General features: G+C 41.3%; 194 protein-coding genes and 1 pseudogene (1 of these 195 only partly in view). 92 read left to right on the top strand and 103 right to left on the bottom strand.

Annotation, left to right across the window (positions count from 1 at the left end; genetic code table 11):
* Positions 1 to 199: 199 nt before the first annotated feature.
* Complete coding sequence (locus ID165_RS09115; RefSeq protein WP_192350038.1) at positions 200 to 1,003, bottom strand: 3'-5' exonuclease; 804 nt, start codon at positions 1,001 to 1,003, stop codon at positions 200 to 202.
* A 2-nt stretch (positions 1,004 to 1,005) separates the two neighbouring features.
* Positions 1,006 to 2,361, bottom strand: coding sequence for a UDP-N-acetylmuramate--L-alanine ligase (gene murC / locus ID165_RS09110; protein WP_192350037.1), 1,356 nt, complete (start codon positions 2,359 to 2,361; stop codon positions 1,006 to 1,008).
* 338 nt (positions 2,362 to 2,699) lie between these two features.
* Between murC and dnaB the strand changes: the two genes are divergently transcribed.
* Positions 2,700 to 4,280 (top strand): replicative DNA helicase, encoded by a 1,581-nt coding sequence (gene dnaB, locus ID165_RS09105; protein ID WP_192350036.1) that lies wholly within the window; start codon positions 2,700 to 2,702, stop codon positions 4,278 to 4,280.
* A gap of 9 nt (positions 4,281 to 4,289) precedes the next feature.
* Positions 4,290 to 5,288, top strand: coding sequence for a zinc-binding dehydrogenase (locus ID165_RS09100; RefSeq protein ID WP_192350035.1), 999 nt, complete (start codon positions 4,290 to 4,292; stop codon positions 5,286 to 5,288).
* Here the strand turns inward: ID165_RS09100 and ID165_RS09095 are convergent.
* Both ID165_RS09095 and ID165_RS09090 read right to left on the bottom strand, forming a co-directional pair.
* A complete protein-coding gene (locus ID165_RS09095) occupies positions 5,285 to 5,770 on the bottom strand; it encodes a hypothetical protein (protein ID WP_192350034.1) in 486 nt (161 codons plus the stop codon). The genes ID165_RS09100 and ID165_RS09095 overlap by 4 nt on opposite strands.
* A gap of 237 nt (positions 5,771 to 6,007) precedes the next feature.
* Positions 6,008 to 6,340, bottom strand: a complete 333-nt coding sequence (locus ID165_RS09090; RefSeq protein WP_192350033.1) for a tetratricopeptide repeat protein — start codon at positions 6,338 to 6,340, stop codon at positions 6,008 to 6,010.
* Positions 6,341 to 6,414: 74 nt separating this feature from the next.
* Here ID165_RS09090 and ID165_RS09085 point away from each other — a divergent pair, with 74 nt between their 5' ends.
* The 4 genes from ID165_RS09085 to ID165_RS09070 all read left to right on the top strand — a co-directional run bounded on the left by ID165_RS09085 (position 6,415) and on the right by ID165_RS09070 (position 10,914).
* On the top strand, positions 6,415 to 7,152 hold the full coding sequence (locus tag ID165_RS09085; RefSeq protein WP_192350032.1) for an electron transfer flavoprotein subunit beta/FixA family protein: 738 nt from the start codon (positions 6,415 to 6,417) through the stop codon (positions 7,150 to 7,152).
* A 35-nt stretch (positions 7,153 to 7,187) separates the two neighbouring features.
* Positions 7,188 to 8,156: an electron transfer flavoprotein subunit alpha/FixB family protein gene (locus ID165_RS09080; RefSeq protein ID WP_192350031.1), complete on the top strand. Its 969-nt coding sequence runs from the start codon at positions 7,188 to 7,190 to the stop codon at positions 8,154 to 8,156.
* Positions 8,157 to 8,162: 6 nt separating this feature from the next.
* Positions 8,163 to 8,759 (top strand): bifunctional nuclease family protein, encoded by a 597-nt coding sequence (locus tag ID165_RS09075; protein ID WP_192350030.1) that lies wholly within the window; start codon positions 8,163 to 8,165, stop codon positions 8,757 to 8,759.
* 868 nt (positions 8,760 to 9,627) lie between these two features.
* Positions 9,628 to 10,914, top strand: a complete 1,287-nt coding sequence (locus tag ID165_RS09070; RefSeq protein ID WP_192350029.1) for a NupC/NupG family nucleoside CNT transporter — start codon at positions 9,628 to 9,630, stop codon at positions 10,912 to 10,914.
* Between the two features lie 301 nt (positions 10,915 to 11,215).
* On the opposite strand, the gene ID165_RS09065 is transcribed toward ID165_RS09070, so the two are convergent.
* From ID165_RS09065 to ID165_RS09040, 6 genes are all read right to left on the bottom strand, one after another.
* Complete coding sequence (locus ID165_RS09065; protein ID WP_192350028.1) at positions 11,216 to 12,694, bottom strand: M28 family peptidase; 1,479 nt, start codon at positions 12,692 to 12,694, stop codon at positions 11,216 to 11,218.
* Between the two features lie 188 nt (positions 12,695 to 12,882).
* Complete coding sequence (locus ID165_RS09060; RefSeq protein ID WP_192351410.1) at positions 12,883 to 13,593, bottom strand: pseudouridine synthase; 711 nt, start codon at positions 13,591 to 13,593, stop codon at positions 12,883 to 12,885.
* A gap of 418 nt (positions 13,594 to 14,011) precedes the next feature.
* Entirely contained in the window at positions 14,012 to 15,226 is a 1,215-nt protein-coding gene (gene mnmA / locus ID165_RS09055; RefSeq protein WP_192350027.1) for a tRNA 2-thiouridine(34) synthase MnmA, read from the bottom strand.
* A gap of 517 nt (positions 15,227 to 15,743) precedes the next feature.
* The gene (locus ID165_RS09050; protein WP_192350026.1) at positions 15,744 to 17,024 is read right to left on the bottom strand and encodes a serine hydrolase; all 1,281 of its coding nucleotides are present in this window, start codon (positions 17,022 to 17,024) and stop codon (positions 15,744 to 15,746) included.
* Between the two features lie 3 nt (positions 17,025 to 17,027).
* Complete coding sequence (locus tag ID165_RS09045; RefSeq protein WP_192350025.1) at positions 17,028 to 17,195, bottom strand: hypothetical protein; 168 nt, start codon at positions 17,193 to 17,195, stop codon at positions 17,028 to 17,030.
* Positions 17,196 to 17,452: 257 nt separating this feature from the next.
* Entirely contained in the window at positions 17,453 to 18,127 is a 675-nt protein-coding gene (locus tag ID165_RS09040) for an ROK family protein (RefSeq protein WP_192350024.1), read from the bottom strand.
* A gap of 248 nt (positions 18,128 to 18,375) precedes the next feature.
* Between ID165_RS09040 and ID165_RS09035 the strand changes: the two genes are divergently transcribed.
* From ID165_RS09035 to ID165_RS09020, 4 genes are all read left to right on the top strand, one after another.
* Positions 18,376 to 21,720, top strand: coding sequence for a DUF2126 domain-containing protein (locus tag ID165_RS09035; RefSeq protein ID WP_192350023.1), 3,345 nt, complete (start codon positions 18,376 to 18,378; stop codon positions 21,718 to 21,720).
* A gap of 40 nt (positions 21,721 to 21,760) precedes the next feature.
* The gene (locus ID165_RS09030) at positions 21,761 to 24,301 is read left to right on the top strand and encodes a circularly permuted type 2 ATP-grasp protein (RefSeq protein ID WP_192350022.1); all 2,541 of its coding nucleotides are present in this window, start codon (positions 21,761 to 21,763) and stop codon (positions 24,299 to 24,301) included.
* 160 nt (positions 24,302 to 24,461) lie between these two features.
* The gene (locus tag ID165_RS09025) at positions 24,462 to 25,343 is read left to right on the top strand and encodes a transglutaminase family protein (RefSeq protein WP_192350021.1); all 882 of its coding nucleotides are present in this window, start codon (positions 24,462 to 24,464) and stop codon (positions 25,341 to 25,343) included.
* Between the two features lie 290 nt (positions 25,344 to 25,633).
* Complete coding sequence (locus tag ID165_RS09020) at positions 25,634 to 28,012, top strand: GAF domain-containing protein (protein ID WP_192350020.1); 2,379 nt, start codon at positions 25,634 to 25,636, stop codon at positions 28,010 to 28,012.
* On the opposite strand, the gene ID165_RS09015 is transcribed toward ID165_RS09020, so the two are convergent.
* Together ID165_RS09015 and ID165_RS09010 are read right to left on the bottom strand one after the other, a co-directional pair.
* Complete coding sequence (locus tag ID165_RS09015) at positions 27,980 to 31,627, bottom strand: BamA/TamA family outer membrane protein (protein WP_192350019.1); 3,648 nt, start codon at positions 31,625 to 31,627, stop codon at positions 27,980 to 27,982. The two genes, ID165_RS09020 and ID165_RS09015, sit on opposite strands and share 33 nt — an antisense overlap.
* Positions 31,624 to 32,397: an SdiA-regulated domain-containing protein gene (locus ID165_RS09010; RefSeq protein ID WP_192350018.1), complete on the bottom strand. Its 774-nt coding sequence runs from the start codon at positions 32,395 to 32,397 to the stop codon at positions 31,624 to 31,626. The genes ID165_RS09015 and ID165_RS09010 overlap by 4 nt, the downstream gene beginning before the upstream one ends.
* A 137-nt stretch (positions 32,398 to 32,534) precedes the next feature.
* Between ID165_RS09010 and ID165_RS09005 the strand changes: the two genes are divergently transcribed.
* Positions 32,535 to 33,722 carry a Pycsar system effector family protein gene (locus ID165_RS09005; RefSeq protein ID WP_192350017.1) on the top strand — a complete coding sequence of 396 codons (1,188 nt, stop codon included), beginning with the start codon at positions 32,535 to 32,537 and terminating at the stop codon, positions 33,720 to 33,722.
* 50 nt (positions 33,723 to 33,772) lie between these two features.
* Here the strand turns inward: ID165_RS09005 and ID165_RS09000 are convergent, their stop codons facing one another.
* The 8 genes and pseudogenes from ID165_RS09000 to ID165_RS08965 form a co-directional block, all read right to left on the bottom strand.
* Positions 33,773 to 34,654: an EamA family transporter gene (locus ID165_RS09000; RefSeq protein WP_192350016.1), complete on the bottom strand. Its 882-nt coding sequence runs from the start codon at positions 34,652 to 34,654 to the stop codon at positions 33,773 to 33,775.
* Between the two features lie 59 nt (positions 34,655 to 34,713).
* Positions 34,714 to 35,067, bottom strand: a complete 354-nt coding sequence (locus tag ID165_RS08995; RefSeq protein WP_192350015.1) for a translation initiation factor — start codon at positions 35,065 to 35,067, stop codon at positions 34,714 to 34,716.
* A 131-nt stretch (positions 35,068 to 35,198) separates the two neighbouring features.
* Positions 35,199 to 36,050: a universal stress protein gene (locus tag ID165_RS08990; RefSeq protein ID WP_192350014.1), complete on the bottom strand. Its 852-nt coding sequence runs from the start codon at positions 36,048 to 36,050 to the stop codon at positions 35,199 to 35,201.
* A gap of 62 nt (positions 36,051 to 36,112) precedes the next feature.
* Positions 36,113 to 37,033, bottom strand: a complete 921-nt coding sequence (locus ID165_RS08985; RefSeq protein ID WP_192350013.1) for a 1,4-dihydroxy-2-naphthoate polyprenyltransferase — start codon at positions 37,031 to 37,033, stop codon at positions 36,113 to 36,115.
* Between the two features lie 19 nt (positions 37,034 to 37,052).
* The gene (locus ID165_RS08980; protein WP_192350012.1) at positions 37,053 to 37,640 is read right to left on the bottom strand and encodes a glutathione peroxidase; all 588 of its coding nucleotides are present in this window, start codon (positions 37,638 to 37,640) and stop codon (positions 37,053 to 37,055) included.
* A 154-nt stretch (positions 37,641 to 37,794) separates the two neighbouring features.
* A complete protein-coding gene (argS, locus tag ID165_RS08975; protein WP_192350011.1) occupies positions 37,795 to 39,585 on the bottom strand; it encodes an arginine--tRNA ligase in 1,791 nt (596 codons plus the stop codon).
* Between the two features lie 42 nt (positions 39,586 to 39,627).
* Positions 39,628 to 40,038, bottom strand: a pseudogene (locus ID165_RS08970) (GxxExxY protein).
* Between the two features lie 33 nt (positions 40,039 to 40,071).
* The gene (locus ID165_RS08965; protein ID WP_192350010.1) at positions 40,072 to 41,022 is read right to left on the bottom strand and encodes an arginase; all 951 of its coding nucleotides are present in this window, start codon (positions 41,020 to 41,022) and stop codon (positions 40,072 to 40,074) included.
* Between the two features lie 381 nt (positions 41,023 to 41,403).
* Here ID165_RS08965 and ID165_RS08960 point away from each other — a divergent pair, with 381 nt between their 5' ends.
* From ID165_RS08960 to ID165_RS08945, 4 genes are all read left to right on the top strand, one after another.
* Positions 41,404 to 42,552 (top strand): methionine aminotransferase, encoded by a 1,149-nt coding sequence (locus ID165_RS08960; RefSeq protein WP_192350009.1) that lies wholly within the window; start codon positions 41,404 to 41,406, stop codon positions 42,550 to 42,552.
* Between the two features lie 123 nt (positions 42,553 to 42,675).
* The gene (locus tag ID165_RS08955) at positions 42,676 to 43,101 is read left to right on the top strand and encodes a hypothetical protein (protein WP_192350008.1); all 426 of its coding nucleotides are present in this window, start codon (positions 42,676 to 42,678) and stop codon (positions 43,099 to 43,101) included.
* 125 nt (positions 43,102 to 43,226) lie between these two features.
* Entirely contained in the window at positions 43,227 to 44,615 is a 1,389-nt protein-coding gene (locus ID165_RS08950; RefSeq protein ID WP_192350007.1) for an arginine decarboxylase, read from the top strand.
* Positions 44,616 to 44,844: 229 nt separating this feature from the next.
* Entirely contained in the window at positions 44,845 to 47,514 is a 2,670-nt protein-coding gene (locus ID165_RS08945) for a carboxypeptidase-like regulatory domain-containing protein (RefSeq protein ID WP_192350006.1), read from the top strand.
* A gap of 106 nt (positions 47,515 to 47,620) precedes the next feature.
* Here ID165_RS08945 and ID165_RS08940 read toward each other — a convergent pair whose 3' ends face one another.
* From ID165_RS08940 to ID165_RS08915, 6 genes are all read right to left on the bottom strand, one after another.
* On the bottom strand, positions 47,621 to 48,190 hold the full coding sequence (locus ID165_RS08940; protein WP_192350005.1) for a DUF664 domain-containing protein: 570 nt from the start codon (positions 48,188 to 48,190) through the stop codon (positions 47,621 to 47,623).
* Between the two features lie 69 nt (positions 48,191 to 48,259).
* Positions 48,260 to 48,601, bottom strand: a complete 342-nt coding sequence (locus ID165_RS08935) for an L-rhamnose mutarotase (RefSeq protein ID WP_192350004.1) — start codon at positions 48,599 to 48,601, stop codon at positions 48,260 to 48,262.
* 198 nt (positions 48,602 to 48,799) lie between these two features.
* Positions 48,800 to 49,615 (bottom strand): sugar phosphate isomerase/epimerase family protein, encoded by an 816-nt coding sequence (locus tag ID165_RS08930; protein WP_192350003.1) that lies wholly within the window; start codon positions 49,613 to 49,615, stop codon positions 48,800 to 48,802.
* A 4-nt stretch (positions 49,616 to 49,619) separates the two neighbouring features.
* Positions 49,620 to 50,639, bottom strand: coding sequence for a zinc-binding alcohol dehydrogenase family protein (locus ID165_RS08925; RefSeq protein ID WP_192350002.1), 1,020 nt, complete (start codon positions 50,637 to 50,639; stop codon positions 49,620 to 49,622).
* A 206-nt stretch (positions 50,640 to 50,845) separates the two neighbouring features.
* On the bottom strand, positions 50,846 to 51,778 hold the full coding sequence (locus tag ID165_RS08920; protein ID WP_192350001.1) for an aldo/keto reductase: 933 nt from the start codon (positions 51,776 to 51,778) through the stop codon (positions 50,846 to 50,848).
* Between the two features lie 93 nt (positions 51,779 to 51,871).
* Positions 51,872 to 52,951, bottom strand: a complete 1,080-nt coding sequence (locus tag ID165_RS08915) for a serine hydrolase (RefSeq protein WP_192350000.1) — start codon at positions 52,949 to 52,951, stop codon at positions 51,872 to 51,874.
* Positions 52,952 to 53,158: 207 nt separating this feature from the next.
* On the opposite strand from ID165_RS08915, the gene ID165_RS08910 reads away from it, so the two are divergent.
* The 3 genes from ID165_RS08910 (at position 53,159) to ID165_RS08900 (ending at position 56,679) form a co-directional block, all read left to right on the top strand.
* Positions 53,159 to 55,234: an alpha/beta fold hydrolase gene (locus ID165_RS08910; protein WP_192349999.1), complete on the top strand. Its 2,076-nt coding sequence runs from the start codon at positions 53,159 to 53,161 to the stop codon at positions 55,232 to 55,234.
* A 218-nt stretch (positions 55,235 to 55,452) separates the two neighbouring features.
* A complete protein-coding gene (locus ID165_RS08905; RefSeq protein WP_192349998.1) occupies positions 55,453 to 56,244 on the top strand; it encodes a hypothetical protein in 792 nt (263 codons plus the stop codon).
* A 27-nt stretch (positions 56,245 to 56,271) separates the two neighbouring features.
* Positions 56,272 to 56,679, top strand: a complete 408-nt coding sequence (locus tag ID165_RS08900) for a hypothetical protein (protein ID WP_192349997.1) — start codon at positions 56,272 to 56,274, stop codon at positions 56,677 to 56,679.
* 9 nt (positions 56,680 to 56,688) lie between these two features.
* Here ID165_RS08900 and ID165_RS08895 read toward each other — a convergent pair whose 3' ends face one another.
* Positions 56,689 to 57,501, bottom strand: coding sequence for an amidohydrolase family protein (locus tag ID165_RS08895; protein WP_192349996.1), 813 nt, complete (start codon positions 57,499 to 57,501; stop codon positions 56,689 to 56,691).
* A 33-nt stretch (positions 57,502 to 57,534) separates the two neighbouring features.
* Positions 57,535 to 58,194: a metal-dependent transcriptional regulator gene (locus ID165_RS08890; protein WP_192349995.1), complete on the bottom strand. Its 660-nt coding sequence runs from the start codon at positions 58,192 to 58,194 to the stop codon at positions 57,535 to 57,537.
* A gap of 111 nt (positions 58,195 to 58,305) precedes the next feature.
* Between ID165_RS08890 and ID165_RS08885 the strand changes: the two genes are divergently transcribed.
* Positions 58,306 to 60,588 (top strand): TonB-dependent receptor, encoded by a 2,283-nt coding sequence (locus ID165_RS08885; protein WP_192349994.1) that lies wholly within the window; start codon positions 58,306 to 58,308, stop codon positions 60,586 to 60,588.
* A gap of 214 nt (positions 60,589 to 60,802) precedes the next feature.
* Here ID165_RS08885 and ID165_RS08880 read toward each other — a convergent pair whose 3' ends face one another.
* The 5 genes from ID165_RS08880 to ID165_RS08860 form a co-directional block, all read right to left on the bottom strand.
* Positions 60,803 to 61,198 carry a hypothetical protein gene (locus tag ID165_RS08880; RefSeq protein WP_192349993.1) on the bottom strand — a complete coding sequence of 132 codons (396 nt, stop codon included), beginning with the start codon at positions 61,196 to 61,198 and terminating at the stop codon, positions 60,803 to 60,805.
* Between the two features lie 485 nt (positions 61,199 to 61,683).
* Entirely contained in the window at positions 61,684 to 62,325 is a 642-nt protein-coding gene (locus ID165_RS08875) for a response regulator transcription factor (protein WP_192349992.1), read from the bottom strand.
* An 18-nt stretch (positions 62,326 to 62,343) separates the two neighbouring features.
* The gene (locus ID165_RS08870; protein WP_192349991.1) at positions 62,344 to 64,293 is read right to left on the bottom strand and encodes a tetratricopeptide repeat protein; all 1,950 of its coding nucleotides are present in this window, start codon (positions 64,291 to 64,293) and stop codon (positions 62,344 to 62,346) included.
* Positions 64,294 to 64,496: 203 nt separating this feature from the next.
* Positions 64,497 to 65,936, bottom strand: a complete 1,440-nt coding sequence (locus ID165_RS08865) for an alpha-L-fucosidase (protein ID WP_192349990.1) — start codon at positions 65,934 to 65,936, stop codon at positions 64,497 to 64,499.
* Between the two features lie 419 nt (positions 65,937 to 66,355).
* On the bottom strand, positions 66,356 to 67,066 hold the full coding sequence (locus tag ID165_RS08860) for a hypothetical protein (RefSeq protein WP_225587047.1): 711 nt from the start codon (positions 67,064 to 67,066) through the stop codon (positions 66,356 to 66,358).
* A 48-nt stretch (positions 67,067 to 67,114) separates the two neighbouring features.
* On the opposite strand from ID165_RS08860, the gene ID165_RS08855 reads away from it, so the two are divergent.
* Positions 67,115 to 67,642 carry a HEAT repeat domain-containing protein gene (locus tag ID165_RS08855; RefSeq protein WP_192349989.1) on the top strand — a complete coding sequence of 176 codons (528 nt, stop codon included), beginning with the start codon at positions 67,115 to 67,117 and terminating at the stop codon, positions 67,640 to 67,642.
* A gap of 18 nt (positions 67,643 to 67,660) precedes the next feature.
* Here ID165_RS08855 and hrpB read toward each other — a convergent pair whose 3' ends face one another.
* Positions 67,661 to 70,147, bottom strand: coding sequence for an ATP-dependent helicase HrpB (gene hrpB / locus ID165_RS08850; RefSeq protein ID WP_192349988.1), 2,487 nt, complete (start codon positions 70,145 to 70,147; stop codon positions 67,661 to 67,663).
* Between the two features lie 313 nt (positions 70,148 to 70,460).
* On the opposite strand from hrpB, the gene ID165_RS08845 reads away from it, so the two are divergent.
* Positions 70,461 to 70,889 carry a DUF1330 domain-containing protein gene (locus ID165_RS08845; RefSeq protein WP_192349987.1) on the top strand — a complete coding sequence of 143 codons (429 nt, stop codon included), beginning with the start codon at positions 70,461 to 70,463 and terminating at the stop codon, positions 70,887 to 70,889.
* Positions 70,890 to 70,974: 85 nt separating this feature from the next.
* Here ID165_RS08845 and ID165_RS08840 read toward each other — a convergent pair whose 3' ends face one another.
* Positions 70,975 to 71,805, bottom strand: coding sequence for an alpha/beta hydrolase (locus tag ID165_RS08840; protein ID WP_192349986.1), 831 nt, complete (start codon positions 71,803 to 71,805; stop codon positions 70,975 to 70,977).
* A gap of 109 nt (positions 71,806 to 71,914) precedes the next feature.
* Between ID165_RS08840 and ID165_RS08835 the strand changes: the two genes are divergently transcribed.
* The 5 genes from ID165_RS08835 to ID165_RS08815 all read left to right on the top strand — a co-directional run bounded on the left by ID165_RS08835 (position 71,915) and on the right by ID165_RS08815 (position 77,603).
* On the top strand, positions 71,915 to 72,457 hold the full coding sequence (locus tag ID165_RS08835; RefSeq protein ID WP_192349985.1) for a Crp/Fnr family transcriptional regulator: 543 nt from the start codon (positions 71,915 to 71,917) through the stop codon (positions 72,455 to 72,457).
* A gap of 82 nt (positions 72,458 to 72,539) precedes the next feature.
* Positions 72,540 to 73,133, top strand: coding sequence for an NAD(P)H-dependent oxidoreductase (locus ID165_RS08830; protein ID WP_192349984.1), 594 nt, complete (start codon positions 72,540 to 72,542; stop codon positions 73,131 to 73,133).
* A gap of 175 nt (positions 73,134 to 73,308) precedes the next feature.
* The gene (locus ID165_RS08825; RefSeq protein ID WP_192349983.1) at positions 73,309 to 74,367 is read left to right on the top strand and encodes a succinylglutamate desuccinylase/aspartoacylase family protein; all 1,059 of its coding nucleotides are present in this window, start codon (positions 73,309 to 73,311) and stop codon (positions 74,365 to 74,367) included.
* 269 nt (positions 74,368 to 74,636) lie between these two features.
* Positions 74,637 to 74,975, top strand: coding sequence for a PadR family transcriptional regulator (locus tag ID165_RS08820; RefSeq protein WP_192349982.1), 339 nt, complete (start codon positions 74,637 to 74,639; stop codon positions 74,973 to 74,975).
* Positions 74,976 to 74,981: 6 nt separating this feature from the next.
* Positions 74,982 to 77,603 (top strand): ABC transporter permease, encoded by a 2,622-nt coding sequence (locus tag ID165_RS08815; protein WP_192349981.1) that lies wholly within the window; start codon positions 74,982 to 74,984, stop codon positions 77,601 to 77,603.
* Positions 77,604 to 77,773: 170 nt separating this feature from the next.
* Here the strand turns inward: ID165_RS08815 and ID165_RS08810 are convergent, their stop codons facing one another.
* The 7 genes from ID165_RS08810 to ID165_RS08780 all read right to left on the bottom strand — a co-directional run bounded on the left by ID165_RS08810 (position 77,774) and on the right by ID165_RS08780 (position 83,989).
* Positions 77,774 to 78,601, bottom strand: coding sequence for an SDR family NAD(P)-dependent oxidoreductase (locus ID165_RS08810; protein ID WP_225587046.1), 828 nt, complete (start codon positions 78,599 to 78,601; stop codon positions 77,774 to 77,776).
* Positions 78,602 to 78,609: 8 nt separating this feature from the next.
* The gene (locus ID165_RS08805; RefSeq protein WP_192349980.1) at positions 78,610 to 79,026 is read right to left on the bottom strand and encodes an OsmC family peroxiredoxin; all 417 of its coding nucleotides are present in this window, start codon (positions 79,024 to 79,026) and stop codon (positions 78,610 to 78,612) included.
* Between the two features lie 45 nt (positions 79,027 to 79,071).
* Positions 79,072 to 79,968: an AraC family transcriptional regulator gene (locus tag ID165_RS08800; protein WP_192349979.1), complete on the bottom strand. Its 897-nt coding sequence runs from the start codon at positions 79,966 to 79,968 to the stop codon at positions 79,072 to 79,074.
* Between the two features lie 58 nt (positions 79,969 to 80,026).
* The gene (locus ID165_RS08795; protein ID WP_192349978.1) at positions 80,027 to 80,845 is read right to left on the bottom strand and encodes an SDR family NAD(P)-dependent oxidoreductase; all 819 of its coding nucleotides are present in this window, start codon (positions 80,843 to 80,845) and stop codon (positions 80,027 to 80,029) included.
* Between the two features lie 123 nt (positions 80,846 to 80,968).
* Complete coding sequence (locus tag ID165_RS08790) at positions 80,969 to 81,724, bottom strand: NADPH-dependent F420 reductase (protein WP_192349977.1); 756 nt, start codon at positions 81,722 to 81,724, stop codon at positions 80,969 to 80,971.
* Positions 81,725 to 81,848: 124 nt separating this feature from the next.
* On the bottom strand, positions 81,849 to 82,973 hold the full coding sequence (locus tag ID165_RS08785) for an NtaA/DmoA family FMN-dependent monooxygenase (protein WP_192349976.1): 1,125 nt from the start codon (positions 82,971 to 82,973) through the stop codon (positions 81,849 to 81,851).
* Entirely contained in the window at positions 82,970 to 83,989 is a 1,020-nt protein-coding gene (locus tag ID165_RS08780) for an LLM class flavin-dependent oxidoreductase (protein ID WP_192349975.1), read from the bottom strand. Before ID165_RS08780 ends, ID165_RS08785 begins: the two co-directional genes overlap by 4 nt.
* A 149-nt stretch (positions 83,990 to 84,138) precedes the next feature.
* On the opposite strand from ID165_RS08780, the gene ID165_RS08775 reads away from it, so the two are divergent.
* On the top strand, positions 84,139 to 84,486 hold the full coding sequence (locus tag ID165_RS08775; protein WP_192349974.1) for a helix-turn-helix domain-containing protein: 348 nt from the start codon (positions 84,139 to 84,141) through the stop codon (positions 84,484 to 84,486).
* A 289-nt stretch (positions 84,487 to 84,775) separates the two neighbouring features.
* On the opposite strand, the gene ID165_RS08770 is transcribed toward ID165_RS08775, so the two are convergent.
* From ID165_RS08770 to ID165_RS08735, 9 genes are all read right to left on the bottom strand, one after another.
* Positions 84,776 to 85,288, bottom strand: coding sequence for a DUF4943 family protein (locus ID165_RS08770; RefSeq protein ID WP_192349973.1), 513 nt, complete (start codon positions 85,286 to 85,288; stop codon positions 84,776 to 84,778).
* A gap of 730 nt (positions 85,289 to 86,018) precedes the next feature.
* Complete coding sequence (locus tag ID165_RS26690) at positions 86,019 to 86,138, bottom strand: Fic family protein (protein ID WP_255505228.1); 120 nt, start codon at positions 86,136 to 86,138, stop codon at positions 86,019 to 86,021.
* Between the two features lie 257 nt (positions 86,139 to 86,395).
* Complete coding sequence (locus ID165_RS08760; protein WP_192349972.1) at positions 86,396 to 88,951, bottom strand: PKD domain-containing protein; 2,556 nt, start codon at positions 88,949 to 88,951, stop codon at positions 86,396 to 86,398.
* A 720-nt stretch (positions 88,952 to 89,671) separates the two neighbouring features.
* Positions 89,672 to 90,520: an alpha/beta hydrolase gene (locus ID165_RS26685; RefSeq protein ID WP_225587044.1), complete on the bottom strand. Its 849-nt coding sequence runs from the start codon at positions 90,518 to 90,520 to the stop codon at positions 89,672 to 89,674.
* The gene (locus ID165_RS26680; protein WP_225587043.1) at positions 90,475 to 91,509 is read right to left on the bottom strand and encodes an alpha/beta hydrolase family protein; all 1,035 of its coding nucleotides are present in this window, start codon (positions 91,507 to 91,509) and stop codon (positions 90,475 to 90,477) included. The genes ID165_RS26685 and ID165_RS26680 overlap by 46 nt, the downstream gene beginning before the upstream one ends.
* Before the next feature lie 553 nt (positions 91,510 to 92,062).
* Positions 92,063 to 92,575, bottom strand: coding sequence for a DUF4943 family protein (locus tag ID165_RS08750; RefSeq protein ID WP_192349971.1), 513 nt, complete (start codon positions 92,573 to 92,575; stop codon positions 92,063 to 92,065).
* A 505-nt stretch (positions 92,576 to 93,080) separates the two neighbouring features.
* Complete coding sequence (locus tag ID165_RS26910; protein WP_255505173.1) at positions 93,081 to 93,209, bottom strand: hypothetical protein; 129 nt, start codon at positions 93,207 to 93,209, stop codon at positions 93,081 to 93,083.
* A 547-nt stretch (positions 93,210 to 93,756) separates the two neighbouring features.
* Positions 93,757 to 93,951, bottom strand: a complete 195-nt coding sequence (locus ID165_RS08740) for a hypothetical protein (RefSeq protein ID WP_192349970.1) — start codon at positions 93,949 to 93,951, stop codon at positions 93,757 to 93,759.
* Positions 93,952 to 94,174: 223 nt separating this feature from the next.
* A complete protein-coding gene (locus ID165_RS08735) occupies positions 94,175 to 96,703 on the bottom strand; it encodes a hypothetical protein (protein WP_192349969.1) in 2,529 nt (842 codons plus the stop codon).
* A 656-nt stretch (positions 96,704 to 97,359) separates the two neighbouring features.
* Here ID165_RS08735 and ID165_RS08730 point away from each other — a divergent pair.
* The 7 genes from ID165_RS08730 to ID165_RS08700 all read left to right on the top strand — a co-directional run bounded on the left by ID165_RS08730 (position 97,360) and on the right by ID165_RS08700 (position 107,626).
* Positions 97,360 to 100,509 carry a TonB-dependent receptor gene (locus ID165_RS08730; RefSeq protein ID WP_192349968.1) on the top strand — a complete coding sequence of 1,050 codons (3,150 nt, stop codon included), beginning with the start codon at positions 97,360 to 97,362 and terminating at the stop codon, positions 100,507 to 100,509.
* A 10-nt stretch (positions 100,510 to 100,519) separates the two neighbouring features.
* Positions 100,520 to 102,415: a RagB/SusD family nutrient uptake outer membrane protein gene (locus ID165_RS08725; RefSeq protein ID WP_192349967.1), complete on the top strand. Its 1,896-nt coding sequence runs from the start codon at positions 100,520 to 100,522 to the stop codon at positions 102,413 to 102,415.
* A 13-nt stretch (positions 102,416 to 102,428) separates the two neighbouring features.
* A complete protein-coding gene (locus tag ID165_RS08720) occupies positions 102,429 to 103,112 on the top strand; it encodes a DUF3823 domain-containing protein (RefSeq protein ID WP_192349966.1) in 684 nt (227 codons plus the stop codon).
* 3 nt (positions 103,113 to 103,115) lie between these two features.
* Positions 103,116 to 104,456, top strand: a complete 1,341-nt coding sequence (locus tag ID165_RS08715) for a glycoside hydrolase family 71/99-like protein (protein WP_192349965.1) — start codon at positions 103,116 to 103,118, stop codon at positions 104,454 to 104,456.
* A 466-nt stretch (positions 104,457 to 104,922) separates the two neighbouring features.
* Entirely contained in the window at positions 104,923 to 106,665 is a 1,743-nt protein-coding gene (locus tag ID165_RS08710) for a GMC family oxidoreductase (protein ID WP_192349964.1), read from the top strand.
* Positions 106,666 to 106,668: 3 nt separating this feature from the next.
* The gene (locus ID165_RS08705; RefSeq protein WP_192349963.1) at positions 106,669 to 107,376 is read left to right on the top strand and encodes a gluconate 2-dehydrogenase subunit 3 family protein; all 708 of its coding nucleotides are present in this window, start codon (positions 106,669 to 106,671) and stop codon (positions 107,374 to 107,376) included.
* Between the two features lie 4 nt (positions 107,377 to 107,380).
* Positions 107,381 to 107,626: a hypothetical protein gene (locus ID165_RS08700; RefSeq protein WP_192351810.1), complete on the top strand. Its 246-nt coding sequence runs from the start codon at positions 107,381 to 107,383 to the stop codon at positions 107,624 to 107,626.
* A gap of 174 nt (positions 107,627 to 107,800) precedes the next feature.
* Here the strand turns inward: ID165_RS08700 and ID165_RS08695 are convergent, their stop codons facing one another.
* The 5 genes from ID165_RS08695 to ID165_RS08675 all read right to left on the bottom strand — a co-directional run bounded on the left by ID165_RS08695 (position 107,801) and on the right by ID165_RS08675 (position 113,439).
* Positions 107,801 to 108,211 carry an OsmC family peroxiredoxin gene (locus ID165_RS08695; RefSeq protein ID WP_192349962.1) on the bottom strand — a complete coding sequence of 137 codons (411 nt, stop codon included), beginning with the start codon at positions 108,209 to 108,211 and terminating at the stop codon, positions 107,801 to 107,803.
* An 816-nt stretch (positions 108,212 to 109,027) separates the two neighbouring features.
* Entirely contained in the window at positions 109,028 to 109,792 is a 765-nt protein-coding gene (locus ID165_RS08690) for a LytTR family DNA-binding domain-containing protein (RefSeq protein WP_192349961.1), read from the bottom strand.
* Positions 109,773 to 110,375 carry a sensor histidine kinase gene (locus ID165_RS26675; RefSeq protein ID WP_225587042.1) on the bottom strand — a complete coding sequence of 201 codons (603 nt, stop codon included), beginning with the start codon at positions 110,373 to 110,375 and terminating at the stop codon, positions 109,773 to 109,775. The genes ID165_RS08690 and ID165_RS26675 overlap by 20 nt, the downstream gene beginning before the upstream one ends.
* Positions 110,376 to 111,379: 1,004 nt before the next feature.
* On the bottom strand, positions 111,380 to 112,798 hold the full coding sequence (locus ID165_RS08680) for a YncE family protein (RefSeq protein WP_225587041.1): 1,419 nt from the start codon (positions 112,796 to 112,798) through the stop codon (positions 111,380 to 111,382).
* Positions 112,799 to 112,806: 8 nt separating this feature from the next.
* Entirely contained in the window at positions 112,807 to 113,439 is a 633-nt protein-coding gene (locus ID165_RS08675) for a DUF305 domain-containing protein (RefSeq protein ID WP_192349958.1), read from the bottom strand.
* A 415-nt stretch (positions 113,440 to 113,854) separates the two neighbouring features.
* Between ID165_RS08675 and ID165_RS08670 the strand changes: the two genes are divergently transcribed.
* From ID165_RS08670 to ID165_RS08655, 4 genes are all read left to right on the top strand, one after another.
* Complete coding sequence (locus ID165_RS08670) at positions 113,855 to 115,018, top strand: hypothetical protein (protein ID WP_192349957.1); 1,164 nt, start codon at positions 113,855 to 113,857, stop codon at positions 115,016 to 115,018.
* A 499-nt stretch (positions 115,019 to 115,517) separates the two neighbouring features.
* Positions 115,518 to 116,339, top strand: a complete 822-nt coding sequence (locus ID165_RS08665) for an alpha/beta fold hydrolase (protein WP_192349956.1) — start codon at positions 115,518 to 115,520, stop codon at positions 116,337 to 116,339.
* A gap of 101 nt (positions 116,340 to 116,440) precedes the next feature.
* The gene (locus ID165_RS08660; protein ID WP_192349955.1) at positions 116,441 to 117,346 is read left to right on the top strand and encodes an alpha/beta fold hydrolase; all 906 of its coding nucleotides are present in this window, start codon (positions 116,441 to 116,443) and stop codon (positions 117,344 to 117,346) included.
* A 61-nt stretch (positions 117,347 to 117,407) separates the two neighbouring features.
* Entirely contained in the window at positions 117,408 to 117,713 is a 306-nt protein-coding gene (locus ID165_RS08655) for a DNA starvation/stationary phase protection protein (RefSeq protein ID WP_192351402.1), read from the top strand.
* Here the strand turns inward: ID165_RS08655 and ID165_RS08650 are convergent.
* Positions 117,694 to 118,041: a helix-turn-helix domain-containing protein gene (locus tag ID165_RS08650; RefSeq protein ID WP_192349954.1), complete on the bottom strand. Its 348-nt coding sequence runs from the start codon at positions 118,039 to 118,041 to the stop codon at positions 117,694 to 117,696. The two genes, ID165_RS08655 and ID165_RS08650, sit on opposite strands and share 20 nt — an antisense overlap.
* 294 nt (positions 118,042 to 118,335) lie before the next feature.
* On the opposite strand from ID165_RS08650, the gene ID165_RS08645 reads away from it, so the two are divergent.
* The 4 genes from ID165_RS08645 to ID165_RS08630 all read left to right on the top strand — a co-directional run bounded on the left by ID165_RS08645 (position 118,336) and on the right by ID165_RS08630 (position 121,872).
* Positions 118,336 to 119,130 carry an SDR family oxidoreductase gene (locus ID165_RS08645; RefSeq protein ID WP_192349953.1) on the top strand — a complete coding sequence of 265 codons (795 nt, stop codon included), beginning with the start codon at positions 118,336 to 118,338 and terminating at the stop codon, positions 119,128 to 119,130.
* 254 nt (positions 119,131 to 119,384) lie between these two features.
* Positions 119,385 to 119,702, top strand: coding sequence for a nuclear transport factor 2 family protein (locus tag ID165_RS08640; RefSeq protein WP_192349952.1), 318 nt, complete (start codon positions 119,385 to 119,387; stop codon positions 119,700 to 119,702).
* 137 nt (positions 119,703 to 119,839) lie between these two features.
* The gene (locus ID165_RS08635; RefSeq protein ID WP_192349951.1) at positions 119,840 to 120,670 is read left to right on the top strand and encodes a helix-turn-helix domain-containing protein; all 831 of its coding nucleotides are present in this window, start codon (positions 119,840 to 119,842) and stop codon (positions 120,668 to 120,670) included.
* 281 nt (positions 120,671 to 120,951) lie between these two features.
* The gene (locus tag ID165_RS08630; RefSeq protein WP_192349950.1) at positions 120,952 to 121,872 is read left to right on the top strand and encodes a multidrug resistance efflux transporter family protein; all 921 of its coding nucleotides are present in this window, start codon (positions 120,952 to 120,954) and stop codon (positions 121,870 to 121,872) included.
* A 450-nt stretch (positions 121,873 to 122,322) separates the two neighbouring features.
* Here ID165_RS08630 and ID165_RS08625 read toward each other — a convergent pair whose 3' ends face one another.
* The gene (locus ID165_RS08625) at positions 122,323 to 122,694 is read right to left on the bottom strand and encodes a helix-turn-helix domain-containing protein (protein ID WP_192349949.1); all 372 of its coding nucleotides are present in this window, start codon (positions 122,692 to 122,694) and stop codon (positions 122,323 to 122,325) included.
* 297 nt (positions 122,695 to 122,991) lie between these two features.
* Between ID165_RS08625 and ID165_RS08620 the strand changes: the two genes are divergently transcribed.
* The 6 genes from ID165_RS08620 to ID165_RS08595 all read left to right on the top strand — a co-directional run bounded on the left by ID165_RS08620 (position 122,992) and on the right by ID165_RS08595 (position 127,040).
* Positions 122,992 to 123,543, top strand: coding sequence for a DNA-3-methyladenine glycosylase I (locus tag ID165_RS08620; RefSeq protein ID WP_192349948.1), 552 nt, complete (start codon positions 122,992 to 122,994; stop codon positions 123,541 to 123,543).
* A 227-nt stretch (positions 123,544 to 123,770) separates the two neighbouring features.
* Positions 123,771 to 124,223 (top strand): hypothetical protein, encoded by a 453-nt coding sequence (locus tag ID165_RS08615; RefSeq protein ID WP_192349947.1) that lies wholly within the window; start codon positions 123,771 to 123,773, stop codon positions 124,221 to 124,223.
* A gap of 18 nt (positions 124,224 to 124,241) precedes the next feature.
* A complete protein-coding gene (locus ID165_RS08610) occupies positions 124,242 to 125,165 on the top strand; it encodes a hypothetical protein (protein ID WP_225587040.1) in 924 nt (307 codons plus the stop codon).
* A gap of 628 nt (positions 125,166 to 125,793) precedes the next feature.
* Positions 125,794 to 126,009: a hypothetical protein gene (locus tag ID165_RS08605; RefSeq protein ID WP_192349946.1), complete on the top strand. Its 216-nt coding sequence runs from the start codon at positions 125,794 to 125,796 to the stop codon at positions 126,007 to 126,009.
* A gap of 184 nt (positions 126,010 to 126,193) precedes the next feature.
* Positions 126,194 to 126,475: a hypothetical protein gene (locus tag ID165_RS08600; RefSeq protein WP_192349945.1), complete on the top strand. Its 282-nt coding sequence runs from the start codon at positions 126,194 to 126,196 to the stop codon at positions 126,473 to 126,475.
* A 112-nt stretch (positions 126,476 to 126,587) separates the two neighbouring features.
* Positions 126,588 to 127,040, top strand: a complete 453-nt coding sequence (locus tag ID165_RS08595) for a hypothetical protein (RefSeq protein ID WP_192349944.1) — start codon at positions 126,588 to 126,590, stop codon at positions 127,038 to 127,040.
* A 221-nt stretch (positions 127,041 to 127,261) separates the two neighbouring features.
* Here the strand turns inward: ID165_RS08595 and ID165_RS08590 are convergent, their stop codons facing one another.
* Positions 127,262 to 128,017 carry a class I SAM-dependent methyltransferase gene (locus tag ID165_RS08590; protein ID WP_192349943.1) on the bottom strand — a complete coding sequence of 252 codons (756 nt, stop codon included), beginning with the start codon at positions 128,015 to 128,017 and terminating at the stop codon, positions 127,262 to 127,264.
* A gap of 67 nt (positions 128,018 to 128,084) precedes the next feature.
* Here ID165_RS08590 and ID165_RS08585 point away from each other — a divergent pair, with 67 nt between their 5' ends.
* Both ID165_RS08585 and ID165_RS08580 read left to right on the top strand, forming a co-directional pair.
* Positions 128,085 to 128,873: an AraC family transcriptional regulator gene (locus ID165_RS08585; RefSeq protein WP_192349942.1), complete on the top strand. Its 789-nt coding sequence runs from the start codon at positions 128,085 to 128,087 to the stop codon at positions 128,871 to 128,873.
* Between the two features lie 269 nt (positions 128,874 to 129,142).
* Positions 129,143 to 129,793, top strand: coding sequence for an outer membrane beta-barrel protein (locus ID165_RS08580; protein ID WP_192349941.1), 651 nt, complete (start codon positions 129,143 to 129,145; stop codon positions 129,791 to 129,793).
* 473 nt (positions 129,794 to 130,266) lie between these two features.
* Here the strand turns inward: ID165_RS08580 and mnmE are convergent, their stop codons facing one another.
* From mnmE to ID165_RS08540, 8 genes are all read right to left on the bottom strand, one after another.
* Entirely contained in the window at positions 130,267 to 131,649 is a 1,383-nt protein-coding gene (gene mnmE / locus ID165_RS08575) for a tRNA uridine-5-carboxymethylaminomethyl(34) synthesis GTPase MnmE (protein ID WP_192349940.1), read from the bottom strand.
* Positions 131,646 to 132,098, bottom strand: a complete 453-nt coding sequence (locus ID165_RS08570) for a thioredoxin fold domain-containing protein (RefSeq protein ID WP_192349939.1) — start codon at positions 132,096 to 132,098, stop codon at positions 131,646 to 131,648. The genes mnmE and ID165_RS08570 overlap by 4 nt, the downstream gene beginning before the upstream one ends.
* Before the next feature lie 11 nt (positions 132,099 to 132,109).
* Positions 132,110 to 133,006, bottom strand: coding sequence for a metal ABC transporter permease (locus ID165_RS08565; RefSeq protein ID WP_192349938.1), 897 nt, complete (start codon positions 133,004 to 133,006; stop codon positions 132,110 to 132,112).
* Complete coding sequence (locus ID165_RS08560) at positions 132,996 to 134,288, bottom strand: iron chelate uptake ABC transporter family permease subunit (RefSeq protein ID WP_192349937.1); 1,293 nt, start codon at positions 134,286 to 134,288, stop codon at positions 132,996 to 132,998. Before ID165_RS08560 ends, ID165_RS08565 begins: the two co-directional genes overlap by 11 nt.
* Positions 134,288 to 135,076 carry a metal ABC transporter ATP-binding protein gene (locus tag ID165_RS08555; protein WP_192349936.1) on the bottom strand — a complete coding sequence of 263 codons (789 nt, stop codon included), beginning with the start codon at positions 135,074 to 135,076 and terminating at the stop codon, positions 134,288 to 134,290. The genes ID165_RS08560 and ID165_RS08555 overlap by 1 nt, the downstream gene beginning before the upstream one ends.
* Positions 135,073 to 135,987 carry a metal ABC transporter solute-binding protein, Zn/Mn family gene (locus tag ID165_RS08550; RefSeq protein WP_192349935.1) on the bottom strand — a complete coding sequence of 305 codons (915 nt, stop codon included), beginning with the start codon at positions 135,985 to 135,987 and terminating at the stop codon, positions 135,073 to 135,075. The genes ID165_RS08555 and ID165_RS08550 overlap by 4 nt, the downstream gene beginning before the upstream one ends.
* Positions 135,988 to 136,064: 77 nt before the next feature.
* Complete coding sequence (locus ID165_RS08545; protein ID WP_192349934.1) at positions 136,065 to 136,727, bottom strand: metal-dependent transcriptional regulator; 663 nt, start codon at positions 136,725 to 136,727, stop codon at positions 136,065 to 136,067.
* Positions 136,728 to 137,031: 304 nt separating this feature from the next.
* On the bottom strand, positions 137,032 to 138,165 hold the full coding sequence (locus ID165_RS08540) for a hypothetical protein (protein WP_192349933.1): 1,134 nt from the start codon (positions 138,163 to 138,165) through the stop codon (positions 137,032 to 137,034).
* 21 nt (positions 138,166 to 138,186) lie between these two features.
* Between ID165_RS08540 and ID165_RS08535 the strand changes: the two genes are divergently transcribed.
* The 5 genes from ID165_RS08535 to ID165_RS08515 all read left to right on the top strand — a co-directional run bounded on the left by ID165_RS08535 (position 138,187) and on the right by ID165_RS08515 (position 143,327).
* Positions 138,187 to 139,002, top strand: a complete 816-nt coding sequence (locus ID165_RS08535) for a 2,3,4,5-tetrahydropyridine-2,6-dicarboxylate N-succinyltransferase (RefSeq protein ID WP_192349932.1) — start codon at positions 138,187 to 138,189, stop codon at positions 139,000 to 139,002.
* Between the two features lie 10 nt (positions 139,003 to 139,012).
* Positions 139,013 to 139,618 (top strand): tetratricopeptide repeat protein, encoded by a 606-nt coding sequence (locus ID165_RS08530; protein WP_192349931.1) that lies wholly within the window; start codon positions 139,013 to 139,015, stop codon positions 139,616 to 139,618.
* Between the two features lie 290 nt (positions 139,619 to 139,908).
* Positions 139,909 to 140,871: a family 43 glycosylhydrolase gene (locus ID165_RS08525; RefSeq protein ID WP_192349930.1), complete on the top strand. Its 963-nt coding sequence runs from the start codon at positions 139,909 to 139,911 to the stop codon at positions 140,869 to 140,871.
* A 51-nt stretch (positions 140,872 to 140,922) separates the two neighbouring features.
* The gene (gene araD1, locus ID165_RS08520) at positions 140,923 to 141,936 is read left to right on the top strand and encodes an AraD1 family protein (protein WP_192349929.1); all 1,014 of its coding nucleotides are present in this window, start codon (positions 140,923 to 140,925) and stop codon (positions 141,934 to 141,936) included.
* A 179-nt stretch (positions 141,937 to 142,115) separates the two neighbouring features.
* Complete coding sequence (locus ID165_RS08515) at positions 142,116 to 143,327, top strand: glycoside hydrolase family 18 protein (RefSeq protein WP_225587039.1); 1,212 nt, start codon at positions 142,116 to 142,118, stop codon at positions 143,325 to 143,327.
* 421 nt (positions 143,328 to 143,748) lie between these two features.
* Here ID165_RS08515 and ID165_RS08510 read toward each other — a convergent pair whose 3' ends face one another.
* From ID165_RS08510 to ID165_RS08500, 3 genes are all read right to left on the bottom strand, one after another.
* Positions 143,749 to 144,258: a DUF2911 domain-containing protein gene (locus ID165_RS08510; protein ID WP_225587038.1), complete on the bottom strand. Its 510-nt coding sequence runs from the start codon at positions 144,256 to 144,258 to the stop codon at positions 143,749 to 143,751.
* A 175-nt stretch (positions 144,259 to 144,433) separates the two neighbouring features.
* A complete protein-coding gene (locus ID165_RS08505; protein ID WP_192349927.1) occupies positions 144,434 to 145,582 on the bottom strand; it encodes a Gfo/Idh/MocA family protein in 1,149 nt (382 codons plus the stop codon).
* A gap of 305 nt (positions 145,583 to 145,887) precedes the next feature.
* Positions 145,888 to 147,024 carry an MBL fold metallo-hydrolase gene (locus tag ID165_RS08500; RefSeq protein ID WP_192349926.1) on the bottom strand — a complete coding sequence of 379 codons (1,137 nt, stop codon included), beginning with the start codon at positions 147,022 to 147,024 and terminating at the stop codon, positions 145,888 to 145,890.
* Between the two features lie 168 nt (positions 147,025 to 147,192).
* Here ID165_RS08500 and ID165_RS08495 point away from each other — a divergent pair, with 168 nt between their 5' ends.
* The 3 genes from ID165_RS08495 (at position 147,193) to ID165_RS08485 (ending at position 150,389) form a co-directional block, all read left to right on the top strand.
* Complete coding sequence (locus ID165_RS08495) at positions 147,193 to 147,651, top strand: hypothetical protein (RefSeq protein ID WP_192349925.1); 459 nt, start codon at positions 147,193 to 147,195, stop codon at positions 147,649 to 147,651.
* A 111-nt stretch (positions 147,652 to 147,762) separates the two neighbouring features.
* The gene (locus tag ID165_RS08490; RefSeq protein WP_192349924.1) at positions 147,763 to 148,221 is read left to right on the top strand and encodes a (2Fe-2S)-binding protein; all 459 of its coding nucleotides are present in this window, start codon (positions 147,763 to 147,765) and stop codon (positions 148,219 to 148,221) included.
* A gap of 2 nt (positions 148,222 to 148,223) precedes the next feature.
* Positions 148,224 to 150,389: a xanthine dehydrogenase family protein molybdopterin-binding subunit gene (locus tag ID165_RS08485; RefSeq protein ID WP_192349923.1), complete on the top strand. Its 2,166-nt coding sequence runs from the start codon at positions 148,224 to 148,226 to the stop codon at positions 150,387 to 150,389.
* Positions 150,390 to 150,653: 264 nt separating this feature from the next.
* Here the strand turns inward: ID165_RS08485 and ID165_RS08480 are convergent, their stop codons facing one another.
* Positions 150,654 to 150,998 carry a hypothetical protein gene (locus ID165_RS08480; RefSeq protein WP_192349922.1) on the bottom strand — a complete coding sequence of 115 codons (345 nt, stop codon included), beginning with the start codon at positions 150,996 to 150,998 and terminating at the stop codon, positions 150,654 to 150,656.
* A 263-nt stretch (positions 150,999 to 151,261) separates the two neighbouring features.
* Here ID165_RS08480 and ID165_RS08475 point away from each other — a divergent pair, with 263 nt between their 5' ends.
* Positions 151,262 to 152,401 (top strand): cysteine desulfurase family protein, encoded by a 1,140-nt coding sequence (locus ID165_RS08475; RefSeq protein WP_192349921.1) that lies wholly within the window; start codon positions 151,262 to 151,264, stop codon positions 152,399 to 152,401.
* A gap of 158 nt (positions 152,402 to 152,559) precedes the next feature.
* Here the strand turns inward: ID165_RS08475 and ID165_RS08470 are convergent, their stop codons facing one another.
* The 8 genes from ID165_RS08470 to ID165_RS08435 all read right to left on the bottom strand — a co-directional run bounded on the left by ID165_RS08470 (position 152,560) and on the right by ID165_RS08435 (position 159,085).
* Entirely contained in the window at positions 152,560 to 153,090 is a 531-nt protein-coding gene (locus tag ID165_RS08470; RefSeq protein ID WP_192349920.1) for a PRC-barrel domain-containing protein, read from the bottom strand.
* A 339-nt stretch (positions 153,091 to 153,429) separates the two neighbouring features.
* Positions 153,430 to 153,957 carry a hypothetical protein gene (locus ID165_RS08465; protein WP_192349919.1) on the bottom strand — a complete coding sequence of 176 codons (528 nt, stop codon included), beginning with the start codon at positions 153,955 to 153,957 and terminating at the stop codon, positions 153,430 to 153,432.
* A 171-nt stretch (positions 153,958 to 154,128) separates the two neighbouring features.
* Complete coding sequence (locus ID165_RS08460; protein WP_192349918.1) at positions 154,129 to 154,710, bottom strand: NTP transferase domain-containing protein; 582 nt, start codon at positions 154,708 to 154,710, stop codon at positions 154,129 to 154,131.
* Between the two features lie 8 nt (positions 154,711 to 154,718).
* The gene (locus ID165_RS08455) at positions 154,719 to 155,825 is read right to left on the bottom strand and encodes an XdhC family protein (protein ID WP_192349917.1); all 1,107 of its coding nucleotides are present in this window, start codon (positions 155,823 to 155,825) and stop codon (positions 154,719 to 154,721) included.
* Positions 155,826 to 155,921: 96 nt separating this feature from the next.
* Positions 155,922 to 156,608 (bottom strand): LytTR family DNA-binding domain-containing protein, encoded by a 687-nt coding sequence (locus tag ID165_RS08450; RefSeq protein WP_192349916.1) that lies wholly within the window; start codon positions 156,606 to 156,608, stop codon positions 155,922 to 155,924.
* Positions 156,605 to 157,669 (bottom strand): sensor histidine kinase, encoded by a 1,065-nt coding sequence (locus tag ID165_RS08445; protein WP_192349915.1) that lies wholly within the window; start codon positions 157,667 to 157,669, stop codon positions 156,605 to 156,607. The genes ID165_RS08450 and ID165_RS08445 overlap by 4 nt, the downstream gene beginning before the upstream one ends.
* A gap of 39 nt (positions 157,670 to 157,708) precedes the next feature.
* Positions 157,709 to 158,293 carry a hypothetical protein gene (locus tag ID165_RS08440; protein ID WP_192349914.1) on the bottom strand — a complete coding sequence of 195 codons (585 nt, stop codon included), beginning with the start codon at positions 158,291 to 158,293 and terminating at the stop codon, positions 157,709 to 157,711.
* A gap of 66 nt (positions 158,294 to 158,359) precedes the next feature.
* Positions 158,360 to 159,085, bottom strand: coding sequence for an intradiol ring-cleavage dioxygenase (locus ID165_RS08435; protein WP_192349913.1), 726 nt, complete (start codon positions 159,083 to 159,085; stop codon positions 158,360 to 158,362).
* A gap of 163 nt (positions 159,086 to 159,248) precedes the next feature.
* Here ID165_RS08435 and ID165_RS08430 point away from each other — a divergent pair, with 163 nt between their 5' ends.
* From ID165_RS08430 to ID165_RS08420, 3 genes are all read left to right on the top strand, one after another.
* Positions 159,249 to 159,734 (top strand): hypothetical protein, encoded by a 486-nt coding sequence (locus ID165_RS08430; protein WP_192349912.1) that lies wholly within the window; start codon positions 159,249 to 159,251, stop codon positions 159,732 to 159,734.
* A 360-nt stretch (positions 159,735 to 160,094) separates the two neighbouring features.
* Positions 160,095 to 161,528: a hypothetical protein gene (locus tag ID165_RS08425; RefSeq protein ID WP_192349911.1), complete on the top strand. Its 1,434-nt coding sequence runs from the start codon at positions 160,095 to 160,097 to the stop codon at positions 161,526 to 161,528.
* Between the two features lie 191 nt (positions 161,529 to 161,719).
* Positions 161,720 to 166,282 (top strand): molybdopterin cofactor-binding domain-containing protein, encoded by a 4,563-nt coding sequence (locus ID165_RS08420; RefSeq protein WP_192349910.1) that lies wholly within the window; start codon positions 161,720 to 161,722, stop codon positions 166,280 to 166,282.
* Positions 166,283 to 166,578: 296 nt separating this feature from the next.
* Here ID165_RS08420 and pckA read toward each other — a convergent pair whose 3' ends face one another.
* Positions 166,579 to 168,180, bottom strand: coding sequence for a phosphoenolpyruvate carboxykinase (ATP) (gene pckA, locus ID165_RS08415; RefSeq protein ID WP_192349909.1), 1,602 nt, complete (start codon positions 168,178 to 168,180; stop codon positions 166,579 to 166,581).
* Positions 168,181 to 168,525: 345 nt separating this feature from the next.
* Here pckA and ID165_RS08410 point away from each other — a divergent pair, with 345 nt between their 5' ends.
* Positions 168,526 to 170,025, top strand: coding sequence for a peptide MFS transporter (locus tag ID165_RS08410; protein ID WP_370539756.1), 1,500 nt, complete (start codon positions 168,526 to 168,528; stop codon positions 170,023 to 170,025).
* Positions 170,026 to 170,352: 327 nt separating this feature from the next.
* Here ID165_RS08410 and ID165_RS08405 read toward each other — a convergent pair whose 3' ends face one another.
* Complete coding sequence (locus tag ID165_RS08405) at positions 170,353 to 171,054, bottom strand: TetR/AcrR family transcriptional regulator (protein ID WP_192349907.1); 702 nt, start codon at positions 171,052 to 171,054, stop codon at positions 170,353 to 170,355.
* A 147-nt stretch (positions 171,055 to 171,201) separates the two neighbouring features.
* Positions 171,202 to 172,494: a tyrosine--tRNA ligase gene (gene tyrS, locus ID165_RS08400; protein ID WP_192349906.1), complete on the bottom strand. Its 1,293-nt coding sequence runs from the start codon at positions 172,492 to 172,494 to the stop codon at positions 171,202 to 171,204.
* Between the two features lie 332 nt (positions 172,495 to 172,826).
* On the opposite strand from tyrS, the gene ID165_RS08395 reads away from it, so the two are divergent.
* A complete protein-coding gene (locus ID165_RS08395; RefSeq protein ID WP_192349905.1) occupies positions 172,827 to 176,066 on the top strand; it encodes a DPP IV N-terminal domain-containing protein in 3,240 nt (1,079 codons plus the stop codon).
* A 106-nt stretch (positions 176,067 to 176,172) separates the two neighbouring features.
* On the opposite strand, the gene ID165_RS08390 is transcribed toward ID165_RS08395, so the two are convergent.
* On the bottom strand, positions 176,173 to 176,502 hold the full coding sequence (locus tag ID165_RS08390) for a BlaI/MecI/CopY family transcriptional regulator (RefSeq protein ID WP_192349904.1): 330 nt from the start codon (positions 176,500 to 176,502) through the stop codon (positions 176,173 to 176,175).
* 162 nt (positions 176,503 to 176,664) lie between these two features.
* Positions 176,665 to 177,414 carry an acyl-CoA desaturase gene (locus ID165_RS08385; protein ID WP_192349903.1) on the bottom strand — a complete coding sequence of 250 codons (750 nt, stop codon included), beginning with the start codon at positions 177,412 to 177,414 and terminating at the stop codon, positions 176,665 to 176,667.
* Between the two features lie 147 nt (positions 177,415 to 177,561).
* Between ID165_RS08385 and ID165_RS08380 the strand changes: the two genes are divergently transcribed.
* The 6 genes from ID165_RS08380 (at position 177,562) to ID165_RS08355 (ending at position 183,107) form a co-directional block, all read left to right on the top strand.
* Positions 177,562 to 177,927, top strand: a complete 366-nt coding sequence (locus tag ID165_RS08380; protein WP_192349902.1) for a phage holin family protein — start codon at positions 177,562 to 177,564, stop codon at positions 177,925 to 177,927.
* Positions 177,928 to 178,197: 270 nt separating this feature from the next.
* On the top strand, positions 178,198 to 178,764 hold the full coding sequence (locus ID165_RS08375; RefSeq protein WP_192349901.1) for a hypothetical protein: 567 nt from the start codon (positions 178,198 to 178,200) through the stop codon (positions 178,762 to 178,764).
* 53 nt (positions 178,765 to 178,817) lie between these two features.
* Entirely contained in the window at positions 178,818 to 179,720 is a 903-nt protein-coding gene (locus tag ID165_RS08370; protein WP_192349900.1) for a histone deacetylase, read from the top strand.
* Between the two features lie 87 nt (positions 179,721 to 179,807).
* A complete protein-coding gene (locus tag ID165_RS08365) occupies positions 179,808 to 180,404 on the top strand; it encodes an OmpH family outer membrane protein (RefSeq protein ID WP_192349899.1) in 597 nt (198 codons plus the stop codon).
* Positions 180,405 to 180,504: 100 nt separating this feature from the next.
* Complete coding sequence (locus tag ID165_RS08360; protein WP_192349898.1) at positions 180,505 to 181,476, top strand: deoxyhypusine synthase family protein; 972 nt, start codon at positions 180,505 to 180,507, stop codon at positions 181,474 to 181,476.
* Positions 181,477 to 181,481: 5 nt separating this feature from the next.
* On the top strand, positions 181,482 to 183,107 hold the full coding sequence (locus ID165_RS08355) for an OmpA family protein (RefSeq protein ID WP_192349897.1): 1,626 nt from the start codon (positions 181,482 to 181,484) through the stop codon (positions 183,105 to 183,107).
* 151 nt (positions 183,108 to 183,258) lie between these two features.
* Here ID165_RS08355 and ID165_RS08350 read toward each other — a convergent pair whose 3' ends face one another.
* Positions 183,259 to 184,716 (bottom strand): Gfo/Idh/MocA family protein, encoded by a 1,458-nt coding sequence (locus tag ID165_RS08350; protein WP_192349896.1) that lies wholly within the window; start codon positions 184,714 to 184,716, stop codon positions 183,259 to 183,261.
* A 242-nt stretch (positions 184,717 to 184,958) separates the two neighbouring features.
* Here ID165_RS08350 and ID165_RS08345 point away from each other — a divergent pair, with 242 nt between their 5' ends.
* The 4 genes from ID165_RS08345 to ID165_RS08330 all read left to right on the top strand — a co-directional run bounded on the left by ID165_RS08345 (position 184,959) and on the right by ID165_RS08330 (position 189,711).
* A complete protein-coding gene (locus tag ID165_RS08345) occupies positions 184,959 to 186,557 on the top strand; it encodes a family 20 glycosylhydrolase (protein WP_192349895.1) in 1,599 nt (532 codons plus the stop codon).
* Positions 186,558 to 186,709: 152 nt separating this feature from the next.
* Positions 186,710 to 188,059: a sodium:alanine symporter family protein gene (locus tag ID165_RS08340; RefSeq protein WP_192349894.1), complete on the top strand. Its 1,350-nt coding sequence runs from the start codon at positions 186,710 to 186,712 to the stop codon at positions 188,057 to 188,059.
* Between the two features lie 5 nt (positions 188,060 to 188,064).
* Entirely contained in the window at positions 188,065 to 189,168 is a 1,104-nt protein-coding gene (locus ID165_RS08335; protein ID WP_192349893.1) for a glycerate kinase, read from the top strand.
* A 348-nt stretch (positions 189,169 to 189,516) separates the two neighbouring features.
* Positions 189,517 to 189,711 carry a hypothetical protein gene (locus tag ID165_RS08330; protein WP_192349892.1) on the top strand — a complete coding sequence of 65 codons (195 nt, stop codon included), beginning with the start codon at positions 189,517 to 189,519 and terminating at the stop codon, positions 189,709 to 189,711.
* Between the two features lie 88 nt (positions 189,712 to 189,799).
* Here ID165_RS08330 and ID165_RS08325 read toward each other — a convergent pair whose 3' ends face one another.
* The 4 genes from ID165_RS08325 to ID165_RS08310 form a co-directional block, all read right to left on the bottom strand.
* A complete protein-coding gene (locus tag ID165_RS08325) occupies positions 189,800 to 189,949 on the bottom strand; it encodes a hypothetical protein (RefSeq protein WP_192351808.1) in 150 nt (49 codons plus the stop codon).
* A 71-nt stretch (positions 189,950 to 190,020) separates the two neighbouring features.
* The gene (locus ID165_RS08320; protein WP_192349891.1) at positions 190,021 to 190,200 is read right to left on the bottom strand and encodes a hypothetical protein; all 180 of its coding nucleotides are present in this window, start codon (positions 190,198 to 190,200) and stop codon (positions 190,021 to 190,023) included.
* A gap of 238 nt (positions 190,201 to 190,438) precedes the next feature.
* Positions 190,439 to 190,795: a response regulator gene (locus ID165_RS08315; protein WP_192349890.1), complete on the bottom strand. Its 357-nt coding sequence runs from the start codon at positions 190,793 to 190,795 to the stop codon at positions 190,439 to 190,441.
* A gap of 194 nt (positions 190,796 to 190,989) precedes the next feature.
* The gene (locus tag ID165_RS08310) at positions 190,990 to 191,571 is read right to left on the bottom strand and encodes a DUF4136 domain-containing protein (RefSeq protein ID WP_192349889.1); all 582 of its coding nucleotides are present in this window, start codon (positions 191,569 to 191,571) and stop codon (positions 190,990 to 190,992) included.
* Positions 191,572 to 191,710: 139 nt separating this feature from the next.
* Between ID165_RS08310 and ID165_RS08305 the strand changes: the two genes are divergently transcribed.
* Positions 191,711 to 192,193, top strand: a complete 483-nt coding sequence (locus tag ID165_RS08305) for a dCMP deaminase family protein (RefSeq protein ID WP_192349888.1) — start codon at positions 191,711 to 191,713, stop codon at positions 192,191 to 192,193.
* A 150-nt stretch (positions 192,194 to 192,343) separates the two neighbouring features.
* On the opposite strand, the gene murB is transcribed toward ID165_RS08305, so the two are convergent.
* Positions 192,344 to 193,357, bottom strand: a complete 1,014-nt coding sequence (gene murB / locus ID165_RS08300; RefSeq protein WP_192349887.1) for a UDP-N-acetylmuramate dehydrogenase — start codon at positions 193,355 to 193,357, stop codon at positions 192,344 to 192,346.
* A gap of 324 nt (positions 193,358 to 193,681) precedes the next feature.
* Here murB and ID165_RS08295 point away from each other — a divergent pair, with 324 nt between their 5' ends.
* The 3 genes from ID165_RS08295 to egtD are packed head-to-tail and all read left to right on the top strand — an operon-like array spanning position 193,682 to position 196,782.
* A complete protein-coding gene (locus ID165_RS08295; protein ID WP_192351396.1) occupies positions 193,682 to 194,626 on the top strand; it encodes a succinylglutamate desuccinylase/aspartoacylase family protein in 945 nt (314 codons plus the stop codon).
* 41 nt (positions 194,627 to 194,667) lie between these two features.
* Positions 194,668 to 195,813 carry an ergothioneine biosynthesis protein EgtB gene (gene egtB, locus ID165_RS08290; RefSeq protein ID WP_192349886.1) on the top strand — a complete coding sequence of 382 codons (1,146 nt, stop codon included), beginning with the start codon at positions 194,668 to 194,670 and terminating at the stop codon, positions 195,811 to 195,813.
* A gap of 3 nt (positions 195,814 to 195,816) precedes the next feature.
* Positions 195,817 to 196,782, top strand: a complete 966-nt coding sequence (egtD, locus tag ID165_RS08285; protein ID WP_192349885.1) for an L-histidine N(alpha)-methyltransferase — start codon at positions 195,817 to 195,819, stop codon at positions 196,780 to 196,782.
* 297 nt (positions 196,783 to 197,079) lie between these two features.
* On the opposite strand, the gene ID165_RS08280 is transcribed toward egtD, so the two are convergent.
* The 8 genes from ID165_RS08280 to ID165_RS08245 form a co-directional block, all read right to left on the bottom strand.
* The gene (locus ID165_RS08280) at positions 197,080 to 198,810 is read right to left on the bottom strand and encodes a phospho-sugar mutase (protein WP_192349884.1); all 1,731 of its coding nucleotides are present in this window, start codon (positions 198,808 to 198,810) and stop codon (positions 197,080 to 197,082) included.
* A 124-nt stretch (positions 198,811 to 198,934) separates the two neighbouring features.
* Positions 198,935 to 199,945 (bottom strand): YihY/virulence factor BrkB family protein, encoded by a 1,011-nt coding sequence (locus tag ID165_RS08275; protein WP_225587036.1) that lies wholly within the window; start codon positions 199,943 to 199,945, stop codon positions 198,935 to 198,937.
* Positions 199,946 to 200,290: 345 nt separating this feature from the next.
* Positions 200,291 to 201,313 carry a DNA topoisomerase IB gene (locus ID165_RS08270; RefSeq protein WP_192349883.1) on the bottom strand — a complete coding sequence of 341 codons (1,023 nt, stop codon included), beginning with the start codon at positions 201,311 to 201,313 and terminating at the stop codon, positions 200,291 to 200,293.
* Between the two features lie 197 nt (positions 201,314 to 201,510).
* Positions 201,511 to 202,605: a 4-hydroxyphenylpyruvate dioxygenase gene (gene hppD / locus ID165_RS08265; protein ID WP_192349882.1), complete on the bottom strand. Its 1,095-nt coding sequence runs from the start codon at positions 202,603 to 202,605 to the stop codon at positions 201,511 to 201,513.
* Positions 202,606 to 202,680: 75 nt separating this feature from the next.
* Entirely contained in the window at positions 202,681 to 203,682 is a 1,002-nt protein-coding gene (locus ID165_RS08260) for a 1-acyl-sn-glycerol-3-phosphate acyltransferase (protein ID WP_192349881.1), read from the bottom strand.
* 33 nt (positions 203,683 to 203,715) lie between these two features.
* Positions 203,716 to 204,618, bottom strand: coding sequence for a bile acid:sodium symporter family protein (locus tag ID165_RS08255; RefSeq protein ID WP_192349880.1), 903 nt, complete (start codon positions 204,616 to 204,618; stop codon positions 203,716 to 203,718).
* A complete protein-coding gene (locus ID165_RS08250; RefSeq protein ID WP_192349879.1) occupies positions 204,619 to 205,329 on the bottom strand; it encodes a DUF3307 domain-containing protein in 711 nt (236 codons plus the stop codon).
* Positions 205,329 to 205,970 carry a hypothetical protein gene (locus ID165_RS08245; RefSeq protein WP_192349878.1) on the bottom strand — a complete coding sequence of 214 codons (642 nt, stop codon included), beginning with the start codon at positions 205,968 to 205,970 and terminating at the stop codon, positions 205,329 to 205,331. Before ID165_RS08245 ends, ID165_RS08250 begins: the two co-directional genes overlap by 1 nt.
* Before the next feature lie 408 nt (positions 205,971 to 206,378).
* On the opposite strand from ID165_RS08245, the gene ID165_RS08240 reads away from it, so the two are divergent.
* The 5 genes from ID165_RS08240 to ID165_RS08220 all read left to right on the top strand — a co-directional run bounded on the left by ID165_RS08240 (position 206,379) and on the right by ID165_RS08220 (position 210,853).
* On the top strand, positions 206,379 to 207,749 hold the full coding sequence (locus ID165_RS08240) for a Gfo/Idh/MocA family protein (RefSeq protein WP_192349877.1): 1,371 nt from the start codon (positions 206,379 to 206,381) through the stop codon (positions 207,747 to 207,749).
* A gap of 4 nt (positions 207,750 to 207,753) precedes the next feature.
* Positions 207,754 to 208,632 carry a sugar phosphate isomerase/epimerase gene (locus tag ID165_RS08235; protein ID WP_192349876.1) on the top strand — a complete coding sequence of 293 codons (879 nt, stop codon included), beginning with the start codon at positions 207,754 to 207,756 and terminating at the stop codon, positions 208,630 to 208,632.
* Between the two features lie 61 nt (positions 208,633 to 208,693).
* Complete coding sequence (locus tag ID165_RS08230) at positions 208,694 to 209,779, top strand: PmoA family protein (protein ID WP_225587035.1); 1,086 nt, start codon at positions 208,694 to 208,696, stop codon at positions 209,777 to 209,779.
* A gap of 50 nt (positions 209,780 to 209,829) precedes the next feature.
* Positions 209,830 to 209,994, top strand: coding sequence for a hypothetical protein (locus ID165_RS08225; protein WP_192349875.1), 165 nt, complete (start codon positions 209,830 to 209,832; stop codon positions 209,992 to 209,994).
* Between the two features lie 214 nt (positions 209,995 to 210,208).
* Positions 210,209 to 210,853 (top strand): NAD(P)-dependent oxidoreductase, encoded by a 645-nt coding sequence (locus tag ID165_RS08220; RefSeq protein ID WP_192349874.1) that lies wholly within the window; start codon positions 210,209 to 210,211, stop codon positions 210,851 to 210,853.
* Positions 210,854 to 210,899: 46 nt separating this feature from the next.
* Here the strand turns inward: ID165_RS08220 and ID165_RS08215 are convergent, their stop codons facing one another.
* Positions 210,900 to 211,784: an aldose 1-epimerase family protein gene (locus tag ID165_RS08215; RefSeq protein ID WP_192349873.1), complete on the bottom strand. Its 885-nt coding sequence runs from the start codon at positions 211,782 to 211,784 to the stop codon at positions 210,900 to 210,902.
* Positions 211,785 to 211,979: 195 nt separating this feature from the next.
* Between ID165_RS08215 and ID165_RS08210 the strand changes: the two genes are divergently transcribed.
* A complete protein-coding gene (locus tag ID165_RS08210) occupies positions 211,980 to 212,999 on the top strand; it encodes an aldo/keto reductase (protein ID WP_192351390.1) in 1,020 nt (339 codons plus the stop codon).
* A 75-nt stretch (positions 213,000 to 213,074) separates the two neighbouring features.
* Here the strand turns inward: ID165_RS08210 and ID165_RS08205 are convergent, their stop codons facing one another.
* A complete protein-coding gene (locus ID165_RS08205) occupies positions 213,075 to 215,768 on the bottom strand; it encodes a discoidin domain-containing protein (protein WP_192349872.1) in 2,694 nt (897 codons plus the stop codon).
* Between the two features lie 429 nt (positions 215,769 to 216,197).
* On the opposite strand from ID165_RS08205, the gene ID165_RS08200 reads away from it, so the two are divergent.
* Both ID165_RS08200 and ID165_RS08195 read left to right on the top strand, forming a co-directional pair.
* On the top strand, positions 216,198 to 216,674 hold the full coding sequence (locus tag ID165_RS08200) for a helix-turn-helix transcriptional regulator (protein WP_192349871.1): 477 nt from the start codon (positions 216,198 to 216,200) through the stop codon (positions 216,672 to 216,674).
* 3 nt (positions 216,675 to 216,677) lie between these two features.
* Entirely contained in the window at positions 216,678 to 219,302 is a 2,625-nt protein-coding gene (locus ID165_RS08195; RefSeq protein WP_192349870.1) for an ABC transporter permease, read from the top strand.
* A 136-nt stretch (positions 219,303 to 219,438) separates the two neighbouring features.
* On the opposite strand, the gene ID165_RS08190 is transcribed toward ID165_RS08195, so the two are convergent.
* The gene (locus tag ID165_RS08190; protein ID WP_370539742.1) at positions 219,439 to 219,945 is read right to left on the bottom strand and encodes a DinB family protein; all 507 of its coding nucleotides are present in this window, start codon (positions 219,943 to 219,945) and stop codon (positions 219,439 to 219,441) included.
* A gap of 90 nt (positions 219,946 to 220,035) precedes the next feature.
* Between ID165_RS08190 and ID165_RS08185 the strand changes: the two genes are divergently transcribed.
* From ID165_RS08185 to ID165_RS08165, 5 genes are all read left to right on the top strand, one after another.
* Positions 220,036 to 220,614, top strand: a complete 579-nt coding sequence (locus ID165_RS08185) for a class I SAM-dependent methyltransferase (protein ID WP_192349868.1) — start codon at positions 220,036 to 220,038, stop codon at positions 220,612 to 220,614.
* Between the two features lie 76 nt (positions 220,615 to 220,690).
* Positions 220,691 to 221,182 carry a very short patch repair endonuclease gene (locus ID165_RS08180; RefSeq protein ID WP_225587034.1) on the top strand — a complete coding sequence of 164 codons (492 nt, stop codon included), beginning with the start codon at positions 220,691 to 220,693 and terminating at the stop codon, positions 221,180 to 221,182.
* 298 nt (positions 221,183 to 221,480) lie between these two features.
* A complete protein-coding gene (locus tag ID165_RS08175) occupies positions 221,481 to 222,749 on the top strand; it encodes a DNA cytosine methyltransferase (protein WP_192349867.1) in 1,269 nt (422 codons plus the stop codon).
* Positions 222,750 to 222,783: 34 nt separating this feature from the next.
* Positions 222,784 to 223,404, top strand: a complete 621-nt coding sequence (locus ID165_RS08170; RefSeq protein WP_225587033.1) for a hypothetical protein — start codon at positions 222,784 to 222,786, stop codon at positions 223,402 to 223,404.
* A complete protein-coding gene (locus tag ID165_RS08165; RefSeq protein ID WP_225587032.1) occupies positions 223,335 to 224,516 on the top strand; it encodes an HpaII family restriction endonuclease in 1,182 nt (393 codons plus the stop codon). The genes ID165_RS08170 and ID165_RS08165 overlap by 70 nt, the downstream gene beginning before the upstream one ends.
* 4 nt (positions 224,517 to 224,520) lie before the next feature.
* Here ID165_RS08165 and smc read toward each other — a convergent pair whose 3' ends face one another.
* Positions 224,521 to 228,060: a chromosome segregation protein SMC gene (gene smc / locus ID165_RS08160; protein ID WP_192349865.1), complete on the bottom strand. Its 3,540-nt coding sequence runs from the start codon at positions 228,058 to 228,060 to the stop codon at positions 224,521 to 224,523.
* Between the two features lie 261 nt (positions 228,061 to 228,321).
* Here smc and ID165_RS08155 point away from each other — a divergent pair, with 261 nt between their 5' ends.
* Positions 228,322 to 228,876, top strand: a complete 555-nt coding sequence (locus ID165_RS08155) for a hypothetical protein (protein WP_192349864.1) — start codon at positions 228,322 to 228,324, stop codon at positions 228,874 to 228,876.
* A 258-nt stretch (positions 228,877 to 229,134) separates the two neighbouring features.
* On the opposite strand, the gene ID165_RS08150 is transcribed toward ID165_RS08155, so the two are convergent.
* Positions 229,135 to 230,686: the 3' portion of a hypothetical protein gene (locus ID165_RS08150; protein ID WP_192349863.1), read on the bottom strand. Its footprint extends 41 nt past the window's final position; only the last 1,552 of its 1,593 coding nucleotides appear in the window; its start codon lies beyond the right edge, outside the window; the stop codon is at positions 229,135 to 229,137.

Genomic DNA, 230,686 nt, shown 5'->3' with positions numbered 1-230,686 from the left:
ATAAATTATATTCTAAAATAGGAACAAAAAAAGGGTTGTCTCATAAGTAGGATTTCTTGTCAGGCTGAGTAAGAAAAATTTGGGATTTACAAAAGATAAGGAAGGTTTGGGATTTATGAGCAAAGGTGGGGTCGCATTCGCGGAGTCAAAGGGTCCTCGACTCCGCGAATGCGACAATTATGAGTTATGAGACAGTCTGTTATTGATTAAAGCCTCTCAGCTTGATTTGGGTAAGTTTTCGTTTGGTGTCAAGTGGAAAGTCGCCACGCATCATCCAGTCGTAATAACCAGGCTCATCTTTTAGCACCTGAGTGACTGGAGTTCCTTTTTGCTTTCCGAAGTTGAATACTTCTACACCCTCATTATTGAAGACAAACCTTCCTGCCAGATCTACCATTTTTTCATTGAGGAGCTCATGTAGCTTCTTCATGTCATTTTCGAAAACCCCCATTTTATTGCCTTGCAAATCTTCCATTTCTTCACCCACATAGCGTTCTACCTGAGCTTTAAATACATCCAGTGTTGCTAAAGTGTCAGCTTCGGCACTATGTGCATTTTCGAGTTTTTGTCCGCAATAGAATTTGTACGCAGCGGTAAGATTTCGCTTTTCCATCATGAAAAAGATCTTTTGTGCATCCAGTAAATTTCGCTTGTCCAGATCAAATTCGATTCCTGCCCGTAGAAATTCTTCCACTAGTAAAGGAATGTCGTATTTTAAGATGTTGAATCCTGCAAGATCCGATTGTCCGATAAACTGGAATATTTCCTTTGCCAGTTCCTTAAACGTCTTCTCCTGTTTGATATCCTTATCGTAGATGCCGTGGATTAGCGAAGACTCCAAAGGAATAGGAATAGTAGGATTGATTTTTTTGGTGTAGATCTCCTGACCGCCATCCGGCATTATTTTTACAATAGAAATCTCCACAATCCGGTCTGTAGAGATATTGATTCCGGTTGCTTCCAGGTCAAAAAATGCTATGGAATTCCTTAAGTTTAATTTCATAATTAGTTGAATTTGGTTTTAATCGGTTCCAGGTCCATTTTGTCATAGGATCCCGAACTCATCAAAAGAAGGTTGGAATTAGTGTAGTCTTGAGCCAGAAGATATTCCTTCAGGCTTTTGCTATCGGTAAATAATATTAAATCTGGTCTCTGGAATCCATCACGCAAGGTATCTACATCCATCAGCTCTAGTTTTTTCAAAGCTACTGCATGCGGATCAAGGTACACAATTGCTACGTCCGCAGCTTCCATTGAGCCGGCATAATTAGGCAAAAACTCCTTATTCAAAGAAGAGTAGGTATGTAATTCCTGCACAGCATAAAGTTTTCTTTGAGGGAATTGGGTTTTTACCGCCGAGACTGTGGCTTTCAATTTGGAAGGAGCGTGGGCGAAGTCCCGGAAAAGGCTTGAATTTTCATTCCTGACCAAGAGTTCTTGTCTTTTTGCTGCTCCTTTGAATGTCTGAATGCTTTCGTAAAACTGTTTTTTTGACAATCCTAAGGACAGGCAGATATCCATCGCACCTTGGAGGTTTTGTAGGTTGTGTTCTCCAAAAATACAAATAGGAATTAATCCATTTTCGGTTTCCAGATAAGTCTTTCCGTCTTTGATTATTGCCGGATGGGCTTCGTAAGCCGTTTTCTTAGCATCAATCGGACTTTTCTCTGCTGCTTCTTTTACCAAAGGATCAGCTTCGCAATAAATTAATTCTCCTGACTCAGGAGTCATATCCATCAATTTGCTGAATTGTTCCCTGTATTCTTCGAAATCGGGAAATACATTGTAATGATCCCACGCGATTCCGCTGACCAATGCAATGTCATGCTTATAATGGAAAAACTTCGGAGTTCTGTCCAGTGGAGAAGTGAGGTATTCATCGCCTTCTATGATGATCAGGGGAGCATCCGACAGTTTTACCATCAGGTCAAACCCCTCGATCTGGGCACCGACCAAGTAGTCAAAATCAATTTGCTGATCTTTCAGCACATGGAGAATCACCGAAGTGATAGATGTTTTGCCATGAGAACCGGCCACGATCACCCGCTTTTTGTACTGACTCTGGTTGTATATAAACTCAGGAAAGGAATAAATGGGTATTCCGCACTCTTGTGCCTTGAGTAGCTCTGGATTATCAATTCTGGCATGCATTCCCAGAATGATGCCATCCAAGTCTGAAGTGATTTTCTCAGGAAACCAGCCGTACTCAGCAGGTAAAACCCCGGCTTTTTCTAATCTTGTCCTGGAGGGCTCGTAGATTTCATCGTCCGAACCTGTAACCTGATAGCCTTTTTCTACCAGTGCCAGCGCCAAATTATGCATCACGGCTCCACCTACGGCTATAAAGTGATAGTTATTCATTAGGGAAAGTAAAGAGTGGTAATTTCAGATCAAACTTAAAAATAATTATTGGCTGCTGAGGAGCCCTGTACTTCTTATTCAAAACTTTTTCTCTGAGTGGTATGGATTGCCTTTACAAGTTAACCCCGATTTGCAGTACAATTCACCGGATATTCAACTTTTTGAGTATCAACGGCTCTTTTCCCTACTCAGTTCTGTCTCCGGTTTCAGGCAAAAAGAATCGATGTTTTTTTCTAAATGATTTTCCTTTGGGGCTTGATTATTGAGCTCTTCGAGTGTTGATAACTCTGGGCAGAAGTTGTTTAAAACTCTTGCCTTTTTCCCAATACATTTGTTCTATGACCGAGAAAAGCAGCAATCCACGTATCACCCGCAACAAGCCTAACAATCAAAATTCCAATATGCTGGGTAAAATGCCCCCGCAAGCCATTGATCTTGAGGAGGCTGTGCTTGGTGCTTTGATGCTGGAAAAGGAAGCGCTTACGAATGTGATAGATATTCTGAAGGTAGAGAGTTTCTATAAGGATTCGCATCAGGTTATTTTTCAGGCTATTCTGGATTTATTTACCGAAAGTCAGCCTATTGATTTGCTTACCGTGACTTCCCAGCTTCGAAAAAGCGGTAATCTGGAGATTGCAGGGGGTGCCTTTTATGTAACCGAACTTACTTCCAAAGTAGCTTCTGCGGCTAATATCGAATATCATGCAAGGATTATCACCGAACAATCGATCAAGCGTGAGATGATCAGAATTGCTTCAGATATTCAAAAAGATGCATACGAGGAAACAACCGATGTTTTTGAGTTGTTGGACAAGATGGAGCAGAATCTTTTTGAGATATCCGAAAAAAATATCCGAAAAAATTATTCTGACATGAAGTCCATCATGCGGGATGCTATTATCGAATTGGAAGCCAGAAAAGGACAGAAAGATGGACTTACTGGAGTTCCTTCCGGTTTGACAGCATTAGATCGGGTGACCTCGGGATGGCAGAAATCAGATTTGGTAATTATTGCAGCACGTCCCGCGATGGGAAAGACGGCGTTTGTACTTTCGGTATTGAGAAACGCCGCTGTGGATCACAATCGTCCCGTTGCTATTTTCTCATTGGAGATGTCTTCCATTCAGTTGGTGAATCGTTTGATTTCTTCAGAAGCTGAGCTTGATTCTGAGAAAATAAAAAAAGGAACACTTGCAGAGCATGAATGGGCTCAATTGGTTCATAAGACTGCCAAGCTATCCAAAGCTCCACTTTTTGTTGACGATACGCCTGCACTTTCCATTCTTGAATTGCGGGCGAAATGTAGAAAGCTTAAGGCGCAGCACGATATTCAGATGATTGTAATCGATTATTTACAGTTGATGTCCGGTGATTCCAAAAGTGGAGGAGGAGGAAACCGTGAACAGGAGATTGCGAGTATTTCCCGGGCCTTGAAGAAAATCGCAAAAGAACTTGAGGTGCCCGTAATTGCGCTCTCGCAGCTTTCCAGAGCTGTGGAAACAAGGGGCGGGGATAAGCGTCCACAGCTTTCGGATTTGAGGGAATCGGGTGCTATTGAGCAAGATGCCGATATGGTGATGTTCCTGTACCGTCCCGAATATTATGGAATCACTGAAGATGAGGACAATAACTCTACTCAAGGGGTAGGGGAAGTAATCATCGCAAAACACAGAAATGGTTCTTTGGATACGGTAAGACTTCGATTTATCGGTAGATATACTAAGTTTCAGGATTTGGACGGCTTTGGGACTATGCAAGATCCTCAAGGTGGAAATGCTCTGTACAGACCAACTTTTGCCGCTCAGTCAAGCGGAGTGTCTGAATTTGATTCAGGAAATACAATCAAACTCCAGAGTAAAGCCAACAGCGATGATGGAGATGAGCTACTGAATAGAAATAATTCTGAAGATGCTTTTTAATTTTTGGATATGAAGGCAATTACATTAGATAGTACTAAGAATTCCAACCTGCTTTTGACTGAAGTTCAGGAAAAGGGGGTGTCCGAGGGAGAAGTTCGGGTTTCCATCAAAGCGGCAGCATTGAATCACAGGGATGAATGGTGCCGCCAAGGGTTATATCCGAATATTAAAGATGGCGTGATTCTCGGTTCTGATGGTGCCGGGATAGTAACTGAGCTGGGAGAGGGTGTGGATAAAGAATGGTTGCAAAAAGAGGTGATCGTTAATCCCGCAATGAATTGGGGGGAAAACCAAAAAGTACAAAGTGCATCTTTTGAGATTCTCGGAATGCCGGGGAATGGAACATTGGCTGAATCGGTGATTGTACCTGTAGATAGGCTTCACACTAAGCCTGACCATTTATCTTGGGAGGAGGCGGGAGCATTGCCTCTTGCAGGTTTGACTGCTTTTCGTGCCCTTACTTATAAGGGAAGCATTCAGCCGGGGGAAAATCTGCTGGTCACCGGCTTTGGAGGCGGCGTGGCTCAGTTTGCTGTGCAGTTTGGGCTGGCCTTAGATGCCAAAGTTTCTACAAGCAGCAGCAGTAAGAAAAAATTGGAAAAAGCCCATGCATTAGGAGTGACACATGTATTTGACTATCAGTATAGCAACTGGACATCGAAGGCACTAACTAACGTAGATGGCTTTGATTTGATAATTGACGGAGCAGTGGGAGATACGTTGGGCCAGCTGATACAAGTCGCAAAACCTGGAGGGAAGATAGTGTTCTACGGAGCTACTCTAGGCAATCCAAGTAAGCTTGAGGCGAGAAAAATATTCTGGAATCAGTTACAGATAATAGGAACCACGATGGGCTCGGATCTGGATTTTAAGAATATGGTTTCTTTAGTTTGCAAAAAGAAAATACATCCGATTATAGATCGGGTTTTCAAGTTCGAAGAGGCTGAACAAGCCTTTGACCGTATGCGTGATGGCAAACAGATGGGTAAGATCGTGCTGGTACCTTAGACTTCCATATAAGTTTCTCCAAATTCTTTTTTTGCTATTCTGTAGATTTCATCCTTCTCTGAAGGGACGACCAGCATGTCTCCTGGTTTTACAATCATCGTATCTTTCCAGGGAGCCTGAAATTCCAGTGCGTTTGGATTCCCCAGAGCTTCCAAGTGCGATTCACTCACGACCATTCCTGAGGTTTCACCTTTAGGCTGATAGCATCCCCAGCCTTTCTCCAGCGATTGAACTAGAGAATATTTTTTCTTAAAAGTTTCTGCTTTTACGAGATAATGCTCATTGCTACTCGTTTGATTTTCGACAAGCCAATCGCCCGATTCTGCCGTGTTTTTGGTTTCGCTGCCATCCGATGTCTTAGTGATGACAACTTGTCCCGATTGAGCTTTCTTGGCACGAACCATACTTTTCTTTTTATAGCGTTTGCCGATTTTTTCTAGAATTGGCAGAAAATGGGCCAGCATTTCTTTTTGGGTAATCATTGAAGCAAGGAGTTTAATAAGCGGAGATTGGAAAGTTTAAGATAAGTGGTTCCTTCAGATTTATGCAGAAAAAGACGCTGATACCGGCAGATTTTTTTAATCTCATTCCTTAGTTATGCGTGAAGACCTGATCGATAATTGTTTTCTGAGAAAGGAATAAAAAAACAAGTCTAGAGCTACCAATTTGATGTTCTAGTTTTAGCAGTCTTTTTAGGCTAAGTGCTGTATGTTTCAGGGTTAATCCAAATCATTCTCAAAGAGAAAATTCTGATAGGCATTCTGTAGTTCTTGAAGAGCTTTCAAATTATCTTGCTCCCGAGCCAATACTATTCCCTTTTCAAAAATCAATTTTGATTGATCTATTTCACCCATTTCCGCATAGAAATGAGCTGCGGGAAAGTAAGCCGCAAGGTAGGTTGGATGGTCGGTTAGTACCTTTTCAAATAGGGTAAATGCCTCTTCTTCATCCGTTTCTCTATATTCTAAAGCCAAGGCATACCAGTTGAAGGGATTTCCAGGTTCTTCTTCGGCAAATTGCTTGAGTAATTGTGTCCTTTCCAGATTGGTCATCAATAGTTTTTTTAATTAAGTGCTTACTGTTATTTTCACGGGAAATAAATCTAAACTAATCTAATTCTAAACCAATGAAGATTCTTGTTTGTATCACCCACGTCCCCGATACTACCTCCAAGATTCAGTTTACGGCCGACAATACCAAGTTCGATACTACCGGAGTGCAATATATTATCGGTCCATACGATGATTATGCCTTGGCACGTGCTGTGGAACTTAGGGATCAGGCGAGTGGTAAGTTAACTGTTTTGAATGTAGGAGAAGCGGATTCCGATCCTACCCTGAGAAAAGCGCTTGCAATAGGGGCTGATGAAGCGATCCGTGTAAATTCTGTTCCAAAGGATTCTTATTTTGTAGCACAGCAAATTGCGCATTATGCAAAGGAAGGTGCATATGATTTGATCTTGATGGGTAGAGAATCTATCGATTTCAATGGAGGCATGGTCCATGGCATGGTAGGAGAGTTGTTGGGAATTCCTTCATTTTCTCCTGTGATGAAGTTGGATATAGACGGATCTACAGTAAAAATGGTCAGAGAAATTGAAGGTGGTAAGGAAATGCTGGAAGCGAGCCTTCCGCTAATTGCAGGCTGTCAGGAACCCATTGCAGAATGGAAGATTCCAAATATGCGTGGAATTATGTCTGCGAGAACCAAGCCGCTGAATGTAGTAGAATCTGTCTCTCAGGAGACCCAGGCTGAAGCAAGCAAATATGAGCTTCCTCCGGCAAAGGGCTCGGTGAAACTAATAGATAAAGATAATGTGACAGAGCTTGTGAAGCTGCTGAAAAACGAAGCAAAAGTTTTTTAATACAAACCCAATAACTTATTAAAAATTAAGATATTATGTCAATATTAGTTTATATAGAACAAGCTGAAGGCAATGTGAAAAAGACGAGCCTTGAGGCGGTCTCTTTTGCTAATGCTTTAGCTGCACAGACCGGTGAGGGAGATGTGGTGGCGGTAGCACTGGGCACTATCGGTCAGAAAGAATTAGCCGCTATTGGGAAAGCCGGTGCGGCGAAAGTACTTCATGGAGCAGACAGCAAATTGGATGCAGGAGTGATCCAAGCACATGCTTCAGCGGTAGCTCAGGCATTTAATCTTATTGGGGCTAAAACTTTGGTGTTGGCAAAGTCATCCTTGGGTGATGCAGTAGCAGCCAGATTGGCTATTAAGCTGAATGCCGGGCTGGTGTCCAATGTGGTGGAATTGCCAAAAACCGATGCAGGATTTGTGGTGAAGAGAAGTATTTATACGGGAAAAGCTTTCGCGGAAACAACTGTTACGACTGACAATAAAATTCTGGCAATCAAAAAAAATGCAATTGATCTGAAGCAGGATGGCCCTGATGCAAAAGTGGAGAGCTTCGATGTCGCTATAAGTGATTCGGATTTCGTTTCTAAAATCACTGCTACAGAGCGAGCTACCGGTGACATTTTACTTCCGGAAGCCGATATCGTCGTATCGGGTGGAAGAGGATTGAAAGGTCCGGAAAATTGGGGCATGGTTGAGGAAATGGCAAAAACGTTGGGAGCAGCTACAGCATGTTCTAAACCTGTTTCTGATCTTGGATGGAGGCCTCATCATGAGCACGTAGGGCAGACAGGCATAAAAGTCGCTCCAACTTTGTACATAGCGATAGGAATTTCAGGAGCTATTCAACATCTTGCAGGGGTAAATTCCTCAAAGTGCATTGTGGTAATCAATAAAGATCCGGATGCGCCCTTTTTCAAAGCTGCGGATTATGGAATCGTTGGTGATGCTTTTGAGGTTGTACCCAAACTAAACGAAGCGTTTAAAGCTGAATTATAAATTTTTGTGGAAAAACTCATAGAACTTGAGATTTTGGGACTTTCGTCCAACCATTCCCAGTCAGGGTCATTTACCTTGGTACTGGGAGAAGTGGGGGGAGCTAGACGCTTACCGATAGTAATCGGTATGTTTGAAGCTCAAGCGATAGCTTTAGAAATCGAAAAGATTGTGCCTAATCGTCCCATGACGCATGATTTGTTTAAGTCATTTGCCTCCGGGTTCAATTTTGACATCGAGAGAATTGTCATCACAGATATGAAGGAAGGAGTGTATTATGCCAAAATTCAGTGTAAAAGCGACCATATCGAATCTGATATAGATGCACGGCCTTCTGATGCGATAGCAATCGCGATAAGATTTGGAAGTCCTGTATTCTGTACCGAAAAAGCCATGTCAGAAGGAGCAGTGGAACATTATGAAGTAGAGAAAAAGGATGAAAAAACAGAGCCTAAACCTTCAACACAAAAATTCACAGCTAAAAAAGAGCCTTCTTTGAAGGATTTCAGCTTGGACAAACTCAATCAAATGCTTGACAAAGCGATACTCAGTGAGGATTATGAGAGAGCTGCCCGTATTCGGGATGAAATCAACAAAAGAAACTGATACATTATCAAGACCCGGGGTAACTCGGGCTTTTTTTATGGCGAATTTAGTCCAAGTCGTGAGACTTGGACTTTAATTAATGAAGTCTTCAGACTTCGAAATACGCTAGGGGGAATTTACTTCATTGCTTACAGAATGTTGCAGTCAGGAGAGGGGACTGCATTAAGGTGAGTATGTGACACTGTTCGTAATGGCATACACAGTGCTGAAGTGAAATTTGTAGAGTGTTTGGAAGGGGAATAGAATGGCAGTCTGAAGACTACATCAAGCCGTGGCAAGTCTGGAGACTTGCGCCAATCTTCAGCGTCTGGTGCTGGGGATTAGTCCCAAAGGGACGAAAACTTTGTAGAATTAGAAATTAGAGTTTGCTTTTCCTTGGCCATTGAATTTGAAAATTGATCATTTTATTTAACCACATGGAAACATAGAAGTTTGTATTTTCAATAAGTCTAATTCATGAGACATTTTAGCCTTAACCTTATAACCCTTAACCCTTAATATTATAACCTTTAACCAATTTTGAACAGACTGCTTTCTGCTACTGAATACAACTTACTGAACACTTTTTGCCCTTTAACCCGTATTATGCATTAGCATTTCTACGCCACGGTGTACAAGTTATTGCGACCAATAATTGCTTCAAAATCAGTCACTGCGTTGCAATTTTCGACTTCACCATATCCGCCGCGGCGGACTCAGTCTCCAAACAGCCTGATTTTATTGCAATTAATGGTCTCTTAACGAAACCTAAGGCAAAATCCGGGTTTAAACTACCTTTTATACCCATTTTCGCTCCCATCCTCCTAATTCATGATTGTTTTATGAACCTACGTTCCTTATTTTTAGGCCTTACTGCAATAATTATTGAATGGATTACTTAAGAGGGGTTTTTGGTCTGGCCGTCATCGTTTTGGTGGCTTTTGTTTTTTCAAGCAATAAGAAAAGAATTGACTGGAGATTAGTTGGAATTGGGATTTTGCTTCAATTGGTTTTTGGTTTTTTAATTACTCAAGTGCCCATCGTAGAAAGTGCCTTTGCAATGATCAGCAGAGGCTTTGTGAAGTTTCTGAGTTTTAGCCGGGACGGAGCAGCCTTTATTTTTGGGGATTTGGCGGGTGATAGCTATGGATTCATCTTCGCTTTTCAAGTGCTGCCTACCATTATCTTTTTCTCTACGGTTTCCGCCGGGTTATATTATTTGGGGATTCTGCAAAAAGTAGTTTTCGGAATAGCTTGGGTGATGGCCAGAACAATGAGACTTTCAGGCCCTGAAAGCTTGTCAGCAGCCGGAAATATCTTTTTGGGACAGACAGAAGCGCCACTTTTGGTACGGCCTTTTATTCCCCAGATGAGCAAATCAGAATTGATGTGCTTGATGACTGGAGGTATGGCGACGATTGCAGGCGGAGTTTTGGCAGGTTACGTGGCTTTTCTGGGAGGAGACAGCCTGGAGGAACAAAGCAAATTTGCAGCTTACCTTCTAGGTGCAAGTATCATGAATGCACCTGCTGCAATCGTGATGTCCAAGATATTTATCCCCGAAGTAGAAAAGGAGCGGGTGCAGGAGAAGCTGGAGGTGAATGAGGAGGCGATGGGTGTGAATCTTATCGACGCAATGTCGATAGGGGCTTCAGAAGGGTTAAAACTAGCGCTAAACGTAGGAGCGATGCTTCTGGCATTTATAGCTGTGATCGCGGCGGTTAATTACCTTTTGATGGGAATATTGGGGGATGTCACAGGTCTTAATGAATTTGTGGTAAATAGCACAGGAGGTCAGTTCAAAGGCTTTTCATTGGAATATCTTTTCGGGCAGATTTTTCGGGTATTTGCTTGGGTAATAGGAGTGGAATGGACAGATACGCTTCAGGTAGGAAGTCTGCTGGGACAGAAAACCGTTATTAATGAATTTGTAGCTTATCTGAGCCTTTCCGAAATGAAGGAGATGGGTAGCCTGAGCGCAAAATCCATTGTGATCGCAACTTATGCATTGTGTGGATTTTCCAACTTTAGCTCTATTGCAATTCAACTGGGAGGTATAGCCATTATAGCTCCAAATCAGCAAGCAAATATTAGCCGACTAGGGTTGAAATCTCTACTGGCAGCTTCACTTGCTTGTCTGATGACCGCTACGATAGCGGGGATGCTGTTTGGATGATTTTAGAGTAGCAAAGAAGCAAGTATCAAGAGTCTAGAGCCAAGAAACAAGATCAAAGAGGCAAGATATACGAGTGTATTGAGACCTGTAGAGCTTCCCCTTGCAATGATGACTTGGGTTGGAAAAAGTAGCTAGAATCAAGACTTTAGTGACAGGCATGGAGATTGCCCGTCAATTTTCTATGGGGATGGAGCACAACATATAAACTCACTAAAAATGAAAAGAGGTAGAAAGTGAGACGCATTCATCTCACTTTCTACCTCTCACTTTTTACAACAACTACTACTTACGAATCAAATACTTACTCTTTCTCTCCATAAAGCTTATTGCCTGCCTCCTCGTATTTATCACCTGCAACCCACTTAGGTTGATTAGCTGCATTGGCGATATTTTGAGCTGCAAGAATATAGGATTTCCAATAAAGCGTCACATAATCCAAGTCAACGGAATCTACTTCATCTGCAGCTTTGTGGTAGTATTTGTTAATCTCATCATCAAAAGCTGTAAATCCCAGACTGAATGTGGGAGCGGGAATACCTTCTTTGGCGAAGTTCACATTGTCCGATCTATCGTAAAGCCCTTGTTCAGGAGCAGGATCTGCAAGGGCTTTCAAACCGAAATCTTCTACGGCTTCAATAACCAAATTATCTCCGGTGGTTCTTCCCAGACCTATGACCGTAATAATCGTAGTGTCATTATAGCCGGCTCCGTCGATATTTAGATTGTAAATAATCTGATTGAGCGGAATCAATGGGTTTTCGGCAAAATACCTACTGCCAAGCAAACCTTTTTCTTCTGCAGTCCAGAGTGCCAACAGGATAGATCTTTTGGGAGGATTTTCCGAAAAAAACTTAGCGGCATTCATTACGGCCACCGTTCCTATGGCATTGTCACGGGTTCCGTTATAAATGGAATCTCCGCTTTCATCAGGCCGGCCTATTCCTACATGGTCATAGTGCGCAGAAAGCATCACATATTCATTTTTCAGGCTTTTGTCTATTCCTTCTATCCAGGCAACTACGTTTTTTCCATCAACAGGTGTGTTGGTTTTTCCCTCGATTTCCAGAACTGCTGATTTGGCTTTTTCAGTAGTGATCCCTTTGGGTAGAGCGTTCGAAAGATCTTTCACCCAGATGTATGGAAGGTCACTTGAATCGCCCTTGTCGATACCCATTTGGGCACGGTTTAGGTAATTAGAGATCAACTGCCATGGAATAGAAGGAATATTGAATCGTTCGATTAGAGCCACCGCCCCATTTTTTTTGGCATTGGCAGATTTCTCGCTGCCCAAAGCAAATAAATCAGCCGGGCTCATTTTATCCGGAGCACCTACGCTGCTGACAGCGATTTTTCCAGTCAAGTCCTTACCTTCAAAATCTTCCGGCATACCAAACCCCACATCCACCAATTCATAGGTGCCGCTCAGAGATTCACCATCCAGCACAAGCAGATCAATACCCTGGCTGTAGGAGGAATCACCTATGGTCACTTTTCCTTTGGAAGGAGGAGAGGATAGTCGGAAAGGAATATTTTGAAAATAGCCGTCCGCCCCCGGGATAGGTTTTGCGCCTACACTTTCCAGATGTTTGGCAATGTAACCATATGCCAAAGCCATTTCAGGACTGGCTGGATCTCTGCCTTTCAGCTCATCGGATGCCAGATAGCTTAGATCCGTAATTGCTGCTTTTTCGTCAAATTCTTCATCAATTTTCTTTTTTTGTGCTTCAGCTACAAAAGCCACAGATAATAGAAGGCTAAGGCCTAAAAGTGATTTTTTCATAGGGTTTATATATTGTGCTTTCTAAAGTAATTCAAATTACGGAAAAGCATTCCATTATTCCTTCGTAGGAGGATGGCCTAGCGCAGTGTTAACCATGACCTGACAGGTTTACACCCCATCGGTTTTAGATAGATGATTTGGTTTTCGAGGAGCAAATTGTAAAGCCTGTCAGGTTTGTTCAGTATATGTTATGAGTAACGTAAATCCAGGTCCTCACTTATTTTTCGGAAATGAGTAGGAAGCGGAGAGGATACTTTTATGAGTTTCATGGAAATAGGATGTTTAAATTCCAGTTTTTCAGCATGTAAAAGCAGATTTTCCAAGCCAAATTGCTTCTCGAAAAACTGATTTTGTTTGTTATCTCCATGCTTTTTGTCACCTAAGATGTAATGCCTCAGATGCGCCAAATGTCTCCGGATCTGATGGGTTCGTCCGGTTTCCGGTTTTAGCTCCAGTAAGCTATAGCGGCTGGTAGGATATCTTCCTGTGGTATCAAATGGAATTTCTGTCTCTTTCAAAACGGTATAATGAGTTTTGGCCTCTTGCAATTTTCCGGAGCGTTCGCTTGTCAAAGGATGATCGATCAGGGCTGATTTGATCACCGGTATTCCCCGTACGATCGCCAGATAGGTTTTTTGTATAGAGCGATCAGCAAACTGCTCTTTGAGCATAGGTAGAATTCCTTCCTTCTTGGAAAAAAGCAATACTCCGCTCGTAGGTCTGTCTAGGCGGTGAACCGGAGACACATGCTGTCCGATTTGGTCCCGGAGCAACTGTAATGCAAAGACAGTTTCATGGGCGGCGATGGAAGTTTTGTGGACAAGCAGGCCCGATGGCTTATTGATGGCAATGAGGTATTCGTCTTCGAAAAGGATTTTTAGCACGGGTGAATTTAAAATTGGAAAATTTGAGATTTGAAATCGACAATTAAGGACAACTTTTTTGGGTCTTCAGACTTGGACCTTCAATAATGCAGTCTCACGACTGCTCACTTTAACCCAAAATATGCATTAGCAATTCTACGCCACGGCGTACAAGTTATTACAACCATTAATTGCTTCAAAATCAGCCATTACATTGCAGTTTTCAAGTTCACCATATCCGCCGCGGCGGACTCACTCTTCAAACAACCGGATTTTCTTGCAATTAAGTCCTTCCCGATTAAAATCGGGACAGGTTATATCGAAACCCAATGCATAATCCGGGTAATGATTCAATGTAATATACAAGCAGTCTGAAGACTGCAATGCAATAAGCACAAGTCTGGAAGACTTGTCCTAGTTAGGTCAGAGACTTGAGCTTATTACTGAGTAAATCCTAGAATATTGTCCCCGAACCTATGCATTCCTCCCCATCGTACCAAGCGACAAATTGCCCTGAAGCTACGCCTTTTTGAGGTTGATCGAAGATGACATAGAGACCATTTTCTTTCTGGATCAGTGTAGCTCCACTTAACGGCTGACGGTATCGGATACGGGCTTCATATCCGGCAGTTTCACCAATAGCAAGTTTCAGGTCTTCCCGAATCCAATGAATATCATCTGATTTCACAAAAAGCGCATTTCTTAGCAAACCGGGATGGTCTTCTCCCAAGCCGGTATAAATCACATTTTCCCGGGTATCTGTAGAGATCACAAATAAGGGTTTCCCAGTACCACCCACATGAAGTCCTTTCCGCTGTCCTACGGTAAAGTAATGGGCTCCATTATGTTCTCCCAATATTTTCCCCTGGTCTTGTGAATAATGAGTGGGGAGTGAGATTGCATCCAGCGTTTCTTGATCGTAATCTTCAGGAGCTATTCCAGCGGGAATTTTGAATTTCTGATAAATTGGAAGCTCTTCGGGAATTTGTATAATTTTTCCCTTTTTAGGCTTCAATTGCTGCTGAAGAAAGTCAGGCAAACGTACTTTTCCTATAAAGCAAAGTCCTTGACTGTCTTTTTTATCAGCAGTGATCAGATCCTGCTCTTTAGCTATAGCCCTTACATCAGGCTTTAGCTTATGTCCGATTGGGAAAAGCGCCTTACTCAACTGACTTTGGTTCAATTGACAGAGAAAATAACTCTGATCCTTATTAGGATCGGCTCCGGCGAGCAACTGATTGACTACTTTCCCATCTTTTCCCATGGTTTCGCTTTTCCGGCAATAATGCCCTGTGGCTACAAAATCAGCTTTAAGTTTCTCGGCAGCTTTCAGGAAAATGTCAAATTTGATCTCCCTGTTGCAAAGAATATCCGGATTGGGAGTTCTACCGGCTTTGTATTCGGCAAACATATAATCCACGATTCTATCCTTGTATTCTTCACTTAGATCAATCGCTTGGAAAGGAATTCCCAATTTCTCAGCCACGAGCATCGCGTCGGTGGAGTCTTCCATCCAGGGGCACTCATTGGAAATAGTGACGGATTCATCGTGCCAGTTTTTCATAAACATCCCGATGACTTCGTAGCCTTGCTCGATGAGTAGGTGAGCGGCGACGGAACTATCGACCCCTCCGGAGAGGCCGACTACTACTCTTGGTCTTGTTTTCATACGCTGTAATAAGTAATGGATTCAAGGTCCACTAGGTTACAATGAGTGTAGAACAGCAGTTTCTATAAAATTGGTTCTGATTGGGACAAAGGTAATTTAAAACCAGCATTAAGTTACTTACATATTCTTTGTAAGTCCAACTAGCGTTTTACCCACCCCACCACGGCTAGGCAAACTGAACAATTGTTAAGATGTCGTTTATGACACGAACGACGACGAAGGGTTTAAAAGCTGAAGGGTTCGAACATTTATAGAAAATGCAGGATTACGACTTTATGTTAACCCCGAAGGAGGTGAAATATATTCTAAAAGCGATTTCTCTGCTGCTCACTGCGGCGAGGTAAGCTGATCGGAGGCTAATCTCTAATCTTGATGTATGACCAATTGATTCTACGCTTTGGTTTGGTCGCTTACGGTAAAAGGAAAGACGTCAAAAGGAGTGGTTCGTGGGACTCGAACAACGGCAAAGTTTGTGCGATTCTGATAGCAAAATCTGGCAGGCAGCCTGCCCTTCATACTAGTTGGTTTTTGCCGGCTGATACTTCCCATAAACAGCATCCTTGAATTTCTTATGAAGCCCGATTCCATCATATGGAAATAACTGCACAAAGAGTACGGCAGTAATTTCATTTACCGGATCTACCCAGAATAATGTGCTGGCAGCTCCATCCCAAAAGAATTCACCGACAGTTCCTGTAATTTCTTCAGCACTGGCGGGAGGAGCAATCCGTACTGCGAAGTCGATTCCAAATCCAACCTTGCCTTTGGTGGGCAGCCAAGATCTTTCGCTTACCGAATCCGGAAGATGATTTGTAGCCATCAGTTCTACTGTTTCTGGTTTGAGAATTCTTGCTTCTCCAAATTCCCCCTTATGAACCAGCATTCTGGCAAAAGTCATGTAATCATCCAAAGTTGAGGTCAGTCCGAAACCGCCTGGAGTCAAAGGATATTTATTTATATTAAAATCATGAGCTTCTTCATTTGGAATTTTCTCCAACTGGCCTTCACCTGTTCTTCGATAGGAGGATGCCAAACGGCCCCGGTCGGCTTCGGGTACGAAGTACCTGGTTTCATTCATTTTCAGCGGATTGAGAACATGTTCTTGCACATATTCATTATATGGTATTCCTGAAATTCTTTCTACCAAAAAAGCTTGCACATCCACTGACTGACCATATTCCCATTGTGTACCGGGTTGAAACCAAAGCGGAACCTCTCCAATCCGCTTAGCCATTTCGGTTAGCGTAATCTCAAAACTTCTAGGATCTTTTTCCTCAAGAATTTCACTCAATCCCGGGATATCGGCTCGGTTGGGAAATCCGGCGGTATGGCGGGTAATATCCCGAATGGTTACTGGCCTGTCAGCGGCTACAAGCTGAATGTTGCCATTTTCATCTACGCCATCATACACTTTCATATTTGCAAACTCAGAGGCGTATTTTGCCAAGGAATCGTCCAATTGAAATTTGCCTTCTTCATAGAGAGTCATCAAGGCCGTTCCGGTGATCGGCTTAGTCATGGAATAAATCTGCACAATGGTATTTCTATCCATTTTTACCTCATTTTCCTTGTCAGCATACCCAAAAGCATTGAAATAGACTTCCTGATTTTTTTCAAAAATTAAAGCTGAAACACCGGCAATATTGCCGCTATCTACAAAGTCCGATAGGGTAGAGTCAATTCTCTCCCTCACTTGATCATCTACGAGCAAAGTATCTACGGATTCCTGTTCTTGCTTTTTTTCACATCCGCTAGAAAAAAATAGGATTGCACAGGCATAAAGGAATAACTGTTTCATGTGTTAATTATTTGATTTTCTATGGCCATAACCTGTCCCGTGACGAAGGAAACCGGATACCCGGTTGTCGTACAGACAGCGAATCTCACATAGTATATCTATAACTAGCGGAAAATTCCAAAAGGTGTCGATTACTACAGGTCTTTCTCCCAAAGACAAGGTCGATTTCATAGGTTTGGTTTTTGGATTGGTTGGCTAATTGAGTATTGGTATTCAATCAGTTTGGAAAATACGAAAAAACATGTAGATATTAAGTCTTAAAAATCCAGAGGAAAAGGAAGAGTTTTACCATAAAGTACGCTGAGTTTATACCTTATAAAGTGTGTTTTTTTTTCCAAAAAACACTACGATTTTCTTTGCGATCTCAGCGTCCTCCTCTGCGATTAAAATCTAATTTGAAAGTAAAGCTATTCTTGACTTCTAAAATCTTACAGTTTGAAATCCTCTTCCCAAAATTTAAATCCACCTTTGAAAGCATTTTCGTTAGTTCCCAGTCTACATCCTTCGGGAAGAGTGCTAAGTAACTTAGAATTTCCGCCACCGAGTAGAATATCTTCGGGCTGAAAAGCTGCACGGAAAATTTCCACCGCCTTTAGTACGTTTTTCTCCCATCTCTTTGAACCGCTTTTGGTCAGGTATTCTTTGCCCACGTACTCTTCAAATGTCTTTTTCTTGTAGGGGAGATGTCCGCCTTCAATGGGGATGATGGTGTTATGGTGAACTATCGCAGTTCCTAATCCGGTACCCAAGCCAAGGAATAGGAGCTTTTTACCTTCATAACTTCCAAGAGCCTGCATGGCGGCATCGTTGATTATTTTTATTGGACAATTGAAGGCAGCTTGATAATCGAATGTATTCCACCCTTCACCGAGGTTTACAGGCTCTGAGACTATTCTGTTGTCCTTTACGACACCCGGAAAACCAATTGTAATCATATCGTACTCCCATTGGGAGGCATTCTCTTTAACCAATTCCACCATTTCCTCCGGTTTAAAGTCGGCTCCGGAAGGGATTTTAATCCGCTCGGGAGCTCCTGTGGCCAAAATTTTAACATTTGAGCCACCGATATCAATCACAAGGATTTTCTTTCTGTTTTTTTCCATCCATTGAAACTAAATAGAAATGTTTAATTACCGAAACAGATTTTGATTCAATTCCGAAATTTGCCCATAAATTGCTTTAGTATGATGCAAATATAATTTTGGCTTAAAATGATTTTTCTTTAATCAAATGCTATGATGTCACATTTCTTGCTTTAAATTACATGCATCACCGGCAACCCAGATAACCCAAATCATTTTATCCAACGAATTATTTGATCCGTTTTGAACCAGAATTTTCTCCCTAGCTTATGTCTATAAAAGTTGCTATTCGGCACTATACCAAGTATGAGTATGATCATCATATCAGTCTAAGTCCTCAAGTGATTCGATTGCGTCCTGCTCCGCATTCAAGGACGTATATCAAAGGTTATTCATTGAACATCAAGCCGGAAAATCACTTTATCAATTGGCAGCAAGATCCCTTTGGTAACTATCTGGCACGGGTAGTTTTTCCTGAGAAAGTGAAGTTTTTTGAGATTGATGTGGAAGTGATAGCCGATATGGTGGTAATAAATCCCTTCGATTTTTTTGTGGATGACTACGCCTCTAAGTTCCCTTTTGGCTATGAAGAAAGCCTGAAAGTACAGCTAGGCCCATATCTGGAGATCAAGGAAAAAGACCCTTTGCTGATGAAGTTGGTGGAGAAGGCCAAAGGATTGATTACTGAAGATATTATTACTGTTGATTACCTGGTAGCGATCAATGCAATGATCAATCAGGAACTCAAATACAATGTACGTATGGAACCGGGGGTGCAATCCTGTAGCGAAACCCTGACCATCGGCTCCGGTTCTTGCCGGGATTTTGCATGGCTTTTAGTTCAGGTTCTCCGTCATGTAGGCCTTGCTTCACGGTTTGCTTCCGGCTATTTGGTGCAATTGACTGCTGATGAAAAATCCTTGGATGGGCCATCCGGCCCGGAGGCCGATTTTACGGATTTGCATGCATGGACGGAAGTGTATGTGCCCGGTGCAGGATGGATCGGATTGGACTCGACTTCCGGATTATTTGCGGGAGAAGGGCATATACCCCTTGCCTGTACACCTAATCCTCAGGATGCAGCCCCGATTTCAGGATTGGCTGAACCTGCAGAGACGGAGTTTTTTTTCAAAAACGAAGTCACTCGGATAGAAGAAACACCACGTGTGACCAAACCATATTCAGAGGAGCAATGGGAACAAATCCTCGCTGTAGGAGATACTGTAGACGAAGATTTGGTCTCCAATGATGTACGGCTTACGATGGGAGGGGAACCGACTTTCGTTTCAGTTGACAATCAGGATGCTCCCGAGTGGAATTCCGAGGCTGATGGAGCCCATAAGCGAAGTCTTTCCAACACACTTTTTCACAAACTTAAGGGAGAATTCGGTACAGGAGCGTTGATGCAATATGGTCAGGGAAAATGGTATCCGGGTGAACCTTTGCCCCGCTGGAAGCTTGCGTGTTTCTGGAGAAAGGACGGCAAACCGATGTGGCACAACGATGCATTGATGGCCGATCTGTCAAAAGACTATGGCATGGGAGACAAGGATGCGGGAAAGTTTATGGCTGAATTGGTTTCACAGCTGAATCTTGACAAAAGCAATTTGACCCCGCTGTATGAGGATCCATTCTACTTTATCTGGCAGGAAGGGAAAATTCCCGTAAATATAGATCCGTATAAATATGATTTGAAATCTCCTTTAGAGCGCCAGAAATTAGCGGAATTACTCAATGAAGGTCTAGATAAACCGGTAGCATTTTCTATACCTCTTGAATGGGATTTGGAGGAAGGTGTTTGGCAAAGCTGTCGATGGAGATTTAGGCGAAAGAATTTGTTCTTGATGCCGGGGAATTCTCCTGCCGGATTACGATTGCCTCTGGACTCTATAGAGTTTACGCCTCCTGAAGAAGAGCCGATAAAGCCGGAAACAGATTTATTTGCTGAAGTTCCCGCATTGCCGGATTCTGAAATTGAAGCTACAGAATTTAAAGTAGCTCCCAAGAATTCTCAGCGGATTTTCAAGACTTCCCTGGTAGTGGAAGTAAGAGAAGGAAAGTTGTTTGTGTTTTTTCCTCCGCTCAACCTTATTGAGAATTATCTGGATTTGGTCAGTGCGGTGGAACGTACGGCCGAAAAGCTACAACTCCCGATTTTGATAGAAGGATATGATCCACCTTCGGACAAGCGGATCGAAAAGATGATGATCACGCCTGATCCTGGGGTGATCGAAGTGAATATTCAGCCTGCCAAAAGCTGGAAAGAAATCACGACCAATTATGGGATACTCTACGAAAAAGCACGGGAATCACGTCTAATCAGCGAGAAATTCAATGTAGATGGAAAGCACACTGGAACAGGAGGAGGTAATCACATAACCCTTGGCGGTTCGTCACCGGAACATAGCCCCTTGCTAAGGAGACCTGATGTGCTGAGAAGTTTTATTACCTATTGGCAGCATCACCCTTCCTTGTCGTACTTGTTTTCCACACAATTTATCGGACCTACCAGTCAGGCGCCAAGAGTGGACGAAGGCAGAGACGATATGCTGTATGAGTTAGAGTTGGCATTTCAGCAAGTTCCCGAGGGAAAGGAAAATGAGATTCCATTCTGGATGGTGGACAGGATCTTTAGAAACTTGCTGGTGGATATCACGGGCAATACCCACAGGGCTGAGTTTTGCATTGATAAGCTTTACTCCCCGGATTCCAGCACTGGTAGGCTAGGGATCCTAGAATTCAGGGGATTTGACATGCCTCCGCATTACAGAATGAGCATGGTGCAGTTGCTGCTTATCAGGGCACTGATGAGTTGGTTTTGGAAAGAGCCATATACTCATAAACTTGTGCGTTGGGGTACATCTTTGCATGATAAATTTCTGCTTCCTCATTATTGTGAGAAAGACATGAAAGAGATTGTGGCCGACCTGAAAGGTGCCGGATACAATTTTGATATTGCTTGGTTCGATCCTTTCTTTTCTTTCCGTTTTCCTTTCATCGGAGAGCTTCAAGTGGATGATATTCATGTTGATCTGAAAATGGCAATTGAGCCATGGCATGTGCTTGGAGAAGAGATGTCAAGTACAGGGACTGCCCGCTACGTAGATTCTTCTTTAGAAAGATTACAGGTGAAAATCTCGGGGTTGACAGACTCCAGGTATCATTTGCTTTGTAACGGACATCGGATTCCTTTGAAAAACACGGGAGTCCAAGGAGAATATGTTGCAGGTATACGATATCGTGCATGGCAGCCATATTCTGCATTGCACCCTACCATCGGTATTGATACACCATTGGTGATTGATTTGTATGATACTTGGACAAAGAAGTCGGTAGCGGCATGCCAATATCATGTAGTTCACCCGGGAGGAAGGAGCTATGATAATTTTCCTATAAACAGCAATGAAGCAGAATCCCGTCGAATTTCCAGGTTTTTTGATTTTGGCCACACCATAACCCCAGCGACTGCAGCACAGAAAACTGTGAAGGATGACCAGAAATCAGGCAGGTATATTACCAAGGTGAATTTAGAAACCACTTATGATGACTCACCTGAGATAGTTAATCCTGAATTTCCTTATACAATGGATCTCAGGCGATATAAAAAGCGATAATTGTTTATTATTTCAGAGTTATTTAGTTCAATTTTGAGACATGATTGAGTCTTATCTTATTGACAAAATGTTCAATAATGCACCATTTCTGGATGAAATGGCAACCGACCAAGGTAAAATACATCCCCATTGGGATAGATTGGCAAAATATTATGAGCAAATCGGTCCGGAAAAAATGGGGCAGTTTCATGAAGAAGTGGGGCGCCAACTTCGTGAAAATGGAGTGACTTATAATGTCTATGGAGATCCCAATGGGATGAACAGACCATGGATTTTGGATCCTGTGCCTATGGTATTCAGCAGTGATGAATGGGAGGGCATTGAGAAAGGACTGCTTCAGCGTACAGAATTATTGAATCTAGTTCTAACTGATTTATACGGGGATCAGACATTGATTAAAGAGGGGCATGTTCCATTTGAATTGATCTATAATCACGGTGGATTTCTCAGGCAAGCTCACAACATCAAATTGGACGGTGACCAGCAGCTCATCCAGTATTCTTCCGATTTGGCACGTGGCCCCAATGGGAAAATGTGGGTGCTACATGATCGCACTGATGCTCCTTCAGGTGCCGGCTATACATTTGAAAACCGCGCGGCCATGACAAGGGTATTTCCCGAATTGATCCGAGAGAATCATGCCCGTAAAATTACTTCCTATTACCAGACCTTCAAAAATACACTTGGCAATCTAACCACAAACAATAAAGAAAACCCAAGGGTAGTTTTACTGTCTCCTGGTCCTACGAACGAAACTTTTTTTGAGCACGCATACATCTCCTCTTTTATGGGATTTACGCTTGCTTTCGGCGAAGATCTTACTGTAAGTGATGGCTATGTGTGGCTGAAGACTATCAAGGGATTGGAAAAAGTGGATGTAATTATCCGAAGGGTGGATGATGTGTTTTGTGATCCTTTGGAATTTAAAAATGATTCACATCTCGGAGTCGTGGGGCTGATGGAAGCGGTAAGACAGCGGAAAGTATTGGTGATTAACCCACTGGGATGCAGGTTGCTGGAAAATCCCGGCCTTATGGCTTTTTTGCCTAAAATCAGCAAACATCTGCTGGGTGAAGATCTTATTTTGCCTTCAGTAGCTACCTGGTGGTGTGGGCAGCATGAGGAAATGAAGTACGTTTTTGAAAAAATAGACTCATTGGTGATCCGAAATATATATCGGGGCACTCAAAAAAAATCTGTTTTTGGAGGTGATTTGTCGAAAGCCGAACTAGATGATCTAAAACGGGAAATCCGCCGAAGCCCATATATGTATGTGGGACAGGAGATGGTGGAGTTCTCTACCACACCTTCTTGGATCAACAACAAACTGGAAGCCAGAAACGCTGTATTCAGAAGTTATGTAGTGGCCGATTCAGAAAATAAAAGCTATAAAGTAATGCCTGGTGGATTGTCCAGAAGTTCACCTACCAAAGGAGCCTTTTTGGTTTCAAATCAAACAGGTGGAATCAGCAAGGATACTTGGGTCCTGGGAAAGGGAAAATACGTCACTGCTCCTGCGGCGAAGACGGTAAAAACTCAGCCATTGGTACGCAATGTGCTGCCAAGCCGGACAGGAGAACGTTTGTTTTGGTTGGGAAGATATCTGGAGAGATCCGCCTATGCTGTGCGCTTGATGCGGATGACTTTGCTCTCATATAATGAAGCCGACGAGGATATTCATATTCATGAAAATCCGGTACTCAGCACTCTTTTGCAAACACTAACCGTGACGACTGGCACCTTACCGGGGTTTACGGTGAAAAAGAACCTGAAAAATCCGGAACCTGAGTTGCTTGCTTTGGTTCATGATGTAGATAAGCCCGGTAGTCTGGCTTATTCTATCCAATGTTTCCTTACAAATGCCTACTCCGTTAGGGATAGGTTGAGCTTGGATACTTGGAGGATTCTGGATAGCATTTCTGAAGAGCTTACCCGTATGCGTAAATCAGATTCTTCACTTACGCAAGCTTACCAAAGCCTGGATAATATGGTTGTGAAATTGATGGCGTTTTATGGGTTGAATATAGACAATATGACTCGTGAACCCACTTGGCACCTGTTAAATATCGGAAGATTTATAGAATCAGCAGCTAATAACTGTTTGATTTTGAAGGGAATGCTAAGTAAATCTTTTGATGTTGAATCCAACAAGGAACTGATGGAGGATACCCTGAGATGCAATGAAAGTTTGGTCACTTACCGCTACCGTTACCGATCCAATCTGGAAATGAACGGTGTATTGAGTTTGTTGATTCTGCATGAAGACAACCCGAGATCATTGATTTTCCAATTATTGGAAATAGACAATCATCTAAAGACATTGCCAAATCAAGATGAAAAGGAGCTTTTTAGTACTGAGCGAAAGAAATTGCTGGAAGCAATCACTAAAATCAGATTATGTGATATAGAGGTGATTTCCATCGCGAATTCGCTTACTCAGGAGTTTGATGAGATGACTTCTCTTTTGGATCAAATCATTGGGTTGCTACACGAGACTTCTGATTCGATTTATGAGAAATATTTCAGTCATACAGATTCAAGATACAGTATGATTCAATCCGCCGTAATTCCCGAAATATGAAATTGAGCCTGTCTGAGACATAGAGGCATGACTCTATGGGTAGACGGAAGACCAATAAAGACTAAGTAGAGGCCCATGAAATCGAGCATGACTCAAGAGTCACACACTGTGATGATTATTCAATTCGACCTGCCTTCCGCTGAAAAACTATTACAATCATATGAAATATAAGGTCACACATATCACAGATTATATCTACGAATTCCCGGCGACACTCTGCCATAATTTAATGTTTCAGATTCCTCCGAATCTGCCATTCCAGGATGTGCAAGAGTATAGTTGTGAAATTAGCCCAAAGCCAAGCTCTGAAATGGAACGGGTTGATTTTTTTGGAAACAAGTACCTATATTTTTCTGTGGAAAGATCGCATAAGAATCTTAGCGTAACCTCCAAGAGTGTGGTGTCCCTCTCTTCTCCACCTTGGATGGACGTAGATCCTTCTGATACTATGCCTTGGGAGGAGGTAGTCGATTTGCTCCATACTACCGCTACTGCTACGGATGTAAGACAATACTACTTGGAGTCGAACCATGTTCAATTTGTGGAAGGGATACATCGGTATACTGTGAAATCATTCACACCCGGACGGCCTATAATGGAAGCAATGATGGATTTGAATACCAGGATATTTAGGGATTTTGCTTTTACTCCCGGTTTCTCAGATATCAGTACTCCGCTAGAAAAAGTATTTAAACACAAAAAGGGAGTATGTCAGGATTTTGCCCATTTTTCACTTGCATGTTTACGCGTAATAGGTTTAGCAGCTCGTTATGTCAGTGGATATCTGGAAACTTTGCCTCCTCCCGGCAAATCTAAATTGATTGGTGCGGATGCTTCCCATGCGTGGATTGCAGTGTATATTCCAGGCCATGATTGGGTGGAGTTTGATGCTACGAATAATTTATTGGTCGATGATAGGCATATAAGGGTAGCGGTAGGACGGGATTTTGCTGATGTAACCCCTCTCAAAGGAATAGTTTACAGTGGAAGTGAGCAGGAGATGAAAGTGAGTGTAGATGTAAGGAATCTGAAGAAGACTTGATTTTTTGGTCACAGGAAGCAGTTTTTTGGTGTTGCAGTGAATTCTTAAAAGTTAAGACGTTGTTATCTTAGTCCATGCCTACAATCATCCATAGTCTCAGATTGAAAACTGAGACTGATTACAGCATATAATGCCATCAAACACCCGTGCAAAGAATCTCTTCAAACCCTATTTGTACCCGCCTATTCTTACCGAAGAAATCCCTAAATCATCAAATTTCCAACTTGGAGAGCCATTTTTGAACTTATCTTCCCGAATTAAGGTATTTTGTATTATTAGACAATTCGAAAATGGATTCACAGGATAAAATTAAGCTGGATTTCAAAAGCTCTTTTCTTGACTTTAAACTTTTATTTGAAAGATGGGAAGCTCTTGCAGACAAATCACATCCGGGTACATGTCTGTATCATGATTATCTGCAACGGATAAGCAAATTTCCTCAGCTGCTGACCTCAAACATTGACCCTCAAATCTTAGACAATGATCAGAATAGACTAGGGTTTGGTTTGATCCTCAGTTCCTTATTTCCTCTATCGGGTCAAGAGGACAAAAAAATCCTAGCCTTATCCAAACCATTTGAGTATAATCCTATTTATGCTACGCCTACCTTCAAGGCACAATTTTTAGATGAAAATGGTAGAATAAACATGCCTCAAGATCTAAACGTTGAACGTGTGGCATTTGATAAGCTGGTACATGTATATAGCATGATCGTACATCAGTTTTACGGAATAAATATAAATCAATTTCCTCCGATGATTTTTAAATTCAGAGGAGCAGACGGTGTAAATAAGCACTATCAAATCCAACTCAATACACAGTTTGTCAGAGTAGTGGCGAAGGGGAATTTACCGGAAATCCCGAATCCATCTGAATTATGTGACAAAAATGAATCATACCAGTTTGAACTGGATCGTCTACAGAAATTGCTTCCTTTGGATCTTTTCGAATTCCATGGCTTTATTATCATGGAAGCGATTGATCTGACGGTGGCGCAGAGCGTGGCGACATTGAATGAAGCTGTGCTAAAGCAAGATCAGGTTAGCTCAGAAGAATTCATGGAGATTGTGGAGGATTCTGTCAAAAGTCTTTTGGGTGTGGGAGGCTTAAAAGTAGGGCTGGCAGTACTGCAGAATATTTCCGGTAGGATAATTATGTCTGAGAGTCGACTGGCCTATAGTTATTTGATCCGTCGACTATTGACAGCCGGAAATGAGGAACCTTATCATGCGATTATGGAATTTCTCTCCCAAGTGAATAAGCCTGTATTTTTAAAAGATATACAAGACACGCTAGATGATTTGGATCTGGTAAACCGGATGGTAGAAATGGGACTACAGGAAGTGATCCTATATCCTTTGAGACATAACGGTAATCTGGTAGGGGTTTTGGAAATATGTTCTTTCGAAAAAGGAACTTTTGATCCTATGATGGTTCATACCCTAGATCACTTGGCTCCCTCTCTTTCCTTGGCCTTGAACAGGCAGGCGGAGAACTTGGATTATAAAATTAAGGCCATTATCAGAAAAAATTTCACCGCTATACATCCTGTGGTTGAATGGAAGTTTGATGAAATTGCCTTGGATTATGTGCTGGATGAAGAGGAGGGTAGGAACCCTGAGATAAAAGCGATCCTGTTTCAGGATGTGTATCCACTCTATGCGGCCATAGATATAAAAAACTCCTCCATCGAACGGAATAAAGCGATTCACGATGATTTTGTTATCCAACTGGATAAGGGAAAAGCTATTTTGGAACTTGCCGGAACTTTGCACTACTTGCCTTTACTGGATAGTCTTATCGATCAAATTGATGAGTACAAGCGTCGGATTAATTTGATTTTGCTCAGTGAAGAAGAAGTAAGGATTACAGAGTTTTTTCAGTACGAGCTAGAACCCACTTTTATCCATTTAAGTGAAACTTATAAGGACTTACAACAGGAGGTCAAGGCTTATTTTGATAGTTTGGATTCACAGCTTCAGGTAGTGAGTAGACATAGAAAAGCCTTCGAAAAAAGCCTTCAGTTAATCAATCAGACTGTAGGATCTTTTATGGATGCGCAAGAACAGAAAATTCAAAATATTTTTCCCCACTACTTTGAGAAATTCAAAACTGACGGCATAGAATACAATATTTACATCGGTCAGTCTTTGGTGAAGCACAGGAAGTTTGATCTTATTTATCTGAAAAACTTAAGACTTTGGCAACTTCAAAGTTTGATAGAAGTATATCATCTAATCGAGGATAAAAAGCCCGAATTAGAGAGTCCACTTGAAGTGACTCAGCTTATTCTTGCCCATAGCACACCTATTTCAATAAGTTTTCGTTTGGATGAGCGAAAGTTTGATGTGGAAGGTGCCTACAATATCCGCTATGAGATCATGAAAAAGCGTATTGATAAGGCCTTGGTGGTAGGAACTCATGAGCGCTTGGTTCAACCAGGTAAAATTGCCATCGTCTATTCTCAGCAGCGGGAAGCCAGGGAGTACAGGGACTTTATAAATTATCTTCAGAACAAAGGGAAACTACAAGATCAAATTGAGGAACTTGAACTGGAAGAGATGCAGGGAGTTCATGGGTTAAAAGCTATTCGGGTAGCGATGACTTCAAAAACTCCTCCTACAACTGATACTTCGTCAAAATTGATATCCGAAGGTAAAGAAGGGTAAAAACTCCTCCTCATTGAAGCCTACAGAAAAGGTCGCTACTAGCTGATTTAGCGGTGCCAGCCAGATTCCGGTACCTACTGAATTGTGCCATTTAGTTGATTTTTCGTTTTGTAACCACACGCGCCCGAAATCATTGTACGCCAATATCCCTACAGTAGCAGGAAGTATATAGGTTTTCAGATTGAATAGTCGGATTCTGACTTCAGTATTGTTGTAAACCATTGCATCACCGTTGAAGCGGTATCTTCTGTAACCGCGTAGGTTATCCAAGCCACCAAGCGTTTGTCCTTGAAAAAATTCAAAATCACCCCAGTTCTTTCCGCCACCAAATCTAGTAGCCCAGACTAATCTGGAAGGATACCTAAATGACCAATATAGGGCAAGTTCGCCATCAATTCTAGTGAAGTTCCCGGCGTAATCGTTCAGTCCCCACATTCTTTTTGCCTGCCCTTCAAAGTACAACCCTCTGCTGGGTAGTTCTTTGTGATCTCTTCTGTCAAAAACAATTTTGGAGGAAAGTCCGGTGTATAATTTGGTCTTTTCCAAAATTGCCTGATCCAGACCACTTTCGGGGGAGGTAACGAACTTACCGGCATTGTCATCCGAATCAAATCTAAACATCTGGTAGTGCGGCCCGACTGTTAAGGTTCCGCTTTCACCCAGTTTTGTTTGTAATCCTGAATACAATTCATACCAGTTGAATCGTGCTCTGTAGTAGTCTATGTTATAAATGCCTGTGTTGTATTCAGTCTCATTTCCAATTCCGAAGAAGTTGAAAGCAAAGTCAGGTGCCTTTACATCAGCTTTCCACACTACATCAAGGTTTCCCAGTACATCCACTGCATGGCCTTTGTATTCAATATTGAAAGCAAATGAACTAATCGCATAATTGCCCACAATGGATTGGCGGATAGAAAATGGCTCTTTTTTGAAGCCCTGCTTTTCCCATAGTACTCCGGCTCCCAAGAAGAGGCCATCATCCCGATTGAACGCAACAGAAGCCAATGGCATAAGTTTGTCATACTTGAATTCTTTTCTGTTGTAGTTTAAATAGGAAAGAGAAGGTGCATATTTGATTTTAGCGCTTTCACCTAGTTCCAGTGATCGTTTTTCTTTGGGGTTTTGGTAAATGAGCGTATTCTTCTTTTTTGTATAGCCTTTGTCTTCAACTATTTTTTCTCCGTTTCCCGGAATTATTCTCACTTTGATTTTACCCGGTCCTTCTCCCTTGGAACGAAAAGTATCCCCGCCTTTTAGTCCATAAAGTCGGATTTCCCGGGTTTCCTCGGGAAGGAAAGTTCGCTCATAAAGTTTCTGTTCCAAGTTTCCTGATTTATCGATTTTTCTCAGTTCCACTTTTACCCGACCATCTTCGCGGTAGGTTATTTCAAATTCCTCATTTTTATTGGAGCCCACGATATCGACATTCTTGGCCAGGAATGCGTAATGTTTCAGCATCTCTTCTTTTAACCACGTTTTTCGCTGGCGAAGTTTTGCCTGAATCTCGGGAGCATCCTTTGCCGCAATGGTATCGGGCCAGTCTCTAAATGCCTCTGAGATCGTTTGCTCACTCATCTGGGGGATGATCTTGTCCAATGCTTTTTCCCAATCTTCCCGATCCAGTTCATTTAGAAAGCTGCGGTCAAAATATCTCGGGTTAAACATAAACCCTGATACAAAGCGGGGAGGGGTATAATCAAATCCCTGAAAACGCGGATCTAACCATTTTCGGCTTGCAATTTTTGGAAGTATGCCTTGGTTTACGAAAAATGCCTGATCTCTATCTCTCGGCATAGGAGTGAATTCCCACCCTTTTTTTCCTTTTTCTCCAACCCATCTCCACTGATCGTCATGGCGGTCCCAATCGGCTATCCAAAAATCAAATATTCTGGCTTTCAAAACTTCCTTCTGCATTACCTGATGATCGTTGTCACCATGGATTTTTTTGAGCATTTTGTCCGTGCTGAAAAACTTCACATCTTCGGGAGCGTCTTTTCCCGCTATTTCCCGCTCTTCAAAAAGATACAAATCATCTCCAAAATCCTTTCTGTAAATCCCCAACAAAGGGTCATCGGGTAAATAGACTATTTTAGGGTTGGTGTGCACTACCCCAACTTCCTCAGCCAGTCTGGCTACTGCGAGTGCCGCATAGGGGTGTGAAGAAGAGATTTGATCCTCTACTACCTGTTTGGCGATAGTTTGGCGGAGTTCCGGTGAAAGTGCCTTTTCAGGATATTTGTTGACGGAGCGCATCACATATTCCTTGCCGTCTTTGTTAGCCAGTCTTAAGGAATGTGTTTGTAAGCCACCACCTTTTTTGATGATTTTAAGGCCTGTTTTGGCTGTGGTGATATCTATGGATTCGAAAGTGGCGGGTATAGCCCAAGATTCGCGGTAGTTTTTTCCCAAGAAATTATAGTAACCTTTCCCATGCAAGTATTGGGTAGAAATGGGACGTGTGACTTTTTCGGGTATGCTTCGGTCAAACAATTCCAGTTCCGAAATACTGCCCGCAAATGGCTCTATTAACTGTGCTTCATAGAGTGGTTCTGTCTTCAGGGGATCAAAAAAGGCAATCTTTACTTCATGATTGTCATAAAAATCCAACGCTGCATAACCCTGCATGGGATAAGTGAAGTCTGCAGGATTACGCTTTTTTATGTAGGTGTTTTTGGCCCCGGCACCGCTGATGACATAGTGCACATTGTTCTCCCGTGTATATGCCAGGCCATGCTCATGCCCCGCAACATGTATTACATTGGGATGACTTTCAAAAATCCTGTCCAAAGCTCTGGTCATCGCTTCATATTTTGGGTGGGGAAGATCTTGTATGTCCCCAAACCAGCTTCTATATAATGGATAAATGGAACCAATTATCGGTAGAGGGATATATAAGTTTGGTGAGGTTGCAGTGAGCGGAAACAGATGATCTTTCCAGCTGTAAGCACCATTATGTGGTCCATAGGATCGGAGGGGATGATGCATTGCCACCAAGATGGTTTTATCCTGATTTTCTTCAAAAACATACCCCAGAGCAGCCAAAACTTCATCTTCTGACTTGTACTCACAATCTGAATCTGCAGCGGGTTTGTCCTTGAGCTGTAGCCACCACTGGCTATCCAGGGTAATCAGAATTGTCTCTGCATCTAACGGTATCACATTGGGACCGGGACAGCCACCACTTGGTATCCACTCCACCTTGTCTTCGGGATAATTGTCCAAGACATACTCTTCCGCACGAAGCACCGCAGCCCAGCCACCGGATTTTCCCCGTTCCCAATCGTGGTTGCCGGGCACCATCCAAATTTTTCCTGAAACGTACTGATACAGATCGAGCTGTGTCTTCAATATCAGTTCAGCCTCTTTCCTGTCTTTATTTTCATAGTCAGGCATACCGGAGGGATATATATCATCACCTAAGTATATGATGTGGGTTTGGATATTTCCATCATTTTGAAGTTTGCCCCGCAGATCTTCAACTACTGGATGATGACCATTTTCCATTTCTCCCGCGTCCCCGATCAGGTAAATACGGAATTTTAGCGAAGCTTCCTGCTGTGCCCATAGAATAGACGACAGTGTGCTAAAAATCAGAAGCAAAATAAATTTCTTCATGGGGTATAAGTGAATTTGAGAATATTGGCGTCACCGTCTTGCGCTTCATTTGATATGTACATATTGCCCTGTGGATCGAATGTAATCCCCTCGGGTTGTTTGAATAACCTAGAATCTAGCCTATATACATTTTTCGGATTGAAATCCGTATCCGTAATACATAGCCACTTACCACTGGAAGAGAGAATATAGATAAGATTTTCTATCGGATGCAATGCCGCCGCAGAAGGCTGTATTTTCAATGGTTCTGTCTTTTTGGTCAGTAACAAAGGCTGTAAATCTTCTCTTTTCAAGACAGTGAACGGGATAGAATCATAGCTTTTAGTAGTCAGGTCAAACCTAAAAATAGAAGCTTGTTCAGGCCCAATGTCCCATTTACAAGCTTTACAAACAACAAACAAGTATGGTTCTGTTTTGGAAGCTATTATTGCCTCAATATCCCTCTTTTTTTTGACTGGAAAATGGTGTAGGGTAGTTTCTGGATTTTTGCTGAGCGGAGAAGTGACTTCGTAGAGAGTTCCGTTGCTTTGTAGAACCCAGGCGACTTTGTCACGGACCAAGAGATCTTCAATATCCTTGTTCTTTGCAAATTTCTTTTTTTTTAGAATTTTGCCTGTTTTCGGGTCAAGTCTATAAATAATGGAAGATTCATCTTCTATAGCCCAAAGCTGATCCTTACCAACCCATTCCAAGCCGGAAATTTCCTCCATTTCATCTTGAAGTATAATTTTCTCAAATGTTTCCAGTTTATATCCTTCAGGAAATGGCATGTTTTCCAAATCCGATACACTCGGGCTACATTTACTGGTCAGAAATAGGAGTAAGACTAATATATTGAAGTAATGCATCGTTATTCAACGGGAACTAATTACCTTGAATTTGGTATGCTCAAAATAAGTGAATAACTGTGGATAAACAATTGGAAAAATTCGAATCCTGGATCAGGAACATGTTTGAAAATAGGCAAAAATCCGAGATTTGCTATCATAACATTGATCATACACTGCAGATTGTGGAGAAAGTCAGAGAGATAGGCGAGTACTACAAACTAGCGAGAGAGGAGAGCGAGGATTTATTTTTTGCAGGATGGATGCATGATGTGGGCTATTGGGAAGGAAAAGGAGAGGGGCATGAGGCACGGGGAGCAAAGATAGCGCAGGAATGCTTGCTGCAACTGGGGATTGGGAAGGAACGGGTTGACCGGATAAAATCCATTATTCTAGCGACAAGGATTCCCCAAAATCCTCAAAACCTGTTGGAAGAAATCATATGTGATGCGGATTTGTATCACTTGAGTTCAGAGAAGTTTTATGAGCAAACGCTTTTATTGAAAAAGGAAAAGGAAAATTCAGGATATGGGAAAGTTCCACTCAGTGATTGGTTGAGAGGCAGTCAAGTATTTATGCTTTCGCATCGCTACCATACCGAGTATGCGAGGAGATTTCTGCAGCCGGGAAAGGAAAAAAATCTGAAACTTATTGAAATGAAGATAAAAGAAGCATTGAAAGAGGAAGAGTCCAGTTCTCAGGGGAAAAAAAATAAAAAGGATAAAAAGAAGTCTGAACGGGGAGTAGAGACGATGTTCCGCGTTACTTCTACCAATCATTTGCAGCTTTCGGCTTTAGCGGACAACAAAGCCAATATCATGATATCCGTGAATTCGATCATCTTATCCATAGTAGTGACGGTCTTGATCCGTAAGCTGGAGGAGTATCCCAATTATATGATTCCTACATTTTTGCTGGTGGCTACATGTCTTACGGCGATGGTTTTTGCTATTTTGGCTACCAGACCCAAGGTATCTAACGGGGTGGTGACTAAAGAGGATATCCAAAAGAAACAAGGTAATCTCCTCTACTTTGGGAATTTCCACGAAATGTCACTTTCTGAATATAAGGAAGGGATGTATACGTTGATGGAGGACGGGGGATACTTATACGGAAGTATGATTACTGATATTTATTATCTGGGAAAAGTACTTTCAGTGAAGTACCGGATGCTAAGGAAGAGTTATAATATTTTTATGTTTGGGTTTGTTATATCAATAATTTCCTTTTTGATAGCCACACTTTTTTTTGATCCGATTCAGTATTGAAGGATTGCGTAGTGATATAGGACCAAATAGACTCGACAACCCTTTTTGGGTTAGTTAAAGAGGATAATCAGTGCTGATCCTACAACCATAATGGCTGATCCAATGATTTTCTTCCGGATCTCTTTCTCCTTAAATATTCTATAGCCTAAAAGTACACTGACGATAACGGAGAGTTGGAAAAGCGAAAGTGCGTATCCTACCTCCATATTTTTGAAGACGTAATTCGTGGAAAGCTGCATGATGCCAATGCAACTAATCAGAAAAATGAGTTTGCCAAGACTGTAGAACTTAACATTGGAGAACTCCCGGGCGGGATTTATCCTGAAAATCAGCAAAAGTAAAAATGAAAATAGGGCACCAAACAAACACCAAGAGATAAAGGCCAGAGTAGTAGAGGAGGCAAGTATGACTTTCTTTACAAATACTGCTTCTATAGCCGTTAGAACCATAGCCCCGAGGCGGAACTGGATTTCCCTGTTTCTCAAAAGAGCAGGTGAGAAGCGTTCTTCAGTAGTGTCAAGCACAAGGTAACTTCCGAAAACGATAATCCCAATACCCAAAATTCCCCAAAGGCTGGGGGTTTCTCTCAAAAGAAAAATCCCGAAAATTAGCCCTACAATAGATTTGTATGAATTGATTGGGCCGAGAATGGAAAGATTGCCTCTATGGAGTGCTTTAACCAAGAGCCCATTTCCCAAAGCACCAAAAATCCCCCCAAGTATAGCGTAAAACCAGAAGCCATCGGCCAGATCACTCAAATCCAAAAATAATAACCCTACTAAACAAGCACTTGCCAAGAGGAAATAAGTGAGGAAATTCACCCATAGGGGATGCGATCCCTGAATCGTTAATTGCTTTTGGAAGACATTTGCAAGAGGATTGGAAATGATCCTTAGGATGATAACAACAGAAAGGAGTAATGTATCGTGCAATAGATTTCCGTAAAATTATCAGTTAGCTTTTAAGGGCATTGTACTTCAACTTTTACCGTTTATCCTCCTGACTTTTTTGCTCTGTAACCGGCTGCCAGCAAAACCTGAACTACCTTGTCTCGATGATCGCCTTGGATAAGGATCTCCCCATCCTTTGCCGATCCACCGACTCCACATTTATTTTTAAGCATTTTTCCCAATTCTTTAAGATCATCATCACTTCCGATGAAACCTTCAATCAAAGTTACTTTCTTGCCTGCACGGGCTTTTTTGTCCAGCAATACTTTAAGGTTTTGCTGATTTGCTGCAAGAGTTTCTTCGATTTCATCATTTCCTGTTTGAAATTCAAAATCATCACTGGTGGAATACACCACACCATCGCGCTTTTTCCAGTCGTTACTTTTTTTTGTCATATTAAAACGAAAGAGGCTATCTCAAAATCAGGTTTTCTTGTCAGACTGAGTGCCTGTCCTCCTGGAGGTGGTAGTCGATCAGCCTGACAATTATGATTTGTGAAACAGCCCCAATTTATCAATTGAGGAATCTACTTAGTTTTAAATGTCCAGACAGGACGTTTTGCATGGTTGACCACATCTTCAGCGATGCTTCCCGTAAACAGGTGGGCCAAACCGGTTCTTCCATGAGTTGCCATAGCAATCATATCTGCATCAATATCTCCTGCAAATTCCACGATCCCTGCTTCTTCAGAATATGAATTATATATTTCAGCTACAGCTCCTACAATAGCGTACTTGTTGACAAATCTTTTAATTCTAACAGCTGACTCCCTGGTGGTCTCAAAACTTCCCGGAGTATTGATTATTACCAAGTAGAGATCGGCATCAAATAATTTTTGGAGAGCTATGAGCTGATTGGCTAACTCATCCTGATCTTCACGGAAATCACTTGCAAACACAATTTTTTTAATGGTAGCGGGATCTGTTGCGGTTTTGACAGTGACAACGGGGCAATGGGCTGTACGTACTACCTTTTCGGTATTACTTCCAATCAAAACTTCTTCCATTCCGCTAGATCCTTTAGAACCCATCACAACTAAATCCGGATCTTCCTCCAATATTGCAGAAGAAATACTTTTGAAGGCATTTCCCAATACTAATTTAGTTCTGAAGGAATAGTTGTTTCCGGAATACTTGGATTCCATTTCTTTAAACTGCGCTTTTCGGCGGTCCATCAGTTCGATAAAGAATATTTGATTTTCATAATCAGGAACCATTTCCCCACCGCCCATGGTATTCATTCCGGCTGTAGAAGGGATTTCTATGACATGCAATACAGTAATTTCCACATTATCAAGTTTACTAGAAAGGTTAGTGGATAGATCCAGAGCATGCTGTGCCTGTTCTGAAAAATCGAAAGGGACAAGTATTTTGTTCATATTAGCACTGAGTTGGTTTATGCCAAATTACCTCTAATTTGAAGATTAGAAAAGGACTTTTATCAGCTTTTCCCTAAAAAAACCAAACCTATCCCAAAAAGAATAACCCATAGCAAAGTGCTGATTGCCATTTTTTTTAGATTGGGATCTATCGCTTGAGAATCCTTTCCTTTTTGTACGCCTATTCCAATTTTGATCATCAACGGCAAAACCACCAGGGCAAGTATAGCAGTCCATTCTTTGGTGATAAAAGCGAAAATCACCAGACAATAATTTCCTCCCAAAATCAAGAACCAGTTGTAAACAATAGCCGCCTTCTTGCCAATCCGTACAGGAATAGATCTTTTTCCGGCCGTTGTATCAGAATCTATATCCCGGATATTATTGATGTTTAGCACCGCGGCGCTGAAAAATCCTAATGCTATTCCAATCCAAATGACCGAATCATCCCAAGCTAAACTATGGAGAAAGTAAGTGCCATAAACACCCAGCAAACCGAAGAATACAAACACGGAAATATCCCCAAACCCGGCATATCCGTAAGGATTACTCCCGGAGGTATATGAAATAGATGCCCAGATAGCAGCTAGTCCCAAGCCTAAGAATACTCCGAAAAGTACCCAGTCCTGTATTGCGAGGAATAACAAAAGCAAGCCTGAAACCAGGGCCAATGCACCAAATAAGTACATGGCTTTCTTCATTTCGGGTAAAGAGATCAGACCGGATTGTACGGCTCTCACAGGACCCTGACGCTCTTGGTGGTCTGCGCCGTGCACAGTGTCCCCATAGTCGTTGGAAAGGTTGGATAGGATCTGTAGAAAGATGGTGGTCAATGAAGCGAATAGTAAAATCTCCCAGCGGAAAACTTCCTTGTAAGCTGCCAAAAATGATCCTGCGAAAATACTCGCTAGAGCAAGGGGTAAAGTTCGAAGCCTGACCGCATGCAGCCAGGCTTCCTTTTTTGTATGTATTGCTTGTTTCACTCAGTAGGGAATAGTCTGATTAAGCGTTGATTAAATCCAGGATTTCCTGATCTAATGGTTCAACTTTCGAAGGAAAAAATTTGATCAGTTCACCTTTTTCATTAAGCATGTATTTACAGAAGTTCCAACTCGGTTCTTCGTTATTCCAGCCGTTTAGTTCGGCATCCGAAAGCCATCTGTAAATAGGGTGTTTGTCAAAACCTTTTACTGAGACTTTTTCAAACACCGGGAAAGTGACCCCATAATTTTCCGAACAGAAAGATTTGATTTCCTCGTTCGAACCGGGCTCCTGTCCGCCGAAATTGTTGGCAGGAAAACCTAAAATGATCAGTTTGTCACTATTCTCAGAATACAATTTTTGCAATGCTTCGTATTGTGGGGTGTAGCCGCATTTGGAAGCGACATTTACTACCATGATTTTTTTGCCCTTGAAAGTCTTGAAATCAACTTCATTGCCCTCTAAGTCTTTCATGGTGAATTCATAAAAGGATTTTACCTTGCCATGTTTGGAAACTAAACTGGTCTTAGCTTTAGACAAATGGGTTTTACTGATAGAATAAGCACTCACAAGTAAAAGGAGGCAGCCTAGAAATAGTAAGTTTTTCATTTGTTTATAATTTATTTTTTAAAGTTATAATCTGTCCTGTGACCAAGGAAACTGAACCTGCCTTCCGGGCAGTCAAATGGAACCTCGCACAGTTAATAATCATCCCTCTCCCGAAACAAGTTGTGAGTCGATTGAGTCGTGCTCGGTTTTAGTATTACATTCGTTCCGGTACCGTGATTCCAAGTAGCAGCATTCCTCTTTTCAGAGTTTTGGCAGTATGCGCCGAAAGTGCTACGCGGAAAGAAAGAACAGTTGGATCATTTTCCAGAAATATAGGGAGATCTGCATAGAATCTATTGTATTCCTTGGCTAAATCGAAAAGGTATTGTGCTAATACTGCAGGAGAATAATCCAATCCAGCCTGAGAGATTTTCTTTTCAAAATCATTAAGCAGGTAAATTAAACTCGACTCTGATTCTTCAATTTTAGAAATAGCGGAGAAATCCGCTTGCTTGTAATCAACTCCAATTTGCGCTGCTTTTCTCAAGATAGAAGCGATTCGGGCATGTGAGTATTGGATAAAAGGCCCTGTGTTTCCCTGAAACTCTATAGATTCTTGAGGATTGAAAAGCATTCGTTTTTTTGGATCTACCTTCAGCAGAAAGTACTTCAAAGCTCCCATTCCAAGGGTCTCATAGAGTTCGGCTGCCTGCTCTTCATTGAAGCCATCGATTTTGCCAAGCTCCTTGGTGTGTTGAGCTGCAGTATCTACCATCTCCTGCATCAGATCATCAGCATCTACCACAGTTCCCTCACGGGATTTCATTTTTCCTGTTGGTAAATCTACCATGCCATAGGACAAATGATACAGTCCTTCACCATAAGGTCTGCCCAATTTTCTCATAATCTTAAATAAGACATCAAAGTGATAATCCTGCTCATTTCCAACTACATATACAGATTTACTGATTCCGAAATCATCGTACTTCAGATCAGCAGTTCCCATATCTTGAGTGATGTAAACAGAGGTGCCGTCCCCACGAAGAACAAGCTTTTCGTCCAATCCCTCATTAGTAAGATCCACCCAAACTGAGCTATTTTCCTTCTTGAAAAAGGCTCCCTTATCGAGACCCTCAGCGACAATATCCTTGCCTAACAGATAGGTGTCCGACTCATAATAATACTTGTCAAAACTAACTCCCATACGTCGGTAGGTTTTTTCAAACCCGGCATACACCCAAGCATTCATCTGCTTCCACAGTGAGACCACTTCTTCGTCATTGGCTTCCCACTTGCGGAGCATATCCTGCGCTTCAAGGAGCAGGGGGGCATTCTTTTTGGCTTCCTCTTCTGTCTGTCCTTTTTCTTTTAGTTCAGCAATCTGCTTTTTGTATTCCTGATCAAAAATCACATAGTATTTGCCGGCCAGATGATCTCCTTTCAGTCCGGAAGACTCCGGAGTTTCACCATTGGCAAAATGCCGGTAAGCCACCATGGACTTACAGATGTGAATTCCCCTGTCGTTTACCAGGTTGGCTTTGATCACTTCATAGCCATTTGCTTCTAGAATATTGGCGACTGAGAAACCCAAAAAGTTATTTCTCAAGTGGCCTAGATGTAATGGTTTGTTCGTGTTTGGGGAAGAATATTCCACCATCACTTTCTGACCGTTGGCAGGAAGCTGGCCGATGTTTTCATTTGCAAAAAGCTTTTGGAACACATCTACCCAGATCATATTGTTCAGTTCCAGATTCAGAAAACCCTTCACCACATTGAACCCCGATACTTCAGCGACATTTTCTTTGAGGTATTCACCGATCAAAGTGGCGGTAGCTTCCGGAGTTGCCTTCGATACTTTCAGGTAAGGAAAGACAACGAAAGTATAGGTTCCTTCAAATTCCTTCCGCGTAGGAGCGAGACTGATCTGCTCCAACGGCAGGTCGTGATTGAAGATATGCTGAAAGGCAAGCTGAATGCCGTTGTGTATTGATTCTTGTATGTTCATGATAATAATTTTGCCACAAAGAGCGCAAAGGTTCGCAAAGGATTAAAAAGGTCTTGGCCCTTTAGTATTTATAACCCTCTTGATTCCGTATCGCAATTTTGAGACATTAAAGTTTATAATTAAACCTAATTTATAACCTCCAAGCTTTAAATAATTTATTGCTTGGGCCAAATGGACGTCAGATATTTCTTTAACAGACTTCAGTTCGATGACCAACTATTTTTGAACAAGTAGATCGATTTTATAACCGAGGTCAATTGAAATCCCATCAATCGTAATTGGCATTGTCTTTTCAACTTCAACTTGCAAACCTAAGTTTTGAAGTTTTATTGCTAAAACTTTTTTGTAGACATTCTCAAGCAATCCAGGACCTAGTTGCGTATGAACATCAATTGCAACACCCAGAACGATATTGGATAATTCATCTTCATTCAATTCTTTTTTCAGGTCCATCTTTGTGTCACTTTGTGTTCTTTGTGGCTTAAGTTAGAAATTATCTACCAGGCTTTTAGTTGTTGCTTCGAGGACTTCGAAAGCGTTTTCAGCCATCAAATTCTCTGAATCCAGCGTGGGGTTTACTTCCACGATTTCCCAGCAGCAGACGCGTTTGTCCCGTATGAGTTTGACATTTAACTCTATCGCTTCTTGGACTGTCAATCCATCAGGAACAGGTGTGCCCGTACCTACAGAAATAGAACTATCCAGACTGTCCACATCAAATGAAATATAGATTTGATCGCAGTCTTTAAGTGTTTCTAAGGCTTCAGTGGCGATCTGTTCTATTCCCTTTGAGCGAACTTCTTGGGTACTGAAGTTTTTTATTCCGTAATTTTTCATCAAATGATCCTCCGGAGCTTGCGTGTCCCTGACTGTGATGAATACTATATCACTTGGGATGATTTTTGGGAAGTCACCACCGATGGTTTTGATTTTCTTCCAGATCGCCAAAGTCTCCTCGGATGGCTCATTGACCCGGCAGTCCAGGTTGTCCAATTGGGAAACCATCGCCAATGGCATTCCATGCATATTTCCGGAAGGAGTGGTGAAAGGAGTGTGCAAATCAGCATGGGCATCTATCCAGATCACCCCCAGTCGCTTTTCGGGATCGGCAGCTTTGATTCCCATGATAGTTCCTGCGGCGGTGCTGTGATCCCCTGCCAGGACGATAGGGAATTTCTTTTCCATCCTCAGTGATTCTATGGTGGAATACACATTTTTCAACACCTGATATACACCGTCTATGTACTTGGCATGGGGAAAATTATTTCCTTTCCAAAGGTAATTATTGGCATCAGGAACATTAATTGGATCAAACTGGGTGAAGAAATCAGACTTCTTATCCAAACTTGCAATTTTCAATGCGTCAATCCCCATACTTGCTCCCCGGGTGCCGGCAGCTATTTCCGAACGTACTTCTACTAGTTTAATATCTCGCATTTTGGTGGAGTTTTAAAGTTATATTGGGTTGGCTAAAGCGAGGCAAAAGTAGTCAAAAATGCCTAAAATTCATCTGGCGCAAAGTCTTCAGACCTGCCTACCGGTCGGGCAGGCTTGTGCTGATCATATTGCAGTCTCCTGACTGCTTCATAAAACTTTCATAATAAATTCAGCTGAGACCAATTGAAAGGCAGTAATTATTTTGTCCAAGTCGGGAGATTCGAACCGTTACAGTAGTCCATATTTATTGGAAATTCTACTAAGAAAATCAGCGTAGATCTGCGGTGTTTTTCTGCGCTAATCTGCGGAAAATAAAGACAATTCTGTACTCAATTCGTTCACATTGAAAAATACTATCGCAAAATCAATAGTTTTGAAGTTATGCCGAGTTCATCCAAACTTCCCCATGTAGGGACTACAATTTTCACAGTCATGTCGAAGCTTGCAAGTGATAGCAAGGCAATTAATCTCTCGCAGGGATTTCCGGGCTTCGGATGTGATCCGGTATTGCTTGATTTGGTAAATCACTACATGAGAGCAGGTTTCAATCAATACGCCCCTATGGGCGGAGTGCCTTTATTACGTGAGCGGATCGCTGAAAAAACCAAGTTGGTTTATGGGGTTGACTTGAATTCAGAGTCAGAAGTGACTGTAGTCTCAGGCGCTACTGAAGCGCTGTATGCTGCTGTGACCGCGGTGGTGAAGCAGGACGATGAAGTGATCCTCTTAGATCCTGCATATGATTCCTATGCACCTGCGGTGGAGTTGAGTGGAGGAATTCCGGTTTTTGTACCCTTGGAGATGCCTGACTTTTCGGTTAACTGGGAAAGAGTGAAATCGGCTATCTCTGACAAGACACGATTGATCATGGTCAATACACCGCATAATCCGAGCGGCTATGTGTGGACTAGGCAAGATCTGGATACGTTGGCTGACTTGATTCAGGACACCAATATTTTGATAGTAAGTGATGAAGTTTATGAGCACATCACCTTTGACGGGCGGGTACACCATTCTCTTTTGACCCACCCGGCGCTGAGAGAAAGAACGTTTATCTGTGGTTCTTTTGGGAAAACCTTTCATGTGACGGGTTGGAAGATCGGCTATTGTATTGCTCCGCCGAAGCTAACGGAGGAATTCCGTAAGATCCACCAATTTTTGACTTTTAGCACAGCTACACCTTTACAATATGCACTTGCCGATTACTTGTCTGATGCGGGACGCTATTTGACACTTCCGCATTTTTATCAAAAGAAAAGGGATCTTTTCTGCGATGGACTGAAAAATACTCCATTTCAATTCACGCCGGCGCAGGGAAGCTTCTTCCAAATGGTATCCTATGCCCACCTGTCGGACGAATCTGACTATGGCCTTTCTGTGAGGCTAACCAAGGAAATTGGAGTTGCGAGTATTCCGATTTCCGTGTTTTTTTCGGATGGAAGTGACCGTAAAATTCTTCGATTTTGCTTTGCAAAGGATAATTCGGAACTTCATCTGGCACTGGATAGATTACTGAAAGTGAAGTTATAGAGTTGTATATTAAGTGTGTATGTTTGTATTTTATAAAAACCCTATAAAAATTATAGGGAATATAGGATTTTAAGCTATTCTGACTTATTTTTGAGGGTATTTTAACTTCTAAAACTCAAAAAAATGAGTGCATTACAACAGACCAAGGTTTCGTCTTTTGACCAATTACTTAGTTTATCCGTTGGCTTTTCTAAAGTTTCCGTAAATCAGCAGGAGGTCATGAAGATTTTCAACGAAAAATCAGGTATCGTTATGCAGGGGATGTGCAAGTTTGAAGAGTGTTTTGAGGAGCTATATCCACTTTTTAGAGGATTGAGTGAAGGAGGAAAACCGAAAAGTTTGGATTTGGGGTTTTCCCCATCAGACAAGTCTGTTTATTTTCATTATCCTGCGCCAAGTCATCCTGAAGTAACTCTATTCTTCTCCCGATTAGTCTCACTTTTGGAAAAGGAGGTGAAATTTAAAAAAGTGTTGAAAGAGGTAATCGGTAACCGAAGACATTTTAATTCTGAGCAATTTCTGCTTCAGAATGCATTGATGGGTCTGTAGAAAATTAAGAAATCATTACCTTTATCTATTAATGGGACAGTCCTTTGGGATTTGTCCTTTTTTCGTTTGAATTCCCCTGATAAAAAGCAATTTTTGCATGCCTTTAACACCAACTACTCTTGCTAATGAATACCTACAAAGACCTGATTGAGCAGACATTTGATTTTCCTACCAAAGAATTTAAAGTAGAAAACAATGAGCTGCACTTCAATGGAGTGAATATGATGGAGATCATACAGACCTATGGAACTCCACTTAAGCTTTCTTATTTACCTAAAATCTCCGAGAGTATTCAGAATGCCAAGTTGTATTTTAAGAATGCGATGGAACAGCATGACTACAAAGGCAAGTATACATACTGCTATTGCACCAAGTCATCGCACTTCAGTTTTGTGCTCAATGAGGCGTTGAAAAATGATATTCATATTGAAACTTCTTCGACTTTTGATATTCCTTTAGTCAGAAGTCTTTATGCTCAGGGCAAGATAACCAAGGAGACTTTTATCGTGTGCAATGGCTTCAAGCGTGAACTGTACAAGCAATACATTACCGAATTGCTCAATGACGGTTTTGTGAACTGTGTGCCGATTTTAGATAATCTGACTGAGATCGATTACTATCTGGAGCATGTGAAGGTGCCTTTCCAAGTAGGGATAAGAATAGCTGCCGATGAAGAACCTAAGTTTGGTTTTTATACTTCAAGGCTAGGAGTGAGATATAATGACATCATCAAGTTGTATGAAGAGAAAATCAGGGATAATCCGAATGTAAGCCTGAAAATGCTGCATTTCTTCATCAATTCGGGAATAAGGGATACTGCCTATTACTGGTCCGAATTGACCCGTTTTATCCAGAAATATGTGGATTTGAAAAAAGTCGCCCCTACCTTGGATACCATGGATATCGGGGGAGGGTGGCCGATCAAGACTAATGTCTTTTTCGACTATGACTACCAATACATGGCGGAGCAAATCGTGAAAAATATCAAGTGGATGTGTGGTAAAAACAATGCGGAAGAACCGAATATCTTCACAGAGTTTGGGAGCTATACAGTAGGAGAGAGTGGAGCGGTACTTTATTCTGTACTGGAAGAAAAGCTTCAAAACGACAAGGAACTTTGGTACATGATCGATGGCTCATTTATCACACAGTTACCTGATAGCTGGGGGCTTAACCAGAAGTATATTATGCTTGCCGTAAACAACTGGGATGAGGAATATCACAACATCAACTTAGGAGGATTGACTTGTGACAGCATGGATTACTATAATTCTGAAGCTCACCAGTTCAATATTTACCTTCCAAAGGCGCGGGAAAAGAAAGTACAGTATTTGGGCTTCTTCCATACAGGAGCTTACCAGGAATCCCTTGGTGGATACGGTGGGATCCAACACTGTCTGATCCCGGCACCCAAACATGTGCTGATAGATCGGGATAAAGATGGGAATATTACCCATAAGCTATTCGCAGAAGACCAGACAGAAGAAAGTATGCTGAAAACTCTTGGATACTAAGAATTGAAACCGCTCCTAAAACGAGCGGTTTTTTTTAACAGTGTAAGAGGAGGCTAAATCAGAGTGCACTGATTGATGTTGCCCTGCTTCTCCAGAAGCAGGGCTAGTCTTAATGTTAAGTGTGAAAAGTATCTGATAAACCTGACAGGTTTTGGTTATCACTACACTGGTTGGCAATATTATTTCCGTAAAACGGCTATCTTAATAGGCCAAACCCAATTTTAGCCAAATGAATTTATTGTTTCCCAGCATCAGGAATCTTCTAGTGATATTTTGTCTGGGAGTAAATTTTTTGGCGAATGCCCAAACAATCTCCGGAACAGTAAAAAATGCAAAAACAGGTGAGGCCATGCCTTTTGCCAATGTTTTTATTAACAACACTACTTTGGGAAATACTACGGATGATGAAGGCCATTATCGTATAAGTGGAGATCTCCCAAGGAATGTTGAGTTGGTAGCTTCCTTTGTAGGTTTTGAAACAGCTACTAAGACATTGAATCTTTCTGGTTCCACCACGATGAATTTTAAGTTGGAACCTTTGGAATCTGTGCTGACTGAGGTAGAATTGAAATCACGTCGTGACAAAAAGTGGGAACGTGACCTTAGACGGTTTAAACAGGTTTTTTTGGCTCTTCCTGAAGATCCATTTGCTTCCCTGCTTGATATTAAGAATCCCTGGGTGTTGGATTTTGAGACCATAAAAGAAAGAGGACCAAACTACGTCCATGCCACTGCCCAGGAGCCGTTACAGATTGTAAACAATGCTTTAGGATACGATGTGACATATTATTTGAAGGATTATCGTTTTTATAACAATCGCTCCACCTATGTTGGGTTTGTGTTTTTTGATGCTCATGAGTTGACTGACTCTACCGAGGTAGCCAAAGTAGAATCCGGCAAGGTGACTAGCTATATGGGGTCAATTAGACATCTGTTGAAATCAGTATTGCTGGCGAAGGTGTATGAAGAAGATTTCGAGATTTTCAAATTGCTTCCTGTTGATCATTTTAGGGACCGTACAAATGTATATATAGAGGAACTTGACAAATCTACTAGCCGTGTATATGCAGATTCTATACAGAGAATACCATTGGAAAATGGGAATTATCGGGTAATCTGGCCCTTTGATGCAGAGATTCACTACCGCGGGAAAAAATGGTTGAATGACTATTATACCGATGTTTATTACCCAATCAGCTGGATTTCAGCACCATTGGGCTACTTTGATATCGATAGAAATGGAATCCCAGTGGAACCTTCTCAGGTTGTTCTGTCCGGGTATATGGGAAGACAGCGTATGGGCAGATTTTTACCGCATGACTATGAGCCCTCGGAGGATTTTGAAAGCTTGTTGACGGAACTGGATGAATCCCAATACAAATTTTCCCGCTGGAATAACCTGAGGGAAAAGCCGTACATCAGTACTAACAAGCCCTATTACTATCCCGGAGAAACGGTTTGGTTTGGAGGACAAATGCTCTATCAAAATAATATCATGTCGGATACGCTGAGTAGAGTTTTATATATAGACTTGATGAATGAAGATGCTGAACTGATCCAATCTGAAGCTTACCCTGTGAAAGCAGGAAAGATTGCAGGAGCATTCGTTTTGCCAAATGAAATTAAATCAGGTGATTACTTCCTGCGAGCATACACTGAATGGATGCGCAATTATCCCGAGCAGGATATTTTTCTGCGAGCACTTCCTATTTTGAAAAAAGAAGAAAATATCCAAACCGTCGCCATTACCAATCCTGATCTTTTTGGAGATCTGACTATCAATTTGAAAGACTCATTGTTTTTCAGAGATTCTTATAAAGAAATGGAATTTCAGTTATCACTTCTGGATGAAACGGAGGAGCTGACAGACGCACAGTTTACAGTTTCCTTAACGGATGCAGATTTGGTCTCAACTGTTGCTGATCAAATGACTATTTTAAATGCTATGGAATGGCTTGATGTAAAAGATCCACCTAAGAACCTTACCCTTGGCAATCATCAAATCGAGTTTGGGATTACAATAGAAGGGCAGTTCACCAGAGATAAGAAGCGGGATCCATTGGTCAATCCCATCACTATTGTAAGAGATGATTTGGCAGATTATGGAATAGTCAACACTGATTCCTCAGGATATTTCCGAGCTACAGGTTTGTACTTCACATATACGGCGACGATCTCAATTGCAGCATTGGATCAAAGACAAAGGCATTATGGATCTGTGTTGCTAAATGATAAAACCAAACCTGTTTTTAGAGGTTCTTATCCCAAGCTCCAGTATCATACTTACTCAAGAGAAAATGAAGCATTAGTCTTTGATGATTATGGGGATTATATCCTGCTGGAAGAATTTGTAAAGGAAGATGTCAAAATAGAAACTCTGGAAGATAGAAACTATGGCTATGGGACACCGGACAGAGAACTAAGTGGGGATAGGTTGGGAACCATTTCAGATGCGGCTTTAGCAGCGTATTTTGGATTTAAGAGAGGTGGAAAAAGTATTGGGAATTACAATTATGGTTTGAAATCTTCCAATCCTCTGTTGATAATTGATGGAGCTCAATATCCTTTTTTGGACGATACAGCCTTCGAAACTTTGATGGAATCCTTTATTCCTGCCGAACTGGAGTCAATTAAAGTGTACACATTTAATTCGCCACCTTTTGGTATGGCGGGATTTGGGGGAGTAATTATGATCACGACAAAAAGGGAAAGAGAATTGATCCAACTAAGGAAAATACGTTTAATTCTACAGAATTTCAGCAGTTTAAGATTCGTGGTTTCTCACGGGAAATCCTTTTCCCAAACAGCTCTGAAAGTGATCAGCCAGTTGAAATCAAACCTACGCTGTTTTGGGATCCAACTGCCGAGACTGAAAAAGGTGTTTACTCTTTTAAAGTAAAAATCCCCCAATCTCAGAAACATCTAAATCTGAGGGTTGAGGGATTGACTAAGGACGGATTAGCCTTTGTGAAGACTTTTGAAGTCGTAGTTAAATAAAGCGTTGATTACTTGGGCAGCCTACTTCTCAGCATATTGATTTGTCCCATGTGATTGGCCTGATGCTCCATCACATGAAACCAAGCCCAGTGATTGTCAGTCTGTCCGCCTTCTGCCAATGCGGCAAACCATTTGTCATCCTTGGTTTTGAGTGTATCCAATGTCTTTTGGCGGACTTCAGCCCAGATGTCCAGATAGTATTTAATAGGCTTGCCGACAAACTTAGCTCTCGCTTCATCTCCCAGATTCAAAGCAGTTTCCCATTTCTCTTTTTCCTCTTCATTATAACTTCTGCCTTCGAATGTGTATGCTTGGTAGTAAACTTCTGTAGCCGCCAAATGCATGATCATGGCACCGATCCGATTGGCTTTATCGTCCAGCAGAAAGTCGGTTTGATCCTGATTTATTCCTTGGGTACTGTAAATTATCCTTGCCCTTAGGTTTTCCAGCATGGATACCATAGTTCCTATATCATGATCGTAGCCTGCGGGAGGATTCATTGTGTTTTGCCCGAAGGCAAAAACTGAAGAGGTAAGGGCTAAGGTAAATAACAGCGGGAATTTAATGAGGTTTTTCATTTGTGAGAAAAGTTTGTGTACTAGGAAATTGCTAATAAAATCAGAAAACACTTTGTCAATGGTTGTTAATTATTCACCTGACTTGAATATTCTTTTCATCAATACCCACTTTTCACCTGGTTTTGCCCAGGGAATAGGCTGCTGATACTTCCACATGAATGCCTCCCATTCTAAGATTTTTGGATTAGAGGCATCGAATTTAGCCTTCTCAGCGAAATCAAATTCATCAACTGTTTCCAACAGCATAAACATGCGATTGCCAGTGCGGAATATTTCAAGATTTAGAATTCCAGCGTCTTTATCATGCTGTGTAACTTCAGGCCATGCAGCTCCGGCGGCGTGATGCTGCTCGTATTCTTTGATGGATTCCTCATTGTCGATGAGGTCTAGTGTAAGTGCGTAACGTTTCATTTGTGCAGTATCAAGTAGCTAGATGTAAGTATCAAGATATTAATAAGCTTAAGATTTTAGAAATTAGAGTCTAGAATCAAGAAATGAGAGAATGAAGAACACCGGTTGATAGAAGTAGAAGATACGGTTCACTAGTGAATTCATGGGTTGGAGTACCTAAGAATCTTGTAAATCGTATTTCGTAAATCCAACTTCCCTTTAACGAAACCATTTCCTAAACTCAGCTATCGTCTGCTCAGCTGCAGCATCAGGATCTGGGTAGGGGAAAGCTTCCGCAGAGGCATAATCACTATACCCAATTGTATTAAGCGCTTCAGCGATCGGTTTCATGGAAGTATGTCCAAAACCCATGGGTCTTCTGTTGCTGTCCGCAAAATGTACGTGGCCGATATTTTTTCCCCAGTTCAAAATACTTTCTTCCGGATTTCCTTCTTCAATATTCATATGGAATAAATCTGCCAACAGTTTCACTGACTTGGTTTCTAGGGTATCCAAGAAATTTGATCCGGCTTCAAGCGTGTTTAGTAAGTTGGTTTCGTAGCGATTAAGCGGTTCATAGATCAGAATCACTTGGTTTGATTCAGCATGTTTTCCCAGTTTATTTAATCCTTCAGCCAGCCAAGACATGGTTTCTTCCCTGTTACTTTCGGGAAGTACATTTCCCTGCATTGAGCCGATAATTGCAGGAGCTCCTAAAGCAGCACCAAAGTCAATCATGTCTGAGATAAAGGAAATAGCTTTTTTTCTAATTTCTGAATCAGGGTCAGTAAGCGTCAGTCCGTGAATTACCTTACCGGCACCCGTTCCCACGGCAGCTAGTTTTAGCTTATATTTTTCCAGCAGCTCTTTAAGTCTTGGGATTGAAATTGCATCAGGGGAAGCCGTAAAAAGCTCTATCGCATCAAAACCAAGCTTGGCAGCTTTTGCCATTCCGGCTTCCAAGTCTTCCCAAAAAATCCAAGGACCGGTTTTGATCTGAGGTACCAGGGCGATTGTTACGCAGGATTTTATCATTTTTTTACTTGTCAAAATCTATCATTATTTTAATAATTCCCTGCTGATCTATGGCCCAGTCAGCAAGTGCTTTTTCGGACTCGTCTAGGGGTACCACTTTGCTGATCACTTCATCTACAGGAAATTTTCCCTGTTCCAAGTAACTGATCACTTCAGGGAATTCTGTTGTGCAGTTTCTCGAACCCAAGATTTCTATTTCTTTCTGTACAAAAAGAGAAGTGTTGAATTCTACGGGTGTTTTTGCATAGCCTATACAAACTACTCTTCCGGTAAATGCGACTTCTTCTACGGCTTGGCGATAAGTAATAGGGCTACCCACTGCTTCAATAATCACGTCGGGGCCATCGTTGGTAGTCATTTCCTGTAGAGCCTGATGCAAGTCTAATTTCTTTGGGTTAATGGTATGCCTGACTCCGATTTTCTTTGCAATATCCAGCTTGGCATCATCCAGATCAATGGCGATCACTTCCGCACCCCGCTCAACCGCAGCAGCGACAGCTCCCAAACCGACGATTCCACAGCCGATCACAGCTACACGATCTTGAGAAGTGGCTTTAGCGCGGTTTACTGAGTGAAAACCAACGGTGAGGGGCTCAGCCAACGCTAATTCCCGAAGGGACAATTTCTCTGATGGAAAAACATCCTGCCATGGCAAGGCAATGTATCTACACATAGCGCCGGGACGTCGCACACCCATAGTTTTATTTTCCTTGCAGGCATTTCGGGCTCCTTTGCGGCAGGCTATGCATTTTCCACAGTTCAAATAAGGATACACCGTCACTTTCATACCAACTTTGATATCAGCCGGAACATTATTACCTAAGTCCTCAATTGTACCGCCAACTTCATGACCTAGAATATTTGGGTATTCTTGCAATGGAAAAAGACCTCGATAACTATTCAGATCTCCTCCGCAAAAACCGACCATACCTACTTTAAGGAGGACTTCCCCGGATTTTGGAACTGGTTTTTCTACTTCCCGGAGTTCAGTTTTACCGATAGCTGTGAGGACTAGTGCTTTCATAAGGTTTGAGTTACTGTATTAAATTAATCCTAGAAATTATATGTTTTTTGATTGGCAGATTGGAATAAGATAAGTCTAGTCAAAGTCTGAGTTTGCCTGACATTATTTGACAAATTTAGTTTTATCTACATGCGAAGAGATCGCTTCTCTCCTTCGTCGCTCGCGATGACGCTGCCAACTGTGATCTGACTACTGCCATCTGCCTGCTAAATATTGTTTTCGGGCTTGCCTTCATACCACATTTGGTTTTTGACAGGAGCTACCAGCGTTTCTATTTCTCCTAACAGCCCTACAGGAATTCTGAAATCCAGAGCACCCACATTTTGCGTGATAGTGGCAAGATCACACATCCCCACGATCGTGGTAGTAATATCGGGATGATCCAATGCATAGCGGATTGCGACATCACTTAGTTTTACTCCATAGCCCGCACAAAGCTTAAGCAACTCTGATTGCATTGCTTTCATAGCAGGAGGAGATCGATGCCAGTCCGGCAATGGAGCATCTGAAAGAATACGCTGCATCAAAGGAGCTGCATTCATCAGTCCGAATCCTTTTTTCTTCGAAAGCGGCACGAGTTCCCGATTGATTTCGTCTTCCAGCAAATTGTAATGTGCCCAAGAAAGCACAGTGTCCACCTTTATATTTCGTGTGATTTCTGCCAGGTAATTTACCGGTAGCCCAGTGATTCCTATAAACCGGGCTTTTCCGGATTCTTTTAGCTTTACCAAAGTAGGCCAGGCTTCATTGAGTATTTGGTGCTTATCTACAAACTCGATGTCGTGAAGTTGGAGTAAGTCTACATAGTCAGTTTTAAGGCGGCTAAGTGATTCATCTACGCTTTGAAGGATTCTCTTCTCAGAAAAATCAAATTCCTGCAAGTCATAACGCCCACATTTAGTTGCTAAAACCACTTGGTCACGTTTTCCTTCGAGAGCATTGCCCAATCGCTTTTCCGCTAAGGTAATTCCATAAAAAGGTGAAACATCGAAGAAATTCACACCATGGTCAATCGCATAATGAACGGCACGATATCCATCTTTTTCGTCAGAAACATTAAAAACATCTCCCATGGGTGATGCTCCAAATCCAAGAACAGACAAATCTAAACCTGTGTTTCCTAACTTTCGGTATTCCATAAACTGGGTTATTGTTGGGGTGTAATTTTTAATTCCAATATATGGAGTTTTTGCCAGTAGGGAAATCCAATTACCGCAGATGGACTAAAACTTTCAATTTCCCATAGCTAACTCCGCAATATCTCTTGCCAATTCAGTGGGCGAGTTACAATCACAATTACTTAATCCGACTACATAAATATCTTCTTCAGGCAAGTACACCCCCATGGATTTAAACCCAAAAATGCTGCCCCCATGCTCAAAACTTACAGCATCATTCAAAGTGGTAATATGCCAGCCATAACCGTAGTTGATCTTTTCGCCATTTTTTAAGGTATAATTTTCAAATGCTTTGTTCTTGGTTGCTTCTTTGACCAATGTGTTGTTTTTGATTGCTTCATTCCATTTGAGCATATCATCTACAGTGGACATCAGCGATCCTGATGCATACGGCAAACTCAAACTGACGTAGTTCTTGTTTACATATTTATCCTTGCGGTGGTAGCCATATGCGCGGTTTTCAATAACTTGGGAATGGCTGGCATATTGGGAAGAGTTCATTTCGAGCTTGGTGAAAATGTGTTCTTTTACAAATTCAGCATAAGACTGCCCTGACAGTATTTCTATGATATGCCCTAAAATGACATAGCCTGAGTTGTTGTATTTGAACTCTTCTCCGGGATCAAAGTCCATAGGTTCATTATTGAAGAAATCAATCAATTCTGGTGGGGTCAAATCTCCCCTTTCAATAGTACGCAGAGCCTTCATACTTGTGAAGCTTTTGATGCCTGAGGTATGTGTCAGCAGGTGATGAACTGTAATGCTTTTGCCACGGGTAGGGTAGTCGGGAATAAAATTCGTGATTTCATCGTTAAGTCGGAGTTTTCCTTGGTCTACCAGCATCAAGATAGATACAGCTGTAAATTGCTTGGTCATGGAGCCAATTTCGAAGACGTTACCGGGAGCCATTGGAACATTTAGCTCCAAGTTAGCCTTTCCAAACGCTTTTCTATAAATAGGTTTTCCGGCTTTGGCCACCAAGAAAACAGCTCCTGGACCTTCAGGAGAAAAAGCAGTTTCGAGCAAAGAATCTATCTTAGCATCCAATGCTTGGGAATAGACGAGTTGAGGGATTTGTGAAAAGAGGCAAAAGGTAACAATCAGCAGTTTGCTTAGTGGGTTAAAGGACTTCATGTGGGGAGTTTGTTGATTGTCTCTTGGATACTGGAAACTGTGATATGGTTACAAAATTAGCTTTGTTCGAACTGGATTTTATATGATTATTACTTCAATAAAAAGTAAATAATATTGAGTGTGAGCAGCCTATCGTGTATTTATGCCTGTTTTTTACAGCTAAAAATAGTATCATCGCAACACGAATAAACTTAACCCGAATATGATATGAAGAATAAGTTCTTCCTTACTATGGCGGTAGCACTAGCCGCCATTTCTGTTTCTCAAGCTCAGGATAAGCTGAAAAGCATGCCCGGTTATGAGCAATACCAAAAAATAACCCCTCAAATTAGATTTTCAGTAAAACCAGGCAGCCTAAATGTAACCTGGACAGAAGATGGCAAATCCTTCGAATATGTAGAAGATGGTAAACTTCTGTCTTTCTCAGTAAAGACCAAAAAGGTAACTGAAGTTGGAGATGCGCCTAAGCCAGAAAGGAGAATCTGGAACCGCCCTGCCCGTGGCCGTCAATTTGATTCCGCTGAGTCTCCGGATGGGAAATTCAAAGCATTCACCAAAGATAGAAACATGTACCTCAGTGATGCTGATGGCAGCAATGTAATCGCCATCACTTCAGATGGCAACGAAGAAAATCAGATAAAATACGGTATTGCGACTTGGGTTTATGGTGAGGAATTGGGACAAAATACCGCAATGTGGTGGTCTCCTGATGGAAGTAAGATCGCTTTTTACAGATTTGTGGAAAAGGATGTAAAAAAATACTATGTGCTTTTGAATCAACTGAGTTTGTATGATTCTCTTGAGATCGAAGCCTATCCCAAAGTAGGTGAGCCTAATCTTCCTGTGGATCTGATGGTCTATGATCTAGCTACTAAAAAGGTGACTGAGCTGGATATCAGGGATGGCAAGCCTTACAGTGATGGAGATTTGGGAACTTATATTTATGACATTTCCTGGACTCCCGATGGCAAGGAATTGCTTTACCACAGTACCAATAGACGGCAGAATATACTGGAATTACGCGCTGCTAATCCTGAGACAGGAAAAAGCAGAACTGTAATCAGAGAAGAGTGGCTTCCAAGTTTTGTGGAGAACTCTCCGGAGATTGAAGTTTTAGCTGACGGCAAACACTTTATCTGGGCCTCGGAAAGATCTGGTTTCAATAATTATTACCTGTATAATTTTGATGGAACATTGGTGAATCCAATTACCACTCATCCTTTCGAAGTATCCAATATCGTCAAGGTAGATGAGGATGCTAAAATGCTATATTATATGGCTCGCAGCGGCGATAACCATATGCTTATGCAGCTTCATCGAGTACAGCTTGATGGATCAAAAGATACCAGGTTGACAGATCCGACTTACAATCACACAGTGACAATCTCTCCTGACGGGAAATACTTTGTGGATATTGCACAGACTCATGATATAGCTCCGTTCACCAATTTGGTGGACGCCAAAGGCAAGGTAGTTTCCGAGTTGGCAAAAAGTGACATGAGTAAGTTTAAAGAACTGGGATTGAAAAAAGTGGAAGTATTTACTTTCACATCAAGAGATGGAGTGACTGAATTGCACGGAATGATTCATTTCCCTTCTGATTTTGATCCAGCTAAGAAATATCCTGTAATTCTAAGTAACTACGGCGGACCGGCGACTAACGCTTTCAGAGAGTCATTTACATTGCCTGATCCATTGACAGAATATGGCTTCTTGGTGTTGAATATTGACGGTAGAAATGTTAGAGGACGTGGCAAGAAATTGCTTGATCAGTTATATGGGAATTTGGGCTTGGTAGAAATGGATGATTTTGCCGAAGGCATTAAATCACTTCATGACCGTCCATATTTCGACAAGGATAGAGTGGGTGTTTACGGGACTTCTTACGGTGGAACTACCGCGGCTTCCATGCTGCTTAGATTCCCGGAGTTGGTTCATGCAGCGGTTGCCAACTCATCGGTGACAGACTGGAGATTGTATGACAATATCTACACCGAGCGCTTTATGAGTACGCTGGATACTAACGAGGAAGGTTATAATAGATTCAGCTTAATGAATAAGGCTGATCAGCTTGAGGGAGAATTATTGATTTTCTTCGGTACTGCGGATAATAACGTACATCCATCCAACTCGCTAATGCTAATCAAAGCATTTCAGGACGCCGGCAAAAGCATAGAAGTGCAGATTGCCCCGGATGGAGGCCACACAGCTTTAAATCGAGATAGAATGATGGAGTTTTTCATCGAACATTTGGTGACGGATTATAAGAAAGAAGTTCGTTAATCAAGATTTCATTCTAATTTAAAACCACCTGCTGAATTTATTGGCAGGTGGTTTTTCTGATTATATACCCTGATGTTCCTTTTTGATTGTGATGATCTGGATTTAACCTTTCCTTTGACAACTGCTGGAAATAGGACTCTTAATTTTGGTTAAGGTCAAAAATTCTTTTTTCTTATTTTTTTAATTTCTCTTAGTTTAACAAGCTAATCTGGCTAACTATGAAGGAAAACACGATTATAAAGAGCTTTTTAATGATCTGGGTGGGTATCTACATTTTTATCTATGGATTTCCGTTTCCATTGAGTCATATACCTTTTACCCATGAATTGTTCAGTAAATATATTCTTCAGCTAAAAACCGGCTTCATTCTGTTTTTTGGAAAATCTATTCTGGGTATTGAGAATTTGGAGAAAATAGAATTGACTGGAAGTGGGGATACGACCTTCGACTACGTCATGATTCCAGCTATGTTGAGCATTTCATTTTTCATTGGCTTGCTTGTGATTTTCATAAAGAAGATAAACCGCAATGCTGGTGGGTTCTATAATTGGTCTTTGGTATATGCGCGATATTTTGTAGGACTGACACTTATTTCTTATGGAGTGGCCAAGTTTTTAGTAGGGCAATTTCCAGGCCCTAGCCTTTACTCTATGGAAGTGATGTATGGAGAAATGTCGCCAATGGGGCTGGCTTGGAGGTTTTTAGGTTATTCTGATTCCTACAAAATTTTCATGGGCTTATCCGAAATCATAGCAGGGTTCTTATTGCTTTTTCGCCGCACAGCCATCTTAGGAGCACTGGTTTCTATTGCTGTCTGTACTAATATAGTTCTGGTCAATTTCTCATTTGATGTACCCGTTAAGCTTTTTTCATCCCATCTCCTTGTCCTGTCAATTTTGGTTTTATTGCCAAGTTTGAGGTCACTTTTCGACTTCCTAATTCTTCATAAAACTGCCGCGCTTGGAGAATTCAAACCGTTATTTACTCAACGGAAATTCAAAATACTTTAGTTACTGATCAATATTTATTTTGTAGGAGTGATCCCGGTTAGTAGGATGTTTGGTCATTATCAAGGTCAAAAGTTTCGCACCTTTGATAATGAGTGGGAGGGGATTTACAGCGGATTCGAAGCGGATGAATCCAGAACTTGGGATCGGGTTATGGTGGAAGACAACTACTTAGTACTTCTGAGAAAAGATGGGGAAAGGGAGTTTCTATCTATTCAGGAAATCAATCCGGAAGGAAAAATCAGCCTAAAAAATTCCGGAAACCAAGAGGAACCCAATGAACTATCCATCAAAGAACTTTCTGAAAAAGAGTATGAACTTGAATTGAGGATAGGGAATAAAATCACCAAGGTAAATGGCGCTAGAAAGCTGACATCAGAATATCCGCTAGTGCAAAGAGGTTTTCATTGGATCAATGAGTATCCCTATAATCGATAGTCAGTCCTGCTATTTGAGATTATCCACGTCTATTTTGAACAATTCGGCGGCGTTTTTCCAAAGGATCATTTCTTTTTTATCATCAGGCAAATCCAGGTTTTTCATAAAATTCAAATAGGATTTCATCGAAGAAATGGGCCAATCAGTTCCATAAAGCAAATATTTTGGATTTCCTGCATAGGTGATCATTTGCTCCAGCTCATGTTTCATCCACTTCTCAAATTTCTCTGAAAAATCACCAAGCACTAATCCGGAAAAATCGGCGTGTACATTCTGGTTTTTATAAGTGACTTCCATGCAGTCTTTGATCCATGGATTGCCTACATGACAAATCACGATTTTCAACTCAGGATAATCTACCGCAAGATCATCGTGATGAAGAGGGTGGGAATATTTTACCCGTCCTGTGGGTGAATAGGTATCTCCGGAATGAAACATCACCGGTACATCATATTCTATTGCCATGTCATAGACTACCTTCATACGCATATCATTTGGGTAAAACGGCTCATAGCCAGGGTAGAGTTTCAAGCCTTTGATAAGACCTGATTCTAGGTATTCAGCAATTTCCTGTAAGTCATGGTGGTTGTAATTTAGGTAACTTATACCAGCGACCACACCCAGATTATTCCTATTTGCAATAGCCTCAACCACCTTTTGGGTGCTTGGTCTGTGTTCGTTGACTTTGTACGATGTGAGGACCAAAGAGTAGTCTACCTGATTTTCCTCCATGGTTTCGGTCAGCTTATTCAGACAATCTTCCAGTGAAACCACCCGCTCTTCATGGTAATTATTGATGTGGGTATGTACGTCTATGATCATGTTTCAAAAATTGGTTCTTGGTTAATATAGCAATTACTCCACCACCTTCACCAACAACTTCTCACAGACCTTTTCTGACAAAGTTTCACTGTTGTGGTCTAAATAGCACACAACAATACTTTGGTCATATACTTCTTTGGATAGAATTTTAAGCTCAGTGCCTAAACTGAGGTTTCGTCCATTGAGAAATTCCAAAAATTCAGTAGATGAATTCGTAAGCGCAGCGAGTATAACAGTTTGACCAGCCTTACAATCAGATAAACTGAGGTAATTAATTTCTTGTATTCTTCCTAGCTTGTCTGGAATAGGGGAACCATGGGGGTCAATGGTCGGAAAACCCATCATTTCATCCATTCGCTCAAAGAATTTTGGAGCGTGGATATGTTCCACCTGTTCTGCTATTTCATGTACCTCTTCCCATCCAAACCCCATTTTATTGACCAAAAACATCTCCGTTAGTCTATGCTTTCGGATGATCAGCGCAGCTTCTTTTTTGCCTTTGGGGGTAAGTGCCACAGGTTTATACTTTTCATAGACCACCCATTCATTTTTCTGAAGTGTTTTTACCATGCTATTTACAGTGGGCATACTGACTTGCATCTGGTTTGCAAGCTCCGAGATGTTGATCTCATTCTTGTCATTTGCCAGGTTGAAAAGTGATTTGAGGTAATTTTCTTCAGTCTGAGATGCCATATCCTATTGCTTTAGTATTCAAATATGGTAAAATATTATTGAAAACAATTTTGTTAGAATGATCTAACAATGTAGATTTGTGCTATCTAATTTAAAAACAGCCCGGAAAGCATGAGACAGATTTTTACTTTTTTACTCCTTTATTTCATAATTACTAACAGTCTTTTCAGCCAGAATATGCTTCTGAAAGGGAAAGTTATTTCGAAGGGAGAACCTGTTGAATTTGCCAATGTCTATGTCAAGGGCTTGTCCAAAGGAGCTGTCACAGATAGGGATGGAGGCTTTTCAATAGCTATTTCCGAAACTGGTACTTACACTGTTCAGGCATCCATGGTGGGCTTTCAAACTGCACAGAAAGTGGTGAAAATTCCAAGTGAGAACATGTCAACTTTGGTTTTTGAGCTTCAGGAGATGGACGGAGGATTGGATGAGGTCGTAGTCAGCGGAACAATGCAGGAAGTCTCAAAACTGGATAGTCCTGTACCCGTAGAAGTGTATAGTGCCAATTTCTTTAGGGCAAATCCCACTCCTTCGATTTTTGAATCCCTCCAAAATGTGAACGGTGTTCGTCCGCAGATCAACTGCAATGTATGCAACACGGGTGATATTCACATCAATGGCTTAGAAGGCCCATACACCATGGTTTTGATAGACGGAATGCCAATTGTGAGTGGATTGGCGACGGTTTATGGTTTGACGGGGATTCCTCAATCATTAATCGACAGAGTGGAAGTGGTAAAAGGACCTGCATCTACACTATATGGTTCAGAGGCTGTGGGAGGGTTGATCAACGTAATCACAAAAAAGCCGGAATCTGCACCCTTGGTGTCGACGGACATCTTGGCGACAGGTTGGGGAGAAATGAATCTGGATCTGGGCTTACGTTCAAATTGGGGATCAACTATTCAATCGCTTACCGGTGTGAATGCTTTTTATTATGACAATCCTATTGACAATAATAGCGATGGCTTTACAGATGTGACACTTTCGAAGCGAATCTCGTTTTTCCAGAAAATCAATGTTATGAGACCGGAAAACAGACTATTTACTGTTGCGGGAAGGTATGTCTATGAAGATCGTTGGGGAGGGGAAATGAACTGGACCAGTGCGGATCGGGGAGGAGATGAAGTGTATGGAGAGAGTATTTATACCAGTAGATGGGAGGCTTTTGGAACATGGGAGCTACCAACTGCCGAGGCTATAAACTTCCAATTTTCCGCGAATGGACATAGCCAAAACTCAGTGTATGGAACAACAGTCTACAACGCCGATCAATACATAGGCTTCGGGCAATTGACTTGGGCCAAAACGGCTCAAAAGCATGGGTTGTTACTTGGGATGGCTTATCGATATACTTATTATGATGATAATACGGTCGCTACTGCTAAGTCAGGTTCAGACGAAAATGCGCCTTCTGTCATTCATCTACCGGGAGCTTTTCTGCAGGATGAAATTAAGCTGACTGCCAATCAAAGTTTACTGTTGGGAGTCCGTTACGATTACAATTCCATTCATGGATCGATTTTTTCCCCACGCATGAATTACAAACTTTCCTCTTCTGACAAAAGCATGGTATTCAGGCTTTCTGCCGGAAATGGTTTTCGGGTAGCCAATGTGTTTACCGAGGATCATGCAGCATTGACCGGTGCAAGGGAAGTGATATTTACGGAGGAGTTGAAGCCTGAACAAAGCTGGAATGTAAACGCCAATCTGGTGAAGAAAATCTATACTGATAAGGGGACTTTTATTGGGTTGGATGGCTCTGCATTCTACACTTATTTCACAAACCGTATTATTCCTGACTACGAGTCAAACCCAAATCAGATAATTTACGCCAATCTGGATGGTTCGGCGGTTTCTAAAGGTATTTCATTGAATGTCAATGCGATATGGGCGAATGGCTTCAATCTAACAGGGGGCGCTACGCTGATGGATGTAAATATAGAGGAGGAGGGGATTAAGACACGACAATTGCTTACTGAGCGTTTTTCCGGTGTTTGGTCAGTAGGTTATGAGTTTTTCCGTCTCGGACTTTCGGTGGATTACACAGGGAATGTCTACAGTCCGATGCGTTTACCACTATTGGGAGCGTTGGATGATCGTCCTGGTTATTCGTCTTGGTATAGTATTCAAAATATACAGCTGACCAAGTCTCTGGGGGAAAAATGGGAGATCTATGGAGGAGTCAAAAACTTATTGGACTTTACTCCTCCTGCAAACAGTATCGCAAGAGCTTTTGATCCTTTTGACAAAAACGTCATTGTTGCCCCTGATGGCTCGGTGGTTCCTACCCCTGATAATCCCAATGCACTTACTTTTGATCCTACTTATGTGTATGCTCCAAACCAAGGCATTCGAGGTTTCTTGGGTGTTAGATTTAGAATTTCAGAATGATAAAAAGTTAGATTTTTGTAAATTTCAGTTTTTCAGTATGCCTCGATTAGTATGCGCAACCTTTTTTTACAGGAGATTAGATCCAAAAGACCACGACTAATTGGCGAAGTATAAAATGCAACTATCACCAAGTTTACTCCTGTCTTTTGTCTTCTTACCCCTAAAACTAAGAAAAGGAAAGGACTGGTTTCACTGGGGATAGTTGCGTTTTTATCTACAAGGCGTTTTCTAAATACTCTTTGATTGTGTCATCTGTGAAGAAACCACTGTAGTGACCACCATAGCTAGCTTTGATCTTGAAAACTCCCTCTTCCAGAAGCAAACTTTTCTGAGTGTCAGCACCTTCCTCCGGAATATTATCGACAGTGATAGAGTTGATGCTTTCCTGTGCAGCTTCTTTTCCAAAAGAGTCAGCACAAAGGCCTTTGAATGCATCTACTGTTCTCTGTAAACAAACACTTGGGATAAATTTGATTGCATTGAGATTAAATGAATCCCAATTGATTTCAATAGGTAATTCTTTACCCACAATCTCATTAAGTTCTTTTTGATACGCACCAAGATATTCGTCTTTGATGCTTTGAGCGGCTTTTTTTTCCTGAAGTCCCATAGATTATTGATTAAGATTATACGATCAAAATTATCTTAAACTATAATTCCTGTCCTAACCGAGTCCCGTGAATTCCAAATCTCATGGTATTCCGTGAGGCGATTTGGTGGAGTTCAGGATAGAAGTAGGGAAATCGCCTTTATCAATACTGAAGTGAGAAACCCATCGAGGGTTGATCCCCTGAACCCGAAATACGCATTAGCAATTCTACGCCACGGCGCACAAGTTGTTACAGCCATTAATTGCTTCAAAATCAGCCATTACATTGCTATTTTCGATTTCACCATATCCGCCGCGGCGGACTGAATCTCCAAACAGCCTGATTTTCTTGCAACTAATGTCTTCATAACGAAACCTAATGCATAACCCGGGTTGAAGGGATAGCCCCAATTTGAATATATCCATCAGACTTATTTAAAACCCCCGAAGGGTTTTAAGGCTAAGAGCGGCTTCCCTGAGGATAGAAGGTGTCACAAACTAGGACCTCAATCAAAATAGCCATTCTCTATGGCAAATTTAACGGCTCCGATTGTTGTCTTTGAGCCTGTTTTGAGCAGAATGTTTTTCCTGTGGGTTTCCACGGTATTGATAGAAATAAATAGCTTCTCTGCCACTTCATTGGAAGTCAATTCATCAGCCAGCAGTTTCAGAATTTCTTTTTCCCTCTTGGACAACTTTACTTCTTGGTTGGCTTTGTTGTTGAATACGCCCTCCATGTACTTTGTTTTTACAGCAGGAGAGAAGTATTGCTGCCCCAACAAGACTTCAGCGATCCCTGCTTTTAGCTCTTCCTTATCGGCAAATTTCAGTAGGTAACCATCTGCCTGCTTTCTTATGGCATTGTTGATTGTTCTGATGTCATCAAGCATGCTGAGCAAGAAGAATTTAATTTCCGGATGGGATTCCTTTACTTTTGACAGGAGTTCCAGTCCATTCATTTTGGGCATATTGATATCGCTGATTACCAGATCTATGTTGTGAAAATGAGACAATATCCGCAGCACTTGCAAGCCGTCAGTAGCTAGGTGGATAGTGTTGATTTGTGGGATTTCGGTGAGGATATTGTGCAGTCCATCCAAGAACATCACATGATCGTCGGCAATAATGATATTATAAGATTCTTTCATTTTCTCAGGGATAGATAGTTAACTAGTCACCGGTAGGTCTATACTAATTGATGCGCCATTTCCCGGCGAACTGTCTATTTCAAGTTTACCTTTCAGCATCTCTACTCTTTCACTTATATTTCTCATTCCTATGCCTTTTAGTGCGGCTTTTTGAGGCATTCCTATCCCATTATCACTTACCATTATATTCAGATAAGCTTCATGTAGACTAAGCTGGAGTTCTAACACTGAAGCTTGAGCGTGCTTGATGCTGTTATTGAGTAATTCCTGCACTATTCTATACACCTCAGCGAGCAATTCATCGGGAAGTTTGTCTATTTCTTCCGTGGGATAGAAAATTTTATCGACTTCAATTTCTACATTTTCAGTTATCCCATCCACAAAATCCGATAAATACGCACAGAAGTCTGTTTGGGCAAATGGCGGAGGGTGCAATTGATGGGAAATAGACCTCACTGCCTTGCAGGCATCTTGCAAACCAAGCAAAATTCTCTGCGTTCGTGTATCTTCCGGTGTCCGTCCGAGGTGATGTTCCACTGCCATTTTAATACCTGCCAAGTCACTGCCAATGCCATCGTGAATCTCCCGTGCGATCCTTTTTCTTTCTTCTTGCTGCCCTTCCTGATAACGCTCTATAGCTTTCAGTCTGAAGTCTTTGATTATTTCAGAAGTCTTTCTACGTGCATTCTCTTCTTGTTGCTCTGCTAACCTTTGCTGGGCAACTATCTTTTGTCTGTAAAAATATCTGAGTACCAAAAGTCCGATTATTATAAGGATAAAGCCCGAAATCATAAAATTTCTAATGACTCTCTGCCTTTTCAATGAAAGTGCCGATTTCTGAATTTCGGCTTCTTGAAGGGATTTCTCCTGCTCTAACAGCAAAATCTTGCTTTCTTTCAATTGATCTTCATACTGTGCCTGGATTTCCGCAAGGTGCTTTTCTTTTTCCAATGAAGTATAGGCTTCTTTACTTTCCACGCTCTGTCTATAGTAAGCCAAGGCCGATTCATAGTCCTTCATTTTCAAATACAGGTTGGAAATATTTTGAAGAAGATCAGCTTTGAAGTAAAGGTCATCACTGGTTTTGGAGAGTGCTTGCCGAAAATACTCCAAAGCGATTTCATTTCTTCCCATAGCCCTTGCACATAGCCCCAAATCGTTGAGTACGATGGCCAGATCAGCAGTGTAATTCAGTCTGGTTAATTTCTCCCTAGTCTCCAGCAATAGGTTAAATGCCTCATTGTACTTTCCTTCTTCCACCAGCATTTGTCCCAGATTCATTTCGATATGGGCTTGCTTTGTCAGGTTTTCAGTTTGCGTATAATAAGTTAAAGCTTCCCCATAAAAATTTCTTGCCTTCTCAAACTCACCCTGTTCTTTGAGAATATTGGCAAAATTGAATCTGGTCGACATAATACCGGAATAATCATCCAATTTATGGTAAATTTGGACTGCTAGATCCAAGTTGTTGGCAGCATCCAGGTATTTTTTTTGCTGGAAATATATCAATGCAATATTTTGATAGGCATTGGCTTCCTGATTCTCTTCTTTAAGTTTTTGTGCCCATTCCAAGCTTTTCTGAAGGAAATGCATAGAGTTGGTCAGATCACCCTTATACTTATAAGCCAAGCCCATCAAACTAAAAGCAACGGGTTTGCCATTTTCAACATTGGCATTATCCAGCAATTGAATGGCTGTTTTAAGATTAACCACAGTGGAGTCATAATTCCCTTGTTTGAAATAGAGGTTACCTATGGCATAGTGTGCTTTTGCAGTGAAGACAGGCAATTCGTATTCCTTGCTCAATTCAAGCATTTTTTTGGCATGAAACCAGGCTTTTTCGGGATTTGTAGAAGCAAACTGGGCATACTCCGTCAAGTGGCTGTTCAGCTCCTCTTCAGGAGTACCTGCCAGTGCAGCGACAGCTGAAATCAATGAAAAAATAGAGATGAAAATTAGGATCCTCAAAGTCGGGTTGAAGCGCTGGTAAATGTAATTAAGGATGTATTAAAAGCTATTTACGGTAAAGAAATACAAAGATCTGTCTTTTGCCTGAAATTATTCTTTTTTGTGGTAAGAAGAACGCAAGCTCCAAATAAAATATTATCCAGTGCTTGCGAACTAATGAGGAGAGCTTATTCAGAATATTCAAGATAATGGCCGAGAACATTTTATTCAACCAAATAGCTCAACACTACCGCAGGAGAAGTGGAATGCTTCTCCCGGGTATTCTTTGGAAGAGTTACTACCGTTTTTCCTTCCACTGTTTTCCACTGAAGCGATTTGTTTTCGCCGAGAATGATGATTTTACTGCCTTTCTTAGGAGGATTCAGAGTCCAAGTGATGCTGTCCTCTAGTTTATCACCATCTTCTAATGGTAATAACGCGTACATTTCTCCTGTTTTCCCTTGGGTAAAATATAGTTTGCCGTCTTGGAAAGTTTCTAATGCCCGGGTACCGTAAATCCCCTTGCCGTTAATTTCCAGCCATTGACCGATTTCCTCCAATCTGGAAACCTGTTCAGGAAGGAAAAGTCCATCGGCAGTGGGACCTACACCAAGTAAAAGGTTTCCACCTTTTGCCACGATTTCAATCAGTTGGTGAATGACTTTACGGGAAGGTTTGAATTCGTCATTGGGCACATAGCCCCATGCTCCACCCAGCGTGATGCAGCTTTCCCAAGGATCTGGAGACATGGTAGCAGGAATTCCTTGCTCCGGAGTTCGATAATTTTCGAAAGGCCCATGCACCGTGCGGTCTACAATCAGAATCCCTTCCTGGTTTTTTCTTACCATCTCAGCCACTTTGGGCATATTGATTTCCTGATCAAAATCAGGGATAGGAGCTCCCCAGCTTATCACTTCCTCATTTACTGTGGAGAGGGGTCTTACCCAACCGCCGTCTAGCCAAAGGATATCTACAGCTCCGTAATTAGTCGTGATCTCATTGAGTTGATTGTGGGTGAATTGTACGTATTGATTCCATCTCCAAGGATACTTACGGATATCATAATTCACATTGCGGTCAGGAGTAGCACGGTAGTCCCACCAATAGTATTGGGAATGCCAATCCGGCTTGGAGTAATAGGCTCCGATCATCATATCTTTGTCCCGGAATGCATCAAATACATGCTTCGCAACATCGGATTTTGGATTGCTTTTGAAAGGACCGTCAGAAATCTTATAATCAGTGAATTGGGTGTCAAACATATTGAATCCATCGTGGTGTTTGGTAGTAAAGACCACGTATTTCATTCCCGCTTTGGATGCGGCATCGGCCCATTGAGCCGGATCAAAACCTGTGGGATTAAACTGCTCCTTCAGTCCCCAATACCACTTCTTATATTCTTCGTAGCTTTGGGTGGTATCATTTCTAGTAATCCAGTCCTCGTTTACAATGCTCCAAGACTCGATAATTCCGGGGACTGCATAGATGCCCCAATGAATCAGTATACCAAATTTCTGGTCTCTCCATTTTTCAAGTTTTTCTATGACTTTTGGATCCGTAGGGTATTCGTATTGGGAGGAAGTAGGATGTAGGGTGTTTTGTGCGTTGGCTTGAATTACAATCAATAATGCAAGTAATGCCAGCCAATTAAATTTCTTGGACATCGTAAGAAAATGAATATCTAGTAAAATAGGTGAGTGATAACTTCTAGAGCCAAAGGTAAACTAGAAAGCAAATCCTCACAAGTAGAAAAGCTATCAGTTTTAACCGTAGCAGGTAGGCTGCATTCAACCGGATAGCATAAGTTGCGCCTCTGTACCCTTGCGGGAGATACAATTGCAGATTAAAATTATGTTTGCCGCATAGTCACATAGAAAACATAGTGGTCTCCACTTTATGCATTAATTGTGCTTGTTTCCAGATGTAATTGCGTACAGTCTTGGCTTTGTGGTTTAACCGCAGTCAGAGACTGCATTAAAATAGGTCCAAGTCAGGAGACTTGAACCGGATAGAAGATAGCATTAGTTGCGCCTTTGCGCCCTTGCGGGAGATACTCAGCCTTGATCATTGAATTTTATCAATCTCACCAATCTTCCTCCTCATCAACACGCTCCGAAGCATCAGCCTTCATAGAGCCAAAGACCGCCAGTCCACTTTCAGAAATCGTCAAATGAATCCCGTTCAACTTCCTATGGATTGATTGTAGGGTTTGGAAATCAGGCTGCTGCACATGAAAAGGAATACTGATCAGGTTATCGGCATTTTTGGAAAATGGGGGAGGAGTGTCGCTTCCGAAGAAATAGGGCCAGAGCGTTTTGCCACAGCTGATTCCCCAGGTGGTAACAGGAAAATTCTCATCATACTGCTGAAGACGCTCATTGATCTCCACAAAAAACTGTTCGGATTCTCCAAGCCTCAATCTGGAACCGGCTCTGGATTTTCCTTTGGTTTTAAGGTATTTGATCTGACTTTTTCCCTGTTTTTGCCTTACCATATAAGCCCGGAAAACTTTATGATCCAGCATAACTCCATTATGAAAATAGCCCGCTACAGCGATTCCTGCCCGGATCATTACCAATCCCAAATGGAAATCATCTTTTACAGAAAGTAACCCTAAGGCACTTGGTGTAGTATTCCAGGGAAGAGAAACCTTGGCAAGCCAGGAATCTGAATCAGAAATTACCCACTGATGCTTGGCTTTATCAAATGCTCCCTGCAGCTGCATCTTGTCAGATATATCCAATATCAACTGGTACTTTTCTGGAGTAATTAACTTTGCGTTGCCGGAAATCATAGCGGGGGAGGCTTTTCAATTATATTTGCACAAATAAACCGAAAAATCATGGAGGATGAAATCCAAGGCTTGATCAAGCGAATGTCTGACCCAAGTGAAAAAGAAGCTTTTTATTTTGCGGATAAACTGGGCAAAATTCTGGATGAAGCTGGAAGAGATACCGTAATTGAGCTGGTAAAAGGAGATAACTGGGAGGTCGGCTACTTGGCCTGTAGAGCACTTTCTCAGTCTACCTTCAATGAAGAATCCCTTGATGCCATTTTTGATGCGATCAATGACAAGAAGAACAGAGCTCACCAAGGAGCATTTGTTCAGATTTTGGAGGAGTTTGACTTGAGTCTGCGTTTTGTGGATATTTTCAGGGTATTTCTCTTCGGTAATTTCAAAGCACAAACCCTTGCCAAGATGTATTTAGATGAGGTGGAATTTGATATGACACCCCGTACGCTTCGCAAAGCTGAGAAGCACTGGAACCACTACCTGCACAATCCAGAGGATGAAGGAAGCTTGGAATTGAAAAAATTGGAAGTAGAGCCAATTCTGAAAGAGATCCGACAATTATTTGCCGAAGAATAACATACAAAATCAAAGGCTTCAAAACTTCCTCTTAACTCCTCTAACAGCTTCTGCACCGATAGGATCTTCTGGCCATTCGTGCTTGGGATAGCGTCTTTTCAGCTCTTTCTTTACTTCGAAATAACCATTCTTCCAGAAGCTTTTCAGATCCTGCGTAAGCTGCACGGGTTTGTACCCGGGAGAAAGCAGCTCAATCAGTACATTTACACTTCCATTATTCACAGTGAGTGTTTCCAGCAAACCAAACAACTCCTGCAATCTTACGGCAAGCAGCGGAATGTCCTCTTTTCTATACTCAAGTTTGATCTTGCTTCCAGAAGGAACTTCTATGTACTGAGGAGCAAGTCTTTCCAATTCCTTTTGTTGCTCAAAATCAAGTGAGTGCAAAAGAATATGACTGATGTTCAATTTTTTTAAATCATCATTCTTTTGGATTCCTTCCAAGTATGGAGCTATCCACATTTCAGGTTTCTCACAAAGTGTGGCGATCGACCATTCAGGCCAGTTCTGATCTGGATTCCATCTTTTTAGTGATTCTACCCGCAAAATCAACTGCTCCACCTCCTCATTGAAATCAAGCAAATATTCACCTTCCTCACGTATGGCTTCCAAAATCGCTTCCGTCACATCTCCCGGCTGATACTTTGCCAAAGGCCTGGTACCAAGGATAATGGATCCAATCCTAATCTCAGAATGGGCCTGAAGCCCACCTTTTTTTCTATCCCATTTCAATACCTCTTTAGTCTTCAGCATGGGAGCCAAATCCTTTGGATTTATCGGAGCTGCCATCCATATTTTTCCCATTCCATCCCGGGCATCCACATGAGCCACGGCCAGCCATGATTCGTGGGCGAGATCATCTTTGTGACCAATCTGAGCTATTTTTCCGTTGGCCAATTGGAACTGGGCATTATTTCCGGGTCTTGCAGCTGCGATCCGTTCGGGATATGCATAGGCTAGGAGCAGCCCTGTCTGCCAGGGATCAACCGGACTCTTATCAGCCTGAATGGAAAACATCCTGCGGTAGGATGCGGCTATCTTTTCGATTTTCTTGATTCGGGGAATGCTCACATCGTGCTTTCTATATCTCCGCAGTGCTTCAATCCTCAAGTTCAAATCCACACCGGCATCAGGACCCAATGGATCACGTTCATCCAAAATGGCTGCTATATCGGTTGCCAAACCCAGTTGATCAATTTCTGCTGCATTTATTAGCATATGCGCGATGCGCGGATGCGTAGGTAACTGGTGTACCTCTTTTCCATGCGGCGTCAGTTCTCCATCCACGATAGCCTCTATGGATTCCAAAGTCTTTTCTGCCAAAGCCAAGGTTCCTGCCGGAGGAGGAGTAAGCCAAGTCATGGAGCGGATATCCTGCTTGCCCCAGGCCTTCATATCCAGTACCAGTCCTGTGAGATCAGCTTCCATCAGTTCCGGCGTACGGTATTCATTGAGTTGGTTTTGAATGGCTTTAGTCCACAGTCTATAGCTATGACCTGCGGTCAATCTTCCCGCTCTACCACTACGCTGATCCGCAGAGTCCTTGCTGATTCTATGCAACACTAGTCTTGAGAGCCCTGATCTGGGATCGAACTTGGATGATTTGGCGAAGCCTGAATCCACCACCACGGTCACTCCTTCGATGGTCAGGGATGTTTCCGCTATATCAGTGGAAAGCACAATCTTTCTTTTCCCCGAAGGATGCGGCATGATCGCTCTATTCTGATCTCCTGGTGAGAGCTGTCCATAGAGAGGCAGAACCAGATCGTCCGGTAATGCCTTTCTCATAATTTCCTGTGCTTTCCGAATCTCTCCCTGTCCGGGAAGGAAAACCAGAAAATCACCGGTATGAACCTTGGTCAATGGAATAATCTGCCTCGCTGCATCTTCTCCTATGGCATATTCATCCACCTCGTTCATGTAATTCACTTCCACTGGATACTGCCGGCCTTTGCTTTCGATCAAGGTTGATTTAAGCAAACCAGAAAGCACTCCGGCATCTATCGTGGCAGACATAAGCAGGATCCGCAGGTCAGGTCTTAGCACTTGCTGCACTTCACGGCATAGAGCCAGCGCAACTTCAGAATGAAGATTTCGCTCATGAAATTCATCAAAAATCACCAATCCCACGTCTTCCAGCGCATTGTCTGAGTGAAGCATGCGCGTCAAAATCCCTTCTGTGATCACTTCCAGTCTTGTGTTCTTAGAAATAGCCGATTCAAAGCGGATTCTATAGCCGATCAGATCACCCAACTTGGTATCCGTCATAGACGCCATTCGCTGCGCAATGGTCTTGGTTGCCAATCTCCTAGGCTCCAGCATAATGATCTTCTTGCCCGCCAGCCAGGGTTGATCCAGCAGCGTGAGGGGAAGCAAGGTGCTTTTTCCGGCACCCGGAGGAGCCTGGATAATCAAAGAATTGGCTTTGGAAAGCCGGGATTTAACTTGAGGAATTATCTCCGCTACCGGGAGGTCAAAGGAAAGGGGATCGAAATCTTGAAGCATGGGATGCAAAAATAGGATTTCTTGGGTAGAAAGGGAATTGTGGGAGTTTTTACGTCACTGCGAATGGTGAGGTACGAACCTGAAGCAGTCTCTTGTTGAATAGAAAGTCTATAATGGGGATTTACGAATGACGAGCTTCGGGATCCGGTAGTAGGGACTGGCTATTAGAAGTTTAAATTTTTCAATTTCTTGAGAAAACTCTCATAACTAGTTTGCAGCCATCTACGAAATTTTTAATTTGGATACAGGAGAAAGCCCAATACAGATAGAGGCCATAAACGCCATAGGTTAATCAAACGAAAAGTATCCCGATATGAGTAAATACATTGACGCAAGCCAGGAAGCAGGAAAAAGATTCTACCAAAACTTCCACGATAAAGGGAAAGTAGTAATGCTAAATTTATTGAGGTTTAGAAGAATTGCCGATTATACAAACTTGGAAAGAATAAAACCTACTGATGAAATCAGCGGAGAAGAAGCATATCAATTGTATATGGCCGGCATCTTGCCTGAATTGGAAAAAGCGGGAAGTCAAATCATATATTACGGAAAGTCCAAAAATTTTCTAATTGGACCTGATTTCGAAGCATGGGACGCTATATTATTGGTGGAACACGAATCTGTTTCAAAGTTTATGGAATTTGCCCAACAACAAGACTATCTGAAAAATGTAGGACACCGGACTGCTGCATTAGAGGATTCAAGACTATTACCGAGTAATGAAATAAAGAATTATACTTAGAATGGGCATTTTAAAAAAGCAGAAAAGCTAACTTTTAGAAAATTTAGAATGTCACCAAATTAATTTCAACTACTTCGATAATGGCTCAAATATTTTGCAAAAACCGATCAAGCTGCTCCATATACCATCCGCCAAATCCCTTGTTTTCATGGTCGACCTGAAATCCGGCCAGGTGTTTTCCGGAAAATTGGACAATTTGGCATTTTTCACCTAGTTTAGCCTGAAGCGCTAATGCATCGCCATGGGTGGTGATTGTATCGTCGGAAGCTGTCAAAATCAGGAGCGGAACGTCAATGGACTGAATAGCTGTTTCGTAAAGTACGGAGTTCTCGGGAAGAAGGATTTGTTTATCCAGTCCTTTATAGCGATCCACAATTGTGGAAGTATCCGTCACAAATCCTTCTCCAATTATAAAATCAATTTTATCCTTTATCTCAGGATATGCTCTGGAAGCAATAGTGGTTCCCATCGACATTCCCCAAATCCCAATTTTCTTATCCTTGAATTTCTCCGCCATGGTATTTACCACCGCTTTCAGATCTAAGGCAAATTCCGTGGAGTAAAGGTATTCCCGCTGAATTTCAAAATCTTCACTTTTTCCAAATCCCCTGTAATCAAACGTAACCACCGTATACCCTTCATTGGCAAGAATAGCTGAGTGATAAACAAAATAGGACATATTTCCGGCATCAGGATAAGCCAGGATTAGGACAGTGTCTTTATCATTTTCTTTATCCGCTTCATAGATCCATGAAATCAACTTAACCTGATCTTCCGTCCTGATTTCCAATTGTTCGTACTTCCAGTCAACTGAGTCCGGAGTCAAGATGTATTCCCTATCAGGATTTATGGAATAAGCCGGATTGAATAAGCCCAGATAGACTAAAAGAACTAATGAAAATGTAGTTTTTTTCATTAAGTTAAAGTAGAGCATAAATCAAAATTATACAAGGGATCAGGTTCGCTTATTTCCAATTTTTAGAGAATCAGAACATCCATGGTTTTTACTTAAATTTAAAGTGTATATGAAAGAGACGATATCAAGTGAAAAACCATGGTGGGAGCAGTTTAGTCATTTTTTCACACCCCAAGAAATACCTGCCAAAACGACTTTGCTGCAGGAAGGTCAGGTGTCCAAAACAGCTTATTTTATTGAAAAAGGTTGTCTCAGGCTTTCGTTCAACAACAATGGGAAAGATATTACTTTTCAGTTTTTCTTTGAAGGGGAAATTGTGTCTTCTATCGAGAGTTTTAGGGGGAATCAACCCAGCTTGTTTAGTCTGGAAAGCATAGAGCCATCTGTGGTTAGAAGTGTTTCCAAAATTGACATGGAGTCTATTTTTGTGACTTCTCCTGAGATAAAGAGTGCGATTGAGGAGCAGACATTTCAGCGCTTGATTTTTTACCAGAAACTATTTCTTTCCCGCATTAAGGATAACCCGGAAAAAAGGTACAATGAGTTGTTGACAGAATATCCCCAAATCTTGCAGCGAGTCCCACAGCACTACATTGCATCCTATCTGGGAATCACGCCCGTCTCTTTGAGCCGAATCAGAAATAGACGCTAGTTTTTCTTTCTTATCTTTTGTTATCGTCCTCCTATTTTAGCGTGCGGACATTTGTGGTGTACATTAAAAATAACACTACAGCATGAAAGTAGCTATCGTATTCAATCACCCTTACGAGGGTAGTTTTTGTAATGCAATCTTAAATTCAGTGATGACAGGCCTTAGGCTGTCAAACCACGAAGTAGACTTGATTCATCTTGACAAGGATAATTTTAATCCTGTCATGAGCTCGGCAGACCTGAAAGCCTTTCGGGACAAAAAGCCTGTGGATCCTATGGTTCTGGAATATAAAACCCGTCTTGAGCAAGTAGATCATCTGATCTTCATTTTTCCGATCTGGTGGGAATTGATGCCGGCGATGACAAAGGGCTTTATCGATAAAGTGATCTTCCCCGGAGTGGCATACGATTATGTCAATGACAGCAGCACCAAAATGAAACCTCTTTGGAACAAGGTCAAGGGAGTCACGATGATCACTACTATGAATACGCCTGGATTTCTGTATTGGGGGATTTTTGGCAATGCCATCCAAAAAGCTTTAATGAGGGGCACTTTTTGGAAGTTGGGCTATAAGAACCGCAAATGGATCAGTTTTAATATGGTGAAAATGGTGCCCTCAGAAAAGAGAATCAAGTGGCTTAATAACATTCAAGACAGGTTTATGAGTCTGAAATAAGTAATTGCCAGAAGTAGAACTAAAGCAATCAAGTAATATGAGACCTGAAGGGGACTAAGTTGTAATAAAGACGCTATATTTGCAACTTTATTGCGGTTAACGAAGCTAATACTCAATTGTGGTGTCCGAAAGGGAAGGGTTAACTGATCTTAAAATCAATGAAATCAAATCAGAAATGAAGAGACAAATCAGTTTGATCATCAGCTTGGTGATCATGTCAGGATACGCTGCTGCCCAGTCTTCCTTTATATTTCAAAATAAGGAAATTAAAGCAGGTACCAAGGAACATTTTAGTATACCGATTGTGAATGGGCAGGATTCTACATTTATTCCTATTTCGGTATTTAATGGCGTAGAGGACGGCGAGACCTTGGGAATCACCGCCGGAGTTCACGGCTATGAGTATGCTCCGATTATGGGTGCGCAGAAGTTGATCCATTCGATCAATCCACAGAAATTAAAAGGCGTAGTCATTCTGGTTCAAGTGGCAGGCGTAGAAAGCTTCTTGGGAAGATCTCCCTACATCAGTCCGGTGGATGGAAGGAACTTAAACAGAACATTTCCCGGTGAAGAAAATGGAACGACTACGGAAAGAGTGGCCAATTTTATCTCAGAACATATCATATCCAGAGCAGATTACTTCCTTGATATGCACTCGGGAGATGCGCCTGAAGATCTGATGAAATACGGAGCATACTATAGCAACAGTGATATGCCGGAGATTTCTGCCAAAGGAAAAGAGATGGCCCTTTCCTTGGGTTTTGACCATGTGGTGGTATTCAATACGGATGGGAAGGATTATATGAAAGCCGATATGCCAAGCTTGTATTGTACGGCAGAAGCTTTCAAACGGGGAATACCTTCTATAGATATTGAGTGTGGTCGATTGGGAATCATGGAACAGGACGCAGTGGATAAGGTAACCGGGAGTGTATTGAACTTGCTGGATTATTTAGGCTTCCTTCCGCTAGATGCAAAAAGAGTAGAAGTAGAGTCGCCTATCCTAATTTCCAATAGGATCTATTCCGCCTCCAACTTTGACGGCATATTCTATCCTGCCAAAAAAGCGGGGGATTATGTGATAAAGGGGATGAAGCTAGGTCATGTGACCGATTATTTTGGTGTGATTCTTCAGACTATCTATGCAGAAGAAGACGGATTGTTACTTATGATTATTTCTACTCCACCGGTCAACAAAGGCGAGGATGTGACAGTGATTGCCAAAGTGGATTAGCCGCAAGTAACGTTTCATTTTTACTTGTTTTTAGAGGCTGTAGCATATTGGGTACAACGGCTTGTTTCATCTCCCTTTATCCGATCGTTTTTTGAAAAGAACAGCAGGAAGAAGCTGAAATCCTTAGGTACCTTTGTTCCAAAATCGAACAAAATCGTACACTTCTGATTAATCTTAAGCGTTGAAAAAGCCCTGGAATTGCTATATGAAGCGATTTTTTAGCCCGGCATAATTTTTTAATACTACAATTAGGAATTAATTGTTTTGCCATGAAGAAATATCAACTGGGGGAATTTGAGGAGGTCGTAATGCTGACAGTAGGCGTGCTGTTTGACGAGGCTTATGGAGTGTCAGTAAAATCTGAAATTGAATCAAGACTGGAACGGAGCGTCAGCGTAGGCGCATTGCAAACTGCGCTTAAACGCTTAGAGGAGAAAGGGTACTTGAAATCTAGAGAAGGCGAGAGCACGAATGAACGGGCAGGCAGGCCCAAAAAATATTTCCAAATCACTGCTTTGGGAAAGGAAGCCATGCAGTATACCCGGCAGACCAGGGAGGATCTCTGGAAAGCCATTCCTGAGGTTGCATGGAATCTAAAGATGAGCTAAAAGGCGATGGGAAACAAAGAAATACAACCGCCGGGATTAGCTCAGCGCTTTTTTAGATGGTTTTGTGATAAAGACCTTTTGCCTTCCATAGAAGGGGACTTATTTGAACTATATCGTGAGCGGCTTCTGAAAGAAGGCAAGTTTAAAGCTGACTTACATTTTATCAGGGATGTGCTATTGCTCTTCCGACCCGGAATTATTGGAATCAAAAACAAAGAATACAAGACTAACTACATTGACATGTTTCGAAATAATTTTAAAATAGCCAGAAGGACACTTTGGAAAAATAAGTCCGCCACAATCATCAATATGCTGGGTCTTATAGTGGGGATAACTTCGTGCATGCTGATCGCGCTCTTCATCCAACATGAAATGAGTTACGATACCTTTCAGCCCAATGCTGAAAGGATAGGTAGGGTGATTATGGAATATTCATTTGACGGCGGAGAAGAAAGCTCAAAAGGAACATTCACCAGTACCAAGGTGGCTCCGTATTTTTCCAGAACTTTTCCCGAGGTGGAAAAAGGAATACGCATGACTCAAACTTCTGCAATTTTGCAACTTGAGGGAAGCCCCGTTACAGAATCCGGTTTCATGTATGCGGACTCCACTTTTTTCGATGCCTTTGCTTACAATATGATCCATGGGAATTCAAAAACTGCCTTGAATGGCCCAAAGAAAGTTGTTTTGACTGAAAGCATGGCCAAAAAGTATTTTGGAGAATCTGATCCGGTAGGTCAGGCTCTAGAGGTAGGGGATAATAAAACAGTCTATGAAGTGACAGGGGTGATGGAAGACTACCCGTACAATTCCCAGTTTCGATTTGACTTTTTGGCATCTTTCTCGTCTCTGGGAGTGAATCAGGAGGAATCTTACTGGAATGCCAATTATACTACTTATTTTCTTTTACAGGATAAAAATTCCTTTGCAAGTATGGCAGAGAAGTTGCCTCCATTTATGGCAAAGGAATCGGCTGGTTTTGGAGCGGATATCAACTTTACTTTAGAGCATTTTAGCCGAGTACATCTGTATTCTCCCTATTCGGATTTTGTGGCCAATACCAATATCAAATACCTCTACATGCTTGCAGGAATTGCGTTGCTGATCTTGGTGATCGTTTGTTTTACCTACATCAATTTAAGCACCGCAAGATCTGTGGAGCGGGCAAAAGAGGTGGGAATCCGCAAAGTCTCAGGAGCCGGCCAATCCCAACTTTTCTGGCAGTTTATCGGAGAGTCATTTCTATTATGCGGCCTGTCTGTGGTGGTCAGTTTTATATTGGTTTACCTATTACTGCCAGGCTTCAATAATCTCATTGATCGAGAATTAATACTTGGAGACTTGATGTCGCCCACATTTTTGACTTTTATACTGGGGCTTACCTTGGGATTGAGCGTGATTGCGGGTGCTTACCCCGCGATTATTTTGTCCAAATTCCAGCCCATGAAGGTTTTGAAAGGAGTATTCAAAAATACGTCATCGGCAAAGTGGCTGCAGCAGTCGCTTACGGTCTTCCAATTTGGAATTTCAGTTTTTCTGATCATTGCCACATTGGTAATACAAGGCCAACTCAACTATATCCAAAGTAGGGATTTGGGATACGACAGAGCACATATTGTTTCTTTGCCGATAGGCTGGAATACCGATTTTCAGAAAATCAACACACTGAAAAAAGAGTTAAAAGCCAGTTCACAGATCATTGAAGTTTCCAGAGCTGCTTCCAGTCCCGTAAATATCAGTAGTGGATACAGCATGAACTTACCGACCAGGCCCGAAAATGAAGTAATCTCCGTCAATGCCAATCCGGTAGATGAAAACTTCATAGCGGTGACAGGACTGGAAGTGATTGCAGGATCGAATTTTACCGAACAGCATATCCGGCAGACGGAAATAGAACCATGGGAAAAAAAGGAATTCCATTACATCATGACCGAAAGTGCAGCGGGTAAATTCGGATGGAGTCCGGAAGAGGCCATTGGTAAGGAAATGATCCTAAACGAACAGGGAACAGTAGTGGGTGTGGTCAAGGATTTTCATTTCCAATCCTTAAGAAATGATCTTCAACCTCTGGTATTGTTTTCAGCCTCTTGGGGAGGTAGATTGTTGGTAAAAATCAATGGGGAAAATATGCATGAATCTTTAGGTTTCATTGAGAAAACCTGGGAGAAAATCCTGCCTGAACGACCATATACTTACCGTTTTCTCGATGAGGATTATAACCGCATGTATCAGTCTGAAATGCAGCTGGGCAAGTTGATGAACCTGTTTTCCACCTGTGCTATTGTTTTGGCCTGTCTGGGCTTGTTTGGATTGTCCTCTTATATGATTCAGCAGCGATTAAAGGAAATCAGCATCCGAAAAGTCTTGGGAGCTTCGACTTTTCAGGTTCTCAATATACTTTCAGGAAATTTTGTTCGTCTGATTTTGTTCGCTATAGTACTTGCATCGCCGATTGCTTATTACGTAATGAGTAGCTGGTTGGATGATTTTGCTTTTCATATCTCCGCTCCCTGGTGGGCGGTAATGTTAGCTGCTATTCTGACGCTGGCAATTGGGCTGATAACCTCGGGAATCCATGGGTTAAAAGCAGCTTTAAGCAACCCTGTAACTAGTTTGAAGAGTGAATGATAAAGTAATCTTTATTTAAATCGAGATTACACTGAAAAACCCAAGAGCTCAAACTGTAGGTAAAGGCTATAGAACCTTTACCTACTTAGGAGTGCAATCCTGTTTTTCCATGGAGGATTAAACTTATATCCCTACTAACTAAATGATATAACCGTCTATCTTAAAGTCTGTTATATTCTATATCCTCCGGAGACTTCTATTCGTTGCGCATTAATCCATTTGGAATCATCAGAACAAAGGAATGCAACCACACTTCCAATATCATCCGGCAAACCAACTCTTCCCAAAGCTGCTTCGGAAGCTAAGTATTTATTTACATCTGACATATCACGAACAACACCGCCATCAAAATCAGTTTCAATTGCACCCGGGGCAAGTGCATTGACTCTTATTTTTCTATTTCCCAGTTCCAAAGCCTGGTATCTTGATAGTGCATCGATCGCCGCCTTCATAGCGCCATAAGCAGAGTACCCGGGAGATGAGAATCTTGCCAAACCCGAAGAAATATTCACGATACTGCTTCCGTCATTTAATAATGGCAATAGTTTCTGCGTTAAGAAATAAGGTCCTTTGAAATGAATATTTGTCATTAAATCGACGATTTCTTCCGTCATCGTTTCAAAGCTCTGGTTTATTCCTATACCTGCGTTGTTTACGAGTGCATCCAGTTTTGCAGAAGAAAATTGTGTATCCAAAGTATTTTTCACTTCCGTTGTGAATTGATCAAAACCAGCCGTTGTTGAGATATCAAGAGATAATGCAAATGCTTTTTGTCCAATACTTTCAATTTCCTTTACCACCTCATCTGCAAATTCTTTCTTTGTTTGATAAGTAAGGATGATATCAAACCCTTTTTTTGCCAGTTGCAAAACTGAATCTTTACCCAATCCTCGGCTTGCGCCTGTTACTAATGCTATTTTACTTGTCATTTTTATTGTTTTATTTATTATAGAGTTTAAAATAGAATATTTATATAAATCAAAAAAATCAATAACCATCTGGTTATTTAGGCTATCAAATGTGCTTCTGAACTTATTGGTATGTTCAATACTTTAGAAATTAAGCAATTTTTCTCAGCATCTTTTGTAATGATTTCAAATTCATCTGCATTAATACCAGACACAGCCCCAGAGATTGAAAGATGCATTCCTGTTATGGCAAAACCATCCATGGTCAATGTAGCTTCGGTATCCAATGATGTTGGGTTTAGTCCTTTTTCCGTTAATGCAAAACTAACCGCCATAGTAAAACATGCAGCATGTGCTGCTGCCAACAATTCTTCAGGATTTGTTCCTTTTTGATGTTCTTCAAGACGAGTTTTAAAACTGTAATTTGTCTTGTTTAGAATTTTACTTTGGGTGGTCAACTCCCCTTTACCTTCTTTTATAGTGCCAGACCAATGCGCTCTTGCTGTACGTTTCATACTTTGTGATGTTATATTTATAGGTCGTTATTGCCGCTGCTATTGCTAGTTTAAGAAGCGTCCTCTGAATTGATTAGGAGTGATACCTACTTCTTTTTTAAACAGACGGGAAAAATAAGTTGTGTTTTCAAAGCCTAGTAAATATGAAATTTCAGAAATATTTAGCTCACCTTCAGTCAATAGATTTTTTGCCTCACCTATTAAAAACAGATGGATAAGCTCTAACGCTGTCTTTCCTGTCTCTTCTTTAAGTAAATCGGTTAAATAGCGGGACGATATATTCAGTTTTTCTGCCATTAACGCCACCGTCGGCAATCCAATGTCTTTTGTTTTTCTTTCGTCAGAATTTGCAACAAGTAGTGTATTAAACTTCGTTACCGTTGAACCTGTTAGTTGCTTTCGGTTGATAAATTGTCTTTTGTAAAATCGCTGTGCATATTTAAGCATTGCGTCAAGATGACTAACGATGATGGCCTTGCTAAGCTCATCGGTATTATTGTTATATTCCTTTTCAATGCTGAAATACAAATTCCAGATGATGTCCTCTTCCGCAGGGGAAAGGTGCAATGCTTCGTTCACTTCATAATCGAAATAGCCGTACTTCTTAATTTCATGGTAAAGGGAAGTTCCCGCCAAAAAGTCTTCATGGATAAGAATTAAAAATCCCTTCTCCTCCAATTCTACATTTTTAAAGACCACTTTCTGATGGGGCTTTACAAAAGACATGGAACCACGGTCTTGGTCATATTTTGTTTTCCCATACTGCATGCTGCCCGATTTCAGCTTCTTGAATCCTATGATAAAAAATTCCGAAGAAAACTCGATTACACTATTGCCGCTGCAGCTGTCCCGCTCACCATATGCTGCGCTAAAAAGTGGGTGCTCCGGGGGCTTAATACCAAGCGCTTCATGCAGCTCGCTTATTTTTTTAAAGTGATCCATTTTTTAGCAATTGTAAAAACAGAACCCGCAAATCCGACCCCTGCTGATTAAACTTCTATTAACCATGTGCTGCCACAGAAACGTCCTGCCATGATTCCCATGTTCTAAGACGTTCTTCATAAGTGTGTTTAACCCAAGGGAAGGTAGTTTTGCCCAACAGCAACCGCAGTGGAGGATTTTCTGAATCCACCAGGCTAAGAATAGCTTGGACAGTTGCCTCAGGTTTACCGGAATCCTGGTCATTAGCGTGTTCATAAAAGTCCCTTCTTATACCTTCGTAAGCAGGTATTGATTCACTTAATGCAAGGGAATTTGTACCGAAGAAATCTGTGGAGAAACCGCCTGGCTCCAGTATGGTTACTTTAATGCCAAAACCACTTACTTCACCTGCCAGTGTTTCGGTAAGACCTTCAACGGCGAACTTAGCTGCACTGTACAGTCCCATTAGAGATACCGTATTCAAGCCCAAAGCACTTGAAAGTTGAATGATTTGCCCTGAATTTTGCTCCCGCATGATTGGAAGAACCGCTTGTATAGTCCACAATGAACCCAATACATTTGTTTCAAACTGTGCCCTAACATCTTGCTCGTTTAGTTCCTCTACAGCTCCAATGTGCCCAAAGCCAGCATTATTTATCAATACATCGATTATTCCAAAGTGGCTTTTTGCGGCTTCAATTGCTTCAAAACTTGACTTTTTATCGGTAACATCAAGTTTGAGCACCAATAAATTAGATGGAAATTCTTTTGTTAATGCTGTTAATGCATCAAGGTTACGAACTGTTGCCACTACATTATCACCACGTTTTAGGAATGCTTCTGTCCAAATTCTTCCAAATCCACGGGATGCTCCTGTTATAAAAATTGTCTTTGCCATTATTGTATTTTTTAGCTATTTGATATAGACAAAATTATGCAGCAAACAAGCGTTATAATGATACAGAAGTAGGTTATAATGAAACGTTTTAACGAAATGCTGTCCCTCTACTAATGCTATATTTTACTTTGTTTTAGGATTTTTTTCAAACAATGCTCTATTGAATTTAACAACATCGGGATGAGATGGATAGCTTGACATTGCTGAAAGTTCAACAATGGCTTTATCTCTCAAAACAGGTGCATTTTCCTTCACTCCGTCGGCAAGCGCCTGCTTAAGTTCTGCAACAGTTAATTCGGTACAATAAGCAGGAGTGCCGGGCTGGTGTCGCCAAGACTCTGTTAAATCACCCGCATCGACAATATCAAAGCCTGCGTCATTGATTAATCCGGATATTAAAACTTTAGCCTTTTCATCATCGCCGGAAATAGCCATTGCTATTCGTCCCTCTAAATTTTCAGGTTTTCCTCCATATTCAAGGCTGTGCGCCAATAGGTTATTAAACGCTTTAATTACAGGGCGCCCTAATTGTTCGGCAACCCATACACTTTCAACCTTACCGTCTTGGAGTTCCTTGATTTCCTCATCACGAAATGGATAGTAATTGGAGGTGTCCACCACAATGACATCTTCCGAAACACCGGCAAACAACAATTTGGACAGGTTGGGAATAGCTAAAGTGGGAACGGATAATATTACAACATCTACATCCTTTGCAATAGCATCTGCGGTTGAGGGTGTTGCACCTAACTCATCCGCACGTAACTTTAATTTTTCAGACTTATTTGTGTTATGCACCTTTACATTATGTCCTGCTGTGATCAATTTTTTTGCAATAGTACCGCCGATTGCTCCTGTACCGATTATTCCTATTTTCATTTTTTTATATAATTAACGTTATAAATTTTATTGTTGAGTGTTTCACATACCGGAAATACCTTTTTTGGGCTTCCCAAAGCAGAGAAAGTGAATTATGAACCTAGCTCCGGGACTGTTTGGAACCTTAAATTTTTCTGAAAGCCGGCTTGGGCAATTCCAAATTGCCCCTAAGTGTATCTGATTCATATTCCGTTCGGAATATTCCTCGTTCCTGCAAAATAGGTACGACTAACTCTATAAAATCCCTCAAGCCATGGGGGTGGTCCTGACGGAGAATCAGCATATCAATTGCTCCCTGATCATACCATTGCTGCACCTGATCGGCAACCTTCTCGGCTGAACCAAAAAATAAAGGACGGGAGAGGCTGTTATTGGGAATTAACCGTAGCAATTCCATGTATTTTTCCCGGGCTTCCTGTTCGGTTCTGCCAACGATTGGATTCTGTGAAACCGACACGATAAAATCTTCCGGTTTCCTGCCTTTTAGGACTAATTGTCGTCTTAATTCGGTAGCAATTGCCACTGTTTCCTCCAATGTACTGCCATGGGTAAATACACCGTCTGTATAGCTGGTGGCATGATCGATAAACTTTGCAGACATACCTGCTGTATACAGCACCGGCCTCCCCTGAACGGAACGGCTAAGATTTAGTGGCCCTTCAACCGAAAAATATTCTCCGCGGTAATTCACCTTATGCATTTTTAGTGGATTTAAGAATATCCCATTTTTCTTATCCCGGATAAAAGCATCATCCTCATAGGTGTCCCACAATCCCAACACGATTTCCATAAATTCCTTATTCATGGGATACTGGTCTGACTTTCTGAGGTGACCTCGGCTGAAATTGACCATTCCTCCCGGGTTGGAAGTAATGGCATTTAAGGAGGCTCGGCCTTTACTTATTTTATCCAATGAAAGGATTTGCCGGGCAACAGAATAAGGATCGGCATAGGATGTCGAAACAGTAGCCGAAAGTCCTATGTTTTTTGTATGCATACTGAGGGCAGACATAATGGAAACACCTTCGAACATACTCAGGTAATGTGGGATGTTTCCGGGGCCTACATGGCTTACATCGACCAAAAAGAGCGTATCAAACTTTGCTGATTCTGCCAGCTTAGCCTGTTGGATATAAAAATCGATGTTTTCACCGGCATCAGCCGGCATATCGGGATACTGCCAGCCCACAAAATTCCAACCTGGACCATCAATATTGGCCGCAAGCTTTAACTTCTTTTTATGCTTCATTGCTTAGTTTCTCCATTTATTTCCATCATGATTTCTCCGAATAATTCAACAGATTTTATCCGGTCTTCAAATGCGTACAGAGTGGAGACCGCTATAAGCTCATTTGCCTGAGTTTCGGCAAGAAATTCTTGAACCTGCTTTTTTACAGTTTGCTTACTACCCACAAAGGAATATTTGAGCATCTGTTGTAAAGAAGGATGTTGCCACATGCCCTTCAATTCAGAAGTCATTTCCGTAGGTGGGTGCAATGCATCCTTGGATCCGGTTAATACCCCGAAAAACATTTGTATCAATGTGGTAAACAGTTTCTCTGCTTCCTGATCTGTATCAGCAACAATAATATTTACCCCTGCTAGAGTATACGGGCGTTTTAGAAACTCAGACGGCTGAAACTCCTGCTGATAAATGCTTAAAGCATGAAATAAATGTGTGGATGCAAAGTGGCTGGCAAAAGCATAAGGCAATCCCTTTTTTGCCGCAAGATGCGCACTGTCCGTACTGGATCCCAGAATGTAAAGCGGCACATCGGTACCTTCCGCAATGGTTGCCCGCACTTTGGAATTTTTATTTTCACCGGAAAAGTATTTTTGAATCTTGTCTATTTCCTGTGGAAATGAGTGTGCCGCCTCCATGAAATCAGACCGTATAGCACGTGCAGTTTGAGGATCTGTACCTGGAGCTCTTCCAAGACCTAAATCAATCCGGTTGGGATATAAATGAGCCAAGGTTCCAAACTGCTCTGCGATAATTAGGGGTGAATGGTTGGGCAGCATAACTCCACCTGAGCCTACCCTGATGGTTTTGGTGTTTTCTGCCACATAACCGATGAGGATGGAAGTGGCACTGCTGCCGATATGGTCTGCATTATGATGCTCGGCAAACCAATACCGGGTATAATTTGACGATTCAGCTTTTATCGCCAATGCCAACGAATTATTCAGCGTCTCTTTGATCGTACCTCCTTGGGGGACGAGCGCAAGCTCTAAAATCGAATAGGTTATTTTTTGTGGATTCATATCTCTGGACAACTGATTTAGTGTTTGGATAATGACTAGTTCTACTTTGATTGGTATCTGAATAAAAATAGAGTTGCAAAGTTACCGATTTATACTTTCCTTTGTATAGTGCTTTCCCAAAGGAAAGTGAGATTGTTGAATTTGCAAGTATGGCACAAAAGAAAATGCATTGTGATTGCCTGAACACGGTGAAGCCGGTAAGGGATGCCCTTGATGTAATCAGTGGTAAATGGAAATTGCCCATTATTATTTCTTTGGGAGTTGGTAACGAGCGATTTACCGACATACAGGAAAGTATTCCGGGGATTACTCCCAAAGTATTGGCCAAGGAACTGAAAGACCTGGAGCAGCATAAATTAATCAAGCGTACCGTCTTGGATGAGTACCCGGTTAAGATTTCTTATACGTTAGAGCCTTACGCAGATACGTTAACCCCTATAATATATTCGCTTAAAGACTGGGGGCTAAACCACTGGAAAGTTGTAACAGGGGTTTGATTTTGACATGTTCTTTCCGAGAGCTAATAGAAAACGTAAATGTATCTTTTGATAGTGTCTTTGCTTCCAAGTAGGAGGGCAGTATTCAGCTGGTTAATGAAAGAGAAGCTAATTCCACAAAAATTAAAGTAGCTTGCTTTTAGGTGAACTATAAGAATTACATACTGGAATTATAGATGCCTAAGAAAAGTATAATGTTTTTAATAACAAAAAGGGAAGTTAATGTCGCCAACGGCGACATAATTTCTAAAACACTTTCTATAGTTAGCTATTTGTGCGATTGGGAAAATCAATGCCAGCGATATTCTGTATCAGCTAGAGGATCTATTTCATCAAATTCCGTAAAGTCCTTATTCTTATTACTTTCCCACCACTCAAAGTATGAATCAGCAACTTCTTGCTGAAGCTGGGCGGTCTGTTCTAAATATTCAAGATCAACCCGATTTTTCACAAATGGATTTAAGGACGGAAATGTCCTGGTCAGCAATTCGCTCCCTATTGACCTTGCCCTAATGGATTCAACTGTCCATAAAATATACATGCCCAAAGAACATTCGGGGAACCAAGCTGATGAAAGAGCATTTATTGGATAATCAGAAATTATTTCAGTTTCATTTCGATACGATAAAAGTTTAGGGATGTCTTTTGAGTTGAAATCCGGAAGTTCCCAATGGTCGTAATCTCCTGCTTTCAATAGGTTGACGTAACGTTCCACGTCCATTTTTGGAGGCTCTGATTTGTCCTCACAACCAAGGAAAATCAATAGTAAAAAGATTGAAATAGGAAGTCGTATAGCTTTCATTACTTATTAATTAAAAATTCACAGTAGTCTTACTTTAAAAGTAGTTGATTTTTAGTTCTTTAGAAAGTTATTCTGGAATTTTCCGGTCCTCTTAAAGACCCTTAAAAAATCACGAAAATACCATGCCTAATTATGCTTTCTAACAAACTACTTAAAAACGATAAGTCCTATAACTATCTTAATTAGAGGGTTTTATTTATATTCACTTATAGTTGTTTATAGGGTTCTATTTTCCGATGCAGAAAGTACAGCTATTTGTTAGTCAGTATGTTAACGTTATTTCGGTACAAATTCGGTACAAAAAAACCATGTGATTTGATTTTTTAGGCTTATTCTAATTTTAAATTTAATTTTTATAAGATGATCAGGTCTAAAAATTTACTTTCAGAACTATACAGTTTTCATTACTCAAATTCAACTACACTTCTCAGATTTAAAAATTAGGTTCTTTTCATGAAAAATGGGTAGAATTGATTTTCTAAAAAATTCTTATGAATCTGATTTTAGAATTTTGCCATTAAGTGCGGTTCCTATTCAACACACTAATCACCAATTTCTTTACCGTGTCCATTTTCCCGTCTTTCGTCGGGACAGGCTCTCTGGTTTATTTGATGCAATGAAAAGCCTTAAGCTGGCTAGAGCATCATTGCTAATGATCTTTATTCTTTCACTGTTATTCAATAGATCATTCGACTGCAAAAAGAGAAGAAATGCCCATGAGAAAAGCTTCTCACACAAGAGGATGATTACACAGGGCATTCCATCTGACCGCTGAAAAACAAATTATAATCAGATGAAAACAAGCTGCAGCAATTCGTTTGTTACCATCTACGAAACCATGATTCTTCACAATCAAGTAGAGTAGGGTTGCTGCTTTTCTTCCAGACTAGTATAGAAGTGCTCTCAACGAAGCTTTTACTGATTTTTGCTATTACACTTTCGAAGCTTCCATCTCTTTCTTTTGCAATTTCAGTTCACCTACTTATATCCAGATTGCTAAAGAAAATATGCCTGTGCCCATTATCAGTATCAACCCCGCCTGCGGCAGGCAGGTGTATTCTATTTGGCAAGTTTACCCTTATAGAAAAATCGTGCATTTTGGCAACTTTAGCGAATAAGTACAAAAGTGCCTTTTTTCTCCTCGCGCTGTGTTTTTTTATCCAGAGTGTAATAATATTTGACCATATAGACATAAGATCCAATGGGAGCCTCTTTCCCGTTTATACTGCCGTCCCAGCCAGTATCCCCGTAATAAACCAGTGCTCCCCAACGGTCATATATCCATAGTTCAAAACTGACCTCGCAATGGGATACGCCTTCATAAATCCCCGGAGCTTGCCTGGGGTCGAAGCCGGTTGGCATCCTGATTATGGGAACGGTTTCGCTCACCTCAATGGCTTTGATGACCTGGCTGCACCCTTTTTGGTTCCTGATCGTGACCGAGTAAAATCCTGCTGATAAATTTTCTGCGATTGGGCCATCTAAGTTGGGATCATGCTGCCATTCATAGGTATAAGGACTGTGGTCTCCAAGTAGTTTAAGTTCGATTGTCCCAGAGGATTCGCTGGCGCAGGCTACGTTTGTAACCTGCACATTGGCCAATGGCTCAGCCACGTTGATGTTGATTTCAGTAGATATACCCACACAAGAAGGATTTTCTGTGCCATAAACGGTGTAGCTAATTGTGGCTTGTATTCCGGGTTGATCCCAAATTACTTGGATTTCATGGCTTCCCTGTCCTGAAACAAGTTTACCCCCGGTAACCGTCCATTCATACGCTCTTCCCTGTACGTGGGCTTCAACGCTGTAAGTGTGGGCCAGTCCAGGGTCAAAACACACTTCTTCCGGACCAATTGGTCTTAGTGCCTGAAGATCGGAGTCAATCTTCACTTCCAATTCAACTGGGCGGCCCGGGCAGCCATTTTCAGTATAGGGTGTCATGATGAGCTTTGAGTCGGGATTGGTTGGACCCCACCTGACCAAGACAGAGTCTAAGTAGCTTTCCAGGATTTCCCCTCCAATAGCTTCAAATTTAGTGTCGGTGATATCCTGCTTGTCCACCAACCGGTACATTACTTCTTCGGTAAAGGGACATACAGTTGTCTGCCCGACCAATTCGGCTTCTGGATTCATTACTTCCACTTCAAATGTGGCCTCATTCCCGTCTTCACAGGAACCGGTGGATGCGGTGACACTGATCATATACTTGCCAGGCTTGGTAAAAGTATGAGAGGCATGTTGACCTGTTTGGGAGGGACTACCGTCTCCAAAGTCCCATACAAAATACGTAAAATCGGAAGTGCCGGTACTGATACTCCATGCCCCTTCCTGATCAAGACAGGCCACTTTGTCGCCATTTACTTCAAATTCGTATTCTGATTGGATATCGATGTCCAGATTACCCAATGCTGCCCCGGCAGCATAGCCATAAGACTCCCGGAATCCAAAACCATAAACATATGCGGCAAAGCCATCCGGGTTGGTCAAATGGTGCACACCTCCTGATATCCTGATCCTGGCAATCTGAAAATCGGTATCGCCAGGCAATGGTTCAAAAAATCCTCCGATGTTGTCGCCATCCAGAGCCGTCTTGTGCTGTGTACCGGCTTCCACTACAATGTTGACATAATGGTTGCTAATGTTAGCCATTTGGAAGGAATTGAAAACCAGGTCTTTTAGAAATTGCTCAATCGGACTGTAGGTGATCATAAAAGGATCCCCGATGTCAGAAAGTCCCGGAATATTACTATCGTTACATCCTACACCTCTCGAAAACACGGTGACAGATGAGGGCTTGGATGTTTCAATTTTTCCCGATTCGTCCGCACGGAAATTGATTGTCAGAAATTGCCCCTTCTGAATGGTCCCTTGAGGTATTCCATTAAGACTGACTTCAGTGTCGTCCTCCGAAGCCAGTACTTTAACCAACTCTCCTGAAGTCCTCTCTTGCAATGCGATATGTACGAAGTGTTTTCCCCAGGAGCTGACCGGATAGGCTTGCTGGAAAAGATTGTCACATGCCTCACAATCTCCCACCCAAGTACACATGCTTCCTCCAAATACAGCAATTTTTTTACAGTCGTTCTCATTATCATCTACTATCCGTACCCTGGAACCTGTCAAATCTTTATCTGCTTTGATCTGGTAACTCTGCCCACGGTTAAGTACAATAATAGACGGCACCCCGGCCCTGTTGCCGCTGACCGAATTCACGGAAGTGGTGATTTCTATTTTGGTATTGTCCTCTGAGGCCACCACCAGTAAGGTACTGGGAAATGGACTGACTTCCTGATGCGAGGTGATGTAATAATCTTTTCCCAAACCCCCAACAGGCAAAACCACTGTACCATCAGTAGTTCTGAACATTTCGTTGAAAGCATGGACCGCAATTTTTCCGGTTGCTTTGATAAAAATACCTTTGTTTTCCACCTTCCCTGAAGTTCTGTGGACCAGGTTAAGATTACCTGAATTCACCCGGAATTCATACTGTTGGCCTGTATTCAAATCAAACGACGATGAGCGACCGAGGTATTCTATCACCCCTGAAGTCTTTTCATTAGCTGTTATGATTAGGACAACGTCACTGTAACGACCATCTTCCATATCAAGATTCTCCATGAATCCGACCCAAAATTCCGTACCAATAGTCGAATTCTGCCCCATGGCCATCTGCCACGAGCTGATAAACAACAGAAGCGAAAGAAAATATCTACAGGGCATTACCGTATAGACGATATATAGTGGATAGACTCCAAGTAATTATACCCGGAAAGCAAATTAATGCCAGGATGTGGCAAGGGACGCATGATCCTTATTTCCATTTAGCAACACGTTACTGCATGCCGGGAATCATATTTTCGAAGAAAAATCGGTGCCGGAAGGAATCTTAGTTTAGTCCTTCACTCCAGCGGTCATTATCTTGGTATTTGAGTCGCCGATATCAATGTATAGACAAATTAACTTACTGTTGACCGTGAAGTTTCGGTAATCATTGGCACTCGCATGCAATGGTTACCATAATTATTCGGTTTTATAAAACCAAAGATAATAAGTCCAATAAATTTTTAAACTAAAATCACTATAAAAATAATCAGAAACAGTTATCTGTCCTTTTTCCTTGTGTGCCATAGTCTTGGGTTTTAGAATTCTTTTTTACTTGACTTTTCCAATCAATTACGATTCCTATTCAAAACACCAATCACCAATTTCTTCACCGTATCCATTTTCCCGTCATGCGTCGGGACAGGTTTTCCGGCTTGCTGGATGCTATGAAAAGCGTTAAGCTGGCAAGTGCATCATTGCTAATGATTGAGATTTCCTCTTTATTATGCAGTAGATCATTCGACTGTAAAAAGAGAAGAAATGCCCATGAATCCCTTTAGCTTAATCCATGTTTTTCTTTTCTATTACCCAGCCTGCAGATTTCGCCAATGTCGGAGAATTGCCTGTGAAAAGCTTTCCTGCTTCCACATCTCCTTTAAGTTGCCATTGATACCAGTTCAGAGCTACCCGGGCAAACTCTCCGCCATGTGGCTGTCCATAGGTGCCCCCATGTCCCACATCCAGATTGCCCACAAATACAGGAATATGATTGATACGGCTAAAATCATCCATTCCATTTCCATAAGCGATGTCTGATTCTCCGCCCAGCAAATAGAGGGTAGGAACTTTGATTCTTTGCAATTGTTCCTTGCTGACTTTTGGCATGCCAGCCATTCCACCTCCGGGATTCCCCAATACGCCACTGTTGAATATGCCAACTGTGGTGATTCTGGGATCATCGGCGACTTCAATAGTCTGCAGGCCTCCGCAAGACATACCGCTCACTGCAATGTGGTCGGTGTCGATCTTTTGATAATAGGGGCTGTTGGGATCATTATTTTGTGCAATGGCCCAATCTATTGCATCCAGTAGTTTTTGCGACTTGGAACGAATATCGGTCTGTTTGGGCATCGTACCGATTGCGACGACAAGAAAACCATGGGAAGCTATTTCATTCAGGAAGTTGACATGCTCCCAAGGGGAATCGTAGCAGGCACCATTGCCCCAAGCAATAATAGGAAGCTTGTGTACTCCGCCAAAAGCCTCGATGTTCTGGGGCCTAAAGATTGTATGCGTGGGCAGGCTGGTCTCCGAAGTCATCAATGCAGGATACTGACCCGTACCTCCATTTTCGATGATTTCGCTTACAGTGCTTTTCTGAAAAACAAGGTGTTCTGAAAAGAAAGGCAAGGCTTTGCTCTTTCAATGCGTTCCGCGATCCGGTTGAGGTGGTCTCCTTCGTAGCTTTCATAAAGGTGCTCAATCCGGTAAGCATCCAATACCTCGTGCAGCTTTTTGGTGGCCGCGCTGATACCTCTATCGGCTGTGCCGGCATCTATTCCTATGGCTTTTAGCCTTTTCAGGTTGGGGATATATTGATCAATAGTAGTGAGTGTCCGGCTTGCGATGATCTTATTGATAATTTCCTGTCTGGGCGCCCCGTCCTTTGGGGGTAGGTCCAGATAGAAGGGAGGATTTTGGGGATTTGGTGCAAAGGCAGCCGAAGTAGCGAGGGCCGCTATCTCAGAAAATGATGCATCCTGCAGCTGATCAGGAGTGATTTTTTCCAACTTTGAGATCATCTCAGGATTGGTCGATGCTCCGCCGTCCATACAGCATGGGCTTAAGGCGTAGATGGCAGAATAAACATCAGGATTTTTCATACCTAGACGAAGTGTGCCATAGCCGCCCATAGAATGTCCGGCAAGACCTCTACTGTCCTTATTGGCTAGTGTCCGGTACTTAGAATCTATGTAACTCACTAGCTCTTTGGTGACAAAGGTTTCCCAGTCGCCTATGGTGGCTGAACTTGCATACATGCTCCCTTTGAACTTATTGTAAGCATTGGGCATCACCACAATCATCTCTTTGGAACTTCCGGTGGAGAGAGACTGCTCGATTACATCCTGAAGGTTGATCCAGTGATCTTCCCATCCAAACCACTGGGAATCCGTATCGGTAAATCCATGAAGCATGTAGAGCACAGGGAAGTTTCTGTCAGGCTCGGTTTGATAAGAAGGCGGGAGATAGACTGTCACATCTCGGTCTGCAGGATCACCAATCAGGTTGCCTTCTAGTGCGCTGCTATGTACTTTGACTCGCTCCTTGGTTCCTTGTTGTGCCTGGGAGACAGTCAATCCAAGGCATAGGAGTAGGGTAAGTAGAAAAGTTTTTTTCATAGGTTAATGGGTTTAGGTCTTTTGTAAAAATAGGTCAAAGTGACAAGTTGTCCAACCTCTCCGGATAAGAATAAGGGTCAATTAGTAAGAAGGAATATTGAATAAGTCGTATTGCAACTCCTACAATAGTATATTAGGTTTTATGTATGAAAAATAGGTACTACGCTTTAATGAGAAATTTCCAATTAATATAAATCTCGTTGGTACCGAGGGGCTGCCGAAAAATTTGCTATAACTACTTCCATTACCAAACCAAAATTATCTCAGGGACAGGTATCAATACATGGCCAAACCTGCTCAATACCTGGTTCACCTTTGATAAATTTAGTTTTTCTTTCCCTTGCTCGATCTTTCTGACTATAAAATAAGTGCTACACGGGCTTTGTCCGCAAATTTTCTTGGGTTAAGTTAAGCGTGGTTGCTTTCGTCTGGTTTTCCCAAAGTTTGCTATTTGATTTATTTGTATATAAATGCAAGTAAAAGATTGTATTTGCATCCTTTTACGGATAAAAATAAATTCAATTTGTTTTTATATGCTCTTTTGGATAAAGTATCAATGCCAGCGATATTCTGTACCGGCTAAAGGATCTATTTTATCAAATTCTTTAAAATCCTTATTCTTATTACTTTCCCACCATTCAAAGTATGAATCAGCAACTTCTTGCTGAAGCTGGGCGGTCTGTTCTAAATATTCAAGATCAACCCGATTTTTCACAAATGGATTTTGGGAAGGGAATGTGCCAATCAGGAACTCACTTCCAATTGACCTTGCCCTAATGGATTCAACTGTCCATAAAATATACATGCCCAAAGAACATTCGGGGAACCAGGCTGATGAAATTCCATTTATTGGATAATCAGAAATTATTTCAGTTTCATTTCTATACGATAAAAGTTTAGGAATGTCATTGGAGTTGAAATCTGGAAGTTCCCAATCGTCGTAATCTCCAGCTTTCAATAGTTTGACATAACGTTCCACATCCATTTTTGGAGGCTCTGATTTGTCCTCACAACCAAAGAAAGCCAAAAGGAAAACCAGTGAAATAGAAAATCGAAGTGCTCTCATTACTTAATTTTTAAAAATCAGAAATTATCTTTCTTTAAAAATAGTTGATTTTTAGTTCTTTAGAAAATTATTCAGGAATTTTTCGGCCTATCAAAGGGCAGTAAAAATTGTGGAAATAACTTTTTACGTCGGCTTTAGAAAGAGTTTTAAAAAGGCTTCGTGATTAAATTTCGATCTTAGGCTGCTTATCACTACCGATCTAAGGCTCGTTAAATCAATTATTGACAATTATTGATTGATATTTTGATAATCTCTCTAATTTCTCCTGTGTGCTCCTTTTAATTTTTCACTAAGGAAATCTCTGTTTACCAATGAGGAAAAGTACTTTTCTGCTTATAATTCAACAAAATTGCTAATCCATATAAATAAATATGATTAGGTCTTCTTCCGTTTCACGGGCTCACGGGCGAGTGAAAAGGTCATTGGGCTTTTTGAGCGCGTCTTTTGGCTTCTTCTAAAATCTCAGCCATGGATTTGGGAGATAGCCCGCTTTCCTCACCTTTAATTAGCTCAGTTCGGACAATTTCTTTACCTGCATTCCTTTCAGCCTTCCAGAATAGGTTTCTCTTTTGTTTCCCAGATGTTTAGCCCACTCTCCGGAAACAGCTAAATGCCCTCTTTTTTTGTGCGCCATCATTTTAGGTTAGATCCTTTCTGGTTGCTTCGGTTAAATTTCTTTTAGGCCAGAGCCGTTTCGCATTCACTTTGTATTCTCAAGCATATATCTGGGCTTACATTAAAAATAGACTGAATTCTAATTACCATAGTTGTCGTGATGCCCACTTTTTACATCACAATTTGTGATGCTTTAATTTTGATATTTGTAAGAGTTCCGTAACCTATACAGATTTCAACTTTCTTAGTTTTCACAATCTCATCGGAAAAAAATTCCAGAGATGAATGTATAGTACTTTCATTGTAAAATCTACAATCGTTTTATATGGTTCTTTAGGTAATGTAACACAGAATAATCAAAGCCAGTAGGTATGCCCCCAAGATGAAGTTTGCCGGTAGTAGCTGTTTTGTGTCCTGCCTATTGGAGGATTTTTGTATAAGATAGCAGGGCAAAATCGAAATTGGAGCCAATAGTATTGCCAATAACCCCTTTTTGGTGGCTATATTTTCCTGTAAGGATAGTTGATCTTGAAGGTCCACAAATAAAGTTGGTTACAAAGCAGTTGTTAAAGTATTCCCGCTTCTGCTATCCGATCAATAGAGGTAGGAGCCAGTTCTGCCATAATTCCACTATGGGTGCTTATTGCCTGATAAGCATGGTCGTCACTCATACTAAAAATGATATTGGTTTTTTCAGAAGTTAATGTCTTCTTCTTCGTAACCACGATCAAGTGTTGAGTAAATACGTTAAGCGGCTTCATTATTTGATTTTTGAAATTTCAATCAGTATTTTTTATTGAAAAAAGGAAGGTATGGATATGTTTTATTCTAAGAAAAATTGATTCACTATCTTACCCATTGTAACTGTTATTGTTTTACTAAAATAACCTCTTAGTGAGGTACTTGATGTTATATTTGAGTATTGTAACCTTAATGTTTTTTTAATGCTTGCACCTATCACTCTTGCCAAATTGTCATATAAGCTCAGATTTTCCCTTTCTCTACTAACTCATTGAATTCTACCTCGTAGGGTTGTCCTAGCAGATTTGAGTAGTCTTTGCAGAATTGGTTGTAAGCTGCTAAAGCCTGTCCTTTCTTGCCAAGTTTGAAAAGTGAGAAACATTTCATCTTCAAAGCCTCATCATTTAAAGGATCTAATTTTAAGATCGAATCTGAAATCATTGCGATCTGCTGATGATCTTGGGTGCGATGAATCATAATCATCAAAGCATCTAAAAGCTGAGCGGTGAACTCAGATTTGAACTGGTCCATCCATTCCGCTTGTACACTTGGACAGATGTTTCCTTCAGCTGAATTTCTTATTAATCGATCTGCTTCGGATTTAGTAAGTTTTATGTTGGATTTTAGTTTCTGGATTAATTGTAGGGAATCCAAGACATCTGAATAGACGGTTTGGTTATGTTCTATTTTCCAAAAAGTATTATCATGTGTCAGGTGCAGGTTTGGAGATACTTTTTCAAGGATTAATCGAATCTTACTAATATTGACATTTCGGTTATTTCTGGCACTGGTGGCCGATTTATCGCTCCATAATAACTCTGTCAGCAATTCTGATGATATGCCTTTTTTGTCCAGAATGCTTGAAAGATAGATCAACAGGAAAAGTTGTTTGATAGTAGGTGTGAACTGGCCAGTGATGTCTGATCCACAACTGTCATAGATCTGTAATCCGCCCATTAGGATTATGGATGCGGTTTTATTTGCAGGTACACCGTGCAATTCAGTGGTAGGGGATAATTGTTTATCGTCGGTAGAATCAATTGGATTAGGTTGTTTTCTATATTTTCTATAAGCTATAATGCCTGCAATGAAAAGGCCTGCAACAATAAAAATATAAAGTAGCCTAGTTTTTCCAGTACCTCTTTTAGCAATTTGAGTGGCTCCGCTTTTTAACAGAGGAGGGAAGGCGTGTTGGAATATTTCAACCAAGCTATCCGTTTGGGTTATTGCAATGAGGCTTGACTTCGAGGTGTTTAAAAATAAACCTGCCCAGCTTTTGGTGTCAAGAAAATTGTATGGAATAGAGTCCTCATACACTCTGAATTCCTCTTTTGAAATGCCAATCTCAGCGAGCTGCAGATGCGTATTGTAGTTGATGTTATTATATATTAGCGTATAGAAGCTTGATTTATCTTTCGTTAAAATGGCGTTTGCTACGGGAGTAAAAGGCGGGATGTTATCCTGTAGTTCACGGATCTTGTCTATGTTTTTGCTTTGAAGATCCAGAGAATAAAGATCATAATAATGCCGGGGGTTTATTCCTTGATTTCCGGAAGGACTTCCATACCCGCCAAAAAACAAAACTTTTTGATCATCTATCCAGCCCATAGTACTTAGATATCTGGGCGGAACTTGACTGGATTTGTTAATAGAATCCCATGTGGTGGCGCCATCTTTCAATGTCATCAAGTTTGACTTATAGGTATAATGCCCATAGCCTCCGAAAGTCATAATTTCGTTCTCTGGAGCATTATACAGACGGATATGATGCCATAAATCGGGCTCAGGGCAGGTGTCAGGGGCTGCTGTCCATTTGAATGTTTTAAGATCCAGCTTATTGATGACTACCGTATCAAAAGAGTATGACCATATTTCCTTGGTCAGGGGATTATATACCAGATTATTATCCTGGCAGGGGTAGGGTTTTCCGAATTGGTAGGAAAATGTAGATATCTCCCCGCTTGTGGTATTGTATAACTTCAATTGGTCCAACCCCACAATAAAGATAGAATCAGAAGTCGGAGTGCTAGTAATACCCAGGATTCCGGGCATTACTATCCTTTGGCTTTTACGCCAATGGATATGCTTGTCTATCTCCCAGTTTGCAAATTTTACTTGAGCTTCATAAGCTTTTACTTCATCGTACACCAGGCCATCCCCATGTTTTTTTAACTCCCAGTTTCTTAACATGACATCTGCGTCATGTATTCTAATGTTTTTCAGAGTCATCGGACACACATCACTATTGAGCATTTCAGGGACTTTACTCGCTCCAAAAACAAGCTGAAAATCTTTCACATTAGTGAAGTCCTTAAGGGTTGTTTTTTTCTCAATCCCATTCATGCTTAATGAGAATTCCCCTGAAACCGGAGTATAGACCAGTTTTATTTTTACCCACTCGTTGTAAATAACTCCTCCAAGATCTTCCCAATAAAAGGACACTACAGATTGGTCGCCTACTACTAGCCAAAAATTTTCTTTTTCGGAAGCCAAATTGGAAACCAGGTCTATAGGAACGGACTCCTTGCCGAGCATTTTAAAAATATAGCCGTAGTAGCCATCACCCGGTCTGAATCGAATGTCAAAATCCAAAATGAGTTTTTCTTTGATAGACAGCAGTTCATTCGGTGTTAAGTCTAAAGAAGTTCTTTCATCCTGAATTACCTCATGGGAATTAAAGTGCAGCCCTGAATTCAATCCGTTCTGTGCATTGGCTCCTATCCATAGAAGCTGGCTTAAAAGGAAAAGTAAAAGGAACTTGATTTTGCTCACGTACATTTATGCTTTTAATCTATCTCCTTTTGGAGAAATTCGGGTTATTGTCTTTACAGTGTTACACCAATATAAACCTAGAAAAGAATTTTAGTGTGAGCTATTATTTGACCTTGGATTTTTGAGTGTTTTTAGCTGATAGCTATACACCACAGACTAAAAACTAGGCTTAATAATTTTTGGCAGCGGAATTTCTACGGTTCCAAATAGAGATATTATTGCCAGACTTTTAATTTTTTTTTGAGTTTGTTCAGTTTTTTTTTTGGCTTTTAAGCGATTATTAATTCCAAATTAATTGCTCTGTGCTTCATTTAGGACAGTTTTTGATCCTAACATTAACTGAACCCAAAATGAAAAATCTACACTTTGCCATTTCACTGGAGAATTTTCTCCCGCTTTTTTATCCACTGTCCTTGCTAAAGGTACTTTTTGTTAGGAAGAGGCACCTAGCTTTTTTTAAGTAATCAGGGGACTTTATCCAGCCATCAGATCGGATTGATTTATCTATTGGTTCTATACAGGACCCTGTACTTTATCTATAATCCAAGACTAAAAAACAGTGCCAATGAAACATGATTTTTACTTGATTATTCCCTATCAATCGCTCTTTTCTGAGTGGTTTTCCTTTAACAATTCCCAATCCTAATCTAAACAACATGAAAAAAAACAAACCTCTTATTAGAAGGGTAATCGGCCAATACTTCCTAGCGGTAGTATTGGTTTTGCTGATCTCCTTCTTTTCAAATGCTCAAACTGATCCTGTTCAGAAAAAGCAAGTATCAGGTAAAGTACTGGATGCCAAACAAGATCCTGTTCCAGGAGTGACGGTTCTCCTTAAAGGCACTACCACTGGTACTGTGACGGATATAGATGGATCATTCCAGCTTTTAGTGCCAGTAGAAGGGGCCGTGCTGGATTTTAGCTTTATTGGTTACAAACAGCAAAGTGTTTTGGTGGGTAATCAAAGCGAAGTTACGGTTACTATTGAAGAAGATATTGCGGGGCTGGAAGAAGTAGTGGTAATCGGATATGGTACCCAAAAGAAAGAATCCCTGACTAGTGCGATTAGTAACATTAGCGCAGAAGAGATTCAGACTACCACTAGCTCAAGCTTGGCCCAAAAACTCCAGGGAAAGGTGCCTGGCCTTCAGATCCGACAGAATTCTGGTCAGCCCGGAGAATTTAATACCTCAATTAATATCCGTGGGTTTGGAGGGGCTCCTCTATATGTGATCGACGGTATTCCCAGAGATGGAGGAAGTGAGTTTCAACGTTTGAATCCGGATGATATCGAAAGTATCTCGGTTTTAAAGGATGCATCTGCAGCAATCTACGGAGTGCGTGCAGCAAACGGTGTAATAATCGTGACTACTAAAAAAGGCACTGCCGGGGTTACAAAATTCAATTACAATGGTACGGTAGGTTTTCAGACCCCTACGGGAGTTCCTGAGATGGCTTCTGCATCTCAATGGGCTCAGATGAGAAATGACGCTGCCCTTTTAGGCACAGGTGCTCCATTCTATTCCCAAGAGATTCTCAATAACTATATCACGGGAGTATCAGGATATGAATCTACTAATTGGTATGATGAAACTTTGAAGGATAAAGCTTGGCAGTACCAGCAGAATTTAAGTGCTAGTGGAGGGAATGAAAGTGTGAATTACTTTCTTAGTGGAGGGTATTACAATGAACAAGGCCTACTCCAGTCCAACGATATCAAGTATAAGCGCTATACGCTGAGATCAAACATAACGGCTAAACTTTCAAAAAATCTGGAAACTCAGGTATTTATAGCAGGTAAAATAGATAAGCGATCAGATCCTGGTGAGAATTTCTTTAATATTTTCAAAGGGACACGCACCACGCTTCCTATCGAGCAACCATTTGCCAATGGCAATCCTCAGTATCCTTCCAGTGTAGGTTCTGGTCAAAACCCCGTTGCACTTGCAAACAGAAAGCTGACCGGTTACAATGAAACTACGGATAAGAATATTCAATCCTCTGTTTCTTTAAACTACAAGGCTCCTTTTTTGGAGGGATTGGCTTTCAAAGGCTTAGTGGCCTATGACTTCACTGCGAATCTGAACAAGAACCTGTCAAAAGCATACAACCTATACAATTATGATTCCAATGAGGATAGTTATGTAGTGCAGAAGCAGCGTGATGGGAACTCAAATATTTCCAACAGAAGCTCTGATTTCAATAGGATTACTTTACAGGCTCAGGCATCTTACAATACCAAAATCAATGAAGATCATAATCTGGGTGGTGTCTTGGTGTTTGAGCAGCAGCAGACCTGGTCTAGATGGGTGTCGGCACTGCGTTATTATGATTTCTACACGACCGATCAGATCAACTTTGCCGGCTTGAATAATCAGCAGGCTGGTGGGCTGGAAGAGCAGACCGCAAGAGTTTCATTTGTGGGCAGGTTCAATTACGATTTCAAGGATAAATACCTGGTCGAGTTTTCTTTCCGCGAAGACGGATCATACCGGTATCACCCCGATTCGCGCTGGGGATTTTTCCCGGTAGGTTCACTTGGGTGGAGAATATCTGATGAAGGGTTTATGAGTGGAACTACTTCCTGGCTTTCAGATCTTAAGATCCGGGGATCTTATGGTTTAGTAGGGGAAGATGCCGGAAATCCTTTCCAATATGTCAGCGGATATACCACCACGGGTGGTGGAGGATATGAATTCATTGATGGAACGTATACCGTGGGGGCTGGATCTCCATCTATTGTGAATGAGCAACTCACTTGGTTTACTTCGGAAATTCTTGATTTGGGCTTTAACCTCGGGCTTTGGGATGGAAGATTCAATATGGAATTTGACGTGTACCAAAGAAACAGAGAGGGATTGCTGGCTTATAGAAATCAGTCCTTGCCCAATACCTTCGGAGGTAATCTTCCACAGGAAAACCTGAATAGTGATCAGGTGAGAGGGTTGGATTTTATGCTTGGCTACCGAAATGAAATCAATGGTTTCCGATACGGAATCAGTGGTAATTTCAACTATGCTCGAACCAAGAATATCTATGTTGAAAGAGGCGAATTCCTGAACAGCATGGATCGCTGGAGAAATGGCAATTTGGACCGCAACAACGATGCAGTATGGGGTTTCCAGTACCAGGGGCAGTTTGCAAATCAGGAAGAGATTCTCAATGCACCCATTCAGAACGGAAGTTTGGGCAATATCCGTGAATTGCCGGGGGACTTCAAATATGAAGATGTGAATGGGGATGGGATCATCGATGGAAATGACATGCTTCCCACATTCTGGAACGGTACCCCAAAAATGTTTTTTGGTTTGACCTTAAATGGATCTTACAAAGGCTTTGATTTCAATTTCCTATTCCAGGGTGCTGCTAAGTATTCTGTGCGATTTAACGAAGTCTATGCTGAGATTTTGGCATTCAAAGGATCGAATACGCCTGCATATTTCTTTGATCGCTGGAGAAAAGAAGATCCATATAATGCGGATAGTGAGTGGATTCCGGGTACTTGGCCTGCTTCACGTCTGATCGAAAATATGGGGATGATCTATGCGGAAAGCGAAGTGTGGAGAAGAGACGCCTCTTATGTAAGATTCAAAAGTGCTGAAGTCGGTTACACAGTTAATTCCACCGTGCTCAATTCCATTGGCCTATCAAGCTTAAGGGTGTTCGGTAACGCTCATAACATCTTTACTATCACAGACCCCTTCGTGAAGGCCTTTGATCCTGAAAAGCTGGAAGGCCTGTTCAATGCCGGATTTACCTATCCGCTTCAGCGTAGTTTCAACTTTGGTATAAGCGCAAACTTCTAATTATACAGACATGAACAAGATACATTATTCTATACTTATACTTCTTGCCCTGTTGATTCATACTTCCTGCAACAATGTGCTGGATAAAGAACCCCTTGACAGGATTCAGGGCGAGCAACTCTTTTCAGATCCCGAGGGAGTGAGACTTTATATGGCAAACCTCTATTCACAGCTCCCTGTAGAGGATTTTGCCTACTTCCGTAATGGATTTAATATCAACGGCGGAGATCCCAATAACGGCGGGTTCGCAGTCACAATGTTGACAGATGAAGCAGTCCACTCTGAATTTGGTGATTTCTTTAGGGATGAAGACATTGCATGGTGGGAGCCTGCTTACAGACTAATCCGGGATGTCAACCAATTGATAGCGATCATTCCGGAAATTGATGTGACAGAATCAGACAGAAATCAGATACTTGGAGAAGCCTTGTTTATCAGGGGGTATGCTTACTTCGGTCTGGTCAAGAGATATGGCGGAGTTCCGCTGTTGGATGAGGCCCAAGCCTATTCTGGAGATATTGAATCCCTGAAAGTACCTAGGTCTACAGAAAAGGAAACGTGGGATTTCTTGTTGAATGACCTACAAATGGCAAGCAGCACCCTTCCTGGGCAGTGGTCAGGAGGAGAACGCAGAGCTACAAAATGGGCTGCACTTGCCTTGATTTCTAGAGCTTCCTTACACGCAGCATCTATTGCTAAATTCTCTGATAAAGCACCTCTATCAGGAAACGCTGCTGATGCGGGTTTAGTGGGATTGAATACTGCAGATGCCAATGCATACTATGAGCAAGTGATTGAATCTGCTGAGGAAATCATGAACAGTGGTGCATTTGGATTGTATCAGCCGAACCCGGCCAACCCAGAAGAGGCTGCCGGCAATATCCAAGGGATGTTCCAAAATCCAAATGTGGCTAGTACAGAAGCAATATTTATCAAAGGCTATGCGATTCCGGGCAATGACCGTGGGCATAACTATGATATCTGGTTTGGGCCTGCCCAATTAGCCAATGGATGGCCACACCCTGGGAGGATGAACCCTACATTGGATTTTGTCGAATTATATGAGACCTATGACAATCCGGGAGAAATCACACCTTTTGAGACCCGGTTAGATGGGATTGTTACAGATTACAATGGTTTTAACCCATCTGTATCCTATATAAAGTTCAACGATCCCGCTGTTTTGTTTGCAAATAGGGATGCGAGATTACATGCCACAGTCATTGTGCCTGGCTCGACCTGGAAGGATAGGGAAATTGTAATTCAGGCAGGCTTTATCAAACCAGATGGAGCTCCGGTCATCCGAACCAAAGACCAAGTAGAGGTCGACGGTAAAATGTTTTACTCTTATGGTGCTGAGAACGTTTCGCAATATTCTGGTTTTGACACTTATGGTGGCAATAATACGAGGACTGGATTCTCCTTTAAGAAGTTCCTTAATGAAGACAAAGCAGTCGTCCCTGGCTGGAACCAAAGCACATCGGATTTTATGGATATGCGCTACGCAGAAGTATTACTTAATTATGCGGAGGCAGTGGTCGAGAGTGGCCTTGGGGATCCTGCACTTGCTGAAAAAGCTATCAATGATATCCGTAAAAGAGCTGCTCATACCGTGGAGGTAACACTCACTCAGGAAAATGTGATGCGTGAAAGAATCGTGGAGTTGGCCTTTGAAAATAAGCGATACTGGGACTTGATCCGAAGAAGAGAATATGAAGAGGAATTCACCAACAGAAGGAGGCATTCCCTCTTTCCGATTCTTGATCTTAGGGAAGCAGATCCGGTTTACATTTTTGTGAGGGAGAATGTGCCTTCTATGGAAGCTCAGAATTTCCAACCAAAATTCTACTACAGACCTATTCCTGGTATCGGTGGAAATGGTTTGACTCAAAATCCATCTTATTAATCTACTGCATACTATGAAAACTTCATTCTATACATTTTGTCTATGTGCTATTGGGCTTTTCTCCTGTGAATTGGACAACTATGATGCTCCAACGGCAAGTCTTTCAGGTCAGTTTATTGACGCCCAGACGGGTGAGCTGGTAGAGCAGGACCTGATCAACGGCACCGTTATTCAGCTTGCAGAGCATGGCTATGACCCGGTCGGTTTGCAATACATGGTGGTTAAAAATGACGGTACATTTGAAAACAAGCTCCTTTTTGAAAATACCTATACGGTTCAGCCTGTAAGAGGGAATTTTTACCCCGTTGATGCTCAGGATTTAGCTATTGGTTCAGGGACGACCATGGATTTTGTGGTGACTCCCTACCTGAGAATTATCAATCCTCAGATCACTTATCTGAATGGCAAAGTAACAGCCACTTTTAGTATCGAGCAAACCGGGGCGAGCAATGTCCGAAAAATCGGATTCTTTGCCCATCCCAATTCGGTGGTTGGTCAGCCTGTACAGTCATTTTCTGTTGAAAATGACATCAATCGGGACGTGTCTGCGGACGAAGTCTTTAGCCTTGAAATGGATGTGGCAGCTAACAGTGCCATTTTTGGAAAAGCTGATGATTTCTTCTTCAGGATTGGAGCTATTGCCAACGCCGCTGAATCAAAGTACAATTACGTTCCTGCAAAGCGAATTACCCTTTAATCTATGAAAATTTATAAAACTATGTTTTTAACCTATTGGCTATCCATCCTACTTCTGAGCACTTTCGGGTGCTCAGATTCCAATGACCCTAATCCAACTCCTGATCCTGACCCTCCGACCAAACCAACTACGGAGATCGACTACGATGAGACAGGACTACTGTATACCACGACTGAAGGATTGGTCATGGCCGGTTATCAGGGTTGGTTTGCTGCTGAAGGTGATGATTCTGACCGAGGTTGGTACCATTACCAATCGGGTTGTGGATTTCAGCCGGGATGTTCCACCATTGATATGTGGGCTGATGTGAGTGAATATCCCAAGACTTATCCGACGGATTTCAAATTTGAAAATGGGGAAACTGCACACTTGTTTAGTTCTTATGATGCAGAGACAACTGATTTACACTTCAAATGGATGAAGGAATACGGAATTGATGGGGTGTACCTACAGCGTTTTGTTGTGGAAGTGAAGGATTCCAATCCGGCGGGAAAACGCCATTTTGATAAGGTACTTAAAAATGCCCTAGCGGCTGCAAAGAAATACGGCCGTGCAGTATGTATCATGTACGATCTAAGTGGAGCTACAGGCGAGGATGTCAGGGAGTTTGTAGAGAAAGACTATTTTGAATTAGTCAATAAGTACAAGCTATTTGATAACGAAGAGAATCCTACCTACTTAAGAGAAAACGGAAAGCCATTGGTCGCAGTTTGGGGAGTTGGTTTTAATGATAACAGGAAGTACACCATAGAAGATGCTATAGTTATGGTGGATCAGTTGAAAGGAACCCAGAATAGGGTGTCAGTGATGTTAGGGGTGCCTTACTGGTGGAGATCCTTAGGTAATGACACAGAAAACAACACCAAACTCCATGATCTGATCAAGAAGTCAGATGTGATCATGCCATGGGCTGTAGGAAGATATAATTCTACGAATTATGGAGAGGTTTCATCCCAGACGCTGCTGTCCGACTTACAATGGTGTAACTCAAATGATGTGAAGTATATCCCGTTGGTTTTCCCTGGATTCAGCTGGGGAAATATGAATCAGGAGGCAGAATACAATGCAATCCCAAGACTTAAGGGGGACTTCTTCTGGCAGCAGATCAATGGTGCGGTTATGTCTGGAGCAAAATCCTTATATGTGGCAATGTTTGATGAAATTGATGAAGGGACGGCAATTTTCAAGGTAATGCATGAAGGAAAGACTCCGATGAATGCTGATGGTAAATTCATTGGGATTGATCCGGAATTGCAGACAGACCATTACTTATATCTAACCGGTGAGGCTGGCAAATTGGTCAAAGGAGATGGGTCTTTTTCAGCCACCCAGCCTAGCAGATAACTAGTTTTCTTCTAGTTGATCATGACTACCAATTCGTTTCAAAGTAGATGAGATGGAAGATGATTCAGAAAAGGAAAGCTAAAGATGTAATCGTTGTCTGATCTGGGGGCCTGTGGAGGGATGGATTCCAAAATCCGTTCTGAAGCAGGCCTATCAGTGGCTGTAGATGATTTTGAGTGTACAAAACTCATAAAAGTCAAAATCGAATAGCCTTATCAAAAAAAACCACATTAGAGTTTTTTGCTCTAATAACCCTGAATTAACCGTATGATTAACCTTATGCCTGTTAATTTCCTTTCTGAATGTGAAGATGGTATTACTTGATCACGGATTTTCAAAGGCTATTGCCTGGTAACTTAGGTAAGCTCAGTGACAAGGAGAATTAAGCAAGGTCTTTTTCCTTGAAAAGCTAGAGCGCCATAAGTAAGCGAATACTTTAATTAATCTTAGATAAACAGTATAGAATATGAGTTTTCAAATAAAATCATCAGGGGACAGCTATGATGTGATCATCGTCGGATCCGGGGCCGGCGGGGGGATGGCTTCCAAAATTCTCTCTGAAGCAGGTCTATCCGTGGCAGTTGTGGAAGCAGGGGGAGACTTTGATCCTGCAAAGGATGAAGATAGAACCCAGCTGAGACCGCCTTGGGAATCCCCGAGGAGAGGCGCAAGCACCAGAATCAGGCCTTTTGGAGACTTTGATGCTGCCATTGGTGGCTGGGATATCGATGGAGAGCCCTATACTCATAAGGACGGCACCCGGTTTGACTGGTTCCGTTCCAGAATGGTGGGAGGTAGGACCAACCACTGGGGGAGAATATCCTTGCGATTTGGACCAAATGATTTTAAGCGTGCCAGTATTGATGGTTTAGGCGACGACTGGCCGATTGGCTACGATGACCTGAAGCCCTATTATGACAAAGTGGACAAGCTTATCGGTGTTTTCGGATCCAAAGAAGGCATTTACAACGAACCGGATGGTTTTTTCCTTCCACCTCCAAAGCCCAGACTACACGAACTCTTTATTAAGAAGGGAGCAGATAAGGCAAATGTCCCGATGATCCCAAGCAGACTCTCCATGCTCACCCGTCCGATCAACAACGAGCGCGGGGTTTGCTTCTTCTGCAGCCAGTGTAATCGTGCCTGCCAGGTTTACGCGGATTTTTCAGCAGGAACCTGTTTGGTTTACCCGGCAATGAAGAAAGGGCAGGTGGACTTATATACCCATTCCATGGTGAGAAAAGTGACCACTGATGACAATGGGAAAGCGACAGGGGTTTCCTTCGTTAGTAAAAAGGATATGAAGGAGTACAAGCTGAAGTCCCGGGTAGTAGTACTTGGAGCATCCGCGTGTGAATCAGCGAGGATCATGATGAATTCCAAATCCAAATCCCATCCCAACGGGATAGGGGGTGATTCGGGTGCTTTAGGCAGATACCTTCATGATTCTACGGGATCAGACAGGATGGGAATCCTTCCAGATCTCATCGACAGGGATAGATATAACGAAGACGGCGTAGGCGGCATGCACATGTACACACCATGGTGGGGAGATAATAAGAAATTGGACTTTGCCCGTGGCTACCACATTGAATACTGGGGTGGAATGACACAGCCTGCCTATGGTACTGGGGGAAGCATGAACTCCATGCGCCAGTACATCAAAGATGAGTTTGGGGAGCCAAGCCAGAATGGAGGATATGGTGCAGGGCTGAAAAAAGATATCCGTAGACTTTACGGTACTACCTTGGGTATGTCTGGCCGGGGGGAAAGTGTTCCCAGGTATGAAAACTACTGTGAAATCGATCCGAATGTGGTGGATAAGTATGGAATCCCTGTACTCCGGTTTAACTACAACTGGACCGATCAGGAAATTCTGCAGGCAAAACACATGCACGAGACTTTTGAGGAGATCCTAACCGGGGCAGGCGCTACGTTATTGGGTAGCAAGCCAGGTCCTGAAACCAACTACGGTTTGCTGGATCCGGGAAAGATCATCCATGAGGTAGGGACTACCCGCATGGGAAACAGTCCAAAAGGATCGGTGGTGAACTCCAATTGTCAGGCACATGATTGCAAAAATCTATTTGTGGTGGATGCCGGTCCTTTCGTGTCACAGGCAGACAAAAACCCTACCTGGACCATATTGGCCTTAAGCTGGAGAACTTCAGAATACATTGTGGATCAGTTGAAACAAAAAAATATCTAGGCGATGAACAGACGGGAAAATCTGAAACTACTCTTTACCGGTTCTGTTGGCACGGGCTTATTTATGACTGGCTGCTCTCCTGAAGAGCAGGCATTGCCACCAAAGGCCGTTTTGAGTGGGGAAACTAAAGGTTATAGAACCGAGGAAGAGAGACAACGCGACCAGGAATTGCTTTCAGAGACCTTTTTTACGAAAGATGAAAGAAAAAAACTGGGAACTCTGGTAGACATTATACTGCCAAAGGATGAGGAATCTCCTGCTGCCACAGAAGTGGGAGTGGTGGATTTTATGGAATTTATGATGAAGGACCAGCCAAGCAATCAGACTCCTATGAGAGGTGGTTTGATGTGGTTGGATTTTGAGGCCAATGAAAAGTTCGGCAAAACCTTCAATGAACTTTCCAATGATCAGGTTATCGAGATTGTTGAGGAGGTGGCTTGGCCGGAAAAGGCAAAGCCAGCATACCAGGGAGCGGTAAGCTGGTTCAATATGCTACGAAATCTGACCTGCTCCGGATATTTCTCCACTGAAGCAGGCTGGAAATACATCGGCTATGTAGGTAATCAGCCGAATGTCTGGGACGGGGTTCCGCAGGATGTGATGGACAGATACGGTCTAAAACTTGAGGAAAAATATCTCCCGATTTATCTCAAACCCGAGCAGCGGGGTATAGTTGCCCAATGGGACGATGAGGGAAATTTAATTGGGTGATAAAATGAAAGTTCATTGTATTAAGCGCAGTATTTATCTGTCAGTCATTTTAGTTTTTTTGTGGGCATTGGGAGCAAGCCCTGTCGCTAGTCAACAGTCAAGTAGTAAAAGCTATGAATTTGATGGGGACGGGATTAGCAGAGATGTGCTCGAGAATTACTTGGATAGAGCTATTACGATGGTCTACTTGTTAACTCCTGACAAACCTGAAGGTATAAAAGCATACATGATTTCATTAAAGGGTAAATAAAATTGGGGCTTCCTTTGGGCGGGCTATCCCTCCAATCTTTTGAAGTTCACAGCTATTCTAATTCAAAAGGATTTCCGATCCTATCCCTAAGACATATCTTCATGTTTGGTTTTGTAATATCTGTGATTTCGTTCCTGATAGACACACTTTTTTTGATCAGGTTCAATATTAAATTTATTGAAGTCTAACTTCTAATGTGATTTCTACTTTAATAGCCATACTAATCGGGCAAGTAGCCTTTGCATGTTCTGCAATTTGCAAAAACCGCATCTCTGTAATTCCTGGTACTTTCGCCTCCAGTGTAAGTGCCGAACAAGTAATAGTGCCATTGATTAACGATACAACAGATTCCGTAACAAGTATTTCAGGAGGAAATCCAGCAGAAGTTAGTTCTGCACTTAGCTTCATCGTGAAACAACCCGCATGTGCCGCCGCCATTAATTCTTCCGGATCTGTTCCTGTTTGTTTTTCAAATCTTGAAACATAAGAATATGGCATTTTAAACAAACTTTTACTTTGAGTTGAAAGACTTCCACTACCTTCTTTGATCGTACCATTCCAGATGGCTTTTGCTGAACGGTTCATTTTATTTTTATATGTTGATAATGCAAAGTTGGGAGGGATTTTAGCGTCGAGTAATGGACAAAAGGGAGTTTGAGTTGTAAGTTTTCCCCAAGCTGCTCCAATTTTTTTTGAGAAGATATTATTTTTGAGCCTAATGATTTATTAATGCTCAAGGCTTTACTTGGACATCACGGCACCTGTTTTATAGGCATATTCTTCAATGCCGTTGATGACCAGTGAATGAAAGTGGATGTCTATTCTCGAAGCGATCACCGCGATGGTCAGTGTCTTACTTTTTCTTCAGAAGCTGGCTAGAATTACATGGGGTATAAAGTGAATCAACTTATTGTCTACGATGGGATACCGAATCATGTAATGGATAGGCACGGGTTCAAACTGGAGGAGAAATATGTCCCGCTTTATCTGAAACCGGAGGAACGCGGAGTAGTTGCCCAATGGGACCATGATAGAAATTTAATTAGGTAATTAAATGGAAATAGGATGTATTAAGCTCAGTATTTCTTTTTTTATCATTTTAGTTTTTATGGCGGCTTTGGGTAGGACCCAAGTTTAAGGATCAGTCTGAATTCTGCGTGGCCAAACTTCAGAATTTTTCTGAAAAAGGCAGGTATTATCCGATACCATTTGATGAATACCAGCAGGACTCGGAGAGTATGGATCAGACTCCAGGATATAATAGAACTAGTGATTAAAATTTAAAAGAGGTCCTTATCTAGGTGCCCTTTTAATTTTTGGAAGACATTGTAATGGAGAGTAATGGAGACTGAAAAGTACTGCACTGAAAGTAGTGGCTTTTTACATATAATCCAGCGACGTTTAACGATTTCCCAACCAGTTTAAAAATGCTGCAGCCTTGTCTTTACCCACGATCAGTTGCTCAGTCGTGGGAATTACTAATTTTACAAAAAGCTTTCTAGCTAAGTAATGCTCAACCTCCTTGATTGCGCTATAATTAACCAAGTATTGTCTGTTTGCACGGTAAAATTGATCGGATGAGAGTTGGTCATATAATTCTTCCAGTGAATAATTTATCAGGTATTCTTTCGCTTCAAAAGTCACTAATTTTGTTGTTTCATTTCGGATATAGAAATAGGCAATATTATCTGTTTGTAATGTTATATATTTATTGTTTTTATATACTAAAAAGCCTTTTTTTTCCTTTTTGTTCAACTGATTTAATAGAGTATTTAGATCATTTATGGGGTTTTCATGAGTTTGGAAGAAATTTTTCATTTGGCGAACTTTAGCCATAGCAGCGGTTACACTTTCGCTGGAAAAAGGTTTTAAGATATAATCAATACCATTGGAGCGGAACGCTTCCATTGCATATTCATCAAAAGCTGTACAGAATATTACAGGTGGGGCGACGGCTATTTGTTTGAAAATATCAAAACATAAACCATCCCCCAATTGCACATCCATAAAGATCAGGTCGGGTAAAGGCTTTGATGAAAGATAAGAAACTGCTCCGGCAACACTTTGGATGGTAGATTCAATATGCGCAGATTTTTCAGCGGAAACTATAAGCTGACCTAGAGCTTTAGCAGTTTTTAGCTCATCTTCAATTATTATGATATTCATGGATTAATGGAAGTTTTACCCTGAAAATCTCAGAGGTTTTTTCGATGGAGATATTTTTCCCAATAAGATGAAGATAACGTTTATCTATATTTTCGAGCCCAAGGGTAGTTGAAACCTCCGGCTTATTTTTTCTGGAGATGCGGTTTTCTACCACAAGTACATTTTCGTCATAATATACTTTGATTGTTAAGGGATTATCTAACGTAACCACATTATGCTTGATGCAATTTTCTACCAGTAGTTGTAAAGTAAAAGGCGGGATGCCTCCCGTGTGTGCAACCCTAGCAGTATCATCAACTAAGTGAAGACCGTCCTCAAATCTTGCTCTAAGTAGATAGATATAGGAATGTAATATTTTTAATTCTTCCTGAATTGGGATCACATCCTGCTTTCTCTTTTCTAGCGTGAAGCGATAAAAATCTGATAACTTAAGAATGAACTCATTTGAGTGCGGGTCACGTAGCTCAATCATGGATTTTAGGGTGCTGAGACTATTAAAAAGGAAATGAGGGTTTACCTGTTGCTTGAGGAGTTCAAATTGAGCCCCTAAATGATTTGACTTAACTTTTTCCAGTTCAACCATAACTAGCTGGGAATTGTGATTCTGGTACAGAAAAAAAAGGAACATGCAAATGGTTAAGTTTATAAGCACTCCCCGAAATTGGTACATCAGGATCATAGAACTGAAACTATACCGAGGAAACAGGAGTTGGTGTATACTTACCAGAATCAGCATAAGCACAATCCCAATAATGATACTGTAAACTAGTCTTAATGTAAAAAAACGACGGGAAAATTGATTTTTGGTATATTTTGGAAGCTTATAAATATTATAATACCAAACATACAGTGAGAATAGGAATGCCACTGAGGCATCAACAGCAAGTTCTATCACAGTGATATTGAGCTGCATAATTTTTGGTATGGATGCTAAAATTCCCATAAACAATGCGCTTAACCATATTAGACTAGCTGATACGGAAAAAACTTGACTGTCTGATTTACTATACTTTTCAGCGACCATAATGGAGCAATTGACCCTATCAAAGATAGCCTTTTTCCTTATGGGGTTAAGTAAGTAGTTCAATTTAAAATAGGGACTAGAGGGTTGGATTTGTTGCCTGAAACCGTTTGAAGCCTATGCTTCCAACAGGTGGGCATTACTAATTGATTGCTTGTTGGGGAATCAGTATTTTTTTAAATATTGATATGTATAAATGTCAGATTTTCAGTTAATAATAAGATATTATTAACTGAAAGGATTAAATAATTTAGCGCACTATTTCATGTTCTGGCTGTGCTCCTCCCAATACTGATTAAAGCTGCAAATAACGTAGATAAAATCTGTGGAATGCTTGCAATTCTGATAGTATGGTCTACTCCATGACATAAACGGCAGCTCAATTCTGGCGCAGTTGTGTGCTGCTTATAATTGTGCTGGATCTGTACAGTGATTCCGGATAGTAGGTGAACATTTCAGTATAGTTTTCCACTCCCGGGTATCTGTAGGCTATCCTAAAACCAATGAATGTTAGGCGAGGCAATAAATTTGCTAGGGATAAAATTAAAATTTGGCTTGTTGCAGAGCTATAGAACATCATCGAGGAGGGAAGTTTGGAGGTTGTCAATAAGTACGGGGTTACGGGTTTTTGCATCCAAAATTAGTATATGCTGATATGGTTGGGTCTCTTCGGAATCTCCGGATTTTATTAAACCGGTGGATTGTCCGGAATATTTTCCGTTTGAATCTGTCCGGAACTCGTTGAGTTGGTAATCTACAGCGTAGGGTGGAGATGTTGCTTTCGATAAAACCAGCAAATAATCCGAGTTTGGCTCAAGTGCATAAAAAGCTTGTTCCACTAAATCAGTTAACCCAATTTGTCGTACAGAAATTCTTCCACTCGCATTTTGAAGTAGCCCTGTGGTTCTCAATGTAATTACCTGTGTTGAATTCATGTCCTTTAGTGACCATTCATTACCGGACTTACCCGTCTCTGAAACCGCATTTTGTGCATAAACCAGTGCTTGTGGACTTTGACCTACAGGTATTGTAGCTACTACCTTCATGGTGTGAAGATTAATCACCTGGACCTGGTCAGCAAATTCCAGCCCAACATATAGAAAATTACCGTCTGTTGAAGGCCATAAACCATGGGGCAATGCTCCTACATTAATGCTGTCTGTTAAATTAAAATTATCAGCAACATCAAATGCAAGCACTTTATTCTCTCCTCCGATGGAGACCAACATTTTTAGTCTACCATTGACTGTAGTAAATGTGACGTGGTTAGTAATTGCACCAGTGCTTATTACTTTGCTAGTAGTTAAATTTTCTGTATTTATAATGCTCACTTTACCTACGTCTTTATGGGTTAGCGCTACCCACTTTCCGTCTGGGCTTGTGAAAATATTTGGTGAAAACGGACTGATCACAGGTATTTTCTTAATCAATTGGTAGGTTTTAGTATTTATAACATCCACCTCAGATGTGAAACTGGAGCATACATAAGCACGGGTTCCATCAGGTGAAAAGGCCACCATTCCAGGACCATCTGCCACAGGAATCTGTTTGATTTCAGACATGGATTGAACGTCAATTACACTGATGTATGCTTCCCCGCGTACCGTTACCCAGACTTGCTTGTGGTCCGGAGTGAAAGTAGGTTCATGTGGAGATCGTCCGATATATAGTGTTTTTAACAGTTTGCTGGTTTCAGTGGAAATAAAACTGATAGAATTTGATCCTATTGCCACCACTGCCAGTATCTTCAAATCCGGAGAATACCGTAATCCATGTACCAGCGTCTCACCCTTATACAAGGGGCTAAGTACATCGGTAATAGGATTTCCTAAGGTGATTTGCCCAAGTAATTTGTTTTGTGATGGGTCGATCACAGATACCGTGTTGGATATTTGGTCTGCCGTATATACACGGTCATGTGTGTATGGGGATTGGGCAAAGCTGTATAGAGCAAGCATGCCCAACATAAGAGTTAGGATAGTCATTTTCATAGTTATTTGGAAATAAAGTCTTTCATCAAGTCAATTTCAATCTGTTCTTCTGATATGAGGTGCCGGGCAAAACCCAAGATTAGTTGATCCGTGCTATACCGGATTACTACTTTTGCCATATTTATGGCAGCTTGGTGATGCGGTATCATTACTAAAGCAAATGCCCGGTCCAGAGTATCAGGGGCTTCAGGTGATGGTATGGATTCCATCATGATATCCATCGTTTTATTCATGGCTTTTCGGTAGTCGGTGGAGTCGGATAGGAAGATGTCTGGATTCTGGGTTAACCAACGGTTCATCTGTATAACCTGACTTTTTTGTTCAGTTAAAATGCTTTTTGCGAGTTGGATCATCTTAACATCTTTTCCATGTATTATTTCATATTCAGCCATGGAAATAGCCCCATGATGATGAGGTGTCATTTGGCGCATGAACTCCTCTTCAGGCGAATTTGTGATAGGAATATTGGCCATTTCTGCCATCATACCATCCATCATTTGAAGGTAAATATTTTTAGATGATGTCTCTCTCCGCTGGTGATGTTCCATGCTGGTATGTTGTGCTATCACCTTTGTTACGGGTAACTGCCAATACAAAAACAGAAGAGTGATAAGTACTTTGGTGTGCCTGCCCATGTTGTTTGAATTAAGAACAAAGCAGTGATTTTGATGGGATTTTTCAAGGGGCTTTCAAAGTGAACCGGGCATATAGGGAAGTCAATCAGGCAGAAATCATTCTGAATTGTTCAACGCAAATTGATTTTGGTTTTGTTCGAGCCGATCTGACTTTTACCGGGAGTTAGTGTTGCCTGTATAAAAGTGGATGGTATGATTACCCAATGCCCGTTTTATCCATCGTACAGGGATTTTTAGCAGTACCTCACATTTAAACCTGACAACATGGATATCCTGCCGTTTTGTAACCCTTGCCATTTCATATTGCCTGATTTAGCTGATGATTTGTCCGTTTCAACCAAATATGGTTAGTCCAATGTCTTGGTTGTGTATTGATTTGCGGAGTTTAAAAAATTGTAATCAAAAAAAAATGACAATGAATAATCTTAAAAAACTGAATTTCGCTTTAGTAACAATGCTTGGTTTAAGCTTTTCCGCCTGTGTTGACGAGGATATGTCTTCAGCAGATCCAGGGGAGGAAACCCTTGTGGTAAATATAGTATCTCCTGCCTTAAACGCTCAGGTTACAAGGGGAGAAGCAGAGATAGGTAAGGGAAGTTTTAACGGGAGTGGTTTCCTAATTAACCTTGAAGCTATCACACATGATACGGTAGGTATAATAGCAAATGAAGGTCTTAACATTCGAAATACCTCCTTACTTGGTATGCCGAACCCCAATTTCCCGGGATTGAAAGTTACTGTTGACTGTGATTTAGTCAAACCTGATGGAACAGTAATTGCGGAAGGGACTAACCTTGCCAGTTTATTTAATATTTTAGGGACAGATGATACACCAGGTGATGGTGTTACTGTTTGGACCAGTTGGCATGTATTAGAGTCTTTTCCAAAGGATGTTGATAAATTTAATCTAATAGTGGAAGTGGCCGATAAAGCCGGAAATACGGCTAAGGATACCAAGACCTACAAGATTACAGAGAGTGTTTCAAGTGGACAGCTACTTACACCTATGCCATTATCAGAACTTCCTGGAAACGGAATGGATGATCCAGATGGCCCTTTGGTCACAATGATAGCACCCCGTATACCTTCCGGCGTTTCCACTGGTCCAAAATCTTCACCAACTCCTCCCGCTAATGCTTCACTATTTTTTATCCAGGTTTCAGCCTTGGATAGGCAAAGAAATGGAATTGGTGTAAATGAGAATGGAGAAGGTAAGCCAGATGAGATGCGTGGGACTATAGTAGATGGCACTCAATCTTCCAAAGGTCCCAATCGACTTGTACCTGGGCTTAATGTCACTTTCGATGTGGACCTGTTGCAGCCAAATGGAAATGTGATCAGGGCAGGGCAGAATCTTGCGCCGGTTTTTAATACCGCAGGGAGTGAAATTGACCCAAGTGGATACGTACGAACAACGTTCGGCTGGACTGTAGGAGGTTCATTGATTTTACCGACAGGTAAGAATAATGTCACTATTAAAGCCCAAGTCACTGATAACTCCGGCAAGACGGGTAGTGTTACAAATGTTGTCAATATTAGTCCTGTGATAAATGGACAGGAGCTAACACCAAATAATTAGTCCCATTTTCCTATTCAGTATTGTCTGAATTATTAATTCGAAGGTGGTAGCACCGGGGAATTCTTCGGTGCTATTTTATTTTGGTGGATTAAATAACCAATTAGACATTGATCTCGGCGAAAAACAAATTGTCTAGAGTTTTATTCCTTTTAAATTTTAAGGAATAGAATCTTTAAGAAGATCTTTAATATAAAGGTGTATACGTAGACATTTATCATCATTTTTCAATCTCTAGTGCAGCAATTTTTGAACCATAAAGCAGTAATGTTTCTGTCGTTCGCTCAGTAATAGATGATTCTAGAAGAGGGTAAAGGCACATTATTAAAAGCTTTTTGTCCATATAATAAGTCTAAAATTCATCTCAATTAGCGTTACCAACTGATCAAAATCTTATAAGGGAAAAATATCCAATCCAAAGAGAAATTCATCCATTGTTAACCCTACAGTATCCTGACACCTTTGCATTATCAAATATTAATAACCAATAAAATATATACTCATGAACAAATTCACAGTAAAAGACGGAACTGAAATTTATTTCAAAGATTTAGGGGCGGGTCAACCTATTTTCTTTCACCATGGATGGCCTTTGTCATCAGATGACTGGGATGCACAAATGATGTTTTTTCTAGAGTATGGTTTTAGAGTAATTGCACATGATAGACGTGGTCATGGTCGCTCCACTCAAACTTTCAATGGAAACGATATGGATACCTATGCTGCCGATGTGGCGGAATTGGTTGAGTTCTTGGATCTAGAAAACGTAATTCATGTGGGACATTCAACCGGAGGTGGAGAGGCCATCAGGTATGCTGCCCAACATGGAAAAGGCCGAGTTGCCAAAGTGGTCTTAATTAGTGCAATTACACCTTATATGATTGCAGATGAGCGCAATCCTAATGGTGTTCCCTTGGCAGTGTTTGATGATATTCGTCATAAGACACGACACAATAGAGCTCAATTTTATCAGGATATCACTATTCCTTTTTTCGGTTACAACCGTGAAGGAGCAGAAGTTATAAAAGGAATCCAAGACAATTGGTGGCGCCAGGGAATGATGGGGGGAATCAAAGCACAATACGATTGTATTAAAGTTTTTTCTGAAACTGATTTCACTGAAGATCTAAAAAGTGTGGAGTTCCCTGTTTTGGTTCTTCATGGTGAGGATGACCAAATTGTTCCTTATGTAACAACTGCTATTACAGCTGCTTCATTATTGCAGAACGGAAAATTGATCATCTACCCTGGTTTTTCCCATGGTATGCCAACTACGGAGGTAGCTACCATTAATAAAGACATCCTGGAATTTATAAACTCATAATGATGAGGGGGCAATGTAGCACGGAATTCATCCTTATAAAGCTTGATCATTTCGCTCAAATATTGCAAATAAAACCGTAACGAATTTTAAAAAAGTAAAAAATGAAAAAGTCAATTTTAGCATTAGCAATATTAGTTTCTCTTTTCACTAGCAGCCTTATGGCACAAAGCAAAAGAGTTAATGCTTCGGCAGGAAGGGCAGAGTACATTGAGGTAGAAAAAAATGTTAAACTACATATTACAGATATTGGTGAAGGACAGCCCATTGTTTTGATCCATGGTTGGCCATTAAATGATGAGATGTATCAGTACCAGTACCAATACTTGAGCCGAAAAGGATTTAGGGTTATTGGTATTACACTTCGTGGTTTTGGCAAATCAGACAAACCATATGGAAAATATGATTTTGACGTGTTTTCTGATGACATTAAGGTGGTTTTGGAAAAGCTGAATATTCAAAATGCAGTTTTGGGTGGTTTTTCGATGGGAGGTGCAGTTGTTCTTCACTACGTTAGTAAATATGATGCAGCTCACGTGAGTAAGCTTGCTCTTTTTGGGGCTGCAGCCCCGTCATGGAAACAGAGAGATGGATCCCCTCACGGTATTTCCGAAGCTGACGCGAATGGATTAATTACCCAAACATTGACTGCTCGGGAAGATTTGATTGCAGGTCTTGGCAGTGCGTTTGTTGCCAAAGAGGGTAACATATCCAAAAATGTAGAAAGATGGTTGGAGAAAATGAATTTGGAAGCTTCTCCTTATGCCGTTACTGAATCAATTAGTGCTTTAAAAGACCTGGATTTACGTCCAGAGCTTTCAAGAATAAAAATTCCTACTGCCATATTCCAAGGTACTCAGGACAAGTTATGCCCATTTCCATTTGCCGAAGAGCTCAATAAAGGGATTAAAGACTCCTATTTAGTGAGGTTTGAGAACAGCGGTCACGCACTGTTTGTCGAAGAAGCGGAGAAATTCAATACTGAGCTTGAGAAATTTGCTCTTAAATAATGAGGTACTCACATATGGAGCTGTTTAAATACAGCTCCATATTGTTTAACGATTAAATTCTATAAAATTCCTAGAAAAAACTCAAATTGGATTAGACGGAGAACAAAGCAAATCACTTGCTGAGGGCTTAAATTACCTATTCGCTGATTACATGATAAGCTCTCAAAATACAAGAGGATTACACTGGAACATCAAAGGAGAAAAGTTTTTTGAACTGCATCAAAAGTTTGAAGAGCAGTATACAAACTTTCTGTTGAAAGTGGATGAAGTGGCCAAAAGAATCCTAACCGTGGGAGGAACCCCACTACAGAACAATGCTGAAAGTCAATCATTTTTAGGATTATTGTTTATTCAATACCATGAATGATTTTATCCCGGTGTTGTTGCCCCCATTTTTCCCTTGCAATCAGGACATCATTTAATGTTTTACTGTAATCTGTCAATTCATATTGAACGGTAACAGGTTTGGTGCTGCAAACTTCCCTGTTGACTAAACCATTCATTTCCATATCCTGTAATTCTTTTGATAAGATTCTTGGTGAAATTCCTGCTTCACGGGACAATTCGTTGAACCCTTTTTTACCACTTTGTAAAACTGTGATTAAAACCAATTTCCATTTGCCACCTACAACATCTAAAGTATCGCGTATTGGTAATTTTGCTTTTAAGCAGGCTTCTACTGTATGCTTTTTCATTAACTATCCTATATGTACTAACTATACTTTTTGTAATTGATAAAAAATGTATAGTATTTATAAGAAAATTCGAAGCCTATGTAAAATTAAGGCTAAATGATTAAGTTTTTCTCTGTTCAATTCAGACATCAACAGGTTGATAGAATTTAGTTTGTGATAATCTTTGATTCAAATCAAACAGAATCTTGATAGGTTCCAAAATGTACCATAGGGAATAAAATATCAGTATATGAATCGATATTCCGTACTTGTAATAGCTGTACATAAGACTGAAATTTGTTAAAAATAAAATATATGGAACAGCAATTTAATTTCAATAATGAATTATCAGGCAAAATAGCATTGGTAACAGGCGGAACAAAAGGGGCAGGGAAGGCCATTGCGGAAAGATTAAGTGAGGCAGGGGCTACTGTGATTATTACAGCAAGAAACAGCCCTGAAAATTTGACTGAAAACCAACATTTTATAGCGGCTGATTTAAGTACTAAAGCAGGCACATCAAAGGTAATTGCCGAAGTTACATCAAGGTTTGAGAGGCTTGATATTTTGATCAATAATTTGGGAAGCTCAACTACTCCAGCCGGAGGGTATAAAGTGTTGAATGATGAAGATTGGTTGCAGTCATTTCAGGCAAACTTGCTAGCCCCGGTTAGATTGGATAGAGGATTCTTGCCTCAAATGGAGGAACGAGGAAATGGAGTCATTATTCACATCGCTTCCATACAAGGAAGGTTGCCATTGTATGATTCTACTTTGCCTTATGCGGCAGCAAAAGCAGGGCTTATAAATTATAGCAAGAGCCTATCAAATGAAGTTGCCTCAAAGGGCGTGCGTGTATTGACCGTATCCCCGGGATGGATTGCCACCACAGCGTCTGTGGCAATGATGGAGCGTATTGCCAGCAGTTCAAATATTAGTGTAGAAGAGGCAACACAAAGTGTGATGGATGCATTAGGTGGAATACCTTTTGGCAAGCCAGCACAGCCTCGGGAAGTTGCAGAGTTAGTCGGTTTTCTTGTTTCCCCTAGAGCAAGTTACTTAACAGGTACTGAATTTGTAATTGATGGAGGTACAATCCCAACTATTTAGTAATCAGTGGTTTAATAAGTCATGGCGTCACAATTTTAGATTTAATCAACCTCTTAAACACTAATGATAGTTTGATTTATGTATCTAGAACGATGTGGTGAATAATAAATAGTTTAATTTATTTATATAAATAATATGCCTACTTCATATCTACGAATATTCAATTCTTCTAGTGTTTCTCCTGAGTTTTTTCATGTTTGTTAATTTGAATAATACTTAGGAGTTAATTTTAATTAACCATAAATAATAATACCATGTCTAATTTACCAAAAGTAGTAGCAAGCTTAATTGAAGCTCAAAACAATTACGATAGCATTGAATTCTCTAAGTGTTTTGCTGAAACAGCAATAGTCCATGACGAAGGTCATAAGTATAATGGAAGAAAAGAAATAAAATCATGGATTGAGGGAGCAAATGATACCTATAAAACCATTATGCAGCCCGTAGAATATTTGGAGGACAGTCAGAAACTCAAAGCTAAAATATCTGGAAATTTCCCGGGTAGTCCGCTGGTTTTGACTTATCAGTTTGATATCAAGGATGATCAAATCCATAGTCTAAAGATTGTTTGATTATTCCTGATGGGAAATTTTTGGTTTTAGAGAGGGCTTTTACCCTCTCTAAAACCTCTTGTTTACAAAGAAATACCGGGAATCATTTCTTTTCAAGCTCCTGTAAATTAACTACCTACCTGTTTTACTTTCCGATTATGCTTAAAGAATTCAACTTTAAAAAATTTGGTTATCTCGAGCTTAAGGAGCTACCCCAAAATGGGAATGAATTCGTGCCTTTTCATGACCACATTAAAATGTTGTTCTTGCCTAAAGGCTCAGAATTGAAAGTTGACTTTGAAGAATTTTATCTAAAAAGTGATTGTCTTCTCTTTCTTAATCCAAAAGTAATTATCCAAGCCTTAAACCATGATATTCAAGAGGGCGAACTGATTTATTTCAACAGGGATTTTTATTGCATTGAAGTGCATGATCAGGAAGTTGCCTGCGACGGCATTCTATACAATAATGTATTCGAAGTTCCTTTTGTAGAGTTGACTCCTGATCAATCCTCTGAAGTACAAAATGTCCTGCAGGAAATAAAAGCTGAAATGAATAATCAGGATAGCAATACAGAAGAAATGTTAAGGATTTTGTTGAAGATGGTGATTCTAAAGGCTACCCGCATTTGGAAAAAAGTTCATCAGTTTACTGAAATACAACAGGACGAAGATGTACAATTTCTTCGTAAATTCAGTCAGTTGGTTGAACGTCACTTTAAAACACATCATTCTGTTTCAGATTATGCCGATATGTTGTTCATTACACCCAAAAACCTCAGTAAGAAAATAAAGTTGCTGAGTAATGAGAGTCCAAATAACATTATCAAAAACAGGATTATTCACGAAAGCAAACGACTTCTGGTTCATACCACACTCACGGTAAAAGAAATAGCATACCAATTAAATTACGATGACGTGGCCTATTTTATCCGTTTCTTTTCAAAAAGCACGGGAAATTCACCTACAGCTTTCAGGAGAAAATTCTGAATAAGCAGTACTTAGCCCAAGGGAAGGGGTGAGTTTTTTAACTGATTTTTTTCTGTATTCTACCATCCCGACTCTACTTTATTTTCTAAGGTAAAGTCGTCATCGCATGCTTTTCATCTGGGAAAAAGTCCAATGCTTAGGGGAACTTGTCCATTGAGTCATGATTAAAATTGCGACAATTTTACATCATGAATTCCCAACCTCTTAATTAGAGGAATTGAATGATCAAAAGGGAGGTGGCAAACTTGGCTTGCCTTTCCTTTTTTTATCCTATAAATTGTATGAAATCTAGTAAACGCACTGCACTGTTCCTTGGAATTTTATCTGCGCTGTTTTTTGCCATTACGTTTGTATTGAACAGATTTATGGCCGTTCAAGGGGGGCATTGGATATGGAGTGCTTCAATACGCTATTTCTGGACCGCCTTATTTTTGTTGGTTTTAGTGCTTATATCCAAAAAGCTCAAACCTGTAGTTCTGGCTATTAAAGAAAAACCAAGTCAATGGTTATTCTGGAGTACCATTGGCTTTGGAATGTTTTATGCACCGCTAACCTTTGCATCCGCTTTCGGTCCATCATGGTTGATAGCAGGAACCTGGCAAATAACTATTTTAGCCGGAATAATAGTTGCGCCTTGGATACAGAAAACCCATCCTAAAAAAGCACTACCGTTACAAACTATTCTGTATTCCCTCATTATACTTTTGGGAGTTTTACTTATGCAGGTCGGACATGCCCGTCAGGTTTCCATAAAAGACTTAATACTAGGCTTTGCCCCGGTTTTGGTTGCCGCTTTTGCTTATCCGATAGGAAACAGAAAAATGATGGAAATTACCATTGGGAAAATAGATGCCCTGCAAAGAACTTTTGGGATGACAGTCGCAAGCCTCCCGTTTTGGATTTTACTCTCTTGCATAGGACTTGCATTTGAAAAATTCCCAACAGCTTCCCAGGTAAATACAACTTTATGGGTTGCAATCTGTTCAGGGGTAGTAGCTACGGTTTTATTCTTTAAGGCAACTGACAAAGTTCAAAAAGATCCTAAGGCTTTAGCTGCTGTTGAGGCTACACAATCCACTGAAGTCCTGTTTGCATTGGTGGGGGAACTGCTCATTTTGAATGAAACAATCCCTGATAGGTATGCCATTGCAGGAGGCTTTTTGGTTTTGTTGGGCATGGTCCTGCATAGTCTGAAAAAGTGAATTATATGCTTCTTAAGTTGGGTTGGTCACTGCATTTTGACCTCAATCTACTTGCTTCAACGTAGTAATTCCCTCAATAATCAACAGTTGCAATGTTGGTATATAAATGAGGTTTTTCGCTGTTTTAACAAGTAATCTCCACAATAATTATAACCTAAGTAGCCACATGAATTATGGTTTGCTTTGACTAGGTGTAACTGTTTTTAGGCTTTAATTTTCAAATGTTGACAATCCGCTTTAGTTTCGTTAACAGGAGGGAAAGTTGTATCAGCAATACACCTCCATTTTAAAGACCATTTGTAATTATCGGAAAAGGTTTAAACAGCTTCACGGAAGCATCTCAACCAACTATGGAAAAGCGTCCAGAAATTGGTTCGCATAAGTGGACTCATCTTAGCGTTGGAAAACACAGTAGGGGACCATTTACGGCTAATTATAGTTTTCATTAACTTATTCTCCTGATAAACTCTCTTCCCGCTTTACGATTACATTTCTTAAATGGTCTTGGTGTTCATCACCCCATTCTCCTAATTTTGAAATAATTGGTATGAGAGATTCCCCAAATTCAGTTAGTCTATATTCTACTTTTGGTGGGACAACTGGATAAATTTTTCTGGTTATTAACTCATGGTCTTCCAACTCTTTAAGCTGAATATTCAACACTCTTCTTGAAGCATCCGGGATTTTGCGTTGCAGTTCGCTTGGTCTCATATGTCCCTCATTGATAAACCAAAGCAGACGTATTTTCCACTTTCCATAGAGCACTTCCCCGATTAGGTCGAGACCGCAATTCAGGCTGACAGGTATCTTTCTTAAATACATGCTACAATGATAATGCAATGATCGAAAATGTGCAATAGGGGTATAATTTATCCCTATGCAATTAGTAATTCCGTACTTGTAACAAATAGACATACTTCTCATCTTTGGGGCCTGTTGAGAAGTCAAATAACTTCGAGCCTTATCATTGATATAATAGATTAATGTCTGGAGTTGGGGAGGAGGTGATTGGTGGAATTTGCCTTATTTGTGGGTAAAAGCAAAACGTGTTTTGCTATTTTATTCACGTAGCAGTTGTTTGGAATTAATGCCCTATACTATTAAATAAAGAATAGAATTATGTCCTATTGTACTGCAATCCAATTGATGACACCAAGTGATAGAAGGGAATTGCATAAAAATTACCATGACAATCACTATGGTTTTCCCATCCATCATGATAATGAGCTATTTGGACGCCTGATCATGGAGATTAACCAGGCGGGATTGAGTTGGGAAACAATACTGAAAAAAGAACAAAGGTTCAGAACTGCATACAGCAACTTCAATATTGCCGAAGTGGCTAATTATACGATCGAGGATAGGGAAAGACTTTTGGCAGATAGCGGAATTATCCGAAATAAACTCAAAGTAAATGCTGCTATTGAAAATGCGAAGGCAGTTCAAATACTGCAAAAAGAGTTTGGTTCCTTTGATAATTGGTTAAGGTATCATCATCAGAAAACAAAAGATGAATGGGTGAAACTATTCAAAAAAACATTTCGCTTTACAGGAGGAGAAATCGTTAATGAATTTCTGATGAGTATAGGGTATTTGCACGGTGCTCATGATGAAGATTGCCCCGTTTACAAGCAAATCTTGGAACACCAACCCATGTGGTCAAAATTGTAACAACTATAATGTTTATAGCAGGAGGTAAATAATAAAATGTACGTAGCATTTTTTACATAACCAGCCCATTTGAATTGATTCATATCCTTGAGCCTAAGTCCTTTTAAAACGCAAATTCATAATAAGGGATGTTAAATGAGCTGGAAGGAATAAATAGTCAATTCTTTGTAGGAGATACGAAAGTAATGTGTGCGGTTTGTAAAGATTGTCTTTAATCAAAATGTATTATGTCGTATTGCAGTGTTCAAACTAAAGTATGGGATATCCCTGTTTCTTCAGGTGCTTCACCATATACAATTGTTCCTTTTGAAGTGAATGAAGAATTGATTTCTTCGGTAGGTGGGGATAATCTTACTGCATTTATACAGGGAATTGCCTTTTTTATTTGGGAGGATTATTCGCTGGAGGATTTCAAGGATTTTATAAAGAACAGTAAAGAATATCGTTCAGTTTCTAAAGATCTAAAAGAACTGTACTTAACGCAGAGGCTAACCAAAATTAGAGGAAAGGCTGATTTGCTGGACTGGCAGAATAACCAAATGAACCTAGCCCTGGGTATTGCTATAAATGAATTAAGAAGTACTAATGTTGCATTTAAGAAAGTAGAGGATGTTGTTGCATTCAGTCAGGTAATTAAAGTCGACAAGGCTATACTTTCTGATGTAATTTTGTGTTCATAACCTTAATTAATATTACATATGCTGGAAAATAGTATGGAAAAAGCCATCATGATTACCTTTGCTTTAGTCATTTTTATAGCGCAGACTCAAGCTCAAAAAGTTGAAGAACAAAATGTTTTTTGCCTAAATGACAGAGTCGATATAACGCCTGATGATATTATTTTGAATTTTCAGGAGATGGGAATGAATCCGGTCAATCATGTTCTTACACCTACAGAGCAGGAGGTAATTGAAATGGCCTTTGATGCGCTTCCGCCTTTACATCAGAAAATCCTCAAAGAACATCTTTACAGTATTAGCTTTTTGGACAATATGCCAAATACAGCACTTGCTTCACCTGTAGGTGAACCGGATGAGAATAAGATGTTTACCATTACCTTTCGTTCTGAAATTCTACACCAGACCATCTCTGAATGGGCGACCTGGAAAGAAAACAGCCTTTATATTCCTGATTCTGATTATCAGGTGGTTGTCGATGCAGGTGATTTAAATGCCTTGGTGTATATTTTACTTCATGAGGCAACACATGTTTTGGATGCTGTCCTTGGAATCTCAACACAAGCAATAGACGCAGATACCTTGGTTATTCCTTCTGAATTTAGTCGGGAGACTTGGGTCTCCATGAATAAGCCGAAGGAAGAGTTCAGAAAAAGTATACTGGAGACAACCCGCTTCCGTGGTGGGGGGCCTATAGCTATGTCCTTGGCAGCAGAAGTTTATCAAAGCCTTCAGGAAACTGCTTTTGTTTCCTTATATGGAATGGCGTCATGGCATGAGGATTTGGCCGAGCTAGCTACTATTCACCATTTGACAAATATACTTGGCCAGCCTTACCATATATTGGTAATCAAAAAGGGTAAAGAAATTTTTCGTTTTGAGCCGATGAAAAGCCATGAGGTACAGCAAAGGGTACATCATCTGGATTTATTTTATCGTAATTAATCCCTATTCTACTATACTTTACTGCAAATAATCTTTTGAAATGCGGGGTATAAAAACGCCCGTTTGATCAGTTGTATACCTCACATACTAAAGGACTCCTTGGGTTGATTTTAACATCATTTATTTCATTAAAAAGGATAGTTCAGTTTCCTTTAGGAAGGATAGTAGTTACATAAAGGATAGTATAGGTTTAAACCTTCTTAGAAAATGTTGTGTATAAGTTACTTTTCAGTGAAGTGATGTTGGCCGGTAAATTGTTCCCGGTTCCAGCTAAAGGCCATATCCTGTGTTAAAGTGACGTAAATCATTTACTTTCAAAACAGGATTGTTCCTTCTGATACGCCAGCTTGTTTTAAGCCTACTGTTAATTCAATTATGTACAGCAGCGGTAACGGTTCTAGTCATTGGAAAAGATATTTCAGAGAAACTTTAACCAGTGAGACTTACTTCTATGAAATCCAATTTTAAGCAAGGGTAAGCATTTATAAAGTTAAAAGGGATAGTTTTTCAATGGACTGAGCAAGTTGTACCTTATGAAGTTGCAGGATCTTCTAAAGTCTCAATTGGAGTATACCTAAAAGAATCCATGCTTCCACACTTTTGAGCTTTATCAAAAACGACAACCGTTATGAATCTCGAAGCTCAGAATCTCAATTTTTCAAGAAATGTTTCTCCTACACTGGAACAGGAACAGGCTTACTTTAACTCCCTTCAAGTTCCGGCTTCCGAAGCCGAGGTTTTCTATTTCTATTACCAGGGGATGGACTGGCGAAATGAAATGGGATTTCCCATACGTGATTGGGTAATGGCCGCTGACGATTGGGTGTGGAATCTGGAAAACTGAGGCTTTTGCCAAGGATTAAAATTTCTACTTGATCAACTCGACCTTCCACTGAGGGCAAGCTTGGCATTGCGTGTTGGCAATGAGCAAGATGTAGGATTGTGCCACAATCCGATCTTGCCCACCGCTGTCGGAATTGCGGTGGGGGTAAAATTCTCCGAAGTCGAATTTTAAAATGCAGATGCTTATGAAAAAGGCGGAAGCTCCCAAACCGTTATGGCTTACCGTTAGAATTACAACAGAGGAAAACCTGCATCTCAAATCGTTACTCCCCAAGGCTTCCTTTTGTCAGACCACAAGTGAACTTGTCAGGGCTATTCTATTTAAAAGAAAGCTAACTGTCATTACGGGCAAGTCAATAGGCGGTGCTGTACGCTACAATGAGCAAAAGGTAAACAACGGTAAAGCACGTCTGTTGGAAATGAAGGGATTTGCACTCAGAAATCTTTCCGTGGGGGGAAAAAATTAGAGTATTTAAGGAACTGCAAAGTTTAAACAGGAGAACTAAGACCAATTGCTTAGGAGTTCAGGACTACAGCCAGCTTCGGAAAGATTAAGGGAGGGAACAGGCGGATGTGATTATGAATACCGTAGGGAATGTTATCAGTGGTCAGGTTTTGGATGATACGGGCAAGCAACTTTCCGAACGGTTTGGAAGAATCATTCAGAACCGCGAGAGCATTTCAATCAATAGTTTGGAGACTTCTATATCAAAATCAACCCAGCTGGATCAGGCGGTTCCCGCTTCTACAATATCTTCTCTTTCTTCGGGTGAATTTGTCGGCTTGGTGGCAGGTACCCCTGATCAAAAGATCAGGCTGAAAGCATTTCATGCTACAATTATTAATGATGATAAAGCATTGAAACAAGAAGAGGATGTATATCAGCCTATACCGAAAGTCCGGGATGTCTCCCAGGAGGAGGTCATACAGAACTACCGTGGGATCAAACGGGACGTGGAAGAAATTATCCGCATGGAAATGGAGCGGGTGTTTGATACACCTGAATTGGGACATCTGCCTATCAGGGGGTGACAACCTTTGAGATTTGCTGACTATAGGTAATCATCCCAGTATGTGATCCCGAGGTAAGGGATCGAGCCTACCTGATGCAGGCAGACTCGATTTCATCTGTTTATATTTTGATTTTTAATGGTCAGATAGAATCTTTGACGATTAATCCGTCAGCTGACGGAGTCCTGTGTGTTTTAATGATGATTTTAATCGTGCCGATTTCATATCATTTTTTCTGTCTGTCATTTTCGGGCTGAAAAGATATGGATTGGGTAGTTAAGCATTACTTCTTCACCAAACCATCTTGCGTTTATTCCCAAATTATCAACTCCTATATCCTGAAGAATCATGTTTTTCAATTCATCGGGGTTTGTCGGAAACGAAGCTTGGAGTTGTTCATTTAGGGTAATCTGCATTACATAGTCATCGGTTTCAGGATGTTTTAACCCAGTCTTTTCAAAAATACTGGCAAAACCGGCCTTTGAGATTGTTGATACATGGGAATAGTCCCTAAGTTTTTCCATTTCGTTGTACTTGTTGATTTTATCGTCAGGTACCGAGACATCCACTACCATAATCAGGCCGTTGGATTTACAGACTCTCGTCATTTCACTCAAAACTTGAAGTGGGTCTAAAAAATGGTGAAACCCAAATCTTGATATCACTAGCGAAAAATGGTTGTCGGGATATGGTAAATCTGTAACGTCTCCAGTCTCCCAGGAGACGTTTTGGAGGTTCTCCTTTTGTTGCGATTTTCTCGCATGATCAAGCATTTCTTCGGTGATGTCAATACCGGTAACAAAATGGGCATGTTTGGCAAATTCGCAGGATACAATGCCTGTACCGCATGCAATATCCAGTACCGTGTCTTCTTTGGTTATTCCGGAAATCTGAACCAATTTGTCCAAAGCATCGCTGTGTGAAGTTATTGAGGAGTACCCAACTGCCTGTTTGGAAAATTGCTTTATAATGTTTTCGTTGTGCTTTTTGCTTTCCATAAATATTCTATTGTTTACATGCAAAGTTCGGTAAGCCAGACAATGTCATAGTTACTATATTAGGACAATGAATAATGATTATAAGACAAATATCAGTGTTGACCACGGTTTTGAGAAAAATGAGCTACGCCCGGTTACCACTTATTCTGAAACTATCCGGAATGCAAAATGTGCTGATTATCATTCTCATCCACGGGCCCAAATCATATCATGCGATCGAGGGATTATGGAAGTTGTAACAGGAAAAAATATTTGGATAGTCAATCCATCCCAATGCGTGTGGTTAGCAGGTAATGAGGGGCATCAGGTATACTTCCCAAGGAATGTGAAAGTTGTTTCAGCATTTATTGATGAGTCAAAATTGTGCAGTCTTCCCAAAGTGAGCTTTGCTTTTGACACAACGGTTTTTATAAAAAGCCTGCTAGCCAAAATCACCTTTTTTTCGAACCCTGAGCGATTGACATCCCAACAAGCTAGAATTTTTGAAGTACTGTTGGATGAAATCTCCTGCTTAACCCCCAGTCCCACATTCCTTCCGACAAGCCGTGATGAAAGAGTTAAAAAAGTAACAGATGCTCTGATGAACGATGTTTCGGGAACGAAAACTATTGAGTATTATGCGGAGCTATCATGCATGAGTTCCAGAACGCTTTTACGGTTGTTTACTAAGGAGTTGGGTATGGGTTTCGGTGAATGGAAGATGCGTTTAAAATTGCTTGAAGCAATAAGGCTACTTGGAGAAAGAAGAGCGGTAAAGGACATTGCTTTTGATTTGGGATATGAAAATGTGAGTTCGTTTATTACCACATTCAAAAAGCATTTGGGCACCACTCCTGCTAAATATGTGATTGAATAGGGGATACTGTATGTTTTCAGTATTTGAGTAGGTATCTCATTGTAAAATAGCTTTTTACAAATCATAAACCTTCAGAAAAAAGGCAGGAGGAGTAAGCTAAATTCTGACTAAGACTTTTTTTGGTTCTTTGTGTGTGAATAATGATTTAGTTAAAAAAAACAATTAACCAGTTAGCACATTTAATTTCTGAGGTAATCTTATAGGATAAATTAATTTATTTGCTTCAGAAAGCATCTGAAATAGCATAAGAAGTTCCTAACTTTAAGGGCATGTATGTAAAAATAATAGCTACAATAATTATTGCTTTCTGCTTCTCAATTCATTGTTTTGGACAAACCAATAACAAAATCAAAAAAGCTTATATTGGAATAAGTGCAGGTTCAACAATGTTTACCGGTTCAGAATTTACACTAGGCTATATCGTTCCCGGTTATATGAATGGTTTAAATTCTAATACTGGAGAAACTCTTTCTCTGAATCCGGGAGGAGTGGGGCTGACGATCAATCTTATAGACGCCGGATATTTTTTCGGAAAAAACTGGGGCGTTTCCCTTAAATGGCAGGGAGGTGCACATGTTCTGCAAAGATCCAATGAGGAATTTATCAACACATTTGGAGCTTTAATGATTGGTCCTGTTTATACTGTTCCAGTGAGCCCAAAACTGAATATTGATGCAAAGGCTAGGGTGGGCAGAATGTATATGGGGTCAGAATATGAATACAATGGAAATGGCATCTTGATCACAGCAATGACGGATTATTCTAAGGTTGGCGTTGAATTTGGGATTTCTCTCAGGTATCACTTTGCATCTAAATGGTCATGGCTCAATAATATGGAGTTTCAGAAGCAGTTTGTTGATCGTAATTTATTTCAGATTAGTAGAATTAATTTATCTACCGGAATAGGATTCAGATTTTAAATTTGAATCTGCCTTAGGAATTAGCATAGCAGATTCTTGCATTTTTTTTATCAACGATTTTCGCATAGCTTGCCGTGGTTTTTATTTCCTTATGCCCAAGTCTTTTTTGAACTGTATACAGATCTGTTCCATTTTCAAGAAATAAAACTGCATTAGTATGCGCCTGGCACTGTGAAAAGTGATGTGCTTGAAAAACCCAGCCCTGTTGTACCAGCTTACCAATTCGTTATTATACACTGCATTGTATTTGAGACCAATGAAAACTCTATCCTTTGGAGATTCTCTCTCACCAAGAAAATCTCTTCTGCAAGCTTTCTGTTTTCTTTGTTCTCTTTTCTTTCAACAGCATCTTTTGGATGTTGGTGAAGATGAATCTTTAGAAACTCAAAATCTCGAATATGGAAGCGTTTTTCATTAAAATCCGTCTTGATATTCAGGGAAAATCAAACAAAGTCAAGCAAAGAAAACTAGGCTTATTTCCCGATACAAAAATTCCTAAAAATATTCTCCAGAAGATCATCTGTGGTAATCTCACCGGTGATCTCTCCTAGGAAGTGAAGGGAGCGGCGGATATCCATCGCCACAAAGTCATTGGTCACTTCCTTGTCCAAACCAGTGAGAATATCCAATAAGGATTCCCGGGTTTTCACTAATGAATCATAGTGACGCACGTTAGTCACCACAGTATTTCCTGTCCGGAATTTGTCCAGATTTACTAGTACCAAAATCCTGGATTTCAGTTCTTCCAAGTTCTCTTTTTGCCCGGCAGAGATAAAAATTGTGTCAGGGTATTTTTCTTTTAACTTACTCATTAACTGTGGGTTACCTTTATCTACTTTATTCGCTACTTTCAAGAAAGGGACTCCCTGATTTTCCAGCTTATTGACATCCCGGTTGATCTCTACCAAATCTGTATCACCCAAATCAAACAGATACAAAATCAAGGAAGCGGACTTCATTTTCTCCTGGGTTCTGCTTACGCCAATTGCTTCAATGGTATCGGTTGTTTCCCGTAAACCTGCTGTGTCTATAAATCGGAAGATCACGCCTCCAATATTAATTTCATCTTCGATAAAATCCCTCGTCGTTCCGGCAATTTCAGACACGATTGCTTTCTCTTCGTTGAGCAGCGCATTGAGTAGGGTGGATTTGCCGGCATTGGGTTTTCCGGCGATCACAGTAGGTACGCCATTTTTGATCACATTTCCCAGGTCAAAACTCAAAATCAATTCTTCCACTACTCTTAGAAGGCGTTCTACCAACGTCCGTAATTCTTCCCGGCTTGCAAATTCCACATCCTCTTCACCAAAGTCCAGTTCCAGTTCTATCATTGAAGCAAAATGGATCAGTTTACTTCTAAGCTCTTGAATTTCAGAGCTAAATCCGCCTCTCATTTGGCTAAGTGCAGCCTGATGTGAAGTCTCGGAATCCGCATGGATCAGATCTGCTACTGCCTCAGCCTGTGCCAGATCAAACTGACCATTGAGAAATGCGCGCTGGGTGAATTCTCCCGGTTTAGCCGGGCGGGCTCCTTTTCGGATAAAAAGCTTTAGAACCTGATTGATGATATAGGACGAGCCGTGTGTGGATATTTCCACCACATTTTCCTTGGTAAATGACTTGGGTGCGATAAATAAGGAAACAAGAACTTCATCGATGATCTTCTCGCCATCACGGATAGTTCCAAAATGTATGGTGTGGGATTCTTGGTTCTCCAAATTTTTACCAAAAAAGACTTCATTTGTAAGCTGAATGGCATCTTTTCCGGAAAGGCGGATTATGGCAATAGCTCCAACGCCCTGGGGAGTGGCTAAAGCGACTATGGTGTCGCTTTGTTCAGAAAGGGAAAAACTCATTTTGCGCCGATTCCATTATCTACGATTTGTCCCAATCCATCCAGAAACTGTACGGGCTGCCTGTATCCGGGCAACTGGGTAATATTCTTCAATGTAGGATCGATGATCACAAAATTAGGATAGGAGTTCACACGCATGGCTGCTGCCATTTTTGCCTCAGTATATTCTTTTCCTTTGAAGTCAAACTTGCGCTTATTGTCCTCAGCGTTCATTTTGACGGCATAGAATTTCTCATTGATATAGCTGACTACTACGGGATCGGTGAAAGTTTCCTTGTCCATTTTTTTGCACCAGCCGCACCAGTCCGTATAGACATCGATCAAGAGCATTTTAGGATTGGCTTCTGTAGCGGCTACAGCCTCTTCAAATTTCAGCCATTCTATTTTATCCTGTGCTCTCACAAAATGGGCAGTGAATAGAAATAAACTTATAAATACTATTTTTTTCATGCTTCTAGTTTTCAAATCTCCAACGGCTTGTTTGGGGTGGAAGTTCCGAATAGCATATGCGGCTTGGTGCTTTTGACTAAAGCGCTCCCTAAAAAGACAATCCCACCAACTGCAACCATCATTCCTGCTATAGAACTGTCAACCAAATATGCCATATAATATCCTGCTATTGCGATAAAAATACCTAAAGCGCAGGTAAGTTTAATCAGGGAGGTTAATTTTTTAGTCCAAAGAAATGCCGTGGCAGGAGGGACTACCAACAAGGCTACCACCAAAATAGCACCAACAGCTTCGAAACTGCTGACGGTCGTATAGGAAACCATACTCATCAAGGCAAGGTTGATGGCTCCTGCCGGAAGACCTATTACCAAACCGAAGTTTTCATCAAAACTGGTCAATGTTAACTCCTTGTACAATAAGAATATAAATAGACTGACCAAAACTAAATTCAAGATGGCGAGATAGGTGATTCTTGGTCCCATGCTAAACCCGGCTTTGGTAATCCAGAGATCTATCGGCAGGTAGGCAATCTCACCATACAGCACACATTCCTGGTCCAAGTCGACTTTATAGGCCAGCATATTTATCAGGATAATTCCGATGGCAAATAAGAGTGTAAAGGTGATTCCTATAGATGCATCCAGCTGTACTTTAGCTTTTGTTTTAAGCCAATTGATAATCAAAGTAGCCAAAATACCGAGAAGTCCAGCTCCTATAATTACCTCCAGTCCACGCTGGCTGCCGGATACGAAGAACCCTATGACTATTCCCGGGAGTACTGCGTGGGAGATGGCATCTCCTGTCATGGACATTTTTCGCAGCATCATAAAAACACCCAGCAGCCCACATGAAATTGAAATAATGGATGCTGTGAAAATGATTAGAAATGCGTTTTGGTCAAAGCTCATCGGTGTCGCGGGGGATAGTCTCCTGGTGAGGATCGAGTTTAGGATAATTTAGCCTGTTCTCCAGCAAAGCTTCGAGTTCAGGAGTGAGGATATGTTCCAGTTTTTCGGCAGAATCATGCACGTGATCAGGTGCAATATTCATGTACTCATTGAGGTAAAGTTCCCATAGCCTATGAAGTCGGACAATTCGTTTAGCTTCTGATTTTCCCTCAGGAGTGAATTGTATAAAACCTTGATTTACAACAAGTAGGTTTCTTTTTATTAAATTATCAATTGTATGCTTCGTCTCTCTCTTTTTGTAGGGAAAGGCCTCATAGATTTCTTCTATGCCAAATGAGTTTTTGCCATCTTCCAGACCGTGGAATATACCTTTCAATAAGTGGTCTTGATGCGTCTTTTTCAAGTAGTGCTTTCTTGCGACAAAGCGGAAGAGCACACCTTTTTTGGGAGCAAAAAGAAATGAGACAAACGCAAATATAGAAAGGAAAATTACTACCCAAGGACCTGTAGGCATCTGTGGAATTACAAAGGATACATAGGTTCCGAGGATTCCCGAAATAGCCGAAAATGACCCGGCTATAAGCAGAAGCTTCCCGAGGTTATCTGTCCAGAATCTTGCGGCGGCTCCGGGGGCGATCAGTAAAGCGGCCATTAGCACCACACCGATGGCTTGGATCCCAATCACCACGGCCAAAATCATCAGCACATTGAAGGCCAGCCGGATCGATCCCATAGGGTAGCCAATTGACTTTCCGAAGTCAGCATTGAAGACCAGCATGGAAAATTCTTTCCTGAAGGCAGAAAGTGTAATAATAATCAGTATTGCCAACCCCCCGTAGATATAGAGGTCTTCTTCCAGAATAGCTATCGCGTTTCCAAAAATAAATTGATTCAGCCCGGCCATTTCCGGGTTTCCGGATTTTTGAATGACGGTGAGCAGGACTATCCCAAAGCCAAAGAATATGGAAAGGATAGAGGCAATAATCGCATCATCACTTAACCTCGTGTTGCTCTTCAGCCAGGAGGTGAGAAATGTGGCAAGTGCACCTGATAAAAATGCACCGGCGACGATGTAAATAGGATTTTTTTCGCCTGCCAGCATAAAGCCTAGGCAAATCCCGGGGAGCACGGCATGGGAAATAGCGTCTCCGAGCAGGGCTTTCTTGTCAAGAAAACTGTATGTTCCCACATATGCCGAGCCTATTCCGAGCAATATGATTCCAATGACCACAAAGGCGATTGAAGCATCCTGAAAGGTAAAGAAATAGACAAAATCGCTCATCAGTTTTTCAATGGGTTAAAGTCCTTTTGTCTAATGATGTCAGTGACTTTGGTGAGCAGGTTGAGTTTTCCTCCGTACGTTTTACGTAGGAGTTCTTCCGTCATCACATCGGCTTTCGGGCCGGATGCCACTAAGTGAAGATTTAGCATAATGATCCAGTCAAAGTAATTCATAGCAGAATGTATATCATGGTGTACTACGATCACTGTTTTTCCGGCCGATGTCATTTCTTGAAGGAGCTGGAAAATGGCCGTTTCTGTAGCCATGTCCACTCCTGCGAAAGGTTCGTCCATCAGATATAGATCTGCTTCCTGGGCAAGTGCTCTTGCTATAAATACCCGTTGCTGCTGACCGCCGGAAAGTTCGGAGATTTGCCTCTTTTCGAAGGATTGCATCCCAACTTTTTCCAGGCAATCCATGGCGATTTTCTTTTCTTTCTTGCCCGGTCTGCGAAAAATCCCGAGTTTTCCATAAGTCCCCATCATCACCACATCCAATACGGAAGCAGGGAAATTCCAGTCTACTGATTCTCGCTGGGGCACATAGCTGATGCGGCTTCTCACATCGTTTAACTCCCGGTCAAAAATCTTGACATATCCACCTGTGATCGGAACAAGTCCCATGATTGCTTTGATCAGGGTGGACTTTCCCGCACCGTTGGGACCGAGAATTCCAATAAGCTTTCCCGCAGGCAAGCTCAGGTCCACGTTCCATAAAACAGGGCTTTGATCATAACTGACAGTCAGATCATGTATTTCTAAAATAGGGGATTCTACGTGTGTGATCATTGCGTTAGGCTTTCGAAAATTACTTGAACATTGGTACTTACCATTCCTATATAAGTGCCGGCCGAAGAGTCCGCCGCGCCCAAACTATCTGTATACAGTGGTCCTGCCAATTTGATTTCATGGTTTTGATTGGCGCAGCCTGCAACCACCGCTTCTATTGCCTTGGGGGAAATAGTCTGCTCAGCGAATACAGCGTGAATATTCCGCTCTACGATGAAACTCACCAGCCCGGTCAAATCTCTCAGTCCCGGTTCACTCAGTGTGGATAGGCCTTGGAGCCCGAGAACTTCCAAATCATACGCTTTGCCAAAATAGGAGAATGCATCATGTGCGGTGATCAGCGCTTGATTGGCGTTGCGAAGTGCAGCAACTTTGGCGAGATTGTCATTATGTAATGTTTCCAGTTGTGAGAGGTAAGACTCGGTATTCTTATTTACCGTTGACTTCCAGCCAGGCTGCCATTTTACAATTTCTTCTGAAGCGTGGGACAGTGCCAGAGACCATAGTGAAACATCAAACCAGATGTGTGGATCTACGGAGTGGGCTTCCGGTCCGGATCTTAAAAGTAAATTATCGGGAATGTCTTCTGAGACATTGATCAGGCTTTGGCTGAATGCCAGCTTCTCGAAAATCTCCGTCATTTTCCCTTCCAGAAAAAGCCCGTGATAAATGACTAGGTCTGCATTTTGGAGTAAATCCAAATCCCGCACGGAAGCTTTGTACAAATGTGGATCCACTCCGGCAGGCATAAGAGAAACCACTTCTGCGTTTTCGCCCACAAGGTTTCTGATTCCATCCGCTAGAATACTGGTGGTGGCTACGATCAGTGGTCTCGCTCTTTCTTTAGGATTGTCAAATTTGCATCCAAAGAAAAGAAGTAAAATAGGAAGTAGGACAACGGTGTTTTTCACGTGTTTATATTTTTCTTTCAAAGGTTATACCCTATGTCACGAACTTCGGAACCTGCCAGCCTGAGGCGGGCTCGAATTCATGACTGAATTGCCAAAATATTTGCTGCTACGTCCTTCGACATAAAGAGCGTTTTTTTTTGATCTACAAGAATTTCCATGGAACCGTCAAACTCCACTTTGTCCAAAATTTTGATTCTCGCTCCGATGTAAGCACCTACTTTATCCAGGTATTTTAGGAAGGCCGCCGAGCTGTCTTTTACGGCTACAATCTGCCCGGACTGATCCACTTCCATTTCATTCAGTGCAAGCCTTGGTCTAGCCCTCACATCTCCATATTCATCCGGTATTGGATCGCCATGCGGATCAAATTTTGGATAGTTTAAGTAAGCGTCCAGTCGCTGAATTAGGAGAGGGGATTGGATGTGTTCCAGCTCCTCTGCCACCTCATGAACTTCATCCCAGGCAAACTGTAGTTTGTCCACCAAAAAGACTTCCCAGAGCCTGTGCTTTCTGATTGTTTGAAGCGCTCTCTTTTTTCCTTCTTCAGTGATGTTGACTCCGTAATATTTCCGGTATTCTATCACCTCCTTGTCACCCAGTTTTCGGAGCATATCCGAGACGGAAGCAGGCTTGGTTTTCATCTCGGCGGCTACGTCGTTTGTGGATACGCTTTTCGTTGCTCCTTCCGAAAGGTGATAGATGGCTTTCAGGTAATTCTCCTCAGCAGTGGTTAAGACCATTGGTAATGTAAGTTGTACTGAGGCAAAGGTAAAAATTAAATTAGATATATCTAAAAATTAATTCAACAGTGGCTAAATCGCCTGTGGATAACCTGTTTTCAAATGTGTTTACGTATTTAGCCATGTCTAAAAATAAAATTAGTCATACGTTATTATTAGTCTAAATAGTTGATTTATAGTATTTTGATGTATTAAGATTGTATAATTAGTTGATTTATAAGCGAAACTATCCCAGTTTCCGTTTTATAGGAATGAGTGTAAAAATGAGGGCCTAGGTGGATAAGTGTGGATAGTAATCCACATCCTATTTTATTGGATTTAGGTTCTTGATAGCCAAAACGAAGTCTGTGTGTTGGGATTTCCACAGGATAGAATCATCAGGGCTTTGGGTGAAATACTCCCGATGAAGTGCGGCTCTGAATTGCTGACAAGCGTGCTGGGGGTCGAAAAAATCAATAGGAAATCCTCCGGAAAATGTTCCGAGAAAGTCTAGCCATTTAGGATTTCTGCTTATCAAAACAGGCACTCCAAGCGCTGCTGATTCAAACAGTTTGGTAGGCATTTTATCCTTTATTGCATTCCTGTTTTGGTAGGGTAAAACCGCAAAATCTATCTCGGAATATTCGGTGATGATCAGCTCGTTCGGGATAGGAAAACTGGATGCCTTCAGCTGAATTTGGGGAGTGTTTTCACAAGCCTTTTGAAGGGAAATCCTGAAGCTTGGAAGCGTACAATGTCCTATTATTTTGAGGATGGATTTTGGGAATTCATTTAAGATTTCCTTAAACCAATCGATTGCTTCGAGTGTGCCAAATGCAGGAGTAAGTGTGCCTGAAATCAGAAAACAATACCCTTCTTTTAATGAGAATTTGAACGGTGATACAGATTTGATTTCTCCTGCATATTTATTCTCCAAAATCAAGAATGGAGTTTTGTCCGGCATCTCTTCCGTATAGCAAAGTTCAGCAAGCAGGAATAAATCGATTCCTTTCATCTGCTCCATTCCCCTAATTAATCTACTGATTTTTCTCTTTTTAGCAGGGCTTAACCTGGGGTTTAAATCCAGATTCTTGATGTAGTTTTCCTGCACATCATAGACCAACTTGTAGCCCAAAATCCTTTTGAAAAATGAAGCAATTGGTAAGTATTCATAGGTGCAGCAAATCAGGATTTTTGGACGAGTCCGTAGTAATGTTTTGAGGAATATTGCCTGTGAGGAGATCCTTCCCCAACGTGAGTTAGTGTTTGAAAGTGAACGATAGAACTTTTCATCTTCGGAATTTTTCAGTCGAATTTGTGAAAATCCCATAAAAATCAGACTGAAATGCCCTGATTCTCGCAACGAAAGGCCAAGCTTTCCCCAAGCTCTTGTATCTTTGGCGGGCTTAAGGCTTGATGCAATCAAGACTGGAATTAGGGAAGCTGATTTTTCACTCATTAAACGAAACTAACCAAAATAATGGAACTGAAAACCATCATCGAAAAGGCCTGGGACAACCGGGAATTATTAAAAGAAGAAACAACACAACAAGCAATCAGAGCCGTTATTGAGGATCTGGATGCAGGCGTAATACGTGTGGCTGAGCCTACTGGGGATGGCAACTGGAAAGTAAATGACTGGGTAAAAAAGGCAGTAATTCTATATTTCCCTATCCAAAAAATGGAAACAATCGAAGTTGGACCTTTCGAATTTCATGATAAAATGGCTCTTAAAACCAACTACGCTGAAAAAGGAGTACGTGTAGTCCCTCATGCAGTGGCCCGCTATGGTGCATATCTTGCAAGTGGAGTGGTGATGATGCCAAGTTATGTTAATATTGGTGCGTATGTGGACGGTGGCACGATGGTTGACACCTGGGCTACTGTCGGTTCTTGTGCGCAGATCGGAAAAAATGTTCATTTGAGCGGCGGAGTAGGAATCGGCGGCGTGTTAGAACCTATCCAGGCAGCACCGGTGATTATAGAAGACGGCGCATTTATTGGTTCCAGAGCTATCATAGTAGAAGGTGTACGGATCGGTAAAGAAGCTGTAATCGGAGCTGGTGTTACATTGACTGCAAGTTCTAAAATCATAGATGTGACAGGATCAGAGCCTGTAGAATACAAAGGATATGTACCTGAGCGTTCTGTGGTAATTCCGGGGTCGATCGCCAAAAACTTCAACGCAGGCACTTTCCAAGTTCCCTGTGCTTTGATCATCGGTCAAAGGAAAGCTTCCACAGACCTTAAAACATCTCTAAATGACGCGCTCAGAGATAATAGTGTAGCAGTCTAAACCAATACTAATGAAAACGAGTACACTGGCGATTATAACTTTAATTATTTCATCCTCGCTTTGGTCCTGTTCAGAAGACAAGACCAGTGCCGGCGATGCCTATTTCAATAAAGGGGAATATGACGAGGCGACGGTTGAATATTCAAAAGATTTAAAGTTCAGACCAACTGATGTTCGTATGCTTTACAATAGAGGAAGAGCATACGAGGAGCAGGGGAAATACGAAGAGGCAAAAGCTGATTTTGAAAAAGCAATGGAAATAGAACCGAATAATTTTCAGGTGCTTCTTAGTCTGGCAAATGTTCATTACAATCAAAAGAACTACACCAATGCGTTACTCTACGCGGATCAGGCAGCAGAAATTCCAGGAGCACCGGCCATGGCTTCTTTTATGAAGGGCAGGGCTCTTCACCAAATTGGAAAGCCTGATGAAGCCTTGAAGGCTTACGGAAATGCAATTTCGGTGGATAAGGAATTTGGGCAAGCCTATTTCAACAGAGGGTTGTTGAAAATCGCCATGAAAAGCAAGGTGAGAAGTGCCTGCGAGGATTTTCAGCTTGCTTCGGCTTTGGATTATCCCGGAGCGGACGATGCAGTAGCCAAATACTGTAAGTAATTTTAAAACCGGCTAAGGCCGGTTTTTTTTAGCCTTTAATTAATCCCGCTGAGACCTGACCATTCTTGGGCAGGTCAACTCAGATAGACGCATAAACAGGCAAGAAATTAGTTTTTAAACATTGGGAGTTCTAAAATTTTATAAGAGGAAGAAGGATAAATAAAATTTTCGAGCTAAGTTGTTTTAACAAACCCAATCCCCTTATGTATTCTTTTAGCTGTTCTGTATTTCATCAGAGATGTTTAAATCCACTCCTTAAATTACTTGTTTTCTGTCTCAGTGCTATTTGCATGACACTATCAGTTCACGCTCAGCGTGCATCGGATGACTCTAAGGGATTTGTGGCCCATGACCCTGTAATGATCAAGCAGGATAGCTTGTATTATCTTTTTATGACACATGGGGGAATAGCTAAAAGTTCTGATATGAAGAATTGGACGAGAATAGACCCCGCTCCCCGAAACTTGGAATGGGTAACTCAGGATATGGTGCCAGGATATAGAGGAGGTTTTTGGGCTCCTGATATCCAATATTATAACGGGTTATATTATCTATATTATTCTCCATCTGCTTTTGGAAAAAACACCTCTGCCATCGGAGTGATGACTAATAAAACGCTGCATCAAGATGACACGGATTACAAATGGGAGGATCAGGGCATGATTTTACAGTCTATCCCCGGACGGGATTTTTGGAATGCTATCGACGCCAATGTGCTATTTGTAGAGGAGAATTCAGGAGAAACCGTAGGTTGGTTATCTTTTGGATCCTTTTGGGGAGGATTGAAATTGGTCAAACTAGCTCCGGATATGATGTCCTTGGCAGAGCCGCAGGAATGGTATGGTATTGCACAACAAGAACGAAGTTTTGGAAGGCCTGACCATAATGGCGGAAATGGAGCCATTGAAGCACCGTTCATTTATCACAGAGATGGTTATTTCTACCTATTTGCCTCTATAGATTACTGCTGCCGTGGATTGGAAAGTACCTATAAAACAATTGTGGGAAGATCTAAAGATGTTCGAGGCCCTTATTTGGATAAGAGTGAAACTGCAATGTTTGCAGGGGGCGGTGAATTGATCGCCGGTGAAACGGATAACTATGCAGGAATAGGCCATTGCTCTGTATATGATTTTGATGGAAAGGCTTATTTTGTAGCACATGGATATGACAAGCAAGATAATGGGCGTTCGAAACTTATTATTAATGAAATCCAATGGGATGTAGATGGTTGGCCATCAATAGAGTTTTGATAGTTTTACCACCACTTTAGCATCTAATCTGAATCTAAAATCAACCTACTTATGATAAATAATATAAGACTTGTTCAGCTGATTCATCCCAGCTATGGCCGTAGTATTGCCATGGTGAAAGAACCGGAATTGGTATTTTTAAAAGGGCATGGCTCTATTTACGAACTTGCACTAAGCGCATTGGAGAATAGTCAGAAACTAAAGGAACTGATTCTAGCCAGCTTGACAGCCGAAACGTTGGATTACTCCGCAGTATATGACGGTACAAGTGAATGGAAGTTGCTTCCTTCTTTCGATCACCCGGAGTCTCCATTTCTGTGTATGGTATCCGGTACCGGGCTGACGCATCATAATAGTGCCTTGAATAGACAAATGATGCACGGGCAGCTGGAAGAAAAACCTACAGATAGTCTGAAAATGTATGAAATGGGAGTGAGGGGAGGATCACCGACACCTGGGGAAAAGGGGGTTCAACCGGAATGGTTTTATAAAGGTAATGGTGAGGTATTAAGAGCTCATGGACAATCGCTTGCTGTGCCTTATTATGCCAATGACGGTGGGGAGGAGCCCGAGATTGCGGGCTTGTACGTAATTGATAAAATGGGCAAACCTTGGAGGATTGGTTTGAGTACAGGGAATGAATTTTCCGACCACATCATGGAGAAAACCAACTACCTCTATCTGGCACCATCAAAAATAAGGAATTGCTCCATAGGTCCGGAAGCCGTGATTGATGCGGATTTCGAAAGCTATTCGGGTGAAGTTACCATCTCCCGAGATGGCCGGGAAGTTTGGAGCTCTGCCATAAACACCGGTCAAAAAAATATGTGCCACAACTTGGAGAACCTGGAATTTCATCATTTTAAATACGAGTCCCATAGAATACCTCTTCAGGCGCATGTTCATTTTTTTGGAGCAGATGCTTTTAGCTTTGGAAGTAAAATCCACTTGGAAAATGGGGATAAAATGACCGTGGAGTGGAAAGGAATGGGACGGGCATTGGAGAATTATGTAAACGTAATGGATCCAAGTGAACAAAATCCTCCCGTCATAGGTCAGTTGTGATAAACAATGAAGTCGGTTTAACAGAGTTTGTATAATTGGATTACCTGTCGTGTAATTTTTATACGCATATTCTTTCCCTGACAATGAGATTGAGTTTTCTTTGCTTACCTTGATCTAAAATTTAGATAAAGTAAAATCTATTTCGAAAAATAATTGTTAAAGAATAACCGGAACGTCCATTGAAACCTAACTTCTCTTTATTACTTCAACTTCTAATTTTAGTTTTTGCGGCAGGCTGTACCTCAAATAGTAATGAACTATCCCAAGAATCAGAAGATGTACTACATTCAAATCCTGTGATCATGGCTTATTATGTGCCAGAACGGAATTTTAAGCCAGAAGAAATACCCGTAGAAAAGCTTACCCACATTATATTCTCATTCACTCATGTAATCGATGGTGAAATGAAATTCAGAAACCCGGAAGTAGTTGGGCCAATGTTGGAGGCACTTGTCGTGCAAAAAGCACGGAATCCTGACCTAAAAGTAATGATTGCATGTGGTGGATGGGGAGCAGATGGCTTTTCGGATATGGCACTGACGGAAGAAAGCCGTACTAAATTTATCAAAAGTGCAGGGGAATTCATCGAAGCCTATAAGCTTGACGGCATGGATATGGACTGGGAATATCCCGGCATATCAGGTGACGGTACTATGGCAAGGCCGGAAGATACACAGAATTTCACTGCGCTGATGAAAGGATTGCGTGAGATGTTGGACACATTCGATTCCCACAAAGTTCTGACTTTTGCTTCTGCCGGCTGGAAGCGGTACTATGATTTTATCGAAGTGAATGAGGTGATGAAATATGCAGACTACACCAATGTAATGACTTACGATCAGGTTTCCGGTGTATCGATTTATACAGGTCATCATACACCTTTAGGGGATGTGAGTAGTGAAGATATTGAGGGGACACCTTTTCGTGATCATCTAGATAGCTTGTATCGGTCAGGTGAGAATTTGGATCCTGACCCACGGTCTGCTGAGAAAATCGTAGACTTTCTGATCGAAGAGGGGGTTGATCCTAAGCAGATCGTGATCGGTGCAGCTTTTTACGGCAGAGTCTGGAAAGGCGTACCTCCCGTAAACAATGGCTTGTACCAGCTTAGCAATGGTTTGCACATTGGGTGGATGGCCTATCATCAAATTCGGGACAAGTATGAGCAGGATTCTAGTTTTCACAGGTTCTGGGATGAGAAAGCCAAAGCGCCATACATGTACAATTTTACCGATAGCTTATTGGTGTCATACGATGACACGGTTTCCGTAGCAATCAAAACAAAATATACGAAAGACAAAGGAATAGGAGGCATTATGTTTTGGGAACTGGGCAATGATACCAAGGAGCAAGGAAGTTTGCTTGATGCCATTTATAAGGCTGCACAGTAATTAAGAATAGCTGCATTGCTAGTTTTAACTTGAAGAAGGGGCAAGGTTTTTTTTACCCCTTCTTCGTATAAGCTCACGGAGAATGATCGGCCATGTTTACAATATGCCAAAATGACATTTAACCCGGGATATCAAGCGGAGGAATAAATTGTAAAAAGTCTTAGTTAAAAATAATGACAGGTTTACATAGCGCTTACTTATAGGTAGTGATGTATTTTAGTCTATTCATGTCCACTCCAATCAAATACTAATTTACTCCAGGAATGCATTGGTGGATACTGCTGACCACCAAATTGAGTTTTAGTTGCATTCTTTCCAATGAGGTATGTTCAGGTCTATCCCGGGCGATCCTTTGGATTGATTTTTCAGCCAAAAGGCCACAAGGATTACCCTGTGGCCTTGATGAGTTTTCTCGATTTGATTAATTACTCAGCTTAGCGGAAGCTTTCCCATATTCCCATCTTATTTCAAAGCTGTCCGGTTTAACTTCGTATACCAAACGCTCTTCCAAAGTGGAATTCTCTCCTGAAGGAACATCAACTCTTAGAACATCTTCACTTGAATCGTAGTCAAAGGCTCCCCATTGCTTGGAGACTTTGTTGAAAATAAAGGTAGACTGTCCTGTTTCACTTGGGATAACAAAGAAACCGTAAGTACCTGCAGGAAGCTTCTCTCCTTGTACAGTGATATCTTTGGTCGTGGTGAAGGTAGTTGCCTCATTGGCACCTGCTCTCCATACCTCTCCCATAGGAACCAACTCTCCCCAAATAGTACGTCCTTTTACCGCGGGACTACTGTAGTTAATCGTGATTTTGGCATCGCCTACCATTCCTTCTGCGGTTTTGGCTGGGCTGGCTTTCTCTTGTGCATTAGCGGCAAAGCCTACAAATGCAAGTAGGGCAAAGGCTAAAAGGTTCTTTTTCAAGTTCATTGTCATTGGTTTTGGATTTGACATCAAAATACGACATTTTATCAAAAGAGAAAGTCTTTTTTTGGGATGAATAATGTCAGATGACGGGTGTCAAATGTTTTGTCATTTCCAGAGTTAATAAAGGTCAAAAACTCTTGGGAAAAGCATCATCGGTCACCCGGCATCCAACTTTCAATTAAATCTTCACCCAAGCTTCGTTTGCATTACTTTCTACAATCGCATCACCAATGATAAGCTCTCTCAAGCCGTCAGCGAAAGTTGGGAACGTAGGGGACTCAGGCTGCTTGCCTTCTCTTATCGCTGCATACACTTCTTTGAAAAGTTGCTTGGAAGTATCCGGAAAACCTTCTTGGTGGCCTCCCGGAAAACTTACCAATGAACGTGCTCCTGCATCTACCAAAGCAGGATCTTTCATCAAGATAGAATTGGCAGAGTCTCTTTTTCCTATCCAAAGTTCGTTTGGCTTCTCCGCATTGAACTCAAAATTGGACTTCGAACCTGAGATCTCGATGTTCAAACGGTTTTTGCGTCCTGCATTCACTTGGCTTACCACGATAGAGCCTGTTCGGCCATTATCAAAGCGAAGCATTATAGTAGCGTAATCTTCAGATGTTACTTCATATTCTTCGTAATCCGACGGATCAAGCGCTTTGCCGGAGAAGGATTCAACTGCTTTCAATGGCTTTAGACGGGTGGGATGAACTATGGAGAAATCAGCCATTACCGCAGTGACTTTCAATCCTGTCACATATTCAGTCATATCCAACAGGTGAGAACCGATGTCTGCAACCACTCTTGATCCTCCGGATTGCTTAGGATCCAATCTCCAGCTGTAGTCGGTCTTGTGGATAAGCCAATCCTGCAGGTAAGAGCCCATCACAGAATAAACTTCTCCCAATTCGCCTTTTTCACGCATTACTTTCATCTGGCGAACCATAGGATAATAACGGAGATTAAAGTGAACGGCATTGATCAATCCTGTTTCCTTGGCCAAGGAAACGAGTTCTTCAGCCTCTTCCACAGTAACTGACAAAGGCTTTTCGCAGACGACGTGCTTACCGGCTAGCAAACATGCTTTTGCCTGAGGGAAATGTAGAAAATTAGGTGTACAAATATGCACTACATCAATGCTGTCATCCTTCAGCATATTTTCAAACGTGTAGGCATTTGGGATTCCAAGTTCTGTGGCTTTTGCATCCGCCACTTCCTGATTTACTTCTACGAGGCCTGTTACCTCGATATTAGGGATTCTTCTAAGTGCTTCTAAATGAGCAGGACCGATAAATCCGGTTCCCACAATAGCAGCTTTAATAGTCTGAGACATAGGTTTTTTAGGTTGTTATAAATTAATTTTTAAACTAATTCGCAGAGACTCTACTAATAAAAGACTTAGAAACATATCACAGGAATAAGCAGGAACTTACGATGATCGAAGCGCCAATTCCATTAGAGTTAAGCATATCCAAATGAGTCTTTCCCTTTTATTGGTAGAAAAACGAGTAGTTGTTGATTTTCAAATGTCAAATTAGGAAAAATGCCCCAAAAGATCTCCATAGATTAGAGGTGATTTCCCTATTAATCTGCCTTCGGAAAATGGAAGAAAATGTAGGATATGCGAAATTTACATTTCTACTGTTTGGAAATCATTTGGTTAGACGCTGGGGAAGGCTTCAGCCACCACTGACGTTTGGTTACGAGATTTTTTCCCAACTCAATGAATTCTCCGATTTCAGGGACAAAAATGGGCTGGTTTATCTCTTCTGCTTTTGCGATTACCCGTTCTACAGGATCTGTCCAAGAGTGCATCGCCAATGTAAATGCAGCCCAATGGATAGGCATAAATACCTTAGTGTTGATGTCCTTTGCAGCTTGGGCGGTTTCTTCAGGAGCCATATGAATATCTTTCCAACGCTCGTTGTACTGGCCACATTCCATCATTGCAAAATCGAACGGACCATACTTCTCGCCGATTTGCTTGAAGTGAGATCCGTATCCGCTGTCTCCGCTGAAGTAAATGTTGTCACTTTCGCCTCGAACCACCCAAGAACCCCATAAGGTAGAGAAGCGATTGTTCAATCCGCGTCCGGAGAAATGTCTGGCGGGCGTCAAAGCCAAGAGTAACCCTTCCGCCTGAATTTCATCCCACCAGCCTAATTCATGAATACGGGAAGCGTCAATTCCCCATTCTTCAAAATGTGCCCCCATACCCAAAGGCATGTAGAAAGCATTGGTCTTGTCTTTTAATTTCCGGATTGAGCCATAATCCAAATGGTCATAATGGTCGTGAGACATGATAATCATGTCAATCTGCGGTAATTTTTCGATGGCTATAGGAAGTTGGTTGCTGTAACGTTTTCTTCCCAAAAGAGGGTTGGGAGCAGGAACGTCTCCGAACATAGGGTCAATAAGGATTGTTTTTCCGTCGATCTGGAGTAAAAATGTAGAGTGCCCAAACCAAACAAGACGGGTAGTTTGCTCTTTTGTGACCAACTCCAACGAATCTCGATGCACTAACGGCAAATCAAAATCCGGTCTTCGTGTTGGATCGTTCTTGAAAAATTCAGGAAGCATTTTGATTGCTTCCGTAAAATTCATGTCCATATTGGTCGGCATCAGGTTGCTGAATTTACCATCTTCGTAGTAGTCCAGTTTTTCGTACTGAAGGAGCCTTTCTTTAGATGGATTTGAACCAAATTGTGGACTAAGATTGACAAAAAGAGCAGCACTAATAGCTACAAGAAGTATGATTGAAATGATAGTGATCATTAGGTATTTAAACGTTTTGAACAAAAACTTAAACATAAAGAGCCTTAGAAGCGGAGAAATAAATTACAGGTTTTAACTCTAAAGAAGATTAAAAGGTGCATGTTGAGCTGTTTTTTCTGAAAATTTTTAGTCATACTACTTTATAGCATTAACTTGATACTAAAAACCATGAGATTGAAATCTAACCCCATTTTAATTATTCTTATAGTTTTGATACTATCATGTAAGAATCAAAATAAAGAAAATGGATCGTCCAGTCATCAACAATATGAAATCGCTGAAAAGGATAACCAAGGCATAGAGAAGGATAAGATTATTGAACAATTGCAGGGTAAATGGAAAGAAATTGAATATCCCTATCGTACCGCAGAGTTTGAAGAATCCACCGTAAAATTTGTAGAAGAAGGGACTCAATACAACCCTAAATTTGAAAAATTTGAGGTTGCAGAGAACTGTCAATTCGATAACAACAATATCAGGGATCTTAAGCCAAATGATGTGATTTTAACTTTACCCGAAACTGCTAGATGTGAGAAACTAATGGTCTCTAATGATACGCTTACCCTTAGTGGATTTTCCACCAACACTAATGAGGACTATACTATTATTTATTTGAAAGCGAATTAGTCAATTTTAGAATGATTTCAAATTGACATACTACTCTCTAAATTTACATAGCCGGTTTCTCTACTCATCTGATTTTCTTTATCTTAAAGGCATAAACGTAACCAATAACCCATGGCACTTATAAACCTAAAAATCAACGGAAAGGCTCATTCGGTTGATGTAGAAGAAGATACTCCCTTACTTTGGGTTCTTCGGGATCATCTAGGATTAGTCGGAACAAAATACTCTTGTGGCATCGCACAGTGCGGTGCCTGTACTGTCCATAGAAACGGAGAAGCAATGTTCTCCTGCGTCACCCCTGCATCCACACTGACTGAGGATGAGATTACTACTATTGAAGGACTTTCGAAAGACGGTGATCACCCTGTACAGAAAGCCTGGGCAGAAGTAGACGTGGCCCAATGTGGCTACTGCCAGGCAGGACAGATTATGGCTGCAGCTTCTCTGTTGAAAAAAAATGCTGCTCCTTCCATGGAGGAAATAGATGAAGCAATGAACAGAAATATCTGTAGATGTGGTACTTATCATAAAATCAGAGAAGCCGTTGCAATGGCTGCCAATTCCAAATAACCATGGCGACACTAACAAAAACTAACCGAAGGGATTTCCTGAAGATTGCCGGAACCACGGCAGGAGGATTGTTTATAGGCTTCAATTGGATGAGCTGTGACTCGCCTAAGATGGAAGTGCTTAGTACAGAGGAGGTATTGACAAATGCCAAGAATTTTAACGCATTTCTAAGTATAGCACCAAGTGGGGATATTATTATTTATTCACCGAATCCTGAGTTGGGACAAAATATCAAGACCTCATTTCCGATGGTCGTAGCCGAAGAACTGGATGCAGATTGGAGTAAAGTCCGTGTACTACAAGCGAATCTGGACACGGACAAGTTCGAGCGGCAATTGACAGGAGGTTCAGGAGCTATGCCCCATTCTTGGGAGCGGCTTCGTAAAGCTGGGGCTACGGCGAAATACCTCTTGGTTGCTGCCGCTGCCAAGGCATGGGAAGTACCGGCCGAAGAATTGACCACTTCAGAAGGAATAATATATCATAAGGCAAGTGGAAAGGAAATAGGCTATGGAGAAATGGCCAATGAAGCTTCACTAATGACTGCACCTGATGATATCGCATTAAAGGATAAAAAAGACTTTAAGATTATCGGCACGCCGGTTAAGAACGTAGACAGTGGTGCTATTTTCAAAGGGGAGCCACTGTTTGGATTGGATTTTTACAGAGAAGGAATGCTCCATGCGATGCTTCAGCGTGCGCCTTTTGGCATGAAAATCAAATCCATAGATGATGCCGAAGCCAGGAATGTGGCGGGAGTGAAAGACGTTGTGACTTTTGAAAACAGTGTTGCGGTAGTAGGAACTTCTACTTGGCCATTGATGAAGGCCAAGAAGCTGTTGAAAGTGGAATATGAACCTGATGGAAAAGTTGAGAGTTCTGCCGACCATGATCAGATTTTCAAGGACTTATTAGCCGATGGAAAAGCCGAAATAAAGCGGGAAGATGGCAATGTAAATGCTGCATTTAAAGACGCAGTACAAGTAGTGACAGCTGAATACCAGTGTCCCTTTCTTTCACATTCTCCTATGGAACCCATGAATTTCTTTGCTCATGTCAAAGAAAATTCTGTGGAATTGATCGGCCCAACACAAACTCCTGAGAGTGCCAGAAGGGCTGCTGCTGAAGTATCGGGAATTGCTCCCGAGAATATCTCGGTCGAAATTACGAGACTTGGAGGAGGTTTTGGACGTAGGCTTCGTGCAGATTATGTAGCTGAAGCAGTGCATGTATCCAAACTGGTAAATGCACCTGTAAAATTAACCTGGAGCAGGGAGGATGATCTGACCGGGGGAGCATATAGACCAGCCGTACGGTACAGATTTGAAGCTGCCTTGGATGCAGATGGTAATATGACGGGTTACAAACTTCGGGGTGTAGGGATGAATGCAGGCAATAGTACCAGAGAGCATAATTTCCCTTCCGGAGCGGTTGATAATTTGCTGATAGAAAATGTGAATTATGAATCTTCGATTACTACCAATGCATGGAGAGCGCCTATCACGAATTTCTTAGCGTATGCTGAGCAGTCATTTTTGGATGAAGTGGCTTTGGCTGCCAAAAAAGATCCTGTGGCATTTAGACTTGAGTTACTGGAAAAAGCAAAAACCAATCCAGTAGGAGGAGAGCTTCAATATAATGTAGACCGCATGATCGGCGTCACGAAAATGGCCGCCGAGAAATCCAACTGGGGTAAAAATCCTAATGTAAAACAGGGATTTTCAGTGTATTATTCTCACAGAACTTATGTGGCACAAGTTGCTGATATCGAGATTGAAAATGGTACTCCATCTCTTAAAAAGGTTCATGTGATTACAGACTGCGGAATGGTAGTAAATCCCACAGGCGCCAACCACCAAGTGAGAGGAGGAGTAGTAGACGGTATGGGACATGCGATGTATGGAAACCTGACGTTTGAAAACGGTCTTCCCACTCAAACAAATTTTGACAAGTATAGATTGATCCGGATGAAGGAAGTGCCTACAGTGGACACTTACTATGTGGACAGCGGCTATGATCCTACCGGTTTGGGCGAGCCGTGTTTGCCACCCACCGGAGGCGCTATTGCCAATGCCATCTTCTCTGCCACCCAAAGGAGACTGAGAAGTCAGCCGTTTATAGAGCAGAAGGAATTTCAGGATCTGAATTTGGGGATAAAGCGAGTGTGATTTTAAGTATCTAGTATTTAGACGTAAGTATCAAGACACTAGATTCGGGAATCAGGATAAAATAACCGGTAATAAAGCCTCTTTCCTGTTAGTTGGAAAGGGGCTTTTGTTTTTTTTACGTGTTACAATTGACCGATTTTATAGTGGGATTATATTCCACTTGTCTAAGTTTTGCTATAATCTCTCGGATCTAAAATTTTGACTTTTTGCTCAAAAATCTAAAACCTTGGCTCTAATTCTTGCTACTAGCTACTTGATACTTTCTTAAATCTCATCCATTTCCCTCTCGGGCCAATAGGGACCTTTGAGTCTAAGGTTATTGTTGACAATATCAAAGGTGATTTTCATCTGATCCCGTTTTTGCTCATGAATTGCCAGACAGGCATTGAAGTGCACCAAATCAAATTCCAATTTGAAATCCCCTGAATTTTGATCCTTAAAATTAATCTCAGAACCGAGATCCGCTTTCTCTGCCAGCGCACCTTCCTTCTTGAAATAGTAGGAAAGAAAAATTCCCAAGTCCTTCTGATTGTCAAGTAATACTTTCTTGATTTGATCTGAAAGGGGCTTTTCCGACTTAGGTAATTCAAATGTCCAGGCTTCTTGCATGATTAAAATTAGCAAATTCTAAATGTCTTTATTGTAGTGGAGACACATTATATCGCGTGGTGTTTTACCATAGACAATTCCAGCAGGAGGGTTCGACTCCGCTCAACCTGAAAAATCAGCTAGCCCGACTTACAAATGCAAGCTTCGGCTTTCAAATTTGATTTAAATAAGGAAGTGGTCAGTTAACTTTAATCTATTTACTAATTATAGGAATAATGACCCTAGGCTATGGTCTAAAAGCGATAGACTTTTTACTTTAGAACATGAATTACCCCATTTACCTCGACTATAATGCTACGACACCTTGTTCGCCGGAAGTAGTAGAAGCCATGCTTCCATATTTTGGCGTTCATTTTGGAAATGCCGCAAGTAGATCCCATGCATTCGGCTGGTTGGCTGAGAATGCAACTGAGGCAGCTAGGGAGCAGGTGGCCAATTTAATTGGAGTTCAAACGAAAGAAATTATTTTTACTTCGGGAGCTACCGAAGCGATTAATCTGGCAATCAAAGGGACTTTTGACTTATACAAAGGGGAAAAGCAGCATTACATCACGTGTCAGACAGAACATAAGGCGGTGTTAGATACGATGCTTGCCATGGAGAAAGAAGGTGCTGACGTTACTTTTTTACCTGTAGATCCGAAAGGCAATATTGATATTGAATTGCTGAAATCAAGTATCCTTCCCCATACAAAAATGATTTGCCTGATGTGGGCAAATAATGAAACCGGCATAATTCATCCTATCGAAGAAATCTCAGCCATAGCAGAAGAGAATAATATCATTTTCCTAAGTGATGCAGTACAGGCTGCCGGAAAGATTCCCCTTTCTGTAGCCGGAATTCATCTGATGGCGATTTCAGCACATAAATTATACGGACCAAAGGGAATCGGGGCACTGTATATCCGGCACAATCATTCTTTACCCAAACCCTTTGCTCAAACCCATGGGGGAGGACACGAAAAAGGCTTCCGAAGCGGAACGCTAAATGTTCCTGCTATTGTAGGTTTTGGGAAAGCGGCAGAACTACGAGCGGGAGAAATGAAGGAGGAGTCCAATCGCTTGGGGAAGCTACGTGATTTGCTGGAAAAGAAACTGTTAGCTCTACCAAGCACCGTATTGAATGGAAGTCAATACCGTCTTTCACACATGACCAATATTGCTTTTGGTGGAGTGGAGGGGGAGGAATTGCTACGCAAAGTATGTCAAAAAGTCGCCGTGAGCTCCGGTTCGGCTTGTACCAGTATTTCACCCAAACCTTCACACGTGCTAAAAGCTATGGGCTTGGATGCCGATCTGGGTAGAGCATCAATCAGGTTTAGTTTGGGGAGGAATACCACTGAGCAAGAAGTGCTGGATACGGCGGAATGGGTAGAGAAAGTGTTAGGGGAGTTGAGAGAATAATTCTATTTCTCCAGCAACGGTGCAGTTTTTTAGTTTCCTTATTTTCAGGAAAGATATATCAGATTTAATATCCATCAGATTTTAACCATAGGATGACTAATGACAAAAGGCTAACCCAAAAATGGATTAGCCTTGCCTAGGTTAGATAGGATCGGAGCTTATAAAAGGGGCTTACCGCCTCTTCTAAGGTCTGACTGTCTCTCTCCGCGATGATCTTTTTCTAGAAAACCATCTCCAAATTTCGGATCCCGAATCCTTTCCGATGAAGTATCAAATTGATCTTTCACAGTGTAAAAAGATCTATTGGTATGATCATAACGACCATATAGACTACGGGGCTCCTCACTGTAATAGGTACGCATGTCGTGAATGAACTCTTCTTGAGGGCCTGAAGGCCATTCATTCTCATCAAACCCTGGAGCATTTTCCAAAGTTTCTTTCAATTCTTTTACAATTACTACATCATCCTGTACGGGATTGAACTCGAAGGATTCAAATGGTAAAGCAAGAAGTTTTGAACCTAAATTGAGAAATCCTTCATCCACCTTCAGTACAACATAATCAACTTGGCCTGTTGAGGTGTTGATCATAATGTCTTTAATGGAACCTACAGATTCATCTCTTGCAGTTTTTACGTTACATGAGATCGCTTCCGAACAGCTGGCTTGTGCATTAATTAGTGTGTTCATGATTGCTAGTTGGTTAGTGAGTTAGTTACTAATTATATGATTCACTTAAGCCCAGATCCGTGCCAGCGAATAATTCTGCGTCTAGAGCCCGCTACGGCTTTTTATTAAATTTCGCCATGCGAAAGGCTTTCCCTTTTCATGGAATTATATTCCACCGAATGGGCACATTAGCGAGTAAGATGCAAACAGTAGAATGCTTCTACAATGAATCGCTTAAATTGCGGTGTAATTGTAGATTTTTGAAAACAAGCTGAACTAGAAGGAAAAGTTACCTCATTTAGAAAAACAGGTAATCTACTTGGAGAAATTGTCGTAGAGGGTGTTAAGTACTAGCAAGTTTCAAGTTGAAATTTTATAATATTCAATCAATTTTTCAAGGTCATCAATTGGATATAAGTATGAATTACGAGCGTGATCAGAATCTCCATTAATAACAAGCCATCCTAATCTTTCTTTGATTTCAATATCTTTTCCAGTAAAAAAATTATAAGGCTTAAGCTCTTTATAACTTATAGTTAAGATGTTTTTTTTAGATACCAATTTTGAACGGTGATAAAGCATAAACTTTTTTGAAACTTTGATGCCTTCACTTTTAACTTCAATTGTTTGCTTTCCACATTTATACCAAGTCCCCCAATAAAAAGTAAACCAGCCCGCCAAAAGCCATATTGTAATCCAAAATACAGTAAAAAATGTCTTTTCAGCTTGAATAAAGTATATGCCCAAAATGAAACCAAACAGCCAAAGAATTGTAAAAATAGGATATACGATAAATTGTAAATAGTAAAATATAGGATATTTGTAATTCATGTAGTCTCTAGCTTTAGATTCGATAATCTGATGGGTTGAAGAGAGCTTATTATTCAATTGAATTCTTGTTGAGAAATTATATCTATCATTACTCGTTTGAGATCTTACTTAACTCAAAGGTTAATCTGTTTTTATCTGGCTATATATCATTGTGTTATGAGTAAAAAGAATAGCGCCTTTGCGCCTCAGCGGGAGATAATCGTAGCGTCGCCACGAGAATCTTCAAACCTACAAATTCAAGTCCCTCAGATCCTCTTCCGTATCTATATCCACTTTGCCTTTTGGGAAAGGTATAGCTACTAAATCATCCTCATGGGCAAGCGCAATATTTTTGGCTCCTTCATCCCCTGTCAATTCCATCAATTCTTTAAAATGGGCTTCTCCGAAAAGTATAGGAACACCTATAGTTTTGGAATAGGCACAGGCAACAATTCCTTTTCCTTCCTTTTTCTGAGTTGCGATAAGTTTATTGAGAATCTTCGCATCCACAAAGGGTTGATCACATAGCATAATAATTACTTGATCAGGTTTATCGAATTTGAGCATGTATTCCATACCGATTTTGATGCTGGAAGACATGCCTTTCTGGAAGTGTGGATTGGGAATGTTGGGAATACTTGCCCCCGGAAAAGTCTTTTTGATCTCATCCCGAAATGCTCCCAGCACCAGAACTCTTTTGTCAGCTTTGGAATCATTTGCAGCATCTATGGCCAATTGCAGTAAGGTTTTTCCATTGAATTGTGCGATCTGCTTGGGATAGCCAAGTCTTGATGATTCTCCTGCTGCAAGTATGATGATTCCTGTCTTCATTTATTTTCTTAGTGTATGGGGCCTGTCTTATTTCTCAGAAAGGTACCTTGTTTTTTTGCCAAAACCGCTTTCACCTCTGCCAAAATGGACAAAGCGATCTCTTCAGAACCCTCTGCACCAATATCCAATCCCATTGGGGAGTAGATAGTGTCTTGATTGACAGCTGTTCCATTCTTCTCTAATCTATCCAGTAGTTTTTCAGACTTTTTCTTTGGCCCCAATATTCCCACATAGGGTAAGCTTAAAAGCAGCAAATCCGCCAAGACCAATGCCTCATAGTCAAAATTGTGTGTCATCAAGAGTGCTGCACTGTTGGAATCGGTTTCTAATTGCCGTACTACTTCATCTCCTGAACCTGTTATGATTTTCAGAGCCGATGGAAAGCGCAGGGGTGTAGCCAGATTCTTTCTTCCATCAATTACCACAACTTCAAGCCCCAGTATATCGGCCATTTTAGCCAAGGGGATAGTATCATTTCCTGCACCGAAAAGAAAAAGGCGAATAGTAGGTTTGATGGATTCTATGAATACCTGAATATCATCTAGCATATCATATTTTTCAATGATATGATGCGTGGATTGATTACTGTCCAATTCTTCTTGAACCCTCTCCCAAAGTGGATCTCCAAGTTTATGTTTATCACCAAATGTTCGGTTTTCTTTCAGAAGAACTTTCGTTCCTACTTGCTCTTGCTTGGAATATTTCACCGAAAACACAGTGATTAACCTGGAAAAAGCACGGTTGCTCAAAGCAATTTTTAATAATTCAATTGGATTTATAGGGTTTTGATAGTCAATTGGTTCTATCAATACATGAATAATTCCATTGCAACCCAGTCCTACGCCGAATTTCTGATCATCCTCATCTGTAGTATCGTAGGTGACCAGCATGGATTTCTGCTGGAAGATCACTGTTTGCGCTTTGCGAAGCGCATCCCCTTCCAAACAGCCTCCACTGATCGCCCCGGTAAGTTCCCCATCTTCGGAAACCAACATTCTGGCTCCGGGTCTTCTGTACGCAGACCCATCTACCTGCACGACGGTGGCCAAGGCAGTTTTCTTTTGTGTCAGCTTATATTGCTCATATGCGCTAATAATGGCCTGAAATTCTTTCATAAAACGAAAATCTTAAAGCATTAAGTTAAGCTATAGCAACACCATTTTCAACAGATTATATTCAAATGGAGACAAAGGCTTGATTTTCGTAAGGAATTATTTGAAAAACGCCTGCTCAAACTTCTCCCAATAGGTCGTTCCAATTGGAATTTCTTTTTCATGGATAAATACTGCCCTTCCCTTGACCGCAGTGATTGAAGAGAGCGGAACTATAAATGATCGGTGAACACGACAAAAAGTATCCGGCAATATCTCTAGCATGGACTTCATTGTTTGTCTCACGATAAGCGGCTTTTGCCCCGTTAGAAAAATGCGAAGATAGTCTGCAAGCCCTTCGATGTATAGAATCTCAGCGAGGACTACTTTCTGTATTTTATAGTCTGCTTTGAGAAAAATATGGACAGGATTTTGATTTGATGATTGCTTAAATAGAATATAGTCAATAGCCTTATCTACAGCAAATTGGAATCGGTCAAAATCATAAGGCTTCAATAAATAATCTATAGCGCTAAGGTTAAAACCATCTATTGCATATTGTGAAAAAGCAGTGGTGAAAATCACCATTCGCTCATTTCCATATTTCCTGTAAAATTCCAAGCCTGAGATAGCCGGCATCTGAATATCCAGAAAAATTAAATCCACTTCCTGGATTGCGAGGAACAGAACAGCTTCTTGGACTTTGGTAAAAGTCTGCAAAAGTGCTAACCCATCGATTTGCTCTGCGAAATTGGCCAAAATTTCCAGAGGCAAGGGTTCGTCGTCTATGGCGATAGCTTTGATCATGTGAGTTCAAGTCTTAACCGGATCATATAAGTTAACTCATCTTCCGAGAGGGTAAGGGAATTTTTATTTGGGTACAGGTGTGAAAGTCTTGATTTCACATTATCGATACCATGCCCGCTTTTCTCGTGATGGGCAAGTTGCTGATTCACTTTTAGATTCTTCACCGTTAAGACTAGGCTTGTGCCAATCGTTTCAATGCTGATCAGTATTTCGGATTTCTCGTCCGGGTTGACTCCATGCTTAAACGCATTTTCAATAAAGGGAATCAAAATCAAAGGCGCAATTACTTTCCTCCCGGCATCTGCCTCATTCAAAAATGTAAAATCCACACTGCTGTCCAGTCTCAGCCGCTGTAAGGATATGTAATTTTCTATGTATTCCAGCTCCTTCTCTAAGGGAACAAACTCCGTTTCCGCTTCAGTCACAACGTAGCGCATCAAGCCGGAAAGTTTGATAATACTTTCCGCAGTTTTCAAGGATTTCTCCCGGACCGCCATTCCATAAATGCTATTGAGCGTATTAAAGAGAAAGTGTGGATTTACCTGACTTTTCAAAGAATTCAGTTCCGCATCTGCCTTAGATTTTTCTGTGGCAAAAAGCCGCTCCCTAATTCGCAGCAGGATGGACAGTAGTACCACAGAAAGATACAGTAATACATGATTGTTTACGATACTCATGAAATTCCATTCCCCACTGTTCGGTTTGGGAACTCTTTGGGCGGGCATTCCTGTACCTGGGTGCCGGGGTTTAAAATGCTCCACCCAAGGAATAAGACCAGTAAGCATAGAAGGCAGCACGATGATCAGGCCAAAGGAAAACAAGATGATCAATGCGTATACCGTGTATTCCTTCTTTTCAAACAGGGTAGGGATGAGGAAGTAGTAATTGATGTAAAAAAAAGTGACCATCAGAAGATTGGCTATAAAATCCCTGATAGTTGGTGCCGTAAAAAGGAAGTTCTTTATTTCAGGAGGATGGGGATAAAGAAGAATGGGCAGCATCAGAAACGCCACAACTCCAGTCGCATGCAACCAACTATATTTTCTGAAGTCCTTACCCATACGTAGCTATCATTTCTCCTAAATGTAGGTTGCGAAAGCTCATGTTTCCAAAGTGAATAGGAAAGCATTTGGCGAGAGCGCTTCCAATTCTACTTTTTTGCTATGGCTGATTTTCAGTGCATCTCCTTTTTCCAAGAGGCAATTTTGTACTTCAAATGCACCGACAAGACAATAAGCGTATACAGTTCCCCTTACAGTAAATTCCAAGTCGGTTCTTCCCTTGAATTTTCCCAACCCAAGTTTGATGGATACTTCATCTTCGATAAAAGTAAAAATAGGAAAGATACAGTTTTGGAGCTCTTCTTGGGAAAAGCAGGTGATGGATGATTTGACTGATCCTGAAAAAGGAATTTGTATTCTAAGAAAGTGATTTTCAGTATTTTCATATCGATTTTGAAGAAGTATAACTTCTCCTGTCCTCAGTGATTTTCGCCAGCAATGGCCTACATCGACGGCAAAGTCTCCATTCAGACAGACCTCACCTAGCAGTGGAACGAGAATCAATAGACAATCCTGGAAAGCAAGAAACTCATGAGAATACCCTGCTTTCAAAGTCATTTCTGCCCAATCTATGGCAGACTGGCCGGAAGGCTGAGCCGGGAAACTATGACTGGAGGTGGCCATGGTTTCACTGTGCCAAAAGTCACGTGTTGAGCGTAAGAATATCTGTGTAGTCGAATCCGTCATCTATTAGGCTTTGACCACAATAGTATGGGTGAGATTAAAGCCGGAATCCACTGATCCGGAAATATTTGCCATTTCATTTGTTACGCCGTCGGAGAATACATTGTCTCTACTGTTCACAGTATATCCGTTCATTCCTTTGGTATAACCATTTTCGGAGCTGGCATTGACCACATTGACGGCACTTTCAGAACCTTCGGGAAATGCAATCTGTGTGACTAAAAGGGAATTTCCTGAAGCATTGTAGATGTGGACATGGACGTGGGTGGCACGTCCCGTGTACCAGCCCGGGAAAATACTTGTGAAGGCTACTTTTCCGTTTGAATCGGTTGTTTGTCTGCCCCTAAGAAATGAGACAGCAGTGTAATCGGCTGACTGCATGCCGGTGCCCCCATATTCAGAATAATTGCCATCCTTGTCGCAATGCCAAACATCTACGATGGCAGCAGCAAGCGGCAAGCAGCTTTGACTTGCATCCAAAACCGTAATCTCTAAATCAAGCGGTATGCCTGTCCGGTCTGAAGTGATATCAACCCGTGTAAGTGAGGATGGGTTCTTAGTGGGAAATGGCCCTGCAGTCTCCGAATTGGTGAGCTGACATGCTGCGGAGGTATCTTCAGAATCTACCCCCGAAACTTCTTCATTTGGGTCATCGATAGAATTGCAGCCCATGAGCAGTGGGAGTGCAAAACTTCCGAGACTTAGTCTTTTTAAAAATTCTCTCTTTTCCATAATTTATGATTAGGTTATTAATCTACGATAGTACGAAGACTGGAATCCTGAGTCTAATCTCCCCCGTACTTTTGAGATCAACACACGGTTTTTTGCGAAGAATGAGGACTGATCGGTAAAAATTGTTAAAATTTGATGAAGTCATTAACCTATTATTTTTATCATGAAATTCCCAACTCTCGCCCAACTCAAGAAAGAACTCAGCTTTCTCAATGAAAAAGAACTGATTGAACTCTTGGCAAATCTGAGCAAATTCAGCAGAGACAACAAAGCTTACCTTTTTTTTAAGCTTAACGAGAAAGACAACCCCGGACTGTTCTTGGAAATGATTCAGGAAGAACTGGAGTCTGATTTTGTAATGGCTCGAGGTGACCATTCTTATTATGCAAAAAAAGCAGCCCAGAAGCTTCGCCGTAAAATGAACAAACTGCTCAAGCTGAGTAAAGTCAAAACCGACCAGATCGAAGTGCTTTTGTTTTTCTGCGAAAAGCTTAAGGAATATGGCTTTTTGCGTCATCGAAATCCCGTTTTGGATAATATGTATCAGATGCAATTGGGAAAGGCTACTAAACTTATCTCAGGACTACATGAAGATTTGCAGTTTGACTACGAGGGAAGGCTAGAAGAGCTGGCTGGTCAAAAAAGCTAGTTGCCTTTTTTATAACACATATCAAGCCGCCACAAAGTGTGAAATCCTTTTTTCTATTGAATGATGGGATAACAACGATTGGAAAGAACAAGAGAAGTGAAGGGAAATTTTGTAGGAAGTTATATCAAAAGTATACTGTTTGTCACCATAAAATAAAACATAGCAATAATTCTGTGAAATACAAATAAACAATTGTATCAACCATTTTATAGCATCTGAAATACGTGATTACTTTTTTTGTCAGGGAGTGCTGAAAAATCACATTGAATAAAAATCATAACTCTCTATAATTTAATCATTTAATATTCTAAATTAGGATATATTTTACTATTACTTTTTACCTCTAAATTCTTTAACACTATGTATCCCTACAATTTTAGACTAAAGGGAAATGCCATATTAGGCTTGTCCCTGTTGCTTTTTCTTTTCGCTTCCTGCACTAAGTCTACCCATGACTTGTCCCATGTGAATGAAGAAAAATCAACAACAGTAAACAACAATTTTCCGGATTTTGGGAGAATGATCAGTCCGGCAGAATTTCAAAGCAAGTACCCCGGCGAAAAAGTTTTTAAACTGAGACAGGATTATCCTTTGACCATGCCTGATGATTCAGAACTACCTGACTTTTTGAATATTCCATTTGATGAGGATGACCATTGGATGGAATATATCAACGCCGTCCGGGATTATTCCTTTGAGGGAATGATCGAAGTGGACTTTGTGGCACAGGAAAACAAAACCAGAAACTGGTACCATATGCCTTGGATGCATTGGGGACCACAAGGTTCAGAAGGATTTCATGGCTTAGCGAAGGAAGCAGAAATCGGGCCTTACCAGCTGGGTGAAAAACAGACCCAAGCCTTTCAGACGTATGCCTTGGGGTTTTATAATGAATTTGCAGGATATACGCTTGCACAAATGTGGAAGGATGGAAATAATCCGGATCCAAATGCTACCCAGAATCCCAATGGATTTCCAATAGGCACGGTGATTTTCAAACTTTTGTTTACAGATGCCGATGAATCCTCTGCGGATTATTTGGTGAATCCTATGACTTGGAATGCCTACATCACTCCTACATGGAATAATGGTCTGGATACAGGACGAGTAGTCAAACCTATGCAATTGATCCAAATGGACGTGATGGTTCGGGATCCGAGGGCCGATAAATACGGGACGGGCTGGGTGTTTGGTACGTTCTGCTACAATGGTAAGTTGAATGAGGGTAAAGAAGGTGCCGGAAGAGCTGAGAACTTGGTTCCTGTTGGGATCCAATTTGGCAATGATCCACAGGACACCACCAATTTTATCAATCCTTACCCCGTTACCAGAACCATTATTAATCCGAATTTGACCCAAACCAAAATAAATCCTGATTCTACCAAATTACCACCACAGCATCTGGGATGGGGAGGTCGTCTAGATGGTCCGGTTGATCTGAACACCTCATCCTGTATGTCTTGCCATGCCACAGCAGAATTCCCCCAAATAGCGGCATTGGTTCCAAAGGAGGCATTTATTGGTGATACAAATGCCATGGGACAGTTGACTAAATTAACTGAAACTGATGCAGTTGCTTTCAGAGAGTACTTCCAAAATTTAAAATGTGCGACCCCCTATACGGAGACGGCGACCTCTTCTGATTTTTCACTGCAGGTTTCTTTGGCTCTGGGATATTTCACCGAATGGAAAGATGAAAACGTAGCAGGACATTGGGTTAATGAATATGAGCGCATACCGACACCAATGCACCGCGATGGATCCTTGAAGATCGAATCAACTCAGAAGGAATAAGTCAGTATTCAACCGACAATCCAATAAGTTTGAAAATATACTCTTCATAGCTGTTTTATTTTGGTGATACTCTTGCTCTTGAATAGGGGTAACTTTCACTATGCATCGTATGAACTTCGGTAAATTTTTTATTACCACACTTAACATACAATTAGGCTTTTTACAAGGCTTACATTTTAAACGCTACAATTATGAATAACACACTTTCATTTTTTCTCAACGGGAAGGAAGTAACCATTGAAAACCCATCCACAGACCAATTATTACTTGATTATTTAAGGTCTGATGAAATCGGGCTGGTAGGAGCCAAAAAAGGTTGTGGGCAAGGAGGTTGTGGTGCATGCACCGTAATTCTGTCTATTTGGAATGAGAGAAAGCAGACAGCTGAACACAAGTCAATAAATTCCTGTTTGCGCCCAATCTGTGCTCTTGGAGGCATGGCAATTACCACAATCGAAGGTACAGGTGGGATCAAAAGACCGGAAAACAGGCATCTTACTTTTTCACCATCTGCTTCTAGGGGAGCATCAAAATGGATGAATAGCTCTCCTCCGGGTTGGAACAGGGCTAAAGATGCTTTACTTAAGAAAAGTGAGCATCGAATCGAAGAGGCTGCCAAATCTCTACAAGCAAATGGAAATAGTAAGATCGCTGTGAAGAGCTTGACAGGGGAAGAGCACCAGGATCTTCATGAGGGAATTAATCCTGTAGCCCATCGGTTGGCAATTAATAACGGTACGCAGTGCGGCTATTGCACCACAGGATTTGTGATGAATATGTCAGCATTTCTTTCAGAAAATCCATCACCAACCAAAAAGGAAATTGAGGAAATTTTTGATGGAAATATCTGTCGTTGTACTGGATACCGGTCAATTTTGACGGGTATGAAGACATTCGCTTCAGATTGGAATAAAGAAGACGAAAAAAACCGAATGATCTGTATTACCGAAGACAAGTGCCAAGAAGTAATGATTCATGATGCCATTAATATTCCATTTCCCGATGGTGCTAAAATGGCTTTGCCGGCAGTATCAATACTTCAAGCTGAAAAACAATGGCTAAGTCCGGAGACACTGGATGAATTGATAAACATTCTCAGAAAAAGCTCTTCAAAAACAACCAGGATAGTTTTTGGCAATACTTCTTTTGGAATTTATGCCGATGAATTTCCATTGGTAAATCTCTTTGTGGACATCAAGTTGATACCTGATCTATACGGAATAAAGAGATTGGAAAATGGAATAGCGGTAGGAGCATCCACGACTTACTCACAATTATTACGCTATCTCGATCAGTTGATTGTGGATGAAAAGTTTTCTCCGGTATCAAGAATCGGAAGCATGCAGTTTATGTGTCATCGAACAGCAGGAATGATCGTGCGAAATGCCGCTTCATTGGCAGGAAACACAATGCTGGTTCTTAAGCATATTATAAGTGGAGAACCTTTCCCTTCGGACCTGTTTACTGTGTTGTGTGGCACAGAAGCAGAGATTAGATTTGTACGAATCAAATCCGGCCAGGAATTTCAGTTAAAAGCTGCAGAATTGGTAAATCAGCTTTTGAAAGCACCTGAGATCGCAGATGATTTGGTGGTTTTAGGTTATTTCCTTCCATTTGGCCACCAACAAGAAGTTGTTTTGGCTCAGAAAGTTGCCTTACGGGAAGTAAATTCCCATTCTATTGTAAATAATTGTACAAGAATTGAGGTATCCGAGGATCTAAATATTCTAGAAACAAGCATCGTCTATGGAGGTATTGCACCCATAGCTTGGCGGGCAACAACTAGTGAGCAATGGTTAAAAGGAAAAAAACTGAGCCTCGAACTCCTTCCGACCTTGACTGGAATACTAAAGATAGAAGTAAGCAAAGAATTAGAGTTTTGGGAAGAGAAGGGGAGAATGGACGGTGTCCCATCGGAAGGCTTCACCAATGACTACAAGATTAATCTGGCAGTCTCCTTTATTTACAAAGCTATCATCAGAAGTTTGATGGAAAAATCCAGAGGTCAAGTTCCCAAAGACATTCGGTCAGCAGGGAAGATTGATTGGGGAAATTGGAATGTAAGTGACGGGTCACAATTTTATGTAAATCAATCATTTAAAACTCCTGTTTCCCAGCCTTACATCAAGCTTATGGCATTCCATCAAGCGATGGGGGAAGTGCACTATACGCATGAGATAAAGCTTCCGCCTCTTGGTAAGAATGCGGCGTTTATTCAAGCCAAAAGATCACTTGCCAATTTCCATTTAGCGCATCCTATCAATAAAGAAATGATTGACTTTGGGGAACTGGAAGAATTCCTCGCCTCGAAATTCACTTCTTTTTTTGCGCTGATCTCCTATCAGGATATTCCCGTAGGGGGGTTAAATCTGCAGGGCATGGCACTGGATCAGCCTATATTTGCAACCCAAAGTATTCTTTATCCCGGACAGGCCATCGCTATGGTCATTGCCGATACAGAAAAAGCCGCGATTGAAATAGCTGAATATGCTTCAGAATATTGCCTTGCTTATTCCCCTATACAGTGGGAAAACAAGGAAAATCCATCTTGGAGCAAAGAGTGGCAAGATCCAATCATTACCATAGATGATGCAATCAAAATGGGAAGCATATTTCCTGATTGCCCGAGTACAGCTCCATTTGTATCCCATATCTGGAAAATAACCAGACCAGGAACGGAGCTTTATTGGGCAGATTTGGCAAAAGCTCCATTGGACAAAAAACCAATTCTCCGAAATGAGAAAATAGACGGAGCTGCATGCACTATCATAGAGAATACCCAAATCTCCGGTGAACAAGTTCATTTCTATATGGAAACTCAGGCTTGTGTGGCTTTTCCCGAAGATGACAATCAAATCTTGGTTCATCCCTCATCTCAGAGCCCGATGGAAATGCATCAGACTGTGGCGAGTACCTTAGCTGCAGAGCATAGCAAAGTCATTGTGGACATCCGTCAGCTTGGAGGAGGATATGGCGGTAAAACTGAACAGGCCAAGTTTGTCGCAGCTCCCGTAGCTGTGGCAGCGCATAAGTTGAACCGACCGATTCGACTCGTGATGAAGCGGGAACATGACACCGCTATGATTGGAAAACGACATGGGTACTATGGACAATATCAAATTGCAGTGGATCAGGGGAATCTAAGAAAAGAGGACAAGGGACTCATTCGTGGATTGCATCTGAAACTATGGGCTGATGGTGGAGCGTTCTACGACTGTTCTTACATCGTCAGTAACTGTGTTCAGCTTAGGATAGACAACGCCTACAATATCAAGAACTTCGAGAGCCAGTTGGATGTGTGTCGCACCAATAAAGCCCCCAATACGGCCATGCGCGCATTTGGGGATGTACAGGGAAAGCTTATTTTGGAAAATGCCATTGATGATGCGGCTTTCGCCATCGGTATGGATTCCGCTGAACTAAGAAGAAAAAACATGTATGTACGGGGAGATGTCACGCCTTTTGGCCAAGCACTTTCTTACTGCTATATGCGCGATGTATGGAAATATGTGGAAGAGAAAAGCGATTATCAAAATCGTTTAAAAAAGGTAAATGCCTTTAACAAGGAAAATAAATGGAAAAAAAGAGGAATCTACATGGTTCCTGTAAAGTACGGTTCGGGCTACAATCTGGTCATGATAGAACAAGCTGCAGCGATTGTATCAGTTTATTCCGGCGACGGCAGTGTGTCCATCAATCAAGGTGGTGTGGATATGGGGCAGGGGATGATGACCAAGGTAGAACAGGTCGCGGCTTATGTGCTGAATATCCCGATGGACCTGATTCAAATTCACAGTCCAAATACACGGGTCATTCCAAATCCTACAAGTACCGGTGGCTCCACAGGAACGGCATATAATGGGGAAGCGGTGAAGCAGGCATGTGAAAAGATGCGGTCACGGATGACTGAATTCGGCTATAAACTCTTGAAAGACAACGGGGATGACTGGTGTAAAGAACAGGGAATAGATTTCTGGAATTATGGCAAGGAGGGATGGTCTGCTTCCGTCAAACGACCGATAGACCAACATTCAAAGCTAATCTGGCAAAACTTGGTTGCCTTGGCTTACCAGTATAGGGTTGATCTCATTGCTTCTTTTACTGCGCCGATTCCAGGGGGAACTACACCGATTCCAGCCATGACGTTTAAACCTGTTTCGGAAAACAAGGCTATTCCGGGAATAGATTTGGCAGATGTAAATTCCACCGCAGGCGGTGTAGATTCCTTTGTCGGATTTACCTTCTCTGCTGCCTGTTCTGAAGTGGAAGTGGATGTGCTAACGGGTGAAGTAAAAATACTCCGGTCTGATATTATTTTTGATATGGGATGGAGTCTCAATCCAGCCATAGACATAGGACAAGTAGAAGGTGCCTTTGTGCAGGGAATAGGCTATATCCTTACGGAAAAACTTGTTTTCGAACCTGAAGGTGAAGAGAAGGGAAGGCTTAACACACTGAATACCTGGACTTACAAACCGCCTGCGATCACCACAATTCCTTTGGAAATGAATACCTATTTATACCCGAGAGACAATTCAGCCGATGTACCTGAAAATCCCAATGGATTGTTCTCTTCCAAAGAAGTCGGAGAACCACCGTTAGTTTTGGCTACAAGTGTATTCTTTGCACTCAAATCAGCCATCCGTGCTTCCCGTTTGGAAAGAGGGCTTTCAGGCTTTTTCAAACTGGATGCACCTGCCACTGTGCAGGAAGTAAGTAAGGTGCTGGACGTAAGTAAAAAAGATTATAAATGATATATATCATTTCCTGCAGCAAGTACCTTAGCATGTACTTGCTGTTTTCTTTTTTGACTGTTAATCTTCTCTTCCTTTGAATTGGGTTTTTGCACTTCAACCCGCAGTATGGTTAGACTTTAGCTGGTTTTTCCGCAAAAATACTTGAGCATTATTCTATGCTTAGGTCAAGGACAAACTTACTACGTGCATAGCTGGAGATGCACGTAGTATTTTTAAAATAATAATTACAACGTTGAGGATAATCACAATGATTTTTAATCAGTTGTTTACGTCTATGGAACCCATCTGTTTTCTTAGGGAAGTGGCCCTCCTTTTAAGATATCCTCAGACGAAAATTCCTCGAATTTCTCGAAATTTGACCTGAATGCATTTGCAAGTTCTTTTGCTTGGATATCGTATGCTTCCACATTTTCCCAGGTTTTCCTTGGATCGAGTATATGTGAGGGCACATTTGGACATTCCAGCGGAATCTGAAATCCAAAAAAACGATGCTCAGTGAATTCGACATGATCTAAATTTCCCTCCAAAGCTGCCGTAATCATAGCTCTGGTATATGCCAATTTCATTCTGGACCCTACTCCGTAAGGACCACCGGTCCAGCCGGTATTGATCAGCCAAACATTGGTGTTATATTTCTCCATTTTTTCCCCGAATAGCCTAGCATATTCGGCTGGATGTAAGGGGAGGAAAGCTGCGCCAAAACATGCCGAGAAAGTCAATTTTGGTTCGGTTATTCCCATTTCTGTGCCGGCTACTTTTGCGGTGTAACCGGAAATGAAATGATACATTGCCTGACTTTTATTCAACTTGGAAATAGGGGGGATCACCCCAAAAGCATCTGCTGTCAGAAAGAATATATTTTTCGGTACTCCTGCCTTGGATGGCACCAGTGCATTTGGTATATAGTCAATGGGGTATGCGGTACGGGTATTTTCAGTGACGGATTTATCCGTAAAATCAATTTCTCTGGATTTTCCCTTAAATCGCGTATTTTCTACAATGGATCCGAATTTGATAGCATTCCAGATTTCGGGCTCTTTCTCTCTGCTTAAGTCGATGACTTTGGCATAGCACCCTCCCTCGAAGTTGAATACCCCTTCTTCGGCCCAGCCATGCTCATCGTCTCCAATTAAGTTTCGGTTAGGATCAGCTGAAAGGGTAGTTTTGCCCGTTCCTGACAGCCCAAAGAAAATAGCGGTATCTTCATGCGATCCTACATTTGCGGAGCAGTGCATAGAAAGGACATTTCGCTCATGGGGTAGAATGAAATTAAGGACTGAAAAAATCCCCTTTTTCATTTCACCTGCGTAACCGGTACCTCCGATGAGGATGATTCGTTCGGTGAGATTGATAAGTACAAAATTTGAATTTTTGGTACCGTCAGTTTCGGGGTCTGCTTCGAATTCAGGAGCGCAGATGATTGTGAAATCATGCTCGAAATTTTGTAATTCAAGCTCAGATGGCCTCAGAAACATATTGTAGCAGAAGAGATTGTGCCAAGCTTTGGTATTAATCACCTTCAATTTGAGCCTGTAATTGTCGTCTGCACCGGCATACCCATCCCTGACAAAGAGCTCTTTGTCAGCTAAAAATGCCTTCATCTTGTTCATTAGTAGACTGAATTTCCCAGCATCAAATGGAAGGTTGATATCACCCCACCAGACCGAATCTTTAGTTTTGTCATCGAGGACAATGTAACGGTCTTTAGGGGATCTTCCGGTGAATTTGCCGGTATCTGCCATCAATGCGCCGGTGGAAGTGAGTTTTCCTTCTTTACGGGCTAAAGCAATTTCCACCAGCTCTGCCGGTGGAAGATTGACATGAACTTTTCTGTTAGTTGTGGTACGGAGAAAAGCCAGGGGGGAAGTCTGGATTGCCAGATCTAGTTCCTGCATAAATATTTGGGGTTACAATCTGAAAATTGTCTTCACAAAACTACTGAAATACCTTTTAATAAAACCAATAAAACATGCTTTATTTTTGATTACAATCGATTGCATGTGGAAAACAGATGAATATTTTGAATCTGTTTTTGCATAATGGTCTATCCTGTGGACGTTCCTTCCCAATGGTGTAATAATCAGACATTAGACCACAATTCAGCAGCTTTAACTTTGGAAACAAGCCCTAAAAAGGTTTATCATTGCAAAATTGATTTCACCCAAATAAAACTATCCTTGGAAAAACAACTTACTCCTGAATTTGAAGGGCCTACTATTTTTGGCCATCCTAAAGGCTTGATGACACTCTTTTTTACAGAAATGTGGGAGCGATTCAGTTATTATGGCATGCGGGCATTGCTTATACTGTTTATGACGATGACTATAGCAGAAGGAGGCTTGGGTTTTGACGACCAGACTTCCGGAGCTATTTATGGTCTCTATACCATGGGTGTTTATTTGTTGGCGTTGCCCGGTGGCTGGCTTGCAGACAGACTTTTCGGTTTGAAAAAATCCGTATGGTATGGGGGGATTATTATTGCTATTGGGCACTTTACGATGGCTCTTCCCGGTGTCATTGCTTTGTTTTCAGGAGATCGTTCGATCAAAACCGAACTAAGTACGCTGGACACCTCTTCATTTTTTCTGGGCTTGATATTAATTGTAGTAGGCACCGGGCTTTTGAAACCAAATATCAGCTCGATCGTGGGGCAGCTTTACCCGAAGGGAAGTACCAAACGTGATGCAGGTTTTTCTATTTTCTACATGGGAATCAACCTAGGTGGATTTATAGCACCCATTGCCTGCGGTACTCTGGCAACCTATGATATGCATCTCGGCTTTGGTCTTGCCGGTCTTGGGATGGTTTTTGGGCTAATTCAGTATAAGCTATCCGGAGGAATACTGGAAGGATACGGCGAACCTCCATTGGTGGTGACCGAAGAAGAAGTCTCGGGGCAAAGGAAGCTGAGGTCTTTGGTGAGTTATATAGTTCTTGGTGTGGTGGCTATAGTTGGAGTACTTTTTATGGGGGTGCTACCGATCAATGTTTCTGCTATAGCAGGGGCTTCTGGGACAATTATTGCACTTGTGGCTTTCGGTTATCTGGGGTATGTAATAGTCTTTGGGGGACTTGATAAATCAGACAAAAGTAAGGTAGGAGTAATTGCTATTCTATTCCTTTTCTCTGCTATGTTTTGGTCTGGATTTGAGCAGGCAGGATCTACATTGAACCTATTTGCTGAGCGTTTTACGGACCGTAATATCTTGGGTTGGGAGATTCCTACCAGTTATTTTCAGTCTGTAAACTCTCTGTTCATTATCATTTTTGCACCGGTTTTTGGTGCGCTGTGGGTGTGGCTGGGCAGAAGAAACCTTGAACCGAGCTCACCTCTAAAATTTACGTTTGGGCTTCTGCTTTTGGGTATTGGTTTTTTTGTGATGTATTTCGCTACCAAAATCGCAGCTTCAGGAGATCTGGCAGCGCCTACCTGGCTGCTGGTCACTTTTATGTTCCACACATTTGGTGAATTGAGTTTGTCTCCGGTAGGGCTTAGCTTGGTGACCAAATTGGCACCAACAGGCTACGCGGGCCAAATGATGGGAATCTGGTTCTTGTCAATTGCCTTGGGGAATCTTTTTGCCGGGTTGATAGCCGGTGAAGCCAGCGGGGGGACGGATGAAGCATTGGCCCAGATGCCGGATCAATACATGATGATCGTTTATACCGTCTTCGGTTCTGCTGCCTTACTCTTTCTACTGAGGCCTATGATCAAGAAAATGATGGGAGATGTAAATTGATAATTAAGTTGAGCTCCATCTATTGAGTAGAGCTTGCTGAAAAAGTCTCAGGTATGCCAGCTTCCGTAGAAGATGGTATGGCTGAGGCTAGCTTGAAAATCCCGATATTGGGATTTTCTGATGCACGGATAGAGATCCATTCTGCTCAATAAGCTTGCACTTGCTGAAAAACCGTTCGCATCAAAAATAGGTTAATCATTCAATAGGATAGCTTTTGATCTATTACTTGCGTTTTTCAGTGTGCCCTAAGTATATAAATAAAGGCTGGCGAGAGAGTTTTTCGACAGCCTTTATTATTTTATACCACCTGTGCTCGTTTTACTTGTACTAGAATAAACTAGTTTGCACTGTAGTTTTCTTGGTGGCTTGAATGGTGCCTTTTAGCATTTCTTGCATGAGGCGAAGAAATCCCGGTTCCCAGTTTTCTGAGTGGATTTTTAGGTCTTTACCATCGTATTCTATTGGCCCGAGCATTTTCTCATAGCCAATGATCATACTCCAGATGGTATAGAAAGTGATTTCCGGTTGTAGTTCAGCACGAATACTTCCGTCTTTGATTCCTTGACTCACCATCATTATTCCTATTTTGGCAGGTTCATGATGGATTTCCAGTAGCTTTTGAAAATGGGCAGATTCCAGTGTTTTCTGATCAATTAATTTTTGTGTTTCAGGATTGTTGTACTTCTTGAGTAGATCAAGGAAATTGAGAATGGAGTCATAATACACCTGATTGGATTTTGCAAAGGCAACAATCTTCACCAGTAAGGAACAAAGCATATCCAATCCGGTTTTTCCCTTGTTCCTATTAGACCATTCGTCCCGAAATTCATCTTTGAATTGATCGAAGGCTTTCTTTGTCAAAGCCATAAAAAGGTCTTCCTTATTCTTGTAATAGAAATAGGTCAAGCCTTTGCTGATTCCTGCGGCTTTGGCTACATCTTCCATTCTGGTGGCCAGATAGCCCTTGGAAGTGAAGAGTGCTACAGCCGAATCCAAAATGAGTTTTTCCTTATTTTTCTCTCCAGGCATAGGTTAAAATCTTTTTCTAAAAATAGAACCCAAAGATATTAAACTTGGGTCAAAGGGAGGCTTTTACTTATTGATTATTTAGCAAAATTTTATAAAAAAAGGCCTTAGAGATTCCCTAAAGCCTTTTTTAGAGTGAGTATCATGTACTTACTTCACTTCTACGATATAGTAATTTTTCTTACCTTTTTGTACAAGTAGATATTTGTTTTGAAGAAGAGTCAAACTTATAGGAGCACTAGGATCGGCAATTTTCTCTTTATTGATGCTTACTCCACCTCCTTGGATCATTTTTCTGGCTTCTCCTTTTGAAGGAAAAACAATCCCCTTAGTGATTTCCCCAAAAAGATCCAAAATTGAATTCAATCCTGAATATTCCTCTTGGCTAATCTGTACTTGGGGAACTCCTTCGAAAACCTGAAGGAAAGTCCGCTCATCCAATGCTGCCAGATCTTCGGTGGAAGATTTACCAAACAATATCTCAGATGCTTTCACGGCCATATCAAAATCAGATTCACCGTGAACCATGCCGGTGATTTGCTTGGCTATCTCTTTTTGCAACACACGAAGATGAGGTGCCTCTGCATGCTCTGCTTCCAGTGTTTCAATTGTTGTCCGGTCCAAAACGGTAAAAATTCGGATATATTTAGCAGCATCTTCATCAGACACATTCAGCCAAAACTGATAGAATGCGTAAGGGGAAGTTTTTTCGGGATCCAGCCAAACAGATCCGCCTTCGGTTTTGCCAAACTTCGTTCCGTCTGCCTTGGTGATCAGGGGAACGGTCAATGCATAAGCACTGCCTCCTCCCATTTTTCGAATCAATTCGGTGCCTGTCACAATATTTCCCCATTGATCTGATCCACCCAGCTGAATAGTGCAATTTTTATTTTTCCATAAATGGTAAAAATCGTAGCCCTGGATCAGTTGGTAAGTGAATTCTGTAAAGGAAAGCCCATTTCCGTCCTCCAATCTTCTTTTTACAGAATCCTTGGACATCATGTAATTTACGGTAATATGCTTTCCAATATCGCGGATAAAGTCCAAAAAGCTAAACTCAGACATCCAGTCGTAGTTATTCACCAGTTCGGCTTTGTTAGTCGTAGAACCGGAAAAATCCAAAAATTTCGAAAGTTGATCCTGGATGCCAGCCACATTATGATCCAGGGTGTTTTTATCCAACAGATTTCTCTCAGCTGATTTGAAGGATGGATCTCCGATCATCCCGGTAGCACCGCCTACCAGGGCAAATGGCTTATGTCCGGCGCGCTGGAAGTGCAATAAGGTCATCACCCCTACCAAGTGACCGATATGTAGGGAATCTGCCGTAGGGTCAAAACCCAGATATGCCGAAGCCATTCCTTTAGCCAGGTGTTCTTCGATTTCGGGTGTCATATCCTGAAGCATGCCTCTCCAGCGTAATTCTTCTATAAATGAGTTCATCCAATGAGTTGATTTTTCGAGGTGCAAATATAGCCTTGTATACCGAAGGAATGAAGGAAAGCTTTGATACATTATTGGATTTTATGAGTATCCACATGAATGCATGTACCAGAATTATATCTGGTTTTATTCATAGAAAATCCCCTCTGCCCCCTTTGAAAAGGGGGAATTGGCAGATTTGAACTTCTAGAATTAACTCAAAATACACATAGGCAGTTAAACGGGTACGCATATTGGATTTTAATCTTACATGTGTTGAATAACACCGATCAAAAAAAGTCAGGTAGTTCAAATTTTATTTTTGATTAATTTAAAGCACTAAATCCAATTTTATGACTAAAAGATTAAAGATTTTTGCATTGCTCCTTGGTTGTTTTCTAGGCAATATGGCACTAGCACAAGAAGCTCCTAAATGGATGCGATATCCGGCTATTTCTCCTGATGGAACCCATATTGTCTTTACCTACAAAGGCGATCTGTATTTGGTAGCAAGCACAGGAGGAACTGCAAGGCAGCTTACTTTTCATGAGGCACATGATTATCAAGCTGTATGGAGTCATGATGGAAAGACAATCGCTTTCGCCTCTGATCGTTATGGTAACTTTGATGTATTTACCATGAGACCTGAAGGTGGTCCCGCCACCAGACTTACATTTCATTCAAATGACGAACAGCCGTTCGAATTCTCTGCTGATGATCAATCGGTGATATTTGGAACCCAGCGGATGGATATAGCTGAGCACAGACAATATCCGTCCGGTTCACAGCCTGAGCTTTATTCCGTTGCCCGCAACGGCGGAAGGGTAGATCAGATTTTTACAATTCCCGCTGAATATGTAAAAGTCAGCAAAGACGGAAGCAAGATGGTTTACCATGACAAAAAAGGGGGAGAGAATGAGTGGCGCAAGCATCATCAGTCAGGCATTGCCCGTGATATCTGGCTGTACGATACCAGAGCCAATACCCATCAAATGCTGACCACCTTCTATGGAGAAGATAGAACCCCGGTCTTTTCTCCGGATGAATCAGAAATCTATTACCTGAGCGAAGCCAATGGAAGTTTCAATGTCTTTGCTATGAATACTGCCGATCCTTCCCAAACTGAGGCACTCACAACTTTGGAGAATTTCCCTGTCCGTTTTCTAAGCATTTCCAACGATGGGTTGATGAGCTTTGGATACGATGGAGAACTTTATACACTTCGCAAGGGGCAAGCTCCAAAGAAGCTTGCTGTCACGCTCCAGACACAAGCAATTACCAACTCTGACAATTACATTTCCATCAATGGGGGAGTTAGGGAAATGTCCATTTCTCCTGATGGCAAAGAGATTGCTTTCGTGGCTAGAGGAGAGGTTTTTGTAACTTCAGTGGACGGTGCTCTGACCAAAAGAATTACAAATACTCCTGAGCAGGAACGCTTTGTGGAGTTTTCCCCTGATGGAAAATCATTGGCCTATGCTAGTGAAAGAGATGGCAAGTGGCAGATTTTCCAAAGTACAAAAGTAAGATCAGAAGAGCCTTTTTTCTTTGCTTCAACATTATTGGAAGAGAGACCGCTCGTAAAATCGGAAGGTGAAGCTTATCTGCCTAAATTTTCCCCGGATGGAAAAAAGCTGGCTTTTGTAGAAGACAGAAGAACTCTAAAAATACTGGACTTGGCATCGCAGGAATCTATTGTGCTTATGACCCCGGATGAACTTTTCCATATGCGTGACGGAGATCAATACTTCACGTGGGCACCTGATAGCAAGTGGCTCTTGGCAACTTACAGGCCTACAATGGCAAATTCTGAAGTTGTGCTCTTGGATGCTTCCGGCAAGCAGAAAATGAAAAACCTGACTAAAAGTGGATATGGAGACGAAAATGCGATGTGGGTGAATGATGGAAAGCAAATGCTTTGGTTTTCCAACAGAGATGGTTTGAGAAGTTATGCTACCAGTGGGCAAAGTCAGAATGATGTATACTCGCTCTTTTTTGATAAGGCTGCCTGGGAAAAATTCACCTTGTCCAAAGAAGACTTTGACTTGATGAAAGAGATAGAAAAAGCGAATAAGAAAGAAGAGAAAGATGATAAATCTAAAGATGATAAGGACAAGGACAAAGACAAGAAGGTTGAGGATTTGAAGTTCGACTGGGATGGAATAGAAGATCGCAAGGCCAAACTGACCATACATTCTTCTTCTCTTGGCGATGCGGTTTTGTCAAAGGATGGAGACAAACTTTATTATTTGGCAGCATTTGAGAAGGGGATGAATCTGTGGAGTACAGACCTCAGAACCAAGGAAACAAAGCAGGAGCTTAGCCTAGATGCTAATTATGCGAATTTGACCTGGGACAAGGAACAAAAAAACCTTTACCTCCTCAGTAATGGAAGCATATCCAAAATCAATCCCGATGGAATGAAAAAGGAGGCGATTAAGATTGCAGGTGAAATGACGTATGACAGGGAAGCGGAAATGGTGTATATGTTTGAGCATGTATGGCTTCGTACCAAAGGCATATTCTATACACCGGACATGCACGGGGTTGACTGGGATTCAACCAGAGTGGATTATAAAAAGTATCTTCCATCCATCGGAAATAGCTACGAGTTTTCTGAAATGATCTCAGAGATGATTGGTGAATTGAATGTGTCCCATGCTGGTTCGCGATACTCAAGATCCGTAGAGATGGCTGATGCTACTGCAGCCTTGGGTGTGTTTTGGGATTACAGTCATACGGGCGACGGTATTAAAATTACTGAAGTTATTGCAGGTGGACCATTGGATAAGACCGGGTTGAATATTAAAAAAGGAATGATTATCGAGAAAATTGATGGTCTGACTCTTACGCCTGAAAGTGATATAGCAAAGTTTCTCAACAGAAAAGCAGATACGTTCACTTTGCTTGAATTGGTAAATCCGGAGTCAAATGAGAGAAAGCAGGTTACCATTAAGCCGATTTCACTTAGAGCCGAAAATCAATTATTGTATAAGCGTTGGGTCAAAATGAATCAGGCAGAGGTCGACAGTCTAAGTGGCGGAAAACTTGGGTATGTGCATATTCCCGGTATGAGTGATGGTCCTTATAGAAACGTCTATGAAGAAATGATGGGCAAATACCATGATAGCGAGGCTGTAATCGTGGATACGAGATTCAATGGAGGCGGTGATTTAGTGGCTGACTTGGCCATGTTCTTTACCGGTGAAAAGTTTCTGACTTACGCTACTGAGGCGAGGGAAGTAGGATATGAACCTACAGCGCGATGGACTAAGCCTACGCTAGCGATGTTCAATGAAGCTAATTATTCTGACGGACATTGCTTTGCATGTGGGTATACCGATTTGAATATCGGAAAGACGGTGGGAATGCCTACACCGGGTACTTGTTCATTTGCCGGCTGGGAAGCTTTGCCTGATGGATCACGCTGGGGAGCTGTGCCTATATCAGCTAAGAATAAAGCCGGAGAATGGTTGGAGAATAATGAGACCAAACCTGAATTTGAAGTGAAAAATATGCCGGGGAAAATTGATCAGGGACAAGATCAGCAACTACAGAAAGCCGTGGAAGAACTGTTAAAGGAAGTAGATTGAATTACTTGAACGTAGTTTTTTCGAATAAGTCGGATGTACATAATTTAGCAATAAAAAACCCGGTAGCAATACCGGGTTTTCTTATTTCCCATTTTCTCAAAAATGATTATTGATACGATTTCGTATTCAACGTTTCATCATTTTTGAAAAACTCATTGAGTTTTCCGAAAGAATTTTCGAAATAGCCATCCAACATCTTTTTGATGATGAATGAACGGTATTCGTCTTTGGATACTATTGGAAAGTATTCGTGACTTTTACCATAAGATTTGTGGCTTACAAATCCTTTTCGCTCCAAAATCCTGACAATCGTTGATACAGTGTTATAGGCGGGCTTTGGTTCGCTCATAGGAGTAAGGATATCTTTCACGAACCCTCGTTCGATATCCCAGAGGATCTGCATGATATCCTCTTCTGCTCTTGTTAATGGTTTCATAAATAAGGCGTTAAGTTTTAATTGCTAGAAAATTATTCGTTTAGTTTCACAATTGCAAAAAAAACCACCTTTACTTTTAATATTTTTTAACCAAAGAGATATGACGTTTGTACTCTAATTTATCAAGTTCAACAAAAATGGCCTCATTTGAGGCCATTGAATTTATGCGGATCTTAACTTGATTATCCTTGTCATGTGAAGTAGTTTGACGATCGGGTAGGTAGGATCAAACTCATACCATTTAACAGCGAAATTAGGCCTGTTAGGGAGTTTGTGGTGGTTGTTTTGAAACAACTCTCCAAGCATCAAAACGTCCAGTAAAAGACTGTTTTTAGACTGGTCATTATTGTCAAAATTAGCATATCCGTACTTATGCCCACTCCAGTTTACTATAGCGCCATGCACAGGCCCCATAAGGAAATGAATAGGAAGAAGAAAATACATCCACCAATGGGTTCCCGGCATATCAAACACTGAAATACACAGCACATAGATGGCGACGTACAGTAGTCCCCAGCTCACTCTTACAAGCATGGTGTCAGCAAATTTGTCAAATTTGTTCCAATCAGGAATATCCTTGGAGAATCGCTCCTCCGGTTTGAGACGGAAAGAAAAATATTCGTTGTAAATGTTCTTCGTCTTCCACATCATGGTAAATAAATTCTCTGTATGGTGGGGGCTGTGTGGATCCTTGGGAGTATCACTGTAGGCATGGTGCATTCTATGTAGGATGGCATATGCCCGCGGAGAGAGGTAAGAACTGCCTTGCCACATCCAGGTGAAGAAATAGAAGAACTTTTCCCAATATTTATTCATGTAGAACATTTGATGGGCAGCGTATCTGTGTAAGAAGAAGCTTTGGCAAAACAGGGAGAAATACCAATGCAACAAGAAGAAAATGATTATTATCACTTGGTGTAGGATTTATGTTGTGTTTAATGCCGTAAATATACGGCAACGTTTTTCAGGTAACGAATTTCATGCCTTTTCCATTCCATATTTTCGAGGTGATATTTGTCAGGTTTAGGAAAATTAAGGTAATTTCTTACTTTTAATCCCATGGAGAAAAGCAATAGACCATTGAACTTCCTTGTCAAAATCCTTTTAGGCGGTATTGCGGTGCTTATTGCAGCATTTTTATTGCCCGGGATTCATATAGATACGGTCATGACGGGATTTATACTTGCGGCAGTCATCATACTTATCAATGTTACGCTGAAACCAATTTTGGTAATTCTGACTTTGCCCATTACATTTTTGACACTTGGTCTTTTTTTGTTGGTTATAAATGCATTGATGATAATGCTGGCTGATCGGATTATCCCCGGTTTTCAGGTGGATGGCTTCTGGTGGGCTGTATTGTTTGCCGTTGTGGTGAGCATGATTAACTCTCTTTTTGGGAATGATCTCAATCCTTCTGATTGAGAAATTGAGACTTTCTTTTTTAGGATTCTTAAAGTGAAATAAAGAGAGAATCGGGGTGTTCATACCTCAATTCGCCGGGAGATTCCAAATCCAGTACACGATCTCACATCTACTTGTTTCTAAGAAAACTTCAATTCAGTTACAATTTCTTTATGAGACTTTGTAGATTTAATTATATTCGATTAGATTTTGATACTATATTACTATACGAATTAGTACTATTGAATTGCTAATCACTTAAAAAATAAGTACTCTTTAACTATTTGACCTATGTCAATCTCAAATCCAGGTTTTGACCCGCAGCGCATCGAGGAGCTAAAGGAAGAACTACGTATGCTCAATAAGACCTTCAAGATCATTGCCGATGAAGAAAACTCCGATGAGTTTGTGAATTTCTATTTCATAGGAATGTACCAAGGCAAAGAAGTAATATACGACGCTGCATTGTATACGCTACGGTTACATCATGCCAGCGAAGTCTATGAACTTGCAGAACATAAAGCAGCTCAGAAATTCCCCAATTTCAAAAGTATATCCTATGAAGAAGATGAAAATGGCAATTTGAAGCCGTTGACAAGTGAAGAAGAAGAGATCGGATGGTTTATTACTGAGATCATCATGGAGATCGAGGAAGAGGAGAGCGTGAAGGTGCAAGAATTCGTTGATGTGGATACTCATCATGACTTCGGGATTGGCTTAGATGCCGGATTGAATGTAGATCACATAGATGAGCTTGTGATTTCTAATTTTATCAAGGAGTTTAACGATGACACACTTGAGTTAGACGACACCATGTATGCTTTTCAATCTGAAGAGGAAGAAGATGCCGAAGATTGATCTTATTTGAGTAGAAATACCTAACGACGTTTGTTGATCACAAGCGTTTTTTTATGCTGAAAATTGCATTTTCACCTATTTACAAGCATCCATTGCCCCAAAATCATAGGTTCCCGATGGAAAAGTATGAATTGCTTCCTGGCCAGTTAGTTTATGAAGGAATCGTGTCAGAGGGGAATTTCTTTCAACCGGTACCCCTCAATGAACACTGGATTCTGAATACTCACGCAAAAGAATATTGGGAGAAACTAAAGTTTTTGACGTTGTCCAAGTCCGAAATCCGGGCTACTGGATTTCCTTTATCCAAAGAACTTGTGGAGAGGGAGATTACTATTTTGCATGGGTCAGTTCAGGCTGCGCTGTATGCACGGGAATATGGGATTGCAATGAATGTAGCAGGAGGTACTCACCATGCTTTTTCCGATCGGGGAGAGGGCTTTTGTTTGTTAAATGATATTGCTGTTACGGCTAATTATTTGATTGTCAATCAAATTTCCAAGAAGGTTTTGGTAGTGGATCTCGATGTACATCAGGGTAACGGTACGGCAAGTATATTTGCAGATAATCCATCTGTATTCACATTCAGTATGCATGGAGAAAAGAATTATCCTATGCACAAAGAAGTCTCTGACCTAGACTGTGCCGTCCCTGATGGTACAGGTGATTATGTATATTTGGCAATTCTCCAGTCCCAACTTGAACTTATTCTGAAGGAATTTACACCTGACTTCATCATCTACCAGTCCGGTGTGGATGTATTGGAGAGTGACAAATTGGGACGGCTGTCAATGAGTATAGATGGAGTGAAAAAGCGTGATGAGATTATTTTAAAATTGGCCAAATCACTGGATGTACCGATAATGTGCTGTATGGGTGGTGGGTATTCAGCCCAAGTGTCCAAAATAGTTGAAGCTCATACGATGGTGTACAGGTTGGCTCAGGACCTATATTTCTGACGGATTTGACGAGAGATTCTAAGTCATTCCTTGTAAAATCAATACTTTCTTTATATTTGCGCCCTTGTAATCATTAACATCAACAAAGTGAAAAGAGGATTAAAACTAATCGGTGCATTGAGCCTTGCTACAGTGCTTCTATACGGCTGTGATAAAGCGGGAACTTCTACTACTGGCGAAACCGCTTCGAAAGAAGTTAAACAAGGTGATTTGAATGTTGCTTTTGTTTACACTGACAGCGTGATCAACAAGTATGATTACTTTAAGAAAAAGTCAGAAGAACTGACTGAGAAGGGAAAGAAATTTGAAGGTGATCTTCAGGGGAGAGCTAGTGGATTTCAGCAAGAAGTTCAGACTTTTCAGCAAACCGGTGGCAATATGACCGTAAACCAGCAGAGAGCAAAGCAAGAGGAACTGGCTAAAAAAGAGCAAAACCTAATGACCTATCGTGATAACCTGATGCAGGAATTGTCTGCGGATGAGTCGGCGTTGTACAGTGAGGTGTATGATAAAGTACAGAATTACCTTAAAGTTTATGCTGAAAGCAATGATATTGATGTCATCTTGAGCTACACCAGAGGTGGGGCAATATGGTATGCCAATGAGGCGATCGACCTTACTTCCTCGGTAATTGAAGGAATCAACAAAGAGTACACTGCTGCTCCTGCCGACACGGCAAAATAAGCAGATCTACTTAATCACAATATTATTAAACCCAGTTTAGGCTGGGTTTTTTTGTGGCGAAAAATTGGGTATTTTTGAGGTTCAAACGAAAATTTATAGAATGAAAATCACTGAATTTTTAAAGCATAACTACCGACATTTCAATGCTGCTGCATTGATCGATGCAGCAGAAGGATATAAAGCCCATCTGGATAATGGCGGCAAGATGATGGTAACCCTGGCAGGTGCCATGTCTACCGCTGAGCTGGGTATTTCTCTTGCGGAGATGATCCGCCAAGACAAGATTCAAATAATTACATGTACAGGGGCCAATTTGGAGGAGGATGTGTTCAATTTGGTAGCGCACGATTATTATGAGCGGATTCCAAACTATCGTGAGCTTACTCCTGCACAAGAGCAGGATTTGGTAGAGCGCCATATGAATCGTGTGACAGACACATGTATTCCCGAAATGGAAGCAATGCGAAGAATCGAACATGTGATTTTAGAAGAATGGGTAAAAGCAGATCAGGCCGGAGAAGCTTTTTTTCCGCATGAGTTTTTCTATAAAATCTTGCTTGGGGGTAAGCTAGAAGATTCTTATCAAATCGATCCAAAAGATAGCTGGTTGCTGGAAGCGGCCAAAAAGAACCTTCCTATTATAGTACCTGGATGGGAAGATTCTACTTTGGGAAATATGTTTGCAGGCCATGTGATCTCAGGTGATGTGAAGAATGTACACACCGTCCGTAGTGGCATTGAGTACATGATGTATCTGGCAGAATGGTACACAAATACGGCTACTGACGAAAGTACTGTCGGATTTTTCCAGATTGGCGGGGGAATTGCAGGAGACTTCCCGATATGTGTGGTGCCGATGTTGCATCAGGATTTGCAACGAGAAAATGTGCCGCTTTGGGGCTATTTCTGCCAGATCTCTGATTCGACCACTTCTTATGGTTCGTATTCCGGAGCTGTTCCCAATGAGAAAATAACTTGGGGAAAACTGGGAATAGATACGCCGAAATTTATCATCGAATCAGATGCAACGATCGTAGCACCATTGGTATTTGCCATTGTGCTGGATCAATAAATATTATGAAAAAATTCACTGATGTATTAAAAAAAGCAAGTGGCGTAATGCTACTTGCTTTTTGCTTTTCATTCAATCTAGAAGCCCAAAAAGTAGTTTCGCTTTCCGGTGCCAATACTCCGCAAGACGATATGAATCCTGTTTGGATTGGAGACAATACATTACTGTTTACACGGGCTTTTCACCCTAAGAACGTAGGGGGAACAGCTGATCCCGGTGATATCTGGATGACTAGAAAATCCGATTCCGGTGAATGGCAGGAGGCTGTACACCGTGCCGATCTCAGTACCGATGGGTATGACTTTTCTCTGGGCTTGGAAGATTTCCTTACGTTGTTGGTATATCATACAGGCGGTGAAAGATTTGGGATTTATCAATATTCTAAGTTCGGCTCAGACTGGAACTATCTTAGGCAAGTATCCATGACAGGATTGGAGGCCATTTCCGGGCAAGTCACCGGGAGAGTGGCTTCAGGCAGAAATGTGATTTTTCTTTCGGGAAAAGGAAAAGATTCCAAAGGAAATGAAGATATCTATGTGAGTGAAAAAACCGGTCCGGCAGCATGGTCAGCTCCTGTCAACATTGGTTCAGCCATCAACACAAAAGGACAAGAAATGAGTCCTTACTACGATTCTAAAACGGAAAAATTATATTTCTCTTCCAATATGCACACAGGTGCACAAGGGAAGGATATATTTATATCAAAACGTATGGGAGAAGGTTGGAATAACTGGAGTAAACCGGTCATATGGCAGCAAATAAGCTCTCCCGGATCTGAGGTTTCAGTCACCTTTATCAATGAGGAGGAGGTGGTGTGGACCAGCACACAGAATAGTGACGGTTTTGCGGACTTATTGACTTTCGAAACTGTAGTGCCTCTGGTGACACCGGAGGAGTTTACCGAAGCTGTATCTGAGCCTTTGATTTCTAAGACTTTGCCAAAAACAACTAAAAGCGCATCAGTTGTGCCAATTTATCCTTCATCTGCTATTGGTTTTCCTGAAGTAAAAATGTCGGAGCAAGTAGCAGAAGAGGAAGAGGAGCCTATTTCTTGGTTTGTAGTAGATGCTAAGAACAAGACGTTGGTTCCTTACTCGATTACTTGGAAATCCGTAGGTGCTGTGGTATATAAAAGTGCAGCTGACTCGGTCAAACTATCTGAATTGAAGAATGCTCAAGTGTCAGAAATTACGGTTAATTCTAAGGGCTATTTCCCAAAGGCTATTTCTCTTAATGAGATCAAGATCGGTGAGCCAACGGTTGTTTTAATGACTAAGGCTGAGTCTGGGAATGTCATTTTGCTTGATGATGTTAACTTCAAGAGAGGTACTGCGGAATTGGAAGGAGAACAGACAAAAAAATCTTTGAATGAACTGGCTAAATTTTTAGTGGAAAATCCGGATATGAAGCTTAGGATTCATGGGCATACAGACAATGCGGGTGATCCCGGACTGAACAAAGGTCTTTCTATGGATAGAGCAGGGAGTGTTAGAGATTACTTGATCGGGCAGGGGGTTGCCTTTGAAAATCTCAGGATCTCAGGTTGGGGAGGTACCAGACCACTCGCTTCCAATGCAACCGAAGTAGGCCGATCCAAAAATAGAAGAGTAGAACTGGAGGTAGAGCGATAGTGAAAACGGCTTTGAATATATTTTCAAAGCCGTTTTCTGTTTGATTATACTATAGAGTGTTCGCATGGCACGGTACCGGAGTCATGTCTGGATTTTGAATTTCCATCATTAATTCCAAGTATATACCCGCAGCTAAGCGGATAGACATAAATTATAATGAATAATCGCCTCTATATTCTCTTCTTACAAATTGGTTGGCTGGTTCGAAATTGGTGACTTTCATTTCAGGGCCATCCCAGACAAGCTTGATTCCTCTGCCCGGATAATCAAACTGGTTGGGATTATCAGGTTTTGGAGTTCTGTAATCGTAGCTTCTTATGGCAAGGTTTCCCATCAGGACAGATTCAGTCAATGGACCTGCGATAGAGAATGGCGAACTCAAGTTTTTAAATTCCTCCGATCCATGTCCTGCAATACAGGCTTCTACCCAGTTATTGTAGTGACCGGTATCCCCACCTGAAACACGGTGCAGGGTCTGAGGTATATTGACCTCTTGAGTTTTTGACGTAGGCAGCAGCTGCGGATTTTTTCCATAAGTAGAGCACATCATTTTTCCTTTAGTGCCTTCTATGATTACGCCATTACCGCCATCGCCCATTTGCTCATTTGGGGCTAATTCCTCCGGTCTAGTTGGTTGAATACCACCATCCATCCAATGAAATTCCAGGTCTTCTTTTCCCGGTCTGTCAAACCGTAAAGTAATGTGTGAAGAAGGAGGGCAGCTTTCAGGGAAATAGCCTCTCTGGAATTCACCTACATACACGGAACCTACTGAGCATTCCGCAGATTTGGGATAGCCTAGGCTCAACACACGGAATGGAGGCTCCATAATATGACAGGCCATATCTCCTAATGCACCGGTCCCATAATCCCACCATCCGCGCCAATTAAAGGGAACAAGATTGCCTACATAATCCTTATAGGGAGCTGTTCCTAACCAAAGATCCCAATCCAAATCAGCCGGAGGAGTCACAGGTTCCGTAGGCCATTGGATTCCCTGAGGCCACACAGGTCTGTCTGTCCAAGAATATACTTTGGTGGCGTCGCCTATTAATCCTGCTTCATACCATTCCACCATTTGACGGACACCGTCTCCCGAAGAACCTTGGTTGCCCATTTGGGTGACTACTTTATATTTTTCAGCTGCTTCAGTAAGCATTCTAGCCTCGTAGATATCGTGGGCGAGTGGTTTTTGTACATAGACATGCTTCCCCATTTTCATAGCAGCCATGGCCGCTACAGCGTGCATGTGATCCGGAGTGGATACAGTGACAGCGTCAATGTTCTTCTCTTCCTTTTCAAGCATGTCTCTGAAATCTTTATAGTACTTGGCTTTCGGGTGTAATTCCCTACTAGACTTCGCTCTATTGTCATCCACATCACAAAGTGCCATAAAATCTACTTTTCCTGTTTGGGTGACTCCACGAACATCACTTCCGCCCATCCCGCCGACACCGATACCGGCTACTCTAAGTTTGTCACTCGGAGCTATAAAACCGGGGCCACCCAGGACATTTCTGGGAACAATGTAAAATCCGGCTGCTGCCAATGCTGAGCCTTTAAGAAATTTTCTTCTGGAATTCCCAGATTTTGAGCCTTCACTTTTCATTAGATTAATAGTTATGTTAAAGAGGGTTTTTTTTATGATTTTTATAATCAGTCCAACTTCTGACCATGTAAAATTTGAAATTATCAAAAACAACCCACAATCTTGAGTCCACTCATAAAAATACTTCAAGTCCTAGTTGAGATGTTTTATTAAACAGCAAAAAAACGGTTTAATTATAAAATCAATTAGTATCAGGAAGATTATTGAAAAAATAAATTAAGTTTACCCAAACCTTTTACTTTATGAAGCATTCCTTTCAGATTATTGCTGCACTTGTAGCATTTTCTATCAGTTCCTGTCAAGCACCAAATGCTGTTCCGTTGGATCAGACTGGCATTATTCCAATTCCAAGCTTTTTATCATCTTCATCAGGAAGTTTTGAATTAAGTTCAGGTTCTTCAGTCCAGTTGGTGGGGAGCGGCGAGGACTTGAAAAGAGTTGGGAATTACTTGGCAGAAAATCTACGGCCAGCAACCGGGTATGATATTCCTGTAGGCACTGATACCGGTGATTTGATTTTGGAATTGGTAGCCGGAGAGGCTTCAGAAAAGTATAGTGTCGAAATCAAAAGCGACTGGATAAAAATCTCCTCAACTTCTGCAGCTGGACTATACTATGGTATGCAGACTTTAATCAAGGCTTTCCCTGCAGAGATTGAAAATACCTCTGTAGTAGATTATGACTGGGTGGTTTCAGAGGGTAAGATCGAAGATGAACCGGAGTTTGCTTACAGAGGGGCAATGCTGGATGTAGCCAGACATTTTATAAGTATGGAAGATGTAAAGCATTACATCGATCAGATGGCAAGTCTGAAATTCAACTTTTTACATCTGCACTTAACTGATGACCAGGGTTGGAGAATTGAAATCAAATCTTGGCCAAAACTGACAGAGATAGGGGGGAAGACTGAAGTTGGCGGAACTGAAGGCGGTTTTTTCACTCAGGAAGACTACGCCGAGATCATCACCTACGCAGCTGAGAGATTTATTACAGTTGTACCGGAAATAGACATGCCGGGCCATACCAATGCTGCTCTGGCATCCTATGGCGAACTTAATCCGGGAGTAAATTTACCGAATGGTGATTTTGCTACAATGAACGAAGGTAAGATTGATTTTGACATCCTAGACAAGAATCCACAGCCGGCCGAGATTTACACAGGAATCGAGGTAGGGTTTAGCACATTTGCCACAAACAAAGAAATCACTTATACTTTTGTAGAAGATGTAATAAGAGAGCTAGTGGAGCTTACTCCGGGGCCTTATATTCATATCGGAGGAGATGAGTCTCATGTGACGGAGAAGGAGGATTATATTTATTTTATTGAGCGTGTGCAGGAGATAGTATCCAAGTATGGTAAGAAAAGCATAGGCTGGGATGAAATAGCCACAGCAAAATTATCTCCTGGATCAGTTGCTCAATTTTGGGCCTTGGAAGAAAATGCGAAATTTGCCATAGAACAAGGTAACCAAATATTGATGTCTCCGGCTAAGCGGGCATATCTCGATATGCAATACGATTCTACTTCTACGCTGGGGCTTCACTGGGCGGCATATATAGAACTTGATGACGCTTACAATTGGGATCCTGCCACTTATTCGGAAGGGATAAACAAATCTGATATTCTGGGGGTCGAAGCACCCCTATGGACTGAAACTATCACCGACCGTGCCGACATCGAATATATGGCCTTTCCCAGATTGACTGCCTTGGCTGAAGTTGCCTGGTCCTCTAATGAGCGAAGAAATTGGGAAGATTTCCAAAAGAGAATTGCTATTCAGGGTAAGCGGTGGGATATCAAAGGGGTAGGCTTTTATCGGTCACCTAAAGTCAATTGGTAAAGCATGCTGAAGGATAAAAAGACCCGGCGGAAGTCGGGTTTTTTATTGTTTGAAGCACAATATTCTTTGAAATTGATTAAAATGAGCCTAATATGGTTCTTAATTTAAAATGATACATTGAGCAGTGTGATCACTAAACCAAAAAACAATTAATGGGCGAGTACATTATTTCCTTTGCTAACTGGATTTGGGGAACCCCAATGCTTATCATATTAATGGGTGGAGGAATGGTTCTGTTGTTTCATTCAGGATTTGTTCCTTTCCGTCGTATTGGTCATGCGGTAGGATTGCTTCGGGGGAAATATGATGACAGCATGGCTCCTGGCCAGATCACTTCTTTTCAGGCATTGTCCGCAGCTATTGCGGCCACTGTAGGACTTGGAAATATCAGTGGTGTGGCCATTGCCATTAATATGGGTGGACCAGGCGCAATTTTTTGGATGTGGGTTTCGGCTTTTGTAGGAATGGCAACTAAATTTTATACCTGTAGTCTAGCCATCATGTATCGTGGAAAGGATTCTGAAGGACAGATACAGGGAGGTCCCATGTATGTGATTGAAGAGGGGATGGGGAAAAAGTGGAAATTTCTGTCTATTATTTTTTGTGGAGCAGGTATCATGGGCTTGCTGGCGATTTTTCAAGCCAACCAATTAACGGCCGTACTAAGAACGGTAATTCTGGAACCTGCAGGTTTGGATGAAGGAGATAAGACACGATGGATTATAGGCATTACAATGATGGTACTTGTTGCAATTGTTATACTTGGGGGAATAAAGAGAATCGCCGCCGTGGCGGCAAAAATGGTTCCTTTCATGGTCGGATTGTACTTCGTAACGGTAATTATAATCGTATTTAAATACCTAGGAGATGTACCGGAGATGTTGTTGAAAATCGTAAGTGATGCATTTACAGGGGAAGCTATGGCTGGCGGAGCCGTTGGTACGGTGATTATAGTAGGTGCGAGACGAGCAGCCTTCTCTAATGAAGCCGGTATTGGAACCGCTCCCATGGTACATGGTGCTTCCAAAAACAATGAGCCTATTCGGGAAGGTTTGATTGCAATGCTGGGGCCTTTTATAGACACTGTGATCGTTTGTACACTCACAGCCCTTGTAATCATGCTTACAGGCGTATGGGAATCGACAGAAAAGGACGGTGTTAGGCTTACGCTGGCAGCATTTGATATGGCACTTCCCTATGTAGGCAGGTACTTGCTGATGCTTGCTGTACTTGTTTTTGCATTGTCCACGATGTTCACCTATTCTTATTATGGCCACAAGTGTTTTGGTTATTTGTTTGGAGCCAAAAGAGCAGATTATTACAATTATTTCTATTTGATTACAATTGTAGCGGGTGCTGTAGCTTCGTTGGAGGTGGTGGTGAGCTTGGTAGATGGCATGTATGCGATTATGGCTGTGCCTACGATGATCTCCACATTCTATTTGGCACCCAAAGTAAGAGCAGCTTCAAAAGATTATTTTCGTAGAATGAAAAATACCTGATTGCTATGAATATTCTGATCTCTCCCAATGCATTCAAGGGCACTATGAGTGCACGTGAATCAGGAGAAATTATTCAGGCATTTATCCGGAAAAAGTTTACTCAAGTCAATACCGAAGTCCTCCCGATTGCTGATGGAGGAGATGGCACCTGTGAGTTGCTAGCTGAGATTTTAGGGTTGGAAAAAAAGTGTGTGCGGGTCCTTGATCCCTTTGGAAGGCCTATTCCTTGCTCCTATGGATGGGATAGAGATGCCAAAAAGGCCTATATAGATGTTTCTGCAGCTTCAGGAATAGCGAACTTGGGAACTGAGACCCTAATGCCTTTTGTAGCATCTAGTTTTGGGACAGGTTTGCTTATTCGAGATGCTGTGGATCTTGGTGCAGAGGAAATAGTATTAGGCCTTGGCGGAAGTGCCACTGTTGATTTGGGAATCGGAATACTGGCTGCTTTGGGAGTTGTTTTTTTTGATGAAAATGGAAGTGAACTGGTTCCTTTTGCTCCCGATTATCTTTCTAAAATCAGTCATGTACAGAAGTCTACGCATATACCCAAGGTTAGATTTTCATGTCTTTGTGATGTGAAAAATACTTTTTTCGGGGATAGGGGGGCGATTCCCGTTTTCGGTCCGCAAAAAGGGATTTTACCAAATCAGTTTAAGATTTACGAAGCCATATGTGAAACAGTCATTAGAAAGTTGTTTCTTAGGCAGAAGCGTACTTTTGAAGACAGGTCCGGATTTGGTGCAGCAGGTGGAATTGCGTTGGGCTTATCTGCTTTTTTCGAGACGGAGATTAAATTCGGATCAGCTTATTTTTTTGATCAGGTGGATCTGGAAAAGAAAGTGAGGTGGGCCGATTTGGTAATCACCGGAGAAGGGAAATATGATAGCCAATCTTCCGAAGGCAAAGCGTGCTATGAATTGCTGCTATTAGCCCATAAGCATGCGAAAAAGATCCTATTGATTACCTCAGGGAAGGAAAAAGGGACTGAACAGTTTGATCAGACGATTACTTTGCCCGATCTGGATTTTTCTCAAAAAAATTACAAAGCAAATTCCGTGAGAAATCTTCTAGATTTACTGGAAAGTGAATTTTCTCCGAAAATTTAAACCCGCATTATGCATTAGCACGCCACTGCGTACAAGTTATTGCGACCAATAATTGCTTCAAAATCAGTCACTGCGTTGCAATTTTCGACTTCAACATATCCGCTGCGGCGGACTCAGTCTCCAAACAGCCTGATTTTATTACAATTAATGGTCTCTTAACGAAACCTAATGCAAAACCCGGGTTAAACTTAGCCTGGTCTCTAAGTTTCTTCCGAACCGTATTGAGAGCATACACTTTCACGATCTTGAGAAGAATGTAAACTGGGAACGTATAGCTAACTATACCGAACAATACAGAGAACACCTTAAGCACGTTTTCTTTACACAGGGCCAATTAACCATTACATAATGAAAATTAATTTGACTGCAATTGTAAAAGCTAAACCTGAATTTCTTGACGAAGTAAAAACAGCTTTAGAGAATATGGTTATTGAAACAAAAAAGGACTTTTTCTTCTATAAAGAAATTGAGCCTGCTGCAGGAACAGGTGTTCACTGCATGCATAGACTGTTCCGAGGCTGGCGGGATACATGTTTTGGGTAAAATTGGGTAAAATAAAAAAGGCTAGCCAATTTTCGGCTAGCCTTTCTGACTAATTTAGAGACAATCTCTTTAATTAAGATATAAGTTATTAATGATCAGCTTTTTTCTTCTTGGTGAATGTGCTTCTGGTATCTATTGCAGTTATTCCGGCTCCAAGACCGATTAATATACATACAATCACTAGGAAGGTCTGTGCACCTCCGGCAAGTGGAGAACTGAAAACGTCAAGTAGTATCATGATCAAATTGTTGAAATTCTAAAGATTGCCCGAAGATAAATTCTTAACTCCAATTAACCAAAGGAATCCGGTTAATCGAACTGATCATCATCGAAATCTTCCTCTTCATCATCATCATCAAAATCCAAGATGTTGTCATCGACAAACTCACTTTCTTCATCGAGATCATATTCATCTTCGAAATCATTGCCGAAATCCTCCTCATCAGTGAAGTTGTCGTCATCTTCAAAATTGTCTTCAAAATCCTCCATAGTAGTTTAGATAGGGGTTTTTTAATCGTTGAACGATACGAATTAAAGTAAAAAATCATTTAGCACAATACTGCGGATAATTTTTTTTTCAACTTTTTTTATGCGAGTTTTATTTAAATAGTTTTGAGCCTCTATTTAATGCGGCTTTCTGATATACAAGGCTGGTTGACACGTCACCTTGATGATAAAAATAAATGTGAAAGCCTATTGTCGGACGAAAGAATGGACTTGTAAAAAATTAATTGAAAATAGATTTTATATACTTCAGGATAAGTGGTTTAGAAAGGTAATCTTTCACAACACTGTAGCCACTGGCTTTGCTGATATCCCTTTCGTCCACAGAACTACTCAGGATGTAGATTTGTGCTTCGTTTTGAGCAGGGTTAAAATTGTCCAGAAAATCCCAACCCGTCATTTCGGGCATATTTAGATCTAAGAACAGGTAATTAGGCTTAATAGAATAAATCTCTTCCAAGGCTGCCTTTGCACTTTGATATTTATAAAACCGGCATGGCTCTTTCACATTTCTGGAAATTAGCTTTTCAGTAACGAATGTACTGATCGGATCGTCATCTATTAAGACAATGGTAAGCATTAAATAGCAAAAATTTGCGTTTGAAATACAATTTATACGTTACAAAAGTAACATTCAATTCATGCAGAACAAATATTTTGCCAATTAAGGATGGAATAAAGTTGAGATTTCTGTGGGAAGATTCACCACTAAATTTATAATATAAATTCAGGTAAAAAGATTATGGCTGAATTACCGGAAAACACTAGTGATGATCAGTGGTTTTGCTCTAATTCATATAGGAAGTAATCGATGATTTTATCGGTGGTCTTCAGCACTTTTTTGCTTTTTGTTTTCTGACTGCCTACTTCAGTTACTCCTGTCAAAGTCATGAGTAATTTATCCTCTTTCTGGTCTATGAAGTCCACGATCACCTGAACTAACTCATAATGAGTGGTGCCGGAATTATTGTTGCGGTTGTTGTAGTAGGGGTTGTACATCCATGGATCCCATACTCTGTACCCCCAAAAAGGGTAAGGGTTGTAATTCTGGAAGTTTTCCCTTTTTCTTGGGTCTTCATTTGAGGTATATCGGATAACCAATTCAGGACCGGTTTTATCGTAAACCAATCCATGGGCTTGCAGCGCTTCTTTTAAGTGTATTTGAACTTGGTGATCTATAAGCTCTGAGGAAAAACCCCTCATACCCACTTCCTGATTGATGATGACAAATGATTGATAGGGACTTTTAATGGGGATTTCATTGTTCTCCTCAAAAATTTCTATGGAGCTGCAAGAGGTAAGACCAACTAGTAGAATAAGTGTAAATAGCAGTATTTTTTTGCGTGGGTTGTTCATTGTTATGATCTTTTCTTCTCAATACGGGGAATGTATCTGAATGTTAACTTATACCTTATTAACGAAAAACTAATACCTAAAATTTAGTATTCTTACCTGTCTTCGATTTCTAATGCTAATTTTGGCGAAAGTATAAGAAATGATTAGACCTGATTTTGATGATATTTTTATGGAACTGGCGGTCAATTTGGCCAAACGTTCTCATTGTATCAAGAAGCATGTGGGCGCTGTTCTCACGAAAGACACGCGTATTATATCCATAGGTTATAACGGTCCTCCTGCCGGAACGCATAATTGTGACGTTGAATTTCCTGAAAAAGGATGCGCAAGAGATAGTAAAGGAAGCTGTTCCCTTGCTCTTCATGCTGAGCAAAACGCAATACTTTATGCGGTGAAAAATAACACTTCAGTGGAAGGATCAACGCTTTTCGTAACGCTTTCTCCCTGTCTTGCCTGCTCAAGGATCATTTTCTCCATGGGGATATCACGGGTGATTTATCTATTTTCATATGCGGAATACAAAGGCATAGGTTCCGACGAAGGTGTTGATTTCTTAAGAAAATTCGGTGTACAGGTAGACAAATACGAGAAAAAGCTAGAAGTCAACGACCCATTGGTGTAACCCGAAATAGGCATTAGCAATTCTACGCCACGGCACACAAGTTATTACAGCCATTAATTGCTTCAAAATAAGCCTGATTTTCTTGCAATTATAGCCTTTCCCGATTAAAATCGGGAAAGGCTATCTCGAAACCTAATGCATAATCCGAAATTAAAGGAAGTTCACCTCCGGGTGAATGTCTATACCAAATTTCTCGAAGACCGACTGTTGAATTTTCACAGCCAATTCCTTGATTTCATTCCCATCTCCGTCTCCATAATTTACCAGAACAAGAGGCTGATCGGCATGCACGCCAATTTCCCCAAACCGTTTGCCTTTCCAGCCGCATTGCTCGATCAGCCAGGCAGCTGGAACTTTTACTCCTTCCGTATTTGGAAAGCCTGGAATAGAAGCATGCTCGCTTCTTAAATTTTTGAAATGCTCTTCTGGAATAGTCGGATTCTTGAAGAATGAACCTGAATTTCCTATTTTTTTAGGATCGGGAAGTTTTGATTGACGGATCTGGATCACTGCATCTGATATAGCTTTTAGCGTGAGTTCTTTTACTCCGGAAGCTTCCAATGTTTCCTTAATAGCTCCATATTCTATATGAAATTTTGGGACTTTACACAGCCTGAAAATCACGGAACAAATCACATACTTATCCTTGAGTTCGTGCTTGAAAACACTTTCTCTATAACCAAACCGGCACTCCTCTGCATTGAATTCCCGTATTTTTAAGCTCTCTCGATTCAAGGCTTTCAAGCTGTAAAATACATCTTTGATTTCTACGCCGTAAGCACCGATATTCTGCATTGGAGAAGCGCCTACTGTACCGGGAATTAGGGATAAGTTCTCTATTCCACCCCAACCATTAGCGATGGAGGTAAGTACAAATTGATGCCAATTCACTCCTGCACCGACTTCTACGAAATAAAACTCTTCTTCTTCCAGAACTAAATTTATGCCTTGAATTTCAATTTTGATCACTAAAGTTTCTTGGTTTTGAGTCAATAGGATATTGCTTCCTCCGCCAAGAATCAATGGATTGATTTTCTGATGTTTAGCCCATTCCAGTGCTTCTTTTAGCTCATTTACTGATTTTACAGAGACAAAAAATCGTGCATTTTTAGCAATTCCAAAGGTATTGTATGCCTTGAGGGAGATGTTTTCTTGTATATTCATAAACTTAGAGTGCCCTGCGAAATAAGCAAGATTTTACTCAAATAAGAAATGAGTTATCCAATCGAATCTATTATATGTAATCGAGCCTGCCTAAGACGAGGCATGACTCAAGCGTCACACATTGGGATGATTATAAGCTACACGGGATTCTCCGGAATCAAGTTCGGGACAGGCTATTCCGTTACCTTCGCCACGGAACAAGTTATGACCGGCGTAAATCAAAAAGTAATAAGATGAAATCGAGCATGTCGAAGACGACACACAGTGGGATGATTATAAACCGTGCGAGATTCCATGTGGCCAATAGAAAACAATTATAAACACATGAAAGAATTGGTTATAAATGGTGTGCGGATCAGGTCCGGCCAGTCCATGAATATAGAAATAGCAATTGCCAAACTCCCTACGCATACCTTAATAGATCTTCCTATTTTCATCCGATCATCCAAAGAAGACGGGCCCGTAGTTTTAATCAGTGGCGGCGTGCATGGGGATGAAATTAATGGTGTTGTAACTGCCAAAAGGCTTTTGGAGGAAATAGATGAAGGGCTTGAACTGTTAAGGGGCACCTTGATATTTATCCCTTTGGTGAATATATACGGCTTTCTATCCAATAGTCGGACTTTTCCTGACGGTAGGGACCTTAACCGTAGTTTTCCGGGGAGTAAAAAAGGCTCTTTGGCAGCAAGCATCGCCTTTATTCTCAGTAATGAAATCATCCCGCAGATTGACTACGGTATCGACTTTCATACAGGAGGACGTATGTTGGGGAATTTTCCACAGGTTCGTGTGGACTACAAAGATAAAATAGCGGTAGATCTTGCAAAGGCATTTGGAACACACTACATACTCAATTCAAAATACATAGAGAAATCCTTTAGAAAAGAGGCTTATAAAGCGAGGAAACATATTTTGGTGTTTGAAGGCGGAGAATCGATGCGTCTGGATGACTATGGGATTGAAGAAGGAGTGAATGGAACAAAGCGCATGCTGGCAAGTTTAGGGATGCTTGCAGAAGCACCTGCACCTCAATCGACAGTTTTCTTGAAAGAAAGTAATTGGGTAAGGGCGAAAGCCTCCGGGATTTTCAATGCCAGTGTGAAAGTAGGCGAATCAGTCAAAAAAGGACAGATCTTGGCACGGATTTCGGATCCGTATGGTCAGATTAAAATTCCGGTGAAATCGCCAACCAACGGTCATATCATAGGAATGAACAATATGCCGGTGATTAACACCGGTGATGCTTTGGTACATATTGGCAAGGAATAAAAAGCATCACCTTACTTAGTGTAGCTAAATATCAGATGTATATGAATTTATTGGAAGCTTTTCAGGAAGTCAGAAATCACACTTTTCATCTTTGTTCAAATTTGATTATTGAAGATTTCAGTCTACAAGCCTCAGAAGAAGTTAGTCCCCCAAAATGGCATTTAGCCCATACAACGTGGTTTTTTGAGCAGTTTATCTTGGTACCAAATGAGCCCAATTATGTGGTGAAACATCCCCAGTTTAACTTCCTTTTCAATTCCTATTACAATTCTCTAGGTGTCAGGACAGCTAGAAATCAGCGTGGTCTAATGTCCAGGCCTTCTGTCGGTGAAGTGAAAACCTATCGCGCATACGTTGACGGGGCCATGAAAAACTTGATTCAAAAGGATATTGCAGAGATAAATGAATTGGTAATCTTGGGGATGAATCACGAGCAGCAGCATCAGGAATTGCTGATCACGGACTTAAAGTATAGCCTATGGTTTAATCCTTTGAGCCCTAGCGTAATGGACATTAAGGAATACACTCCTGAACCAAGGTCAAAATGGGTTTCCGTTGATGCAGGAATTTATGAAATTGGATATAATGATAACGGGTTTTGCTATGACAATGAGCTAAATCCGCACAAGGTCTATATCAATGATTTTGCGATATCGTCCTCATTGGTTACCAATCAGGAGTATTTGGGGTTTATGGAAGCTGGAGGTTATGAAGAACCGACCTTTTGGCATGATGAAGGGTGGGCGTGGACAAAGGAATTGAAGGTCAAAGCTCCGCTTTATTGGGAAAAGAAAGACGAGGTTTGGTTTTACTATACTTTGGATGGCATGAAGCCGGTGGATCTTGCGGCTGCCGTTGCTCATGTGAATTTCTATGAAGCTTCGGCTTTTGCAAGTTGGAAAGGAGAGAGATTGCCTACCGAATTTGAGTGGGAGGTAGCCCAGGATCAATTTGACTGGGGTAAAAGATGGGAATGGACCAACTCTGCTTATCTGGCTTATCCAGGCTTTCAAGTTGCTCCAGGCGCAATAGGAGAGTACAATGGTAAATTTATGGTAAACCAGATGGTGCTTCGGGGAGCTTCAGTTGCTACCTCTAAAGATCACTCACGATCTACTTATAGAAACTTTTTTCATCCACAGTTTAGATGGCAGTTTATGGGAATAAGACTTGCCAAATCACTTTAATTTATGAATGCAAAAAACACGGATTTTGGGACTTTTGCCCAAGATGTAATGCTGGGACTTAATTCTACTCCCAAAACACTTCCTTCCAAATATTTCTATGATGCCAAAGGAGATAAACTCTTTCAGCAAATTATGGCATTGCCTGAGTATTACCTCACACGTAAGGAATATGAGATACTGGAAAGTCAGCACGAGCAAATTTTAGCTAAAATTCTTGCTTTGGGCGAACCGTTTAATCTGGTAGAACTTGGTGCGGGCGACGGATTTAAGACTAAGATATTACTTAGATATCTAGTAAAAGAGAAAGTAGAGTTCAACTATTTTCCTGTGGATTTTTCAGGATCAGTATTGGAAGAATTGCAGCAAAGTTTGGCGTCAGAACTCCCAGAATTATCGGTGAGCCCTATTCAGGATACTTATAGAGAATCGCTGAAGAAGCAGGAGTGGGAAGATGGAAAACCGAACTTAATCTTATTCCTGGGAGCCAACCTTGGAAATTTTGGAGTAAAAGAAGCCAAAAATGTTATCGATCATTTACGTGTGGGGACAAAGCGCGGAGACATGGTTTTACTCGGTTTTGATTTAAAGAAACATCCGCAGACCATTTTAAATGCTTATAATGATAAGCAGGGAATTACCCGGGAATTCAATATGAATTTACTTGATAGAATCAACAGAGAGCTTGATGCTGATTTTGACCGTGATTCATTTATGCACTGGCCAACGTATAATCCTGTAAGCGGTGAATGCAGAAGCTATTTGGTTTCTCTGAAACCCCAACAGGTTACGATAGGAGCACTAAACCAAAATTTTGAATTCGAAGCTTTTGAGTCAATTTTCACCGAAATATCCAAAAAATACAGTTTGACAGAGATAGGTTCTTTAGCTTCCTCAGGCGGATTTCATGTGGAAGAAAATTTCTTGGATTCTGAGGAATATTTTGCTGATGTGTTGTGGGAAAGGGTATAAACCAAACAGGGGCGGATTTGTCTCAATTGCCAACACGCCACCTCCAGCAGGCTTCTCGCAGTTCTGTCTTTGTAAAGGGCTGGGCAAGCCCTGTATGCTGAAGATAGGCTTTGAAGATTTGACTACCTACCAAATCTAGTGAGGAGGGAAGATGCCGCCTTGACAGGAAAATACCTACCAGGGAGTAACCCTGTATGACTATAGGGCAAAAACTATATAGGAGGATCCGACCGAAGATAAAAAAAGGGCTGATCCAATTTCGGATTAGCCCCTTCTCTATATGTTTGTTTATAGCGCTTAGCTAAAATACCGCTTCAATCCTTCTAGTCTTTCTGCAAGTGTAGTCTCTACTTTTCTGTAGTCTGCCGTATTGGACAACGGAGTATTTACCGAGAAGTAATACTTGATTTTTGGCTCCGTTCCGGATGGCCTGGCTGAAATTTTACTTCCGTCCGTTAGATAAAACTGCATCACATTGGATTTATCCATATCGAGTTTTTCTGACTTTCCGGATTTCACATCTTTGACGGTGCTTTCTTTTACATCCACTATTTTCACTACTTCCGCACCATTCATTTCTGCAGGCGGATGATGACGGAAATCAGTCATTAAGGCTTGGATTTGCTCAGCCCCGTCTTTGCCTTTTTTGGTAACAGAAATAAGTGACTCTTTATAGAATCCAAACTGATTGTATATCTCGGCAAGTACATCAAAAACTGTCTTGCCTTGAGTTTTGTAATAAGAGATTGCTTCTGCTACCATTGCGCAGGCACTCACGCCGTCTTTGTCACGTACAAAATCACCAATCAAGTATCCGTAAGATTCTTCCCCGCCTCCGATAAAGGTCTGTTTTCCTTCAAGATCTTTAATAATCGCAGCGATGTTTTTGAATCCTGTTAAAACAGAGAAGCATTTCACTCCAAAACCTTCGCAGATTTTATCGATTAGTTCTGTGGTGACAATGGTGTTCACCATATACTGATTGCCGTCCAGTTTACCTGCTTTTTTCCATTGGCTAAGCAAGTAATAAGTTAGAAAAGCACCGGTTTGGTTACCGTTCAACAGTTCAAATTCTCCGGAAGCATTTGGTACAGCTGCGGCGTATCGATCACCATCCGGATCACAGGCCAACACTAATTCTGCTCCAACTTCTTTGCCCAGCTTCAATGAAAGCGTTAAAGCTTCGGCTTCTTCAGGATTTGGGTAAATAACCGTCGGGAAATTCCCATCGGGTTCAGCTTGCTCTTTTACGATGTTGATGTTTTCAAATCCAAAAGCCTTAAGTGCTGCGGGAACCATTTTTCCTGAAGCTCCATGAATTGGAGAAAAGACAATCGGCATATCCTTCTGCGTGGCGATAGCCTCCGGAGCTAGGCTTAAGCCTTTGACAAGGGCTAAATAAATCTCATCGAAGTCTTCTTCTATATATTGGAAAAGATCATCGTTTTTATCCCAGTTGACATCATCAAAAGAGGTGATTTTTTTTACTTCTTCTATAATATTTTTGTCGTGTGGAGCGACTACTTGTGCACCATCTTCCCAATAGGCTTTGTAACCATTGTATTCTTTAGGATTGTGCGAAGCTGTGATCATCACACCACTTTTACAAGCGTAATGACGTACGGCAAAAGAAAGCATCGGAGTAGGACGCATTTCTTTAAAGTACAGGACATGAATTCCATTTGCAGTGAGGACATTTGCTGTCGTTGTAGCAAAAAGCGTATTATTAATTCTACAATCGTGGGTAATTGCTACACGGATTGTTTCACCTGGAAAGCATTTCAACAGGTAATTTGCCAACCCCTGGGTAGCCATGCCCACAGTGTAAACATTCATTCTGTTTGTTCCTACACCCATCAGACCTCTAAGTCCTCCTGTACCAAATTCCAGATCCTGATAAAATGAATCTGTTAGCTCAGAAGGATTTTGATCAATAAGGGTTCGGATTTGGGCTTTCGAGTCTTCATCGATATTGCCATTAAGCCAAAAGTCTGCTTTGGCTGAGATGTTGGAATCTATGGTAGTCATGTTTTAAAAATTATTTAGCTTCTAAGATATATAAAAACATAAAATATGCCATCTGTTAATTCATTCGATGTTGAAAATGACTCGTTTAAATTTCTTTCCAGTTGGATTTACGGACTTCTAGCAACTAGTTCTCTTTTTTCAATTCATCTTCTTCTCCATCCAACACGGGGTCTTTTGGCGGGGGGATAAAATCTCCCTCAAGTACTATTTCCTTTTTTTTTACTCGGGAATAATGTTTTCTGGGAATAATACCATAGCCATATCTAATGGAGAATACTTTGGTGAACTCTGCACCGTAGAAGAAAATCAAACAGGAGTAAGAAACCCAAAGTAAGATTAGGATGACAGACCCCGCTGCTCCGTAAGTTGATCCAGGCTCTGCCGCGCCAAAATATATGCCGAGGAGGAATTTGGAAATTGAGAAAAGAAAAGAGGTGAGAAATGCACCTACCCACACGGATTTCCATCTGATTTTGGCATCCGGCAGGTATTTGAATATTAAGGCGAAAAGGACAGCGATTACACCATAGGAAATTGCAAAATCCACGACAAACGCAAAAACCACTACAAATTCAGGTAATATACTTTTGATAAAATCACTGAAAAATGAGAGCAGGGCGGTCAGTACGAAACTGATCAGCAGCAGAAAACCTAATACCAGCACAAATCCAAAACTGACCGCGCGGTCCCAAATCGTATAGTACCATTTGACATCATCAGTTTGCTTAATACCCCAAATTGCATTTATGGAGATTTTTAAGTGAAAGAAAACACCTGAGGCTCCGAATATCAATACGCCAATTCCTATGATAGATGCTACTAAGGACTTGTCGCTATTCTGAGTTTGCTCTACCATATTGGTCAGAAAAACCGCCGTCTCCGGTCCCATTGCAGAAGCCAGCTCATTATTTAGTTTTCCTGTCACGATATCTACTCCCCAGAGGGCACCTACTGTATTAATCACTATCACCATGAGTGCTGGGAGAGAAAGTACTGCGTAGTATGCTACCACTGCACTAAGTCTCCATGGATCAGCTTCATTCCATTGCTTGAAACTCTCCACTATCAAGCTGGGAATGTGTGTGATTTTGAACCGTGAAGGGGTAAGATTTGCCATATTTTGTTCGTTTTCCATTATTCACTTAGGGTTGTATTTGAAAAGTCAAATCCTAGTAAAGCTGAGTGTTTCTTTGGTCTCAAAATCCCAAAGTGCAAATTAGGAAGAATATCATAGTAATATTTTGAGCAATTGATAGTTTAATTCGGATCATCGCTTAAATCCTGTGGGAGTAACCAATATGTGTGCTATTGCTATTACTAATAAGATACCGGAGTTCTCTGTCACATTTTCTGTCCATCACCCTGCCGGTTTAGGATATGAAAAAATAACTTTTGAATAGCATGATTTCATTTCAGCCCATGTTTTTTAACCTCTTCTTTTTAAGTGTAAAAAAACATGCCAAGATAGGCTTGGGAAAGTTCAGTTCAGTTTGGCACAAAGAATTTTAATCAACTGGATTTCCTCCGGTTTGTATCCTTTATTGGAAAATCCTTTTGGCAAACAATCCTTAAGTTTTTCGGGATTCAGACATCGGGATAAAATTTCCGGATGCAAATAGGAGCTTTTGCAGACGGCCACGGTATGTCCCATCTGTTCGGCCACCAATTTGATTAAAGTAGTCTCAGGCTTTTTTTTTGTCCCCTTACAAAGGAGTTCTACCTCATCTGCATGTTTGATGCAGACACAATTTGCTCCCCAGGTCCTAAAATATTTGGCCGTATAATACTTCCCTTCCGGAATCTCCGGACTGATGTAATCGTTTAATGCAGAAGAGTCTATTGTATGCCATGCTTCCCCTTCCTGGTACCTGAACAGTTCGTAACCGGGAAGCTGAGAGCAATCTTTAAGCAATCGGATCAGCCTTTTGTTGGTGAGGGATACAGAACGTTCTTTTCCGCTTTTTGCAGTGTAATTGATCAGCAGTTTTTTGCCGTCCTCTTTGAGGTGTTTTCTTCTGAGTGTAGTAAGGCCGTGTGTCTTGTTGCTTTCAGTGTAGTATTTATTACCTACCCGAAGATACAATTCATCCAAAAGTGCCGTTGCCAGTGCCAAAACTTTATTCTTACTCCAAGTTTTATCCTGTAAATCCTTCTTATATCGTTCTCGCAGTTTGGGTAAATAAAACCCAAATTTGAGCAGGTCATCATATTTGATTTTGGACGAATATTCAGACCATTTTGGATGGTAGAGGTATTGCTTCCTGCCCATTTCATCTATTCCTGTAGCCTGAAGATAGCCGTTCTTTTTTGGGCTGATCCATACATCCTTCCATGCCGGAGGTATCACCAAGTCTTTAATCCGCTTTAATTCCGATTCATCAATGAGCCTTTGGTTGTCTTTGTCCAGGAAAATAAATCCACGTCCCTTTTTCTTTCTAAGTATTCCGGGCTGGGAGTCCCGGGTATAAACCAGACCTTTTGGGAGTTCTGCTGCTGTGACCATATGCTCGTCATGTTTGGGTAATTTATCTCAACATAACAAGACTCATGCACAAGCTGATTTGGCTGCAGAGACTTTGTCCAAGTGAAGATTTTCCGGTGTCTTTTAGGGATTATTCAGGCAGCATCTTTTAGAAAGGCTTTGAATTGAAAAAAATCCCAATTCAAAGCCGACCTTTTTTTGAAGTCGGCTTTTTGCAATCAAAGGTTTCCGCGAAGTCCCTGCTCTCTTTCTATGGCTTCGAACAATGCTTTGAAATTCCCTTTTCCAAATGATTTGGCTCCTTTTCTCTGGATGATTTCAAAGAATAGGGTAGGTCTATCTTGCACAGGTTTGGTGAAAATCTGAAGTAAATATCCTTCGTCATCACGATCCACAAGAATATTAAGGTCTTTCAATGGCTGAAGATCCTCATCTATTTTTCCCACACGATCAAGCAAATCATCGTAATAGGATGGAGGTACAACTAAAAATTCAACTCCTCTTTTTCTCAATTCAGCCACCGTATAAATGATATCGTCGGTTGCGATAGCCATGTGCTGTACCCCTGGACCGCGATAGAAATCAAGGTATTCTTCGATTTGCGATTTCTTTTTTCCTTCAGCGGGTTCATTGATCGGGAATTTGATGTATCCATTGCCATTGGATACCACTTTGGACATCAATGCTGAATATTCTGTGGAGATATCCTCATCATCAAAAGTGATGAGTAATTTGAATCCCATGACATTTTCATAAAATTCTACCCAACGGTTCATCTCCCCCAAAGCCACATTGCCTACACAGTGATCTATATACTTCAGGCCGATAGGCTCAGGTTTATAGGTACTGGATCTCGGCTGATATCCCGGAAGAAAAATACCGGAATAGCCCTTACGCTCTACAAACGTATGGATGGTTTCACCATATGTTTTGATAGAAGACATCACAACATGACCGTGTTCATCACTAAGCGTTTCCGGTTCCGAAGCCGATACAGCACCTCTGCGGGTTGTTTCCTTCCATGATTGGACCGCATCGTCCACCCAGAGAGCCAGTACCTTCACTCCATCGCCGTGTTTTTGGATATGTGCGGCAATTTCTCCATCAGGATGTAAGGGAGAAGTAAGTACCAATCTAATTTTGTCTTGTTTTAGCACATACGACGCACGATCCTTTACACCGGTTTCTGGACCGGCATAGGCAATCAATTCGTATCCAAAAGCATATTGATAATACAGTGCGGATTGCTTGGCATTACCGACATACAATTCTACGTAATCAGTTCCCTTCAGGGGTAAGAAATCTTGACTCATGGTTAGTTATTTTTGGGTTTATCTCTTCTTCCAAAGTTATAAAATATCCCAAATAATATTTGGTCATGCCTATCTTTATTCCTGAGGATTCCGATTGCCAACGAGTGAGATCCAGGCCATAAGCAGGAATGCCAATGCCCAGCTTCCCAGCGATGTATCCATTGCAAGCCAAATTAGAAACAGGTAGTAAAAAGGGGCCAGCACAAAGCCTATCATAAACTTCCAAGTGGATGAAAAAACAGGATCCTGTACACTTGGCTTTTTCCAAAGCCACAGCCAATAGAGAGGAAAATGGAAGATTTTCATCAGTTTGTTTTTCAAACCTGATGATTCAGTAACAGGGTTTGGAACTTCTCCTGTCTTTAAGAACAGATCTACATCTACCCTTGAACTCACGTCTACCTGATGCTCGATTAGGTTTTTCAGATGTTGCTCATATCCTTCATTTGGTATCTCCACAACAAGGTCTTGCAACGCTTTTTGTACTGATTTGGTCAGCAGACCGGATTTGGAAGGTGGCATATCCACGGGAATGGCTTTACCGAAGGTCAATCGCGCCCTGCTTCCGGATCTTTTGTGTGCAGAGTAATCTAATGCCACAGGTAAAATTACCGGTTGGGTTTCGGGGTATTTTTCTTTAAGTCCAAAAGCCATTCTGGTAAACCCCTTACTCAAGGGACGAAGATTTCTTACCAAACTATGACTCCCTTCGGCAAAAATGATCACCGTACCGTTTTTACGAAGTACTTCATAGGTTTGGTCAAAAGTGCCTTGATTTTGTTGAATTGTGGCAAATCCATCCCGCACTCTGTACACGGGAAGCATGCGGATAAAATTGAGCAACTTGGCTACAAATGATTTTTTGAAAACCGAAGCCCTCGTTAAAAAATAAGGGTTCAAGGTAGTGTGGGTAGCCAATAGCAATGGATCAATCAGCGCATTTTGGTGGTTGGCGACCAGAATGACAGGTCTGTTTTTTGGGATATTTTCCTTTCCCTCCACGATTATTTTCCTGAAATATCCCTTCAACGCTATTTTAACTAGCAGTCTCAGGATAAAATTGACTAGGTATTTCATTTAATTATAAGCATTTCACAAATGCGTTTTTATTCAGTTTTTTGATTTCCAGAGACTTGAGATAGTCATACCTGAAATCAAATGCCAGATACCCCACCAAGCCGTAATAATAGCCATTCCACCAAGTCCATCAAAATAAGTGAAAATCAAAACCAGCCCCAAACCTGAATTTTGAATTCCGGTCTCGATCGTCAACGTTTTCACATCAGCCAGAGGTAATTTGAATATTTTACCTGTAATAAACCCAGATCCCATTGCCACGAAATTATGTGCTAAAACCCAGAGAAAAATCAGAGAGATATATCTGGTAAATAGGTCGAAATTTCCCGCAAAAGCAATTACTACAAAGGATGCGAAAATCAGAATGCTCAGTGGTTTGAGGATTCTGGAGGCTTTCTCAGCGAATGTGGGAGCATAGCGATGTGTAATTATCCCAAGAATCAACGGAACACCCAGAATCAACGCTACGGTAGAAAATGCATCAGAATAATCCAGGCTAATTTCACGTAATAAATTTGAAGTGGGGGCATAGAAACCTGCCCAAAGTGCAAAATTCAACGGGGTACTCATGATGGATATCGTACTGGAAAATGCCGTGAGACTTATAGAGAGTGCAGTGTTACCCTCAGCAAGATTTGTAAGAAAATTAGATACATTTCCTCCCGGACAGGCCGCTACCAAAAACATTCCCAAAGCAACCGATGGGGGAGGTTGCATAATCAGCACCAGACACCAAGTAAGAAATGGCAAAAGGAGAAATTGAGAAAATATGCCCAGAAAGAAGCCTTTGGGGTTTTTTACCAAGTAGTTGAAATCCTCGAGCCTCAAGTCCAGCGCTACGCCATACATAATCAGTGCAAGTGCAAGATTTAGAAGTAATAAATCACCGGAAGAAAAATTGAGTTGGATGGAATCCAGTTCTGTGTTTGGGTTCATTTATTGGGTAATAGATAAAAAGATAAGTCCTGATAACATAGCGGTGCCGAAGCTCAGCAAGGTTCCGATCAGAATGTACTCAGTAAGTTTACGCTCTTTGGATTTTCGAAGATCCCCAAAGCGAAAAACAGATTTGGCGGCCAGCAAGAAGCCTACAGCCTCCCAGTGCCCTGTGACGATAAAAGCAAAAACAAACAGCCGCTCTAGAATCCCTATGTATTTGCCGGCATCCTGAAGGGATTGGTCAGGCTGCGACGGGATGGAATCAGACCACTTTTTGAGTAAGGTAGACAAGATAATTGAAGTAGGTTGAGTAAGAAAAATCACTATTGTGATCAGCCCTAGAACAGCAGGATCCTGAAGTACTGACTGCCAATCCACAGTAACTTCTGTGAATACCCCCCAAATGAGTAGAATGCTTACCAAGTGCATTACTTGATCCGCGATGAACCACCTTGTTTTAGTTTTAGGTTTCTGAGCGTAAAGTTTGAGGATATCAATGATCCCATGTGCAATGCTGATATAGAGGGCTATTTGCCAAAGACTAATCTCCCAAAGCAGTAACAGAACAAGGGAACCGTGAATCAATAGATGGAGGTAAAGTTTGGATGATGCAGCTTTACGCCTTTCTTTTTCCTTCACCCATGAAGTGGGTTGCAACAGAAAATCACCGATTAGATGTGCGAGGATAAGTTTTATCAGAATTAGCATTAGAGTAGTTGGCTAAGTTTCTTTCTGAATAATTTTTCCATTGCCATAATGTCCTCCCCATGTGCTGTTTTGTACCGTTTACTCACAGAGTTTTGATTGATATGAAGCACTTCTCCGATTTCTGCCTGTGTACGATCCGGATTGGATAGCATTTCTGACATCAGTTCGCCGGAGGAGATCGACCAGCTGTCCATTTGGATGCCTGCCAGTTTCAGGTACAGGTTCATTTCTATATTCCATTCTTTCCAAGGAGAGTTGATGGCTAGCGTGATCATTTCGCCTTTCAATTGCTCAAATTTCTCACCTGATCTTACAAAAGCCTCTCCGTTGCTTTCGGAGATTCTAGGTGCGTCATAGGTCTTGGTGCCTATTCCTATTGCCATACGGACATCGATTGGAGAGCTTCTTTTATTCTCATCCGGATTATGAAGACTTTTGATGAGGGCTTTAATCCGTAAAGCCGCCAACAGGCTCTCTTTGGGATCCGGGATTTCCAATTGGAAACTATCACCACGGAATATTTCCCATTGTTTGGGAGGTTCCCCCCAGTTGCTCAACAAGTTCTTAACCGGTTGGATCCAGAGATTCTGATCTTTCAGTTCTCTGGAATTGATGATATCTCCTGTAAGTAATGCAATCATGACCCTAATATCACCGTAACTAGTGATAAATCAAAATATCACCATTTGCGGTGATAAAATAGAATATCACCGCAAATGGTGATAGTTTTCTTCTAGCGTAAAATGCTGATGAAATTAGCCTCCACGATTAAATATATATTTAGGCCAATACAATTAGGATACGTAGGGCTAAATCTCAAAGCAACATGAGGCGGATTGTCTTCCAGAGTAGGGCACAGAACGGGTAAAGGCACAATCGATTACGCAATCGTTTGCACAGGTTATTCAAGCATCCAAGTAATTAGTATTGATTAGTATGAGCAGAATGTTTAGATTAAAAAATCATAGCTGAAGAACTGTCTATCAGCGAACACGTGATTTATCCATAAACTCAAAAAAAACATTACAAACCCTATAACCTTACATCAAATGGAAAAAAGAAGAGAATTCATCAAGAAAAGTCTCTTAGGTACTGCCGGAATAGCAATGGCCGGCATGAGTATGAGTGCCAAATCATACGCTTCGATCATTGGAGCAAACGAGCGGATCAACCTAGCCGTAGTGGGAATACGGGGACAGGGGAGCAATCACATTAATCAGTGGTGCGCCTTAAAAGATAACCGCAATGTCAGATTGAAAACCCTATGTGATGCGGATGAGCAGTATTTCGAACCGAGTTCAAAAGTTGTAATTGAGAAAACAGGAATAACTCCCCAGACGGAATGGGATGTACGCAAGGTATTGGAAGATAAGGAAATAGATGCGGTATCACTTGCCATACCCAACCATTGGCACGCACTGGCCACCATCTGGGCTTGTCAGGCAGGAAAACATGTCTATGTAGAAAAACCTGCCAGTCACAACGTGTGGGAGGGAAGAAAAATGGTGGAAGCCGCCCGCAAATACGACCGCAGGGTGCAGGTAGGCTTTCAGAACCGATCCATTGCCAATGTAATGGAAGCCATGGAATTTCTTCATGGAGGAGGAATAGGCGATGTCTATATGGCCCGTGGCACATGCTTCAAGCCACGTGATTCTTTTGGTAAAGTGGCAGATAGTACAGCACCCGATTCTTTGCACTACGATTACTGGCGAGGTCCTGCTGAGATGATTCCATATAACGAAAAGAAAGTACACTACAACTGGCATTGGCACTGGGCTACCGGAAATGGAGACACAGGAAATCAGGGACCGCATCAGTTTGATGTAGCCAGATGGGGAATGAACAAGAATGAGCATCCGGTTTCAGTTTATTCTGCCGGGGGCATCTATGGGATCGACCCCAACGAATGCTCTCAGGAAACTCCCAATACGCAAAGCTCAGTATTCAAATATGCAGATGGCACTATGCTGGAATTTGAAACCAGAGGGAGATATACCAATGGAGAATCCAGCTTAGATGTCCACATAGGCAATGTGTTTTACGGAACCAAAGGGTATTTGGAGCTGGATGGAGGTACGTGGAAAGCTTTTCGTGAGAAAGAAGCCGAGCCTTTTGCCCAATCTAAAAAAGAAGCAGTTCAGGAGCCCAGTAATCAAGTTTTGGCAGCACCGGGCGGTGCTGAGCATTATGCCAACTTCCTAGATGCGATTAGAACTGGAAATGATGAAGCTCTTCATTGTGATATTGAAGAAGGGTTTAAGTCTTCCGTGTTGCCCCTGATCGCCAATGTATCTTACCTGACTGGCCGCGAACTAAGATTTGACGGAAGCACCGAAACGTTTGTCAAGGATAAAGAAGCAGATAAAATGCTCACAAGGGCTTATCGTGATCCGTACACCATTCCCAATAAAATTTGATTATATGAGCAATAATAGAAGAGATTTTATGAAGAAAAGCGTCGCTGCAAGCTTGAGTATGGCAGCGCTGCAGTTTCCCTTGAATGGTTTTTCCATGGCAAAGTCAGGAATGAAATTCGGATTGGTAACCTATCAGTGGGGTAGGGATTGGGATCTTCCTACACTTATATCGAATTGCGAAAAAGCCGGTGTGCTCGGGGTGGAGCTTCGTACTGAGCATGCCCATGGAGTGGAAACAAGTCTGAATGCAGCAGAACGGGCTGAAGTAAAAAAGCGATTCAAGGACAGCAAAGTGACGTGCTTGGGTTACGGAAGTAATTTTGAGTATCACAGTCCTGATCCGGCAGTACTCCGGGAAAACATTGAGGGAACCAAAGAGTACATCAAGCTTTGCAAGGACATAGGAGCTACGGGGATTAAAGTGAAGCCTAACAATCTCCCGGATGATGTTGCCAAGGAAAAAACCATTGCCCAGATTGCGGCTTCCTTCAATGAAGTTGGGAAGTTTGCTGCTGATTATGGACAACTGGTACGGGTGGAAGTGCATGGGCACTTAACCCAAGAACTTCCGAATATGAAAGCAATTTTTGATCAAGTGACTGAACCGGCCGTTAAGATATGCTGGAACTGTAACGACGAGGATCTGCTGCCTCCCGGATTAGAAGCTAATTTCAACTCAGTGAAAAAATGGTTTGGTGACACGGTTCATGTACGTGAATTCAACCATGGTGATTATCCCTATCCAGCACTTTTCAACTTGTTCAATGACATCAACTACGATGGCTGGATACTGATGGAAGCCAGAACGGAACCAACAGACCGGGTAGCTGCTCTGAAGGAACAATTGGCTTTATTCAACCAATTAAAGAAGGAGAACAGATAAGACTGACTGAACTTATCAGCCTTAATCTTTAAAACTATTAAAATCAAAACCCGAAATTGCGATGATTTTTCATAAACATAAACTCTTTAGCTATACTATTGTAATTGCTTTATCAGCAGTGACATTTGCCTGTGGCGGAACTCAGGAAAAAACAGTGTCAGAATCAGAGCCCGAACAGATGAAGGACAGAATAGAACTGATCCAAGACGAAACAGCCAAGAGGGTAGATGTCCTCATTGACGGAAAGCTCTTCACTTCTTACATCTATCCCGATTCTCTGGAAAAACCGGTTTTATATCCGATAAATACGGCAAATGGAAATGCCATTACCAGAGGCTGGCCAATTACACCCCGCCCGGGAGAGCGCGTGGATCATCCGCATCATTTGGGACTTTGGTTCAATTACGGGGATGTGAATGGTCTTGACTTTTGGAACAATTCTTCTGATATCAAAGACAAAACGAAGTACGGGCATATCGCACATAAATCAATCAAGTCTATGAAAAGCGGTAATGAAGAGGGGGTGTTGGAAGTAAGTATGGACTGGATGAACAATAAGGGAGAAGTGCTTTTGACCGAGAATACTAGCTTTATTTTCAGAGGAAAAGATGACCGGAGATCCATTGACAGAATTGCCATACTGACTGCTCCTAACGGTGAAGTGAAACTGACTGACAATAAAGAGGGTATGCTGGGTCTTCGTACAGCGAGACAATTGGAGCATCCTTCCGATAAGCCTGAAATATTCACTGATGCTTCCGGCAAAGCAACCGATGTGCCTACGATGAACAATGAGGGGATCACAGGGATGTACTTGAGTAGTGAAGGGGTGGAAGGACACGATGTTTGGGGAACCAGGGGAGATTGGGTCAGTCTTACAGGCAAGATCAATAATGAGAATATCTCTGTTGCCATCCTTGATTTCCCTTCCAATCCAGGCTATCCGACTTATTGGCACGCAAGAGGGTATGGTTTGTTTGCGGCAAATCCACTTGGACAAAAATCTCTCAGTGACGGCAAGGATGAGCTTAACTTCAAACTGGAGAAAGGCGAATCAGCGACATTCAAATATAGAGTCATCGTTTATTCCAATGAAAGTATTTTCGACGGTCAAGTCAATCAGGATTATATCGAATGGGCGAAATAGTTTGTTGTTTTAGCCTACTGCAAAATGATTAAACCACCAAACTTCTTTTCATGCCTTTTCCTGATGGATTGGGCGAGAATGGATCTGATTTTACTGTAGGTGCTGTTTTATTGGAAAGAGAAATGGGAAATTTCTTCAACGGCCAGATTGGAGGTCCGGTAGTTTTTGATCGGGCACTGACTGAGCAAGAAGTTAAAGACCTTGCAAATTTCTAGACTGTTATAAAAAATTGATAATTATTTCTAATCCTGAGGTGTCACCATCTCAGGATTTTCTTTTTTAACTCCGTATTTTACCTTATGTTTGACGTATTAAAATCTCTTTATAAAAATAGCTGAACACCCAATCTGTTGCTAGAAGCAGTGGAATAACATTTCCCATCAGGGTAGATGTTAGGGTATACTTTTATCACATTTTATAAAGAATCCCATGAATACAAATAAGAAAATAGCCGTAATCGGCGGAACCGGAAAATCAGGTAAATTCCTTGTCAAAGAACTCGTAAAATCAGGTTTTCAAATCAAGATGCTTGTCAGAAATCCTGATCGGGTACCTGCTTCTAATCCTCAGATACAAGTTGTACTGGGCGATGTTTTAAATCAAACTGTAGTCAATGAATTACTCGAGGATTGTGAAGCTGTAATCAGCGCATTGGGCTGGGGTGTGCCTTCAAGTAAGAATACGATTTCCTCAGAAGGAACTGCGAATGTACTTCAACAAATGAAACTTCATCAAATCAAGCGCTATATTGTAGTGTCAGGAATAAATGTAGATGCACAAGGAGATAAAAAAGGAACCACTACAAAAGCTGCTACCGAGTGGATGTATGCAAATTATCCTGATTCTACTATTGATAGGCAGTTTGAATATAAACTTCTCAAGGAGAGCCATGTGGATTGGACTTTGGTGAGATTACCTTTAATAGCTCTGGATGCGGAGAACAAGCCAATCAATGTCTCACTGGAAGATTGCCTTGGGGATCAGGTTTCTGCAACTAGTTTGGCAAATTTTCTAATTGATCAACTGTCAGATAGAAGGTTTATTAAACAGGCCCCATTTATAGCTAATCAATAGAAAATAGGCAAAAGACGTAGCAGTTACTACGTCTTTTGCCAAAATCTTATTTTTCTTTCAGTATAGTTATAGTGTATGTTTTCACATCACGTTGATGAGCTTCCAATTTCAGAATACCTTCTTTTTCCTCAAACTTCTGATTGGAATCTACACTATCGGCTATTCCCAACCATGGCTCGATACAAACAAAGGAAGCTCCGGGCTTTGCCCAGATTCCCAGGTAATCGAAATCATCGAATGTTAAAGACAGGATTTCTCCTCTGTTTTTATGCATTAAGGTAACTTCCCGGGATGTGAGATTTTTGAAAATCAACGCATCATCATCAAATAGATGCTTGTGAAGGGACAATGCCGAACTGTTTTCCAATACCGGTTTTGTGTCTGTCCCTATAAGTCCGCTAGACTCTACGCTCCAAGTTGAATCAGTTTCAGGATTGGTAAATTGTAGAAAGTAGTCTTCATATTCTTCTCCTTCATGTAGGGGACAATTAAACGCAGGATGACCGCCTACACTGTAATACATCGTTTCTTCACCGTGATTTACAATACGGTGGGCAATCTCGATTTTACTACCCGACACGGTGAATTTGATTTCCAGTTCAAATTTAAATGGGTACAGTTTTAGACTTTCCTCATCCCAAACTAAAGAAAATAACAATGAATTTTCAGTGGATTCCTTTAGGACAGGTTTAGGTGAATTTCTTAAAATTCCATGCTTTGGGATGGCATACTTTTGATTTTTATATATCATAAAGCCATTTTTCAGGGCCCCGATAATGGGGAATAACACAGGTGCCTGACCGCTCCAAATAGTTGGGTCACCTTGCCAAAGGTATTCAGTATTTGTATGTAGGGATTTTATGGAGGAAATCTCCATTCCTGTCTGATTGATTTCTATGGATAATTCTGAAGAGCTTATTTTGTATTTCATTTGTTTATAATTGATTTCGTCTGAAAATATGCTTTTATCGATTTTTCAAAAATAATTCAAGAAGATGATTGACCATGCCTCAAATTCAAATTGTTTGAGCCATACAGCATATTTTTTTCGACCTAGGCAACTGTTTTAGTACTACCTCTGTTTTACTCTCAAAAATCAATAACCATTACTTAACCTATTTTAATGATGAAGTACAATTCCGTCGGAAATACCGGCTTGATGGTCTCCGAACTATGCTTTGGCACCATGACTTTTGGGGGGCAGGAAGCTGACATGTGGGCCAATATCGGCAACCTGCAGCAAGATGAAGTGAATAAAATGCTTGAGGCAGTAGTAGAATCGGGCATTAATTTTATAGATACTGCCAATGTTTATTCCTTCGGGCAGTCGGAGAAGCTTTTGGGTCAAGGATTACTGGATTTGTCTGTACCACGGGATGAGGTGGTTATAGCGACTAAGCTGTTGGCCAAGATGAAGGACAAACCAAACAGTGCCGGACTTTCCAGGTATAATATTTTCAACTCGGTAGAAGCCAGTTTGAAAAGACTGCAAATGGATTATATAGATATTCTGTATGTTCACGGTGTAGATCCTTTGACCTCACTGGAAGAAATCGTCCGCTCATTAAACGATATTGTGGAATCGGGAAAAGTCAGATACATCGCTATTTGCAACTGGCCTGCATGGATGGTGGCAAAGGCTCAGGCAATTGCACATTACAGGGGGTGGCATAAGTTCATGGGCTTGCAGTATTATTACTCTGCGGTGAGCCGTGATATTGAGCATGAGTTGGTGCCGATGGCAATAGATCATGACTTGGCTATATTTCCTTGGAGTCCACTTGCAGGAGGTTTCTTGACCGGAAAATTCACCAGAGAAGGGGCAGATTCGGATTCTAGGAGATCAAAATTTGATTTTCCTCCGATTGACAAGGAGAAGGGGTATGATTTGGTAGATGTGATGGGGGATTTGGCAAAGATCCATGATGCAAGCGTTGCACAGGTTGCATTGGCCTGGGTGAGGCAGCAACGCGGTGTTACCAGCACTATCATTGGAGCCAAAACGCTGGAGCAATTGAAACTCAATATAGATTCAACTGATCTCTTATTGACAGAGGGAGATCTTAAGAAAATAAATGAAGTCAGCCCCCTTGCTATGCAATACCCCGGCTGGATGGTAGAACGACAGGCTAATTATAGAAAGTAAATTAGTATAAACCCCTTGCCGAAATAAATCAGCAAGGGGTTTTCTAAGTTTAGTAAAGTTGCAGACTGTGGAATATTATCTGGCAAAGAGTACCAATTGCTTCATTGCCCAGGGTTCTTCGCCTTTTTCAACAGTTTCCATTTTCAGGAATCTTGCGTTTTCTTCAGCTTTCCATTGAATGGTGTTCAAGCCTTTGACGCCTGATCCATTGGCAACTTCTGTCCAGCTTTTTCCATCAACGGAAAGTGACACTTTATACTTTTTGGGAAACTCTTTATCTCCCGCATCAAACTGTATTTCTGTCAAGTTTCTTTCTTTTGGAAGTTCGATTCGGAACCACATCCCGGATTCTTGTGGAGTTTCTGTTTTCCATCCTTTGAAGCTAAAAGCATAAGAAGGATCTTTCGTGGAGCCCACACCTTGTAGTGCCGTGCTGCTTGCAGTGATTTTCCAATTATCCTGATAGCTAAGTGCCTTGGGAATTTCCTGAATCAGCTCATCAAATTGGTAGGTGCCTTCTCTGCTTGCAGTTTCTTGTCTCACTTGAGTTACAAATTCAGGGCTCACGAAACTTCCCGAATTACCAAACTCATTGCGGATGTAAGATATGACTGATGCGATCCATTCGTCGTCATTGCTATCCATAGCAATCATCACACCTTCGTATTCTTTGCCATCAATCGCACCGGTCAAGCCATGCAACAGGGTTTTAACAGCATATTCAGGATGCCCCATAATTCTAGGAGAGCCTGAGAAAGCAGGTGCAATCAGTTGTCCCCCGCCGGTAGGAGTTCCAAGCCCTTTTGCACCATGACAGGTAGAACAGTAGCTGTCAAAAATGCTTTTTCCTTTATTAAAAAGCGCCAATTCCTCAGGAGCATACTGGGTAGCTGCGAGTTCCTTCTCCTTAGCAATACGTTCCAAAAGCTGAGTCCCTATGACCTGAATTCCCTGTGCTTGGTTCTCTTTCAGCGTAGCTTTGATCAATTCTTCCACCTGGTCAACATTCAATACATAAGCACTCAGCAATGCCTGTAATGCCACATCTGTAGCTGAATCTTTGATCATTTCTCTGTAATCAGCTGCCAAACTTTTCTCTCCATACTTATAGAGACTTTCGCTGGCACGCAATGCTTGGATACGTATCTGGGGGCTGGAATTCTTCATCAGTTTTTTGACGAGGGCAAGATCCAGAGAAGTTAAGCCTTCCAGTGTCCATAGTGCATGAATACGGGTCAATTCATTATCGGAAGTGTTCACCAGATTTTCCAACTCTTTCACCACGGATTTATCCTGATTCAAGATGATCAGCTGCTGTGCCTGATCGCGCCACCAGCCGTTTGGATTGCTCAGATGGCGTACGAGTTCGGCGGAAGTTTCCTCGTACATCCTCGGCTTCTCCTTGTTTCTTTCCATTCCTTCGTAGGTCAATCTCCAAATCCTTCCGTTGCCTATGATATCATCCATTTGGTATTGTTGGATTTTGGTGCGTAGGTAACTGCCGTCCTGAGTCCAATTTCCCTGCTGGATGATCCCACGATACATATCGACGATATACATCGTGCCGTCGGGAGCAGTTGCCATATCCACGGGTCGGAAAAGCGGATCGGTAGATTGGATAAATTCAGTTTCAGCTTCTCTGTAAGGGTTTTGGATATAGGAAAGTCCTTCCGATTTCTCTACCTGGACTTGTCGTACAATTCGTCCCACAGGTTCACCATAGAAGTATTGATTTTGGATTTCCTTTGGAAGTCTATCGCCTCGAAACACATCGTTTCCAGCTGAACCGGTTACATTACTCAGTGAGCCATCAGGTTTTGTTTCTCTCATTCCGGGTTCGAAATCAGCCAGCTTCACCAAGCTAAACGGTTCTCTAAAGCCATCTTTAAACTGTCCCTTGATCGCAAAGTTGCCGTAGACGATTGGCAAATTGAAGTTTTGAGGGACTCCGCCGGCACCGTCTTGGAACCATACCTGTCCATAGTTGTCTTGGGTTACGCCCCATTGCCCGTAAGGATTTCCTGTAGGTTCCTGAATGACCCCATCGGGTGTCCAGCGGATCCTTTTCGAATTGTAGGTGCTATACATCCAGTTGTCCATAGTCCAAGTCAGGAAACTCGTCTGGTGCTCTACGTTTCCGGATCTTCCGAGTCCGGTTGCAAAAAGCTCCTTTTTGTCTGCCTTACCATCGTTATTGGTATCGGTGTATTTGTAGACATTATCCTCGTTTGACTCCATGGATAAAATGGTATTTTTCCCAAAAGGAACTACGAATCGCGGAAATATCAGACTATCCAGAAAGATGACACTTGTTTCATAAATGCCGTCGTTGTCCTTGTCTTCCCATCTTGATATGCGGGAGGTCGGCATCAGTTCACCATTGGCATCGATGTCTTGCATGTATGTTCTCAGTTCCAGGACATACATTCTCCCATTACCGTCAAACTGTATCGCAGCGGGTTCCCGAATCTGAGGTTCGGAAAGAATAGGTTCCAACTTATAGCCAGGCTGCAGCACAAAAGTCTTCAGCTGCTCATTTGCAGATAGCGGAACCACAGGAGGCTGGGGAGATAAGTCAATGCCTTTCCAGCGTGGGGATTCCATATCCGTTCCTTCGGGAATACTTATGGAAGGGTAGGGTGCTTCCATCCTTTTTGGATCCAGGGAATCTGCAGGAGAGATGTCAAAAGGAGATTTTTCGGGTGTACAGTTGGAAAAAACAACAAGTGATATACTACAGGAAAGAAGTAGCTTAATAGGTTTATGCATTTGGAGAATAGGTTTATTTAAAGTTTTTCTGAAAGACTTTTAACCGTGAAGGACACAGTATTAGCGATAATTGTCAGACTGAGCGCCGCCTACCGGAGGGTAGGAAGTCGGAGTCATATTTCCCAACAACACTTTTATGCCTGTTTGTAAAGTCCCTCCTCATGATTGTTTTCTTAGCCAAAGGATTTGCAAATTATGAGATTAATGGGATATCATTTTTACCGAAAAAGTAAAAGTGCAAAGAATAAGTTAGATGTGGTTCTATCTGAATCCATCGCTGTATAATTTCTCTGCTCCTTCTTGCCGTAAGACAAATGACGCTTGCTTGACTGAATTACTAAAGTTTACCGAATCCCAGAGTGTTTTTATCTTCTTTTACCGAGGAAGTTTGTTACCGGAATTTTTATAAAAGTCCATTATCGACCAATAATGTTCCATTGCGTACGCCTAAAGTTCAGAAATAACCTTTCATTAGTCAGAATTGGGTTGTTTTATATTGGCACGACTATTACTCCTACATTTGGAGAATATACTGTATGCTATGAAAGATTATCAACTGGGCGAGTTTATTATCAACTGGGCGAGTTTGAAGAGATCGTAATCCTTACGGTGGGAATTCTGAACAATGCCGCCTATAGCGTTGCGATCAAAGATGAAATAGAATCCAGACTCACCAGAACTGTGAGTATGGGAGCGCTACACACAGCATTGGGTAGGATGGAGGGTAAGGGGTACCTCAAATCCTATGCGGGTAAATCTACCGAGGAGAGGGCAGGCCGCCCCAGGAGGTATTTCGAAATTACGGCACTTGGAAAGAAAGCTATTCAATATGCCAAAGATACCAGGGATGAACTCTGGAGAGCGATCCCAGAAACAATTTGGCAATCAAACTTAGCAGGAATATAAGTGATGAAGAAAGAACAAATTTCTCCTCCCGGGCTTTTCCTGAGCTTTTTCCGCTGGTTTTGTCAACCAAGACTGCTGGATTACATAGAAGGAGATCTACTGGAAGTATATGACCGCCGCTACAAAGAATTCGGAAAACGTAAAGCAGACTGGAAATTTATTGTCGATGTAGTGCTGCTTTTTCGTCCGGGTATTATCAAATCAAGAAAAGGATATCAAAAATTTAACACAAACGGTATGTATAAAAGTTATTTCAAAATCGGATGGAGAACCATTATTCGGAACAAAGAATATGCACTGATCAATATTGCCGGACTGGCACTCAGCATCACCTGCTGCATTTTAATTTTCGCACTGGTGAAGCATCATACCGGCTTTGATGATTTTCACCAAAATAAGGATAGAATATACCGAATTGTAACAGAGCAGCATCGTGAAACAGTTTCTTTTGTCAATGCAGTCCCCTCACCATTGGGAGAAGTTTTTAGGGAAAATCACACCTATGGAGAGAAAGTAGCAAGAGTGTTTAATGAAACCGATGCGCTGATCACATTTGAACGGGGTGGGGAGCTGGTGAAGATCAAAGAACCAGAGGGTATAGCTTTTACAGAGCCAACTTTCTTCGAAATCTTTAATTTCCCGCTTTCCCAAGGGGATATCACCACAGCATTAAATGATCCAAATACTGCAATCATCACCGAACGCATGGCTCGGAAGTATTTTGGAACCCAGAATCCCATTGGCCAAGTTATTTCCTACAACAATAAAATACCTTTTACCATTACGGGCATCTTGAAGGATCTGCCTGTTACCACGGATATCAAAACGGAGCTATTTGTTTCTTATCCTACGTTGAAGGATTTTAATCCCTGGCTGGCAAGCGAAAATGCCTGGGGAGGAATCAGCAGTGGGATGTATTGCTATACTTTGCTTCAGCCTCATGTGACTCCCATGCAGGTAGAGGAAGCGCTACAGCCTTATGTAAAACAGTTCCGGCCAACTAGTAAGAATGTACATCACTACAAATTACAGCCGCTGTCGGACATTCATTTCAATGGCAAGTTTGGAGGAGCTATAGAGAAGTCTGATTTATGGATTCTGTCAGCTATTGGGATTTTCCTTTTGATTACAGCCTGTGTAAACTTCGTGAATCTTGCTACAGCGCAGGCGCTTAAGAGATCAAAAGAAGTGGGCGTAAGAAAAGTTCTGGGCAGTCTCCGCGGACAGCTTTTCTGGCAATTCCTTATGGAAACAGCCATAATCACGTCCGCAAGCATATTCTTGGCAGTAGTGGCAGCATATTTCTTGGTGCCCTCCGTCAATTCTTTTTTCAAAACACAGATACCGCTGAATTTCGGTGCAGACGGAGTGTTCCTGCTGTTTATTGCAGGTCTGGGTATCCTGATTACTGTTCTGGCAGGATGCTATCCGGCGCTTATACTGACTGGATTCAAGCCGGTGACTGCACTGAAGGGAAAACTTTCCATGCAGCAGTTGGGCGGCTTCAATACCCGGCGCTCACTTATTGTTACGCAGTTCGCTATTTCACAGGTGTTGATTATAGGTCTGATTGTCATTATGAATCAAATGCGTTTTTCCAGACAGGCGGAACTTGGTTTCGACAAAGAATCGCTGGTGATGGTGAAACTGGGTGGGGATTCTCTGAATACTATGCACACGCTGAAGAATGAATTTTTAAGGTTGCCCGGAGTGGAAAAAGTTTCGCTTTGCCTTGCGGCTCCTGCTTCATCCAATGATTGGGGCAATTCTATCAGGTTTGAAAGTGATACTGAAGAGGTAAATTTTCGGACAAATATGAAATTGGCAGATGCAGATTATATCTCCACGTTTGATTTGGAATTATTGGCTGGGAGAAATATTCTTCCCTCAGATACAGTGCGGGAGGTGATAGTAAATGAAGCTTTACTTCACAAACTTGGGATAGAATCATATGAAGAAGCACTTGGAAAAATGATCTATGCGAATGGTGGATCGATGAAAGGGCCCATTGTAGGAGTAGTCCGGAATTTTCATGATAAATCATTCCATGAGGAAATTTCCGCAGCATTGATTGCTACCGGAAGTAATTGGTATTCCAACTTTGCCATTAAGATCAACAGTAACACAACGATTGCTACCCTGGGTGAAATAGAGAAGCTTTGGCAAGAACACTATCCGGATCAACTTTTCGAGTACTCATTTGTGGATGAAAGTATTGCCCAATTTTACGAATCCGAGGAAACTATTCTAAGGGGAATTCAGGTTTTTTCTTTTATAGCAATCTTCATCGGATGTCTTGGCTTGTATGGATTGGTCTCTTTTATGGTTGCCCAGAAAACCAAGGAAGTAGGCATCAGAAAAGTAATGGGTGGTGGGATACGCCATATTATCTGGATTTTTGGACAAGAATTCGTCCGGCTGATAGTGATCGCATTTCTTATCGCAGCACCACTGGGCTGGTGGTTTATGAACAATTGGCTTCAGGATTTTGCATTCAAAATCAAATTGGACGTTTGGACATTTGCCATTGCAGTAGGCTGCTCATTTTTGATAGCAGCACTATCAGTGGGATATCAGGTAGTCCGTGCGGCAGTGATTAATCCGGCGGTGAGTCTCAAGACGGAGTGATCAGAAAAGGCAACAGAAGAAAAAAGTTTTCTACTGTTGCCTATATAAGACTGTGTTGAAGGTTTGGAGGAGGTAAGTTGTCAGGTGATTTTGATTGGAGAACTTCTCGTAATCAAAGATGTGGAAGGACCTGATTTTAGTTAGCCAGTATAACCTTTACCGTGACCAGCAATTGCCCAACATGCCGCTGGGTATGTTCTGCAGCATGAAACAATAATCCACCGACAGTGGAAGGCAACTGTGCTCTTCCCACTCCCCGGAAATCAGGTAAGGTATTGACATCGAGGACAGAAAGAAAATCCAAGAATTCAGTGATCTGATCGTCCAAGTTTCCGACTAGAATTTCTGTAGTCAGGTCTTTATTGGCCAGCCCTTCATTTTTCAAATAATCAAATTGTTGCTGAGCTAGGATTTCCGCTTTAGCATATGTGACCATGCGATCCAGTACTCCTGCGATATGCTGAAGATGAAATCCGGGACTTGCCATTCCCGCAGGTCTTTCCCAAAGTAAGTCGGAAGGAAAGTCTTTCGTCAGCTGATGGATTTCTTCCTGTGCCTGCAAAATAGCATGCACCACTGGTTGCAATGCTGAAGAAAAACCGGTTACGGGCCCTCTTAACCAAACTTCGGGTTGGGTTTTCATTACCATTAGATTTGACGTCTTCTACTTATTGAGTTGTTTATTTTTACGTGTTTTTAAAATTAAGTAAAAGCTGAATACTTTTGGGGGATCATGGAATTGAGAGAACTAACCGACGAAGAATTTGATTTGCTTTACCCTGTAAAAATCAAAAAACTCTCCGGCACACATTGGACGCCTGTGGGTGTAGCAAAGAAAGCTATAGCATATTTGGGGGAGGGAGGGGGCAAATCTGTCTTGGATTTAGGATCGGGAGTTGGAAAGTTTTGCTTGGTAGCGGCGGTAAATTCTGAAGCTAAAATTACCGGAGTGGAGCAGCGGATGAATCTGGTTCAAATCTCAGGAAAACTGGCAGAAAAGTATCAGGTAGAGAATACAAATTTCATCTGTGATGATTTGAGGAATCTGGATTTTAATCAATTCGATTCCTTTTATTTTTTCAATGCATTTGAAGAAAACATAGATCTAAGAGATAAACTGCACAAGGATAACTCCATCAACCATGAGCAATATCATGCGTATAAGAAGCTAATCCGGAAGAAGTTTGAAGAACTACCCGTTGAAACCAGAATCGTAACCTACTGCGGTGATGCTTCCGAGATACCCGAAAGTTACCGACTGATCAAGTCAGGTAATAAAGGGAAATTGAAGTTTTGGGAGAAGAGGGTATAAAGTGGAGGATAGCATCGTTAACTTTATTCCGGTTTCTTAGGTTCTATCACGGAATATCCACCAAAACATTATCCCATTGGGCTCTAAAAAATACATTGTTCCTAAAATTGCCGTCGCGCAATTCTGCGAAGAGAATGGTTTTTATACTACAAAAGCCCGCTCACTGAACATGTCCAAAATCAAGTCAAAGGGGACAAAACCTGAGAAACTGCTGAAAAAAGCACTTTGGGAAGCGGGAGTGAGGTACAAGACGCCAAAGATAGCTCTTATGGGAAAGCCTGATATCAGTATAAAGAAGCACAAACTTGTGATTTTTGTAGATGGATCTTTCTGGCATGGCTACGATTGGGAAAACCGTAAACTTACCATCAAGTCTAACCAAGAATTTTGGATTTCCAAAATCGAGCGAAATATGCAGCGGGATCGAGAAGTCAATGGTTTTTACCATTCAAAAGGCTGGACAGTGATTAGATTTTGGGATTTTGAGGTGAAGAAGGAAACAGGGATCTGTTTGAAGAAGATTTTGGATGTGATTGGTCACCAGTATACAGCTAGAACTGACGATTGATGTCAATTTTTTAATATTATCCAATTCCATATAAGAGGCTAAAGCGATAATGGATATATTTGAATATGATTATCCTCAACGCTGCCAGTAACCATATTTACCTTGTTTAACTGACTGGAAGACCTATGACGGATGACCGAAGTGGCCTAAATGATAAAGTTCCCCACTTCCTTTGACGCTTTAATCGCTTTAGAGTTAAAAAAGCAGATATAGTCTATATTTGAAGTACCTTATTTTAATGAGAATTAGTTGAGGGCAGTTTGTTGAAAAGTGCCGACTCTGCCTAATTTTACCCAGAATGAAATTTAACGAAAGCATATCCCTAGAAGAGGTTTTCAGTCAGAAGCCGAAGAGAAAAGAAGTTGAACCTTCTGATTTTGGCAAAGCTGCCTTTACGCATTACATGCATAATAGCCGGAACGGAGTTTCTCAATTTTATAAAAACGAAGCCATTCAGCATGTGAAAAGGGCCTTGGAGTATAAATATCCTGACGTGGATATTTCCATGCCTGATGCTGAAAAAGCACTTGAGAATATGCTTTCTGACCCAAAGTCAGATGTTCAATTCCCCGCTCCTGAAGAACCAAAATTCAAATTCATCGATTTATTTGCGGGGATTGGGGGCTTTAGAATGGCTATGCAAAGTTTGGGTGGGAAGTGTGTGTTTACCAGCGAATGGGATGAGCAAGCCAAAAAGACTTACCAAGCTAATTTTGGAGAAGTTCCTTTTGGGGATATTACAAAGGAAGAAACAAAGCAATTTATACCTGATGGGTTTGAGGTACTTTGCGCGGGGTTTCCTTGTCAGGCTTTTTCGATTGCAGGAAAAAGAGGTGGGTTTGAAGATACCAGGGGAACTTTGTTTTTTGATGTAGCTGAGATTATCAGAAGGAAAAAGCCAAAAGCCTTCTTCTTGGAAAATGTCAAAGGGCTGCGCAATCACGATAAAGGAAGAACTTTGGCAACAATACTTAATGTATTGAGAGAAGATCTGGGGTATTACGTGCCTGATCCGCAGGTGATGAATGCAAAGAACTTCGGAGTGCCTCAAAATAGAGAGCGGATTTTTATTGTGGGATTTAGAGCGGATCTTGGTGTCAGTGATTTTGATTATCCGGCTCCTCTTGATCAGGCAGTTTCTTTTGAAGACGTAAAGGAAAAAACAGTGGTTTCTGTCAAATACTACCTTTCCACGCAGTACATGAAAACCCTCGTTGAGCACAAAGCCAGACATGAGGGAAAAGGAAATGGGTTTGGATATGAGATTATTCCTGATGATGGAATTGCCAATGCAGTGGTGTGCGGGGGAATGGGAAGAGAGCGCAATCTGGTGTATGATCATCGATTGGAAGATTTCACTCCTGTTACCCATATCAAAGGAGAAGTAAACCGACTTGGAATAAGGAAAATGACACCAAGAGAATGGGCAAGGCTTCAGGGTTTTCCTGATGAGTATGTTATTCCCGTTGCAGATGCATCTGCTTACAAACAATTTGGAAATTCTGTGGCGGTACCCGCAATCAGGGCAACCGCCCGGCAAATCTTAGAAAAGATGGATGTTTTTTAAAAATATTTGGGACATCGTAATTTCAGACAATTATATGTCCGTAATAAGAGAGCCCAAAATAGCAGTCAAAGAGTTAGAGGATCAAATTGAAAAGTTAACTTATTCAGGAGAATCTAAACCAAAGGATTTTAAGGTTGAGCACACTAAGTTCCCACCTTTTATACAGGTTTTTTATTACCTTTTTTTTGCTTCACTTAAGATCCCAAGTGAAAATGATTTTATCGAAAGCTATATCAATAGCTTTGGGAAAATCGAGAACAACCATTTTATTTTTAAGGGAGAAGTGTTTGACCTTGGGGGATTAAAGAATAGAATTCTCAGAACCTACCCAAGCCTAATCAGGGATTTACATTTTGTTTATTTATTGATTGAGTCCGCAAAATTCGATAAGGTTACCTATTCTATGAGAACTGATTACATGGATGGGCTGGATATTAAGATCTCTTATTTAAATGTCGATTATTTCATCTCCTTGTTTATCAATACTTCAAGAGCACAATTTTACAAGCGGGAAAAAGAAAACAGACATGATTATGCAGGTATCAAACAGGTAGAGTTTTCAGTAGACAGATTTTCACTAAAGAAATGTGGAAAGATTTTATTGTTGACCGAGAGCCACATCGATTCCTTGGTTTTAACCCTAAAAACCCTATGATGCTTACCGGGAACAAAGGAGAATGGAGCGAATTATATGCACTTTTTAAGATTATCTCAGACAGAAAACTTTTTGCCGGAGACGGTCAATTGAATAGAATTGATGAATTGGCATTTCCGGTACTGAAAGTTATAAGAACTGAATCAAATGGCATTTTCGAGTTTTCTGTCCAAGATGATTTTGTGGAAATAGCTCATAAAGGAGTTGAATCTTCTTCATTATTTAACTTAGCTAAAGAAGAACCATTACGAATTCCTACTGAGCGGTTTGGTGAAATGGCCCGGATTCTTCTAAAGGAAATGAAAAAAGCTTCCGGAGCTTTTGCTGTGGATGAAGTGATTGACTTTATAAATTCTTACAAATGCCATTCATTAAAAGCAAATTCTACAGTTAAAAGTGATATTGATATAGTACTGCATGACCTAAGAACAGGGACAACTCCTCAATTAGGCTTTAGTATCAAATCCCAGTTAGGAGGGGCTTCCACGCTTCTAAACGCCGGTAGAACTACCAACTTTATCTATAAAATAACCGGAGCTTCTTTATCAGAGTTGCAAATCAATGAAATCAACGCGATAGCTACTAAAAGTAAGATTAAAGATAGAATTGAGAGAATCAGGGGATTTTCCGGAAATCTAGAATATACACGTACTGAGAGTGCAGTTTTTGGAAATAATCTTACTTTGATAGATAGTGCCTTGCCGGCAATACTTGCTGAAATGGTTAAACTGTTTTTTAGTGCAACTATTTCGAAAACAAAAGAATTGGTTTCAAAAGTCTCTGCAGCAAATCCGATAGGTTACAATTTTGACACTAAGCATCCATTTTACCTCTATAAAGTCAAACGCTTGTTGACTGATATTGCGTTGGGAATGATGCCTGCTAAAGTATGGACTGGAGAATTGGAAGCTACGGGAGGTTATCTAATAGTCAAAGAAGGTGGCGAAATAGTATGCTACCATATTTACAATAGAAATGAATTTGAAGACTACTTGCTAAACAATACAAAATTTGAAACGGCGAGTAGTTCCAGACATGATTTTGGTAAAGTCTATAAAGTAGGGGATCAGTGTTTTTTTAAACTGAATCTTCAGATTAGGTTTTTGAAATGATCTTCTAGACCAACTCCCTCAAATCAACCGGAACTACCCTAGAAACCCCGGCTTCGATCATGGTAATTCCATAAATAATATCCGTGCTGGCCATGGTACGCTTGTTATGCGTGACTATGATAAACTGGGATTCTCCACTGAATTGCTGGATAATCTGGTTGAACTTATCAATATTGGCATCATCCAGCGGTGCATCCACCTCATCAAATATACAGAAAGGCGCAGGCTTCAGCAGGTAAATAGAAAAGAGTAGGGAAGTAGCCGTAAGCGTCTTCTCTCCTCCGGATAGCTGGTTGATTGTCAGCGGTCGCTTACCTTTTGGCTTTGCCATAATCTCTATCGCAGATTCCAGAGGATTACTTGGATCTACCAAGGTCAAATCACAATCGTCCTGCTCGGTAAAGAGGGAGCGGAAAACTTTGATGAAATTCTCCTTGATCTTTGCGAAAGCTTCCAAAAAGGTCTCCTTGGCAACCTGATCGATCTCCTTGATCGTCGTCATCAAAGACTCTTTCGCTTTGATTAAATCTTCTTTTTGAGTGGTAATGAAGTCATACCGAACCTTGATCTCATCATACGCTTCCATCGCCATGGGGTTGATTGGGCCGATTTTATCGAGTTTTTCCTTTTGTTTGCTGACAAGATCACGGAGCTTGTCTTCGGCAAACTCCCTGAATTCCTCATCTATTTCAGGATTTTCCTCCATCAATTCATCCAGATCCAGCTCAAATTCCACACTGAGCCTTTCCTTCATTCCGGTCATTTTCAGTTTGATTTCATTTACTGCATTCTCCAGTTCATGAATCAGCTGATCATAGCTTTCTTTTGATTTTTGGAAACTCCGGATCTTCTGATCAGTCTCGTCTATCAATCCCCGTGAAGCATAATAATCCTTCTCTGCCTCCTGTACGCCTTTTTCGATTCCCTCTTTTTCTGAATACAATTCGATCAATTCGTCATCCTTCACTTCATTATTGTCAAGTAGGGATTTGACTTCCGTGTCCAGTTGGGAAAGCTCAGTTTGAGATTTCTCTATCCGTTCTTTGGAGCCCTCATAAGCCGATTGCTTAAACTCTATTTCCTGATCCAAACTCGTCACACGGTTCAGATGCTGATGGTACAGAATATTTTCGGCATTGAAAGCTTGGGATTTTTCGGTAAGTAGTCCGGATTCCTTTTCGTAGGACTCGTTTAGCTCTTCGAGCTCGTCGTGCATGGCTTCAAATTCCGCCCGCTCATCAAAGAGCTGTGGCTGAATCTCGGTCAAACTTTCTTCTATGGAAGCGATTCTGTCCAGAATATCCTCCCGCTTATTTGCATTGGAGCTGAGTAATTCTGCCAGCTGTTCCTTTTTGGTTCGAACAGATACGAAATCCTGATTGATGGCATTGATCTTATTTTGCCATTCTTCCAAAGTCTTTTTATAACTGATCTCCTTCAGCTTCATAAGTTCAGACAACTTGTTGTCCAGGTTATTTCTGGTGCTGCTGACTTTCTTGTTTAGTTCTTTGATTTCTTTGTCAAGCTTCTCCAAGTTCTTGGCTCTACCGATTCTTTTCCCTTCGAAAAGGCCCACAGAACCTCCTGAAATGCTGAATTTCCGCTTGGTATATTTGCCGTTCTCGGAGATGAAGACGGCCTCAGTATCCTGAGGGAAATCTCTGTGCTCACCTTGGACTATGTACACATTATCCAAAATGAAATTGATCAAGCGGGAATACTTTACATCAAATTCTATAATCTCTGTAGCTGCGATTGCATTGGCAAAAAGCTTGTTTTGACTCGGTTTGAACCGCTCAAAATGCTCAAGCACAAAGAAATTGGCCTTTCCTCTCGCAGAGTCACTCAGTAGTTGGATGGCAGTAATTGCCTGCAATTCCGTCTCCACTACATAATAATTCATGTAGCTGTCCAGGTAATTTTCAATGGTGACTCTATACTTTTCTGAGGTAGTCAGCAGATCGGAGAGGAGCGGTACATCCTTTCCCCAGCTTGGATTCTTCTTCAGGAATTTAATTGCCTCAGGAAAACCTTCCAGATTCTCGACCAGAGATTTGGTGAGGTTGTACTCGTTGGTTTTGGAGTCGAGTTTACGGGAAGATTGTGTCAATTCCTCACGGATCATTTCGATCACCCGATTGGTTTCTTCGATCTTCTGATCCAGATCTTCCTGCTTAGTTTTTAACTCCTGATAGCCACTGTTTGACTCATCGAGTTCGGCCTTCAGTGCAATCAGTTTCTCTTCGAAATCAACTAGATTGGCTTCTTGGCTGGAATCATCGCTGGAAGTTCTTTCCAATTCCTGCTTAAGTGTAGAAAGCTGAATTTGTTTGATCTCAATATCCTTACTTAGCTGATAGACTTTTTCCTTAAGGACTTCGAAGTTATGATTGATTGTCTTTTGGGCCAGTTGCTTCTCAGCTTGAATTGACTTTTGGTTTTCGTAAGCTTCCCGTAGTTCCGAAACGATCATTTCCTTCTCGGCAAGCATCTTTTCGGCTGATTCCTTTTCCTGCTCTAGAGATCGGAGACTAAAGCCTGCGCGATCATTTGACTTTCGGTCAGCATCAATCTGTTCCCTCAATTTTTGGGATCGGTCTTCCAAAAATCTCAGGCGTTCATTTTTGATTTTCTTTTCCGACTCAAAAGTCCTGATCTTATTTACATGTTCATTCAGTGCTTTTTGGCGGCTTGAAAGCAATTTTTCTTTTTGGATCAAATCAGCCTTTAATTGGCTGAGTAGCGCTTCTTGGTCTGCAACCTGCGTTTGAAGTTGTAGTTTTTTGTCTCCTTCTTCCTGGATTTTATGATTTGCCTCAATAAGCGATTTACTGTATTTCTCTATGCTTTTCTTTGCTAGATTGATACTTGCTACTCTATAATCCTTTTTAATCTCAAAATACTTAGAAGCCTGCTTAGCCTGTTTTTCCAGGCTTTTCAGGTTTTTTTCTATTTCATAAAGCACATCTTCCACACGTGCCAAGTCATCGTCTGTATCCTGAAGTTTTCGGAGCGTCTCCTTCTTTCTGTTTTTGAATTTTGAAATTCCCGCAGCTTCCTCGAACAAATCCCTACGTGAGTTATTCTTGTCATTGAGGAGTTCATCGATCATTTTCAGCTCGATGATGGCATAGCTGTTTGAATTGATCCCGGTATCCATGAAGAGATTCGTGATATCCTTCAGGCGACAGGTGACTCCATTGATTTGATATTCACTTTCTCCGGATCGGTAGTACCGACGTGTGACGGTGACGTAGGTGTATTCGGTAGGAAGTAGATTTTTGGTGTTTTCAAATGTCAGGGACACTTCGGCAAGGTTGGATGCTTTACGGTTTTTGGTACCGTTAAAAATCACGTTCTCCATCTTGTCGGAGCGGAGCATACGGGTTTTTTGTTCTCCGAGCACCCAGCGGATGGCATCCACGACATTGGATTTGCCACAGCCGTTTGGCCCTACCACACCGGTGATTCCCTTGTCGAAGTTGATCACCATTTTATCCCCAAAACTCTTGAACCCTTTGATCTCCAGCTTACTGAGCAGCATCCTTTTTGATTTGTCTTAAATAATCAAACAAAATAAGATCATTTGGGAGATTGTCCAAAGATTTATGGTGTAGCATCTGGGAAAAGTAGTGATCAGTTTTCAGTCGCAGTGGTCAGGGTTTTATTGTAAAAGTAATCAATGATCAAATTCAATGTTCAATTTTTAAGTTGAAAAGAATCGAATCATGCGCTCCACATCACCCTCCGCAAACTCCGCGGTAAAAAAATATGTAATACTAAATGAAATGGATTAACTTCCCCTGTGGATTTAGGAAATATACTTTATATCGTCGCCATATTGGCTTATTTTATTTATCAGGCTACCAAAGGCAGGAAAAAGAATCAGGATGGAGAGCCACAGGAAATGGTGGATGAGCCTGACCAGAAACCTGTTTCATTTGAGGATTTGATGCGTGAAATCCGTAATGCGCAGAAGCCAAAGCCTGTAGAGCCGCAAAAGTCCAGAATGCAGCCTGCTCCCGTAGATCAACCAAAGCCGGTGGAATACAAGCGTACTGCTGAGCCCGTCGTAAGACCGGAATGGAGAGCAGATCCACCTCCGGCAGTGAAGCGGTTCCCGACCAAAAAAATGGAAGAGGCTGACGATGAAATTGAATATTATCAGGGGGCATTTGAGAAAACAGAATCTGATCTGACTAAAACTTCCAAGGGTATTCCTGAGATTCCTTCATTGAAGGAAGTGACTGTGGAATCTTCCGGTAGTGGGAAAAGCCGCTATGCACGCATGCTTAAAAATCCTCAATCCATCAAAGATGCGGTGGTGCTAAAGGAAATTTTAGACAGGAAGCATTTTTAGAGACAGTAGTCAGTGTGTTTGGTTTTTTTCTGAACGTTTTCAAATGGTTCCCGCAGATGATCGCTGAAAAGAACGCTGATCGCCGCAGATTTTATAATACAGGAGTATATCCGCTTTACTGCCAGTAGAGAGACTAAAGCAATATAGGATTTGGTCAACACTAGCATTGAGGCCACTTCGGTCACCCGACTTCGATCTTCCAGCCAGGTAAATAAAGAAAATATGGCAACTGGCTCGATTACGGATAATCATATTAAATTATTTCAGCTCTTCCACATAGATTCCCTTCCATATTACTCCGTCACTTTCTTCTTGCTGTAAGGTGTATCCCAGCTTTTGAAGCTTCAGCAGTACACGGTCAATTTCCTCTTGTTCCTGAGGATAGGCATGCCTGTAATAGGAGTATAGCACAAGCCTAACAGTATCCGTTTTTGGTTCATTCCACCTTGAGAGACACTCTAATCCATTGAGCTTTTCTTGACTGATTTCATCATCAGGGAAAAGCACCTGATCACTGAATTCCAAGAAATCATTGGTTACTAAAAATGACTGATTTCCAGATGATTGAACTTCTTTACTTAAAGTTTCAATCATAAAATTGTATTGCTTCAGATTTTGTTGATACGGGATAGCCATTAAGGCTGGAGCAGCCAGAATTCCGGCGAAAACTATAGACTGAAATTTTGTACGATAGACAAATACAGCTACCACCAATGCGAGTTGAAATCCTGCCATTTTCCAGTCCGTCTGTACGATACCGATTACAGTGCCCATGGTAAGTAATCCCATTATTCTGAATCTCCATTTTCCGTCACTTAGCCATTCCTTCCAGCCTAATGCAATCAACATCGCAAGAATGGGAATAAGTATGATCAGGTGTCTCGGGTTGAGATAAATTGGATTGTAAAATTCCAGTGTGGAACTCATCAACCAAAAGCCAACCAGGAGGCATAGAAATGCTAAACTGAATTCAAATTGAGGAGATCTTTTAGTTTTCAATCCGAGGGCTATCCCCGGTATGGCAAAGACAATCCAAGCCCAATAAGACCGCTCTACAAAAGTAATGATGGGTAAAATTGTCAACCTTTTTAGCATTGACCAACAACTTTTGTCAGCATAAGTGAATTCAGAAATGTAATGGCCGGCATTAATAGAACTGATACGGTGAAATGGATCGTCAAATTTGACCCAAAAATAGCCTAAGTAGACACTGAGAAGCACAATCCCTGTGACGAAAATGGATAAGTAAAAGGCTTGGGATAGTGACTCCTTTTTCAGATCAAATACAAAAAGTAAAAGGGGAAACGGGGCCAATAATACACTGGTTTCCTTTGTTAGAAAACCTAAAAATAAAGCCAGAGCCAACATGAATCCAGAAAATACCGGTTTAGCATTTCGGTAGCTGGCTGCTACAGGAACTAGGCATACAAAGAGCACCAAAAGACTGTCCGGATAGACTTTGCTGAGGAAATGAAGAAAATAAACCTGCGTACAAAACCATAGGACGAGTATCCAAGGAGGGACTGATTTGGGAAGAATTTTGAGTACCAAAAAGAGCGTCAAAACATAGCTAATGAGTGAAATCAGAGAGATGATATGGGCATCAAAACCAAACAAAAATCCAATAAGTCCAGCCGGAACATAAGCACCCCATCGGCTGGAGAAATGGTAGTCATTTACTACCATTTCTCCAGCCCAGAATTTTTTGCCGGCGAGTAAGTAATAGACGTCGTCACTGAATGTGATGCCGTCGTACCCAAAAGCCCAATAAGCCAGAAGAAATAGAAAACCTATTGCGAAAGCCTTCAAT

The sequence above is a fragment of the Algoriphagus sp. Y33 genome (assembly GCF_014838715.1).
In the GTDB taxonomy this organism is placed as follows: Bacteria; Bacteroidota; Bacteroidia; order Cytophagales; family Cyclobacteriaceae; genus Algoriphagus.
The sequence above is the reverse complement of the archived record's forward strand: the minus strand, read 5'-3'. Positions and strand labels throughout refer to the sequence as shown.

Coding starts and splice junctions, on each gene's coding strand:
- murC (WP_192350037.1), bottom strand. CDS start 2,361: ATGAATAACTATCACTTTATAGCCGTAGGTGGAGCCGTGATGCATAAT.
- ID165_RS08435 (WP_192349913.1), bottom strand. CDS start 159,085: ATGGAAAAGAGAGAATTTTTAAAAAGACTAAGTCTCGGAAGTTTTGCA.
- ID165_RS08790 (WP_192349977.1), bottom strand. CDS start 81,724: ATGAAAATAGGAATAATCGGTACAGGAGCAATCGGCGGTACTATTGCA.
- ID165_RS09020 (WP_192350020.1), top strand. CDS start 25,634: ATGGATTCACAGGATAAAATTAAGCTGGATTTCAAAAGCTCTTTTCTT.
- ID165_RS09090 (WP_192350033.1), bottom strand. CDS start 6,340: ATGACCAATCTGGAAAGGACACAATTACTCAAGCAATTTGCCGAAGAA.
- ID165_RS08460 (WP_192349918.1), bottom strand. CDS start 154,710: ATGAAGACAGGAATCATCATACTTGCAGCAGGAGAATCATCAAGACTT.
- ID165_RS08910 (WP_192349999.1), top strand. CDS start 53,159: ATGAAGAATAAGTTCTTCCTTACTATGGCGGTAGCACTAGCCGCCATT.
- ID165_RS08990 (WP_192350014.1), bottom strand. CDS start 36,050: ATGAACAAAATACTTGTCCCTTTCGATTTTTCAGAACAGGCACAGCAT.
- ID165_RS08250 (WP_192349879.1), bottom strand. CDS start 205,329: ATGCTAATTCTGATAAAACTTATCCTCGCACATCTAATCGGTGATTTT.
- ID165_RS08345 (WP_192349895.1), top strand. CDS start 184,959: ATGAAGCATTCCTTTCAGATTATTGCTGCACTTGTAGCATTTTCTATC.
- ID165_RS08960 (WP_192350009.1), top strand. CDS start 41,404: ATGCCGAGTTCATCCAAACTTCCCCATGTAGGGACTACAATTTTCACA.
- ID165_RS09035 (WP_192350023.1), top strand. CDS start 18,376: ATGTCTATAAAAGTTGCTATTCGGCACTATACCAAGTATGAGTATGAT.
- ID165_RS08220 (WP_192349874.1), top strand. CDS start 210,209: ATGAATACAAATAAGAAAATAGCCGTAATCGGCGGAACCGGAAAATCA.
- dnaB (WP_192350036.1), top strand. CDS start 2,700: ATGACCGAGAAAAGCAGCAATCCACGTATCACCCGCAACAAGCCTAAC.
- ID165_RS08580 (WP_192349941.1), top strand. CDS start 129,143: ATGTATGTAAAAATAATAGCTACAATAATTATTGCTTTCTGCTTCTCA.
- ID165_RS09040 (WP_192350024.1), bottom strand. CDS start 18,127: ATGGAAAAAAACAGAAAGAAAATCCTTGTGATTGATATCGGTGGCTCA.
- ID165_RS08780 (WP_192349975.1), bottom strand. CDS start 83,989: ATGAATCCACAAAAAATAACCTATTCGATTTTAGAGCTTGCGCTCGTC.
- ID165_RS08470 (WP_192349920.1), bottom strand. CDS start 153,090: ATGAACACACTAATTAATGCACAAGCCAGCTGTTCGGAAGCGATCTCA.
- ID165_RS08380 (WP_192349902.1), top strand. CDS start 177,562: ATGGAGAAAAGCAATAGACCATTGAACTTCCTTGTCAAAATCCTTTTA.
- ID165_RS08530 (WP_192349931.1), top strand. CDS start 139,013: ATGAAAACGAGTACACTGGCGATTATAACTTTAATTATTTCATCCTCG.
- smc (WP_192349865.1), bottom strand. CDS start 228,060: ATGCTGCTCAGTAAGCTGGAGATCAAAGGGTTCAAGAGTTTTGGGGAT.
- ID165_RS08895 (WP_192349996.1), bottom strand. CDS start 57,501: ATGATCATAGACGTACATACCCACATCAATAATTACCATGAAGAGCGG.
- ID165_RS08210 (WP_192351390.1), top strand. CDS start 211,980: ATGAAGTACAATTCCGTCGGAAATACCGGCTTGATGGTCTCCGAACTA.
- ID165_RS08840 (WP_192349986.1), bottom strand. CDS start 71,805: ATGAAAAAAACTACATTTTCATTAGTTCTTTTAGTCTATCTGGGCTTA.
- ID165_RS08815 (WP_192349981.1), top strand. CDS start 74,982: ATGGGAAACAAAGAAATACAACCGCCGGGATTAGCTCAGCGCTTTTTT.
- ID165_RS08665 (WP_192349956.1), top strand. CDS start 115,518: ATGAACAAATTCACAGTAAAAGACGGAACTGAAATTTATTTCAAAGAT.
- ID165_RS08215 (WP_192349873.1), bottom strand. CDS start 211,784: ATGAAATACAAAATAAGCTCTTCAGAATTATCCATAGAAATCAATCAG.
- ID165_RS08535 (WP_192349932.1), top strand. CDS start 138,187: ATGGAACTGAAAACCATCATCGAAAAGGCCTGGGACAACCGGGAATTA.
- ID165_RS09050 (WP_192350026.1), bottom strand. CDS start 17,024: ATGAAACAGTTATTCCTTTATGCCTGTGCAATCCTATTTTTTTCTAGC.
- ID165_RS08350 (WP_192349896.1), bottom strand. CDS start 184,716: ATGAAAAGTGAAGGCTCAAAATCTGGGAATTCCAGAAGAAAATTTCTT.
- ID165_RS08595 (WP_192349944.1), top strand. CDS start 126,588: ATGAATACCGTAGGGAATGTTATCAGTGGTCAGGTTTTGGATGATACG.
- ID165_RS08950 (WP_192350007.1), top strand. CDS start 43,227: ATGAATACCTACAAAGACCTGATTGAGCAGACATTTGATTTTCCTACC.
- ID165_RS08650 (WP_192349954.1), bottom strand. CDS start 118,041: ATGAAAAAGCATACAGTAGAAGCCTGCTTAAAAGCAAAATTACCAATA.
- ID165_RS08700 (WP_192351810.1), top strand. CDS start 107,381: ATGAAAGTTCATTGTATTAAGCGCAGTATTTATCTGTCAGTCATTTTA.
- ID165_RS08660 (WP_192349955.1), top strand. CDS start 116,441: ATGAAAAAGTCAATTTTAGCATTAGCAATATTAGTTTCTCTTTTCACT.
- ID165_RS08175 (WP_192349867.1), top strand. CDS start 221,481: ATGAAATTTAACGAAAGCATATCCCTAGAAGAGGTTTTCAGTCAGAAG.
- ID165_RS08185 (WP_192349868.1), top strand. CDS start 220,036: ATGGAATTGAGAGAACTAACCGACGAAGAATTTGATTTGCTTTACCCT.
- egtB (WP_192349886.1), top strand. CDS start 194,668: ATGAATTTATTGGAAGCTTTTCAGGAAGTCAGAAATCACACTTTTCAT.
- ID165_RS08495 (WP_192349925.1), top strand. CDS start 147,193: ATGAGATTGAAATCTAACCCCATTTTAATTATTCTTATAGTTTTGATA.
- ID165_RS08260 (WP_192349881.1), bottom strand. CDS start 203,682: ATGAAATACCTAGTCAATTTTATCCTGAGACTGCTAGTTAAAATAGCG.
- ID165_RS09100 (WP_192350035.1), top strand. CDS start 4,290: ATGAAGGCAATTACATTAGATAGTACTAAGAATTCCAACCTGCTTTTG.
- ID165_RS08610 (WP_225587040.1), top strand. CDS start 124,242: ATGCTGGAAAATAGTATGGAAAAAGCCATCATGATTACCTTTGCTTTA.
- ID165_RS26675 (WP_225587042.1), bottom strand. CDS start 110,375: ATGGTTGAACTGGAAAAAGTTAAGTCAAATCATTTAGGGGCTCAATTT.
- ID165_RS08680 (WP_225587041.1), bottom strand. CDS start 112,798: ATGACTATCCTAACTCTTATGTTGGGCATGCTTGCTCTATACAGCTTT.
- ID165_RS08230 (WP_225587035.1), top strand. CDS start 208,694: ATGATTTTTCATAAACATAAACTCTTTAGCTATACTATTGTAATTGCT.
- ID165_RS08450 (WP_192349916.1), bottom strand. CDS start 156,608: ATGATCAAAGCTATCGCCATAGACGACGAACCCTTGCCTCTGGAAATT.
- ID165_RS08705 (WP_192349963.1), top strand. CDS start 106,669: ATGAACAGACGGGAAAATCTGAAACTACTCTTTACCGGTTCTGTTGGC.
- ID165_RS08860 (WP_225587047.1), bottom strand. CDS start 67,066: ATGATTTCCGGCAACGCAAAGTTAATTACTCCAGAAAAGTACCAGTTG.
- ID165_RS26910 (WP_255505173.1), bottom strand. CDS start 93,209: ATGGCGCACAAAAAAAGAGGGCATTTAGCTGTTTCCGGAGAGTGGGCT.
- ID165_RS08995 (WP_192350015.1), bottom strand. CDS start 35,067: ATGACAAAAAAAAGTAACGACTGGAAAAAGCGCGATGGTGTGGTGTAT.
- ID165_RS08410 (WP_370539756.1), top strand. CDS start 168,526: ATGACACTCTTTTTTACAGAAATGTGGGAGCGATTCAGTTATTATGGC.
- ID165_RS08195 (WP_192349870.1), top strand. CDS start 216,678: ATGAAGAAAGAACAAATTTCTCCTCCCGGGCTTTTCCTGAGCTTTTTC.
- ID165_RS08425 (WP_192349911.1), top strand. CDS start 160,095: ATGTATCCCTACAATTTTAGACTAAAGGGAAATGCCATATTAGGCTTG.
- ID165_RS08360 (WP_192349898.1), top strand. CDS start 180,505: ATGAAAATCACTGAATTTTTAAAGCATAACTACCGACATTTCAATGCT.
- ID165_RS09070 (WP_192350029.1), top strand. CDS start 9,628: ATGGATTACTTAAGAGGGGTTTTTGGTCTGGCCGTCATCGTTTTGGTG.
- ID165_RS08695 (WP_192349962.1), bottom strand. CDS start 108,211: ATGAACCGTTCAGCAAAAGCCATCTGGAATGGTACGATCAAAGAAGGT.
- ID165_RS08795 (WP_192349978.1), bottom strand. CDS start 80,845: ATGGCAAAGACAATTTTTATAACAGGAGCATCCCGTGGATTTGGAAGA.
- pckA (WP_192349909.1), bottom strand. CDS start 168,180: ATGCAGGAACTAGATCTGGCAATCCAGACTTCCCCCCTGGCTTTTCTC.
- ID165_RS08295 (WP_192351396.1), top strand. CDS start 193,682: ATGAAAGAATTGGTTATAAATGGTGTGCGGATCAGGTCCGGCCAGTCC.
- ID165_RS08725 (WP_192349967.1), top strand. CDS start 100,520: ATGAACAAGATACATTATTCTATACTTATACTTCTTGCCCTGTTGATT.
- ID165_RS08740 (WP_192349970.1), bottom strand. CDS start 93,951: ATGAAGCCGCTTAACGTATTTACTCAACACTTGATCGTGGTTACGAAG.
- ID165_RS08330 (WP_192349892.1), top strand. CDS start 189,517: ATGAAAATTAATTTGACTGCAATTGTAAAAGCTAAACCTGAATTTCTT.
- ID165_RS08540 (WP_192349933.1), bottom strand. CDS start 138,165: ATGAGTGAAAAATCAGCTTCCCTAATTCCAGTCTTGATTGCATCAAGC.
- ID165_RS08405 (WP_192349907.1), bottom strand. CDS start 171,054: ATGCCTGGAGAGAAAAATAAGGAAAAACTCATTTTGGATTCGGCTGTA.
- ID165_RS08505 (WP_192349927.1), bottom strand. CDS start 145,582: ATGTCTCAGACTATTAAAGCTGCTATTGTGGGAACCGGATTTATCGGT.
- ID165_RS09065 (WP_192350028.1), bottom strand. CDS start 12,694: ATGAAAAAATCACTTTTAGGCCTTAGCCTTCTATTATCTGTGGCTTTT.
- ID165_RS08820 (WP_192349982.1), top strand. CDS start 74,637: ATGAAGAAATATCAACTGGGGGAATTTGAGGAGGTCGTAATGCTGACA.
- ID165_RS08600 (WP_192349945.1), top strand. CDS start 126,194: ATGAAAAAGGCGGAAGCTCCCAAACCGTTATGGCTTACCGTTAGAATT.
- ID165_RS08205 (WP_192349872.1), bottom strand. CDS start 215,768: ATGCATAAACCTATTAAGCTACTTCTTTCCTGTAGTATATCACTTGTT.
- ID165_RS26680 (WP_225587043.1), bottom strand. CDS start 91,509: ATGAAAAAAACTTTTCTACTTACCCTACTCCTATGCCTTGGATTGACT.
- ID165_RS08630 (WP_192349950.1), top strand. CDS start 120,952: ATGAAATCTAGTAAACGCACTGCACTGTTCCTTGGAATTTTATCTGCG.
- ID165_RS08340 (WP_192349894.1), top strand. CDS start 186,710: ATGGGCGAGTACATTATTTCCTTTGCTAACTGGATTTGGGGAACCCCA.
- ID165_RS08880 (WP_192349993.1), bottom strand. CDS start 61,198: ATGGGACTTCAGGAAAAAAAAGCCGCTCAAAGCATCAAAGACGAATAT.
- ID165_RS08555 (WP_192349936.1), bottom strand. CDS start 135,076: ATGATCACACACGTAGAATCCCCTATTTTAGAAATACATGATCTGACT.
- ID165_RS08620 (WP_192349948.1), top strand. CDS start 122,992: ATGTCCTATTGTACTGCAATCCAATTGATGACACCAAGTGATAGAAGG.
- ID165_RS08310 (WP_192349889.1), bottom strand. CDS start 191,571: ATGAACAACCCACGCAAAAAAATACTGCTATTTACACTTATTCTACTA.
- ID165_RS08255 (WP_192349880.1), bottom strand. CDS start 204,618: ATGAACCCAAACACAGAACTGGATTCCATCCAACTCAATTTTTCTTCC.
- ID165_RS08830 (WP_192349984.1), top strand. CDS start 72,540: ATGAAAGTAGCTATCGTATTCAATCACCCTTACGAGGGTAGTTTTTGT.
- ID165_RS08355 (WP_192349897.1), top strand. CDS start 181,482: ATGAAAAAATTCACTGATGTATTAAAAAAAGCAAGTGGCGTAATGCTA.
- ID165_RS08785 (WP_192349976.1), bottom strand. CDS start 82,973: ATGAAGCATAAAAAGAAGTTAAAGCTTGCGGCCAATATTGATGGTCCA.
- ID165_RS08560 (WP_192349937.1), bottom strand. CDS start 134,288: ATGAGCGATTTTGTCTATTTCTTTACCTTTCAGGATGCTTCAATCGCC.
- ID165_RS08640 (WP_192349952.1), top strand. CDS start 119,385: ATGTCTAATTTACCAAAAGTAGTAGCAAGCTTAATTGAAGCTCAAAAC.
- ID165_RS08445 (WP_192349915.1), bottom strand. CDS start 157,669: ATGGGTAAGGACTTCAGAAAATATAGTTGGTTGCATGCGACTGGAGTT.
- egtD (WP_192349885.1), top strand. CDS start 195,817: ATGAATGCAAAAAACACGGATTTTGGGACTTTTGCCCAAGATGTAATG.
- ID165_RS08395 (WP_192349905.1), top strand. CDS start 172,827: ATGACTAAAAGATTAAAGATTTTTGCATTGCTCCTTGGTTGTTTTCTA.
- ID165_RS08440 (WP_192349914.1), bottom strand. CDS start 158,293: ATGGCCACCTCCAGTCATAGTTTCCCGGCTCAGCCTTCCGGCCAGTCT.
- ID165_RS08325 (WP_192351808.1), bottom strand. CDS start 189,949: ATGATACTACTTGACGTTTTCAGTTCTCCACTTGCCGGAGGTGCACAG.
- ID165_RS08525 (WP_192349930.1), top strand. CDS start 139,909: ATGACACTATCAGTTCACGCTCAGCGTGCATCGGATGACTCTAAGGGA.
- ID165_RS08305 (WP_192349888.1), top strand. CDS start 191,711: ATGATTAGACCTGATTTTGATGATATTTTTATGGAACTGGCGGTCAAT.
- ID165_RS09095 (WP_192350034.1), bottom strand. CDS start 5,770: ATGATTACCCAAAAAGAAATGCTGGCCCATTTTCTGCCAATTCTAGAA.
- ID165_RS08805 (WP_192349980.1), bottom strand. CDS start 79,026: ATGAAACGTACAGCAAGAGCGCATTGGTCTGGCACTATAAAAGAAGGT.
- ID165_RS08890 (WP_192349995.1), bottom strand. CDS start 58,194: ATGGCATCTCAGACTGAAGAAAATTACCTCAAATCACTTTTCAACCTG.
- ID165_RS09010 (WP_192350018.1), bottom strand. CDS start 32,397: ATGCCATTTCCTGAAGGATATAAACTGGAAACATTTGAGAAAATTATA.
- ID165_RS08510 (WP_225587038.1), bottom strand. CDS start 144,258: ATGAACTTGAAAAAGAACCTTTTAGCCTTTGCCCTACTTGCATTTGTA.
- ID165_RS08945 (WP_192350006.1), top strand. CDS start 44,845: ATGAATTTATTGTTTCCCAGCATCAGGAATCTTCTAGTGATATTTTGT.
- ID165_RS08320 (WP_192349891.1), bottom strand. CDS start 190,200: ATGGAGGATTTTGAAGACAATTTTGAAGATGACGACAACTTCACTGAT.
- ID165_RS08200 (WP_192349871.1), top strand. CDS start 216,198: ATGTTCCATTGCGTACGCCTAAAGTTCAGAAATAACCTTTCATTAGTC.
- hppD (WP_192349882.1), bottom strand. CDS start 202,605: ATGAGTCAAGATTTCTTACCCCTGAAGGGAACTGATTACGTAGAATTG.
- ID165_RS08490 (WP_192349924.1), top strand. CDS start 147,763: ATGGCACTTATAAACCTAAAAATCAACGGAAAGGCTCATTCGGTTGAT.
- ID165_RS08335 (WP_192349893.1), top strand. CDS start 188,065: ATGAATATTCTGATCTCTCCCAATGCATTCAAGGGCACTATGAGTGCA.
- ID165_RS08370 (WP_192349900.1), top strand. CDS start 178,818: ATGCTGAAAATTGCATTTTCACCTATTTACAAGCATCCATTGCCCCAA.
- ID165_RS08235 (WP_192349876.1), top strand. CDS start 207,754: ATGAGCAATAATAGAAGAGATTTTATGAAGAAAAGCGTCGCTGCAAGC.
- ID165_RS08190 (WP_370539742.1), bottom strand. CDS start 219,945: ATGAAAACCCAACCCGAAGTTTGGTTAAGAGGGCCCGTAACCGGTTTT.
- murB (WP_192349887.1), bottom strand. CDS start 193,357: ATGAATATACAAGAAAACATCTCCCTCAAGGCATACAATACCTTTGGA.
- ID165_RS08670 (WP_192349957.1), top strand. CDS start 113,855: ATGAATAATCTTAAAAAACTGAATTTCGCTTTAGTAACAATGCTTGGT.
- ID165_RS08750 (WP_192349971.1), bottom strand. CDS start 92,575: ATGAGAGCACTTCGATTTTCTATTTCACTGGTTTTCCTTTTGGCTTTC.
- argS (WP_192350011.1), bottom strand. CDS start 39,585: ATGAACATACAAGAATCAATACACAACGGCATTCAGCTTGCCTTTCAG.
- ID165_RS08480 (WP_192349922.1), bottom strand. CDS start 150,998: ATGCAAGAAGCCTGGACATTTGAATTACCTAAGTCGGAAAAGCCCCTT.
- ID165_RS08935 (WP_192350004.1), bottom strand. CDS start 48,601: ATGAAACGTTACGCACTTACACTAGACCTCATCGACAATGAGGAATCC.
- mnmE (WP_192349940.1), bottom strand. CDS start 131,649: ATGAGTTTTTCCCTTTCTGAACAAAGCGACACCATAGTCGCTTTAGCC.
- ID165_RS08500 (WP_192349926.1), bottom strand. CDS start 147,024: ATGATCACTATCATTTCAATCATACTTCTTGTAGCTATTAGTGCTGCT.
- ID165_RS08375 (WP_192349901.1), top strand. CDS start 178,198: ATGTCAATCTCAAATCCAGGTTTTGACCCGCAGCGCATCGAGGAGCTA.
- ID165_RS08775 (WP_192349974.1), top strand. CDS start 84,139: ATGGCACAAAAGAAAATGCATTGTGATTGCCTGAACACGGTGAAGCCG.
- tyrS (WP_192349906.1), bottom strand. CDS start 172,494: ATGAACTCATTTATAGAAGAATTACGCTGGAGAGGCATGCTTCAGGAT.
- ID165_RS08690 (WP_192349961.1), bottom strand. CDS start 109,792: ATGAATATCATAATAATTGAAGATGAGCTAAAAACTGCTAAAGCTCTA.
- ID165_RS08545 (WP_192349934.1), bottom strand. CDS start 136,727: ATGGTCTTAACCACTGCTGAGGAGAATTACCTGAAAGCCATCTATCAC.
- ID165_RS08565 (WP_192349938.1), bottom strand. CDS start 133,006: ATGAGCTTTGACCAAAACGCATTTCTAATCATTTTCACAGCATCCATT.
- ID165_RS09085 (WP_192350032.1), top strand. CDS start 6,415: ATGAAGATTCTTGTTTGTATCACCCACGTCCCCGATACTACCTCCAAG.
- ID165_RS08905 (WP_192349998.1), top strand. CDS start 55,453: ATGAAGGAAAACACGATTATAAAGAGCTTTTTAATGATCTGGGTGGGT.
- ID165_RS08430 (WP_192349912.1), top strand. CDS start 159,249: ATGAAATTCCCAACTCTCGCCCAACTCAAGAAAGAACTCAGCTTTCTC.
- ID165_RS08980 (WP_192350012.1), bottom strand. CDS start 37,640: ATGAAAAACTTACTATTTCTAGGCTGCCTCCTTTTACTTGTGAGTGCT.
- ID165_RS08475 (WP_192349921.1), top strand. CDS start 151,262: ATGAATTACCCCATTTACCTCGACTATAATGCTACGACACCTTGTTCG.
- ID165_RS08170 (WP_225587033.1), top strand. CDS start 222,784: ATGTCCGTAATAAGAGAGCCCAAAATAGCAGTCAAAGAGTTAGAGGAT.
- ID165_RS08885 (WP_192349994.1), top strand. CDS start 58,306: ATGAGACAGATTTTTACTTTTTTACTCCTTTATTTCATAATTACTAAC.
- ID165_RS08275 (WP_225587036.1), bottom strand. CDS start 199,945: ATGGAAAACGAACAAAATATGGCAAATCTTACCCCTTCACGGTTCAAA.
- araD1 (WP_192349929.1), top strand. CDS start 140,923: ATGATAAATAATATAAGACTTGTTCAGCTGATTCATCCCAGCTATGGC.
- ID165_RS08245 (WP_192349878.1), bottom strand. CDS start 205,970: ATGATTGCATTACTTACAGGAGATATCATCAATTCCAGAGAACTGAAA.
- ID165_RS08585 (WP_192349942.1), top strand. CDS start 128,085: ATGAATAATGATTATAAGACAAATATCAGTGTTGACCACGGTTTTGAG.
- ID165_RS08455 (WP_192349917.1), bottom strand. CDS start 155,825: ATGAAAGAATTTCAGGCCATTATTAGCGCATATGAGCAATATAAGCTG.
- ID165_RS08165 (WP_225587032.1), top strand. CDS start 223,335: ATGTGGAAAGATTTTATTGTTGACCGAGAGCCACATCGATTCCTTGGT.
- ID165_RS08635 (WP_192349951.1), top strand. CDS start 119,840: ATGCTTAAAGAATTCAACTTTAAAAAATTTGGTTATCTCGAGCTTAAG.
- ID165_RS08845 (WP_192349987.1), top strand. CDS start 70,461: ATGAGTAAATACATTGACGCAAGCCAGGAAGCAGGAAAAAGATTCTAC.
- ID165_RS08615 (WP_192349947.1), top strand. CDS start 123,771: ATGTCGTATTGCAGTGTTCAAACTAAAGTATGGGATATCCCTGTTTCT.
- ID165_RS08770 (WP_192349973.1), bottom strand. CDS start 85,288: ATGAAAGCTATACGACTTCCTATTTCAATCTTTTTACTATTGATTTTC.
- ID165_RS08915 (WP_192350000.1), bottom strand. CDS start 52,951: ATGAAGTCCTTTAACCCACTAAGCAAACTGCTGATTGTTACCTTTTGC.
- ID165_RS08835 (WP_192349985.1), top strand. CDS start 71,915: ATGAAAGAGACGATATCAAGTGAAAAACCATGGTGGGAGCAGTTTAGT.
- ID165_RS09045 (WP_192350025.1), bottom strand. CDS start 17,195: ATGAAATCGACCTTGTCTTTGGGAGAAAGACCTGTAGTAATCGACACC.
- ID165_RS08605 (WP_192349946.1), top strand. CDS start 125,794: ATGAATCTCGAAGCTCAGAATCTCAATTTTTCAAGAAATGTTTCTCCT.
- ID165_RS08925 (WP_192350002.1), bottom strand. CDS start 50,639: ATGAAAGCACTAGTCCTCACAGCTATCGGTAAAACTGAACTCCGGGAA.
- ID165_RS08420 (WP_192349910.1), top strand. CDS start 161,720: ATGAATAACACACTTTCATTTTTTCTCAACGGGAAGGAAGTAACCATT.
- ID165_RS08390 (WP_192349904.1), bottom strand. CDS start 176,502: ATGAAACCATTAACAAGAGCAGAAGAGGATATCATGCAGATCCTCTGG.
- ID165_RS08315 (WP_192349890.1), bottom strand. CDS start 190,795: ATGCTTACCATTGTCTTAATAGATGACGATCCGATCAGTACATTCGTT.
- ID165_RS08715 (WP_192349965.1), top strand. CDS start 103,116: ATGAAAATTTATAAAACTATGTTTTTAACCTATTGGCTATCCATCCTA.
- ID165_RS08240 (WP_192349877.1), top strand. CDS start 206,379: ATGGAAAAAAGAAGAGAATTCATCAAGAAAAGTCTCTTAGGTACTGCC.
- ID165_RS08625 (WP_192349949.1), bottom strand. CDS start 122,694: ATGTATTTAAGAAAGATACCTGTCAGCCTGAATTGCGGTCTCGACCTA.
- ID165_RS09025 (WP_192350021.1), top strand. CDS start 24,462: ATGAAATATAAGGTCACACATATCACAGATTATATCTACGAATTCCCG.
- ID165_RS08720 (WP_192349966.1), top strand. CDS start 102,429: ATGAAAACTTCATTCTATACATTTTGTCTATGTGCTATTGGGCTTTTC.
- ID165_RS09030 (WP_192350022.1), top strand. CDS start 21,761: ATGATTGAGTCTTATCTTATTGACAAAATGTTCAATAATGCACCATTT.
- ID165_RS08965 (WP_192350010.1), bottom strand. CDS start 41,022: ATGCGAGATATTAAACTAGTAGAAGTACGTTCGGAAATAGCTGCCGGC.
- ID165_RS08955 (WP_192350008.1), top strand. CDS start 42,676: ATGAGTGCATTACAACAGACCAAGGTTTCGTCTTTTGACCAATTACTT.
- ID165_RS08225 (WP_192349875.1), top strand. CDS start 209,830: ATGCCTTTTCCTGATGGATTGGGCGAGAATGGATCTGATTTTACTGTA.
- ID165_RS08675 (WP_192349958.1), bottom strand. CDS start 113,439: ATGGGCAGGCACACCAAAGTACTTATCACTCTTCTGTTTTTGTATTGG.
- ID165_RS08730 (WP_192349968.1), top strand. CDS start 97,360: ATGAAAAAAAACAAACCTCTTATTAGAAGGGTAATCGGCCAATACTTC.
- ID165_RS08280 (WP_192349884.1), bottom strand. CDS start 198,810: ATGACTACCATAGATTCCAACATCTCAGCCAAAGCAGACTTTTGGCTT.
- ID165_RS08810 (WP_225587046.1), bottom strand. CDS start 78,601: ATGGTTATTGATTTTTTTGATTTATATAAATATTCTATTTTAAACTCT.
- ID165_RS09015 (WP_192350019.1), bottom strand. CDS start 31,627: ATGAAGAAATTTATTTTGCTTCTGATTTTTAGCACACTGTCGTCTATT.
- ID165_RS08270 (WP_192349883.1), bottom strand. CDS start 201,313: ATGGTCACAGCAGCAGAACTCCCAAAAGGTCTGGTTTATACCCGGGAC.
- hrpB (WP_192349988.1), bottom strand. CDS start 70,147: ATGCTTCAAGATTTCGATCCCCTTTCCTTTGACCTCCCGGTAGCGGAG.
- mnmA (WP_192350027.1), bottom strand. CDS start 15,226: ATGAAAACAAGACCAAGAGTAGTAGTCGGCCTCTCCGGAGGGGTCGAT.
- ID165_RS08800 (WP_192349979.1), bottom strand. CDS start 79,968: ATGGATCACTTTAAAAAAATAAGCGAGCTGCATGAAGCGCTTGGTATT.
- ID165_RS08710 (WP_192349964.1), top strand. CDS start 104,923: ATGAGTTTTCAAATAAAATCATCAGGGGACAGCTATGATGTGATCATC.
- ID165_RS08940 (WP_192350005.1), bottom strand. CDS start 48,190: ATGAAAAACCTCATTAAATTCCCGCTGTTATTTACCTTAGCCCTTACC.
- ID165_RS08855 (WP_192349989.1), top strand. CDS start 67,115: ATGGAGGATGAAATCCAAGGCTTGATCAAGCGAATGTCTGACCCAAGT.
- ID165_RS08865 (WP_192349990.1), bottom strand. CDS start 65,936: ATGTCCAAGAAATTTAATTGGCTGGCATTACTTGCATTATTGATTGTA.
- ID165_RS09115 (WP_192350038.1), bottom strand. CDS start 1,003: ATGAAATTAAACTTAAGGAATTCCATAGCATTTTTTGACCTGGAAGCA.
- ID165_RS08590 (WP_192349943.1), bottom strand. CDS start 128,017: ATGGAAAGCAAAAAGCACAACGAAAACATTATAAAGCAATTTTCCAAA.
- ID165_RS09080 (WP_192350031.1), top strand. CDS start 7,188: ATGTCAATATTAGTTTATATAGAACAAGCTGAAGGCAATGTGAAAAAG.
- ID165_RS08645 (WP_192349953.1), top strand. CDS start 118,336: ATGGAACAGCAATTTAATTTCAATAATGAATTATCAGGCAAAATAGCA.
- ID165_RS08920 (WP_192350001.1), bottom strand. CDS start 51,778: ATGGAATACCGAAAGTTAGGAAACACAGGTTTAGATTTGTCTGTTCTT.
- ID165_RS08825 (WP_192349983.1), top strand. CDS start 73,309: ATGAAGAGACAAATCAGTTTGATCATCAGCTTGGTGATCATGTCAGGA.
- ID165_RS08930 (WP_192350003.1), bottom strand. CDS start 49,615: ATGATAAAATCCTGCGTAACAATCGCCCTGGTACCTCAGATCAAAACC.
- ID165_RS08875 (WP_192349992.1), bottom strand. CDS start 62,325: ATGAAAGAATCTTATAATATCATTATTGCCGACGATCATGTGATGTTC.
- ID165_RS08760 (WP_192349972.1), bottom strand. CDS start 88,951: ATGGGGCAGAATTCGACTATTGGTACGGAATTTTGGGTCGGATTCATG.
- ID165_RS08485 (WP_192349923.1), top strand. CDS start 148,224: ATGGCGACACTAACAAAAACTAACCGAAGGGATTTCCTGAAGATTGCC.
- ID165_RS08570 (WP_192349939.1), bottom strand. CDS start 132,098: ATGAAAAAAATAGTATTTATAAGTTTATTTCTATTCACTGCCCATTTT.